This window comes from Amycolatopsis ultiminotia (assembly GCF_039536925.1).
GTDB classification, from domain to species: domain Bacteria; phylum Actinomycetota; class Actinomycetes; order Mycobacteriales; family Pseudonocardiaceae; genus Amycolatopsis; species Amycolatopsis ultiminotia.
Window position 1 is genome coordinate 113300 of the sequence record NZ_BAAAZN010000009.1, and the last position, 212350, is coordinate 325649.

Here is a 212350-nt window from a genome sequence, read left to right on the forward strand (position 1 = left end):
CGCCAGGCCGGCGGCTACGCCGAGTACCTGACCGCGCCGTCACGGCAGTTCGTGCGCAAGCCGGGCGCACTGTCCCATGTGGAGGCCGCCGGTCTGCCACTGGCCGGTTTGACCGCGTGGCAGGGTCTGGTGGACGTCGCGAACGTCCGGAGTGGACAGCGCGTACTGGTGGACGCGGCCGCGGGCGGGGTCGGCCATCTCGCCGTGCAGATCGCCAAGGCACGCGGCGCGCAGGTGCTCGGCACGGCCAGCGCGGCAAAACACGACTTCCTCCGCGAGATCGGCGTGGACGAGCCCATCGACTACCGGGACGAGAGCGCCACCGCGGAAGGCCTCGACGTGGTGTTCGGCCTGGTCGGCGAGAGCAGCGATCTGCGCTGGCTGGCCGGTGTCAAGAAGGACGGGCTGGTGATCAGTGTGCCCGGCGGGGTGGCCGACAGTGTCGCGGCGGAAGCGGGCAAGCGCGGGGTACGCACGTCGTCGCTGCTCGTAGAGCCGGACCGGCTCGGTCTGCTGGGCCTGCTCGACCTGGTCGAACGCGGTGCGCTGAAGGTGCACGTGGCCAAGACCTTCCCGCTCGAGGACGTCGCGAAGGCGCAGGAGACCGGGGAAGCCGGCCGGGTGACCGGCAAGCTCGTGCTCACCGTCTGATGTGGATTGCCGAGCAGGTCTGACCCCGCCCGCTCGCAGGCGGATCGTCCGGAAGCGCGACGGGTGGTGCAACGGCACTCACGCTGTGCCACCGTGGTGGACTGTGCAGGAAGCACAGCCGACCCACACGAGAAGCCGGAAATCGCCATGCCGGACAACCCGAGCCCACCTTCGGCGCTGACCATCGCCGGTTCCGACTCCGGCGGAGCCGCCGGACTGCAGGCCGATCTGCGCACCTTCCTCACCTGCGGGGTGCACGGCCTGGTCGCGGTCACCGCGGTCACCGTGCAGAACACCCTCGGCGTGCACGACCGCGCGGATCTGCCACCGCACATCGTGGCGGGGCAGATCGAGGCGGTGGCTTCGGACATGGGCGTCGGCGCGGCGAAGACCGGCATGCTCGCGTCCGCGGAGATCATCCACGCCGTGGCGGGTGCCTGCGACCGCGCGGGCATCGGCCGCGACGCCGCCATCCCGTTCGTGGTCGATCCGGTGGCCGCGTCGATGACCGGCCATCCGCTGTTCGACGAAGCCGGGCTCACCGCGCTGCGCGAGGAGCTGCTCCCGCGCGCGACCCTGGTCACCCCGAACCTCGACGAGGTGCGGCTGCTCACCGGGATGACGGTGACCGACCGCGAGGGCATGCACGCAGCGGCGGTGGTGCTGCACCAGCTCGGCCCGAAGTACGTCCTCGTGAAGAGCGGGCACCTGCGGTCCGATCCGGAGTGCGTGGACCTGCTCTTCGACGGTTCGACGTTCGTGGAGCTGCCCGGACCGCGCTACCTGACCCCGCACACGCACGGAGCAGGCGACACGATGGCGTCCGCGCTCACCGCGGGGCTGGCCAAGGGCCTGCCGCCGGTCGAGGCCGCCCGCTACGGCAAGTGGTTCGTCTCGCAGGCGGTCGAACACTCGTACCCGATGGGTGCGAAGGTCGGCCCGGTGTCCGCGTTCTGGCGGCTGGCCCCGGAAGAGCGGTAGCCGCCTCAGGCCTCGTCGGAAATGAGGGCTTCCAGCGCGGGCAACGCGGCGGTCAGCGCTTCGCGGGCTTCCGGGGTGAGCCGGTCGAGGCGGTTGTTCAGCTCCTGCACCCGGGTGGAGCGCACGCCGGACACGAGCCGCTCGCCCTCCTCGGTGGCACGCGCGAGCCATGCACGGCGGTCGATCGGGTCGGACTCCCGCGTGACGTAGCCGGCCTCCACGAGCGTGGCCACGATGCGCGACATGGTCGCCGCCGCGACCCCCTCCTTCGCCGCGAGATCGCCGAGCCGCAACTCCCCGAAGTGCACGAGGGTGGCCAGCGCGGAGATCGCGCCGTGGCCGGGTCCGGGTATGCCGGTCTGCCGCAGCGATCGGGACAGCCGCCCGACCGCCAGGTACAACCTGCCGGAAACATCCTGGACCGACGAAAGAGTCACGGTCGGCTCCTCCTGACGCTGATGCCCGCCGCAAGGGTGCGCCGGAAAGGTGCCGTCAACCATACGGCCCATCGGTGCTCAGTCCGCGTCAAGCGCGGGCAAAATCACCGAAGTGAGCCGTTCACGCGGCCGAACCGGAACCTGTTCGAGATCCCGTCCGGCTGCCAACTGAGGCGACCACCTGCGGGTATGTCTCACTTCGACTGAAGTGGATGACCCCGTCCGCTTTTCCGGATAGAAATGGCACATGGCATCCACTTCAATGCGGTTCGCCGCTTACGACCGGTACGGCGATGCCGGTGTACTGCACGAAACCACTGGCCCGCGGCCCACCGCCGGAGCGGGCGAGGTGCTGGTGCGGGTGCGCGCGGTCTCGGTCAACGGCGGTGAGCTGTCGATGCGAGCCGGGCACCTGCGCCCGCTCACTGGCAACCGGTTTCCCAAGCGGGTCGGGGTCGACCTTGCCGGGGAGGTCGTCGAGCCCGGCTCCAGCCGGTTCGCCGTCGGTGACCGTGTGTGGGGGCTCCTCGGCCGTCGCACGGGTACCGCGGCCGAGTACGTCGCGGTGGCGGCCGACCGGCTCGACCACCTGCCGGACGGTGTGGACTTCGCATCAGCCGTCGCACTGCTGGCCGGCACCACCGCGATCACCGCGTTCCGAGACAAGGCTGCCCTTGCACCCGGCGAACGGCTGCTGGTCCGCGGCGCGACCGGTGGGGTCGGCTACGTCGCGGTGCAGCTCGGGAAGGAAATGGGCGCGCACGTCACCGGGCTGGCCAGTGCCGCGAACCTGGATCTGGCGAAGGAACTCGGCGCGGACGAGGCGATCGACTACCGCGCGCCCGGCGACCTCGGCCGGTTCGACGTCGTCCTGGACACGGTCGGCACCGGTATGCCCGCCTTCCACCGGCTGCTCACTCCGCGCGGGCGGATGGTGGCGATCTCGTTCGACACCGCGCACCTGGCCCGTTCGGTGGGCTGGATCGCGGCGCACTCCCTGCGCCGCACCCGGCCGGTGTACGCCTTCAGCGGCAGCCCACGGTCCCCGCTGCTGGCCGAACTGGGCAGGCTGGTGCGCACCGGCGCAGTCCGGCCGAAGGTCGACCGCGTGTTCCCGCTCGCGGAAATCGCCGACGCGCACCGCGCACTGGAAAACGGCGGAGTGCGCGGCAAGATCGTCGTCGAGATCTAGCGGGGCGGGCTGGATGCCTGTGCCCAGAACCGTTGCGGGACGCGGCCTGCTCCGCGGGCCAGGTATCCCGCCTCCACCGCGGAGCGCATCGCGGACGCCATGCGTTCCGGGTCCGCCGCGCGGGTCACCGCGGTCGAAAGCAGTACCGCGTCGCAGCCGAGTTCCATCGCCAGTGCCGCGTCGGACGCCGTGCCGATGCCTGCGTCGAGCACCACCGGGACCGACGCGCGCGCCACGATGAGCTCGATGTTGTGCGGGTTGCGGATGCCGAGACCGGTGCCGATCGGCGCGCCGAGCGGCATCACCGCGGCGCAGCCTGCCTCCTCCAGCCGCAGGGCCAGCACCGGATCGTCGTTGGTGTAGGCGAACACGGTGAACCCGTCGGCCACCAGCCGCTCGGCCGCCTCCAGCGTTTCGAGCGGGTCGGGCAGCAGGGTGCGGTCGTCCGCGTGCACTTCCAGCTTCACCAGATCCGTGTCCAGCGCCTCGCGCGCCAGCTGCGCGGTGAGCACCGCCTCGGCCGCGGTCCGGCAGCCCGCGGTGTTCGGCAACAGCTCGATGTCCAAGCGCCGCACCAGTTCCAGCACGCCGGAGCCGCCCTCGGCGTCGGCCCGGCGCAGAGCGACCGTGGTGAGTTGGGTGCCGGACGCGAGCAGTGAGCGCTCCAGCACCTCGAGGTTCGCCGCACCACCGGTGCCGATGATCAGCCGCGAGGAGAACTTGTGTCCCCCGATGACGAGATCGTCCACGATCAGCCTCCCTGCACTGCGGTCAGCACGTCGATGCTCGCGCCCTTCGGCACGACGGAAGCGGCCCAGTCACCGCGGCGCACGACCTCGCCGTTCACCGCGACAGCCACCCCCTGCCGGGTGGCCCCGACCGCGTCGAGCACCTCGGACACGGTGCTCCCGTCGGGGAACTCCTGCCACTGACCGTTGATCTTGAGCTCCATTCAGACTCGCTCCTTCTCCAGACGAGCGGGCGACGCCGCGGCGATCTCCGCCGGCGGCGCTTCGCCGGCCAGCCACGCCAGCACCGCGTCTGCGGTCACCGGCGCCATCAACAGCCCGTTGCGGTGGTGGCCAGTCGCGACGTATACGCCTTCGCCGACTTCGCCGACGTACGGCAGCGCGTCCCGGCTTCCCGCCCGCAGGCCGGCGGCCGTCTCCACTAGCTCGTACTCCGTGATGCCCGGCAGGATCCGCTCCGCGCCCTCAAGCAACTCGCGTACGCCGCGCGCGGTCACGGCCTGGTCGAAGCCCGCTTCGTACTGCGTCGCGCCGAGCACCAGCTCACCGTCTGCACGCGGCACGAGGTAGATCGGCCGCCCTTCGACGATCGCGCGCACGGTGTGCGGCGGAGGCGGCAGACAGCCACGCCGAGGCCGCAACCGCAGGATTTCCCCCTTCAACGGGCGCACCGCCTGCGCCAGCGACGGATGCAGTTGTCCGGTCCAAGCCCCTGCCGCGAGCACGACCGGACCTGGCACGTCGTCGAGGCTCGCCAGCCGCTCGCGGCGGAATTCCACGCCCTGCTGTGCCCCGGCCTCGGCGAGCGCGGTGAGCAGCTTCCGGTTGTCCACGGCCAGATCTCCCGGCACGTGCAGCCCACCCCGGACCGCGCCGATCCCGGGCGCCAGCCGGCGAGCTTCGCGGCTGGTCAGCGATTCCACGGCACGGCCGAGCGAACGCAGATGCCCGGCCAGGATCTCGAGGTGCCCGGCGTCCGCGGAATCGAACGCGAGCACGATCGTGCCGTGCCCGGCCAGCCCGGGATCGATACCCGCCGCCGACAGGTCCCGCGCGAACTGCGGCCACCGCCGCAACGACTCCTCACCCAGCCGGAGCACGTCCTCTTCCCCCGGCCACGCCTCGGTGACCGGCGCCAGCATGCCGCCGGCCAGCCACGAGGCACCACCGCGTACCGGTTCCGGATCGAGCAACCGCACCGGCCACCCGGCGGCCGCGGCACGCCAGGCGACCGACAACCCGATGACCCCGCCGCCGACGACGGTCGCAATTGTGTGCTCGGAACTCACTTTCGTACTCACGCTCCCTGCGCCGGCATGACCCGGATCAGGTTCCACGGTCGGAGCGGCAGCTCCCTCTCAGCCCGTGCCTCGGGCTCCCGTGCGGACCACTCCACCGTAGCGCGCGGGTAACGTCGCCGCCATGCCCGCCCTGTCCGGAGACCAGATCCGTGCCCGGCTCGCCGACGCCCGGCTGTACCTGTGCACCGACGCCCGCACCGACCGTGGTGACCTCGCCGAATTCGCCGACGCGGTACTCGCCGGCGGCGTCGACATCGTGCAGCTGCGGGACAAGTCCGATGGCGCCCCGCTCGAGGCCAAGCAGGAGATCGCCGCGCTCGAAGTGCTGGCCGAAGCGTGCACGCGCCACGGTGCGCTGCTGTCGGTGAACGACCGCGCGGACGTCGCGCTCGCGGTCGGCGCCGACGTGCTGCACCTGGGGCAGGACGACCTCCCGGTGCCGTTGGCCCGGCGCGTCCTCGGCGACGACGTGGTCATCGGCCGTTCCACCCATTCGGCCGAACAGGCCGCCGCGGCCGCCGCCGAGGACGGCGTGGACTACTTCTGCACCGGCCCGTGCTGGCCGACGCCGACCAAACCGGGCCGCCACGCACCCGGTCTGGACCTGGTGCGCACGACCGCGGCAAGCGCCACTGCCCGGCCGTGGTTCGCCATCGGCGGCATCGATCAGGAGCGGCTGCCCGCTGTGCTCGACGCCGGAGCGTCCCGGATCGTCGTGGTCCGTGCGCTCACCGGGGCCGACGACCCGAAGGCCGCCGCACAGGCGCTGCGCGCCCGGCTCGGCTGAGTCTCACGGGGTCGCGTTCGGCTGCACCGGGGCCTTCGACTCCGGCTGGCTCTGCGTGGTCGACGGCGCCGAAGAACCGGTGCTCGACGGCGGCGCCTGGTTTTCCGTGGTCGGCGACGTGGTCGTGGTCGGCCCGACGGTGGTGGTCGTGGTCGAGGGCGCCGTGCTCGGCGTGTCCGACGGCGTCTCGGTCGGCGTCGGCACGTCCTGCGTCTGGGTGGGCTGGTCGTCCTGCTGACGATCCTGCTGGCTCGTGTCCCGCTGCGGGAGCAGCCCGGTGTTCACCCCTCCGTTGCTGACCCCGTCGAGGGTGAACAGCACGGCCAGTGCCGCCGCGAACGCGACCACGCTGGAACCGATGATCAACGGCCAGCGCAGCTTGCGGAGTTTGGCACCGAAGCTTTCCTCGGCCTCCGGTTGCTCCTCCGGTTGCTCCTCGGGTGACTCCCCCGGCTGGAGCTTCGAAATGCGCACCGTCGGCATCTCCGACAGATCCGTGGACAGGTACACCGTCGGCGCGTCCCGTGGATCGCTGACCGGCCGCAGCCCGCCCTGGGTACGTCGCTGCCCAGCCGTGGCGAGCTTGTCGCGTGCCTTCTTCGCGGCGTCGCGCGTGCGCTGCAGCGAACGCAGGTACAGCTCACCGCCGACGGTGGTGATCACACTCGCCAGCCCGGCGCCCACCACCGTCCCTGCGACGCCAAGCGTCGAACCCAGCAACGCCGCAGTCACCGCGGCGAGTGCCGCGGCGGCCACCGAGGCCGGCCGCAGACCCCGCTTGGTGGCCTGCTCCGTCGTGCCCTTGTGCTCCTCGCCCATGATTCCGATCTGCTCGATTCCCGGCCGTTACCGCTGCCTGTCTCAACGAGTAAGTCGCGCGAAGAACTCCCTGCGTTGCTCATCCGTGAGCGAGCCCACGTTGACCGTCCACAATGGATGGTCTATGGCGCACACTCTCCTGACACGCTCGCCGGAACTGCTCGCCTACCCCGGTGGCAGCTAGCCGCGCACCCGGTCCAGCACCGCGTCGAGCGCACGCCGCACCGTGTCCGGTACGCCGTCGCGGCGCAAGTCGGTCATCAGCTGTTCGTTGATTCCGCCCGGAGTCGTGTGCCGGGCGGTCAGCTCGGCGAGCGCACCCGATCCCGCCGACAGCGACTGGCCGAGCTGTCCGAACACGTGGGTGAGGTACGCGGACGCCGCATCGGGATCGACTCCGTGCTCGCCCATCCACCCCGCGATGGTGGCGAGGTAGTCGAGGTGCGCGGCGAAGGTGGCGGTCGCCGCGCTGAACGCTTCCAGTCCCGCCTCGTCGTCCGGCACCACAAGGCCGCCGAGCGGCTCGAAGAGCCGGCGCGCGGCGGCGTCGTCCGGATACGCCACAGTGCGGCTCTGCCGCCGCTCGGCTTGCGGCAGCGGGATGGACCGGACCACCCGGGTGGCCGGTGCGGCCCACTCGCGCAGCCGATCCAGCCGCACCGCGGCCACCGCGCTGATCACCACGTGCTGCGGCCCGAAGGTCAGCTCTTCGAGCACCGCACGCACCACCTGCGGGCGCACCGCCAGCACGACGGTTTCCGCACGGTCGAGGACCTCCTGGTTGCTGCCGCACACCTGCACGTTCGGGAACCGCTCGGCCAGCGCCTGTCCGATTTCGCGGCCGCGTGGCGACAGGTACACCGGATCGGCCCCGTCGAGACCGGTCACGATGGCGGCCGTGATCTCCCCGGTACCGACGAATCCGTAGCCGGACATGATCATCTCCCTCGCTGCCTGGTGCCGGGGTGGACGTGCGTCGGCGGGCCTTCGACCCCGCAGTGCAGGCAGTCACCCGGATGCGGGGACTCGTCCGGCCGGTCCGCGGCGCCGAACACGCCATTGTGGATACCCAGCGCGATGAGCCCGCCCGCCACCGCCAGTACCGCGCAGATCACCAGTGCCGTCCGCCAGCCTGCGGTCAGCGCAGCCGGATCGCGATAGGCGGCACCGGTGAGACCGGCCGCCGCGGGCAGCACCGCGACCGCCAGAAGTCCACCCGATCGGGCGATCGCGTTGTTGACCCCGGAGGCGGCCCCGGCGTAGCGGTCCGGGGCCGCGGCGAGCACCGTGGCGGTCACCGGAGCCACCACGGCGGCCAGCCCGAGACCGAACACGACCACCGCGGGCAGCACCGAACCGAGGTACGACGAACCCGGTCCGACCCTGGTCAGCAACAGCATCCCGGCACCGAGCACGATCGGACCCGCCACGAGCTGTGCCCGCGGGCCGATCCGCTGGGCCAGTGCCCCGGAACGGCCGGACAGCAGCAACATCAGGATCGTGATCGGCAGGCCGGCCAGCCCGGCCAGGGTCGGCGAGTAGCCCAGCGAAACCTGCAACTGCAGCACCAGCAACATCAGCACGCCGCCGAGCGCCGCGTAGACCACGAAGGTGAGCGCATTGGACAGCGTGAACGTCCGGTCCCGGAACAACGCCGGTGGCACCAGTGGTTCGGTCGCATGGTGCTGCAGCCGGACGAACAGGCCGAGCCCGAGCACCCCGGCCACGAGCGCGACCAGTACGACCGGATCGCCGATCCCCCGTACCGGAGCCTCGACCAGTGCACCGGTCACCCCGGCGAGCCCGACCGCCCCGACCGCGGCGGCCCGGTAGTCCGGATGCCCGGTGGCGGCCTGATCGCGTGATTCGGGGACGAACCTGCGCGCCATCAGCACCACCAGCACGGCCAGCGGCAGGTTGATCAAGAACGCCAGCCGCCACGACCACGCCTGCACGAGCAACCCGCCGAGCAGCGGGCCGACCGCGGACGCGAGCCCGCCGAGTCCGGACCACGCGCCGATCGCGCGCGCCCGGTCCTCGCGGGAGAAGGACGCCTGCAGGATGGCCAGCGACCCGGGGGTGAGCAACGCGCCGCCGATGCCCTGCAGGATCCGGAAGACCACCAGCAGCTCGATCGACGGTGCCGCCGCGCACAACCCGGACGCCAGCCCGAACCAGACGACGCCGACCAGGTAGACCCGGCGGCGCCCGTAACGGTCGCCGAGCGTGCCCGCCACCAGGATCAGCGCGGCGAGCGCGAGCAGATAACCGTCCAGGATCCACTGCAGACCGGCCACCGAGGCGTGCAGCTGCTCGCCGATCCGGGGCAGCGCGACGTTCACGATCGTGCCGTCGAGCATCGCCATGCCGGAGCCGAGGATGGTCGTGCACAGCACCCCGCGCGCCGCGGAGGTGCCCCAGCGGATACCGGACCGGTCGGCCACGGTCACCGGGCAGCGGTCACGGCAGCAGCGTGGTGACGAACTTGTACCGGTCCCCGCGGTAGACCGCGCGGGCGAACTCGACCGGTTTCCCGTCCGTGGCGAAGGAATGCCGGGTGAGCATCAGTACCGGCATGCCGACGTCCGAGCCGAGCATCTCCGCCTCCTGCGGGCCGGCGAGCGAGGTCTCGATCGTCTCCTCCGCGCGTTCCAGCTCCACTCCGTAGTGCTCCCGCAGCACCGCGTACAGCGAACCACCCGCGGTGATGTGCTTGCGCAGCCCGCGGAAACGGCCAAGCGGCAGATGCGTCGTCTCGAGCGCCATCGGCTGTGAGTCGGCGAGCCGCAGCCGGCGCAGCCGGAGGATCTTCGCGCCGTTGCGGATACCGAGCAGTTTCGAGAGTTCGCCCTCGACCGGCAGTTCCTCGAGCTCGAGCAGTTTCGACGACGGCTTCAGGCCCTGTTTGCGCATGTCCTCGGTGTAGGAGGACAACTGCAGCCGCTGCGCGAGCTTCGGCTCGGCGGCGAACGTGCCCTTGCCCTGCACCCGGTGCAGCCTGCCTTCGGCGGTCAGGTCCGCCAGTGCCTGCCGCACGGTCGTGCGCGACACCGTGAATTCACCCGCCAGTGCCCGTTCCGTCGGGATCGGCGAGCCCGGCGGCAGTGCGTCGAGCAGATCGAGCAGATGCTGCTTCAACGCCCAGTACTTGGGTTCACGCTGCCCGCGCACGCCCGCCGTGGTCCCCGCCTCGCCCGCGGGGGATGTCTCCAGCATGACCGACTCCCTCAGTGTTGCTTCACCAACGCGCCACGTCCCCGTCAAGAAACGTACTCTTCTCCCCGTGCGCTGCGCCCGGCTAGCATTGGTCTAGACCTGATTGCAGGCCGTGCAGACCATCCGGGACACCCGTCCCGACGGAGAGGAAAGTGATGACCCGACAACATCCCGGCGAGCACATGGCCGCGGAAATCTCCGAGCAGCCTGCCGTATTGGCCGGGCTCGTCGAACGGCGGGCCGGAATCGCGGACGTAGCTGAAAAGATTTCACAAAAGCCGCCGCGGTTTGCGTTGCTCGCGGCACGCGGGTCCAGCGACCACGCCGCGTTGTACGCGAAGTACCTGATCGAGGTACTGCTCGGCCTTCCCGCCGGGTTGGTCTCCCCGTCCACCGCCACGCTCTACGGCGCCCGCCCCGACCTGCGAGACGTGCTGTTCGTCACCGTCAGCCAGAGCGGCGGCTCGCCCGATCTGATCGAGGTCACCGAGGCCGCGCGGCGGCAGGGCGCATTGACCGTGTCGGTCACGAACACCCCGGATTCGCCGCTGCGCGCGGCCGCCGAACTCGGCGTGGACATCGGTGCCGGGCTGGAGAAGGCAGTCGCCGCGACCAAGACGTATTCCGCAACGCTGCTCGCGCTGTACTTGTTCATCGACGCGGTCCGCGGCGGCAAGGGCGAGGAAGCGGAGCGGATCGGCGAGCTGGCCCAGCAGACCCTCGACGGTGCGGCCGAAGGCGTACAGCGCGCCGTGGACCGGTATCGCTTCGTCGACCGCGTGCTCACCACCGGCCGCGGCTACTCCTATGCGACCGCGCTCGAAGGCTCGCTCAAGCTGGCCGAGACGAGTTACCTGGCCGCTCGTGCCTACAGCGGCGCGGACCTGTTGCACGGTCCGGTCGCAGCGGTCGACGGGGAGACCGCGGTGCTCGCCGCCACCAGCGCCGGGCGCGGTGGAGAGGCGATGCGCGAGGTACTGGAGGCCGTCGGCGAACGGGGTGCCGACGTGCTCGCGGTCGGTTCCGCCGCCGACGACGTGCCCGCGGCACTGCGCATCCCGGTCGCGCCGAGTGCCGAGGAGCTGGCGCCGATCCTGGAAATCCTGCCGATCCAGCGGATCGCACTCGGGCTCTCGCTCGCCCGCGGCGGGGACCCGGACAGCCCGCGCGGACTGCTGAAGGTGACCAAAACCCGGTGAGCGTGGTCGTCGGCGTCGATGCCGGTGGCACCTCGACCCGCGCGCTCGTGGTCGACGCCACCGGTGCCGTGCTCGGCTCGGCCTCCGCGGGCGGGGCGAACCCCAACGCGCACGCGCCCGCCGAGGCCGCCGCACGGATCTCCGGCGCAATCGAGACGGCGCTGGCCGGACGGCGCGACGTGCTCGCCGCCGTGGTCGGCATGGCCGGGCTGAGCAAACTGGGCGATCCGGCGGTCGCCGCGGAATTCACCGCGGCGTGGCAGCGGATCGGCCTCGGTGACGTGCTCCGCACCGTTGCCGATCCGGAGGTGGCCTACGCCTCGGCGACGTCCGCACCGGACGGCACGGTGCTCGTCGCCGGCACCGGTTCGATCGCCGGCCGCATCCGAGGCAGGCGGATGACCGCAACCGCGGGCGGGCACGGCTGGCTGCTCGGTGACGAGGGTTCGGCCTTCTGGCTCGGCCGCGAGGCGGTGCGGGCCACGTTGAGCGCGCTGGAGCGCGGCCGCCCGCTCACCGGGCTGTCCACCGCGGTGCTGGCCGAAGCGTTCGGACCGTCCGCTGTGGACACCGAAACCACCACTTCGGACGGTCCGGCCCGGCTGGCCACCGCGCACGCGCTCATCACCCGGGCCAACGCCGAGCCGCCGGTGCGGCTGGCCCGTTTCGCCCCGCTGGTGAGTGCCGCGGCAAGGGCCGGGGAGCCGGTCGCCACGGAAATCGTCGTCCGAGCGGCCGGACACCTCGTGGAAGCGGCGCACGCCACGCGCGAGCCGGATGAGAAAACGCCCGTCGTGCTCGTCGGCAGTGTGCTCGCCGGGGACAGTCCGGTCGGCGAACGCGTACGTGCCCACTTCACCGGGCTCGACGTCCTGACCAGCTCCGATGGGGTGCTCGGTGCGGCGTGGCTGGCCGCCGTGGCCGCATGGGGCGAGACCGCGCCACGGCCGCAGCGATCATGAATGCGACCAAAACCTGACCGGTTGGGGCGAAACCGTCGACTCAACCCCTCCGGGCCGGGTACCGTAGGAATCGGCCCCCGGACCCTCCCCCCTCGCCGGGGGCCGCCTCATGTCCTGGGTCGCCCGCACCGGGCCTCGCCCGTCAGGTACCACGGCGCGTTATGCCCCGGGCCGCCCGCGCCGGGTTGCCCGCGCTGGCTTGCTCCCGCCGGGTTGCCCGCGCCGGCGGCTTACTCCCGCCGGGTCGCTCGTCGGGTACCGGGTCGCTCGTCGGGTACCGGGTCGCTCGTCGGGTACCGGGTCGCTCGTCGGGTACCGGGTCGCTCGTCAGGTGCCGGGTCGCTCGTCGGGTACCGGGTCGCTCGTCAGGTGCCGGGTCGCTCGTCGCGGGCCAGCCGCAACCCCGGGTGATCCGCGGGCAACGCTTTGTACAGCACCCAGCCGCTCACCGCCACGGTCGCGGCCACCAACGGCCAGGAGAGCACGGTGCGCGCCACCCCGAGTGCGACCACCTGCCCGGCCCACCAGAGCAGGCCGTAGACCACCACCCGCAGCAGGTACTGCAGCACCCAGACCCAGCTGGCCCACGAGTAGCCGCGCAGCAGTGCCGGATCCCGGCGCCAGCGGGTCTTCTGCCCGAGCAGCAACCCCACGATCACTCCGAGCAACGGCCAGCGCACCACGATGCTCGCCGCGAACAGCAGTGCGCTCGCCGCGTTCGACAGCAACTGGAGCAGGAAGAAATCCTCCGCGCGACCGGTGTGCAGTGCGATCAGCGCGGCGATCACCACCGCGGCGAGACTCACCACCACCGCGCGGGCCTTGTCCCCGCGCAGCAGCCGGTACGCGCCGAGCAGCACGGCGACGGCGATCGCGATGATCGCGCCCCACGAGATCGAGCGCCCGGTGGCCAGCCACCCGACCACAAAGGCCACCGGCGGCACACTGGCGTCGATCGCACCCCGCCGTCCGCCGAGGATCTGGGTGAGCGATTCGCGCTCGGGCCTGCCCCCGGCCGCCCCGCTGCCGCCGGCGTCTGCCTCGGCTGCTCCGGTCTCTTCGGTCACACTGCCAGCCTGCCGTATCCGCGGCGGACATCCCCAGATCGCGAGACCTTCGCCACACCGCGGTCCGCTTTGTCCGGCGTTCGGGGGTTCCTCCTGCCCGATTGAGCAGTAATGGACTGGCCGAACCGCACGACAAGGTAAGAAACTGTGACGTCGGGCTGAACCGGGGGTAGCCGGACGGAAGGTATGGGGACATCCGACTGTTAGTTGTGGTGTACAACAATACCCGGGGGCAGGCGCGGAGACGGGGAAAGGGGACCCAGCGTGTACGGGATCGACAGCTACGTTGCGATCGGTGACAGCTTCACCGAAGGCCTCAACGACGAGCGACCGGACGGTACCTTCCGCGGCTGGGCCGACCGGCTGGCCGGCATGCTGGCCGGCGGGGAACCCGGTTTCCAATACGCCAACCTGTCGCTGCGCGGCAAGATGCTCGACGAGATCATGGCCGAGCAGCTGCCGATCGCACTCGAACTCAAACCCGACCTGGTCACGCTGTGCGCAGGCGGCAACGACGTGATCGTGCCGGGTGCCGACGTCGACGCCATCGCCGAGCGGTTCGAGTCCGGCGTGGCGCAGCTGCGCGCGGCGGGCATCCCGGTGGTGATCTTCAACGGCCCGGACACCAAGGCGCTGTCGGTGATGAGCGTGCTGCGCGGCAAGGTCGCGATCTACAACACGCACCTGTGGGCGATCGCGGCAAGGCACGGCGCGAAGATGGTCGATCTGTGGACCATGGCCCCGCTGCACGACCGGCGGTCCTGGAGCGACGACCGGCTGCACTTCACCCCGGACGCGCACCGCCGGATCGCGCTGCTCACCGCCGAGGTGCTTGGCGTGCCGGTCACCGAGGACTGGCGCGAGCCGTACCCGGCGAGCACCGAGCCCGCCACCTGGATCAACTCGCGCCGGTCGGACCTCGCCTGGACGAAGGTGCACCTGCTGCCCTGGATCCGCCGCCAGCTGCGCGGCGAGTCGATGGGCGACGGACTGTCGCCGAAGCGCCCGCAGCTGGCACCGCTGCAGCCCGTCGAAGCCACCACGCTGGACCTCGACGTACGGGACAACGCCACCGCCTCCTGACCGCAACCCGACACCACGGCACCCCGGCCAAGGCGGGGTAACGCCAGCACGTCCGGACCACGGGGTGCGAGCCAACGCTGCCGGGCCCCGACCACAACGTGCGCGCCGACGGCCACTGCGGCCGGACCACAGCTTGCCCCGACGCCACCACTGCCGGGCCACAGCCGACCAGGCCAACGCTGCCAGGCCCCGACCACAACGTGCGAGCCGTCGCCACCACGTTCAGACCACAGCTTGACCCGACGCCACCACTGCCGGCAGGCCAACGCTGCCGGGCCCCGACCACAACGTGCGCGCCGTCGGCCACTGCGGCCGGACCACGGCGGGCAGGGCGACGGCACCACGGCCGGGCTCTTCGCTGCCACCCGAACGGCGGTCTCCACCAGGTCGCCAACCGGGCGGGCCGGGCCTATGGTCCCTTTATGTCCGGTGCGCGTGGGTGGCTTCGCCTGATCCCCGTCGCGGTGGTGGTCACGGTGCTGCTCGCGGGGCTGGTCACCTGGCTGCGCGCGGACGGCATCGAGTCCGATCTCGCGGGCCGGTCACGTTCCGCGCTCGATGCGGCCGGGATCCGCGACGGCGCGGTCCGGTTCTCCGGCAGGCAGGCCACCCTCGAAGGCTTCCCCGCCGACCGGGCCGGGCGCGCGCTGGGGATCGTGCAGGGGGTCGAGGGCGTCGAGTCGGCGCAGGTGCCCGGTGGTGCCGGACCGGCCACATCCGCTCCGTCGCCTGCGCCGAGCAGCCCGCCGGGCAGTCCGCCACCGAGTCCGACCAAACCCGCCGCGCCGCCGACCGATCGCGCCGGCATCCAGGCCGAGCTGGACCGGCGGCTGGCAACCGCGCCGATCACCTTCGAACCGGACAGCGCGCGGCTCACCGACGAGGGCGAGAAGGCCGCCCGCGACCTCGCCCCGCTGTTCCGCGACGCCCCGAACGACCTGCGCTACCGCATCACCGGGCACGTCGCCGACGGTCCTGGCGGACGCAGTGCGGCACGCAAGCTTTCCCGCAACCGCGCGTTGACCGTGGTGCGGCTGCTGATCCGCGAAGACGTGCCGGACGACCGGCTGCTCGCGATCGGCAGCAGCACCACGCCGGACAGTTCCAGCTCGGACGACGACCGGCGGGTCGAGATCACAGTCGAACAGAGGTGATGGCGGATGCTGTGGCTCTTCGGGCAGATCTGGCTGTGGCTGCTCGTGTCGTTCCTGCTCGGGGCGGCGGTGATGTGGCTGCTGACCCGTGCGACCCGAACGCGGGCACCGGCCGAGCCGGAGCCGGTCCGCCCGGCCGCGGAGCCGGCCGCTCCCGCGGAGGCCGAGCAAACGCAGTACCTGCCCCCTGCCACGCACCACGACAGCACGCACTACGACGCCCAGTACTACGACGACGAACCGGAGCGCGTCTACAACGACTACCCGGAAGTCGATCCGGACGAGCCGTACCCGCCGCTGGACTCCGGCGGGTACCCGCTCCCGGATCCGGAGCCGCGGATGTCCGGGGAACTGGACTGGCCCGCCGGCGACGAGGAGCCCGATCGCTGGCCGCACGAGGACGAACCGGCACCACGCCGACCTGGACGCGGTGGCTGACACCCACCTGGTAGATTCGGCTACGCACGGTAAGCGGGCGCCGAGGAGGCCCGGACGAGGTCAGGAGGTCCGATGGCGCTCCCGCACTGGACCCCGCAGCACCTGCTCCCTCCCGGCCGCCACGAAGCCGACCTCGCCGACGTCTACGAGCGGCTGGTGTACGACGCCCCGCACCAGAACGATCGCGAATTCCTGTTCAGCGCCCTCAACAGCTACCTCGGCGTGGCCCAACGGGTGATCGGGTCCGGAAGGGCCTGGCTCGGCGGTGCCTTCGTGGCCCGCACCGAGCGCCCGCCCCGTGGTGTCGACGTGGTGCTGCTCCCGGACGACTGGGGTGCGCTGAAGCGGCTCGACGGCAACGGCCGCACCGCGCTGTACGGCCTGCTCACGCTGCGTGGCGTGATCATCGGGCAGCCCGCGATGTACCTCGAGGCGATCCAGCCGATCGGCGGGATGCTCGACGGGTTCCTGTGCCGGCCCGGCGACGAGGACGTGTGGGAGTCGGTGTGGGCAGAGGGCGGCAGGGGCATTCCGGAGATGGTGTGGTGAGGAACGAATTCCGGCGGGTCGCCGACGAAATCCCCGGCGGCACCTGGCTGGACGATCTGGCGCGCGCCTCGGCGATGGCGGCGAACGCGAAATTCGAGCGCACCTCGCGCGCTCCGCTGCTGCACGTGTCGGTGATCGGGGAAACGAACCTCGACGCGTACACCTTTTCCGATATCAGCCGCGCACTGCAGGACGCGACGGCGAAGGTCGGGCACATCATCCGCAATCCGTCCAACGAGGTCACCTTCGTGCAGCAGGCGGACCGGGACAAGGCCCCGTTGATCCAAAAAGGACAGGCGGGCAACGCGATCTTCTTCGGCTTCCCGGAACCGGCGGTCGAGGACGCACTGATCCACGACGGCATCGAGACGCTCTCCGAGCGCGCGGTGAAGGAACTCTCCGAAATCCTGCCCGCCAACGGTTCCGACGACGGCGCGCTGGACGCGATCCTGTTGCAGCGCGACACCGTGCGCAATGCGGTGAGCGACATCGTCAACGCGGTGAGCAAGCACGCCGGGATCGGCATGGCGCTCACCCCCACCGCAGGCGAGCAGATCACCCGCAGCATGACCAGCGAACAGGCCAAGGTGCTGCAGAGCAGCCTGCGCGAATCGCGCGAGGCGGTGGGCTACGAAACGGTGAGCGGACGGCTCGACGGCGTGCGCACCCGGCGGCGGATCTTCTACCTGGAACGCGAGTCCGGCGGCACGATCCAGGGTGCGGTGGCACCGGATCTGCTCGATCAGATCAAGGAGAACCTGGACCGTCCGGTGACCGCGCGATTGCGGGTGGTGCGCACCACCACGATCGACGGCCGTCGTGGCCGCCCGGTGCACGAACTGCTGGAGATCACGCCGGAGGTCAGTCTTTTCGATCAATGAATTACCCCGCGGTCGACGACAGCTGACCGCGTTCGGTGATATGCGGTCAAAGAATGACATTGTCAGTCGATAACGATTTCGGTCGCACCCACGGCTTCTGCGTTAGCGTCGTCGCACTCCGACCCGGAAGGCGTCCGCATGACCCCCCAGCAGCCGCGCCCGGCCACGCCGTCGCGGCACGGCCGGCCGAACGTTCCGCCCAACCCGCACTACACCCCGCACCCGGCCAGGCGGGCCAACCTGCCCGGTGGCATCGCGGTGGTGTGCGGGCTGGCCGCGGCCGGGCTGGCGTTCCTGCCGAAGCACGGGTACTTCGCGTGGCCGGTGGCGGGAGTCGGGCTGGTGGCCGGGATCATCGGCATCGCGGCGGCGCTGCGTGGCCGGATGCGCGGGCTGGGCATTGCCTCGACCGGGGTGGTGGTGTCGGTGCTCGCGGCCCTGCTCTACGGCGCGATCGTGCTGTTCCCGTCGGCGTTCGGCACACCGCGGGCAAGTGAGCTGCACATTCCCCCGGTCGCGGACGAAGCACATACCGTCGACTTCGTGGTGACCTCGGCAGGGGGCGCGACCGTGCGCTACGGCACGCTGGACGACCAGCGCACCGACACCGCACCGGCCAGCACCGACCAGTGGCACGGTAGCGCGTCCTACGACGGCGGCGCCCCGATTCTGTCGCTCACCGCGGACACCGCCAACGCCGGCGTGACCAACGAGATCAGCTGCGCGATCATCGTCGACGGTCGGCAGGTGGCGGAAAACAGCGGCACGACCATTGCACTCTGCACGGCGAACGTCGACTGATCCGGGCCGGAGGACGCGCACGTCGTCCCGGCCAGGCGGCCGGCCGGCCTCGCCCCCATCTCGGCCGGCCAACCGCCACCGAACCGCTCCTGGCGGCTCTGTGGGCCCGTGCATCGCAGACCACGGGCCCGGCGCCGGTTTCGCAGCCTTGCCCCTCCCCTAGGGCTCCACCGGCGTCGCGGCCGACCCTACGCGCGCCCGCCGCCGGATGGCTAAGAATCCACTAAGGATGCCCGCACCGGGTATGCCTGAACTGGGAGAACGAGGGATTGCGACGCACCGGCCGGGCAACGTGCCCGGCGCGGGAACCGGTTAGTGCAGCTCCGCCGCTTCCTTCCGCAGTGCCTCGATCCGGCTCGGGTTCATCCGCTCGTGCAGCTCGATCGCCCGCTCGTACTCCGCGCGAGCCTGTGGCACTGCGGGTCTCGCCCGCAGGATCCGGGCCAGCGTGACGCGCAGAATGGCTTCCTGCAGCTCGAACTGCCGCGTCACGGCGAGCGCCACCGCCTCCGTCGCGTAGCGCTCCGCACTGTCCAGGTCGCCCACGCACAGGTGCAGTTCGGCCAGGTTGTTCATGGAGACCACCGCGTAGCTGTCGTCGCCGAGTTCCCGGTCGATCCGAAGCGATGCCAGCTGGTGGCTGATCGCCTCGACCGGACGGCCGGCGCGTTTCTCGGTCTCGGCGCAGTTGTTGAGCGCCTGCCCGCGCAACTCCAGGTCACCGGTGCGCTCGGTCTCCGCAACGGCTTCGAGCAGGCAGCCGATCGCCTCGTCGTACCGGCCGAGCAGGGTCAGCACGCTGCCGAGGTGGATTCGGGCCACGGTGGAGGATCGTTCGTCGGCAAGCTCGCCGGCCAGTTCGACAGCACGTTCGGCGTCGGCGAAACTGTCGAGGGAAAGCTCGAAGGTCAGCGCGATCGCGCATCGGGAGATCAGCATCCAGCACTGTCCGAGCGGTTCTTCGGCGGCTTCGGCGGCGGCCAGCCCCAGATCGACGAGCCGGGTCCACTCCTCATACAGCGGGCACACCACCCGGTAGGTGTGTGCCACGCGCGCCAGCCGCCAGACGTCGGCGTACCGCGCCTGCGCGTACGCCGCATCCAAAACCGCCAGCAGGGTGGGCCATTCCGCGGCGAACCAGTCCTGCGCCTCGTCGAAGGTGCGCAACGGCGGGAGCCCCTCGGCAGGCACGAGATCGGTGAGGTCGAGCGGATCGACGATGCGCAGCATCCGCCGGCGCGCGGTGTCCGACGCCGCCTGGTGATAACGCACCGCCTGGTCGAGCACTGCCACCCGTTCCTGCGGTGCCAGCTCCGATTGCGCCAGCTCTCGCAGGTACAGCCGGACGAGGTCGTGCGGGGCGAAGACGTCGCGGGCGACCTCGGTGAGCAGGCTCTGCGCGGCGAGTGTGCGCAGTGCGCGCCGGGCTTCGGCCACCGGGATCCCCGCGACCGCCGCGGTCAGGTGCGGCCCGATCTGCCTGCCGGGCGTCACGCCGAGCCGCAACAGAATGTGCGCGAGTTCGGTGGGCAAGCCGCGGAAGGAGACGTCGAACGCCGCGCGCACCCCGTCGTCGGCTCCGGTCACGTCCAGCGCGGACAGCCGGGTGCACTCGTCGGACAGCTCGGTCACCAGGTCCTGAACTGTCCACTGTGGACTTACCGCGAGTCGCGCGCCGGCGATCCGCAACGCCAGCGGCAGGTATCCGCACAGCCGGGCCAGCGCGTGGTTGAGGTCGTGGTCGCCGGGGCCGGCCAGCTCCTCGAGCACGCGCACCGCGTCGTCGGCCGCGAGAGTGCCCAGTACCCGCAGCCTCGCCGCGTCGGACACCACCAGCCCCTCCAGCCGCGACCGGCTGGTGACCACCGTCCGCGATCCCGAGCCCGGCGGCAGCAACGGGCGCACCTGCTCGGCCGAACGCACGTCGTCGAGCAGCACGAGCATCCGGCGCCCGGCGATCAGCGACCGGTAGAGCGCGACCCGCTCGTTCAGCCGTTCGGGCACCTCGTCTGCAGGCACCCCGAGCCCGAGCAGGAACTGCGCCAGCAGGTCTGCCGGTTCCAGCGGCGCGTGGTGCGGATCAAAACCGTGCAGCGAAGCGAAGAGCACGCCGTCCGGGAAGTGTCGCGCGGCGCGGTGCGCCCACCAGATCACCAGCGCGCTCTTGCCGACACCCGCGGTACCGGACACCACGGCGACGCCGCCGGGCAGTCCGTCCAGCCAGGCCAGATCCGCTTCCCGCCCGGCGAGCGCAGGCACCGCGGGAGGCAGCTGCGAGGGCGCACCCGGTACCGCGGGCGCCGGCACCGCGGCCTCACGCACAACGAGGTCGTCGTTCAGCACGCGTTCGTGCAGCCAGCGCAGATCGGCGCCCGGTTCCACGCCGAGTGTGCGCAGGGTGGCGCGGTGGACGGTGCGGTACATCTCGAGTGCCTCGGCACGCCGGCCGCCGTGGTAGAGCGCCCGCATCAGCTGGCCCGCGGTGCGTTCGGCCAACGGATCCGCCCGCACGATCGGGCTCAGCTCCACAATCAGCTCGTTGTGCCTGCCCAGTTGCAGATCCGCGTCTACGCGCGCACCGTGGATCGCCAGCCACAGGTCCGCCAATTCGGGCGCACGCACCGAATCCGGCACTCCGGAAAGCGCGGGGCCCTGCCACAACGCGAGTGCGCGCGCCAGCAGTTCGGACGCGCGTTCCGGCGGTTCCAGCGCGGCCCGGTCGAGCAGTGCCCGCGCCTGGTGCACGTCGATCCGCTCGGGCGCCAGGGCGAACTGGTAACCGGGCGGGCTGGTGTGGATTTCCGCAACCGGCCCGCCGGGCATCTGCCGCAGGATGCGCCGCAGGTGCGAAACGTTGCCGTGCACGATGGTCCGCGCGGTGGCCGGCGGATCATGGCCCCACAACGCGTCGATGATTTCCTCGAGCGGTACGACCTTGCCCGCGCGCAGGGCGAGCAGCGCGAGCAGCCCACGGACTCCCGGGCCACCGATGGGCACGACCCGGTCACCCTCGAGCAGCCGCACCGGGCCGAGCAGTTCGACCCGCGCGCCGGCGTCGGCCATGCTCGCGCGCACCTCCCGAGCTCATCCCCAGCCAGACTGGCCAATTTACCGTGCGCAGGCACGGACAGAAACCGTGCAGGCGGGAATTCCGGACATCGGGAACAGACGAGCCCGGCTCCGCGTCATCAGTCCCAATCTGATGACGCGGGGCCGGGCTCGGTGACATCGGCCGGGCCGCCAGGGGGCGCGGTCCACCCGATCTCCTGCTGCCCACTGGCGATACGGGTGAGCTCACCCCGAGCGGAAAACCCGGACCACCGTAGGCAACGTTGCTCCGTGACCAGGCCGACTGGCCCCGGACGGAGTGGCGACAACGTAACAGCACGCACATTCCCCGCTACCGGCGACCCACCGGGCGAGCGCGGTGGCGCTGGTCACCGCGTGATCGGCGTGCTGTTGCGACCGGCGATGAAGGAGGGCCGCGGTGCACTGGCCGCGTACGGCTCCTGCAGCGCGTTCTCCACGCTGTTGAACACCAGGAAGATGTTCGACCGCGGATACGGGGTGATGTTGTTCGACGAGCCGTGCATGATGTTCGAGTCGAACCAGAGCGCCGAACCGGCCGCACCGGTGAACTGGTCGATGCTGTGCTCGGCCGCCATCGCGGTGATGTCGTCCTCGCTGGGCACCCCGACCCGCTGGTCCTTGAGCGAGCTCTTGTAGTTCTGGTCCGGCGTCTCGCCGACGCACTGCACGAACGTGCGCTGCGAGCCGGGCATGACCATCAGCCCGCCGTTGAACACGTAGTTGTCGGTGAGCGCGATCGAGCAGCTGACCGCCCGCGGTGCCGGCATGCCGTCCTCGGCGTGCCAGGTCTCGAAATCCGAATGCCAGTAGAACCCGGTGCCCTTGAACCCGGGCATGTAGTTGACCCGGCTCTGGTGGATGTAGACCTCGGAACCGAGGATCTGCCGGGCCCGGTCGAGCACTCGCGGATCACGCACGAGCTCGGCGATCAGCTCGGAGGTCTCGTGCACGTCGAAGATCGACCGGACCTCGCCGGTGCGCGCCTCGGTGATCACCCGCTCGTCATCGGCCAGCCCGTCACCGGACGACATCCGGACAAGGTCCTGCCAGTACGTCTGGACCTCACCAGGGGACAGCAGGCCCTCGACGACCGTGTACCCCTTGGCATCGTGGTTCGCCAGGGTCGCCGCGTCGATCGGGCCGTCTGCCTCGGTTCCCCACACCGTGGGGTGCACGCGCGGAAGTCGCTCCGGCGTGCCGGTGATCCGGGTCGGATAGCCGTCGTCGACCCGGGTGTCCATCAGCGTCACAGCTGCTCGCCTCCTGTTCTCCTGGTGTTCGTTCTCTTTTCGCTGGTGGGAGTGTGGTCAGTCAGGGAGGATCAGGCGGTTTCCTCGATGATCAGCGGGTACACGCCGTTCTCGTCGTGCACCTCGCGTCCGGTGACCGGCGGGTTGAACACGCACACGCACTTGATCTCGGTCTTCGGCCGGACCTGGTGCTTGTCGTGGTCGTTGAGCACGTAGATGGTGCCCGGCTTGAGCGGGAACACCTCACCGGTCGCCTTGTTCTCGACCTCACCTTCACCGGAGGTGATGAAGACGGCCTCGATGTGGTTGGCGTACCAGAAGTCGTTCACCGTGCCCGCATACAGCGTGGTCTCGTGCACCGAGAACCCGAGCCCCTCCTTGGCGAGGATGATGCGCTTGCTGCGCCAGTTGGGGGTCTTGATGTCAGCATCGGTGTCGGTGATCTCGTCGAGCGTGCGGACCAGCAAAGTCGGCTCCTAATCGGTCGGTTGCTAAAGGACAGCGGCGACGGACTCGTCGATGATCGACAGGCCCTTGCCCAGTTCGTCGTCGGTGAGGGTCAGCGGCGGCAGCAGCTTCATCACCTCGCCGTCGGGACCGGAGGTCTCCATCAGCAGACCACGGTCGAAGGCTTCCTTGCACACCGCGCCCGCCAGCTTGCCGTCGGCGAACTCGACACCGCGGGCGAGACCGCGGCCCTTGGCGACGAGGTTGGCGTCGGGATAGCGCTCGACGATCTCCTTGAAGGCGTCGCCGATGCGCTCGCCCTTGGCCTTCGTGGACTTCTCCAGCTCGTCGTCGCTCCAGTAGGTGCGCAGCGCCTCGGTCGCGGTCACGAACGCCGGGCTGATCCCGCGGAACGTGCCGTTGTGCTCGCCCGGCTCCCACACGTCCAGCTCCGGCTTGATCAGCGTGAGCGCCATCGGGATGCCGTACCCGCTGATGGACTTGGACAGGCAGACGATGTCCGGTTTGATGCCTGCGTCCTCGAAGCTGAAGAACGGGCCGGTGCGGCCACAGCCCATCTGCACGTCGTCGAGGATGAGCAGGATGCCGTGCCGCTTGCACAGGTCGTCGAGACCCTTCAGCCACTCCAGGCGTGCGGCGTTGATGCCGCCCTCGCCCTGCACGCCCTCGACGATCACCGCGGCAGGCTCGTTCAGGCCACTGCCGGAGTCCTCGAGCAGCTTCTCGAAGTAGAGGAAGTCGGGGAACGCGCCGTCGAAGTACTTGTCGTAGGGCATCGGCGTGGCGTGCACCAGCGGGATACCGGCCCCGCCGCGCTTCATCGAGTTACCGGTGACCGAGAGCGCACCCAGCGTCATACCGTGGAAGGCGTTGGTGAAGTTGATGACCGCTTCCTTGCCGGTCACCTTGCGCGCCAGCTTCAGCGCGGCTTCCACCGCGTTGGCGCCGCCGGGACCGGGGAAGACGATCTTGTAGTCCAGCTCGCGCGGGGCGAGGATCTTGTCCTGGAAGGTTTCCAGGAAGTCCCGCTTCGCGACGGTGTACATGTCCAGCGAATGCGTCACGCCGTCCCGCTGGATGTAGTCGATCAGCGCTTGCTTGAGCGCCGGGTTGTTGTGCCCGTAGTTGAGCGCACCCGCCCCGGCGAAGAAGTCGAGGTAGGCCTTGCCGTCCTCGCGGTAGAGCCAGCTGCCCACGGCGCGGTCGAACACGACCGGCCACCCCCGGCTGTAGCTGCGGACTTCTGATTCGAGCTCTTCGAAGATGCTCATGACGTTTTCTTTCGCTCCTACTCGGCGAAATTGACCGATCAGTTACGCAGCAACGGACCGATGCGGTAAAGGTCCTCGGGCTCGTGCCCGCTCTCGTCGTCCGGAAAATCTTCGGCCGCGAACAGCCTGCTGCTCTCCAGCGCCGCGTTCCAGCGCTTCGCGAAGGACGCGAACAGCCGGATCGACGCCTCGTTGTCCGGTGTGATGGTGGTTTCCAGATACTGCACACCATCGTCGGTCAACCGGGCGAACAGGCTGTCGAGCAGCTGCCCGGCCAGGCCTTTCCCGCGCTGCGATGCGTCGACCGCGACCTGCCACACGAGCGCGGCCGCGGGATCGGACGGCCTCCGGTAAGCGATCACGAATCCTACCGGTACCCCGTCCACGCGGGCGACGACCGAACTCTCCGCAAAATCCCGGCACCACAGCAGGTACGCATATGGCGAGTTGAGATCAAGCTTGTGCGAATCGCGAGCGATTCGCCATAGAGCGGCGCCATCGGCCTTGGTCGGGGATTCGATCAAGTGCTTTCCGGACATACCTTGGAAACGTAACAGAGAATTTTCCCGCTGCCAGCGACCCACGCCACGCCCACCGCCCTCACCTGGGGCTACGCGGTTACCCCGGTGAGGAGGCCCACAAACATGTTTCATCCACCGACATCCGGGGAATGCCGTGCGCCTGGGCCGCTCACCCGGAGTGAACGGCCTCGTCTACCCCGACCATGCGACCTGTTCGGCCTTCGCGCAACTTCACCGGCGCCTGCCGGGCCGGATACGGCCCACCAGCGCACCCACCGGGGTCCACACCGCGGGCAGCAGGAGCAGCAGCACCACGACGAGCCACCACAGCGGTGCCTCACCCCGTCGCCAGCCCGCCACCACCGAGCCGAGCCAGCCGAACAGCGGGTGCGCAAGGGGCGGCAGGAAGGCGGCGAACAGCAACGCGGCCACCACGAGCACCGCCAGCACGGTGAGCACCATCCGCCACGAACGCGGCAGCGTCAGCAGGCTCACCAGCAGGAACACGAGCGCGCCCGCGGCAATCGGCATTCCCACCCACTGCAGCACCGCACCACCCGCACCGCCGAGTATCAGCCCGGCGATCGCCGTGACCGCGGCGGCGAGCAGGTTCCACGGCCGGGCCAGCCGGGTCGCGCCCTGGGTCACCCACCACGCGCTGCGCCCACCCACCTGCGCGAGCTTCGCCGCAGGCTGCAGTGACTTCGGCACCCGGGTCGCCGCGGCCGCCGCGTTCAGCCCGGCTGCGCCGGCCTTCACCAGGGTCTTGGTGAGCAAGGTGGAACCCAGTTCACCCTCGAACCGTTCCGCGGAGACCTGGCACGCCTGGAATGCACGCTGGGCCGCCTGGTCACCGGAGTGCTGTTCGGTCTCCTGCCCGGTGTCCAGCGGACGAGCGGCCATCAGTTTGCGGAAACTCTCCGAAGGCTTGCCGTTCCCCTCTTTCGCGTCCTCGCTCGCCTGCCGGGCGACGATCGGTAGTTCCGCACGCGCGATCTGTGCCTGCCGGGCCCGCGCGAGCACCATCGCGGTCACCGGGAGGCTCGAGGGCAGTTCGGTACCGAAGTCCACCGGTGCCAGGTTCGCGTCGAGGCCGAGGAACGCCAGCTCTTCACCCAGCTGCTCGAGCAGGGCGGGCAGATCGTCGGCGTTGTCGCCTGCGGACGGGGGCTGCCAGCCGATCGCGGTGAAGCTCGCACGGACCTGCTCGCGGAACTCCTCACGGCCGACCACGTCCCGCAGCATCTTCAGCCTGGCCGGCTCCAGCAGGCACTGCATCAGCCAGCCCGCACCGTCGATGCGGCCCCACATCCAGTCGTTCGCCCGCCACGACGACTTGTAGAACGCCCCGAAGTTGTTCGCCTGGGTACCGGTGAGCTTGTCCTCGCAGCGCGCCCTCGACAGGTCCAGCAGCGTCCGGGTGTCCGCGCTGACCTGGACCAGGTCCACCCGCTGGTCCACCGACGGCAGTTCGGCGAGCAGCCCGCGGGTCGCCACGTGCAGCAGGAGCAGCCGGGAGAGCAGCTCCTCGTCGGCGGGCTCGGCGTCGGCGAGCCGGAACCAGTCCAGCAGCGTCGTCACGGTGTCCACCGGGTCCTCGGCCCGGTCCTCCTCGCCGGCGAGCGTCCGCAGCACCGGCGCGGCGGACCGCAGCGCGGCGAGCAGCTTCGGCCAGGCACCCCGGACGTCGTCCGACACGCCGAGCTCGGCCCATTCCCTGGCGAGTTGCCCGATCCAGTCCGCCAGGCTGGTGCCCTTCGACGGCGGCTCGTGATGGGCCACCCAGGTCGAGAGCCGCACACCACGGGCGGCAGCCTTGCGCGCGGCATGCAGCTGAACCCTGGCGGCGTTGAGCGCCTCGGCCTGCCCGGCGTCCGGGAACAACCGGAAACCGGCGTTGACCAGTTGGAGGCCGGTGGCCACTGCGTCGTCCACCGCCGTGCTGCGGTAGCGCGCGATCTCCGCCACCGGGCAGGTATCCCCGGGCATGGTGTCCGGCATCCCGTGCCGCAGCCCGTCCGCGGCAACGTCGAACAGCCGCGCGGATTTCCCCGCCGCCCATCCACCGTCCTTTTCGGACAGCGTGTACCGGCGGCCCGCGGCGCGGACCAGATCGGCCGCGTCCTGGGCAACCCGCCGATCACGGTAGGCACGCAGCACCCGCTCGTCGACGAGTTCCCCGCTGCGCACCCCGAACGACGCCAGCGCCACCCTGGTGTCACGCGCTCGGACGACCGAGGAGTTATGTCTGGTCAGCTCGTCGAGCTCGGTGCTGATGGTCTGACTCAGCACGGTGGAGACCACCTTCGCCAGCGCGGAGCCGAGCAACGGCGGGTTCGCCGGGTCGTACGGCATCGCCGCCGCATCCCCGTCGACGGCAGGCACCACGTAGAGCAGCAGCCGTCGCACGTCCGCGGACGAGGGCTGTTCGAAGATCTCCTCCAGCGCCGGGCCGAGCGGCTTGTTCACCAGCACACCGCCGTCGGTGATCCAGTGCGAGCGCACCAGGTCGGTGTAGTCGGTCATGTCCGGGTGCATCCGGTCGGCTCCATCGGCGCCGATCGGCGTGCGGGACAGCTCGAACGCGCCGGGGAAGGAGGCACTCGACCGCGCGGCGAGCGCGAGCGGGCCGTGCACCCGGTTGTTCCACAGTGGACCGTCGAACCGGTACAGCATGCGGTGTTCGGTGTCGCGCACCAGGTTGCCGAGAGCGTCGTCGTAGCGGGTGGTCTCGCCGTCGAGCATGGTCCCGGTGAGCAGCACGGTCACCTCCGGCGGTTCCGTCGGTACCACGCCTGCGCCGGTGATGTCGTGCAACGACCGTTCCAGCTCGCCGAGCAGCACCCGGTCACCGTCGAGCAGCGAGCGCGGCTGCGCTTCCCCCGGGTCGCGGATGAGGTTCGACAGCGAGCCCGCGCTGAGCCAGGTGTCCCGCAAGACCGCAGGGGTGGACCGGTACGCCTCGGCAAGACCGAGACAGGCCGCGTTGATGCCGCCCGCGCTCGTGCCGGTCAGTACGTCGAGGCGCACCGTGGCATGCAGCAGATCGAGCAGCTGCCGGTAGCCGCTTCGATCGCCGGTAGTGCGGGAGGCGTTCAGCAACGCGGACGTCTCGGTGGCGATCCCACCCATCCACACGGCGAGGCTGGCGCCCCCGACCATGGTCATCGCGATCCGGATCTCCTGCGGCCATGGCACCGCCGACTCACCCATGGCGGCCAGTCTCTCGGCCACACAGGGTCGAGAGCAAGGGTCAGGCGGCGAGATGTTCCAGCAACAGCACCTGCGCCTCACCGACCGCGAAGCCGAGCACCGCACCGGTCGTGATGAGGATCCACTCGTCCTGCTGGAACGCCGGGCGCAGCAGCTGCTCGAACTCCTCCGGCGAGAGCTCCTTCATCTTGCTGACCAGCACGTTGCGGATGTCCATCGCGTCCGTGGCGTAGTCCTCCAGGTAGCTCATGGTCTCCGGCAGCCGCGCCATGATCTGTTCGGAGATGGCCAGCTTCATGTCCTGGTAGCGGCGGCTGCCGATGGCGAACACCACCAGCGGTTTCGCCAGGTTCGCCGCTCTGCCCAGTTCGACGTCGAGCTGCCGCTGGATCAGCGCAAGCACCCGGTCGGACAGCGGACCGCGCAGCACCGCCTCGATCACGTTGTGCGGGGTGATGATCTCCTTGGCGATCAGCTCGCCGTATGCCTCGGCGACCTCCGCGCGGCGCTTGAGGAACAGGCCCTGCCACCGCACGCCGAAGTACTTCTTCTCCTCGATCGGGTAGAAGATCATCCGCAGTGCGAGCCAGTCGGTGAACCAGCCGGTGAACAGGCCGAAGATCGGCATGATCAGCGGAAACTTGAACAGTACCCAGGCCACCATCTGGATCACGCCGATCAGCCCGCCGAACACCAGTCCGGAGCGCGCGATGAAGGTGAACTCCTTCGCGCCCGCCTCCTGGAAGATCCGGTTGAGCAGGCGTTTGTCCTTGACCAGGCTGGTGACCACCATGCCCTTGAGGTCGAACACGCTGTCCACATCGGACTGGATCAGCTCGAGCACGGCCTTGACCATGCGCGGCGCCTCGGTCTGCACGCGCTGGATCACCATCCGCTGCACGGAAACCGGCAGCGATTCCCACAGTCCGGCCTGGTAGTGCCCGGCGACCTCGCGCACGATGTCCTCGACCGCGGCGAGCATCGGCTTTTCGATTTCCTTGGCGATCCGCTCGGCGTCAAGGCGGGAGATCACCTCGGCCGGTTTGATCAGCTGCTCGGTCATCGTGTCGCAGGCGATGCTGGCCATCCTTGCCGCGCGTTTGGGCACGATGCCCTGCCAGCCGAGGAACGGTTTGATCCCGATGAACTCGACGGGTGCGAACATCATCCGGATGGCGACCAGCTTCGTGCCGTAGCCGATGAGCGCGGCCACCACCGGGATCGAGACGTAGAGCGGCCAGTGCGCGGCGAAGTCGTCGAGAACCCCGCCGAGGAACGCACCGAAGCCGCCCACCCCGTTCAGCCCGCGCTCGGGTCGCAGGCCTGCCAGAACTGCGCACCCAGCCGTGAGACGTGGACCGTCCGCCGGATCACCTTGATGCGCTTGAACTGTTTCTCGACCTCGCGCACGGCTTCGTCGGTCAGCAGGATCTCGTACTGCGTCTCCAGCGCGGGCACCTCCTCGTCGAGTTCGACCAGTCCGAGCCCGATCAGCCGGGTGAGGTAACCGGGCACCTGGTCGGCCATCGTGACCCCGGCCGCCTTGCCGACCGTTGAGGCGTTGCGCAGCACGATCCGCCCGGTGCCGCCGATCGCGGTCCGCTCGGCGACGTCGATCGCGGGGAACGGCGACCCGTCGGACAGCGCGGCGAGGATGCGTGCCTCGTCCGGGGTGAGCTGGCGGAGGATGATCGCGTAGAGGTACTCGCGGGCCCGGTCGCGACCGAAGCCGATCGAATGGTTGAGCAGTTCGGCCATCGCCGCGCGGAGCGGTTCGAGGTGATCACGCGCGGGCACCAGGGCCACGGTGGCCTCGACCGGGCGGCCGTTCGTATCCGGCCGGTTCATCGCCGAGGCCGCGGTGAGCGCCGCGTGGTACGGGTCGTCGACCTCGTCGAGACGACGGCGCAGCTCACTGAGCAGACCACGCTCGACCTGGCGGAAACCGCGTTCGGCGGTGTCGATGCCGGGCAGCTTCTTGGTCAGCTCGAAGCCGGTGCGCGCCGCCCAGCCCGCCAGTTGCCCTGCCCGGCGGGCCAGGTTGGCCACGTCCTCGGCGGTGCCGCTGCCGTTCGATCGCTGGTAGTCCACGGGCGTGCTCCCCTCGCTGTCCGCGCTGATGCTACCTGCGGGTAGTGGGAATCGCGCCGGGATGACCACGGTGTTGGATGTCCGGCATGACCGTGCCGCCGTGGGGACCGCCGATCGACGTGCTGCCGCTGCTGGCACGGGAGGAACAGGCGCTGGTCGGGCTGCTGTCCGGCGTCGGCCGCGACGAGTGGACGGCGCCTGCCGCCGGTGGTGCGACGGTGCACGAGCTGATCGCGCGGGTACTGGGCAGCAAGCTCGCCCGGCTTTCCCGTGACCGCGATCAGCACCGCGTCGGCGATCCGGGCACGTTCGACGCGCACTGGGTACCGGCGACGCGGCAACTGTCGCCGGAGGTGCTGTTCGCGCTGCTCGTGGACAGCACTGCACAGCTGACCGAACTGTGGAAACACCGCGACCTCGACGAACCGCTGGACGACGCGCCGGCGTGGCTCGTCCTCGCCCGCGATTACGCCGGATTCTGGGTGCGCCAGCAACAGGTCCGCGAAGCAGTGGGCGCGCCACTGCTCGACGATCGGGAGCTCCGGACGCCGGTGGTGGACACCTTCCTGCGCGCACTGCCCGAGGCGCTGCGTTCGGTGCCCGCGCGAACCGGCCGTCAGGTGGCCTGCGCGGTGGAGGGGGCCGGCCGCTGGACCGTTCGCTCGACCGGCGACGGGTGGACGATCGCCCCCGGCGCCGCGACCTCCCGGTCCCCGCTGGCGTCGATGACCACCGACGCGGACACATTCTGGCGCCTGTGCACGGGCGAGAACGTCCGCGACCGCCTCCGGACCACCGGCGACCCGGAGGTCTGCGACGCGGTGCTCAGCTTGCGGGCCGGGCTCTAGCCACCGGCCAGCGCCGCGGTTTGCCTGCCGCGGTACCAGCCGGCCGTCACCGGCGCGGTCTGCGGGCCTGCTTGCGCAGCTGCAGGATGCGTGCACCGCCGACCAGCGCGACCAATGCGGCGCCGGCGATGGCCGCGAAGAGCATGGCCACCGCCAACGGCATGCTGCCGTTCGCGCCGAGGAAGTGCACGGTCGCCGTGTCGAGGTTCTGCAGGATGAAGATCAGCAGCAGCACCAGCACGATGATCGCCACGATCACCGAGATCCAGGTGCCGCTGACGCGGGTGCGTTTGATCTTCGCCGGTTTGCCGGTGGATGCCCGTCCGGCGGACGGGGGCACCGCACCGGGGCCGGCGGGTTCGGGCGAGCCGGGCACCTCGGCGCCCGGCGCCTCGGGGATCTCGGATTTCGCGACCTCGGTGGGGTCGTCGCCGCGCGCGTGGGACATACCGTGATTGTCCGCCCGCGCGAGGTGGTTCGCCCAGCCGTGCCTCCTAACGGGTGAGGTCGGTGTCGCGCAGCACGCGCAGTGTGTTCCGGCCGGCGAGCTTCGCGCAGTCCTCGTCGCTCCAGCCGCGTTCCATCAGCGCCGCGAACAGCACCGGGTACTTCGACACGTCCTCCAGGCCTTCCGGCAGCGTGCCGACACCGTCGTAGTCACCGCCGAGGCCGATGTGGTCGATGCCCGCCACCTCCCGCGCGTGCTCGACGTGCGCCACCACGTCGGCGACGGTGGCCTTCGGCTTTGGCGGTGCGTCCCAGGTTTCGGTGAACCGGGTGCGCGCGCCGAGGTCGCGGAAGTCCTGTCCGGCGTCGGTCATCGCGACCTTGAGCCGGTCGTCCCATCCGGTCACCTCCGCGGAGATGAACGCCGGCACGAAAGTCACCATCGCGACGCCGCCGTTGCCGGGCAGCTGCGCGAGCACGTCGTCGGGAATGTTGCGCGGGTGATCGTTCACCGCACGGCACGAGGAGTGGCTGAAGATCACCGGAGCGCTGGTGACCTGCAGTGCGTCGCGCATCGTGCTCGCCGCGACGTGCGAGAGGTCGACCAGCATGCCGATCCGGTTCATCTCGCGCACCACGTCGCGGCCGAAGTCGGTGAGACCGCCGTGCGCAGGCTCGTCGGTCCCGGAATCGGCCCAGGTGGTGTTGAGGTTGTGGGTGAGCGTCAGGTACCGCACGCCGAGCCGGCGCAGCACGCGCAGCACACCCAGCGATTCGGCAATGCAGTGCCCGCCTTCGGCCCCGAGCAGCGACGCGATCCGCCCTTCGGCGAACGCGGCCTCGGCTTCGTCTGCGGTACGCACCAGCCGAAGCCGGTCCGGATAACGCTCCGCGAGCTGGTGGACCACCTCGACCTGTTCCAGTACCGCGGTGACCGCACTGTCGCCCTCGAATTGGCACGGCACGTAGACCGACCAGAACTGGAGGCCGAGTTTTCCGTCTGCCAGCTTGGGAAAGTCGGTGTGCAGACCGGGCTGCCGGGTGGTCAGGTCGAGCCCGGCCGCCGCGTCGACCGGATTCGGCCCGGCCTGCTTCCGCAGCTCCCATGGCAGGTCGTTGTGGCCGTCGGCCAGTATCACGGTGTCGAGCAGCTGCGTGGCGCGCGCCAGGTCCCCGGAGGTCATCCTCCGACCCTAGCGAACCACCAAATCTCTCACGCGCAAGATACTCTCGCGGTAGACTCGCCCGGTGACCCCCGACCCACGCACGGACGACGACGAAATCGTGACCTGGTGGGGCCTCGTGATCGAGGGCTACCTGGCCACCCAGGACAAGCTGATGGGCGAGATCGCCGACCGCTTCGGCCTGGCACCGGCGTCGTTCGACATCCTGATGCGCCTGGTGCGCTCCCCGCAACACCGGATGCCGATGACCCGCCTTGCCACCGAAGCAGCACTGTCGAGCGGTGGGTTCACCAAGGTGGCCGACCGGCTGGTCGCCGCCGACCTGCTGCGCCGCATCCCCAGCCCGGAAGACCGCCGGGTCACCTTCGCCGCCTTGACCGACCACGGCCTCGACGTGGCGACCAAGGCCAGGGCGGCATCCGCGGAAATCCTGCGCCGCATCGTCTTGACCCCGCTCGGCGACGAGGCGGCAGCCTTGGCCGGCGCGATGCGCACCCTCCGCTCAGCCAACGGATAACCAACGCGCCCGGGTCTAGCGGTGCTTCGGCGGCGCGGGCTACCTCCGCTCGGCCACCAGATGCCAGACCGGCATCAACACCATGCCGTCCTCGCCGAGTTCGACCGGACCGGCCGGGGGCAGATCGAGACCGGCCAGCACAGCCACCTTCTGCCGCAGCGCGGCGAGCATGTCGGCGCGGACCGGGCTGGTGTAGTGCTCTGCCGTGAGCGCACGGATGCGCCAGCCTTCGGCGAACGTGCGGCGCAAGTTGTCCGCGGAGACCGGGTTCGGGCCGATGTGGTTGGTTTCCTTGTCCGACATGGCGAACAGGTGCAGTACCCCGCCCGGCCGGAGGGCGCGGTGTACCGCGGCCGCATAGCTGCGTTGCTCTTCCTCGGTCTCGAAGCAGTGGTAGAGGATGCTGTCCAGCGCGGTGTCGAACCGGTTTTCGTAGCCGCTGAGAGTGAGCGCGTCGGCCAGCGCGAACTCGACCTCCACTCCGCGCGCGGCCGCGCGCTCGCGAGCCTGCTCGATCCCGGCGGCGGAGTTGTCCACCGCGGTCACCCGATAGCCGCGGGAGGCCAGGAAGATCGCGTGTTCACCCTGCCCGCACCCGACGTCGAGCACGGCGCCGGAGAACCCGCCCGCCTCGACCACGTCGACCAGCACCGGCTGCGGCCCGCCGATGTCCCACGGGACCCCGTCGAGCCCCTCCATCAACGACACTTCACCGCGGTAGAGGGCGTCGAAATCGGCCTCGGGAGGACTCGGCACGGACATCTCCACCTCACACCGGACGAGCAGGCTGCTTCGGAAGAGCGGACGTTCCCACACGGACCTGGAGGCCAGGTCAAGACGAGTTCGATTCGGGTGTCGTGCCGCCGGGGTCAGGGGTAGCCGAACCCCTGGGACTCGAGGCGGCGACGGAGGACGTCCAGGCAGCGGCGGCGCAGCGTGCTCACACTGCGGCAGGAGATGCCCAGTTCGACGGCCATCTGCTCGTGGCTCAGTTCCGGGTGGTGCGCGATCAGCGTCATCAGCCTGCGCTGGCGTGGCGGGAACTGGGCCACCGCTTGCCACAGTGCGGTGGCTCGTTCGCCGGCGAGGAACGCCGCCTCGGGGGAATCGACCGGCGGTTCCGGTTCGCGACGCCGGACGCGGCGGCGCACCGCGCGGATCGCGTGCCTGCGGGCCACGGTCGTCAGCCAGGCACCGAGACGGTCGCGGTCGTGCAGTGCGGTGGGACGGGCCAGCAAATCCAGCCACGCCGACTGGCAGGCGTCCTCGGCGTCGCCGCGCAGGCCGGGGTCGGCGGCCACCACCCGGACGACCTGCGCGGACACTCGGCGCACCTCGTCTTCGTGCGACATCCCGGATCCCTTCGTCAGCGGTCGAAATGCTGACGAAACCGGGTACCGCACCGGATCCGCCGGAGCAGGCACATCGCCGGATGTGATGATCAACTTCGAGCAGTGGTATCCAGCGAGCGCCCGCTGCCTCGTCAGGAAGCCAGGCCCGGCATCAGCCGCACGGCGTTGCCGGAGAGCACCCCCGCCAGGACCTCGCCGGGCAACCCCAGATCCGCCACCGCCCGCACGTTCACCGCGGTTCCCGGCACACCCGGCCAATCCGTCCCGAAGATCCACTTCCGGGCGAGCCGCACCAGGTCGAACCGGGCGTAGTACTCCGGCAGCTTCTTCGGCGGCAGCCCGGCCAGGTCCAACCACACGTTCGGCCGCGACTGTGCCATGAACGCCGCCACGTCGTACCACCAGCCGCGGCCGCCGTGCGCGAAGACGAAGTTCACCTCCGGGAAGTCTTCGACCACGTCGGACAACAGCTGCGGATCGCCGAAGCTCGCGCGAGAACCGGGGAAAACCGACAGCCCGGAATGCAGGATGACCGGAACACCGCGATCCGCGCACAGCTCGTAAACCGGGTACAGCTCCTTGTCCGCCGGGGAAAAGCAGCCGTGCACGGGGTGCAGCTTCAACGCCACCGCGCCAAGGCCCAGCTGCCGGCGCACCTCGTCGCGCAACGGGTGGTGCAGATGCGGATTCACGTTCGCCACCAGCCGGAACCGCGCCGGATTGTGCGCCACCAGCGGCAGATTGTCCTCAATGGACTGGATGCCGGTCGCGCGTGGGCTGTACTCGCAGAACAGCAATACCCGGTCGACGCCCTCGCGCTCCATCAGCTCGTCCATCGCGGACGGGATCACCGCGCCGTCGTCGTCGTACACCGTGCGCCACGGGTAATCGCGGGCGAAATCGCGAGCCCAGTCCAGCCAGGCCGGTTTGAGCGTGGGCAGCCGCGGCGTGTGCACGTGGGCATCGACCACGAAGTGTTCGTCGATCACGATTGCGGCTGCGGTTCCAGCAACGATTCCCGCACCATTTCGCGGAGCACGTTGCGGCGGATCTTCCCGGTTGCGGTCTTCGGCAGCTCGGCCAGCTCGACCACGCCGCGCGGCCGCTTGAACGAGGCCAGTCCGGACCGGCTGAACTCGATCAGCTCATCGGCGTCCACAGTGGCCCCCGGCGCGGTGACCACGCAGGCCACCGGCTTGTCGAGCCCGTCCGCGTCCGGCGCGGCGACCACCGCCACCTCGGCCACCGCCGGATGTCGCAGCAACTGTTCCTCCACTTCGGACGGCGAAACCCAGATCCCACCCGCCTTCAGCATATCCCCGAACCGGCCGAGGCAGGTGTAGGTCCCGTCGGCATTGCGCAGGTAGCTGTCCCCGGTGCGCAGCCACTCCCCTTGGAAAACCTGTTTCGTGACCGCATAGCGGGCCCAGTATCCGGACGCGGTCGACGGTCCGGAGACGTACAGCTCGCCCGGCTGTCCGGATTCCTCGATCACCGCCCCCTGCTCGTCCCGGATCTGCACCCGGTACCCGGGTACCGCGACCCCGGTGCTGCCCGGCCGGACCGAACCGGGACGGTTCGACAGGAAGATGTGCAACGCCTCGGTCGACCCGATCCCGTCCAGTATCTCCACCCCGAACCGCTCGCGGAACCGCGTGAACAACGACGCAGGCAACGGCTCGCCGGCGGAAACCGCGTATCGCACCGAGGAAAACGAGTCGTCCGGCACGTCGCCTGCGGCCAGCAGGGCGGCGAAGAAGGTGGGCACCCCGAAGAACAACGTCGGCCGGTCCGCCCGTAGCCGCGCGGCGAACAACGCGGGCGTCGCACGGGCCGGTTCCAGCAGCGTGGTGCCGCCGGCGGCGAGCGGGAAGAACGCCGAATTCCCCAGTCCGTAAGCGAAGAACAGCTTCGGTACGGACAGAAACCGATCCTGCGGCACCGTCTGCAGCACGTGGCGCGCGTAGGTGTCGCACACCGCGCGAATGGACCCGTGCCGATGCATCGCGGCCTTCGGCTGCCCGGTCGTGCCCGAGGTGTAGAGCCACAACGCCGGCGAATCCTCCGCGGTGTCCGCCGGCACGAAGGCCTGACCGTCCATTGCGGTCACTTCGGTCCACCGGTGCACCCGCACGCGGGACGGGAATCCCGCCGGATCCGCCCGGTCGAGCAGCACGTCGGCCACCTCGGGCGCGCCGGTCAGCGCGACCTCGGCCTGCGCGGCGAATTCGCCGGACACGCACAGCACCCGCGCCCGCGAGTCCACCAGCATGGCACCCAGTTCGAGTCCGGTGACCATGGTCGAGACCGGCACCGCGACGGCACCGGCGAGCATCGTGCCGAGTATCCCGCTCAGCAACTCGACATCGTCGACCATGCAGAACATCACGCGTTCCTCACGGCGCACGCCGAGCTCCCGCAATCCGGCGGCGACCCGGTGGGCCTCGGTGGCGAGTTCGGCGTAGCTCAGTGTCCGGCGCGCGGACACCACCGCAGGCGAGTCCGGCCGTCCCCGGCCGAGCAGGAACTCCGCCGCGTTGAAGCTCTCCGGAACCGTCATGGCCTCCCCCTCAGGTGAGGTACACGTACTCGTAATCGAAGGGCTTGCCGTTGATGCCCTGCCGCGGCGGTGCGACCCAGCTGGCGATCTTCCCCCGCTCGTACACCGGGTGCATGAGCGAACGGACGAAAGTCAGGTCCTCGGCCGTCGGCAGCCACTTGTGCCGGGCCGCCTCCCAGGTGGCCTCGTCGACCAGGCTGCCGTCCGGCGTCACGTGGTGCCCGGAGTTTATGCCGACCTCACGGTTGAAACCAGGGTGCGGCAGGTGGAACCGGAAGTCGATGCCCGCGTCGGCGAGGATCTTGTTCCACCGGTTGACCCCGGTCTGGCAGTCGGCGGTGTACTCGCCGCGCAGGTCGAGGTTCAGCAACAGGATCGCCTGCAGTTCCTCGGTGGTCCAGGTGCCGTCGTCGCGCGGGCGGTCCAGCAGGCGGCTGTCGTCGGTGAGCTTGTGGTCGTCCTTGCGCCGGGTTTCCTGCCAGCGGCCCTTCAGCCCGGCGGTGTAGTAGTTCGCCGCGTTCGTGGACGTCTCGCTGCCGAACAGGTCCAGCGACACGGTGTAGTGGAAGTTCAGGTACCGCTGGATCAGGTCCAGCGGGATGCCGCCGTGCGCAGCGATGTCGTAGGTGTCGTGTTCGCGGATCAGCTCGGCACTGCGCAGCACCACCCGGTCCACGCCGGTGGTGCCCACCATCATGTGGTGCGCCTCCTCCTTGAGCATGAACTCACACGTGCGGGACAACGGGTCGAACGAGCTCTCCTTCAACGTGCCGAGCTGGTATTTGCCGTCCCGGTCGGTGAAGTAGGTGAACATGTAGAACGCCAGCCAGTCGGCGGTCTCCTCGTTGAACGCGCCCAGGATCCGCGGCGCGTCCGGGCTGCCGGAGTTGCGCAGCAGCAACCCCTCGGCCTCGTCCCGGCCCTCCCGTCCGAAGTAGGCGTGCAGCAGGTACACCATCGCCCACAGGTGCCGCCCCTCCTCCACGTTCACCTGGAAGAGATTGCGCAGGTCGTAGAGGCTCGGCGCGGTCATCCCGAGCAGCCGCTGCTGTTCCACCGACGCGGGCTCGGTGTCGCCCTGGATCACGATCAGCCGCTGCAGATCGGCGCGGTACTCACCGGGCACCTGCTGCCACACCGGTTCGCCCTGGTGCTCGCCGAACCCGATCCGCCGATCCGCGTCGCGCTCGGCGAGGAAGATCCCCCACCGGTAGTCCGGCACGTTCACGTGGTCGAAGTGCGCCCAGCCGTCCCGCCCGACGCTGACCGCGGTGCGCAGGTACACGCCCTCGGTCTCCAGCGTGGGACCCATCTCGCCCCACCAGTTCAGGAACTTCGGCTGCCAGCCCTCCAGCGCCCGCTGCAGCCTGCGGTCCTCGGCGAGGTGCACGTTGTTCGGGATCTTGGCGTCGTAGTCGATCTTTTCCGGCATGGGGTCATACCCGCTTCCTGTCGAAGACCGCCTTCTGACCGGTGCCGTAACGGCGCAGCGCGCCCTCCTGGCCGGACGCGTTCGGTCGGGTGAAGATCCAGTTCTGCCACGCGGTGAGCCGTCCGAAGATCTTGGTCTCGACGGTCTCCGGGCCGACGAACCGGTGGTTCGCCTCCATCCCGGTCAGCGCATCCGGGCTCAGCGACGCCCGTCCCTCGAGCGCGATCCGGATCTCGTCCTCCCAGTCGAGGTCGTCCGGGGCGTCGGTGACCAGGCCGAGCTCCACGGCATCGGCCGCGCCCAGCTCGCGATCGCGTTCCCTGGCCAGCCACGCGAGGTGGTCGTCGTCGCGGTAGAACCGCGACTGCAGCCGGGACAGTCCGTTGCCCATCGGGAACACCCCGAAATTGGCCTCGGACAGCGTGATCGACGCGCGTTCCTCGGACTCCTCGTCGTCGATCGGCGGACCGTCCAGGAGATACTGCCGATCCGCGGCCAGCGCCAGTTCCAGCAGTACGCCGGCAAAGCAGCTGCCCGGTTCGATCAACGCGACCAGCGTCCGGCTGGTGACGTCGAGCCGCTTCAGCGTGCGCTTGTAGTAGTGCAGGATTTCGTTGCCCAGCCAGTCTTTCGCACCGAGTACGGCCTGCTCGTGCGCCAGCACCTTCGCCGGGTCGCCCTCGGTACGCAGCACCCACGTGCCGAGTTCCGGTTCGTTCGTGCGCAGCCGCAGGATCGCGTCGTCCAGCTCGCGGGTGAGCCGCAGCAGCCAGCCGTCGGCACCCTCCTCGTGCAGGTCGCCGGGTTCCCCTTCCGGACCGAGCACGGTGATCGCGGCCAGTGCTTTCGCCCGGTCGTAGCCGACGCGGACGTGCCGGTACCGGAGGCCGTCGCCGTCGGTCTCCGGGTCCAGCGGGGTCAGCGCGACCCCTGCTTCGGCGGGCAGCCGTTCGGATTCGGCGGCCAGCGCACGCGCCCTCGACAGCACCTGCTCGCGGAACTCCGTTCGCGGCACCAGCTCGTCGACCAGCCGCCACTCGACCGCGGTGCGGCCCTTGATCCCGTCCGGCCGGGTGGCGAACACATCGGCGAGGTCGCGCCGGACCCGCCGTTTGTCGACGAGCCGGGTCAGGCCGCCGGTGCCGGGCAGCACCCCGAGCAACGGCACCTCCGGCAACGCGACGGTGGAGGAGTTGTCGTCGACCAGCAGGATTTTCCGGCAGGCCAGCGCGATCTCGTAGCCACCGCCGGCGCAACTGCCGTTCACCGCGGCAAGGTAGGTCTGGCCGGAGAACTCGGTGGCGTCCTCCATCCCGTTGCGGGTCTCGTTGGTGAATTTGCAGAAGTTGACCTTCCACTCGTGCGAAGACCCGGCGAGCATCCGGATGTTCGCACCGGCGCAGAAGACCTTGTCCTTCGCGCTGGTCACGATGACCGCGCGCACCTGCGGGTGCTCGAAACGCAACCGCTGCGTCGCGTCGTAGAACTCGATGTCGACGCCGAGGTCGTAGGAGTTGAGTTTCAACTCGTACCCGGGCACGAGCCCGCCCTCGGCGTCGACATCCATTTCCAGCCAGGCGACGTCGCCGTCCACCGTCAGCCGCCAGTGCCGGTAGCTGTCGGGATGCCGCTCGAACGTGACGGGTGTGGTGGGAGTCACCCTCTGATTGTCTACACGAGCACGACGGACGTCAATGTTGTGTAGAGACTCGTTCCGCCACGCTCGCCCGGTTGAGCACCGACCAGGCCCAGACCACGAACGCCCACAACGCGAGCGCGGCCACCACGTCACCCCACAGCGGGACCATCCAGCCACCCGGCAGGCCGGACACCCCCAGCAGGAAGTGTCCGGCCGTAGCGACCCCGGACAGCGAGTAGACGAGCAGCAGCACGAGCGCCCGCCGGTATCGGCCCTGCAGGTAGGCGCGGTAGCCGAACACGGCGATGACCGTGAACACCACCCATGCCACGGCGACCCCGACCTGGCCCACCGTCTCGTTCAGCCCTTCGACCGGCGGATACGCCCGGGGCTGCAGGACCATGTGCCAGTAGTGGAATGCAGTGCTGAGCACCGAGAACACCAGAATCGCACGCAGCGGCGGGTGGCCTTTCTCCCGTAGCACGTCCATCGCCGACCCCCTTGCCGATTTGATAGATCGCTCTAGCGAAGGTACCGCGCGGCACCCGGACCGGACAAGACGGAACCGTTCAGACCAGATCGATCCGGTGCTGGGCAATCGGGTAACCGGCCTTGGCGAACGCCGCCGCCATCGGGACGTTCGTGACGTCAGTGGCGGCCACGATCAACCCGGCACCCCGTTCGGCATGCTCGTGCGTTGCCTCCACGAGCAGGTCGTAGGCGTAGCCGTGGCCTCGCTGCTCCGGTACGACCCCGACGTAGGCGACGATCGGTGCGGTCGCGTTGCGGGCCGGCACAGTCAGTCCGACGAGCGCGCCCTCGTGTGTGTAGGCGAGCCGCCACCAGTCACGGGGGCTGGGGAGGCTGCGCAGGATGTCGAGATCCTCCTGCGCCGCGGCGTCCAGGCCGTGCTCGTCGACGGTCCGGCGCACGTGTGCGTCGAGGCTGCCTCGGTGGACCTGACCGAAGACCTCGAGGATCCGTGCGTCCGCCGGTTCCGGCCGGAATTCGAGCCGGCCCGGACGCGGCGGCAGGCCGGACTCCGGTGTCCAGGCGTAGCGGTACCGCTCGACGAGCAGTTCCATGCCCGCCGCCTCGGCCACCTGGAGGTGGGAGCGGACCTCGCGGGCCACCGCCGGATCCTCGCGCCAGCCCGGCGGAGCGAACAACGGATACTCGACCCGCCACGGCGCCGTCCGCAACAAGGCCACCGCGGCGTCGAAATCGGTGAAGTCAAACCAATCGAGCGAGGCCGGGGTGTCCTGTCCCGGACCCGCCCACCAGGCAGCGCGAGCCACCACGACTCCGGCGCGCAACGCGACCCAAGTCCACTCAGGACGGAGCTCGGGTGGTCCGCCGAGCAGGGCCCGCCCGACGCGATCGGTGCCGGGAAATTCAGTGAAGAGGTGTTCCTCGCCCGCACCGAGCGGGCGGATGACCAGATCGGTCATGTCAAGCCTTTCCGGAAGAGCACGCTCCCGTCAGGACCTCGGCACCCTCTGCCGGAGGTGGGAATACGTGCGGTGAAGGGGATACATCGCGCCCACCTCCTCTCTCGGCTCGCCAGGGTGCGGCCGCAACTCAACCGCGCACCACAAGCGACCGTCAACCGGTTTTCGCCGGACCGTCTTCGGGAAAGCCGGCCCCTGCCAGTTCGCGACGGGTTAGCCTCCGGTTCGACAGACGCCCCGCGCCCCGAAGGGAACCCGATGAATCTGCCCACGCCCGGCCGTGAACACGACGCGCTCACCGCGCTCACCGGCGAGTGGTCCGGCACCGAGGAACTGGCCGCGGCACCGTGGGCACCCGCATCAACGGCCACGGCCACCTGCAGTTATCGCCGGGCACTGGACGGGTTCGCCGTCGTCCAGGACTACGTCCAAACCCGTGCGGACGGCACCAAGCTGCTGGGCCACAACGTCTTCACCGTCGATCCGGGCACCGGGGAGACACTCTGGTACGGCTTCGACAGCTACGGCTTCCCACCCGCGGCGCCTGCCCGCGGGAGCTGGCACGAGGGCACTTTGCACCTCGAGAAACACACCGAACGCGGGGTCGCCCGGCACCGGCTCACCCCGGACGGCGACGTGCTCGTCCACGAAATCGACGTCCGGCTCGGGGACGACCTCGAGTTCAGCCCGTTCCTGCGTGCCCGCTACACCCGGGGGTGAAAGACTCGGTGTCGTGAGCGAGCAGAAAATCGAGGCGAACGGCATCACCCTCTGTCACGAGACGTTCGGCGATCCGGCGGACCCGCCGCTGTTGCTGGTGATGGGCCTTGCCGCGCCGATGATCTGGTGGGACGACGAGTTCTGCGTGGCGCTCGCGGCGGCCGGGTTCCGGGTGGTCCGGTTCGACAACCGGGACGTCGGGCGTTCGTCGTGGCTGTCCGGCCGGGTCAGCCTGCCGCGGGCGTACCTGCTGCGGTCCACGCCGTACTCGATCGGCGATCTTGCCGACGATGCCACCGCGCTGCTCGACGGGCTCGGCATCGACACCGCGCACGTGGCCGGTGCGTCGATGGGCGGGATGATCGCGCAGGAACTCGCGATCCGGCGGCCGGACCGGGTGCGCTCACTCACCTCGATCATGTCCAGCACCGGCTCGCGTTTCGTGGGCCTGCCGAGTTTCCGCGCGGCGGTCGCGATGCTCGCCCCCGGCCCCCGCACCCGCGAGGAGTACCTCACGCGGCAGCTGGATACGTTCCGGCTGATCGGCTCGCCCGGCTACCCGTTCGACCTGGAACGCCTGCGGGAACGCGCGGAACGCACCTACGACCGGGGAGTGAATCCGGCAGGCGTGCTGCGCCAGCTCGGTGCAGTCCTGTCCGCGCCCGACCGCACCCCGGGGTTGCGCCGGCTTTCCTTGCCCGCACTGGTGATCCACGGTTCGCGCGACCCACTCGTCGGAGTGTCCGGCGGCCGCGCGACGGCCCGTGCGTTGCGCGGCGACCTCGACGTGGTGCCGGGCATGGGGCACGACCTGCCGCGCGAGGTGTGGCCGCGGGTGATCGCCGGGATCAGCCGGATCGCCGGCGTCACCCGCTGATCGTCACCGAACCCAGATGGGAGAAGTGCGCGGCGACGTGCGAACCCGGCCGGAGTTCCACGGCGTCGGTCATCCCGCCGGTCAGCACGAGCCAACCCGGCTCCAGCGCCAGCCCTCGCGCGGCCAGCGCGTTCGCGGCCAGCGCCAGCGCCTCGGCGGGATGCCCCTGCACCGCGGCGCCGGTGGCGGTGTCCACGATCTGACCGTCCACTTCGACCAGTGCGGCCTCCAGCGAAAGGTCCAGACCAGCCGGCGGCAGGCCTACCGAGCCGATGCCGAACCGGGCCGCCGAACCGTTGTCCGCAACCACATCCGGCAGGGTGAACCGGTAATCGCGGTACCGGCTGTCGATGATCTCGATGCCGCCGTACACATGGGAAACCGCGGCGAGTGCGGTGGCCGCGGTGACGCCGGGGCCGGCGAGCCGTTCACCCAGCACGAACACCAGCTCCGGTTCCGCACGCGGGTGGATCAGCTCCGGCACCGGCGCTCCGGCGGGCAGCACCATCGCGTCGGTGAGCCAGGCCAGCAACGGCGCGTCGATACCCATCCGTTGCTGCTTGGCCCGCGACGTGAGCCCCAGCTTCACGCCGACGACGGTCTCGCCGCGTTCACGCCGCAGCCGCAACGCTTCGTCCTGGATCGCGTACGCAGTAGCCAGATCCAGCTCCGGCCACGACTCGGTGAGCTGTGCGCGTTCCTGCTTCGCGTCGAGCAGTTCCTGTGCCGCCGCACGGATTCCGGTGGTCACTTTTCCTCCTCCGGGGCGAAGACCGCGGTCACGCTGCCGAGTCCGGCCATGGTCGCCACCACGGTGTCACCGGGTTTCACCGGCTGCGCGGCGGTCATCGAGCCGGGCAGCACGACGTGCCCCGGTTCCAGCGTCACCCCGAGCGGTCCGACGGTGTTGGCCAGCCAGACGAGCGCGTTGATCGGCGACCCCAGCACCGCACCGCCCGCACCGGTCGCCACCAGGTCCCCGTTGCGGTGCAGGGTGCAGCCGGCGAGCCGCAGGTCGAGCGCACCCAGCGCGGTCGGACGGCTGCCGAGCACCACGCCGCCGGACGAGGCGTTGTCGGAGATCGTGTCGAAGAGCGTGATCCGCCAGTCGCGGATGCGGGAGTCCACGATTTCCAGTGCGGGCAACACGAAATCCACCGCACGGACCGCGTCGGCCACGGTCACGCCGGGACCGCGCAACGAGGAGCCGAGCACGAACGCGATCTCCGGCTCGATCCGCGGCTGCAGGAACCGGGTGATCGGGATCGGCTGGTGCTCGAGGTGGAACATCGATCCGGTGAGGTGTCCGTAATCCGGCTGGTCGACCCCCATCTGCCGCTGCATCGCGGCGGAGGCGAGCCCGACCTTGTGCCCGCGGACCGCGTCGCCGGCCTCGACCCAGGCGCGCACCTGCTCCTGCTGCACGCGATAGGCGTCCTCGGGGGTCGCATCGGGGAAGGTCTTCACGAGCGGGTCGATCGGCTCGCGGCTCTGATACGCGCGGGTCAGCCGTGCGACGGCATCCCGCAGCTCAGTTGCGTCCATGGGCACGCACCGGACTCTGCCGTCCGGAGCGCCCGGAAGCCAACCCGGCCGTTCCGCTGACCGGTACGCAGGTTGTCTTACTAGAATATCTCTTGTGCGCGAGAGAATTTCCGCGTAGCGTTCCCGGTACCGGCTCCTGAGAGGACGTGACCACCGATGGCACCCACCGAGACCGAGGTCGCCCAGCTCGCCGAGGTACGCGACCGGCTGCGTGCGCAGCACCTGCATCCGGCGGCGAACCGGCCCGCGACGGTGGGCCGCGGCATCCACCACACCGCACTGCTGTCCGGCGACGTGGAGCGGACCATCACCTTCTACCAGGACGTGCTGGGTTTCCCGCTCACCGAACTGATCGAAAACCGGGACTATCCCGGGTCCAGCCACTTCTTCTTCGACGTCGGCAACGGCAACGCAGTCGCGTTCTTCGACCTGCCCGGCCTCGACCTCGGCCAGTACGCGGAAGTGCTCGGCGGGCTGCACCACCTCGCCCTCTCGCTCACCCCGGGCCAGTGGGACGCCGCCCGCGCCCGGCTCGACCGCGCCGGAGTGCAGTACCAGCTGGAAAGCGGGTCGTCGATGTACTTCACCGACCCGGACGGCGCCCGGATCGAACTGATCGCCGACGACCTCGGCGAGATGTACGGCTCGAAGATCGGCTGAGACCGGCGGTGACTACCGTCCGAAATGGGCCACACTCCTGAAGGACACCCGACCAGAGGGAGAACCATGGGCGACTGGGCGGCATCCCGGGCCAAAGCTCGGCTGGACCGGCGCGAGGTGCTCGACGAACTCGTCACGCGGGTGCGGTTCGAGGTACGGCTGCACCTCGCCGAAGCGGTTCCGGCCGGCAGGTACGACGATCTCGCCGAGGTGTTCTCCCTCGGGCACGGCGAATGCGCCGCGCTGCTCGCGCACCGGCGGGTCCTGCCGTGGTGGGAACGCCGTCTGCTCGCCCGGTTCGCGCGGCGGCTGCACGGCCGGGCGATCGCGGGCAGCGTGACCGACGTGCCGGCCGGGTCGGCAGCGGAGGCGCCGCGCGCGTTCGGCACGGAGATCGCCGGGCTCACCCCGGACAGCGGCGACACCGGGGCTCGCTACGACCTGCAGGGCCGCGGACTGCTCACCGTGTTCCGCCTGGCACTCGGCGCCCGCGGCGAGGTGTGGCCGGACCGGCACGAGGTGCTCAGCACGTCCGCCCGCAACATCCTGACGTGCAGTGATGCGTTCCTCCGCCGTTCGCCTTGGCAGCTGCTGTGGCCGGTCTACCGCGTCCGCGGGCTACGCCTGTGGCGCCTGTGACCCGGCCGGAATCCCCGGTGCATCCCCGGCGTTCCCCCGATATGCAGCCCGAAGAAATCCTCGCCGCCGCCACCACGATCGCGGTGGTGGGGCTCAGCCGCGATCCGGCGAAGGCAGCACACGGTGTCCCGGCCGTGCTGCAGGCACACGGTTTCCGGATCATCCCGGTACACCCGTCGGCGACGGAACTGCTCGGCGAGAAGGTCTACCGGCGGCTGGAGGACATCCCGGAACCGGTTGACCTGGTCGACGTCTTCCGTCCGTCGGCAGAAGCCCCCGCGGTGGCCCGCTCGGCGGTGGCGATCGGCGCCAAAGCAGTGTGGCTGCAACAGGGCATCGTCTCCCCGCAAGCCCGCGAGATCGCCGAACGAGCCGGAGTGGAGTACGTGGAAGATCGCTGCACCGCAGTAGTCCGCGCAACCGCGGCGATCTCGAAGAACTAGCCCGGCAACCATCCGAACGCCCGCTCCGGTCCGGTGTGGACACAAAGTCCACGATCGCTCGCGCACACTCGCGGGGCGTCATCGTCGAGGTGACGCACTCGAAGTCGTAGCCACGGTGCCGGTGGACCACCGGGTATTGCCGTTCGGCCAGGCCACATCACGATCGCCACGGTGCATCTCCCGGCGGCGGATTTCCGGCAACCGACCGTGCACCTCGACAAAGGTGCCTTCGTGCCCGTGCGATCCAGGACGGTCTGGAAGTCCGATTCGGACAGTTCCACCGTGCCCATGCGGGACCGCATGGCGCGCATGCGTAACGCGGGAACACACACGGCCGCATCCGGCGACGGTGCGTTCACCAGCAGCGCGTTGTAGCCCCGGAGGCGTTCGGTCGCCGAGAGCCTTCCCGAGAGCGGGGCGCGACGTTCTACGGTACTTTGTTAGCTGTCCTACCGATCGGAGGTTGTACCACTCATCACCCCTCTGATCCAGCTCCACAAGGGCATACTTCCGGATCTTCCGGCCATACATCGGAGGTGTTACCGTCCATCTCCGCTGAACGGAACCACGTACCGGTGAACGGACACATGCGGAGGTTGACGTGGACGAGGCACGCGGGCTGGACCAGAGCGGCACCCTGGAGCGCGGGCTCGCGGTGCTGGAGCACGTGGGGCAGCACCAGGAGATCTCCACCAATGCGATCGCGCGGCAGCTGGGTCTCTCGCGCAGCGCCGCGTACCGGATCGTCGGGACGCTGAAACGGATGGAATACCTCGAGGCGGACGGCGTCACCGGCCGCGTGCGGCTCGGCACCCGCCTCGTGGAGCTGGGCACCCGTGCGATGGCGGCGACCGATCTGCACCGGTGTGCACCGCGGTACCTCTCGGCGCTGGCCGAACGGTCCGGCGAAACGACCTACCTCGCGGTACCGGACAACGACGCCATGGTCTACGTCGCCACCGAACGCAGCGCCGGCGCGGTCATCCTGGCCGGACGGCTGGGCACCCGACGGCCGCAGCACTCGACGTCGCTGGGCAAGGCGTGGCTCGCGGCGCTGCCAGAGCCGGATCGCGCAGAACGCGTACGCCGGATGAAGCTCGACAGTCTCACCCTAAAGACCATCAACGATCCGGTCCGGCTGCTCGACGACCTGGCCCGCACCAGCCGCCGCGGCTGGGCGATCGACGACGTCGAAAACGAACCGGACGTCGGCTGCGTCGCGGCGGCCGTACGCGACCATTCCGGACGGCCGATCGCAGCGATCAGCGTCGCGGGTCCGGCGCCGAGAGTGCTGCGTCGCGCCGACGAACTCGGCCCGACCGTCGCCGGCACCGCGGCAGCACTCTCCTTGCGGCTGGGTTACGTCCGCAGCCGCTGACCCCCCGTCGTGGCGACGTCCGGGCCAACGCGAACCCGGGACTACCAGCGGGCGCGCAGTGGGTTTCCGCGGTGCGTTTCCACGGCGGGTTTCCGTAGTGCTCGCCGCAATACTCGCCGCGTTGCCGATCATCGCGCTGCTGGTGTCGCTCGGCGTCCTTCGCCAGTCCGCCGCGCTCACGCCGATCATCGCGCTCGGCCTCCAGCCAGCAAAACCGGTCGCGCCGACACTGGTGGCGACCACCGCTCTCGGCCTCCAACCGGCAAAGCCGGTCGCGCTCGCGCTGCTGGCGACCACCCTCGGCCTCCAGCCGGCAAAACCAGTCGCGCCGACACTGGTGGCGACCACCGCGCTCAGCCTCCAACCGGCAAAGCCGGTCGCGCTCGTGCTGCTGACGACCACACCCCTGCGCCCTCGGCAATCTGCTGATCGTGGCCGGCAGGCTCACTGCGATGCGCGCGCTGGCCCGATTCTGGCCGCCGACGACGGTGTGGCGTTTCAACGGTGAGCAACCGGTGCGTCCGGCGACCGACACCGCGCGCGAAAGGAGGCAACTGGTACGCGTGAATGCGGTACGTGATCCTCGTCGCCGCAAGCTTCCGGTCGCGGATCGTCACCATCTTCGGTGATCCCCCCAGCTGCACCTGAACCCGATCCTCACCGGCGCCACCAGCACCTCTGGCTGCGCTCGGCGTGATTTCCCTGATCCAGACGACCGTGCTGACGATCATGATCCCGCAGCCGCTTTTCACCCAGCCGGGTTTCCGCGCGGGGCGACGCTCCTTCGACCGTCGAAGCGATATCCGGTTCGTCGCAGTTCAGCGGCACCGGAGGACGCTCCGTCCCGGATATCCACAGTCAGTCGAAGTTGTGGGCAACTCGGGTCCGAACGGCTGCCGACACGAGGTTCCGCCGGCTCGATCGGCGATCTTGGTGGCATGCCGACCACCCCGTGCACCACCGCGTTCAGCAGGCTGGCAACCCGGTCACCGCTACCGCGACCCCGTCTCCTGCTGGGCACACGCAGCCGCCCGTTCCAGCAGCAGGGCCCGTTCCCTGGCGTTGCCGGTCATCTCCGCCGCGCGTTCGAACTCCACGCGCGCCTCGTCGCGGCGGCCGAGCTTGTGCAGGAAATCGCCGCGCACGCTCGGCAGCAGGTGGTAGTTCTTCAGCGCCGGATCACCCACGAGTTGGTCCACCAGCGCCAGCCCCGCCTCCGGCCCGGCGGCCATGCACACCGCGACCGCCCGGTTCAGCTCGATCACCGGCGACCGGGTGAGCTGCGCGAGTCCCTTGTACAGCAAGGCAATCCGCGCCCAATCGGTGTCTTCCGGCGTGGCCGCCCTTGCGTGGCAGGCGGCGATCGCGGCCTGCGCCGAGTACCGGCCATACGCACCGTCGGCGAGCTCTTCCGAACGCGCCAGCGCGTCGAGTCCGCGGCGGATCAGCATCCGGTCCCACCGGGCACGGTCCTGGTCCATCAGCAGCACCGGCTCGCCATTCGGGCCGGTGCGCGCCGCCGACCGCGAGGCCTGGATTTCCAGCAATGCCACCAATCCGTGCACCTCCGGCTCCGCGCGCATCAGGCCGGCCAGTACCCGGCCCAGCCGCAGTGCGTCGGCGCAGAGCTCGGGCCGCAGCCAGTCGTCACCCCGCGTCGCCGAGTAGCCCTCGTTGAAGATCAGGTAGATCACTTCGAGCACGGCGGGCAGCCGCGCCATCCGTTCCTCGCCCACCGGGACCTCGAACGGCACCTTCGCTTCGGCCAGTGTCTTCTTCGCACGCACGATCCGCTGAGCCACCGCGGATTCCTTCACCAGGAAGGCACGCGCGATCTCGTCGGTGGTCAGTCCGCCGAGCATCCGCAGGGTCAGCGCCACCCGCGCCTGCATCGGCAACACCGGGTGGCAAGCGGTGAACACGAGCCGCAACAGGTCGTCCTCGATGTGTTCCTCGTCCAGCACGGCGTCGAAATCCGGCAACACGCCCTCGCCGAACTGTTCCTGTTCCCGGCCCAGCTCGTCGAGCTTGCGGCCCAGCGTTTCGTTGCGCCGGAACAGGTCGATGGCCCGCCGTTTCGCAGTGGTCATCAACCAGGCACCGGGATTGCGCGGTACGCCGGTCTCCGGCCATTGCTCGAGCGCGGCAACCAGCGCATCCTGCGCGAGTTCCTCGGCGAGCCCGACGTCACGCACCATCCGCGCGAGGCCTGCGATCACCCGCGCCGACTCGATCCGCCAGACCGCCTCCACGGCGCCGTGCGTGTTCACCGGCCCATCACACAGGCCCGGCCCGCCCGAGGCAACCCTCGGACGGGCGCGAGGTCACCGCGATTCGACCATCGGGCGGATCTCGATCGTGCCCGCCTGCCGGTCCGGATTCGGCGCCTGCTTCATCAGCCCGACGATCTCCGCGACCGACTCCCCGCGCAGGATCCAGACCCCGGCGACGAGTTCCTTCGTCTCCGCGAACGGACCGTCGACCACCTCGGGCTCCGCGAGGCCGTCGAACCAGCGCAGCCGGGCACCCTCGGCGCTGCGGGTGAGGCCCGCAGTCTCGACCAGGTGCCCCGAAGCCGCCAGCTGCTCGTTGAACCGGTCCATCTGCTCGACCAGCTCCGGTTTCGGGGCCGCCCCTGCTTCCGATTCGACGCTGGCTTTGACCAGCACCATGAACTTCATCCGTTCTTCGCCACCTCTTCGCGCAGTTTCTCCTCGGCTTCCTTCAGCTCGGGGGTGAGGTTGTCGCCGAAGTCCTCAGCCTCGGCGATACGGCGGATCTCGATCTCGTGGTGCGCGCCATCGGTGTTCGGCACGCGCTTGACCCACTCCACCGCTTCCGCCAGCGAGCGGACCTGCAGGATCCAGAACCCGGCGACCAGTTCCTTCGTCTCCGCGAACGGGCCGTCGATCACCGACGGTTCCGCGGTGCCACCGAACCGCACCCGCGCGCCCTCGGCGCTCGACGCCAGGCCCTCGCCTGCGAGCATCACGCCTGCCCGCACCAGTTCCTCGTTGAACTTCCCCATCTCGGCAATCAGTTCCGTGCTGGGCACCTGGCCCGATTCGCTTTCCTCGCTTGCCTTCATGATCACCATGAATCGCATCTCGCCGTTCCTCTCGCTCGTAGCGTGTTCTCACCCCTGCGTCGAACGAACACCGTCCGGATCGACATCGCCGCCAAACTTTTTTCCCCGAGGCGAAACTAGCAGGTCAGGTGGTCCTCCGGGGACAAATCGGACGTGGGAGAATCGGTGGTCGTGGCAGCTCTCCCCGACGATCTCCGCGCCGCCCTCGACAACGAGCTCGGCCGATTCCCCGAATCCCGGCTCGCGCAGGCCGTGGAGCGGCTCAGCAAGCGTTACCGACAAGGCGACTCCGCGACCTCACCGATCCTGGCTTCCGAGCTGGACGTCGCCGCGTACGCCGGATACCGGATGCCGGCGACCTACGCGGCGCTCCGCGCGGTACTGGGCGAGGTGGCCGCCGCCTCGCCCGGGTTCGCACCGAAGACCCAAGTCGACATCGGTGGCGGGACCGGAGCGGCGGTGTGGGCGGCCGCCGCGGTGTGGCCGTCCCTGGAGAAGTGCGCTGTCGTGGAGCAGACGGCCGCGGCGCTGGCGCTCGGCCGCAAGCTGGCCGCGGACGCCGACGAGCCGGCCGTGCGGGGCGCCGCCTGGCGGCGTGGGCTGGCCGATGCCACGACAGCCGCACCGGAGGCCGACCTCGTCACCTTGTCCTACGTCCTTGGCGAACTGCCGGAGCGCAGCCGCACCCAGGTCGTCCGATGGCTCGCGGCGAAGGCAGGCACGGTCGTACTCGTGGAGCCCGGAACCCCGGCCGGGTTCGCCCGGATTCGCTCGGCCCGCGAGGTACTTGGCGAGATGGGCCGCACCGTCGTCGCACCGTGCCCGCACGACGGAACCTGTCCGATCACGCCAGGAGAGGACTGGTGCCACTTCTCGGCCCGGCTGCCACGCAGTGGTGTGCACCGCCGGATCAAGGCCGGCACACTCGGATTCGAGGACGAGAAGTTCTCCTACGTGGCGGTCACCTCCGCACCGGTCGACCGGCCGAGCGCCCGGATCGTCCGACATCCACGCAAGCACAAGGGATTCGTCCAGCTCGACCTGTGCACCACCGACGGAATGGCGCCCGGCACCGTCGTTTCGAAGCGCCACGGTGTGCGCTACCGCGCCGCCCGCGATGCGGAATGGGGCGACGCCTGGAGCACGGAGTAACCCATTCGGCCTTCCCACCGATGGCCTTCCCACCAGTGGCCTTCCCAACGGTGACCTTCCCACCAGCGGCCGTTCCCCGCCCGGTCGAGACCACCCCGCATCGGCGACCAGTGCTTCCGGAAAAACGCCACCCCCGTCTCGATGACCACTCGAACGATGAACGGCGGGACGGCAGCTACTCAATGCACCTCGAAGGGGCATGCACGGTGGCAGTCGCGTTGTGGTTGGGCGGCAGCAACACCACGGTCAGGTGCCGGCTCGTCGGCTGCTGTGGTTTCGGAGTTGCTGCGCATGCTCGCCGGGCGCCGTCCGGGTTGCTGGAGCGCCGGAGTCCTCGATGAGGCAGTCCCCGACGACGCTAGAGGTCGGCCGGGTCCCTGCGCAGCGTCACCTCGCGCCCGGACACGGTGCGCACCGTGACCGCGCGCACGCCCGGCCGGCCGGGCACGACCGCCAGCGGCAGCCGGTCGAAGGTCTCGGCGCCGATGTGCTCCCGCAGTTCCCCGGCGTCGGCACCGACCTCCAGCCGGGTCACGGCCACCCCGCGCGCACCGTGCTCCGCCGCCCCGCGATCCGGATTGGTGGCCGGGTCCTCCCGGTAGTACCAATTCGGCAGTCCCCGGCGCCAGCACATCTCGAGCGCGCGGGGGCCGGGAGCAGTGGTGATGATGCGCTGGGTGCCGTCGGGCTGGACGCGGCCCGGCACTCGCAATACTTCGCCGCCGAGCCGCTGCGCGACCGCGGTCAGTTCCTCCAGGGTGTCGGCGCGCAGGCTCCAGAACATCCACCGGTCGCCGTCCGCGAGGGCCTGGTCGAACCAGGTGAGCCTCGCATCACGCTCGGCTGCGGGGGTGGTCACCGCCTCGACCTCCAGGTAGACGTCCTCGCCGAGCGGGAAGATCGTGTTGGCGATGCCGGCGGCGAAGGCGCCCCCGCAGTAGTGGGCGAGTCCGGTTTCGTCCTGCACGCGACGGACGCCGTCGGCCAAGTCGCGGACACCGAGGCAGAGGTGATCAAGATGAAACATGCTGGTCCTTTTCGGATTCACCACGTCACGGGGAGTTCGTGTACCCCGTAGACGACCATGTCATGCTTGAACTTGACCTCGTTCAGCGGAACCGCGAGCCGCAGCGTCGGGATCCGCCGGTAGAGCGTGCGGCAGACCACCTGCAGTTCCACCCGCGCGAGCGCCTGGCCGAGGCACTGGTGCACGCCGTAGCCGAACGCGACGTGGTGGCGCGCCTTGCGGGTCACGTCGAGCCGGTCCGGTTCGGGGAACTTCGACGGGTCGCGGTTCGCCACGTTGTCCGCGCCGATCAGCCCGTCGCCCTTGCGGATCCGCTGCCCGCCGACCTCCAGATCCTCCAGTGCGACGCGCGACCGTCCGCTGTGGACGATGCTGAGGTAGCGCAGCAGCTCCTCGACCGCATTCGCCACGAGTGCATCGTCACCGTCGCGAACTGCGGCGAGCTGGTCCGGGTGCTCCAGGAGCGCGGCGGTGCCCAAGGCGATCATGTTGGCCGTCGTCTCGTGTCCGGCCACCAGCAGGAGCCGTCCCATCGACGCGACTTCGGCCACCGTCATCCCTGCGGTGGCGACCTGTTCCACCGCGAGCCGGCTCAGCACGTCGTCACCCGGGTCGGCAAGCTTCTTCTCCACCAGCCCGGCGAGGTAGTCGAGCAGTTCCTCCAGTGCGGCGCGTGATTCCTCTGGCGACACCGCGCTGGCGGTCGTCACGCTGCTGATCCGGTGGAAGAAGGCCCGGTCGGCGTACGGCACGCCGAGCAGCTCGCAGATCACCAGCGAGGGCACCGGAAGCGCGAACGCCTGCACCAGATCAGTCGGATTCGGACCGGAGAGCAGATCGTCGACGAGGTCGTCGACGATCTGCTGGATCCGCGGCCGCAGCCGCTCCACCTTCTTCACCGTGAAGTCGGCAGTGAGCAGCCTGCGCTGTGCGGCGTGCTCCGGGTTGTCCATGGAGAGGAACGACTTGGCCCGGCGGGGACGGGCCTTGACCGCCGGCGATTGCGCGGGAAACCCCTCCAGGGTCGAGTCGGCGCTGACGCGCGGATCGGCCAGCAGCGCGCGGACGTCCTCGTACCGCGTGAACAGCCACGGCTCGCCGCCATCCCAGATCCGTACCTTGGACACCGGCTCCTCGCGCAGCCTGCGATCGAGTTCGGGCGGCGGATCGAACGGGCAGCGGCCCCGAGCCATCGGGTACCGGGACACATGGGACGTGGCCTCCGACATAGCAGTCCTCCTACGGAAAGTTACCGAACGATTGTTCGGATACTCACCGAACAGATGTTAGGCATCCTGCGCGCGCTTGTCCACACTCCTGGTCAAGATCGCCGCCGCAGCGGAGAACCCGCCGGGCGGCAACAGGAAAAACGCCGCGTTTCAGGCGAAAACGAGCGAAACGAACTCGTCGACGAAGGCCATCACGGAGTCCGCATCGGTGTACCTGGCGGAGTTCTGGAAGAGGGCCACGCGACCGTGCGCACCGACGAACGCGATCACGGCAGCTCGCTCCGTGGGCACCCGGAGCGCGATCCCCGCCGCGGTGCAGCGCGCGAAGCCGGCGACGAGCAGGTCGATCACGCTGGCCAGTGGCCCGGCCGGGCGAGCGCCGGGCGCGGTCCGGGGAGGCCCGTTGGCCGTCATCAGCCGGTAGTGCCCTGGGTTGTCCATCGCGAACCGGCAGGAAGCGTGGAGCATCGCCCGCACGCGGCCCACTGGGTCGCCAGAGTCCACGCGTTCCTCGGCTGCCTTCATCCCGGCGTGCAGCCGGGCGAACTCGTGGTCGGCGAGGCCGGCAACGAGCGCGGCCCGATCGGTGAAGTGCTGGTAGATGCTGGCCGGCGCGATATCGGCGGCACGGGCGACGCCGCGGATGGTCAGCCCGTCCTCCCCGTCGAGTTCGGACAGCAGCCGGCTGGCGGCGTCGAGGATTTCCCCACGCAGCCGCTCACCTTCCCCCCACCGGTTACGCGTGCGCGGAGCGCTGACCTGGACCTCTTTCGACACGTACCTACTCATACCACCCCGGCACCCGGACACGCGGCCAACCGGCCGCGGTCTTGCGCCCTTTGCCGGTGGCGGCCCGACGCTGTTGTCGACCTGCAGGTGAGGAGCGGTACTCGGCCGTCGTGAATCGTGCCTGGCGAGCTGCGGTCGGATTGAGCCGCGTTTTGCCGGTCACGCCTCACCGCACGAACCACCGGCGCGCAAACGTGGCCTTGACGCAGGGCGGTGGCATCGGCGTCCGAGGCGAGCACCTGGTGCCGAAGCCGTCCAGTGTCGTCGCGGGAGTGGTTGCACAGGCCAGCGGCGATGCGAGACGCCCTGGACCGCAGCGGAGGTGCGTACGGCAGAGCGAAGCCGCCCCGCTGCCGTTGGAGATCACCCGGCCAGTCCTCGCCCGCAACCGGAGGCGACCGGTCAGTCCCAGCGGATCGGCAGGCTCTTCAGTCCGTTCTGGAAGTTCGATCGCAGCCGTCGGGGTTCGCCAGCGGGGCGGACCTCGCCGAGCTGGTCCAGCACCGCGGTGAACAGTGCGCGCATCTGCACCCGCGCCAGGCTTGCACCGAGGCAGAAATGCGGACCGTGACCGAAAGCCAGGTGCTCGCCCGGCGCCCGCGTCACGTCGAACGTGTCCGGATCCGGGAACACCTCCTCGTCCCGGTTGGCCGAGGAAAACCACACCACGACCTTGTCCCCGGCCTTGATGTCCACACCGGACAGACGGGTGTCCTGCACGGCCGTTCGCCGGAAGTGCATCACCGGCGTCCACCAGCGCAACATCTCCTCCACCGCGCCCGGCAGCAGGGACCGGTCGTCGAGCAGCCTGCGGTACTGCCCGGGGTTCGCGAGCAGCGCAGCCATCCCGCCTGGCAGGCCGTTGCGCAAAGTTTCGTTCCCTGCCACGGAAAACAGCCAGAACAGGTTCTCGAACTCCTCGATCGACACGCGCCCGCCTTCGTCGTCGACGTGGTGCATCAGGTTGCTCATCACGTCGTCGCCCGGATGCGCGCGTTTGTGCTCGCCGAGCGCGTTGGCGTAGGCGTACAGGTCGGGCATCCCGGCCCGGGTGCGCGGATCCGGCATCTCGCCGCCGGGGCCGGGGCTCGGGCGCACGGCGAGCGCGGCGCGGGCGAGATCGGTCACCTCCTCGGTGCGCACGGTGGCACTCACCGCATACTCGGCGTCCTGGTAGCCGATCACCCGGTTGCTCCAGTCGAACATCAGCCGCCGGTCGCGTTCGGGCACACCGAACACCTCGGCAAGCGTGAGCAGGGGCAGATCGGCGGCCACGTCCGTGGCGAAGTCGCATTCGCCGCGTTCGGCCACCGCGGCCACCAGGTCCCGCGCCCAGCCTTCGATCCGCTCGGTGAGCAGCCCGATCGCCCGCGGGGTGAACGCTTTCGCGAGCAGCCCGCGCAGCCGGCCGTGCTCCGGCGGGTCCAGGTTGAGCATCATCCGCCGCACGTAACGCAGGTCGGCCGTGGTCGCCGGATCGCGGATCTGCGTGCCGCCCGCCTGCGACGAGAACACTGCCGGGGTCCGCAGCACCTGCCGCACGTCGGCGTGCCGGAACACCGCCCAGAAGTCCCCGATCCGCGTCACCGGCGTCTCACCGCGGAGCCGGGCGAGCAGCTCGTGCGGTACGCCCATCAGGTAGGTGTCCGGGTCGGCGATCGCGGCGTTCGACACGCATTGACCTTAACCGCGAAGCCGATACCTGCGAAAAGATTCATCCGGCGGGGACAGCCGGCGGCGTTCGCCCGGATGGCAGGCGGTAACCGACGGATCCGGCCTCGGTCGTGGCCCTGCTCACCCCGCGGGATCGGTGAGCGGTTGCTTAGACTGGCCGGGTGACCACCATCGACCCCACGCACCTCGGACTCAGCCAGCTGCTGAAACTCGAACCGCTCGAGCTCAACCTGTTCCGCGGCTGGTGTCACCAGGGCTCACCGCAGCGCGCGTTCGGTGGCCAGGTGGCAGCGCAGGCACTCACCGCGGCCGGCTCGACGGTGCCGCCGGAGCGGCACGTGCACTCTCTGCACGGCTACTTCATCCGTGGCGGGCGCACCGACATGCCGATCATCTACGAGGTCGAACGCACCCGTGACGGCGGTTCGTTCACCACCCGCCGGGTCGTGGCGATCCAGAACGGCGAAAGCATCTTCAGCCTGTCCGCCTCGTTCCAGCTGGCAGCAGACAGCAGCGAACACCAGGCGCGGGTACCCGAGGCACCGTCGCCCGACGAGGTGACCGCAGGGGAACAGGACGACTCACCGATCATGCTGTCGGCGATCGAGGCGCGGTTCGTCAGCGATCCGCAGACCGGCCTTCCGGACAACGGCCGCGGGCCGCGGCAGCGCATGTGGGTACGGGCGAAGGAAACGCTGCCGGACACCCCGCTGGCGCACGTGTGCGCGCTCACCTACATCTCCGACATCCGGCTGGCAGGCACGGCCTGGCTGCCGCACCGCGACGAGCCGGGCATCCCGCAGCTGACCTCACTCGACCACGCGGTGTGGTTCCACCGGGCATTCCGCGCCGACGAATGGCTGCTGTTCGACATGGAAAGCCCGAGCTACGCGGGCACCCGCGGGCTCACCCACGGCGAGTTCTTCACCACCGACGGACGGCTGGTCGCCTCGGTCACCCAGGAAGTGCTGATGCGCAGGCGTTGACCGTCCTCTGTGGCCGTCCTTTGTGCTCAGTCCGCAGTGGAGGGATCAGCCGAGCCGGACCCGCACCGGACCGGCCGGTTCCGCATCGGTTTCGACGACCGGCGTGCGCAGCACCTTCGACAGCTGCCACGCCTCCAGACCGGCGAGCACCGTGTTCGCCACCACGAGCACCAGGTACAGCCCGGCCTGCGGGGACAGCGTGAACGGGTGCAGCCCCGACGCCCCGGCCAGCAGCGCGACGTGGCACGCCACGACCACGATCATCGACGCGGCGGAGAGGACACCGAGCACGATCAGCACGAGGCGCAGCAAGCGGGTGCGCCGCCAGTGCAGGTAGCCGGTCTTCACCAGGTCCGGCGTGCTCACCATGACGAGACCGCAGCCGTAGCCGGAGAACCCGCCGACGACGCCGCCACCGGCGACCAGCGCCGTGGTCAGGTGGTAGGACCCCGGCACGCGGTAGGCGGCCAGGATCGCGGCCACGCACACCAGCAGGCCGAGCGGCAGGTGCGGCCAGCCGTACCAGGGCAGCCGCCGCTCCATCCGGAGAATCGTCGGCAGGTCGACGTCGCGGTACGACTCGGGGTCACGCAGGGGCATCGCGCCGTTCCTCTTCTCCCGGGACGACCCGGGTGTGCGGCGGTGACCGGCGAAGCCTAGGCCAGCCCGTGCGGCCACGCAAAATCCGCATCCGCACGACCGGGTGGCCGGCGCTGCCGGCAAGCTCGTGCGCAGGGCTTTTTCGATTGTCACGCAACGGCATCCGGCCCGCCGCGGTACCGGCCTGCACGGTTGCGGCAAGCCGGTACCACGGATCTGCCGGGAGCGCGGATTTCTGTCGGTGGTCCCAGTTAGGCTGCCGGCATGAACACCGACGAACTCACCGTCGCCGCCGAGGACCTCACGCAGGGCCAGTGGTTCTGGCACGAACCTGCCCCCGGCCTGCGCTCGTGGCCCCTGCAGGTGGCCACCGCCGAGGTGCTGGACGACGCCGTCCGCATCATCACCACCGACGAAGTACGTGAACTGGTCTCCTACGCCCGCGACCGCAGGGTCCGGCTGGCCTCCTGAGCCGGCTTCACCGGGGGACGAGGCCGGCCGGGGGAAGGACGGCCGACTGGGGAACGACGACATCAGCGCCGGGCGAATGCCTCCCACCCGCCAAGCGCAACCAACTGGGGCGAGAACGACCATCCGGGCCAGGGGCAGCCGGAGCCGAACGGGCAATCGCACGCAGCCGAACCACCGCAGCCAGCCGGTCCATTCGCGGCAACCGAACCGCCGGAAGCAGAAAGCCATCCGAGGCAGGGGCATCGTCCGGAGGCGCGAACCGTCGGAGGCAAGGAATCCGGCACAGACAGAACCTCCGGTAGAGGCAAGACACCCGCGCTGCGCAACCTCCACCCGCGCTGTACAACCCCCGGTGGAGGCAAGGCGCCCGGTGCAGCGAAACTTCACGGGCGGGGCAAGGCACTCCGTGCTGTGCAACCTCCGGCGGAGGCAAGGTACCCGGTGGAATAGCAGGGCTGCGCGATTGATTCCGGGGCGTGGCGTGCTCGGGGCGGTTGTGATGCCGGAATCGGCGGTGACACGAAGGGACCGATGAAGGTTGATCGGCTGGACCACTTCGTGCTGACGGTGGCGGATATCGACGCCACTGTGGAGTTCTGCACCCGGCACCTTGGCATGGCCGCGGTGACGTTCGGGGCGGGCGCCGGGCGCTTGCGTTCGGGACCGGCAAGATCAACCTGCACCAGGCGGGCCACGAGTTCGACCCGAAGGCGCACCGTCCGATGCCGGGTAGCGCCGATGTGTGCCTGATCGTCGACGATCGTGTCGAGGATCTTGTCGCCGAACTCACCGACGCGGGAATCGCGATCGAAGAGGGCCCGGTCGAGCACACCGGCGCGACCGCGCCGATCATCAGCGTCGACGTCCGCGATCCGGACGGAAACCTGATCGAGCTGAGCAACTACCGCGGCTGAACCACCCGCGAACACCACAGGACCGGCAGACATCCGCACCCGCCCCGGCCACCGTCCTCGGACCACCACCGCCAGGCCACCGGCCGCCGTCCTCGAGCCACCACCGCCGGGCCACCGGCCACGGCCGCCGGACCACCATCGTCAGGCCACCAGCCACGCCCGCCGGGCCACCATCGTCGGGCCACCACCGCCATCGGGCCACCGCAGTTGCCCCCCGTCGGGGCCACCACAATCGAGCCTCCGCTGGCCGCCGCCACCGGGCAAGCGCTGTTGGACCCCGTCGGGCCCGTCGAGCTATCCACAACCGAGCCATCGCCGGCCACCGCCGTTGGGCCACCACAACCGGGCCACCAACCATCGGGCCAGCACCGCCGGGGGACCGCAGTTGAGTGGCCACCGTCGGGGCCGCTGGCGTTGGGTCAGTGGCGGTCTGCGGACATTCGGCGTTGCAGGTCGTCCAGCCATGGCGAGGTGCGGGCGACTCCGTCACGGCGCTTTTCCCACAGGATCTTGTGTTCGCCGCGCAACGCCCTGCCCATCGTGACCACGCCCTCCAGCAGCATGCTCACGCCGAGGGTCAGCATCAGCGTGTTGCCGAGCACTGCCACCTGGCTCTGGTCGATTGCGCCCAGTAGGAGGTTCGCCCCGAACTTCACCGCGACGTTGACCACCAGCAGCACCACAGTGACCGCCGTGTAGCGCATGTACACGACGCCTTCACGTTCGAACAGGCGGATGCTCGCGCCGCGCAGTGCGCCGATACCGGCGCTCAACAGCGCGGTCACCACCAGGAATCCCAGTGCCAGCGGGGAATGCACCACGTCCTTGACGTCGCTCAGCCCGATCACCGTGAGGACGGCAGGCACCACCAGCATCTGCTTGGCCTGAGCCGGTTGCCCGGCAAGCCGCCGCAGCAGCAGGTACCCGATCGCGGCGACGATCAGTACGGCTTCCAATGGTCCGCTCATGGTTCACTCTCCGTCTCGTTCCCGGCCAATACCGGAAAAAGTACGGCTGAACTGTGGTTTCGTCGTACGGCGCCGGCCCCATTCCCGGGTGGAGATCTTCTCCACCCAAACGGGGTCAGCCCTGGCGGTAGCTGGTACCCGGCTCCGGCGGCGCGGTGCTGAGCGCATACCGCACGGCATCGGCGCGCGAGTGGAACCCGGCCTTGGCGAACAGGTTGTTGATGTGCGTCTTCACGGTCGCCTCGCTGATCACCAGCCGTTCCGCGATCTCCGGATTCCGCAGCCCTTCACCGATCAGGCCAAGGATTTCCGTCTCCCGCGCCGTCAGGCTGAGCGGTGTCGCGCTCGCCGGCCGCGCCTGCCTGCTCGCCAGCGCGACCAGCCGTCGCTGTACCTCCGGCGCGAGCACGGTCTGCCCGGAACCGGCGCTGCGCACGGCCTGTTCGATCCGCGCCCGATCCGCTTCCTTGGTCAGATACCCGACGGCGCCCGCCTGGAGCGCGGCCAGGATCGATTCGTCGTCGTCGAACGTGGTCAGCACCACGACCTGGGTTTCCCGCACCGTCTCAGTGATCCGGGCGGTCGCCTCCACCCCGTCGAGCACGGGCATGTGCAGGTCCATCAGCACCACGTCGGGCACGTGCTCGGTGACCGCGGCCACCGCTTCCCTGCCGTTGGTCGCAGTGGCCACCACGGTGATGCCCTCGGCCAGGTCGAGCATCACCGCCAGTGCCTCCCGCACCGCCGCCTGATCGTCAACGACCACGACCGACACACTCATCCCGGCACCTTCCCGCCTCGACTGCCCACCCGCAGTCTGCCGCGACGGCGCGCACGAGTCCACAAAGGAGCAGGCGGGCTCGGCTAGTCTCGGCCGGGTACCCGCGAACGAGCGCAAGGGAGGAAGCGATGGCCGAACCGGCCGCGAGGCCGCCCGCGCTGCGCTTCGAAATGCTTTCCGACACGATGGTCCCGCCGCTGCTCGCCGCGGTCGCGATCGTGGTCACGTCCTTCGAACTGGGCACCGACCGGGTCATCTTCCGCCCGCTCGCAATCACCCTGTTCGTCCTGACCGCGCTGTTCGCGGTGACCACGTTCCTGCCGTGGACGCGAGTACCGGCACGCGGCCGGATCGCGCTCACCGTGGGCTACGGCGCGTGCGCTGCGGCACTGCTGCCGCTCGCGCCGACGACCCTCGCGCCGGCCTTCGCGTTCGCCGCCTCCGCGGCTGCCGGCGGGAAACTCGCCACGCACCGGGCCGCAGTGGCCGTCTCGGCACTCGACGCCTGCTTCGCCGCACTCGCCTTGTGGATCGTCGGCCAGCTCGCCCCGACCGGCAACCAATGGCCGTGGTGGCTGGGACTCACCGCGGCGCTGCCCGCCTATCTCGGCATGTCCCGGAAAGACCGGGCGGCCGCGCTGGAAAACGCGGAACGCGCAGCAGCCGAGGCACAGCGCGCCGCCGCGTCCGAAGCGCGCGAAGCCACGCTGCTCGAACGCAACCGGATCGCGCGCGAACTCCACGACGTTCTCGGCCATTCACTCACCGGTATCGCCATGCAGCTCGACCTCGCGGATGCGCTGGCCACCAACGGCCGAAGCACCGAAGCGAACTCCGCCGTGCTGCGGGCACGGTCGATCGCAGTGGACAGCGTGACGCAAATGCGTGAAGCGGTGCACGCCTTGCGCGATGACAGTCAAACCCTGTCCGAGGCGCTGCAAGCATTGGCGGACAACGAATCCGTGCCATTCACCTGCACCGGCGAACCCCGTCCCGCCACGCCGGACGTCACCCACGCACTGCTGCGTGCCGCGCAGGAAGCATTGACCAACGCGGCCAAACACGCTCCAGGAGCGAGTCGCCGCATCGACCTCGACTACACCGACGACGCAGTGCACCTGATCGTCACGAACACCGCGGCACCCGCCGGACCGCACGGCGTCGGCGGCGGGACCGGCCTCGGCCTGACCGCAATGCGCGAGCGCGTCGCGGTGCTGGATGGCAGTGTGCAGACCGGTCCCGACGAGGTCGGCGGCTGGGTGGTCGAAGCTCGGGTGCCGATCTGATCAGTCCACTGTGACCGGTCGGGATCCCGCGCTTCGACCGGTGTCGGCTAGACCTGCGGGGTGGCCGCCCAGTGCTTGTCCAGGTTGCCGTAGGTGGTCACGTTTCCACCCTTGCTCGGGCGGAAATTCGCCTCCGCCACCTGGAAGTGCCGCCCGCCGTCGGTAGTGCCGACGACCCGGATCTTCTCGAGGTTGCCACTGGTGCCCAGATTACCGACGGTCTGGCAGGCGGACGCAGGCACGTCTGTGCTCCGCAGACCGCCGCGGCCGAGGAATTCCACATAGGTGGTGTAGTCCCCTTGCGAGCACACCTGGAGCTGACCGGCAGCGACCGGAGCGGCCGAAGCAGCCGGCGCAAGCAATGCGGCAGCCCCCATCGCGATTCCGATCGCACCGGCGGAAATACCGACTCGCTTGACGTTCTTCGTCACAGACACAAATTCCCCTTCATCGAAATGATTTCCTCCGCCCGCTTTGCCGCGAACCGTAGGAGTCCCCTCGCGAAGCAGCTAATCCGAACGGGATATGCAACGGCCATCATCCGGAGCCGACTCGGGACGGAAAGGCAACGAAGTCGGCCCTTTCTTGCCGTTCGGTGAAATCCGGCGCAACCTCGGACCGCGGCGTTCGCCGGCCGTGCACCACGCCGGGTGCCCGTTCACCGCCAAGGCGGGTTGGGGCCTCCAGTCGCCACCCGCCGCGCCTGCCACCCGCCCGAACCGCCGCCCCCGCGCGCTCGCCGATATACTCCGTGCTGCCTGGTTCGGGCGCTGCCGGCATAGCTCAGTTGGTAGAGCGGCTGCCTTGTAAGCAGTAGGTCAGGGGTTCGAGTCCCCTTGCCGGCTCCCGTGAAAACCGCTCCGCCGCGTCCTCGTCCCCGGTGGACAAATCCCCTGGTCAGATGCCATGAGAGGCACGATCGACCACGGTACGGCACGATCGTCGGCGGGTGTGGCACACGCCACTGCAACGGCCGGGCCGGATCGGCCGATGGTCCCCGGGAACGACGAGGAGGTGGGGATCGATCGTGAAGATCAACGAGCGTGCCGGCCAGGGCAGCGCGCGGAGACGGTGGCCGATTCTCGAGTCCCCGCATCCCCGCTCCAGCCAGCGGGATCGGCCGAATCTGCTGCGCCGCCGCGCATGGCACATCCTCGAGGCACCGACGGCCGAGCAGCCTGCCGTGGAGACCGGCGAAACGCTCGGTCCGAAGCCGCCGGACGACGCGACGGTCAACTTCGTGCTGGACCTCGCGCTGCGCATCGGCGAGGTGCAGATGGCCAGTGGCGCCGGGGCCTCGGACGTCACCGCCACGATCCTCGCGCTCACCGCGGCGCTCGGGTTGCCGCACTGTGAGGTCGACGTGATCTTCACGTCGATCACGGTGACCTGTCACCGTGGCACCGACCTCGCTCCGGTCACCGCGCTGCGAGTGGTCCGTTCGCGCAGTCTCGACTACACGCGGCTCACGCAGGCGGAGCTTCTGGTGCGCAAGATCGTGCGCGGGCACGTCGGCGCCGAGGAAGCGCACACCGAGCTGGACCGGATCACCTCCGCCGCGCACCCGTACCCGCGGTGGATCGCCACGGTCGCCTGGGGCGGACTGGCCGCGTTCATCACCCTGCTGCTCGGCGGCGACCTCGACATCGCGCTGGTCGCTTTCGTCATCTCCTCGCTGATCGACCGGATCGGGCGGCTGCTCAACCGCTACCACCTGCCGTTCTTCTTCCAGCAGGTGGTCGGCGGCCTGTTCGCCACGCTGACCGCGATGGCCGTGGTCAGCAGCGACATCCTGACCACCAACCAGCCCACGCTGGTGGTCGCCGCCGCGGTGACCGTGCTGCTGTCCGGGCTTTCCACGGTGTCCGCGGTGCAGGACGCGATCACCGGTTACAACGTGACCGCCGCCGGGCGCACCACAGAAGTGGCGCTGATGAGTGCCGGGCTGATCGCCGGGGTGGTGATCGCGCTGCGCATCGAGCGCCTGGCACAACTCCCGCTCACGCCGTTGCCCGAAGCCGCCGGGGCCACCGTGCAGCACCTGCCGATCGTGGTCATCGCCGGAGCAGGTGCGGCCGCCTGCTTCGCGCTCGCGTCGTACTCCACGATGCGGGCGATGCTCGTCGCCGCCGCGGCGGGCGCGATCGGGGCGCTCGTGTACGGCGGGCTGATGCTGGCCAAGTTCGACCAGGTGAGCTCGTCGGCGATCGCGGCAACGCTCGTCGGGTTCTGCGGCGGCGTGCTCTCCCGCAGGCTGCGGGTGACCCCGCTCGTGGTGGCCGTGTCCGGGATCACTCCCCTGCTGCCCGGCCTCTCCACCTATCGTGGTCTATACCAATTGGGGGTCGAGCCGGGCGGCAACATCTCGACGCTGATGACCGCCGTCGCCGTCGGACTCGCCCTCGCCGCGGGTGTTGTACTGGGTGAATACCTCGCGCAACCGGTCCGCACCGGCCTCGGCAGGCTCGAGCGCAAGCTGGCCGGACCGCGGATGGCCGGGCCGATGGAGCCGAGCGAACGGCGGCTGGAGTAGCCGCTTGGTCACTGTCCGCTCACACCGCACGCGCTAGGGTTTCACCGGGGCCGCGACCTGCCGATGACGAGGGAGCAGCTGAGTGACTGACGCGATTGCCGAAACCACGAGCGCACCGTCCGCCGATTTCGTCGTGGTGGCCAACCGGCTTCCGGTCGACCTGGAGCACACCACGGACGGCGGGCGACGCTGGACGGCCAGCCCCGGCGGGCTCGTGTCCGCACTGGAGCCGTTCCTGCGGTCCCGCAAGGGCGCCTGGGTCGGCTGGCCGGGGGTGCCGGACGTCGACGTGGACGAGTTCGACGACGACGGCCTCGTACTGCACCCGGTCTCGCTCACCTCGGCCGAGGTCCGCGACTACTACGAGGGGTTCTCCAACGCCACGCTCTGGCCGCTGTACCACGATGTGGTTGCCAGGCCGGTGTTCGACCGGTCGTGGTGGGACAGCTACCTGCGGGTGAACCGCCGCTTCGCCGAGGCGAGTGCGGCGGTCGCCGCGCACGGCGCCACCGTGTGGATCCAGGACTACCAGCTCCAGCTCGTCCCCACGATGCTCCGCGAACTGCGGCCGGACCTGCGGATCGGCTTCTTCCTGCACATTCCGTTCCCGCCGGTCGAGCTGTTCATGCAACTGCCGTGGCGCGCGGAGATCGTGCGCGGGCTGATCGGCGCCGATCTGATCGGCTTCCACCGGCCCGGCGGCGCGCAGAACTTCCTGTGGCTGGCTCGCCAGCTGGTCGGCCTCGAACCCAGCCGCGGCGCAGTCGGCGTGCGCTCCCGGCCGGGCATGGTGCAGGTCGGCGACCGCACGGTGCGCGTCGGCGCGTTCCCGATCTCCATCGACGCGGCCGGACTCGACACGCTGTCGCGGTCGAAGGGTGTGGTGGAACGCGCCAAGCAAATCCGCCAGGACCTCGGCAACCCGAAAGCAGTACTGCTCGGCGTCGACCGGCTCGACTACACCAAGGGCATCGACCTGCGCCTGCAAGCGCTGCACGAGCTGTTCCACGAAGGCAGGCTCGAGCCGGGCGACGTCACCTTCGTGCAGCTGGCCACCCCCAGCCGCGAGCGGGTGGAGCACTACCAGCGGATGCGCGGCGAGATCGAGCAGATGGTGGGCCGGATCAACGGCGAGTTCGCCAGGGTCGGCCATCCGGTGGTGCACTACCTGCACCAATCGGTGGACCGCACCGAGCTGGCCGCGTTCTTCTCCGCGGCCGACGTGATGGTGGTGACGCCACTGCGCGACGGGATGAACCTGGTGTGCAAGGAGTACGTCGCGTGCAGGCCGGACCTCGGCGGCGCACTCGTGCTGAGCGAGTTCGCCGGTGCGGCGTCCGAGCTGACCAGCGCATTCCTCGTCAACCCGCACGATCTGGACGGGGTGAAGAACGCGTTGGCGGCTGCCATTACGCTCGACCCCGCCGAGGGCCGACGCAGGATGCGCGCCATGCGTCGCCAGGTCCTCACCCACGACGTCGACCGGTGGGCGCGCTCGTTCCTGCAGGCGCTGGGTGCGGAGCCGGTCGACTGACCTCCCCCGTACCGCGCTGGACCTCCTGAGGAGGAGTGTTGACCGCCGAGGCGTTGCCCGCGGAGCTACGGCGCGCGATCGTGCAGATCGCCCGTACCCCGCGCCTGCTGGTCGCCTGCGACTACGACGGCACGTTGGCCCCGATCACCGCCAATCCGGACGAGGCGCGGCCGCTGCCCGAGTCCGTCGGTGCGCTCAGATCGCTTGCCGGGCTGCACGAGACCACCACGGCCGTGATCTCCGGCCGGGCCCTGCGCGACCTGGCGACGCTGTCCCGGCTGCCCGCCGAGGTCAACCTGGTCGGCAGCCACGGGTCCGAATTCGACATCGGCTTCATCCACGCACTCGACGAGCACGCGCGGGCACTGCACCGCCGGCTCGAGTCGGAGCTGGAGCAGCTGGTGCTCGAGGTGCCCGGGGTGTCGCTCGAGGTCAAGCCGGCCAGCATTGCGGTGCACGTGCGCCGCGCCGAACACGAGGCAGGCCGCCGGGTGCTCGCTGCCGTGCACGAGGGCCCGTCGACCTGGCCGGGTGTGTCGACCACCGACGGCAAGGAGGTGGTGGAGCTCGCGGTCGTGCAGACGGACAAGGGCCGCGCGCTGGACACCCTGCGCCACCAGGTCGGCGCCACCGCCGCGGTGTTCCTGGGCGACGACGTGACCGACGAGAAGGCATTCGCCCGGCTGTCCGGACCGGATCTCGGGATCAAGGTCGGCGAGGGCGAATCACTGGCGGACTACCGGGTGCCGGACACCGTGGACGTCGCGCTGGTGCTCGCGTTCATCCTGGAAGAGCGGCGCAACTGGCTCTACGGCGAGTCCGCGTCGCCGATCGAGCGGCTGTCCATGCTGGCGAACGAGCGGTCGGTGGCGCTGGTGACCCCGGACGCCCGGCTCAGCTGGCTGTGCCACCCGGGACCGGACGCGCCCGCGGTGTTCGCCGATCTGCTCGGCGGCCCCGGCGCCGGGCACTTCTCGATCAAACCGCACCGCAACGGACTGCCGCTCGGCCAGCGGTACCTGCCGAACACCATGACGGTGGAGACCCGCTGGTCGCGATTGCTCGTCACGGACTACCTGGAACCGGAAAGCCCGGCGCACCGCACGGACATCGTGCGGGTGATCTCCGGTGAGGCGGCGGCACAGGTCGTGTTCGCGCCGCGGCCGGAGTTCGGCGGGGTGCCGGTGCGGCTGGTCGCCGAGCAGGACGGCCTGCGGGTGCTCGGCACGTCCGAACCGTTCGTGCTGCGAGCCGAGGGCGTCGCGTGGACGATCACCTCCGACGGGCTGCACGACACCGCATCCGCGCTCGTGCAGCCGGCCAAGGACGAGCCGGTGGTGCTCGAACTCCGGTGCGGCACCACGGATCTCAGCCCGCACGAACTGTCCGAAATAGATCGACGGGACCGGTCGGGCCGGTACTGGAGCGACTGGGCGGCCAAGCTCAAACTGCCTGCCGTACAGCCCGAACTGGTGCGCCGTTCCGCACTGACCCTGCGCGGGCTGGTCAACTCCGACACCGGTGGGGTGCTGGCGGCTGCTACTTCGTCGCTGCCGGAGGAGATCGGCGGCGTCCGCAACTGGGACTACCGCTACTGCTGGGTCCGCGACGCGGCGATGACCGTGCGGGAGCTGGTGAACCTCGGCTCACACGACGAGGCCGAGGGCTACCTGCGCTGGCTGCACGGCGTACTGTCCACTTTGGCCGGTCCGGAGCGGCTGCACCCGCTCTACACGCTGGCGGGCAGTGTGATCGGCGCCGAGGCGGTGATCGAGTCGCTGCCCGGGTACGCCGGTTCCCGGCCGGTCCGCGTCGGCAACCTGGCCAACCACCAGGTCCAGCTGGACGTGTTCGGTCCGGTGGTCGAGCTGGTCGGCACGCTGGCCGCAGTGCGCGACGAACTGCGTGACGAGGACTGGCAACTGGTGCGCGCGATGGCAGAAGCGGTCACCCGGCGCTGGAACGAGCCGGACCACGGGATCTGGGAGGAGCGGCACGTGCCGCGCCACCGGGTGTACTCGCGGGTGATGTGCTGGGTCACCATCGACCGCGCGGTGAAGCTCGGTCACGAGTACGGCCGCGACGTCCCCGGCGCATGGCCGCAGCTGCGGGACCGGATCAAGACCGACGTCCTGGAGCACGGCTGGAACGAGGAGGTGCAGGCGTTCACCACCGCCTACGACGGCACCGACCTCGACGCCGCGTCGCTGTTCGTGGGCCTGACCGGCCTCATCGACCCGGCCGACGACCGGTTCCAGCAGACCGTGACCGCAATCGAGGCCGAGCTGCGCAGCGGCTCCACGGTGTACCGCTACCGCCGCGACGACGGTCTCCCCGGCGGTGAGGGCGGCTTCCACATCTGCGCGGCATGGCTGATCGAGGCGTACCTGCTCACCGGCCGCCGCGACGAGGCCGAGGAGCTGTTCACGCAGATCGTCGACGCCGCCGGGCCGACCGGACTGCTGTCCGAGCAGTACGACCCGATCGCGGAGCGGTCGCTCGGCAACCACCCGCAGGCGTACTCGCATCTCGGTCTGATCCGGTGCGCGAACCTCCTCGCCGCCAAGTCCTGACGGGCAACCGCGTTAGCACGCCTCAGTGAAAGTGCGGTGAAGACCACCTGGGGGAATCCGATTCCCCTAAGGTGGTCTTCACGAGCATCTGCACGTTCATTCGGCTGGTTCGGCGCGGAGGTGGCGGGTGAAGCAGTACTACGGGCAGCAGGCAGCGGAGTTCATCCCGCTGCCACCGCTGTTCGCCGCCCGGGTCCGCGCAGGCTCCCCGATCGTCGGCATCACACTGCTCGTGGGCACGGTGCTGGTGCTCGCTCTCACCGCGTTCGTCAACCGCCCGCTGCACGGGCAGAGCCTGCCGCGTACCGCGCTCGGCACACTGGGCCTGGTATTGCCCGCGCTGGCGGTGGCCTGCACCGCGCTCGTGGTGCTGACCGCCCGCTGGTGCCTACGGGGCGACTACCTGGTGACTGCACGGGCCCGCACCACCCGCACCGCGCTGACGGTCTGCTTCGCGGCGCTGGGCATCAGCTGCCTGCTGGCGCTCACGCTCTCCGCGCTGGCCGACGTCTGGGGCGACCACGTCCGTCTCGGCTTCACCGACCTGCTGGCGACGTTCGCGAACTTCGCGCTCGGCGCACTGGGCTACGCCGTCGGCCTCTGGTACATCCGGCCCTCGGTCCGCACGCTGGAGAGGTTCAGCGACCACCCCATCTGGTAGCTCCGGTGCGGGTCACTTGGCGTGGTTCGCCGCGTTCAGCGCACTCGCCACGTCCGGCACCTCCAGCACCCGGATCCCGTCCGGGATCTTGCCCGAATCGGGCGGGACCAAGGCGTGTGTGTAGCCGAGCCGGGCGGCTTCGGCCAGCCGGCGGCCGACGTTCGGCACCCGCCGGATCTCCCCGGCCAGCCCGACCTCGCCGACGGACACCAGCCGGGGCGAGAGCGCGACGTCGTGCAGCGACGAGGTGAGCGCGAGGACCAGCGCGAGGTCGATGCCCGGCTCGGTGATCTTCATACCGCCCACGGTGGCGACGTACACGTCTTTGTCGCCCAGCTTCATCCGGCCGCGCTTCTCCATCACCGCGAGCACCATCGCCACCCGCGCCGAATCCAGGCCGCTCACCGCGCGCCGCGGCTGCGGCATGCCGCTGCTGGACACCAGTGCCTGCACCTCGCCGAGCAACGGCCGCTTGCCCTCCACCGAGACCGTGACCGCGGTACCCGGCACCGGTTCGGCGGTGCGGCTCAGGAACAGGCCGGACGGATCGGGCACCCCGACGATGCCTTCGTCGGTCAGTTCGAAGCAGCCGATCTCATCGGCCGCGCCGAACCGGTTCTTCACACCCCGCACCATGCGCAGCGTCGAATGCTTGTCCCCCTCGAACTGCAGCACCACGTCCACCAGGTGCTCCAGCACGCGCGGGCCCGCGACCGAACCGTCCTTCGTGACATGTCCCACGAGGACCACCGGCAGACCGCGCTCCTTCGCCAGTGCGACCAGGCCGGAGGTGACCGCGCGGACCTGCGTGACCCCGCCCGGCGACCCCTCCACCTGCGGCGAGGCCATGGTCTGGACCGAATCGACGATCAGCACGCCCGGCTTCACCGCGTCCACGTGCCCGAGGATCGCGGACAGGTCGCTCTCCGCGGCGAGGAACATCTCGCCGTGCACGTTGCCGGTGCGCTCGGCACGCAACCGGACCTGCCCCGCGGACTCCTCACCGGTGATGTACAGCGAGCGCCCGGCGGTGACCGCCCACTGGTAGGCCACCTCGAGCAGCAGCGTGGATTTGCCGACCCCCGGTTCCCCGGCGAGCAGCGCCACCGCACCGGGCACCAGCCCGCCACCGAGCACCCGGTCGAGTTCGGCCACTCCGGTGCGCTTGGCCCGCGAGGCCTCGACGTCGACCTCCGCGATCGGCCGCGCGGGCGCACTCGGCGCCCCTGCCGCGACCCGGGTGATCGCCGGTTTGCCGGTGCCCCGCTCCTCGAGCGTGCCCCAGGCCTGGCATTCCGGGCAGCGCCCGAGCCATTTGGCGGTCTCGTACCCGCACTCCGCGCACCGGTGAACGGTGCTGGTCTTCTTCACCACAGCGCGAGGTTATCGGCGAGCACCGACAAAACCGCGCAGCTGAATCAGGACCGCGCGTTCGCCGGTGCCGCAACCGGCAGCTCGACCGAGATCGGGCCGGCGTTCTGGAAGGTGAAGGTGACCGGGATGGTCATGCCCGGCCACAGCGGCTGCTTGAGCCCCTGCAGCTCGACGGTGCCGGTGCCCAGCTGGACCTGCGCACTCGAGGGCGGCGGCGCACCCGGCGTACCGGTGGCCACGTTGTCCCCCGAGGCGGGCGGCTGTGCGGAACCGGTGTCCGAAGGACTGCCACCGGACGACGGCGGCGGCGCGGATGCACTCGACGAGCCCGGCGCGGCCTGCTCGCCGGTGGACTCGTCCGCGTCCGTCGGGCCGATCACCAGCGAGTGGCCCGCGACGATCGTGGCGTCCCCGGAGATGGCGGCGGGCGCGGTGCTGCCCGCCGAGGTGACCGAGACCAGCTTGTCGTCACGCTGGCCCTGGTTGACGACGGTGAGCGTGAGCGGGGCGGGCTGTCCCGCCGAGTAGCCGGAGCCCTTCGCCGGGTACTGGACCGCGGCATTGCGCAGCACCAGCGTCTTCACCTGTGCGTAGGTGCCGTTGACCGCGGGCTGCTGCGTGTCGGTCTGGGTGATCTGACCGGCCCCGCAACCGGCGAGCACGAGTGCGGCGCCGAGCGCCGACACGCCTGCGCCGAGCACGCGACGATTCTGCAGCCTCACGTCGGAGTCCTTCCATCTCACGGCCTCGTCCCGACGAAGACTAGCCGGGCGGCTCGGCGCGAGCCGAACCGGTGTGGGTTGCCGGTGTCCGGCGAGCCCGGATCAACTGTCCACAGAGGATTCGGTGATCACTGATCACTGCCTCGCACCTCACCTGCATGAGCATGGGGCTTTCCAGTTTGTCAAGCCCTGCCCATGCCGCTGACCTGCGACGACGGTACCGGGTCGCTAGGTGGCCGCCGACGGACCGTGCTAGGATGGACTCAGCGAAAGGGGCAGAGGACACATGGTTTTCAAGGTCGGAGAGACCGTCGTCTACCCGCACCACGGTGCCGCACTCATCGAAGCCATCGAGACCCGGGTGATCAAGGGCGAGGAAAAGAAGTACCTCGTCCTCAAGGTCGCGCAGGGAGATCTCACGGTTCGCGTGCCCGCAGACAACGCCGAAATCGTCGGCGTGCGCGATGTCGTCGGGCAAGAAGGACTGGATCGGGTCTTCGACGTGCTGCGTGCTCCGCATACCGAGGAGCCCACGAACTGGTCTCGTCGGTACAAGGCCAACCTGGAGAAACTCGCTTCCGGCGATGTGAACAAGGTGGCCGAAGTGGTGCGCGACCTCTGGCGGCGAGAGAAGGACCGCGGACTTTCAGCGGGCGAAAAACGGATGCTGGCCAAAGCGCGGCAGATTCTGGTCAGCGAGCTGGCACTCGCAGAAGGCACCGACGAGGGCAAGGCGGAGACGCTCCTCGACGAAGTTCTGGAAACCGCGACGGTCTGACCCCGGGTTCCTCCGGTTTCCCCCGCGGGCAACCGGTTCCCCTACGATCGCGACCTGATGGGCAATCAGCTGCGTAGCGTCGCGTTCGTGACTGTCGCACACCATCCCGCCGATCCCGAGCTCGCGCTCGCGGCGGTTCATGGTGAAGCACTTCTCACGCACACCGTGCGGGGGCTGCTCGGCACACCGGAGATCGATCTGGTGGCCGTGGCAGCCCCCGAGCGGTGTGCGCAATTGTTTTCCGAAGTTCTCCCTCGAACCGAACGGTGCGAGGTGATCGCCGCCGATTCATTGCGTGCGGCATTCGCGATCGTCGAACCACGACTATCCGCGCATTCGGCGGTACTCGTCCACGACGCACTCCGGGCATTCACCCCGCGTCGGACTTTCCGTGCCGTGCTGAACGCGATCGGTCACGGTGCGGAAGTCGTCGTACCGGTACTGCCGATGTCGGACACCGTGAAAACGGTCGACGCGGCGGGTGCGGTCACCGCCACCGTCGATCGCGACGAATTGCGCAGCGCGCACACCCCGATCGGGTTCACCTTTCCCGCATTCCGGTCCACGCTGGCCGGTTCCGCCGATCCCGGCCTCGCCACCGCGGCCGGCGCCACCACCATTCCCGGCGATCCGGACGCGATGCGCGTCGCGAGCGCCTTCGAACTGGCCCTCGCCGAGGCACTGGTGGCCGGAGGCGACCGGGAGGACCCGCTGTGAACGACCTGCGCGTGGGCAACGGAGTCGACGTCCACCCGATCGCACCCGGCCGTGAGTGCTGGATGGCGGGCCTGCAGTGGCCGGGCGTGGACGGCTGTGCCGGGCATTCCGACGGCGACGTGGCGGCGCATGCGCTGTGCGACGCGCTGCTGTCCGCAGCCGGGCTCGGCGACCTCGGCGCGGTGTTCGGCACCGGCGACCCGCGGATGGACGGCGCGCACGGCGCGGACATGCTGTCCGAGGTCCGGACGTTGCTCGAGGCACGGGGTTGGCAGGTGGCCAACGCGACCGTGCAGGTGATCGGCAACCATCCGCGGATCGGCAAGCGCCGTGACGAGGCGCAGCGGGTGCTCGGCGAGGCGATCGGCGGCCCGGTCAGCGTTGCCGGCACCACGTCCGACGGACTCGGCCTGACCGGCCGCGGGGAGGGCATCGCAGCCGTCGCGACGGCGTTGCTCATCCGCGGCTGAGAATCGGTAAACAGCGGAAACCCGGCCTTCGGCACAGCTTCAATTCACGATACCTGACCAGCGGAACCGTGTCGTGACAAGAAAATTCAGTGTTTGAATCTGCACTTGAGGCAAGCCGTCACTATCGTTGTTTGGCGGTTCCTGCCGCGGCAGGAACCGGGGCCGCCCGGCCGAAGGGGACGATGCCCATCGACGCGCATCGGTTGTCCGGCGTACGTTCGATCACCGGCAGGCTGGTCGAGGAACTGCTGTCCCGTCCCGGCGGACAGAGCCGGTCGCTGCCGGTGGTGGTGGGACTCGGCGTCCGCGGCGCCGGCAAGTCGGGCCTGCTGGAGGAACTGCGCGCCGGTGCGCGGACATCCCGCACGCGCTCGTCGGTTTCGAACGACTGGACGGGGAACACATCCAGCCGCGCGAACTGCTCGGGCACCTCGCCTTCGATCTGGGCAGGCAGTGGCGCCAGTTCGGCCGGATCTCCTTTCCCCGGCTGTGGTTGTGCATGCTCGTGCTCAGCTCGCCGGTCGAGGTGGGCGACCGGCGGGCCGCGCTGCGCAAGCTGAAGGATCTGCTCGCACAGAATCAGCCGCTGGAACGGAACCGGGAGACGATCGTCGATGTGGTCCGGCTCGTCGGCGGGGTCACCTCGGGTAACCGGCTGCCCGGCTGGAACGAGGCGACCGACCTGCTGCTGCGCGGTCTGAGCTGGTACGACCGGCGGCGGCTGATCGGCAAGGTGAAGGCCATGCCGACCGGGTCCGGCAACCACCAGGACTTCCTGATCGAGATCGCCAAGCAGGCGCACGGCGACGAGGAGGACCGAGCCGCGGTCGACGCGATCATCTGCGACTCCTTCCTCGCCGACCTCCGCCTGGCGTATTCCGGCCTCTCCGGCACCCGGCGGACGATGAACTGCCTCGTGCTGCTCGACAACGCGCACGCCCCGGGCGGGCGGGCCTTCCTGCGCGCGCTGACCGAGTCCCGCCGGCGCTCCCCGAACGAAGCGGATCCACTCGTCGTGGTCGCCACGAGCCGGACCTGGAACCCGGATTGGAACGAGAGCTGGTCGCTGCAGACCGCGCACCACGGCGGCGATCTGGAGCACCGGCGGAACCCGGCGCACCGGACCCACGGCCTCGCCTGGCCGCATCCCCGGCTGTCTTCCGCAGGTGGAAACCGACTGGGCGGACGGGCCGGACCGGCCGGAAACCCGCTGGAGCCCGTGGTACCTGCTCGAACTCGGCACGCTGTCCAGCGCCGATGTCGTCGATGTCGCCGCAACGCACGAGGTCCACCCGACGTCCCGGCTGCCGCGGTTCCTGTCCCGGCTCACCGACGGACATCCCGGCGCGGTGCGGGAAATCCTCTCCGCGATCACCGGCCAGTACCAGCCAGCCGACCCGAACACGTTGCGGGAAACCTTGTACACCAAGGTGTTCTCGCCGGACGGCAGTGAATCCACGCTGCTCACCGAGATGTGCGAGAACCTGCTGCAGAACTTCTCCACCGCCAGCCGTCCGGAACTGCTCACCGCGAGCGCCGCGGCCGACGTGGAGATGTTGTTCCGCAAGGAGATTCTCGATCTCCGTAGCCCGATGGGCGAAGGCCCGCTGTTCATGCAGCCGGCCGATCAGCTGTGGCTGCGCGCGGATCCGGACGACCCGTCGCGGCACGTGCTGCACCCGTGGTTGCGCCGTCTCCTGTTGCGGAAGCTGGCCTCGCGCACCGACGACCGCCCGTTGAGCTGGCAGCGCGGTGCCGCGACTTCTACGAGAAGAACGGCCGGACCGCCGCCGCTCGCTACCACGATCTCGCGCTGGGCAACGTTGCCGCGGTGGTGACCCACCTGAGCAAGCCGCTCGGGGCCCGGCACGCCGAATTCGACATCCCGACCACGGAAGCGTGGCTGGCCGAGCTGGACACCATCACCGCGGCGCCGAACCGGCTGGTCGAGAACGCGGGTCCGTACGCGCAGGTACAGCTGCACGCCGGCGAACTTGAGACCTCGCTGGCCTGGCTGATCGTCGCGCTGTGACTCTCGCGCGATCCGCTCGGCGATCCCGGCGGCACCTTGAGCTCCACCATCGAAAGCGGTTTCCACCATCTGGCACAGGGCACAGGGCAGAGGGCGAGGATCGATGCTGTTGCACGAGCGGGCGGAGTACTACCGATGACCGGCAACGAGCGGATCAGGCCGCCGAGACCGGTCTGGACCAGCTGGCTGTGGGGTGGCGGCGCGGTGCTGCTGCTCGCGGTCGTTCTGGTGGCGGTGTTCGTGGTCGTCCCTGCGATCACCGACGCGAACCGGACCTGCGGCGACGGCGTACGCGAGCGTGGCGAGAATTCCGAATGCACCGGCATCACCGACGGCGAATTCGTGTTCTCCGGGGACCTCGCGGACGTGGAACAGCGCATCCACGCGGACAACGCCGCGGTCACCGGCTCCGGGGATCCGTACGTGACCATCGCCGTGCTCCTGCCGATGACGCTGACCGAGCACGATCTCGTCTCCCCCGAGTGGGTCCGCCACCAGCTGGAAGGCGCCTATCTCGCGCAGCACCGGGCGAACACCACCCGGTCCTGGGGCAGCGTCCTGCCGCGGATCCGGTTGCTGCCGGCCAACCCCGGCAGCCAGCTCAAGCAGTGGGAACCGATCGTGGACGACCTCGTCGGCCGGACCGGGTGGTGGCGGTGACCGGGATCGGACTGAGCCTCGAGATCGCGCAGCAGGCCGTCCGCAGGCTCTCCGAGCACCAGATCCCGGTGGTCGCCTCGCACCTCGCGGCCGAGGAGTTCTCCCGGATCCCCGGTTTCCTGCGGGTGTCCCCGACGAGCTCCACCTACGGCACCGCACTCGCCGCCTACGTGAAGCCGACCGCGCACACCGCGGCCATCGTGCAGGACCAGAAACCCGGCGACCTCTACCCGAAGACCCTGGCCACGGCGTTCACCACGAAGTTCGCGGACGCCACGCACCGGCTCGCCGGACGGATCGAGCCCTTCAATTCCGGCCTGCCCGCGGTCGAGAACACGTTCCTGCAGATGATGCCGAACATCTGCGGCGACAACCCGGACGCGATCTACTTCGCCGGCCGAGAAGAGCACCTGGCATCGTTCGTCGCCCAGCCCGCCCAGCGCCGGGGTCTGCAGGCGAACGTGACCGTGCTCGGACCGGGGCTGGCACATCCGCAGGCCTGGGTCAGCGAACCGCAGCTGTTCGGCAAGGCCGCGGTCGCCAGCCTCGACGAACCGTCGTGCACCGACTGCTTCAAGGCGGTCTTCCCGCGTGACCGGCTGGACGACAGCATCGCGATCCTGGCGCACGACGCGGTGCTGACCGTGGTGTGGGCCATCCGGGGGCTCCCGCAGTCCTCGCCCGCGAACGTCACCGCCCAGGACGTGCTCCAGGCGAAGAACCGGCTGCACGACCAGCTCGCGGTGCCGAGAGCGAGCGGCCCCATCTCGTTCGACGAACAGGGCGACCCGGTGCACAAGGCGGTCCCGATCCTGCGGATGCGGGTGGACGCCACACCGGAGTTCGTGGAGCTGCCCGATCCGGCGGCCTGAAGTGACGTGAATCACCGGATCGCACCGTCGTCGCCGAGACCGTCGCCGCCAGGCGGCCTGCGCTCCGGCGCAGTGGGCGGAATCGTGCGGCGGAGTCCCGGTCTTCCTGGCTAGGGTTGGCACGTGGCCATCAACGCGGTGTTGTTCGACTTCTCCGGCACGCTCTTCAGGCTCGAGCAGGACGCTTCCTGGCTCGCCGACGTCCGCGGCAGCGACGGCGCGGTGCTCGACCTCGAAGCGCAGACCGAGCTGATGCGCCGGATGACGGCGCCGGTGGGCCAGGTCGTGGACCTGGACGAGGAACACCAGTACGCCTGGCACCACCGCGACCGCGATCCGGAACTGCACCGGAAGGTGTACCTGGAGGTGCTGCGGCGGTCCGGCGTACCCCTCCGCGACCAGGCCGAGGCGCTCTACCGGCGGTTGATCACGCCCGGCGAGTGGACGCCGTACCCGGACACCGAGGCGGTGCTGAAGGCAGTCGCAGGCACCGGGCGCAAGGTCGGCGTGCTGAGCAACATCGCGTTCGACATCCGGCCCGCGTTCACCCAGCGTGGCTGGGACGCGTACGTGTCCGAATTCACGCTGTCCTTCGAGGTCGGGGCCGTGAAACCGGAGCTGGAGATCTTCCGCACCGCGGTCGAGCGGCTCGGCGTGCGAGCTGCCGAAACACTGATGGTCGGCGACAGCGAAGAGGCCGACGGCGGGGCCCGCGCGCTCGGCTGCGAGTTCGCCCTCGTCGACCCGCTGCCCACCGCGGAACGGCCGGATGCCCTGATCGGCGCACTGCGGGCGCACCGCGTGCTCTGACGTCCTGCGACGTCGCCCACAGCGACCCCGTACCCTTTGTACGTGGCTTTGCACCTGTACGACACCGCGACCCGTGCCCCTCGGGAGTTCACTCCTGTCCGCAGCGGAACGGCGTCGATCTACGTGTGTGGTGCCACCGTGCAGGGCGTACCGCACATCGGGCACGTGCGCGGCATGCTGAACTACGACGTGCTGCGCCGCTGGCTGCTCCACAGTGGACTGGACGTGCTGCTGGTCCGCAACGTCACCGACATCGACGACAAGATCCTCACCAAGGCCGCCGACGCGAACCGGCCGTGGTGGGAGTGGGCGGCAACGCACGAGCGGGCGTTCGAACAGGCCTACGACGACCTCGGGTGCCTGCCGCCGTCGGTCACCCCGCGCGCCACCGGGCACGTGACCCAGATGATCGAGCTGATGCAGCGGCTGATCGACAGCGGGCACGCCTATCCGGCCGAGGGCGACGTCTACTTCTCGGTGAAATCCTTCCCCGAGTACGGGCAGCTGTCCGGCCAGCAGCTCGACGAGGTCCAGCAGGGCGAGACGCCGACCCGCGGCAAACGCGATTCGCGTGACTTCACGCTGTGGAAGAGCGCGAAGCCGGGTGAGCCGGCATGGCCGACGCCGTGGGGCGAGGGCAGGCCGGGCTGGCACCTGGAGTGCTCGGCGATGGCGACGAACTACCTCGGCGCCGAGTTCGACATCCACGGCGGTGGCGTCGACCTGGTGTTCCCGCACCACGAAAACGAGCGCGCGCAGTCGAACGCGGCTGGCGACGGGTTCGCGCGGTACTGGCTGCACAACGCGTGGGTGACCATGTCCGGCGAGAAGATGTCGAAGTCGCTTGGCAACACCGTGTCGATTCCCGCGATGCTGGAGCGCTACCGGGCGCCGGAACTGCGCTACTACCTCGTGCAGCCGCACTACCGGTCCACCGTCGAGTACTCCGAGGGCGCGGTCGCCGAAGCCGCACAGGGCTACCGGCGGATCGAGGTGTTCCTGCGGCGCGCAGCGGCGGCCGGTTCCGTGCCGATGGGCGAGGTGGCGCCGGAGTTCGCCGCCGCGATGGACGACGACCTGGCCACCCCAGCCGCGTTCGCCGTGGTGCACAACACGGTGCGGGACGGTAACGCCGCCTTCGACGGGGGCGACACCACAAAGGCGCTCGAACTGGCAGGCGCGGTGCGTGCGATGACCGATGTGCTGGGGCTCGACCCGCTCTCGGCGCACTGGGCCGAGGGCAGTGGCTCCGACACCCCGACCCGCGAGGCGCTGGGCCGGCTCGTGGAAGGTCTGCTGGCCGAACGTCAGCAGGCCCGTGCGGCGAAGGACTTCACTCGCGCGGACGCCGCCCGCGACCGCCTCACCGAGGCGGGTATCGCGGTGGAAGACACCCCGAACGGTCCGCAGTGGACGGTCAGGAACTCCTGATCCGCAGTGCGTGAGGATTGAGGACTCGGTTATGGCAGGCAATTCGCGCCGACAGGGCGCGGTCCGCAAGAGCGGCACCAAGAAGGGTCCCGTCGTCGGTTCCGGTGGACAGCGGCGCAAGGCGCTCGAAGGCAAGGGCCCGACGCCGAAGGCGGAGGACCGGCCGGGGCACAAAGCGCACCGGGCAGCGAACGCGGCGAAGACGCGGGAGCAGGCGCGGCAGAAGAAGGCCGACCGGCCGGAGCTGATCGCGGGCCGCAACCCGGTGGTCGAGGCGCTGCGTGCGGACGTGCCGGGCAACGCGCTGTACGTCGCGTTGAACATCGACATCGACGACCGCGTGAACGAGGCGGTGCGGCTGGCCGGGGACAAGGGCATCTCGATCCTGGAAGTCCCGCGCGAGGAGCTGGACCGCAAGACCAACCGGGCCATGCACCAGGGTCTCGGCCTGCAGGTGCCACCCTTCGAATACGCGCATCCCGGCGATCTGATGCAGGCCGCCCGCGATTCCGGCAACACCCCGTTGTTCGTCGCACTCGACGGCGTCACGGACCCGCGCAACCTCGGCGCGGTGATCCGTTCCGCTGCGGCGTTCGGTGCACACGGCGTGTTGCTGCCCGAACGCCGCAGCGCGGGGATGACCGCGGTGGCGTGGCGTACCAGTGCCGGTACCGCGGCGAAATTGCCCATCGCGGTGGCCACGAACCTGACCCGTCAGCTGCGTTCCTGGGCGTCGGACGGGCTGATGATCGTGGGCCTCGACGCCGACGGCACCGTCGACATCGACTCCCTCGACCTTGCGGCGGATCCGCTGGTGATCGTGCTGGGTTCGGAGGGCCGTGGCCTGTCACGCCTGGTCCGCGAGACCTGCGACGCGACCGTCTCGATCCCGATGGCCGCCGGCGTGGAATCGCTGAACGCCTCGGTGGCCGCCGGTGTCCTGCTCGCCGAAGTGGCGCGCCGACGCCGGGTGGCGGGCCGGATCTGACCCGCTACCCCAGCGCACCGCGCAGGTAGTCCTCGATGCTCGTGGCGGGACGGCCGAGCAGCGTCTCGAGTGCCGGGTCGGCCGGGCCGAAGTCCCCGAGCCGGCTCGCCGCGAACATGCCGACCAGCAGGTCGGCCGCGTCGCGAGGCACTCCCGCGGCGAGCATGCCGTCGCGGTACTCGTCGTCGGACACCACGACGTGCCGGATGGTCCGCCCGGTCAGGTCGGAGGCGATGGCCGCGATCTGCCGCAGGTCGAGCGCTGCCGGGCCGGTGAGCGGCGGCGTCGGCCCGTCGAAACCGCCGTCGAGCAGGATCCGCGCCGTCGCCTCGGCGAGGTCGGCGTGCGCGGTCCAAGCGACCGGGCCGTCCTCCGGGACGCGCAACTCACCCGTGGTGAGCGCCGGCTGCAGAAGCCGGGGCACGGTGCTGGCATAGAACCCGTTCCGCAGCAAGGTGCTGGGGGTCGCGCACCCCTGCAGGAGCTCTTCGGTTGCGGCGTGGTCGGGCATCGGAGGAAACGGCGACGTCGCGCCCCTCCCCATGTGGCTGGTGTAGAGGATGCGCTTCGCACCCGCCGCCTCGGCAGCGGCGAACGCGACCCGATGCGCGCGGACGGCCTCGGCGCCCAGCGCGTTCACCGAGACCACCAGCACGGCGGACGCACCCTCGAACGCCGCCTCGAGACTCGCCGGCTCACCGAAATCGCCACGACGGACTCGCACCCCGCGTTCCCGCAGGTCGGCGAGCTTGTCCGGATCGCGAACGCTGACTGCCACCCGGTCGGCCGGCGCATGGTCGAGCAGGTCCTCGACAACCGCACGGCCGAGCTCGCCACTCGCCCCGGTCACAATGATCATGATGACTCCTTATCAGTGGAAACACGTTTATGTTACCACTGAAACTAACAACGGGACCACCTCGCTGATATCGTCGTTAACATGACCGGTTCTTCCCCGCGCGGCCGCATCGTCGCCGCGGCCCTTCGCTTGCTGTCCGAAGGAGGCCAGGACGCGGTGTCGACCCGCGCCGTGAGCGCCGCAGCCGGGGTGCAGCCGCCGACGATCTACCGGCTGTTCGGGGACAAGGACGGGTTGCTGGAAGCCATCGCGCTGCAGGGTTATACCGACTACCTGGAATCCAAGACCGCCGTCCCGCCGGCGGAGGACCCGGTGCAGGACCTCCGCCGAGGCTGGGACCAGCACGTCGAAATGGGCCTGGCAAACCCGGCCCTCTACCTGCTGATGCACACCCGCGCACAAACGAACGCGACCCCGTCCCCCGCGCTGGTGGCCGCCGAGGAAATCCTGGCAGGCCGCGTCCGCCGCGTCGCGGAAGCAGGCCGCCTGCGGGTATCGGAAACCCTGGCCACGTCCCTGATCCAAGCAACAGGCGCAGGAACGACACTCAGCCTCATCACCCTCCCGGACCCCGACCCGGCTCTCTCGGAAGCCGCCAGGGAAGCAACGATCACCGCAATCACCACCGACCGCCCCCTGACCCGCGAACCAGGCCCCATCGCCGCCGCAGCAGCCCTCCGCACCGCCCTACCCCACCTGACCGCACTGACGAACAACGAAAAGTCCCTGATGAGCGAATGGCTGGACCGAATCACCGGCTGAACTGACAGACTCGCCTGAACTGGCCGGCTTCGGCCGACCGACCTGGCGGGTTGGCCCGGTCGGTGAGGCGAGTTGGCTCGGTCCGTGAGGCGGGTTGGCTCGCCGGTGAGGCGGGTTGGCTCGCCGGATCGGCTTCGCCTCGCAGACCACCTGACCCGACGGGTCAGCCCGGCCCGCAGGCCGACTGGCTCGACGAATCAGCCCGGCCCGCAGGCCGATTGGCTGCCCTTGGCGGGTCGGGTCGACTTGGCAGAATCGGCCGCCCTCAGCGGGTCGGGTCGACTTGGCAGGATCGGCCGCCCTCAGCGGGTCAGCTCGGCTTGGCAAGTCGGCTGCCCGGTGCGGGTCGAATCGGCGTGGCAGGATCGGCCGCCCTCAGCGGGTCGGGTCGACTTGGCAAGTCGGCTGCCCGGTGCGGGTCGAATCGGCGTGGCTTGGTTGATGGATCGGCCGCCCTCAGCGGGTCGGCTCGGCTTGGCAAGTCGGCTGCCCGGTGCGGGTCGAATCGGCGTGGCAGAATCGGCCGCCCTCAGCGGGTCGGCTCGGCTTGGCAAGTCGGCTGCCCGGTGCGGGTCGAATCGGCGTGGCTTGGTTGATGGATCGGCTTCACCTGGCGAACCGGCTCCGCTTACCGGATCAGCGTGGGTTGGCGGGTCGGCTTGGTTCCACAGGTCCCGACCAGTCTGCCAGAGGTTGGGACGTGCCCGATCCGGCCACACCGGCCGACGATCAGTCGGGCTCGTTCCGGCCACACCCGCCGTTCCGGCAAGCTTCGGCCAACCCAGCAAGCCGTGGCTACCTGACCGACCCGGCGCACTGGCAGATTCCGGCCGCCCTGACTGTTCCCGGTAGCTCCGGCAAGTCCCGGACGCTACGGTCGGTATTGCCAACCTGGCAGGTCCGGCCACCCCGCTCGACCCGGATGATCCGGTTGGCCTGGCCGCCCCGGGCCGACCCGGATGGTCTGCCCGGCGCCCACCGACCACGCTCGCGCACTGGCGTCGCACGCTCCGCGTACAAGAGACCAACGCCAGCCGACGCTCGCCCAGCGCCGCCACTGACCGGCCCGCCCCCACGCCGCTCGCACCGACGCTGGCCGGAATTCCTCAGCCGCCAGCCCGACACTGCTGCTCGACACCGGCCCGAGTTTGCCAACCCACGCTGACTCGACGCCGCCCCAAAAATTGCCGACGCACGCCACCCCAAATTGCCACCCCCACCGACCCGGCACTGCCGCTCGACGCCACCCAACGTCGCCGACTCGCCGCTACCCAGCACCGCCAACCCACCACTGCCACCCAGCACCGCCGACCCACCACTACCGCCCAGCACCAACCGCAACGTCGCCAACCCACCACCACCGCCCAGCACCAACCGCAACATCGCCGACCCACCACTGCCGCCTAGCACCAACCGCAACGTCGCCGATCCGCCACTGCCGCCCAGCACCAACCGCAACATCGCCGATCCGCCACTGCCGCCCAGCGTCGGCCGCAGGTCCCAGATCGCTGTCCAAGTCCTGGCTCTGCCGCGCGGCCTCGCCGTGGTTGAGCATGGCGCGTGGGCACCGGCCGCTCGCGCTCGAGAGCCGCCGTTCGGCTCGATGGGCGTCATCCTCGTGGCGCCGGAGCCGCGTGGGCGGGTCGGCCAGCGCCTTCGGTATTCGTTCGCCGTATCGGGTTGTCGTCACACTCGGTGATTCGCGCTGTGATCCGTCGGGCTTCGGACCGCCAGGCCACCCGCTCGGGCTAAGGTCACCTCCGGAACCGAGGGGGTCCGTCACCGATGTCGTTCGTTTCGCCGCTGTTCTTGTGGTACTTCATGCCCGCGGTGCTGGTCGCGGTACTGGTGTGCCCGCGCAACTGGCGCAACGGCATCGTCGCGGTGGCGAGCCTGCTGTTCTACACGATCGGCGCCGGGCCGTACCTGTTCCTGCTGCTGCTCTGCATGGCGGTGAACTTCCTCGCCGGGCCCGCGCTCGAGCCCAGCCCGTGGGACATCCGCGGCACGCGCCGGAGGCGGATCCTGATCGGTGTCGTCACGCTCGACGTGCTGGTCCTGGTGATCTGGAAGTACGCCGGGTTCGCGACCCAGCAGATCGCGGCCGTCGCGCACTGGTTCGGCGGAGACCTCGGCGTGGCGAACCTCGTGGTGCCGATCGGCATCTCCTTCTACACGTTCCACCACATCTCCTACGTCGTGGACATCTACCGCGGTGAGCGGCGAGCGCTGCGGAATCCGGTGTCGTTCGCGGCCTATATCGCGATGTTCCCGCAGCTGGTGGCGGGTCCGATCGTGCGGTACCGGGAGATCGCCGACCAGCTGCCCCAGCACCGTTCGCACCGGCTCGACGACATCGCCGCCGGATTCCCGCGGTTCGCGCTCGGGTTGTGCAAAAAGTCCATCGTCGCCGATTCGCTCAGCCCGATGGTCGAGGCGTGCTTCGCGACCCCGCCCAACCAGATGACCTTCTCGACCGCGTGGCTCGGCGCGATCGGTTACACACTGCAACTGTTCTTCGACTTCTCCGGCTACTCGGACATGGCGATCGGCCTCGGCCGCATGCTCGGCTTCCGGCTGCCGGAGAACTTCTCGCGGCCGTACTCGTCGATCACGATCACCGAATTCTGGCGGCGCTGGCACATGTCGCTGTCCCGCTGGTTCCGCGACTACGTCTACATCCCGCTGGGCGGCAACCGTTTCGGCGCCGGAAAGACCTACCGAAACCTGTGCATCGTCTTCGTCCTGACCGGCTTCTGGCACGGCGCGCAGTGGACGTTCCTGGTCTGGGGCTGTTACCACGGGGCCCTGCTGGTCATCGAGCGCCGCTTCAACCTGGGCGGCACCCCGGCCAACCCGATCGCCCGCGTCGCCCGCCGCGTACTGACGCTGCTCCTGGTCGTGCTCGGCTGGGTGTTCTTCCGTGCGTCCGATCTGGGCCACGCCCTGGCCATGATCGGCCACATGCTGATCCCGGACTTCAGCGGCCTCGGCGACGTCGTGGAGAGCGCCCTGACGAATCAACGCCTGGTCATCCTGATCGCGGCACTGGCGGTATTCGCCCTCCCCGCCCACCCGGTGACCGGCCCCCTGCTCGAATCCTCCCGCACCCGCCCCGCAACAGCCCTACGCATCGGCGTGATGACAGTCGGCCTCGTGTACGCAGCAATCCTCGTGGCCACAGGGACATTCAGCCCATTCCTGTACTACCAGTTCTGAGCTACGACCCACGAGCCTCCGGCCGTGGCGTTGCCTCGGAGTGGTCTACCGCTGCCCGTATCCCTTCAGTTTCTCGGCGACTCGGGCCACCTCCTCTTCCGGCAACAGCTGCGGGCTACCCACGGAACGCGCGGTCAGCCACAGCCGGCATACCCACTCCAACTGCTGCGCACGGTCGTACGCAGCGCCGAGGTTGTCGCCGAAGGTGACGGTGCCGTGGTTGGCCAGCAGGCACCCCCGGCGACCGGCGATGGCGGCGAGCATGGAGTCGGCCAGTTCCTGCGTGCCGTAGGTTGCGTACTCGGCGACGCGCACGGTCGGGCCGATCGAAGCGAGGATGTAGTGGATGGGTGGAACCTCGTCGACCAGCGTCGACACCGCGGTGGCGTGGACGGAGTGCGTGTGGACCACGGCGTTCACCGGCGCGCCGCCGGGATCGGTGGCCCGGGTGTAGACGGCGAGGTGCATGGGCAGCTCGCTGGTCGGTTTCAGATCACCGTCGACGACCTTGCCGTCCAGGTCCACCACCGGAATGTCGGCCGCGGTGAGACCGGCGTACCCGACTCCGGTCGGGGTCACCGCCACCGCGTCTCCGGCACGTACCGAGACGTTGCCGGACGTGCCGACCACCAGCCCGTCCACGGTCAGCCTGCGGGCGTACGCACAGACCGCAGCCCGCTCGTTCTCCAGGATCATTCACAGCCTCCACAGTCCGCGCGCGGCGGACAGGGCAGCCTGGTAATCGCCGTAGCCGCGCTCGTATCCGGCCACATTCTCCGGCCGAACCTCGACCGTGCGCGAGTGCTCCGCCCAGCGGTCCCGGTCGAACGGCGACCCGAGCGCCGCCGCGGCCGTGAGCACGGCGCCACGGGCACCGACGCCGGGATCACTCGGGATCACGATCGGGCGGCCGAGCACATCGGCGAAAATCCGGAGCCACTCCGGTGAGCGCACTCCGCCGCCACACGCGTAGAGCTTCCCGGACAGGCCCGCCGCGTCAAAGCAATGCCGTGCGGCGTAGGCAATCGATTCGCACAGCGCACGCACCACGTCGGCCCGACCGGTTTCGAGGCTGAGCCCGGAGAATTGCGCCCGCGCACCGGCGTCGACAAACGGCGCACGTTCCCCGGACACCGAAAGGAACGGCAGTGCGCGTACCCCACGCGCTCCCGGCTCGCTGCTCGCCAGCAGCGGATCGATCTCTTCGACCCCGATGCCCAGCAACGAGCACACCCAGTCGATGCCTGCGGTGCCGACCATGGCGGGCATCGCGTGCAGGTACTCGTGCTCGTCCGGCGTGCACAGGAACATCCCGGCCGGCTCACCTTCGCGATCGAAAGCCGGATCGTCGGTGAGCACCTGACAGGCCAGCGTGGTACCCGCGGTGAGGATGCCGTCGCCCGGCCGCCGCACGCCCGCGCCGATCGCGCTGGCCGGCAGGTCGAACGGCCCGGCGGTGACCGGCAGCCCCACGGGCAGACCGAGTAACGCCGCACCACGGGAATCGAGCCGGAAGACCGCCTTCGGCTGCGCCGGCTCAGCCAGCAGATTCCGGCGGTGGGCGAGACCGCAGGCCTCGATCGCGTGGTCGTCATAACGGCGGGTGGCCGGATCGAGGAAAGGCAAAGACGCATCCGACACGTCGACGGTGATCTCACCGGTCAGCCGTTGCAGTACCGCGTCGACGCAGTATCCGGCCACTACCGCGCGGTCGAGCACCTCGGGCTCATGACTGTCGAGATAGGACAGCAGAGCGCCCGCGCAACCGGGAAACATGCCGGCACCGGTACGCCGGAACACCTCGGTGGCAACACCGTCAGCCTGCCACTTGGCCAGCACCGTGTTCGCGCGGCCGTCAAGCCACGAAATGGCCGGATGCACGGCGGCGCCGGTCTCGTCCCGCAGCCACAGGCCGTCGCCCTGTCCGGTGAGCGCGAGCGCGGACACCGGTTCCGGCAAGGCAGCGGCGACCTCGCGCACAACGGTCGCGACCGTTCCGACCACGTGATCCAGATCCTGCTCGACCCGGCCGCCCGAGAGGTGGTGCACCTCCGACGGGGCGCACGCGCTCGCGATCGAGCTGCCGTCCTCGTCGAAGACCACCGCCTTGGTGAGCGACGTCCCGATGTCCACCCCGACGATCACGGCTGCCGCCGGAGCACATCGGGATTGGCCAGGTTGGCGAGCCGCTCACCACGGGCGTACCGGCCTACCTCGGCGGCAACGATGGCCGCGGCGCGCTCCGCGGTCTGCCGGCTCGCACCGGCCAGATGCGGTGTCGCTATGACGTTCGGGGCATCCCGCAACGCCCAGTCGGCCGGCGGCGGTTCAACGTCGTAGACGTCCAGCGCAAGCGCACCGAGCCGGCCGGAATGCAGGGCCTCCGGGAGCGGGGCGTAGTCGAGCAGACCACCCCGCGCGGTGTTGACGAGCACGGCACCCTGCGGCAGGAGGTCCAGCTTGCTCTTGTCGATGAGGTGCCGGGTCTCCTCGGTCAACCGCGCGTGCAGGCTGACCACCCGGCTGTGTCGCAGCAGGTCGTCGAGTTCCACGAGCCGGGCGCCGTCGGCCTCGACCGCGGCGCGATCCGCGTACGGGTCCGCCACCAGCACCTCGGCGCCGAAGGCGGCGAGCACCCTCGTGACCCGCGAGCCGATGGCGCCGTAGCCCACCAGCCCGACCGTGGTACCACCGAGTTCGAGCCCGGCCTGGTCGTAGGCGTAGTAGTCGCCACGCCAGGTGCCGGCGAGCAGCTCCGCCGACGACGTGGCGATCCGCCGCATCGCGGCGAGGATCATCCCGACCGCGAACTCGGCGGCCGCGCCGGCGTTGCGGCCGGGTGCGTAGGTGACCGCAACACCAGCCTCGGTCGCCGCAGCGAGGTCGACGTTCACCGGGCCGCCCCGGCAGACCGAAACGAGCCTCAGCCCCGGTGCGGACGAGAAGACCTGTTTGGTGAACGGCGCCATCTGCGTGACCGCGACCTCGGCGCCGGCCAGCGCCTCGATCACCTGTTCCTCGGTGCCGCTGGCCTCGAGCACGGCACCGACCGGGCCGAACGGCTCCACCGGCCATGGCAGGGTCAGCTCGGCGACCTCGTGCTCACCACCGAGTTCCGCGCGAACCGCGCCGGCCAGCAGGCCGGGGCTGACGAAGTGGTCTCCCGCAGCGAGAATGTGCAACTCTGCTCCCTCACTCGCTCTGTGCCGATTGTGCGCCAGGACAGGCGCGTGGGCTCTCTCAGTGGGCGTTCTCGTAGTCGGTGATGTGTGCGACCTTGTTCGCGCTGGCCGAGTCAGGGTCGAATCGGTAGCCGACCCATTCGGCGACGATCTTCTTCGCCACCTCCGGCCCGACCGCACGGGCACCGAAGGTGATCACCTGACAGTTGTTCGACTTGATCGACCGCTCGGCGGAGTACGAGTCGTGGGCAACGGTCGCACGAACGCCCGGCACCTTGTTCGCTGAGATCGCCATGCCGATCCCGGTACCGCACACCAGCACGCCGCGGTCAGCCTCGCCACTGGCGATGGCCTCCGCCGCGGCAAGCCCCAGCAGCGGGTATGCCCGGTCGTCCTCGGCATCGGGCACCCCGAGGTCGGTCACCTCGGCCACGCGCTCATCGGCCCGCAGCAGATCGCGCAGCTGGTTCTTCAACTCGGCCCCGGCGCTGTCCGCCGCCACCACGATGCGCATCAGTTCCCGTCCTTTCCCAGTTCCTCGCCGACGGCCGTGACCAGTAGCGAGAACGACACCGCACCCGGATCCGGATGGCCTTGACTCCGTTGCGCCAGCCGCGCCGCGCGTCCTTTCACCGGCCGCAGTTGCGCGGTCTCTTCCGCTGCGGTCACCGCGGCCGCGGCGGCTTTCTGCCAAGCCTGCGCAACGGCCTCACCGGCCTGGTTCCGCAACTCGATCCGAAACGGCTCGATCGCGTCGAGCATCGTCTTGTCTCCCGGCTGCGCCTTACCCAGCTCGGTGAACGCCCGGACCGCGCCGTCGACCGCATCGGCGAGCGCCACCGTGGTGATCTCCTCAGCAGCCAAGCCGCTCAATCCGGCACCCGTTTCCGCGAGCAGAACTCCATACAGCGCCCCGGAAGCGCCACCTGCCGCGTCCGCGAAAGCGGTGCCCGCGGCGAGCAGGGAACCCGACACGGTGTCCGGGTCCCGCCGCGCTGCGGCGACCGCTGCCCGCATACCGCGCGTCATACCCAGTCCGTGGTCGCCGTCGGCCGCGACGGCATCCAACCGGCCCAGCTCGTCCTCTTCCTCCTCGATACTGCGCAACGCGGCGGTGAGCACCCGGTCCACCACGCTCGTGCCCGGTTCCTCGTCCACCATCCATCCGTCTACTGTGGACTCCAGATCAACCGCCGCGAGCTTGGCTCCGGAGCTGCGATAGCCAGGCGTATCGCACGGATCGGCGTACAGCTCCGCCAGCTCGTCGTCGAGCACCAGGATGGACAGTGACACCCCGGCCATGTCGAGCGAGGTCACGAACTCCCCGACCTCGGTGTGCAACGGGCTCAACCCCGCCTGCGCCAGCCGCTCGTGCACGCGGGTGTAAGTGACGAACATTTCCTCGTACTTGGTTCGTCCGAGCCCGTTGAGCAGTGCGACCACCCGGCCGTCTCCCTCCGGAAGCTCGGGCAGCAGGCCGTCGACGAGCTCGTCGGCCAGCTCCGCGGCGGACAACCGGCCCACGGTGCGCACCCCGGGTTCGCCGTGGATACCGAGGCCCACCGCCATTTCCTGATCCGCGACGGTGAACAGCGGCTGCGCGGCACCCGGCAGCGTGCAGCCGCCAAATGCGACACCAAACGTCCGGGTGCGGGAATTGGCTTTCGCCGCGATCCCGTGCACCGCGTCGAGGTCGTATCCCCGCTCTGCAGCGGCACCGGCGATCTTGAACACGAGGAAGTCGCCCGCAACACCACGGCGCCGCTCGGGTTCGGTCGCCGGACCGCTCGCCACATCGTCGGTGACCAAGATGGTGCGGCTCGCGATGCCCTCCGCGGCCAGCCGGCGTGCAGCGAGGCCGAAGTGGAGCACATCGCCCTGGTAGTTCCCGAATCCGAACAACACCCCGGCACCGTTGTCGGCGGCTCGTGCGGTGCGGTAGACCTGCTCGGCACTCGGGCTGGTGAACACGTCGCCGACCACGGCCCCGTCGGCGAGGCCCGGCCCGACGAGCCCGGCGAACGCCGGGTAGTGCCCACAACCGCCGCCGATCACGACGGAGACTTTGCCCGGGTTCTCCGGCTCCGCACGGCGGACGACGCCGTACGCATCCGGCACTTTGCGGACCGTGCGGCCGTACGCGGTGACGAACCCGTCCAGCCACTGCTGTTTGAAGGTGTCCGGGGAACCGAGAGTGGTCATGATCAGTCCTTCGCGGCCACCGGCTCGCCGGCCAGACAGGCCAGCAGCTTCCGGCGAACGTCGTCGTTGTCCTCCGCCACGGCTCCGGCCAGCTCCAGGGCATCGGGCTTCGGCGGATAAGTGGGGTTCGGCAGTGCGATGACAGTGAGCCCGGCCGCGGCTGCAGCGCGGATGCCGTTGCTGGAGTCCTCGACAGCTAGGCATTCACCGCCGGACTTGCCGAGCCGCGTGGCCGCCTCGAGGTAGACGTCCGGGCTCGGTTTGCCCCGCGCGACTTCCGCACTGGACACGGTCGCCGAGAACTCATGGGTGAGCCCGTGCTTCTGCAGAACGGCGTCGATCACCCGCCGCGCGGCCGACGACGCGAGCGCGATGGGGACCCTCGCACCGACCTCACGCACCATTTCTCCAGCGCCCGAAAGCAGCGGCGCCTGCCCGTCGTCAATCGAGGCGATCATGCCGTCGACCACCGCGTACTCCACCTGACCTGCGCGTTCCGGTACTCCGCACCGACGGGCCAGGTACGCGGCCCACTCGGGCGCGCTCATCCCCTGCACCGAAGCGGTGTCCTCGGCAGTCCACTCGACCCGGTGACGAGCGGCAACGGCGGCCCAGTTCTCCTCCCAGAGGTGTTCACTTTCGACCAGGACACCGTCGAGGTCGAACACCACCGCGCTGAGTGTCATGCACCAGATCCCTTCAGAGAGCGAGCCCGCTTCACACGAGCAATGTTAAGTTAACAATCGATCTGAGATCTTGGCAAGGGTGTTCACACGACAAGGGAGGGCGACGGTGGGAACACGGCTTCTGCTGGCCAGGCACGGGCAGACCGAGTGGCACGCGGAAAACCGCTACGCCGGAAGCAGTGAGGTCGCACTGACGGAGAAGGGCCGGACGCAGGCCGCCGCACTGGCCACGTACGCCCAACGAGTGAAGCCCGATGCATTGTTCTGCTCTCCCCGGCAGCGCGCCAGGAACACGATCCAAGCGACTGCCCACGCTCTCGGCCTGACTCCGGAAATCGTCGACGACCTGCGCGAAACCCATTTCGGGATTGCCGAGGGGCGGACTCGCGACGAGCTGCGCCGGACGGATCCGGACGCCGTCGAGCGATTCCTCGAAGACCCGGTCGCCGGCGCGTTCCCCGGAGCCGACAATCCGGCCGAAGCTGCCGAGCGCGGCACCCGGGCGCTCCGCGAGATCGCCGCCCGTACCACCGGAACCGCGCTGGTCGTCGCGCACAACACGCTGCTGCGGCTCAGCCTGTGCCGGTTGCTCGGCATTCCGCTCGCCACCTATCGCACGGTATTTCCCCGGCTGGACAACGCCGCCGTCACCGAGGTGGAGGTGACCGGTGACCGAACTGCCCTGGTGCGCTTCAACCTCCCGGTGGACAAGGGATAATCACCGCATGCCGAGTGAAAAAACCGTCCCGCACTCCCGGGAGAGCCGTCAGCAGAGGCTGACCGACCACGTGTTCCACCACGGCTCGGCGACCATCGGCGAGCTGGTGGACCTGCTGAACGTCAGCATGATGACGGTGCACCGGGACATCGACGAGCTGGCGCGGCGCGGCCTGCTCCGGAAATACCGCGGCGGCGTGTCGGCCATGCCGTCCACGGTGTTCGAGAGCAACGCCGAGTACCGGCTGAACGCGAACGCCGACGCGAAGCGGCTGATCGCGATGAACGCGGTGGAGCACGTCGAACCCGGGATGTCAGTGCTGCTCGACGACTCCACCAGCGCCCTCGCGCTGGCCCGGCTGCTGGTGGACGTGACCCCGCTGACCGTGGCCACCAATTACCTGGCCGCGCTCGACGTGCTCAAGGGCGTGGACGAGCTGCGGCTGATCTGCATCGGCGGCGACTACTCGCACACCCACGATTCCTTCCTCGGCATGCAGAGCATCGAGGCGATCGAACGGCTCTCGGTGGACATCACGTTCGTGTCGACCTCGGCGATGACCACGCAGATGACCTTCCACCAGGAGCCCGAGATCGTGATGATCAAGCGGGCCATGCTGGCCAGCGCACGGCAGAAGGTGCTGTTGATGGATGCCAGCAAGATGTCGCGCACCGCGCTGCACCGGCTCACTCCGGTGGACGAGTACGACCTGCTGATCGTGGATCAGGACATCGATCCGCAGTACGCGGACGAGCTGCGCAGCCGGGTCACGGTGGAGATCGCGGAGGACATCGACTGAACGGGTTCATCTAACACTCTTGCCTGGGAACTTCACACGGTCCATGATATCTTCGATCTCGACGTCATGGAGGCGTGTATGAACGAGTCGGCAACAGCGGAGTTGTCCCCACCAGGCAGCGGCTTCAGCCGCCTGCTCACGCGCTGGGGTTTGCCCGCGCCCCTGTTCCTCGGCTATGTCGGCCTGCTCCTTTTCATGATCGGCGACGGCGTGGAATCGGGCTTCATCGCGCCGTACATGGCGGACAACGGGGCAGGCACCGAAATCAAGGCCTCGTATGTGATCACCGTGTACGGCGTCGCGGTGATGCTGGCCTCGTGGCTGTCCGGTGCACTGTCCGAGCTGTGGGGGCCGCGGCGCGTGATGCTGATCGGCCTGGCCATCTGGCTGGTGTTCGACGTGCTGTTCCTGATCCTCGGCCTCGCCGGCGGCAACTATCCGGCAATGCTGATCTGCTACGGCCTTCGCGGATTCGGGTATCCGATGTTCGCGTTCGGCTTCCTGGTGTGGATCACCGCGGTGGCTCCGGTCGCCCGGCTCGGCGCGGCGGTCGGTTGGTTCTATTTCGCCTTCACCGGTGGGCTGCCCACGTTGGGCGCGCTGGTTGCGAGCTTCACCAACCCCCTGGTCGGGCACTACGGCACACTGTGGGTGTCGGTTGTGCTGCTCGGCATCGGCGGGCTGGTGGCAGTGCTGGGCGTGCGGCAACGTACCGGTTACCGTCGACTCGCACCGCCCGAGGTGAAACCGGTGCAGAGCCTGGTGTCCAGCGTGTCCATCGCGTGGCGGAAACCGCGTGTGGGCATCGGGATGGTCGTGCGGGTGATCAACACCGCACCGGAATTCGGGATGCTGGTGTTCTTCCCGACGATCTTCATCTCACAGATCGGTTTCGGCGAGAGCCGCTGGTTGCTGCTGGTGTCGGTGATCTACGGGACGAACATCTTCTTCAATCTGATCTTCGGCGTGCTGAGCGACCGGATCGGTTGGCGCACCACCATCTTCTGGTTCGGCGCGATCGGCTGCGCGCTCTCGATCCTGCTGCTGTACTTCGTGCCGATCGCGATGGGCGCGCAGTACTACTGGCTCGCGCTGATCGTCGGCGCGCTCTACGGTGCGACGCTGGCCGGGTTCGTGCCGATCTCCGCGCTACTGCCGTCACTGGCGCCGGAGCACAAGGGCGGCGCGATGGCGTTGCTCAACCTCGGCGCGGGTGCGGCGGCCTTCGTGGGTCCGGCAATCGTGTCGTTGTTCCTTGGCCCGGCCGGGGCCGCCGGGGTGGTCATCATCTTCGCCGCGCTGTACCTGGTGGCAGCAGTACTGGTGCGATTCCTGAAACTGCCTGAGGAAACCGAGCAAGCGATTGCGGCGGACGGCAGCCTGCAAGAGGTCGGGCAGAAGGTCAGTACGACGTGAACGAACAGGTCACCATCGGCATCGACGTCGCGACCGCGGGGGTCCGGGCCTTCGCGGTGCGCGGCGGGTCGGTGCTCGCCACGGCGGCGGCGGCGTTGCCGCCTCCGGTGCGCTCCGGTGATGGCCGCAGCGAACAAGACCCGTCGGCGTGGTGGCCCGCGGTAACGGCCGCGGTGGCTGAGGTCACGACCGCCTTGCCAGGCCGTGGCGCAGAGGTCGCGGCAGTGTCGATCGCAGCGACCTCGGGCACGATCGTCGGGGTCGACGCGACCGGGGAACCGGTCACGCCCGCCTTGATGTACGACGACCGGCGCGGCGCGGACCACAACGCGAAGGCAGCGGAGCTGGGCGCGAACCGGTGGCATGCGCTCGGCTCCGGTGTCTCGCCGACCGCGGCGCTCGGACGGATCGCATGGCTGGCGGAACACACGGACGCGGTCGCCATCCGGCACACCGCGGACGTGATTGCCGCGAACCTGACCGGGCACGTGGTAGCCGCGGACTGGTCCCATGCGTTGAAGAGCGGCTACGACCCGCTGGCGGGTGAATGGCCGCACGAGGTGTTCGACGGACTGGGGGTTCCGCACACGATGCTGCCCACCGTGGTCGCACCGGTGAGCGTGCTCGGTGAGGTCTCGGTGGCGGTGGCCGGGCTGCCGGCTGGCTGCCTCGTCGTGGCCGGGATGACGGACGGCTGCGCCGGTCAGGTCGCCGCGGGCGCGGTGGAGCCGGGACGCTTCGTCGGCATTCTCGGGACGACGTACGTGCTGAAGGGCGTCACGGAGTCCCTTGTGCCGGATCCGACCGGGGTGATGTACAGCCACCGGCATCCGGACGGCTGGTGGCTGCCGGGCGGTGCGTCGAACACCGGTGGTGAGTCCGTTTCGGACACTGCCGGGCTGGCCGATCTCGACGCTGCCGCGACAGCGCGTGGACCGGCACGTATGGTGACGTTTCCGTTGCGGCGCAATGGTGAGCGGTTTCCGTTCGCGCACGGCGACGCGAAAGGGTTCATGGTCGGCGCCCCGGTCGATGACATCGAACTGCACCGCGCACGACTGGAGGGGGTGGCATTCGTCGAGCGGCTGGCGCTGGACCACCTGCGGCGTTTGGGGATCACGGTGCAGGGCCCACTGCTCGCCGCGGGCGGAGGAAGTCGAAGTCCACTATGGACGTCAATTCGAGCGACGGTCACCGGGCTGGCAATGCGGGTCGCGCCACACGCGGAAACCGGGTACGGCGCGGCGTTGCTCGCCGCAGCCGCCGTCTCGCCGGGTGGGCTGCGAGCCTTGCACGAGGATATGCCGGAAGGGTCGGTGGTCGAGCCACTGCCAGCTGAGGAGTCGGCAATGACGGCCTCGTACCACCGATTCTGCCGCGCACTGCACGACCGAGGCTGGATAGATGACGAGCTGTACTCGACCACCGTGAGATGACAGCACCAGAATCGAGCCGACGAGCGGCCAGCATCCGCGCCAGGGACGGGCCGGGCCAGGGGCGAGTCGAGTCAAGTCGGGTTGGGCTCGGTCGGGTCAAGTCGATGCGGTGTCGGTCGGCCGAAGGCGTGCGCCGACAGGCCGGCGGCGCCCAGGGCCTGACCGAGGTCATGTGGCGTTGGAGGTCATGTGGCGTTGGATCGGCGATGTTCAGCGCGCTGCCAAAGCCACATGTCGCCGAATTGACAGCGCCGAATTAGCGCCACGCCGAGGACAACCGGCACGTGGCACCTGGCCGACGCCGCACCCGGCCGAATCAACGACGCCCAGGGCAAAGCCGCATGCTGTGGGATCGTCGACGCCCAATGCGTCGAAAGCGGCATGGGCCGAGTCGGCGACGTATGGCGGGCGGGCGAAACCACGCTCAGTCGAATCGACGGCACACAACACACGACCCAAGCCGGGCTTGGTCGAATCGACGAAGCGCGACGTGCGGCTTTGTGAAACGCAGGCGGATCTGTGGATTGCGAAGTGTTTCCTCGAACGGGGCGAGGCTTCGATGGGATTCCGGCGCGAGTCGATGATCGGTCGCTGAGTGGGTTTCCGGGGATGAGGACTGGGCGTCGGCGGGGTCAGTGCCGCGGGTGCGCATCTGTGGTGGGTGACGGTGGGTCTGGGCGCGGCGGGACTGGGCAGGCAGGGGTGCGGCGCGTCGCGGGCACAGCGCCCCCCGGAAGCGCGGAGGCGCTAGGGCTGCGGCGGGCCGGGGACGGCAAACTTCGAGGCGCAGCGCGACGCGGGGCACGGTGGCCCCCGAGCCGCGGACACGCTCAGGCTGCAACGAACCCGAGACCCCCGACCTCAAGACCCAGCGCGACGCGGGGCACGGTGGCCCCCGAGCCGCGGACGCACTCGGGCTGCAACGAACCCGAGACCGCCGACCTCAAGACCCAGCGCGACGCGGAGCACAGCGGTCTTGGGGCGGGACGGGGGCGCAGCAGGCCTGGAGGCTTGGCAAGCGGCAAAGCGTAGCGGCCTGAAAGTGCGGCGACGCTGGAGGTTCGGCGGGGCGAAGGTTCCGCGTGCAAGAGCAGCACGCAGCGGGTCCGGAGGGCGCAGCGATCCGGAGGGCGCAGCGATCCGGAGGGCGCGGATGCGAGAGCTGCGGCGGGCCGTGAGGCGCAGCGGGCCTGGGGTGCCCGGCCCCCGGGGCGCCGGGAATGGGAACCGAGCCAGGGCCGGGAATGGGGAACCGGGGCCGGAGCCGGGGATGGGAGGGGAACCGGGTCGTGGCTGGAGACGGGGTCGGGGCTGGCTGGCGTGGTGGGCGGGTCGGGGGCGCTTGTGTTCGCGGTGTCAGGCGGTGGTTGGGGAGGTGTCGGCGGGGAGAGGTGCCTCGTCGGTGGTGGGTTGTGGTTCTTCGTCGTCTGGTGGGGTTAGGAGGCGGAGGGCTTCCTGGACTGCGTCGTTGGTGGCGGCGATGCGGTCCGCGACCTTGGTGCGCAGGGTGAGTGCGAGGGCGTGGTTTTCGGTTGCCTCGGTTTGCTTTTGGCGAGCGTCGGCCAATGCGGTTTCTGCTTCGGATTTCCTGATCGCTATTTCTTCCGAGGCGCGACGGTCGGCTTCGGCTCGGGCGGCGGCGGCCTTGGCTTCGGCGGCGGCGTCCGTTTCGGCTCGAGCGCGGGCGGCTTCCTCGTCTGCTTCGGCGCGGGCTCGGGCTGACGCCTCATCTGCTTCGGCTCGGGCGCGTTCGGCCGCGGCATCTGCCTGCGCGCGGGACTGGTCGGCGGCGGTGTCCGCTTCGGTGCGGGCGCGGGTTGCCGCGGCGTCCGCTTCGGCTCGGGCTTGCGCTGCCGACTCGTCAGCCTTGGCGCGGGCTTGGGCTGCGGCTTCATCCGCCTGGATTCGGGCAGCGGTGGCAGCTTCGTCTGCCTCGGTGCGGATGCGGTCGGCGGTCTGGGTGCGGGACCTGATCTCCTCATCGGCCGCCGCGGTACGGGTCGCGATGTCCTCATCAGCCGCCGCGGTGCGGGTTTCCAGGTCGGCCAGGCGGGTTGCGATGTCCTCGTCTGCGGCGGTGATGCGGGCTTGCAGTTCTGTCTCTCGGGTGTCCAGGGCGGTTTGGGTTTCGGTCAGCAGGCGTTGGCGTTCGGATTCCGCCTCCTTGGCCGCTTTGTCCGTGGCGCGTTGGGTTTCGTGGGCGTAGCGGTCTGCTTCGGCGCGGGTCGAGGTGGCGTCCGCCTCCGCGGCGGCTCGCAGGTCGGCTATTTCCTCCTCGGCCAGTTGCATCATCAGCCGGACGCGCTCGGCCATCGCGCCCGCGCCCGCTGGGCTCGAGCTCACCCGGACCAGGGCGGACTTCGCTTCCGAGAGCTCGTTCTGCGCAGTCGTCAGCGCCTTGGTCAGCTCGGCGACACTGGCCATCGCCTCGTCGCGACGGTGGGCTGTCTCCTGCTGTGCGCGGGACAGCTCGGCGATCCGTTCATCGACCTGACGCTGGTTGTAGCCCCGCATCGTGACGGCGAACGAGGCGCTCTTCGCAGCGGGCTCGGACTTCTCGGGCGCGACCATCGGGCCACCTTAGTGAGCAGGGGACCTTCCGCACGTACCGCCAAACGGCTGCATTACGAAGCGCAAGATCGGCCGTCACGCATGGCATCTTCCGGGCGCCCCGAAACGGTGAAAAGGCCGGGCCGTCCACCGTGCGCCGCGCCCCGGCCGGACACCGTGCCGCGGGTCGAATCCCACGTCAGCCGCGCGAACCGGGCAGAGCCGGCTGAGCAGGTCCTGCTCCGGTTGCGCCGGGCACGCAGGCTACCGTGCCGGTGAGCGACACGGGAGGGTCCGCGCATGCAGACGCACTGGCAGGTGTACGTCACCATGCCATTCATCGCGGCGCTGATCGGCTACGTCACCAAGCGGGTGGCGATCGAGATGATGTTCCGGCCGGTCGAATTCACCGGCATCCGCCCCTTCCTCGGCTGGCAGGGCGTGCTGCCTGCGAACGCCGAGCGGATGGCGAGCACCGCCACCGAAATGCTCACCGGCAACCTCGTGGACCCGCGGGAGATCTTCGCCAGGCTCGATCCGGTCCAGATCGCCAAGGAAATCGAACAGCCGCTGCTGCGCGTGGTCGAGGACGTGACCCGCGAGGTGATGGAGACCTACCAGCCCCGGCTGTGGGAAATGCTGCCCACCGGCGCACAACAGCTGCTGCTGAAACGCGTACAGGCGGAGGCGCCGCGGGCGATCACGAAAATCATGCGGGAGATCTCCGGGAACATCGAGGACGTTCTCGACCTCAAGCATATGGTCGTCACGAACCTGGTCCGCGACAAGGCACTGCTGAACCGGTTGATCCGGGACATCTCCCGGCCGGAAATGCGGTTCATCGCCAATTCCGGGATCGTGTTCGGATTCTTGCTCGGCTGTGTCCAGCTGCTCGTCTGGTGGCTCACCAAATCACCCCTCGTGCTGCCGCTGTTCGGTCTCGGCATCGGGTGGTTCACCGATTGGCTGGCACTCAAGATGATCTTCCTCCCGCGCTCGCCGAGACGGTTCTTCGGTCTCTACACCTGGCAGGGCGTGTTCCAGAAACGACGCGACGAGGTGGCCGCCGACTACGGCGACATGATCGCCCGCGAAATCATCACCGTGCCGAACCTGCTGGAAGCCGTGCTGCGGGGACCCAAATCGGACCGGCTGTTCAGCATGATCAGCCGGGAAGTGCAGAAGACCATCGACGCGCAGGCGAGTGTGGTGAAGCCGTTCGTCGCCATCGCCGTCGGCACCAAGCGGTTCCAGGAGATGAAACAGGCCGCTGCCGCGAAAGCCGCGGAGCGGGTGCCGGAGACCATCCGGCACGCCGAGCATTACGCGGTGAACGCACTGGACGTACGCAACACGATCGTGGACCGGATGCGCAGGCTCACCCCGCTGGAATTCGAACAACTGCTCCGACCGGCCTTCCGCCAGGACGAGTGGAAACTGATCGCGGTCGGCGCGGTGATCGGCGGGCTCGTCGGCGAGCTGCAGGCACTGCTGCTGCTCCACTGACCACGCCCGGCCAGGTGCGATACGGTTTGCCGAAGCGGGAGGGAGGCCAGGTGGACGCGGTCCTGGACGATCTCGCACAACACTGGCCGGTGTACGCGTCGATGCCGTTCATCGCCGCGCTGATCGGCTATGTCACCAAGCGCGTTGCGATCGAAATGATGTTCCGCCCGCTCGAGTTCACCGGCATCCGGCCGTTTCTCGGCTGGCAGGGCGTGGTGCCCAAGCACGGTGGTCGGATGGCCGCGATCGCGACCGAACTGCTCACCGCGAACCTGCTCGACATCAAAGAGGTCTTTGCCCGCGTGGACCCCGTGCTCGTCACCGGGGAACTGGAGCAGCCACTGCTGCGCGCGGTCGACGGCATCGCCCGCGAGGTGCTCGAAAAGCACCACCCCCGGCTGTGGGAGGTGCTGCCGACGATCGCCCAGGAAATGCTGATCAAGCAGGTGCAGTCGAGCACCCCGCAGCTGGTCCGGGAATTCCTCGACGAGGTCCGCGACCGCCTCGACGAGGTGCTCGACGTCCGGCACATGACCGTGGAACGGCTCACCCGTGACCGTGCGCTGCTGGTCCGGCTGATCCGCGAAACGTCCCGGCCGGAGATGACGTTCATCGCCCGTGCCGGCATCTTCTTCGGCTTCGGGCTGGGGCTGGTGCAGGCGGTGGTGTGGGCGTTCACCCGCGAACCCCTTGTGCTTCCGCTGTTCGGCGGCGCGATCGGACTGTGCACCGACTGGCTGGCGATCAAGATGATCTTCCTGCCGCGCGAGCCGGTGCGGCTTGGCCGGGTGATCCTGCAGGGCAAGTTCCAGCGGCGGCGCGCGGAGGTCGCCAGACAGTACGGCGAACTGGTCGCGAACGAGGTGCTGACCGTGCCGAACCTGCTCGACGCGCTGCTGCGCGGGCCGAAGTCCGACCGGCTGGTCGGCATGGTCGAACGCGCCGTCGGACATGCGGTGGACGCACAGGTGAGCGCGGCGAAACCGATGGTCACGCTCGCGGTGGGCACGCAGCGGTTGCAGGAGATGAAGCACGCCGCGGCACAGCGGGCGCTGGCCGAGCTGCCGCTCACCGTCCGGTACGCCGAGGGCTACCTGACCGAGGCGATGGACGTGGCGAAGATGGTGGAACAGCGCATGCTCGCGCTCACCCCGCTGGAGTTCGAGGGATTGCTGCGCCCGGCGTTCCGCCAGGACGAGTGGAAGCTGATCGCGGTCGGCGGCGTGATCGGGTTCGTCGTCGGTGAACTGCAGGTCCTGCTCATGCTCGGCTGAGTTTCGGGTGTTCCCGCACCGGCGCGGACCGCGGTGGCTACCGTGAACCCGTGTCCGAACCGCCTCAGCTGCCCGCCGTCCACGAGGCGTTCCTGCCTCGCGAGCACTCGCTGCACCGCCCCCGCCACGGTCGGCGGCAGCTGATCGCACTGGTCAGCGCGCTGCTGTTCTTCGCGACGCCGACCCTGCTGTGGGTGGTCGGGGTGCGCCCCGGCGAGATCGAGAACCACAAGCTGGCCGGCTTTCCCAGCCTGGCCGATGGCTTCCGGTTCTTCACCGGCCTGCCCGACTGGGCCACCGACCAGCTGTCCTTCCGGGCGGGCGCGATCGACGCCGCCGGCGGGATCAGCCGGGGCGTCTTCGGTGAGGAACCGCCGCTCGACCAGGGATCGGCGGCGAATTCCGGGCCGATCCCGGCGCCACCGCTGCAGCAGCCGGGCGCACCGAAGAACGGTCCGTCCGTGCCCAGCCTGCCGGGCACCAGCCAGGCCGGCTACCGCAACGTGGTGCAGGGCCTCGACGGCTGGCTCTACTACGGCTACGACGCCGAGGCGAAGTGTGCGCCCGCCCAGGACGTCGACACCACGATGAAGAAGGTCGACGAACTGCGCGCGGCCGTGGAGGCGTCCGGCCGGAAGTTCGTGTTCGTGGTGACGCCGGACAAATCGACGATGGTGCCGCAGTTCCTGCCCGCCAGCTACCCCGGCAAGGACTGCTCACAGGCCGCGTCGGCGAACGACTGGTACAAGATCACCACCGAAGGCCATTCCCTCGACCTGCGCCCGGAACTCGCCGCGTCGGCCGCCCGCGTCGGCAGGCCGATCTACGCACCCAACGACACGCACTGGCGGGACGAGGGCGGGCTGGTCCTCGCCCGCACGCTCGCCAACGCGGTGCGCCCCGGTGCCACCGACTCCTGGGTCTCCGCGCCGTCCGGCCAGTACGACGCGGTTGCCGATCTGCCGTTGCTGCTGGGCAAAACCGGCGTCAAGACCAACACGATGTACACCCTGCGACCGGACGGCGTCACCGACCGCGCGAGCGAGTTCCTCGGCAACATCGACCAGCCGGTGCACCGTTCGTCGCCGCCGTTGAGCGGCACCATCGACCGGCGCACGCTCATCTACGGCGATTCGTTCAGCCTGGCTTCGTCGCGCTACCTCGACGCGGCGTTCACGAACCTGACCTACCTGGCCTACTCGACCGAGAAGACCCCGCAGGCGCAGGCGGTGGACCAGTTCGTGAACTCCGAGGTGGTCGTGCTGCAGGCAGTGGAGCGCAACGTCTCGGGCGGACTGGTTCCGTTCACCGACGACGGCTTCATCAAGAGTGTGAAGACGGCGCTGGCCCAGCACCCGATCCGCTGACGGACCGCGCGAAGGACAAGACCGGGGTTCAGCCGACCGGCACGGGAGCGGTCTCGACGGTGTCCTGCGGGGTGCGCACGCCCCGGCTCCGGTCGCGGGCCCAGGAGATCGCCCGGCACACGAGGTAGATCAGGAACGAGATCGCGGTGACGAACGCGCTCACCGGCATGCCGGGGGCGAGCGACAACACGATGCCGCCGAGTGCCGCGACCTCGGCGAAGACCACCGAGAGCACGGTGACCCGCAGCGGGCTGGCGGTGACCCGGGCGGCGGCCGCAGCCGGCGTCACCATCAACGCGACCACCAGCAGCGATCCGACGATCTGCACGCTCAGTGCGGTCGACACACCGACGAGCAGGGCGAACAGCACGGTCAGCGTCTTCACCGGCACGCCCCTGGCCTCGGCCACCGCGCGGTCCACGCTCGCGAACAGCAGGGGCCGGTACACGCACGCCAGCACCGCCAGCACGGCGACCGCGGAGATCACCAGCGCGGTCAGGTTGGTGCTGTCCACGGTGATGATCTGTCCGGTGAGGATGCCGAACTTGTTTCCCGACCGTCCTTTGTAGAAAGACAGCAGCAGCACGCCCATCCCGAGCCCGAAGGACAGGATCACGCCGATCACCGAATCGCGATCGGCGTCGCGGGTGCCGAGGATGCCGAGCAGCAGTGCCGCGGCCACCGCACCGGCCAGCGCGCCGTACTCCACGCCGACACCGAGCAGCAGCGCACCTGCCGCGCCGGTGAACGCCAGCTCCGACGTGCCGTGCACGGCGAACGACATCCGGCGCATCACGATCAGCGGGCCGAGAATCCCGGCGACGAGCCCGAGCACCGCAGCGGCGATCAGCGCAGTCTGCACGCTGGGGAGAGCCGTGATCAGTTCCCAGGTCTTGGCGAAGTCGAACATGCCGTCCAAGGCTCAGCTCACTGCTTCCTGCTCGTGGTGATGCGGTTCGTCCTCGCACAGCGCGCTTTGCGCTCCGGCGATGTGGATCTGGCCGCCGACGCGCAGCACCTCGACCCTCGTTCCGTACAGCTGCGTCAGCGTTTGCGAGGTCATCACCTCGTCCGGCTTGCCGATCCGGAACTGGCCGTTGACCAGGTACAGCACCCGGTCGACGAACTGCAGCACCGGGTTGATCTCGTGAGTCACGAAGAGCACCGCGGTACCGGACTCACGGCGGCGCGCCTCGATCAGCTCACTCACTGCGCGCTGGTGCGCGAGGTCCAGTGACAGCAACGGCTCGTCGCACAGCAACACCGATGGATCACCGACCAGCGCCTGCGCAACCCGCAGCCGCTGCTGCTCGCCGCCGGACAACCGGCCGACGGACTGTTTCGCGTATCGCGTGCCGCCGACTGCCTCGATCGCCTCGTCGACCCGGCGCCGCCGGGCCCGCGTCCAGGGCAGCCCGGTACCCCAGCGGTGCCCGTCCAGCCCGAGGCCGACCAGGTCCACGCCGCGCAACGTCAGCGAATCGTCGATCGCGCGCTGCTGCGGGATGTAGCCGACCTCGCGGTTGGCGCCCCCCGGACGTCCGCCGGCGATCTCGACCGTGCCGGCAGACAGCCGCTGCACGCCGAGCAATGCCTTGAGCAGACTGCTTTTCCCGGACCCGTTCGGGCCGAGCACGGCGAGAAACTCCCCGTGCTCGACGTCGAGGTCCAGCCCGGACCACAGGGTGCGGTTGCCGAATGCCAGCCCGGCCCCGCGGATCCGGACCGCGGGGCGGGCCTCGGGCAGCGGGACGGACATCAGCTGTTCAGCGCCCCGGAAAGCGAGTCCACATCCTTGGTCATCCAGTCAATGTAGCCCTTGGCACCCGCAGGCAGCGTCTCGGCCACGTCGACCACCGGCACGCCCGCCGCCTTCGCTTCCCCGGCCACCTGCTCGGTCAGCGGGGTGACCGTCTGCACGTTGTTGATCAGCGCCTTCACCTGCTTGGTCTTGATCAGCTGGGTGAACTGGGCGACTGCGTCGGCAGGTACGTCGGTCTCGTTCTCCACCGCGTCCGAGAACGCCTTGGGGGTGGCGTCGGTGATCTTCGCGCTCTGCAAGAGGTAATGCGCGACGGGCTCGGTCACCACGACCTTGCTGCCCGGGTGCGCGGCCCCCACCTCGCCCGCCTTCTTGAGCAGACCGTCGATCTGCCCCTTGAACGTCTTGGCGTTGTCCGCGAAAGCCTGCTTCGACGACGGCTGGATCTCGCCGAGCGCAGTGGCGACCTGGTCCGCGACCTTCGCCACCCCCGGCAGGTCGTACCAGACGTGCTCGTTCTCGTCGCCGGTTGCCGCGATGTCGTAGGCGACCAGTTTCTTCGCGTCGGTGGACTCGCCGGTGAGCTTGGTGAAGAAGTCGTCGTAGCCACCGCCGTTGGCCAGCGTGAGCTTGGCGTCCTTCGCGGCGAGCGCATCGTCGGCAGTGGACTCGTACGAGTGCGGATCGGCCGACGGATCGTGGATGATCGAGGTGACCTGCACCTTGTCCCCGCCGATCGCGGACACCACGCTGCCCCACACGTCGGTGGCGGCGACCACCTTCACCTGTTCACCGGCGTTCGCCGCCGGGCTGGACGCGGAATCGTCCGCGGACGTGCCGGAGCAGGCTCCGAGCGCGAAGACGGACAAAGCCGAGGCGGCGGCGAGCACGGCTCTCGTGCGGCGGGAAGTCATCGGGGCACTCCTGATCGCTGGAATCGCTAATGGAAACCGTTGTCAGATTCACCTTACCCCATCCGAATGACCGCCCCCGCTCGACCGGGTGGCCACACCCCTGGTGATCACCCAGCGGATCGAGACGCTCACCACAGGGGTGTCGCTTCTGGAAACCGATCTGAACCGTTACGGTTTGCGGATGGGCCGTCCTATTCGCACCCGGAGGCAGGCGACACTGGCGTCGCTCGCGGCGGAGCTCGGGGTGTCCAGGACCACGGTGTCCAACGCCTACAATCGTCCGGACCAGCTGTCTCCCGAGCTGCGCAGGCGCGTGCTCGAGACCGCACGGCGGCTCGGTTACCCCGGCCCTGATCCGGTCGCCCGCTCGCTGCGCACCCGCAAGGCGGGCGCGGTGGGACTCTTGCTGACCGAAAACCTCTCCTACGCCTTTCGTGATCCCGCCGCCGTCGGGGTACTGGAAGGACTGGCGCTCGCCTGCGAGGACGCCGGAGTCGGACTGCACCTCGTGCCGGCCAGCCCCGGCCGGGAGGACCTCGCCGCGGTGCACCGCGCGGGCGTGGACGGTTTCATCGTCTACTCCGTGCCGGACGACGATCCGCACCTGGCGGCCGTACTGGAACGGCCGGTGCCCACGGTGATCATCGACCAGCCCCGGGTCGAAGGGGTGGACCGCGTCGGGCCGGACGACGCCGACGCGGTGAGCCGGCTCGCCGAACACCTCGTCGCACTCGGGCACCGGCAGGTCGGCATCCTCTGCATGCGCCTTGCCCGCGAACGCAACGACGACTTCGTCACCGCGGAGCGGCAGAGCAGCGCGCACTTCCACGTGCAGCGCACCCGGCTGGAGGCGCTGGCCACGGCGTTCTCCGCCGCCGGGGTCGACTGGGCAGGCGTGCCGGTGGTCGAGCGCTTCGACCACACGGTGGACGACGGCGCGTCGGCCGCCCGGCAGCTGCTCGATGCGTATCCGCAGGTCACCGCCCTGGTCTGCACCTCGGACATCCTCGCGCTCGGCGCGCTGGCCGAGGCGCAGCGCCGCGGACTGCGAGTGCCGCTCGACCTCACCGTCACCGGGTTCGACGGAATCGCCGAGGCCGAGCGGTCCGGTCTCACCACCGTGCACCAGCCGGTGCTGGAGAAGGGCAAGGTGGCCGGCAGACTGCTGCTCAGCTCGGCCGATCGGGTCGAGCCGAAGGTCATCACGCTGCCGACCGAACTGCGCGTCGGCCGCACCTCGGCGCCACCGCGCACGGTCGAGGAACCCTGGTTCGGCGGCTGAGCACGGTGATTTCGCGCCCATGGCATTGTGCCGATGGGTCCCGGCGGGTTCCATGGAACGAACCGCCCGCGTAGCGCGGGGAACGTGGCCGAAGGGTGACCATGACCTCCATCGACGTGCTGCTCAAGCGCAACCAGGAAATCGGCAACATCGTCCCCGGTGACCGATCCTCGCCGAAGCCCTCGCTGCAGGTCGCGATCCTCACCTGCATGGACGCCCGGATCCGGGTGTTCGAGATCTTCGGGCTGCTGCAGGGCGAGGCGCACGTGCTGCGCAACGCAGGTGGCGTGGTGACCGATGACATGATCCGCTCGCTCGCGCTCAGCCAGCGCAAGCTCGGCACCCGCGAGGTGCTGATCGTGCAGCACACCGAATGCGGGCTGTCCATGGTCACCGAGGACGATTTCAAGGACGAGCTGGAAACCGCCACCGGCCTGCGCCCGACCTGGGCGGTCGAGGCGTTCCGGAAGGTCGAGGACAGCGTGCGCACCTCGATCGAACGGGCCCGGCGCAGCGACTTCCTCCTGCACACCGACAACGTGCGCGGATTCGTCTACGACGTGAAGGCGGGGAGCCTGACCGAGGTCGTCTGAGACCCGTCGGTTTCAATGTCCGGGTGGCTGTGGACACCGACGCACTGATCGACTGGTTTGCCGAAGTCGGCCGGGACCTGCCGTGGCGGGAGCCGGACTGCTCGGCATGGGGCGTGCTGGTCAGCGAGATCATGCTGCAGCAGACGCCGGTTTCCCGGGTGCAACCGATCTGGCTGGAGTGGATGGCTCGCTGGCCGGTGCCCTCGGCGCTGGCCGCGGAGACCACCGGCGAGGTGGTGCGCGCCTGGGGCAAGCTCGGCTACCCGCGGCGTGCGTTGCGGCTGCACGCCGCGGCCACGGTGATCGCGGCCGAACACGGCGACGTAGTGCCGTCCGATGTGGACACCCTGCTCGGCCTGCCCGGCATCGGTGCCTACACCGCGCGTGCGGTCGCGGCGTTCGCCTACGGCAAGCGGGCGCCGGTGGTGGACACGAACGTCCGGCGGGTCGTTGCGCGTGCCGTGCACGGTGCGGGCGACGCGGGCCCGGCGTCGAACACCCGGGACATGGCCGACGTCGAGGCGCTGCTGCCGGCCGAGGACGCGCCGGCCGCGAAGCTGTCCGCCGCGTTGATGGAGCTGGGCGCGCTGGTCTGCACCGCACGTTCCCCGCGGTGCGCGGACTGCCCGATCCACGCCGGCTGCGCGTGGCAGCACAACGGCCGTCCCGAGTACACCGGCCCGGCCAAGCCGGTGCAGAAGTTCGCCGGCACCGACCGTCAGGTGCGCGGCCTGCTGCTCGACGTGCTGCGCGGCAGCGAGGGCCCGGTCGAGAAAACCCGGCTGGATCTGGTCTGGCACGAGCCGGGCCAGCGTGACCGGTGCCTCGACTCGCTGCTGGTCGACGGGCTGCTGGAGCAGACCGCGGACGGCCTGTTCGCCCTCCCCGGCGAGCACTGACGCGGTAGGACGAAAGTCGGTAACAAGTTGTCATGATCTTGTCACCGGGATAGTTTTCCCCCGTCGCAATTCCGGCGAAGGGGATTCGCATGGGGGAAGCAACGCGTCGCGCCGTCCTGAAGGGCGGGCTCACCGTCACCGCCGCCGGAGCACTGGGGCTGGCCGCGGCCGGCAGTGCGAACGCGGCCGTCGAAGCACCGGACATCCACCCGACGAGCGAGTGGAACGCGCGGGCAGCCGGCGGCGCGATCGTGGTGGAGAACCACAAACCGACCTATATCGTGGTGCACCACACCGTCGACCCCGGCAACAACACCGACTACTCGCTCGCGCACGCGCTGCAGATCTCGCGCGACATCCAGAACTTCCACATGGACACCCGAGGCTGGATCGACACCGGGCAGCAGTTCACGAACAGCCGTGGCGGCTATGTGACCGAAGGACGGCACCGCAGCCTCGAAATCCTCCGCGGCGGCACCCAGCACGTGCAGGGCGCGAACGTGGCCGACCACAACAGCGAATGCCTCGGCATCGAGAACGAGGGCCTGTACAGCACCGTCGACGTGCCGGATGCGCTATGGGACTCCCTGGTCAAGCTGATCGCATACATCGCCGACCAGTACGGCATCACCCCCGAGTTCATCAAGGGCCACCGCGACTTCAACTCCACCGAATGCTGCGGCCAGGTCCTCTACGACCGGCTGCCGGAGCTGCGCACGGCCGTGGGACAGCTGCTCGGCGTGGCCGCCACCCGCGCCGACGCACCGGAGTGGCCGCTGCTCAAACCGGGCGACACCGGCCCCAAAGTGGCAACCGCACAGCGCTTCCTGCGCACAGCCGGTTTCGCGGTGCCGACGGATGGCGTGTTCGGCAAGGCGACCGCACAGGCCGTCGCCACGGTGGCCCGCGAGCACGGCCTGTCCCGCGACAGCTGCACAGCCGCGCGGGCTGCCGACGAATCCGGCTTCCTCGGTTCGGACGTCTGGCCTCTGCTCGTGCCGGCGGACCGCTCGACGGCGGCGTGGCGCCGCGAGCTGGCCCGCTGACCGGGGGCGCCTCACGTGTGCCAGCGAGGGCGGCACACGTGAGGCGTCACAGGCCGGACAGGAAGGCCTCCACCGCACCACGGTAGGTCTCCGGCGCCTCGGCGTGCGGCAGGTGCGCAGAACCGGGCACGACGAGGTGCGTTGCACCGGGCACCCTCGCCGCCACCTCGGCCTGCTGACCCGCGGGCATCGCGGTGTGCTCGCCTTCGATCAGCAGCAGCGGGCAGCGGATCTGCTCCACAGTGGACCAATACTCCCTCCGGCCCCATTCGGCCGCGATCTCGTAGAGGTCGGTGAGGTCGGCGATCAGGTGGTAGCCGTCTTCGCGTTCCTCGACGCATTCGATGAAGTAGTCGCCAGCGGCACCGAAGAACTCCCGCACATGGGCCAGTGATTCGAACGGCACCGGCCAGCTCTCGAAGTACCCGCGCCAGGTCTCCACGGTGCGTCCGCGCTGGTCCGGCGCGAAGTCCTCACTCACCACCGCGCGGACCAGCTCCGGATGCTTCGCCGCGGTGGCCCACGCGTGCAGTCCGCCCATCGAATGGCCGATCAGCACCGACCGGCCGAGCCCGGCCAGCACCTGCGCGACGTCGTCGGCGAACTGCTCGGTGGTCCACGGCCCGGTGTGCGGTGCCCGGCCGTGCCCACGGGCATCGAGGCCGTGCACGGTGCCGTAGCGCCGGAGCCACTGCGCGACCGGCCACCAGGTCCGCGCCCGGCCCATCAGCCCGTGCAGCAACAGGATCGACACGCCCGTTGCCCGGTCCCCGCCGAAGTCGATCAGGCCTGGTCGCACTGGTCCTCCTGGGTTTCGTCCGGCTCGCTGCGACGCGGAAGACTCTAGGGTGAACTTCATGCCCAGCCGCCGAACCGCCGCCCTCATCCTCACCGGCGTGCTCGCGCTGTCCGGCTGCAGCACGGACGATCCGCCGCCGATGCACCCCGCTCCCGGCGCGATCGGAGGGGGCGATCCCTACTACCCGGACGACGGCAACGGCGGTTACGACGCACTCGACTACCAGGTGGGAGTGGGCTACGACCCGGCGAGCGGGCACCTCGACGGCGACACCACCGTCACCGCGAAGGCGACCCAGGACCTCAGCCGATTCGACTTCGACCTGCGTGGCCTCGACGTGGCGTCGGTGGAAGTGGACGGGAAACCGGCGAAATTCAGCCGGGAGAAGGAACACGAATTGGTGGTCACGCCCGCCGAACCGGTGCGGTCCGGATCGGCCTTCCGCACCCGCGTGCGCTATTCGGGTGATCCGGAGAAGACCGCGCACTCGGGTGGCAGTGAGAACGGGTGGAGCCGCTCCGCGGACGGCGGCGCCTACCAGGTCGGCGAACCGCATTCGGCCTCGTTCTGGTATCCGGTCAACGAAACCCCGCGCGACAAGGCGACCTTCACCGTCACCGCACACGTGCCGGCAGCCTGGACGGTGGTCTCCAACGGACGACAGCAGGGCAGCACGACGAAGGACGGCAAGACCACCACCACGTGGCAGGAATCGGACCCGGTGGCGAGTTACCTGACCATGATCGCGATCGGCAAATTCACCGTGCAGCGCGCCACCCTGCCGGACGGCACACCGGTGGTGTCCGCGTACGCGCCGGGCGCCGAGGCCCACGAAGCCACCGGCGACCGGCTGCCGGAAATCCTCTCGTTCCTGGAAAGCAAATTCGGCCCGTACCCGCAGAGCGCCGCGGGCGGGGTCTACCTCGACGAGGACATCCACTTCTCACTGGAGACGCAAACCCGCCCGACCTACGCGAAATGGGCGGAAATGCCCACACTGGTACACGAGAACGCACACCAGTGGTTCGGCGATTCGGTCTCCCTCGATTCGTGGTCCGACATCTGCCTGAACGAGTGCTTCGCCTCCTACGCACAATGGCTGTGGTCCGAACGCGAGGGCCACGACCTGGACGAGCAGTATCGCACGGCGGTGGAGATCACCAAGGCCAGCACGGATTTCTGGGGCCGGAAGCTGGTCGGCATGGGCGTGGGGCACGAGTTCGAGGCGGTGTACGACAAGGGCATCCTCGCCGTGCACGCACTGCGCCGGGAGCTGGGTGAGGCGGCGTTCTCGAAACTACTGCACGAGTGGACCACCGAACACCGGCACGGCAACGCGAACTGGGCGGATTTCGAAAAGCTCGTGTCACAGGTGGCCGGACGCGATCTGAGCGGCTTCCTCACCGACTGGTTCCACGGCACGAAACTGCCTGCGGACGCCGACCTCTACCCCGGCTCGCTGCGCCCGTGACCTATTCGGCCGCCTGCGGAAGCAGGGCCGGCTCGTCCGGCAGGGTGAGCCCGTTGACCACCGAGGACGCCGTGCGCATCAGCAGCCGTTCGGGCAGGATCCGCATCGCCCGCAGTGCCCAGCGCTGAGCGACGACACCGAGCTGGTTCTTCGGAATTGTCGTGTTCGCGTTGTCGCGGCCCATCTTCTGGGTGGCAAGAACCCACGACCGCAGGCGGCGTTCGTACGCGGCGAAGGCAGCGGCGTGGTCCCCGTTCGCCCGCACCAGCTCGCCAGCGAGCACGTACGCAGCGACGAGGGCGAGGCTCGTGCCCTGACCGGCCGAAGGCGAGGCGCACGACGCGGCGTCGCCCAGCAGCCCGACGCTGCCGCGGGACCACTTGTCGATCTGCACCTGGCTGCACGAATCGAAGTAGAAGTCCGGTGCGTCGATCTGCTCGACGAATTTCGCCGTCTCCCAGCCCATTCCGGCAGTCCGGGCGCGGACGAGGTCACGCTGGGCATCGGCGTCGCGGTAGTCGTAGTCGATCTCGTCCGCGCGGAAGGCGACGAACGCCATGAAGTTCTGGTTGTCGTTGATGGTCCGCACCCCGGACGCGCGGCCCGGCTCCAGGTACCCGAGCGACCAGTTCTCCAGGCCGAGGTGGTTGCGCGCGGTCCAGAACGACAGGTACATCCCGCAGTGCTGCAGCGGAACGTCGCCGAACAGGAGCTTCCGCACGCCGGAGTGCACGCCATCGGCGCCGACCACCACGTCGTACACCCGCGGTGAGCCGGACTGGAAGCTCACGTGCACGCCGTCCGGCTGCTCGTCCAGCGCGGTGATCCGGTCGCCGTAGACGTATTCGACACCTTCCTTCGTCGCGTCGAGCAGCACCCTGGACAGATCGCCGCGGAGGATTTCGATCTCCGCGATCATGCCGTCGCCGCCGAACTGGTCCACCGTGATCGAGGTGAGCCGCCGCCCTGCGGCATTGACCAGCGACAGGCCGCCGGTGTCCGTACAGGCCGCCCGGACCTCCCGGTCCAGCCCCATCCGCCGCACCACTTCCTTGGCCACCCCGCGCACGTCCACGGCCTGGCCACCAGGCCGCGGCGACGGCGCACGCTCGACCACGGTGACCTCCGCCCCGTAACGACGCAGCCAGAACGCCAGAGCCGGACCCGCGATGCTCGCGCCCGAAATCAGTACCCGCATGAGAACCCCCGTTGCTTCGTCCGCCTTGGTGAGGGTAACAGTCATTTGATAGACACTGCCACTTTTTTGCCGCCAGTAGGCTGGGGGCATGGCAGTGGTGAAGATCAACGCAATCGAGGTCCCCGAGGGCGCAGGCCCGGAGCTGGAGAAGCGGTTCGCCGCGCGGCTGCACTCGGTGGACCAGCAGGCCGGCTTCCTCGGCTTCGAGCTGCTCCGCCCGATCGCGGGCGAACAGCGCTACTTCGTCTACACGAAGTGGGAGACCGAGGAGCACTACCAGGCGTGGGCAGGCGGCCCGGCACGCGAAGCACACGCGGGCGAGCGCAAGAGCCCGGTCGCTTCCGGGGCGAGCCTGCTGGAATTCGAGGTCGTGCAGGCGTCCAAGCCGGGTGAGTGACGAGCTCACCCGCGCGGCCGAGCTGATCCACGGCGCCGGCGCACTGCTCGTGTGCGCCGGCGCCGGGATGGGCGTCGATTCCGGATTACCGGATTTCCGCGGCGGTGCAGGCTTTTGGCGGGCCTATCCGCCCTACGCCGGGCTCGGGCTGCAGTTCGAGGAACTGGCCGATCCCCGGCATTTCGCCGACGATCCGGAACTGGCCTGGGGTTTCTACGGGCACCGGCTCGCGCTCTACCGCACGACCGTGCCGCACCGCGGGTTCGGCCTGCTGCTCGAATGGGGCCGCGCGAAACCCGGCGGCGTGCGCGTGTTCACGTCCAATGTGGATGGCCAGTTCCAGACGGCCGGATTCGACCGGGTCACCGAGGCGCACGGCTCGATCCACCACTTGCAGTGCTGCGCCGGCTGCACCAGGGAGATCTGGCCTGCCACCGGGGTTTCGGTGGACCTGGACGAGACGACGATGCGGGCCCGCCCGCCGCTTCCGTCCTGCCCGCGCTGCGGTGGCCTCGCCAGGCCGAACATCCTGATGTTCGGCGATTCCGACTGGGTTCCCGACCGCACCCAGGTGCAGCTGGACGAGCTGACCGGATGGCGCCGGGCGCACCGCGATCTGGCGGTCGTCGAGCTGGGTGCCGGCCAGGCGGTGCCGACCGTGCGCCGGTACGCCGAGCTGGCCAGCGCCGCGAACGGCGCGCTGATCCGGATCAACCCGCGCGAACCGCAGGTCCGGCACGGTCGCGGCATCTCGATCCCGGCAGGCGCGCTGGCCACGTTGACCGAGCTGGCCTGAGCGGTCAGGGCAGCTGGATCTCGGCGTACACCGCCCGGTGGTCGGTGCCGGGAACGTCGAGCACCCGGTAGTCACGCACCGCAACGCGGCGGTCGACCAGCACGTGGTCGAGTGGCACGAACGGGACGAACGTCGCAGGCCAGGTCGGGTTCAGGCCCGCACCGCGGGTTTCGGCCGCGTCGAGGTAACCGCGGGAGAGCACGGTGCGCAGTGCGGCGTGGTCGAGGGTCGCGTTGAAATCGCCTGCCAGCACCCGCAGGCCGTGTTCCCCGGCAGCCCGCGACAGGTCCCGCAGCTCCTGCTCCCATCCGTCGAACCCGACGTCCGGTGAACGCGGGTGCGCTGCCACCACCTCCAGCTCGGCACCGCCACCGAGATCGGCGTCCGCACCGGGCTGTTTCGCCGCGGAGCCGCCGGCGTAGTCCTGCTCGGTGAGCGGAAACCGGGACACGATGCCGGAACCGGAGGCCCCGCTCGCCGGGTGCAGCACGCGGTAGCGCAGCTCGTCGAACAGCCCGGCTCGCGCCAGCCCGGACACCACCGCCGGGGTCAGCTCCAGCAGGTTCAGCACGTCCACCCGGTTCTGCCTGACCAGCCGCACGACCGTGCCCGGATCGGCCTGGCCGAGGTACAGGTTGGCGGACATCACCCGCACCGTCCTGCCGTGCGCCTCGGGCTGGTCGTCGGGCACCACCCGCGGCAGCACGAACACCACGAGCAGCACCACCATCCCCAGCGCGACCCCGCCGAACCACCAGCGGTGCAGCAGCAGCGCGAGCGCACCGAGCAACGCGCCGTAAACCGCCACGTACGGCGTGAGCGACAGCAACGCGGTCAGGTACCAGCCGCCACCGTCGTAGCCGATCGTGCGCAGCACGGTGACCACCAGCAGAGGCACTCCGGCGAGCAGCAACAGCCCCGTGACCACCTGGTTTCGCCGTTTGGCGTGGATCACCATGGGCCCGAGTATGCCGGGGGCGGACCGGCACGGACGGGAGGGGACGAACTCCTCCACCAAACCTGCACGAAGTACTGACAGCACCGTGTCAGCGCGCTGTGCGTGTCCTGCCAGGTCGGCCGTCCACTGTGTTCGACGAAGCGACGAGGAGGAGGAACCAGCGATGTCGCACGCGATCCGGGCCGAAGGCCTGGTCAAGCGGTTCGGGGAGACCAAAGCGCTGGACGGGGTGGATCTGGAGGTGCCCTTCGGGCACGTGGTGGGGGTGCTCGGGCCGAACGGCGCGGGCAAGACGACCGCGGTTCGCATCCTGGCCACCCTGCTGAAACCCGACGCCGGGCACGCCACGGTCGGCGGGTACGACGTGGTGCGCGACCCGGTGCGGGTCCGCGGGATGATCGGGCTCACCGGCCAGTACGCCTCGGTGGACGAGGACCTGAACGGCACCGAGAACCTCATCCTGCTCGGGCGGTTGCTCGGCCTGTCCCGACCGGACGCACGGGCCCGCGCGAAGGAACTGCTGGCGCGGTTCGAGCTGTCGGACGCGGCCAAACGGCCGATCCGCACCTATTCCGGTGGCATGCGCCGTCGGCTGGACCTGGCCGCGAGCCTGGTCGGCAGGCCTGCGGTGCTCTACCTGGACGAGCCGACCACCGGGCTGGATCCACACGCCCGCAACGAGGTGTGGTCCGTGGTGCGTGGCCTGGTCGCCGACGGTGCGACCGTGCTGCTCACCACCCAGTACCTGGAGGAGGCCGACCAGCTTGCCGACCGGATCACGGTGTTCGACCACGGGCACGTGGTCGCCGACGGCAGGGCCGACGAACTGAAGCGCCGGGTCGGTGGCCAGACCGTGCAGGTCCGGCCGAGTTCGACGGCGGACCTCGACGCGGTCGCGCGCATCCTCGGCGAACTCACCGGCGTCGTGCCCAACCGGGACAGTGCGAGCGGGCTGCTCACCGCGCCGGTGTCCGATCCGGTGCTGCTGTCCACTTTGGTGCGCAAGCTCGACGAGGCAGGCATCACCTCCGACGAACTGGCGCTGCGCCTGCCGAGCCTGGACGAGGTCTTTCTTTCCCTCACCGGGCACCCTGCCGAAGAGTCCATTCCGGACCGTCCACTGGAAGGGAGCCTCCAGTGACCACGCTGACGATGGACCCACCCCGCAGGATCAGCCTCGACCTTGGCACCCGACATGCGTTTTCCTTGGCGTGGCGGGGAATACTGAAGATCCGCAAGAACCCCGAGCAGCTGGCCGACGTGACGTTGATGCCGATCGTCTTCCTGCTCATGTTCACCTATCTGTTCGGCAACGCACTCGGCGGCTCGATCGAGGGCTACCTGCAGAGCCTGGTGCCGGGGGTGCTCGCGATGAACATCCTGCAGGCCTGCCTGACCGTCGGCACCCAGCTGAACACCGACGTGACGAAGGGCGTGTTCGACCGGTTCCGCGCCATGCCGATCGCACGTTCGGCACCACTGGTCGGCGCGGTGCTCGCGGACATCGTGCGCTACCTGGTGTGTCTCACCGTGCTGATGATCGTGGCGACGGTGATGGGGTACCGGATCCAGACCGGACCGGCGCAGTTCATCGTCGCGATCCCGCTGGTGATCGCGTTCGGCCTGTGCTTCTGCTGGGCGTCGGTGTTCGTCGGCATGCTGATGAAATCCCCCGGTGCGGCGCAGGGGCTGATGTTCGTGTTCGTCATGCCGCTCACCTTCGGCAGCAACGTCTTCGTGGCCACCTCGACGATGCCGGGCTGGCTGCGGGCATGGGCGGACATCAGTCCGGTGAGCTTCCTGACCAATGCGTTGCGCGGCCTGCTCAACGGAGGTCCGGTGGCCGGTCCGCTGGCAGGCGCACTGGCCTGGATGGTCGGCGCCGTGGTGGTGTTCTTCCCGTTGGCAACCTGGGCCTACCGCCGACGGGTCTGAGTGCGTCCTTCCACGGGGGTGGGGACGCTGCGGGTGAGTGCCTCGGTGCCGGTTGGGGACCGGCACCGAGGCACTCACCCGTCACCGGTGCCGCTCATTCACTGCTGTCCAATTCGGACATCAGCTGGTCGATGACTTCCGCCCTTGGCACCCGGCGCGCCTGCGCGGAAAGCTCTTCGAAACGTGCCGCACCCAGTTCCCGGCACAGGTCTTCGATCAGCTGCCGGACTTCCGGGCTGCCGAGGTCGAGCCGTCCGCGCACCACTGCGGTCCAGGCCAGCAGCCGGGTCGCTTCCGCAGGCCGGTCCTGCAGGTACCGGATCCGCGCGAGCACCTCGAGGGATTCGGCGAGTTCGGGGATGTCGGAGCGACGGCCGGCCGCGCGCAGTGCACCGAGCGCGGACGCCTCGGCCTCGTCCGGCTTCTGCTCGGCAATCAGGAGATAGGATTCGACCCGGGCAAGCCATTCCGTCTCGATCCCCTCGGGGAACGGCCAATCCGCCTGCGCGGCAAGGATCTCCCGGCAGATCTCCCGGACCTGCGCGGTTTTTCCCTCCCGTTTCAGCACTTCCACCTGCCCCAGCAGCAGGATCACCCGCAGCTGCCCGCTGCCGTCGGCCTCGACGTACCGTCGGGCGGCCGCCAGCTCGCGCCACGCTCCCGCCTGGTCACCGGCTCGCGAATGTTCGACTGCCAGCCGCCACCACTGCTGCACCACGTCGTCGTGGGAGCGCAGTTCCAGTGCCAGCCGCAGACCCTCGTGGTACGCGGCGAGCGCGCCGGCGTGATCACCGCCCTGGGACAAGTCCGACGCGCGGAAACTGTGCGTCATGGCGAGCCCCCAGCGGTCGCCGACCTCGCCGAACCCCGCATGCGCGCGTTCCCGTGCCGCGGCGGCAGCAGCCAGATCACCCTCGTCGGCGAGCAGGAAGCTTTCCGCCCAGTGCCCGGCGGCCCGCCCCCACGGGTCCGCCCCGTCGACCGCCCGCCGGATCTCCCGGAGCGCGAGGTCCCGGCGCCCGCCGAAGTAGGCCACGATCGGCAGGGTCACCGCGAGCCAGTGGTTGCGCTCGACTGCCCCGGTGCGCACGCAGTCCTCGACCAGATCCGCCACATCGGATGAACCGGACGACTGCCCGACGGACCGCAACATGAACAGACCCACCCGTAAGCAGGCCGCGACGTCCGGCGGCAGCTGGTCGCCGAGCGCGAGCACTTCGTCCATAACGGACCCCACACGGCCGGCCTGCCCGAGCACGGTGAGGTACCAGAACATGCCGAACAGCAACCGTCCCGCGGAGAGCCCGTCCCCCTCGTCGATGGCCACTCGCAGCGCGGCGTTCAGATTGTCGTTCTCGGCATCGAAAACCGCGATCGCGGCGAGCTGATCCCTGGTGCGCAGCAACGGTTCGGTACGCTCGGCCAGTCTGACGTAGTAGGCGACCATCGAGGCACGGAACCGATCCCGCTCACCGGATTCGGCAAGCCGGTCGGCGGCGTAGACGCGCAGCGTCTCCAGCATCCGGTAGCGCGCACCGACGGTATCCACAATGGACTTCTCGATCAGTGAGCCGAGCACGTACAGCACGTCTGCGGCAGGCAGCTGCTCGTCCGCGCAGACCTGCTCCACCGCCTCCTCGTCGAAGCTCGACGCGAACACCGCCAACCGGGCCGCGAGCCGGAGTTCGGACTCGGTCAGCAGGTCCCAGCTCCACTCGACCACGGCACGCAACGTGCGCTGGCGGGGCAACGCGGTCCGGCTGCCGGAGGTCAGCAGGCGGAACCGGTCGTCGAGCCGTTCGGCGATCTGCCCTGCGCTCATCGAACGCAGCCGCGCCGCGGCCAGCTCCAACGCCAGCGGCATCCCGTCGAGCCTGCGGCAGATCTGCGTCACCGCATGCACAGTGGACCCGTCGAGGCGGAAACCGGGGCTCACGGCCGCCGCTCGGTCCAGGAACAGCCGCGCGGAGTCGAGGGCGCCCACCTCACTGGGCAGCGCATCCGCCTGCGGCACCGGCAGCGGACCGAGCGGGCACAGCGCCTCACCGGTGATCGCGAGCGGCTCCCGGCTGGTGGCGAGCACCCGCAATCCGGGCACCCGGTGCAGCAGGTCGTCCACCAGCCGGGCCGCGGTGTCGATCACGTGCTCGCAGTTGTCCAGCACCAGCAACGATTCCGCACCGGCCAGCGCCTCCACCGCGTGCTCGACCAGGTCCACCGGACGGCGCAGCACTTCGGTCTCGGTCACCCGCACGTCGCGGACTTCGAGCGCGGTGAGCAACGACCCGAGCACATCGGCAGGGTCGCGTACCCCGGCGAGCGGCACGAACCACACACGGCCACGCGCATGTGCGGGATGCCGCGACGCCGCCTCGGTCGCGAGCCGCGTCTTACCCGCCCCACCCGGGCCGACCAGCGTCACCAGCCGTGCGCCCTCGAGCAGTTCGGCCAGCAGCTTCAGCTCGTCCGTCCGGCCGATGAAGCTGGTCAACCGCGGTGGCAGCCGATCGACCACCGAGGCCGCCACGGCGAACTCCCCGCGTAACACGCGCAGGTGTACTTCCTGCAGCTCCACGGACGGGTCCACGCCGAGTTCGCCGGCAAGGGTCTTGCGGACGGTCTCGTACGCGGCGAGTGCGTCGACCTGCCGCCCAGCCGCGCTCAGCGCCCGGATCCGCAGACCGGCCAGCCGTTCACGCAGTGGTTGTGCCTGTGCGGCGGCGGTCAGATCGGCCAGCACCTCGGCGTGCCGACCCAGCCGAAGCTCGGCTTCGAACCAGTCCTCCGCGGCCTCCGCGCGCAGATCCTCCAGCCGCCGCGCGGGCGCGGCGGCGAACGACGCGTCGAGCACATCCGCGAGCGCGGCACCGTGCCACAGGTCCAACGCACCACGCAGCACCTCGGCGGCTCGTAAGTCCCGCCCAGCGCCCAGCTCACGGCGGCCCTCGGCGGCCAGCTGCTCGAACCGGTGCGCGTCCACCGCCTCGGCGGGCACGGCGAGCCGGTAACCACCCGATCCGGACTCCAGCCCGGCACCGGCCTGCCGCAGCGCCCGGCGCAGCCGGGAGACCAGGGACTGCAGCGCGTTGGCGGCGTCGGCAGGCGGATCGTCGCCCCAGAGACCGTCGATCAGCACTTCGGCCGGCACCGAGCGGCCCGCGTCCAGCGCGAGCCGGGCCAGGAGCATGCGGAGGCGGGCACCGCCGATGTCGATCAGCGTGCCGTCGTCCCCAGCCGCTCGCAGCGGACCAAGCAGCGCCACGTGCACGGCTCCAGCTTTCCAGACGACGGCTGAGAGCGGGCACCGCCCGACGGAAGTGTGGACTTTCCGGACATTTCCCCTTCGGCCGATCACCGCGGCGAGCCGGAACGATACGTTGCGGGGAACCGGACAGACAGGAGTGCCCATGCGCGCACCGAACCGCTGGCACCGCTCCGCGGTGACCGGCGCCGCCACGCTCGCCGCACTGAGCCTGGCCACCGGCGTCGCCTCCGCAGGCCAGGACAGCTGGGGACAGCCGACGCCAGGCTCGGACGGCGCCGGCGACAGCTACTACCCGCAGGACGGCAACGGCGGCTACGACGTGGCCGACTACCAGCTGAAGGTCACCTACGCACCGGACAGCCACCAGTTGACCGGTCTGCAGACCATTTCGGCCCGCGCGACCCAGTCGCTCAGCTCGTTCGACCTCGATCTCAAGGGCCTCACCGTCGACTCGGTCAAGGTGAACGGGGTGCCCGCGAAGTTCGCGCGCACCGGTGACCACGAGCTCGTGATCAGTCCTGCAACGGCACTGCCGAAGGGGCTTCCGTTCCGCACCGAAGTCGCCTACCACGGCGTGCCGGCGCCGATCGACGATCCGTTGCTCGGCGAGAACGGCTGGCAGTTCGCGAAGTCGGGTGGCGCGTTCGCGGCCGGGGAGCCGAAGTCGGCGTCCACCTGGTACCCGGTGAACGACACTCCGCGCGACAAGGCCACGTTCCACCTGGCCATCACGGTCCCGGACGAATGGGGTGTGATCGCCAACGGAAGGGAGACCGGGTCGTACCGGACTGCCGGGGGCACCACGCACGTCTGGGCGGAGAACACGCCGGTGGCGCCGTACATGACCACCGTCGCCATCGACAAGTGGACTTTCGACCGTCAGCAGCGCAAGGACGGCACGCCGATCGTCAGCGCGTTCGCCCCGGGAGTGCCGGATTCCACCAAGCAGGCCGAGGCGCGGCTGCCGGAAATCCTCGACTTCCTGGAATCGAAGTTCGGCAAATACCCGGTGGACGCGGCGGGCGGCATCTTCCTCGCCGAGCCGATCGGCTTCTCGCTGGAGACGCTGAGCCGTCCGATCTACTCCGGACAGGCGGGCGACGTCAGCACGATCGTGCACGAGAACGCGCACCAGTGGTACGGCGACACCGTGGCCGTGGACCAGTGGAAAGACGTGTGCCTCAACGAGTGCTTCGCCTCGTACGCGACCTGGCTGTGGGATCAGGCCAAGGAAGGCGTCAACCTCGACGACCAGTACCGCGAGGAGGTCGCCTCGGCCAGCGACCGGTTCTGGAGCGGCAAGCTGTACGACATGGGTCCTGGCAACGAGTTCACCTCGGTGTATTCGAAGGGTCCGCTCGCCCTGCACGCGCTGAGCAAGGTGCTGGGACAGGCGGCCTTCGACCGGGTGCTCAAGACCTGGCCGGCGTTGCACCGCAACGGGAACGCGAACATGCAGGAGTTCCAGCAGTACGCGGAGTCCGTGTCGCACAAGGATCTGCAGGGATTCTTCGACGCGTGGATCTACGGCGCGGGCAAGCCCGCCGAGCAGTACCTCTACCCGGGTGATCTGAAACCGTCCGCATGAGCGCGGTGCTGCTGACCGGATTCACGCCGTTCGACGCTGCGACGACGAATCCTTCCTGGCAGGCGGCTTCGCTGGTGGCGTCGCGCCGGAACGACACGGTGGCAGTGGAACTGCCCTGTGCGTTCGGCGCGGCGCTGCCGGCACTGCGCACCGCGATCGAGCGGCACCGGCCGGCACTGGTCGTGTGCAGTGGGGTGGCGAACCGGCGGCGCGAGGTGACCCCGGAGCGGGTGGCGATCAACGTGATCGACGCCCGGATCCCGGACAACGCCGGTGTGCAGCCGGTCGACGTGCCGGTGGTCGAGACCGGCCCGGCGGCCTACTTCAGCACGTTGCCGGTGCAGGCCGTGGTGGCCGCGATCCGGTCGGCCGGGGTGCCTGCCGCCGTCTCGTTCACCGCCGGGACCTACGTGTGCAACCAGGTCTTCTACGGTCTGATGCACCTGCTGGCCACGGATTTTCCCGAGCTGCGCGGCGGTTTCGTGCACGTGCCCGCCGAAAGCGAGCTGGCGGTCGAGGATTCGGCGAAGGCACTCGCCATCGCGGTGGACACCGCGCGATCGGTCACCACGGATCCGGCCGGGACCCTGCACTGACGTCCGGTCACCGGCCGGGCAGGACGGAATCGTCGAAGTAGCTGACGAGGTCCTCTGGTGACTGTTTGGTGTGGCCCGCGCTGTTGTTCATCAGCATTCCGGTGACCGCAAGGCCGTCGGACTGGAAGAACAGCAGCCCGGCCTTCTTGCCGATGCCTGCGATGTAACGGCCACGCAGGTCACCTGCCGACCACGAGCGGTCCAGGATGCGGCCGCTCATCTGCTTCCGCACGCCCGAGGCGATCTTGTCGAGTTCGAGGCCCTCGTAGTAGGTGACCGAGTACCCGTCCTCAGGGAACCGGCAGAACGCCGCACGCCCGGCGCCGATGCTGTCCGCGATTTTCGGCTCGTCGGAACAAGCCGCGCGGGTGCTCACGGTGCCGGCGAGGCGGAGCATGCAGGAGGTCAGGCCGTCACCCGCCTTCGCAGGCGCGGAGCCCGAGCAGCCCGTGACGGGCCGTCCCGACGGCGAGGCGGAAGCACCGGCGGACAACGGCTGGGTACCCCCGGACGCGGTGTTCTCCTGACCACCACCCCGAGTGACGAAGACGATGACCACCGTGGCGACGACCACGACCGACAGGACGACGGCAAGGCTGAGCAGCAGCTTGCGCTTCGGTTTCCCCGCAGCCCGCCCCGCCCCGGCAGAAGACGGATTCCCGGACTGCTGCGTTCGCTGCGCAACGCGCTGAGTCCACGGCGACGGGGCTGGCGGTTGAGCTGGCGATCGAGGCTGTGGCTGGGTTGGCGACGGGGTGTGCGGCTGCCCCGGCGGCGAGGTTGGCGGCTGAGCTTGCGGCTGTCCCGGCGGCGAGGTTGGCGGATGGGCTGGCGATGGGCCCTGCGGCGGGCTTGGTGGTGCGGCTTGTGGCGGCAGGCCCTGCGGCTGAGTCTGCGGCAGGCCCGGCGGCTGCGCGGGTGGCTGTCCCGGTAGCGGGCCGGCCGGTTGTGTCTGCGGCGCAATGGATGCCGGTCCGGCCGGTTGACCTGGCGCCGGCACCGGGTTCGCCGTAGCGCGCTCGTCCAGTGGCACGTGATGCAGCCCGAAGGCGACCGCCGTCTCCGGCTGGTCCTGGGTGGTCGGGACCACGCCAAGGGTCGTCCCGACCAGCGCGGCCAGCAACGGCATCCGGCTCGGGCCGCCGACCAGGTAGACACCGCCGAGCTGCGCGGGTGTCAGACCGGAGTGTCGGATCGTCGCGGCGAGCAGTTCCGCGCTGCGCAGCAGGCTCGGCCGCACCAGTGCCTCCAGCTCCGCACGGGTGACGAGCACATCGCCGAACGGATCGGGCATCGGCACTTCGGTCTGCGAGTGCCGCGACAGGCTTTCCTTGGCATCGCGGACGTCCTGCAGCAGAGCCCGGCGCTGGCGGCGATCGGTGGTGGTCTGCGGACGCAGCAGCCGTTGCCACTGCGCGGGATCGGCGTGCGACACCGACCGTCCGATGTGGACGAGCAGGGCCTGGTCGATGTCCAGGCTGCCCAGATCGGGCAACCCGTCGTCGGCGAGCACGGAGAATCCGCGCGCGTCGACACCGACCACCGCACAGTCGAATGTGCCTGCGCCGAGGTCGTAGACCGCGAGCGGCCCGGGTAGCCGGGTGCCCAGCGACGCGTAGTGCGCAGCAGCCGCAACGGGTTCGGGCACCAGGTGGATGCCGGTGAACCCGGCGTCGGCCGCGGCGGCACGCAACGTCTGCTGTCGCGGTGCGCCCCAACCCGCGGGATGCGAGATGCGCAGCTGGTCCGGCATCCCGGAAAGCTGGCGGTGCACTTCCTCACCCATCCGGCGCAGCACTGCGGTGAACACGGCGGTGACCGGGAACGTGCGATCGCCGAGCAGCAGCTCCCCGTCGTCGATCCGCCGCTTCGGATTCGGCTCGAACCGGCTCGGGTCGATCCGCGCCCGCCGTTCGGCGTCCTGCCCGACGACGAGCAGGCCTTCCTCGGTCGCGTAGACCGCCGACGACATGGTGACCGACCCGTCGATCTCGATCGCCCGCGGCCCGCGCCCGAATGCGGAAAGTACGCCCACTGTGCTGGATGTGCCGAAGTCTATCGACAGGACGTCCACGTTCTCCCCCTCTGCAATCCCCGAGGCATCGTCTCACGGAAGGGGGAACGGCTCCGCCGGGAAGGTGATCATTGCACGAGTCGATGGCGACCACGGCGATAGCAGCGCGCGGTGGCGGCAGACCGCGCTGACGGCAGATCGTAGCAATGGCAGACCGTGGTGGCAGCAATCCGTGGTGGCGGCAGACCGTGGTGACGGCAATCCGTGGTGGCGGCGGTGGGTGCTATTGCCGTGCCGGGTCGCGGTGGTTCGGGTGGTGCTCCGGGGGAGCAATTCGGGCGGACAAGCCGGGGCGCCGAGCTGCCGCAGTGGCTCATGTCGACGAAGCCGAGATGCCGGTCCGGAATACCGAGCTCGAGTAGTGGCCCGTGATGGGTGTCCGGGCAGTGAAAAAGGGCGGCACCCCGGTGCGGGTGCCGCCCTTTTTTCGGGTCGGGTTAGTCGGTTTCGGTGTCGCCGTTTTCGGTGGCACCGATGCTGACCGGCGGGGCGTCCGGGACCGAGGACGGGCGCTTTTCACCGCGGAAGGTGAAGTGGGCCTCGTCGTCGCGGTCTTCGGAGTTGCCGCTCCAGCCTTCGACGTCGACCAGGATGATCTGGCCTGCCTCGACCTCGCCGAAGAGGATCTTCTCCGACAGCTGGTCCTCGACCTCGCGCTGGATCGTGCGGCGCAGCGGGCGGGCGCCCAGCACCGGGTCGAACCCGCGCTTGGCCAGCAGGGCCTTGGCCTTGGAGGTCAGCTCGATCTCCATGTCCTTGGCCTTGAGCTGCGTTTCCACCCGGCCGATCATCAGGTCCACCATCTCGATGATCTGGTCCTGGGTGAGCTGGTGGAAGACGATGATGTCGTCGATCCGGTTCAGGAACTCGGGCCGGAAATGCTTCTTCATCTCCTCGTTGACCTTCTGCTTCATCTTCTCGTAGCGGTTGCTCGAGTCCGCTCCGGAGGAGAAGCCGAGGCTGACGGACTTGGAGATGTCCGACGTGCCCAGGTTGGAGGTGAAGATCAGGACCGTGTTCTTGAAGTCGACCGTGCGACCCTGACCGTCGGTGAGGCGACCGTCTTCCAGCACCTGCAGGAGGGTGTTGTAGATCTCCTGGTGCGCCTTCTCGATCTCGTCGAACAGCACCACCGAGAACGGCTTGCGCCGCACCTTCTCGGTCAGCTGCCCGCCCTCTTCGTAGCCGACGTAGCCCGGAGGGGCACCGAACAGCCGGGAAGCGGTGTAGCGGTCGTGGAACTCACCCATGTCGATCTGGATGAGCGCGTCGTCCTCGCCGAACAGGAACGACGCCAGCGCCTTGGACAGCTCGGTCTTACCGACACCGGACGGACCGGCGAAGATGAACGAACCGGACGGGCGCTTCGGGTCCTTCAGACCCGCACGGGTACGGCGGATCGCCTGCGAGACGGCCTTGACCGCGTCCTCCTGGCCGATGATGCGCTTGTGGAGCTCGTCCTCCATGCGCAGCAGCCGGGTGGTCTCCTCCTCGGTGAGCTTGAACACCGGGATACCGGTCCAGTTGGCCAGCACCTCCGCGATCTGCTCGTCGTCCACCTCGGCGACGACGTCCAGGTCGCCGTCCTTCCACTGCTTCTCGCGCTCACCCTTCTGGCCGAGGAGGGTCTTCTCCTCGTCCCGCAGCCGAGCGGCCCGCTCGAAGTCCTGCGCGTCGATCGCGGACTCCTTGTCCCTGCGGACATCGGCGATCTTCTCGTCGAACTCACGCAGGTCCGGCGGCGCGGTCATCCGGCGGATGCGCATCCGGGCGCCGGCCTCGTCGATCAGGTCGATCGCCTTGTCCGGCAGGAACCGGTCGTTGATGTAGCGGTCGGCCAGCGTGGCCGCCGCGACCAGCGCCGAATCGGTGATCGAGACGCGGTGGTGCGCCTCGTACCGGTCGCGCAGGCCCTTGAGGATCTCGATGGTGTGCTCGAGCGACGGCTCGCCCACCTGGATCGGCTGGAAACGGCGCTCCAGCGCGGCGTCCTTCTCGATGTACTTGCGGTACTCCTCGAGTGTGGTCGCACCGATCGTCTGCAGCTCACCGCGGGCCAGCATCGGCTTCAGGATCGAAGCCGCGTCGATCGCACCCTCGGCGGCACCCGCCCCGACCAGCGTGTGCAGCTCGTCGATGAACAGGATGATGTCGCCACGGGTCTTGATCTCCTTGAGCACCTTCTTCAGGCGCTCTTCGAAATCACCGCGGTACCGCGAACCGGCGACCAGCGAGCCCAGGTCCAGCGTGTAGAGCTGCTTGTCCTTCAGCGTCTCGGGCACTTCGCCCTTGACGATGCTCTGCGCGAGGCCCTCGACGACGGCGGTCTTGCCGACGCCGGGCTCGCCGATCAGCACCGGGTTGTTCTTGGTGCGCCGCGACAGCACCTGCATGACCCGCTCGATCTCCTTGCCGCGCCCGATGACCGGGTCGAGCTTGCCCTCACGGGCGAGCACGGTCATGTTGCGGCCGAACTGGTCGAGCACCAGCGAGGAGGACGGCGTGCCCTCGCCGCGGCCGGTTCCGCTCTCCGCGGACTTCTCACCGGTCTGGTAGCCCGACAGGAGCTGCAGCACCTGCTGGCGCACCCGGTTGAGGTCCGCGCCGAGCTTGACGAGGACCTGGGCGGCAACGCCCTCACCCTCGCGGATCAGACCGAGCAGGATGTGCTCGGTACCGATGTAGTTGTGGCCGAGCTGCAGCGCTTCGCGCAGCGACAGCTCCAGCACCTTCTTCGCCCGCGGCGTGAACGGGATGTGCCCGCTCGGCGCCTGCTGGCCCTGGCCGATGATCTCCTCGACCTGCTGGCGCACACCCTCGAGGGCAATGCCCAGCGACTCGAGCGCCTTGGCGGCGACACCCTCACCCTCGTGGATCAGACCCAGGAGGATGTGCTCGGTGCCGATGTAGTTGTGGTTGAGCATCCTGGCCTCTTCCTGGGCCAGGACGACCACCCGCCTCGCGCGGTCGGTGAACCTCTCAAACATGCGCACTCCCTCGACTGCTGCGTCGGCGGCCCGTAACCTCCGTGGATCGCACCCACGGCGGACAGCACCGTGAGACCACTCTAGTAGCCATGCGGTCGCGGATGCGTACCACTACGGCTTCCGGTGGCCCGTTCGCACCCGGCCGGTGTCCCGTGCGGGCACCTCGTGTGAGCCGGTTGCGCTGCACCTTTACCCCAGGTGGAACGTACGTGACCGCATCCGGATTCCGACCGGGTACCCCTGTCCGCTCAGCGCGAACACGGTTCCCACCCCCGGGTGGTCCACCTGATGGGCACCCGATTGGCGCAATCCGGCGTCCTCCTTTAGGTTAGGCACGCCTAATGTTGTCGCCGACGGGACGGGGTGTGCACCGGTGAACCCGCAGCGTTCCCGCGCCGGCCGCGCTGCCCACGAGGCCCGCGGAGCCGGCGGGGTCGGTGACGACCTCGCGTCCTCGCTGCTGCGAGCCGGCCGCCGCCAGGAGCGCGGTGAGCTGCGCACCGACTTCCCCTCCGGCTGGTCCCGCTGCGCGGAGCTGCTGGAACGACCGGAGCTGTTCACCGACTGGCGTACCCGGCTGTCCGACTGGCTCATCGCGACGCACGGCGTGGCACCCGAGCGCACCGCGGCCAGCTACGTGATGTCGTGGTACCTGCACGTCCCCGCGTACGTCGGCGCGCTCCTGCTGCACCACGAACGGCGCGTGCCGTCGTTGAAGCCGGAGCACCTCGCGTTCAACCTCGGCGACGATCGCCCGCACCCGGTGGGCATGGCCGTGCTCGGTAAGGCCTTCTACTGCCTGCCCACCGATCCCGGTTCGGCACGCCAGGAGGCCACGGTCGTCCGCGACGAGCGCGCGCTGGCCGCGACGCTGCGCGCGCAGTTCACGGCACACGCAGCCCGCTTCGTCCGCGCGTACGCGCCGGGTACGCGGCTTGGCCGTCGGATGCTGTGGGCAGCCGCCACCGATGCGCTCGACAACTCTCTCTGGTGGGCCGGACGGCAAGGTGGCACTCCGGAGGCAGAAGGCGCCGGTGTCGCAGACGCCGCGCTCGTGCTTGACGCGCGGTATCACCCCCTGACCTCGGCATCCACGATGCAGGCGACCGTCGACGCCGAAGGTCACCGGACGTGGGAACGGCGGCGCGAGAGCTGCTGCTTCTCCTACCTGCTGCCCGACGAGGCGGAGTGCGGCGAGTGCCCGCGCATCTGCCGCCGATGAACCACAACGGGTGAATTTTCAGGCATTCGGGTCACGTCCGGACGCCCCCAGCGCACGGTCCAGGAGCGGCGCGTCTGCCGGTACCGAAACCGCCGCGCCGTAAACGCCCGTCGAACGGGCCTGTTCGCCCATCGCGACCGCCGAAGCGAGCACCGCGGCGGCGGCCTCGTCGGAGCACGACAGGGTGCTGCCGCTCGCCTGCGCGAGGTCCCAGCCGTGCAGCACGAACTCCCCCAGGACCATGTCCCCGACAAACGATGCCGGCAGTTCGGCAGTGCCGAGCCTCAGCGTGCCGGTCCAGGCCGAGGCCGGCGTGAAGGCGGAGACCAGCTCGTCCGTCTGCTTCGCGAGGAGCGTGAGCCAGTCCTCCCCGACGAGCGAGGCGCCGGCTTCGCCGTCCACGGACGCTTGGCCGGGCTCCCGTCGTCCGGCTGCAGCGAGCCACGGGCCCCAGTAGAGAAGGTGGTTGAGCAGACCGCGGACGTCGTAGTCGGTACACGGGGTGGGCGCGGTCAGTGAAGGCGCTGCGGCCGCGACGCGCAGCAGTTCGGCCGCTGCCGGGGCCAACAGAGCGGAGTGGTCAGACATGAGCGAAGCAAAACACGGTTCGCGAGCGGCGTCTTGAACGAACGCGACGCACTACCGTGCTCGGCATGCGCCGGATTCCCCGCGGCATCGTGGACGAGCAGGTGGCCCGCACCAAGTTCACGCTGCGGCGGCATACGCCCTCGGCGGAACTGCGCGAAATCGTCGAGTACTACTGGCTCCTGCACTGGGACCTCACCGAGCCGTACGAACAGCAGGTGCTGCCGAACCTGTCAGTGCACGTCACCTTCTTCCCCGGCGCGACCGGTGTGTACGGCCCGGCACGCGAGGTCTTCACGCACCGATTGGAAGGCCGGGTGCGGGGAATCGCGGCACGGTTCCGGCCCGGGTGCTTCCGGTCATTCCTCGACGCGCCGGTGCGAACTCTGGCGGGCCGGGTCGTCGAAGTGACGAAGATTTTCGGTACCGCCGCAGCCGAGGTCCAGAACGCACGGACCGACGAGGACCTGATCACCGCGCTCGACAACTTGCTGAGAGCACACCGGCGGCCCTTTCCGGCCGCGGCGCGAGCGGCCGCCGATGCGGTGGAAACAATCGCGGCCGATCCCGGAATCACCAGGGTTGCCCAACTGTCCGCGGCCACCGGAACGTCCATCCGTGCACTGCAACGGCTGTTCGCCGAACACGTCGGCAGTACGCCGAAGTGGGCCATCCGGATTTACCGGCTCGACGAAGCCGCACGCCGGCTGGCCGCCGAACCCGCTCCGGATTACGCCGGACTCGCGGCACGGCTCGGCTATAGCGATCAAGCACACTTCATCCGTGATTTCCGCGCGGTGACCGGATGCTCGCCGGCTGCGTTCACCCGCTCCGCACACCGGCCAGTCCCGGACATGCGAAACGGCCGCCGGGAATGATCCCGGCGGCCGTCACCGCACTGCGAGTTCTCCGCGAACGAGTTCTCCTGCCGTTCCCCGGCAGATCACGTTCCGCGGACGCGGAATCCACTCGGTTGCCCGAGTGATTCGGCACTCAGTTCTTCTTGTGGTAAGCCTCGACGACCTCGGACGGGATGCGGCCGCGGTCGGAAACCTGGAAACCGTTCTTGCGGGCCCATGCGCGAATGGCCTGGTTCTGCTCCCGGTCGACCGCGGCCGGCCGGGCAGCGGCCTTGCCACCGGGAACCGGGCGCAGCGGTGCGCGCTTGCGGCCACCCGCACGACGGGCGTGTTCCACGTACTGAGCGAGCGCGTCCCGCAACTCTTCGGCGTTTTCCGAGGAGAGATCGATCTGGTAGCTCACACCGTCCAAACCGAACTCGACGGTCTCTTCGGCCTCAGTACCGTCGAGGTCGTCGACCAGGGAGACCAGCACCTTCTGCGCCATCTGATTCCTCCTGCGGGGCTTACCCGAATGATCTGGTTACGGGGCGAGCCCCGGGGACAGAAGTCTTTGTCACCCATATTAATACCCGCTCGGTCCCCCGAGTGCAAATCCGCAATGCGGATAAACCCGCGGCACCCGGTGTCCGACCCGGTTATTCGGGTCGGACGAGGGGGAAGAGGATCGTCTCCCGGATACCAAGGCCGGTCAGTGCCATGAGCAGCCGGTCGATCCCCATTCCGACCCCACCGCTCGGTGGCATTCCGTACTCGAGGGCGCGCAGGAAATCCTCGTCGAGACGCATGGCCTCACTATCCCCGGATGCGGCGAGCCGGGCCTGTTCGGTGAGCCGCTGCCGTTCCACCACGGGATCGACCAGCTCGGAGTATCCGGTGGCGAGTTCGAAACCGCGAACGTAGAGGTCCCACTTCTCCGCCACTCCGGCGCGAGTGCGGTGCTGCCGGGTCAGCGGTGAGGTCTCAAGGGGGAAATCACGCACAAATGTCGGAGCCAGAAGATCGTCACCGACGAGCTGCTCCCAGAGTTCCTCGACCAGTTTGCCATGGCCGAGTGCCGGATCCACCTCGATCTCACGTGCCTGCGCGATCTTGTGCAGTTGCGCGGCAGGCGTCTGCGGAGTCACTTCGTCACCGAGTGCTTCGGAGAGCGACTCGTACATGCCCAGTGTCGTCCATTCGCCGGAAAGGTCGTACTCCGTTCCGTCGACAAGAGTCACCAGCTGAGTACCGAGCACGTTCTCCGCGGCTTCCTGGATGAGTTCCCTGGTCATCACCGCGTTGGTGTCATAAGTGGCGTAGGCCTCGTAGTACTCGAGCATGGCGAACTCCGGCGAGTGCGAGGAGTCACTGCCCTCGTTGCGGAAGTTGCGGTTGATCTCGAAGACCTTCTCGATCCCGCCGACCACGCAGCGCTTGAGGTAGAGCTCCGGTGCGATGCGCAGGTAGAGATCGAGGTCGAAGGCGTTGGAATGGGTCGCGAACGGCCGGGCCGTGGCACCGCCGTGCAGAGTCTGCAGCATCGGCGTCTCCACCTCGGTGAATCCACGCCGGTGGAATGACTCCCGCAGGGAACGCACGACACCGGCACGCGTGCGCACCACATCGCGGGCCCGTGGACGCATAATCAGATCCACATAACGCTGGCGGATTCGCGTTTCCTCGGCGAGCTCCTTGAACGCCACCGGCAGCGGACGCAGTGACTTGGCAGTGAGCTGCCACCGGTCGGCCATCACGGAAAGCTCACCGCGCTTGGAGGTGATCACCTCACCTTGCACGAATACGTGATCTCCGAGATCGACATCCGACTTCCACGCGGCGAGTGCCGCTGCACCGACCTGCGCGAGACTGAGCATGGCCTGCAGTTCGGTACCGTCGCCCTCACGAAGAGTGGCGAAACAGAGTTTGCCCGTATTGCGGAGAAACATCACCCGCCCGGTGATCCCGACGACCGCACCGGTGGCGATGTCCGGTTCGAGACCGGAATGCGCGGCGCGGATCTCGGCCAGACTGTGCGTCCGCGGAACCTCGACCGGGTAAGGATCGGCACCCTCCGCGATTATCCGGTCGCGCTTGTCCCGGCGTACCCGCATCTGTTCGGGCAGGTCGTCATCGGGCAACGCGTCGGACGCGGGGAATTCGGTCATGACCACAGCGTACGAACCCACTGGTGAACCATGGCAACCGGATTACCCTTACCGCATCCGCGACGGTATTAGAGTGCGGTGTCGTGACCGATCCCACTGCCGATGCGGAACTGCACGCCCGGCGTGCCTCGTCCTTCGGCGGCCAGGCAGCCGCCTACGCCGAGCACCGCCCCGATTACCCGCTCGCCGCACTCGAATGGGGTATGTCCGGCGCGGACCACCCGGTGCGCGAGGTCCTCGACCTCGCCGCGGGCACCGGGAAGCTCACCGAAGGGCTGGTCGCGACCGGCCGTTCGGTGACCGCGGTGGAACCCGACGCGGAAATGCTCGCCGAGCTGACCCGGCTGCTGCCGGACGTGCCTGCCCGGCTCGGCAAGGCGGAGGACATCCCCTTGGCGGACGCTTCGGTGGACGCGGTGTTCATCGGACAGGCCCTGCACTGGTTCGACCTGGCGCCCGCGTTCGCCGAGATCCACCGGGTGCTGCGGCCCGGCGGGGTCGTGGTGGCGCTGTGGAACTACGACGACGATTCGGTGGAATGGGCACGGAGGTTCTCCCGGCTGCTCTTCACCAAGGCGAGCCACCAGGTCCTGGACGGGGAACAGGAACTGACCGCCGAGGGCTTCGGACCGTTCGAGCGGGAGCAATTCGGGCACAGCCACCGGCGTACCACCGAGTCACTGCTGGCGACGGTGGCCACGCATTCGGCCCTGCTGGTCGCCGAACCGGAGGTCCGCGACCATCTGCTCGGCCAGGCCCGCGCGTACCTGCACACGGTGCCGGAGACCGCGCGCGGCGAATTCGACTACCCGCTGGTCACCACCGTCTCGCGCGCCCGTCGGAGCTGAGCGGCGACGAAGGTCACCACCGCCGGTGCGCCGGCGGTGCTAGCTTCGAAGTGGCGCTGCCTGCGCCCCGGACGAGCGCGTCGTACCCGGTCAGGACAAGACGGCGCAGTGACTCAACCAGCCACTGCGAAAGGGTTCGATCATGGCCTGGCTCGTCCTCGTCTTCTCCGGTGTCCTCGAAACCGTGTGGGCTGCTGCGGTCGCTGCGTCCAAGGGCTTCAGCAAACTGTGGCCCAGTGTGCTGTTTTTCGTGGCTCTGCTGTTCAGCATGTCCGGGCTCGCCTACTCCCTGCGGGCAATCCCGATCGGCACCGGTTACGCGGTGTGGGTCGGCATCGGCGCGGTCGGCACCGCGGCATACGGCATCCTCGCGCTGCACGATCCGGTGTCGTTCGGCCGGATCGCCTGCCTGGTGCTGATCGTCGCCGGGGTAGTGGGGCTCAAGCTGCTGCACTGACCGCTCAACGCACGTTGCGCTCGTACACCAGCCGCAGGCCCAGCAGCGTCAGGTCGGGCACGTGTTCTGTGATCGTCTCCGATTCGCCGAGCACGAGCGGGGCAAGACCGCCGGTGGCGATCACCGAAACCGGCTCGGTGCCATCGTGGGTGAGCTCGCGCACGATCCGCCGCACGAGGCCGTCCACCTGCCCGGCGAATCCGTAGAGAATGCCCGACTGCAGGCATTCCACGGTGTTCTTGCCGATCACCGACCGCGGCGGGACGAGTTCCACCTTGCGCAGCGCGGCGGCACGGGCGGCGAGCGCGTCCACGGAGATCTCGATGCCCGGAGCGAACGCCCCACCGAGGAATTCACCCCTGGCCGAGATTGCGTCGACGTTCGTGGACGTGCCGAAGTCGACCACCACACAAGCGGTGGCGTGCAGATGGTGTGCGGCCAGTGTGTTCACCAGCCGGTCCGCGCCGACCTCTTTCGGATTGTCCACGAGAAGCGGCACTCCGGTGCGCACGCCCGGTTCCACCACGATCTTCGGCAGCCGCGGGTAGTACCGGCCGAGCATCACGCGCAGTTCCCGCAGCACCGCGGGCACTGTGGACAGTGCACTGATGCCGGTGATCGCGTCCGCGTGCGAACCCAGCAGACCACGCATGGTCAGTGCCAGTTCGTCCGCGGTGATCCGCGCGTCAGTGCGCATCCGCCAGTCACCGACGAGGTCCTGCCCGGCGTAGAGACCGAGGACGATGTTGGTGTTGCCGACGTCGACCGTGAGCAGCAACGAGGACTTCCTTTACCACGGCGCGGCGGCATCGCCGGCGAGGGAGTTTCAGTTTTCGGCGTGCAGCAACGCGTCGAGGCGCCGTGCATCGGCGGTCTCGGCAACCGGGAAGGCGATGGTGTCCTCCTCCGGCAGCGTGACGGTGCCGCTGAGCAGGCCCGAGCCCTCCGGCGCGTGCGAGGGATCCACCCCGCGCTCGACGATCCGGTTGTCCTCGTCGACGAACACCACGCGTGGCTCGTAGGTGAGCGCCTCCGCGTTGTCCATCTGCCCGTAGGAAATCAGGATCACCAGGTCGCCGGGATGCACCAGGTGCGCCGCGGCGCCGTTGATGCCGAGCACGCCACTGCCGCGCTCGCCCTTGATCACGTAGGTCTCCAGCCGGGCCCCGTTCGTGACGTCCACAATGGACACCTGTTCGCCCGGAAGCAGATCGGCGGCGTCCATCAGATCCTCGTCGACGGTCACCGACCCGACGTAGTGCAGATCCGCCTGGGTCACGGTGACCCGGTGGATCTTCGACTTCAGCATCGTGCGGTACATCGTGGACTCTCCCTATTCCCCTGCGTCCAGCTCCACGCCCGGATGCTCCACAGCGTTTCCGAGCAGCACTCCCACGTTGTCGATCAGCCGGGTGCTCCCCACCCTTGCCGCGACCAACAGCCGTGCCTCACCGTCGACGGGCGCGGGCCCGAGGTCGGTTCCCCTCAACTCCAGGTAATCCACTGCCACGCCGGGACGGGCGGCGAGCGTCTGCCTCGCCACGTCCAGTACCACCCCGGCCCCCTCTCGGCCGACGTGCGCCCCCGCGGAAAGCGCGGCCGAGAGGACGACGGCGTCCGCTCGCTGCCCCGGCGTCAGGTAGACGTTGCGCGAGGACAACGCGAGCCCGTCGCGTTCCCGCACGGTCGGCACCCCGATCACGCGGGTGTCGATGTTCAGGTCCGCCACCATCCGCTTGATCAGCACCAGCTGCTGGTAGTCCTTCTCCCCGAAGAAGGCGTAATCCGGACGCAGCAGGTTGAACAGCTTTGCCACGACAGTCAGCATCCCGGCGAAGTGCCCCGGCCGCGAAGCCCCTTCCAGCTCGTCGCCGAGCGGACCGGGATTCACGGTGATCACCGCGTTCTCCGCGTACAGGTCCGAGGCCTTCGGCGTGAAGGCGAGTTCCACGCCTGCCTCGGCCAGTGCCGCGAGGTCCTCGTCCAGCGACCTCGGGTACCCCTCGAAATCCTCCCCTGCGCCGAACTGCAACGGATTCACGAAGATCGACGCGGCAACCACCGTGTTCGGCAGTCGCTTCGCACGGCGCAGCAGCTCACGGTGCCCGTCGTGCAGCGCGCCCATAGTGGGCACGAGTGCCACCTTGTGCCCGACCGCGCGCAGCGCCCGGCTCACCTGGCTGATCTGCTCGGGCGGCTGGAACGTGTTGAGCCTGCTGCGCTGGAACTTCGGAGTCGTCACGGGGTCTGTCCTTCGGCGGGGTCGGCGAGGAGATCGGTCAGTGCGTCGGCTTCCGCCGCGCCGAGCAGGCCCGCGGCTCGGGACCGTTCGGCGGTGCGCCGGGCCAGCGCCCGGTAGGCCGGGGCGACCTGTGGAGCCTGCTCGGAAAGCACGTCGAGGTGCTTTCCGACGGTGCCGAGATCGCCACGCGCGACCGGTCCGGTGAGCGCCCGGTCGCCATGGCGAAGGGAATTGTCCAATGCAGCCGACAGCAGCGGTGCGACGAGTCGTTCCGGCTGCCCGATTCCGGCCGTGCGCAAGATTTCCGCGCAGTCGGCGACGAGTGTCATCAGGTGGTTCGCACCGTGCGCCAGCGCCGCGTGGTAGAGCGCGCGAGCAGGCTCCGGGATCCGCACCGGCTCGGCACCCATCTCCACCGCGAGCGCCTCACCCACGTTCCACGCCGCTTCGTCGACGGCCGCGGCGGTGACCCCGATACTTCCCGAGGCCAGGCGTTCCAGGTCTTCTTCACGGCCGGTGAAGGTGAGCACGGGGTGCAGCGCGAGCGGCAGCGCACCGACCTCGGTGGCCGGTGCCAGCACGTCGACGCCGTACGCCCCGGAGGTGTGCACCACGATCTGGCCGGGCCGCACGGACTCGGTGGCAGCAAGGCCACGCACCATTCCGGGGAGCGCGTCGTCCGGCAGTGCGAGCAGAACCAGGTCGGCACGGCGCACGACCTCGTCGGGTGGCAGCAGCGGGACGCCGGGCAGCAGCCGTTCGGCGCGGTTCAGCGACGCGGCCGACAGTCCGGACGCGGCGACCACGGTGTGTCCGGCCCTGGCCAGCGCAGCACCGAGGACACTACCCACCCGGCCGGCGGACACGACGCCGACCGCGAGGCGAGCCGGTCGGTTCATGGCGTGCGCCTGTGGACGCTCATGGCTCGAAACTCCTAGTGCTCGTTCCAGTCCCGCTCTTACGGCGCGGGTACCAGACGACGGCGCGAGAGTAGCCCGGACCGGGCCGGTTCACGGCGCCTGGGTGACAAGCTTCACCCGGGGCGTCCAGCAGCGGCCGTACCCTAGCCGGGTCACCGCGTTGCCGGACAGACGTCCCCCGGTGCAGATCGGTTTTGGGCACGGTCGAGCTACCCCGCGCGGGGGGATGATCACCGAGTGTTGCCGCTGTTGGCCAATTTCATCGCGTCCGCGCGGGCCGTGGCGAGGGCACGGAGCAGTTCGTCCTGGCGGTGCCGGTCCTCCTCGGTGCGGAGCCTGCGACGCCGGAGGAAGGCGAGTTCGGTGACGCTCGCCTGGTACTGCCCGACCGCCCGCGCCGCGGCCCGGCCGGACTCGCGCCGTGCCTGCCGTCGCCACGCCCGGCGGCCGGACAGGCTCGCCAACAGCTGGACCTCCGACGGCGCGATCCACCGGGCCGCCGCCATCCGGGGCAGCGCGGCGGCCACGATCCGCTGTTCCCGCCGCCGTTGCAGCACGATCACGTAGATGACCCCGATGAACAACGGCACCATCACCAGGAAGTACACGGTGAGGAACGCCTTGGAGCCACCGAGTGTGGCCGAGCTGTTCCACAACGCGTGCAGGCAGACGCCGACGACGTACCCGGCGAGCGGGGCGCAGATCCGCACCCAGCGCTGTGTGGTGCGCGCGGCCACCCCGAAACCGATACCGGTCATCACGGTGAACAGCGGATGCGTGAACGGCGAAAGCACCCCACGGAGGAAGAACGCGGTCAGTACCCCGGCGTTGCCGCTGGTGCCGAAACCGTAGTCGGCGAACGCCCGGCCGAAGTAGTAGATGTTCTCGGTGAACGCGAAACCGGCCGCGGTGACGCCCGCGTAGACAACGCCATCGACGACGCCGTCGAACTCGTCGCGGCGCCGCCAGAAGATCAAGAGCACGAAGGCACCCTTGGCGGCCTCCTCGACGAGCGGTGCGGAGAGCAACGCGGACAGCTTGCTGCCGCCGCCACCGCCGAGCAGGAGGTCACCGACCGCTTCGGCACCGCTGTTGATGAGCAGCGCGACGATCGTGGCGATACAGGCGCCCCAGGCGAACGCGAGCAGCAGCAGTTTCGCCGGTTCGGGCTCCCAGCGGTCGACCCACAGGAATCCGGCCACCACCAGTCCGACCGGCACCAGCGCCGCGACCACACCGATGGCGACCGCGAGCCAGCCGACCCTCGCCGTGGCCAGACCGAACAGGAACAAGCCGCAGAGTGCCACCACGATGAGGCCGAACACGGGCAGCAGGACGGTGACGCGGCGGGAGAGGGGAGCCGAGCCCTTCGCGGGGAGGGTTCCGTTCACGACCGGTCACCCTACGCAGACGGAACAGCGGATGCCGGGTGGACTGATCGCGTTCAGTCCTCCGCGCGACGGCGGCGGCGTGGCGTGGATTCCGTCGCCTTGCCGTTGGCCGCGAGCAGCTCGGTGACCGAACGCCCGGACGCGTGCGAGCCCGTTTCGGTCGAACGGCGGCCGTGCGCAGGTTCCTCGTTTTCCGGAGCCGAATGCTGACGGTGCGCGGATTCCTCGGGCTCCGGCGCACTGCGGCGGCCGTGCGCAGGGGCGGTCTGGTTTTCCCACGCCGGTGGTTCGCCGTCCGGACGGCGGCGACGTCCGACGGCAGGCGCCGATTCGCCGTCCGCACGGCGACGGCGGCCACCGGTGCCGTTGACCGCGTTGTCCCGGACGGATTCCGGCAGCGTCGAATTGGCCGGCTCGTCGGCCGCGGGAGCGCCGTGTCGTCCGGTGGGCGTCTCCTCGGCCAACGGGGACAGGTCGGACCGGGAGAACTGTTCCAGCCGGGACGGCGAGTGGAACGTCGGCGCGGCTGCCGGTTTCGGCTCGGCGGAACCGGTTTCCCATCCGGGCTGCCACGCCGCGGTGGTTTCCTCCGGTTTGCCCTCGGGCTTGGTCTCCGGCTTCGCGTCCGCGGGTGCGGACCATTGACCGGTTGCGCGCCGTCCGCCAGCGGATTCCCCGGCAGGCTCGGACCACCGTCGACGACCGTTCGGCTGGACGCGGGCGGGCTCCGGTTCGGCTTCCGCCCAGCGCTTCCCGGCGGACCGGCGGCCTTCCGGCTCGGACGGCTCGGCCTGCGCCGGTGGCTCCGGCTCGGTTTCGGCCCGTTGCACCGGGGACCGGCGTTCGGCCGGCGCGGCCGATTCGGGGCGGGCGGGCGGCGCCTGCTCGTGCTCGTTCCACCGGCCCGCGGACCGGCGGCCGTTCGGCACGGCCGGTTCGCCGCCGGCCCAGGCGCCGGTGCGGTGACCGTTCGGCTCGATCGGTTCCTGGTCGCCGTCGGTCCACCGGCGGGAGGAGGGTTCGGGGCGGCGTGCGGCGGCGGCCGGTGCGGAGATCTCGGTCTGTTCCGCGGGTTCGGGGCGCGCCGGTTCGGACCGTGCGGGATCGAAGCGGTCCGGACGGCGCCGCGGTCCCTGGCGGGCGCCGAGCCGGGGTGCCTGCCGGGCCGATTCGGCGGCGGCTTCCGCGGCCGGTTCGGGCTTGGCCACCGGGGCGACCGTGCGGGTCGGCTGGGACTCCGCTGCCTGGCGGCGGGCCGCATCGGCGCGCAGTTCGGCTTCCTTGACGGCTCGGGCGGCGGCCGATTCCGGACCGGACTCGGACTCGTCCTGTCCCGCGGCGGCATGGGCGAACGGGTCGCCGTCGTCGTGGCCGGGATCGCGAGGCCGGTGGCCGTTGGCGGGTTCCGCGGGAGACGGCTGGGTGCGGGAAAGCTGCTGGGCGCGGGGGGCGACCGCGCGGGTACCGTTCGCGGCCGACGGGCGCCGACGCTCCCCCGGGGAGCCCTCCAGCACGCGATCCATCAGCTCGGTCGGCCCTTCGACGGGCTCGGCAGGCGGTTTCTTCGGCGCCAGCAACTGGGCAGGCTTGCGGCCGTTGCCGTTCTTGCCGTCCGCACCGGCAGTGACCAGCCGCTGTTCGTCGTTGAGCGCACGCATGCGGGTGGCCTGCGCGGTGAGCGCCACGCGTTCGAGCAGCACCTCGCCGCCGAGCAGCGACTGCAGGCTCTCCCGCAGCGCGATCACCTCGGCACGCAACGCGTTGAGCTCCTCGCGGGACTGCGCCTGCGCCGCCTCGCGCGTCTCGGCCTCGATCTCCAGCTCGTACTCGCGCCGTGCCGCGATCTCGCGTTCCAGCTCGAGCTCGTACACCGCCTGCGCCTCGGCGACCGCGTCCTCGCTGTGTGCGGCGTTCTTGCGGTACCGCACGGCCAGGAACGCACCGATCAACGCCGCCCAGAGTGCGGCGACGATACCGAGCCGGAGGAACCGGAGGTCGTCGCTGAGCACCAGAGCGAGCGTTGCCCCGACCGCGAGGACCAATCCGACGATCAGCCACGGCCTGCCGAGAAGGCGGCCGCGCGCGTCGTCACCCACGCCAGTCATGCCTGACACCGTACCTTCCAGTGACCCGAATGAGACCCAGTCGGTACTTCGAGCGGGCGGATCGCTTCGTTAACCGGTCTGTTGCCCTGGCTTCTCCGGCGGGGTCCGGCAGGAGTGCTCCAGCCACAAACCGGCAGCTACGAGCAGGACCGACGACACCACCCCGACCACGGCGGAGCGGCTGTCGGACACCGCGGCGACGAGTTCGTCACGTCGGGGGAAGACGTAGCCGAAGGCGGCCAGCCATCCGCCGCCGAGGAAGGCGCCTGCCAGTGACGACGCCTTCGCCAGCGCCACCGCGCGGGCGATGCCGACCGCGTCACCGCGTACCCGGCCGGACCGGATCCGCGACCGGATCGACAGCGCCAGCGCCGCCTCGGCGACGGCCAGCACCGCGAACGTGACCCCGGCGAACAGCGGGAGCTCGGGCAGGTCCCCGTAGGACAGCTGGAAAAGCAGGTAGACCACGGCAAAACCGGCGACCGCGGCCACCACCAGGTCCCGGGGCCGGGTGAGATGCATGAGCCCCACCGTACCGAGCCCGTTCTGGCACCCTTGACTCTCCAGTGACTGGAGACTCCACGATGAAATCCATGCCCGCGACCACCGTCTTCACGATCGGCGAACTGTCCCGCCGGACCGGCCTGCCGGTGAAGACCATCCGGTTCTACTCCGACCGGGGCCTGCTCCCGCCCACCCGGCGATCCGGCTCCGGCTACCGGCTTTACGACGCGCATGCGCTCGCCCGGCTGGAACTGGTGCGGACGCTGCGCGAGCTGGGGGTCGGCCTGTCCGACGTCGCCCGCGCACTGGCGAGGGAGACGAAGGTGCGCGATCTCGCCGCGCACCACGTCGAGGCGCTGGACGAGCAGATCCGGCGGTTGCGGCTGCGCCGTGCGGTCCTGCGCGCGGTGGTGAAGCGTGATTCCGAACTGGAGGAAGTGAAACTGATGAATCGACTCGCGCAGATGTCCGACGAGCAGCGCCGCCGTCTTGTCGAGGAGTTCTGGACCGAAATGGCCGAAGGGCTGGACGTGGATCACGAGTTCTACGCCTGGATGCGCTCGGCCAAACCGGAGTTGCCCGACGATCCGACCCCGGAGCAGCTGGAAGCCTGGATCGAGTTCGCCGAGCTCATCCGGGATCCGGATTTCCGCCTGCTGATCCGGAAGATGAGCGAACGGCAGGCGGCCGACCGCGAAGCCGGGGAGTACGAGCAGCCCAGTCGGGCCCAGCAGCAGAACTGGCCCGGCTGGATCACCGACGCCCGCGCGGCACTCGAGGCAGGCGAGACCCCGGATGCACCGTCCGGCCGGGCGCTGGCGACGGCGATCGCGACCGCGTCGGCCCGCCCGGACCAGGACCCGCGGGATCCGGAGTACCGCCGTGCGCTTGCCGACAAGATCGCTTCCGGCGGCGACCCGCGGGCCGAGCGGTACTGGCAGCTGATGGCGACGATCAACGGCTGGCCGCCGATCCCGAGCACCAACGAGGAACAGCGGTTCCTGGTGGCGGCGCTGCGCTCATGAGGCGATCGCCCGTGGGGTTCCGCGGATTCCTGGGGGATCCGCGGAACCTGCTCCGGCGCCTCGGCTGAGGGTCAGCGCAACGGCAGATCCGGCCGGCGGACGACACCTGCCCGGTCGGCGTCGGTGAGCCGGGCCAGCAGGTCCGCGATCCGGCCGTGGCCGGGGACTTCGGCGTCCGGTTCGATCTCCAGCCACGGGATCAGCACGCTCGCCCGGTCCGGGGTGCCCGGATGCGGCAGCAGCAGCTCCGGGTCGTCGGAAGTCACCCCGGCCACGGTCACTATGTCGACATCCAGGGTGCGCGGCCCCCAGCGCAGTTCGCGGACGCGGCCTGCGGCCTGTTCGGCGGACTGGGCGGTGCGCAACCACGCCCAGTGGTCTCGGCCCGGGTCGTCGACGACGCACACCGCGTTGAGGAAATCGGGCTGATCCTCCACGCCCCACGGTTTCGTCTCGTAGACCCCGGACACCGCGACCAGCGCCGGTCGTACTGCCTCGAGCACGCTGCGCAGGTATCCGAGCCGGTCGCCGAGGTTCGAGCCCAGCGAAAGCACCGCCCGGCTCATCGTTCGCGCCGGACGGTGACCGCGACGTCGTCGAACGTCAGCGGGATCGGGGCAGCCGGTTTGTGCACGGTGACCTCCACGGCACTCAGCCGGACGTCTCGGATCACCTCGTCGGCGATCTTCCCGGCGACGCTCTCGATCAGGTCATACGGTTCCCCGGCGACGATACCGGCGGCCAGTTCGGCCAGTTCGCCGTAGTGCAGGGTCTTCGTGAGGTCGTCGGACGCCGCGGCCGGGCCGAGGTCGAGCCAGGCGGTGACGTCCACGACGAACTCCTGCCCGTCGCGCTTCTCGTGCTCGAACACCCCGTGCCTGCCGAACACCCGCAGTCCGGTGAGCGTGATCCGGTCAGCCATCGGCCCTCCCGCGCTGCCAGGCCGCGGCCACCACCACGGCGTCGAGTGAAGCACCCACCTCGTGCACCCGCACGCCCCATGCGCCGGCCATGGCGGCCAATGTGGACACCGCGGCGGTCGCCGCCTCCCGTCCGTCCGGGCGTCGCGGCTCGCCGTCCTTCCCGGCGAGCAGACGGCCGAGGAAACGCTTGCGAGAAGCCCCGACGAGCACCGGGAAACCCAGGGACAGCAAGGAATCCAGACCGTGCAGCAGCGCCCAGTCGTGTTCGGCGTGCTTGGCGAAGCCGAGCCCGGGATCGAGCACGATCGCGCTCTGTTCGACCCCGGCGGCAAGCGCATCGTCCACTCGGGACAGCAGCTCGGCCCGCACCTCGGCGACCACGTCGGTGTAGCCGGCCAGCGCGTTCATGTCCTTGCTGTGCCCGCGCCAGTGCATGAGCACCCACGGCGCCTTGGTCTCCGCGGCCACCCTTGCCATACCGGGATCGGCGAGGCCGCCGGAGACGTCGTTGATCACCTGCGCCCCTGCCTCGATCGCGGCTTCGGCAACGGTGGCACGGGTGGTGTCCACCGACAACGCGATGCCCTCCGACGCCAGCCGGCGGATCACCGGGAGCACCCGCGCGGCTTCGGTGTCCGCGTCGACGCGGGAGGCGCCGGGCCGCGTCGACTCACCACCGACATCGATCAGGTCCGCACCGCGCATCCACATCTGCCGCGCGTGCTCCAGCGCCTGGCCGACATCGAGGTAACGCCCGCCGTCGGAGAAGGAATCCGGGGTCACGTTCAGCACGCCCACCACCGCGCAGCGGCCGGGCCGCGGGATCATCGACGGCCTCGGATCAGGTCGATCGCCTCCGCCCGCGACGACGCCGACGTGCGCAATATCCCGCGTACCGCGGACGTCGTGGTGCGCGATCCCGGTTTGCGGATTCCCCGCATCGACATGCACAGGTGCTCGGCCTCGACGACCACGATCACCCCGCGCGGCTCCAGCCGGCGCACCAACGCGTCCGCGACCTGCGAGGTGAGCCGTTCCTGCACCTGTGGCCGCTTGGCGTAGAGGTCGACGAGCCGGGCCAGCTTCGACAGGCCGGTGACCCGGCCGTCGGAGTTCGGGATGTAACCGACGTGCGCGACGCCGTGGAAGGAGAGCAGATGATGTTCGCAGTTGTGCGTCAGGTGGCCACTGATCAAGAACGTCGGATGCGGTTCGCACTTGAAGCTGTGCACGGTGTGCGGCTCGGTCCCGGCAGCCGGCACCGACCGCACCGATTCGACTTCGACGTACTCGGACTCGTTGAGGTCCGTCGCGTACGCACCTTGCGGGAAGCCGTGCCGCCGCGTCCAGTCGTCGAGGACGGCCGTCGCCGCCACTGCGCCCCGGGTGGACCGCGCTCCGATGACGTGTCCGAGGCCGCGTCGGGGAACCGGCCGGCGGTCGCGGCAGAGCTTGTGCGCCGCGGTCCACTCGATGGACGAGCCCGCGACGTCCTTGGCTTCCCGCCATCCCTCCGGCGTCGCCAGCGGATGGTCCGGCGTCACCCGGAAGCTGCCCGCCGACGTGCTGACCTCGACCAGCTCACCGGTCCGGTGTGCGCTGACCTGTGCGACCGTCGTCGCCTCGACGTTGCCGCCTGCCAGCGTCCAGAATTTGTCCCCCACCGCGACGTCTTTCGCGGCCTTGACACCGCCCGGGGTGTCCACGGTCTGCTCGCTCGGCACACACGTGGAGTACATCGGGATGTCGGTGACGAGCACGAGTTCCTGGTGCGCTTCGTCGAAGGTGCGGGCCAGCACCTCGTCCGGATCGGTGTAGAGGCCCGCGAACATTTCCCGGTAAGCGCGAGCGACCCGGGCCGGGGTGTCTGCAAGACCATCCCGACCCGGGTCCTCGCCGCAGGCGAGCAGAAGCTCGCGGATGGCGCTTTCCGCCCGGTCCTGGTCGAAGACCGGGCCGGCGCCGTCGCTACTGCCTGTCCGTTCCGTCCGCGTCACGCCGCTGCTGCCCCTCGTCCGGCTGCTGGCCGTTCGCGCCGTCGGCGAACCAGCCCTGCTCACGCGGACGGTCTTCGGCGGGGCGCCACGGCTGCTGGCCGCCGGGGGACGTCGCCGGGGTCCAGCCCGGAGGCGCCCCGTAGTTCGGGGGCCCGCTCTGCGTACCATCCGGGCCACCCTGGTAGTAGCCGCCCGCCGGACCGCCCGGCTGCTGCCCACCATACGACTGCGGCCAGCGGCCACCGCCGTTCGGTCCGCCACTGCCGTTCGACCCGCCGTTCGGCCGGCCGCCGTTGGCGGGCGGGGCGTACGGGTTGGCGTTCGGGTCGGGGGCCGGGTACGGCGGGCCACCGGGCAGGTCGCCCGCACCGGGTGCGGTGCCGACCGGCGTCGGTGCCGGCTGCAGCACCGGCTTCTTCTCCTTCTCCGGCGGCGGCCACGGCTCGCCGCGCTCCATCGCCAGCTCGCCGGGCGTCTTCACCGGCGGCTTGTCCGACGGGGTGCGCTCACCGAACTCGTTGAACACGGTGATGTGCGGGCGCTTCTCGACGGTCGCGAAGATCCGCTCGAGGTCCTTGCGCTGCAGCGTCTCCTTGTCCAGCAGCTCCACGACCAGGTTGTCGAGCACGTCGCGGTAGGTGTTGAGCACGTGCCACGCCTCGGTGTGCGCGGTCTCGATGAGCTTGCGCACCTCCTCGTCGATCTCGTGCGCCACCTCGAGCGAGTAGTCGGCCTGCCGTCCCGCGGAGCGGCCGAGGAACGGGTCGCCCTGTTCCTGGCCGTACTTCACGGCACCCAGCCGGGCGCTCATGCCGTACTCGGTGACCATCGCGCGAGCGATCTTCGTGGCCTGCTCGATGTCGGACGAGGCCCCGGTGGTGGGCTCGTGGAACACGAGCTCCTCCGCGGTCCGTCCACCCATCGCGAACACCAGCCGCCCGATCATCTCCGAGCGGGTCATCAGCTCCTTGTCGTCCTCGGGGACGAGCAGAGCGTGCCCACCGGTGCGCCCACGCGGCAGGATGGTGAGCTTGTACACGGGTTCGATGTCCGGCATCGCCCACGCGGCGAGCGCATGCCCGCCCTCGTGGTAGGCGGTGATCTTCTTCTCCTTCTCGGAGATGATCCGGCTCTTGCGAGCCGGACCGCCGACCACGCGGTCGACCGACTCCTCCAGCGCGACATCGCTGATCACGTGCCCGTTCTGCCGGGCGGTGAGCAGCGCCGCCTCGTTCAGCACGTTGGCGAGGTCGGCACCGGACATGCCGACGGTGCGCTTGGCGAGCCCGGTCAGGTCGGTGCCCTGCGCGATCGGCTTGCCCTTCGCGTGCACCTCGAGGATCGCCTTGCGGCCACGCAGATCGGGTGCGGACACCGGGATCTGCCGGTCGAAGCGGCCGGGACGCAGCAGCGCCGGGTCGAGGATGTCCGGCCGGTTGGTGGCCGCGATCAGGATGATGCCGCCACGGGCGTCGAAGCCGTCCATCTCGACGAGCAGCTGGTTCAGCGTCTGTTCGCGCTCGTCGTGCCCGCCGCCGAGGCCGGCACCGCGCTGGCGGCCGACCGCGTCGATCTCGTCCACGAAGATGATGCACGGCGCGTTCTGCTTGGCCTGCTCGAACAGATCACGCACCCGAGACGCACCGACACCGACGAACATCTCCACGAAATCGGAGCCGGAGATGGTGTAGAACGGCACCCCCGCCTCACCGGCGACGGCACGCGCGAGCAGCGTCTTACCGGTACCCGGCGGCCCGTAGAGCAGCACGCCCTTCGGGATCTTCGCACCGAGCGCCTGGTAGCGCGCCGGGTTCTGCAGGAAGTCCTTGATTTCGTACAGCTCTTCGACCGCCTCGTCGGCGCCCGCGACATCGCCGAAGGTGGTCTTGGGCATGTCCTTGTTCAGCTGTTTGGCCTTGGACTTGCCGAAGTTGAGGACGCGGTTGCCGCCGCCCTGCGCGTTGTTCATCATCCACATCAACAGGCCGAGCACCAGCGCCAGCGGAATGGCGAAGATGAGGATCTGGGTGAACAGCGACTGCTGGGTCACCTTGGTGGTCAGCTTGATCGCCTGACCGTCGATCTTCGCGTTGGACAGCGCGTTGTAGATGGAGCTCGTGGCGTCCGCCGGGTACTGCGCGATGATCTGGTCGGTCTGGGTGCCGTCGACGTCGATCTTCTGCGACAGGAGGAGCTTGAGCTGCTGCTCCTTGTCCTCCAGGCTGGCTTCCTTGACGTGGCTCTGGGCGATCTGCTGGTTCGCCACCGAGATCGGAGCCTGTGTGTAGCCACGATCGCTGTCGAAGATCGTGTTGTACGCGAACAACGCCAGCAACCCCGCGACGATCCACAGCAGTGGGTTCCTGAGCACGCTCTTCCGGTTCATACGACTCGGCCCTTGCGGCCTCGACCCTCCCTGGTTGGGCGGCTCCTGTGATACCCGCCATCGCGATCTTGACCTGGGGCGCCACCGGGCACCCATCCCACCAGGGTACCGTCCGGCCGGGCGATGGAACCTGGTGAGCCTCTCGCAGCTCAACGGGCGGTCCCGCGTGAGGGTTCCCGGGCCGGGCGACCCTAGCGAGTGCTGTCGGCCACCGACGAGACCATCTCACCCAGCCTGGTCCGCAGTGTCTTCGGGTCCGCCGGCGCCACGGTGACCCACTCCCGACCGTCCGTTCCCGGCCTCGACAGGCTGAGATAACGCCCGGTGGCGGTGTCGAACCAGCCCAGCACCCTCGACCGCTGCCGGGCCCCGAGCGAGGTACGGCTGTTCGCTGCGAGCTGACCGCCGCGCAGCCGCGGCTGGCCTGCGATCAGCCCGTAGGTCTCCCGTGGGTCGACGGTGGCGCGCTCGCTCAGTGACTGACGTCTCGGCCGGCGGCCCTTGTCCTCGGGCTCACCGCCACCCGCGGCCACCGGCACCCGGATCGGGCGGGTGTGCTGCGCCTCTTCCAAGGGCAGGGTGACCGACGCCTCGGTCCCGCGGTTGCCCGCCGGGAGCAGGCTCACGACCGTGGAGACCAGGCCGTCGGGTGGCGTTTCGCGCAGCCAGATGCCGTCCGCGTCCTGGATCGCGAGCACGCCGGTGCGCTCGTCGCCCGCCGCGAGCAGCGCGATCGGATGCGCCTCGAACTGCGGGATGTGCAGTCCGTCGATCGACATCGGGGCCCGTGCGAGCAGCGTGAGCCAATCGTCCAGCTGCGGTTCCGCCCGGCCACGCGAGTCCCGCAGGCCACGGGCGCTCAGCTCGGCGTCCACCCGGTGCCGCAGCGACACCCGTTCGTCCTGGGTGTCCCCGTGCGAACGGATCCGCAGCGGGTAGGGCAGCTCACCCAGCTCCATCGACTCCCACAGGAAGTCGAACGCGAGCGGGGAGAAGAACTCTTGGTGCATCCGGTGCTGCTCACCCTCCAGAATCGATCCGCGGCCAGCCTAGCGCGGGCCGCCCCGGCTGTGCTCAGAACGCCGCAGCGCTCTCCTGGCCTGCCGCACCCGCGAGCATCTCGCCGAGCCGGTGCCGCAGGGTTGCCGCATCGGCGGGGGCGATGGTGATCCAGTCGCGTCCGTCACGGCCGCTGGTCGCCTGCGTGAAGTACCGGCCGGTCTCGGTGTCGAACCAGCTGAGCACGGGGGAACGGCTGCGGCCGCCGAGCCGGTTGCGGGCGTTTGCGCCGATCTGGCCACCCCGCAGCCGCTGCTGGGCGTGCAACCGGGACAGTGCCTTGCGGTCCTCGTCGACGCTCGCCCGGCCTGCCGCGTCGAGCTGGTTGCCGCGGCGCTGCAGGAAGTCGACACCGGACGCACCGACGAGCTGCTCCAGCGGCACGGTGATCGACTTCTCGCTGCCGCGCGGTGCCCCCGGCAGCAACGACACGATCGCGGTGGCGAGCCCGTCCGGCGGGCAGGGCTGCAGGTGCAGGCCACGCTGGTCCTGCACGGCGAACAGGCCTTGCTCACCGAGCCTGCCTGCGACCGCGAGCAGTGGTTCGCCGTTCGGGTCGAGCAGCTGCACGGTGTCCAGGCTCGCGTCGGGTGAGGCGAGAATGCCGAAGTAGTCCTCCACGTCCGGCTCCGGACGGCCGCGGCGGTCCGCGAGCCCGCGTTCGGTCAGCCCGGCGAGCGTGCGGGCACGCAGCGCCGCGCGCTCGTCCACCGTCGCGCCGTGCGAACCGATCCGCAGTGGATAGGGCAGCTCACCCACCCCGGCCGACTCCCACAGGAAGTCCACCTCGAGCGGTGTGAGCAGCTCCGCGTTCGGCATCGACCAACCCCCTACCCCGAGTGTTCCGGACAACCGCGGGCGCGTGACCGGTCCGGCCACGCGCCCGCGGGGTGCAGCATCAGTCGTCCTCGTCCTCCGACCACGCGCCGATGACCGGCGGCGGGGTGGCCTCGTTGGCGCCGAACGCGTCGTCCGGGTCCGGTTCGATGAGGAAGGAAGCGTGTGTGTGCTCCTGCTCCTGCTCGCCCTGGCCGCCACGGGCGCCCATGCCGCCGCCCATGCCGCCCATCATGCCGGGCTGGCCCTGCTGGCCTTGCTGCCCGATGGTGCCGCCTGCCGGGACCACACCCTGCTGTTGTTGCGGCGTCGCCGACGCAGCGCTCTGCCCGCTCTGGTGCTCGGCGGAAGCGGAGGTGTTGTCCTCCTTGCGCGAGCCGCTGCGGCTGCCCTGGCCGAGCTTGCCGCCGGCCAGCCCGGCACCGGCACCGACCGCGCCGAGGCCAAGGCCCGCCGCGGCACCGCCGCCGCCACCACCGGACGGGGCTGCCGGAGCGGGCGCGGCCGGAGCGGGACCACCCGCGCCGACGCCGGCCCCATTGGCCAGCCCGCCGTCGAAGCCTGCCGCGCCGTAGGTGCCGGAATCGGCGGTCACGTGCGCGGGTGCGCTGGGCGCGCCCGCTCCGTGCGCACCCGGTGCGCCGAACGCGCCCGCGCCGCCTGCCCCGTGGCCTGCCCCGGGCGCGCCCGGCTGCACGGAGTTGAACGAGTTGCCGTTGAAGTGCGACGCGGTCGCCTTCATGCCGAGAGAGTCGGGGCCGAAGCTCGGGGTGGAGCCGTCGACGTCGCTCATCGCCTCGGTGTAGGCGTTGAAGAACGCGACCTGCTGCGCCTTCACGTCGTTCGCCGCGTCGGCCTGCACCTTCTGGTCCGCCGCCAGTGCGGCGGGCCCGCCCGCCAGTGCGGCGGACATGGCCTGCTTCGGGTCGTAGTCGCGCGGCGCCGGCATCTTCTTCACCTCGGCCGCCGCGGTGGCCTGCTTGGCGAGCCGGTCGGCCATGGTGTGCGCGGCGTCGGAGGCCTGCGTGCCGGAGTTGGCGATGGCGACGAGCGCACCCTGCGCACCCGACGCGCCCTCACCGATCCAGGCGTTGCCCAGCTCGGCGATCGCGTTGTACAGATCGTCGGAGGTGCGCTTGAGCTCGCTGCCGTGCTTGGTCCAGTGCTGTCCGCTGGACTCGGCGGTGCCGGGATCGTTGTCGGTCACCGCGCCGTCGTAGAGCTGCTGGCTCTGCTGCGAGTTCCAGTTCGGCGGGTTGCCGATGGCGCGGTCCCCGCCCATCTCGAAGCCGCCCGAGCTGCTGCGTGCGGCGTCCACGATGCTCTGCGACGAATTGGCCCCCAGCGGAACCGCGGAGCCTGCCGACGGCGGCGCGTAACCCAGCTGCCGGCCGTAGCCGGACCCGTCCGTCCCGTTCCCGTTGCTGTCGTAGTTCGGTGCCATGACTGGCTGATCCCCCTCGGAAGTCAGGCCTTGCGGAACGGGTCGGCTGCGGACTGGTCGATCTCGTGGTACCGGGACATCGCGGTGACGATGCCCTCCTCGGCGGCCTGGTACTGGCCGAGCAGGTTCCGCAGTGCCGACGAGTAGGAGTCGCCGCCGCCGTCGGCGCGCTGCACGAACTTCGCGGCCATCGCGGTGCCGACCGGGTTCTTGCCGAGCTTCGGCGGCTGGGCAAGGGTGCCCGCGCTGTTCAGCAGGGTCTCGATCGCGTCTTTACCGGTGCGGATCTTGTTCAGCACGGTCTGTGCCGCGTCGGGGTCGATCCCGACCTGGCCCCTCGCAGCGGCGTTCTTGAACGCGTTGGCATCGGCCAAGCTGCTGTCGCCCATCTGCCCTCTCTCCGTTCCCCCGCGCGAGCCGTACCCGCCCGCATGCATTAGGTCTTCGCATAGGTTAACGCACCTGGTCGAGCCCTATGACGCGATCGGGGAGATCAAAGTTCCGCATCCCTCGCGCCGGATGCGGAAGGCTTCTTCAGGACGTGTAGACGTGCGGATCGAGCGTGCCGATGTAGGGCAGGTCGCGGAAGCGCTCGGCGTAGTCGAGGCCGTAGCCGACCACGAACTCGTTCGGGATGTCGAAACCGATGTAGCGCACCGGTACCTCGACCTTCACCGCCTCCGGCTTGCGCAGCAGCGACACCACCTCCAGCGACGCCGGGTTCCGGCTCGCCAGGTTCTTCAGCAGCCACGACAGGGTCAGCCCCGAATCGACGATGTCCTCGACGATCAGCACGTTCCGGCCCGCGATGTCGCGGTCGAGGTCTTTCAGGATGCGCACCACGCCCGAGGACGAGGTCGAGGATCCATACGACGACACGGCCATGAACTCCAGCTGCGTCGGCAGCTCGAGTGCCCGTGCGAAGTCGGTCATGAACATGACGGCGCCCTTGAGGACGCCGACCAGGATGAGGTCGCCCTGGCCGTTCTCCGGGTGGTCGGCGGCGATCTTGGCCGCCAGCTCCGCGATCTTTTCCTTGATCTGTTGCTCGGTGATGAGCACGGAGGCGATCTCGCCCTCGTACACGAGTCATTCCCCTCGGGTGGTGGGTTCGGGTTGGGGTCCGGCAAGCGAGAGCCTGCCATGGCACCGGCGTGCCTCCAAGTTCCCCGGCAGCCAGACCCCGCCCTGACCCCGCCAGCGGGCCACGAGCGCGTCGACCGAACGCAGGTGCGCATCGGTCAGCTCCCGGACCCCGGAGTCCAGCAGCCACCTGCGGAGAACCCGCCTGCGCAGTGCCGCCGGTTCGGCGGCGAGCACGGTGGTTTCCAGCTCACCTGCCCGTTCCGCGCGCTCGTGGACCCGCGCGGCGAGTGTGTCCAACGCCTCGGTGTCGTCACGCAGCTGTGCGGCCGTCCGGGCCAGTGCGGGGGCAACCCCACCGGCCAGCACGTCCTCCAGCAACGGCAGCACTTCGCCGCGCAGCCGGACCCGGGTGAACCTCGGGTCGGCGTTGTGCGGGTCCTGCCACGGCTGCACGCCGAGCTCCACGCAGGCCCCCTGCGTTTGTGCGCGCGTGACGCCCAGCAACGGCCTGCCCCACGGCGGATCGTACGAACGCATCCCGGCCAGCGACCGTGGTCCGGAGCCGCGGCCGAGGCCGAGCAGCACGGTCTCGGCCTGATCGTCGAGAGTGTGGCCGAGCAAGACGAGCCCTTCGCTGTCTGACAGCGCTTCGCGCAGCGCGCGGTACCTCGCGGTACGCGCAGCCGCTTCGGGGCCACCTTCGCTCGCGACGTCGACAGCACGCACTTCAGCGACCTCGACACCCAGCTTTTGCACCACTGCAGCAGCTTCAGCCGCTACGTCCGCGGAGCCGTCTTGCAGACCGTGGTCGATCACGAGCGCGCGCGTGCGAAAACCACGGCTTCGCGCGACGTACGCAGTCGCGGCGGCAAGCGCCACCGAATCCGCCCCACCGGAGACCGCGACGCACACCTCGCCGGGCACCTCGATGGACGCGAGGAAGTTGCGGACCGCGGTACGGACCGCGGCGAGCGCGCTCACCCGTGCAGACGCTGTACCCAGGCCGCGGGGTCCGCGATCTCCGCCCGGGTCGGCAGCGTGTTCGGAGATCGCCAGACCGCGTTGAAGCCGTCCATACCGACCGCGTCGACCACGTGCTTGGTGAACTTCGCGCCTTCCTCGTACTGGCGGATCTTCGCGTCGAGCCCGAGGAGCGCGCGCAACAGCCGGTCGAAGATGCCACCGCCACGACGGCGTGCACTGAACTTCGCGCGGATCTGCTCGACACTGGGCACCACTCGCGGGCCCACCGCGTCCATCACGTAGTCGGCGTGCCCTTCGAGCAGGGTGGACAACGCCAGCAGCCGGTCGAACACCGCGCGTTCCTTCGGCGACTGCAGCAGCTCGGCGATACCCACGCCGGTGCCACGCTGCTTGACCGCGTCGGTGAGCCTGCCGACCAGCTCGCTCAGTCCTTCTTCGGAGTCCCCCGCGATGCCGGAGACCAGCCGCTCGACCTCGTCCGCGAAGTAGTCCCGCAGCCACGGCACGGCGCTGAACTGCAGCCGGTGCGTGCACTCGTGCAGGCAGACCCAGAGCCGGAAGTCCTTGTCCGGCACCTTCATCGCGCGTTCCGCGGCGACCACGTTCGGCGCCACGAGCAGCAGCTCGCCCTGGTTCTCCGGACCGCCGAACGGGTCGTACTGGCCGAGCACCCTCGACGCGAGGAAGGCCAGCACCAGCCCGGTCTGCACACCCGCACCGGACGCCAGCACCGGGCCGAGCGGACCGCCCTGCGCGGGCGGCAGCGCGCGGCCGGTGAGCGCGCCCAGACCGGACGCAGCCGACCGCACCCAGCCCGGCCGGTCCACCACCGTGCCCGGCAGCAACGGCAGGTCACGGCCGAGCCCGGTCAGCTCGCGCACATGCCCCTCCGCCTCCGCGGTCAGCTCGCGCAAGTCGGTCACCGCGCGTTCGGCATCGCGGCGGGCAATCGACGGGCCACCGCGCACGAGCAGCGCTCCGGTCGTGGCCGCGCGGTCCCAGTCGACCATCGGCCGCCGGCGGATCTCGGTTTCCTGGCTCACCCCTTCGACGCTACCTGCCGGAGTGGTCACTGACAGCCGCACTTGCGCAACGCTGTGGCGAGCACGTCGAGCGCAGCCTGTCCGGAGTCCTTGTCCGACCCGTTGGACATGAACGCGAACGCGAGCACCCGGTTGTCGCTGTCCAGCACGTAGCCGGCGAGGGTGTTGACGCCGGTGAGCGTGCCGGTCTTGGCCCGTACCCAGCCCTTGCCCGCGGACGAATCCGGGACGCGGTACCGGTCGGCGAGCGTGCCTGCCGGACTGCCCGCCACCGGAAGCCCGGCGAGCAGCGGACGCAGCTTCGGCGTGTTCTGGTCCTTCCCGTCGGGCCCCGCGGCCGCGGCCAGCACCTGGCTGAGCAGCCGCGCGGGCACCTTGTTCTGGTTGGACAGGCCGCTGGTGTCGAACAGCTGCAACCCGTTCACGTCGAACCCGTGGTCCCCGAGCACCTTCTTCACCGCGGCAGCCGCGCCGGCGAACGACGGATCACCGCCGGTGGCGATGGCGACCTGCCGGCCGAGCGCGTCGGCGAGCACGTTGTCGGAGATCTGCAGCAGTGCGTACGCGAGGTCCGGCAGCGGCGCCGACTGGACCTCGCCGAGCACCTTCGCGTCCGCCGTCGCCTTGGTGGTACCGCCCGCGCTCGCACCGAGCTTTTCGGCAACGAGCTGGGTGATCGTGGTCGCCGGATTGCCGGAGCGCTGGGTCTCGTCGACCTTCGGGTTGCCCCGGCCGCCGTCGGCCATCACCGGCACGATCGGCGCGCCGAACAGCGACGGCGCATCGCCGGGTTCCCAGCCCGGCGCGGTGACCGGGCCGTTGTAGGCGCTCACGTCGACCTGGACGTTGCTGACGTTGCCCGCGACCTTCTTGACCTGCGCGACGAGGTCGTCCACGTGCGCTGCACCCGGGTAGAGCGGTGAGTCGGTGCCCTGCGGCAACGCGGTGAGCGTGGGGTCGCCACCGCCGACGAGGATCACCGTGCCCGGCTGCCGGCCCTGCACGATCTTCGTGGTCAGCCGCTTCGTCGGATCCATCGCGAGCAGCGCGGCGGAAACGGTGAGGATCTTGGTGGTCGAGGCCGGGGTGAGCGCCGTGTTCGACGAGTGGTCCCACAGCACCGAACCATTCGACGGATCGATCACACTGCCGGTGAGCTGCGAGAGCGCAGGGGCACCGGAGGGACCGGCCAGTGCGGACGCGACGCCACCGGGGGACGCACCGGCACCCGAGGTGTCCGGACCGTGCAGCGCGAGGCTCACCTCCGCCGGATCGGGGGCGTCCCCCTTCGGCGCATTGGGCGCCCACGGCAGGCCCAGCTTGTTGGACACCTTCGGCACCGCCGAGGCGACGCCGGCCGCGGCGAGCACCAATACCACGACGAGCCCGATGACCAGCAGCTTCCGCCGCCGTTTCGGCTCGCCACCACCGGGCGCCGCAGCGGGCGGGAACCCGTCCGGCGGACGCGGGATCCCGACCGTCGCCTCACTCGCGAACTGCTCCCGCTCGCGGTCCACCGGCTGCGGGCCCGGCGCAGCGCGCTGGCCGATCGGAGTCGCCTCACCCTGGTGTCCGGCGTCCGGTGATTCGGGCCAGGGGCCAGGAGACGGCTGCGCACCGGACTGCGGACGCGGAATACCGACCGTCGCCTCGGCCGGGAACTGGCTCCCGGACGGCTCGATCCGCATCGGCCGCGCGCTCTCGGCGGACGCGGGCGGCACCGCACCCTGCGGCGGCTCCGGCAATCCCGGCCGGACCGGGACCTGGAGCTGCTGCGACCACGAGGCGGAACTGCCCTCGAGTGCGTCCCAGCGAGGTTCCTCACGGGCCCGCGGGTTCTCCTCCGGCCTGCGCTCCGGCGGTGCGTCGGACTCGCTGCGAAACGCCGTCCAGCCCCCACCGGCGGACGGCTGTTGCTGCTGCGCACGCGAGGCCACCGGACGGAATGCCGCCCAGCCCTGGCCACCGTCCGGTGCCGAACCGCTCTGCGGAGCCTCGTCGCGGAACGCGGCGAACGGCTGCTGCTCCTGCGGTACCTGCCGCTCCTGCGGTGCCGGACGTTCTTCCCGCTCCCTGCCCGGACTGCTGTCCCGGCGAACCGGCTGGAACAGCGAGTTCGGCTGCTCGGACGCGGCCCGCGACGGCTGCTCCGGACGCTCCACCGGCACCCACGGCACCTGCTGGGTCTGTTCCCCACGAGGTTCCGGCCGCTGCGGTTCGGGTCGCTGCGGCTCCAGCCGCTGAGGTTGCGCGCGCGGGGGCTCCGGTCGCGGCGGTTCAGTCCTCGGCGACTCCGAGCGCTGCAGTTCCGAGCGCTGCGGCTCCGAGCGCTGCGGGTCCGGTTTGGCCGATTCCTCCGGGGCGTTGACCCCCGGCACCGGATCCGGCGGGACGTTCGGCCGGAACCACGAACCGGGCCCGTCACCGGGTGTGACGTTCGGCACGGCGAGCCGGTCGGTGCTGCCCGCGTTCCGCTTGGGCAGGGGCAGACCGGCGGTGGCCTCTTCACCACGGGGAGAGGTGTCCTCGTCGCCTGTCGGCCACCTCGGCTGGTCGTTGTCCGGCACCCACTACTCCTTCTCACCTGCCCCGCGAAGGGGCCAAGCTCACATGCCGTCTGGCCGACATCGGCGCGACCCGCCGGCCGGGTGTAGTCCACACTAGTGACGTCAACGAGGTGATTGCGGTTGCCGCCCACGATGCGTGGGACACCCAGATTCGAGAAGCAGCGAGGACGACCGTGGAATTCGACGTCACGATCGAGATCCCCAAGGGGGAGCGCAACAAGTACGAGGTCGACCACAAGACCGGTCGGATCAAGCTCGACCGGACCCTGTTCACGGCAACGCAGTACCCGGCCGACTACGGCTTCATCGACGACACACTGGGCCAGGACGGCGACCCGCTCGACGTGCTCGTCCTCGTGCAGGAGCCGACGTTCCCGGGTTGCCTGATCCGGTGCCGCGCGATCGGCATGTTCCGGATGACCGACGAAAAGGGCCCGGACGACAAGGTGCTCGGCATTCCGACGAACGACCCGCGGCTGGAGCATCTGCGCGACATCCACCACCTCAACGAGTTCCACAAGCTCGAAATCCAGCACTTCTTCGAGGTCTACAAGGACCTCGAGCCCGGCAAGAGCGTCGAGGGCTCCACCTGGGTCGGGCGCACCGAGGCCGAGGCCGAGATCTCCCGCTCGTTCGAACGGGAGAAGGACCGCCTCGCCAAGGAAGAGCTCGAGGGCGAAGCCGAGCACTGAACAGGTACCGCAGGTACGGCAAAGGGCCGTTCACCCACGTGGGGTGAACGGCCCTTTCGCGTACGGGCTCAGCCCGCGAGTGCGAGTTCCGCGGCCTCCTCCTCGGCGCGGGACTCCATCGCCGACTTGTCCGACAGCGGCTTCTCCCGCAGCAGCCACACCAGGGCGAAGCCCACCGTGAGCACGACGCCGCCGATCAGGAACACCGTGCTCATCGAGCTGGCGAAGCCGTCGAGGATCGGCCGGGCGAGCACCGGGTCGAGACCGGCGAGGAACGACGTGTCGTTCACGTCGACCCCACCCGAGGACATCCGCTGCGCGAACTCCGGGTGCTGGGCCAGCGCCGCGGTGTAGGCGGGCGAACCCATCGCCGAGCGGACCGCCGCGGCGATCCGGTCGCCGACCGTGCTGAACAGGATCGACAGGAACACCGCGGTGCCCGCCGTGCCGCCGATCTGCCGGAAGAACGTGGCCGACGAGGTCGCGACGCCGATGTCCTTCGGCGAGACGTCGTTGGTGGCGGCCAGGGTCAGCGTCTGCATCGACGAACCGAGGCCGAGACCGATCACGAACGCGATCGCCATCACCACGCCGAGCGGGGTGTCCACGCCGATCGTCGACAGCGCGAACAGTGCCGCGGCCATCAGGCCGAGACCGGCCACCGCGAACGGCTTGTACCGTCCGGTCCGGCTGATCACCCGGCCGCTGGTCAGGCTCGCCACCATGATCCCGAGGGTGAGCGGCAGCATCTGCAGCCCGGCCTGGGTCGGCGTCGCGCCCTTCACGATCTGCAGGTACAGCGGAAGCGACATCATCGCGCCGAACATCCCGATGCCCTGGATCACGGTGACCATCGTGGCCACCCGGAACACCGGGCGGCGGAACAGCCGCAGCGGCAGCAGCGCAGCATCGCCCATCCGGCGTTCCTGCAGGATGAACAGGACCACCCCGAGTGCACCGACCAGGTACATCGCGAGCGAAACCGGCGCGCCCCATCCCCATTCGCGGCCCTGCTCGGCGACCAGCAGCAGCGGCACCAGGCCCATGGTCAGCGCACCCGCGCCGAGGAAGTCGATCCGCTGCTGCACGCGCTTGTGCGGCAGGTTCAGTACCTTGCTCACCACGACCAGCGCGGCCAGCGCGACCGGCACGTTCACCAGGAACACCCAGCGCCAGCCGGTGATGCCTGCGAACGAGTCGAGACCGGCGAAGAATCCGCCGACGACCGGACCGGCCACGCTCGAGACGCCGAACACGGCCATGAAGTAGCCCTGGTACCTGCTGCGCTCGCGGGGCGAGGTGATGTCGCTGATGATCGCCAGTGCGAGCGACATCAGGCCACCGGCGCCGAGGCCCTGGAACGCGCGGAACGCGGCCAGTTCGTACATCGAGTTCGCCATGCCGCTGGCCAGTGAACCGGCGAGGAACAGCGAGATCGCGGTGAGGTACATCGGCTTGCGGCCGAAGAGGTCGGACAGTTTGCCGTACAGCGGCGTGGACAGCGTCGCGGTGATCAGGTAGGCGGTGGTGGCCCAGGCCTGCAGGCTCTGCCCGTGCAGTTCGTCGGCGATCGTCTTCATCGCCGAGGACACGATGGTCTGGTCGAGTGCCGCCAGGAACATGCCGAGCATCAGCCCGGACAGAACGGTGAGGATCTGTCGGTGCGATAGCCGTCCGCTCGTGGTGGCGCCCCCTTCCGTGCTGGTGTCGCTCATCGGGTTCTCCCTTGCTCGTGGTCTTGGTGGCCGCTCGTTGTTAGTTGCTTGCACCTATCAACTACTTGCCTTGCACAAGTGTTCCCGAGAAGCTTGCATTACACAATCAACTATCCCTGTGATGCTCATCGCAGGGCCCTGACCAGCACAACGGGCCGCCCGCTGCTGCGGGCGGCCCGTTGACGGAGCTAGGTCAGACGGCGTAGCCGGGGATCGGGAACGGCGCGAGGAACTCCCGGATCTCGGCCGCAATGGTCGCCAGCGCCGGTTCCTCCTGGGCGGCCGCGGCGGTGACCGTGCGGTCGATCCAGTCCGCGACCTGCGTCTGGTGCTCGGGACGCAGCCCGCGCGTGGTGATCGCCGAGGTGCCGAGCCGGATGCCCGACGGGTCGAACGGCTTGCGCGGGTCGAACGGGACGGTGTTGTAGTTCAGCTCGATGCCCGCACGGTCCAGCGCCTGTGCGGCAGGCTTGCCGGGCACGGCCTTGCTCGTGAGGTCGATCAGCAGCAGGTGGTTGTCCGTGCCGCCGGAGACCAGGTCGTAGCCGCGCTCCACGAGTGCCTCGGCGAGCGCCTTGGCATTCGCGACCACGGTGTGCGCGTACTCGGAGAACGACGGCTGCTGCGCCTCCCCGAGCGCGACCGCGATGGCGGCCGTCGTGTGGTTGTGCGGACCGCCCTGCAGGCCGGGGAAGACGGCCTTGTCCACGGCCTTCGCGTGCTCGGCGTCGGACAGGATCATCGCGCCGCGCGGGCCACGAAGGGTCTTGTGCGTGGTCGTGGTGATCACCTGGGCATGGCCGACCGGCGACGGGTGCGCGCCACCGGCGACCAGGCCTGCGATGTGCGCGATGTCGGCGACCAGCACCGCGTCGACCTCGCGGGCGATCTCGGCGAACGCCGGGAAGTCGATGGTGCGCGGGATCGCCGTGCCGCCCGCGAAGATCAGCTTCGGCCGGTGCTGGCGGGCGAGGTCGCGGACTTGGTCGAGGTCGACCCGGCCGGTCTCCTTGCGCACGCCGTAGCGGACCGGCGTGAACCACTTCCCGGTGGCCGACACGCTCCAGCCGTGCGTCAGGTGGCCGCCGTCCGGCAGTGCCATGCCGAGCACCGTGTCACCGGGCTTCGCGAAGGCCAGGTACACCGCGAGGTTCGCGGGCGAGCCGGAGTACGGCTGCACATTGGCGTGGTCCGCCCCGAAGACGGCCTTGGCGCGTTCGATCGCCAGCGTCTCGATCTGATCGACGAGCTGCTGGCCTTCGTAGTACCGCTTGCCCGCGTAGCCCTCGGAGTACTTGTTCGTGAGCACGGTGCCGGTCGCTTCCAGCACCGCCTGCGATACGTAGTTCTCCGAGGCGATCAGGCGGATCTTGTCGTGCTGCCGCTTCGCCTCGTCCTCGACGAGGCCGGCGAGCTGCGGGTCGGCCGCGGCGAGAGCGGACAGGGCGGGCTGGTGTGTCATCGCGTACTCCGGCTGTGCAGTGGCCACCACCCAGGCGCGCGGTGCCGGCCTCGTCGTCGCTCCCCGGTGGTGCTCCACCTCTTCAATGGCGCCAGTCGCTGATGCGGGGCAAAGTTTAGTGCACCGCCCGCGCGGTGCCCGGCCCGCGGGAAAGCCGCTACACCGGCCGCATACCGTCCCGGTGCCGGCGGGCGAGGTCCTGGTACACGGCCGCGTTGTGCTCCACCCACATCCGCGCGGAATCGGTGAGCGGCACGAACTTCTTCGCCGGACTGCCCATCGCGATCGTCTCGCCGGGCACCTCGGTACCAGGTGTCACGGTGGCCCCCGCGGCGACCAGCGCCCGCGGGCCGATCACCGCGCGGTCGAGCACGGTGGACCCGTTGCCGATCAGGGCCTGCTCCCCGACCGTGCAGTCGTGCACGAGGCACTGGTGCCCCACGGTGACGTTGCGGCCCACCTCGCACAGTTCGGCGTTGGAGTGGATCACCGAATTGTCCTGGATGTTGGCGCCCTCACGGATCACGATCGGACCGAAGTCGCCGCGGATCACCGCGCCGTACCAGACGGAGGCGTCCTTCTCGACGGTCACGTCGCCGATCAGGGTGGCAGTGGGGGCGATCCAGGCGTCCGGGTGGACCGTGGGGCTGACCCCCTCGAAGGAGAACAGAGGCATGTCCGCACCTTAAGCGGCGTCAGCGATATCCGGCGAAGCAGAGTGCTTCGATGTCCCCGTGCAGGCCTTCGAACGGCCGGGGCCGGACCCGTTGCTGCACGACGGCGCCGAGCAGGTAGCTGAGCAACGCACGGGCGCGGGCACGCGGATCGTCCACGTCGAGCGGGGCGAGCAGTTCCACGAGCAGTTCGGTGATGGAGGTGAGCATCACGTCGATCGCCTGCGGGTGCTGCGCGCGGCCTGCCGCGATCCAGTACTCGAACCAGAGGAAGGCCGCGCCGGGCCGTTCCGCGAATTCCGCGAGGTACGCCTCGGTCACCGCGAACAGCCGCTCGCGCGGGTCGCGGTGCCGCTGCGCGACGGTGCGCAGCCCGGAGGCGAAAGCGTTGATGTGCGCGGCCATCGCGCGGTCGATCAGCACGTCGATGTCGGCGAAGTAGTAGTGGATCGCGCTCTTGGTGAGCGGGCCGGCGTCCGCGATCGCCCGTACCGTGCAACCGGCCAGGCCGTCACGGGCGAGCACCACACGGGCGGCCTCGACGATCTGTTCCTGCTTCTGCAGCTGGTTGGGCGACAGCTGTGCGCTGCGACCGGGTACGGCACTCACGGTGATCCTCGTTACGGCGTTCGGAACGGCGGGCCCGAAGTCTAGGGCAGATGTCCTGGCCTGCTCCGAAGGGTGAAAAACCGGATTGGCCACCCCGGTCCGCGCAGCGGACAATGCCCGGCATGGTGATCTCAGGGGACAAGGGGCTCAGCGCGGCGGCGCGCCGTCAGCTGGAGAAGGAAATAGCCGACCTGCGCGCGCAACGGGATGCGCTCGCGCCGCAGCCGGGAGAGCAGGAGCGCACCGGTGACGCGGCGGACCAGGCGGACGTGATCGACCGCGCGGAGACCGCCGCCAGGCTGGACCGGCAGATCGCCGACGTGTCCGCGAAGCTGGAGCACGGCGCGTACGACAGCTCGCTGCTCCCCGACGGCACGCGCGTGTCGCTGCGCTTCGCCGACGGGGACGAGGAAGAGTTCACCGTGGTCACCCTTCCCGGCGAAGACGTCGATTCGGTGACCTCGGACAGCCCGCTCGGCATGGCGCTGGTCGGTGCGAAGGCAGGCGACAAGGTCACCTACCGGACGCCGCGCGGGGAGACGACGGTGACGGTGCTGGAGCTGACCCCGCCGAAAGGCTGAGCACAAAGGACACCCGAGGGCCGCCCGGCTTCACCGGGCGGCCCTGCGGTGTCAGCTTCCGCTCGCACCGGTGCCGGCGTTGGTGACGGTCTCGGCCCGGTAGGCGTACACCCCGTCGTGCTCGACGGCGACGTGCCAGCCGTCGCAGACCTTGTCCGTACGAAGGTGCTCGCCGGCGGGCCACCAGTCCGCGGTGAGCGTCGGCGGCCTGGCCTCCACTGGCCCTGGCTCACACGTGCGCGGCAACGCGGTACCGGCGGACTGGTACTTCAGCAGCCGTTCGGAACCGGTCGTGCGAACGAGTTCGACGACGTTGCGCGCACCGTCGGGCACCCACGCCGGCAGCTTCGCCGCCGGATCGTTCTTGCCCTCGATCCCGGTTTCGTAGGAAACCGCCTTCACGTGCCCGTTCCCGTGCTCGACGACGGAATCCCCGAGCCCGCATGCGGACACCGTGGTCACCGTCGCCGCCGCCAGCGCGCCGCAGACCACCTTGCTCACGATGCTTTTCATCCCCCGAGTGAAGCCGGACCGAACGCGGCCGCCATCGGTCTTCCGGCTCGGCTGCCCGGCCACCCGGCCGACTGCCATCCGGTCAACTTCCTGCGACAGATCGATCCATTGTGTAACATCTGGCTTCTCAGCTCCCGCGCCAGATGCCCGGAGCACGCCGGTGACCAGGGAGAATTGCGTGACATCCGATCCGGACGACCTCAAGCGGCGGCTTGCCGCCTCGATCGAACGGGCCGAACAGCGCATCCGCGCGCTGGACGAGGGCGAGCAGATCACCTCGGTGGTCACTGCGGAGGCCGAGGCGGCGGACGGCGCCGTGCGCGCGACCGTGACCGGCAGCGGCAGGCTGCACGAACTGACGCTCGACGAACGGGTTCGGCATTGGGCGCCGGAGGAGATCGCGCGACAGGTCGTCCACTGCGTCCAGCGCGCCCAATCCCGGCTGGCCGAGGTCGCGGTGGAATCCCTCACCGAGCGGGCCGGTGCGGACCTCCCGTTCGCCGGGCTCGCCGCCGAGCGGCTGCGCACCGAGTTCCCGTCGCCGGAGTCCGACATCGGTGCCGAACCAGCTCACCTCGCATCGCGCCGGAACGACAACGACATCGTCGTCAAGCTGGCCACCTGGGACCAGGACGACTGACCGCGACAGAAAGGAACGCAGACATGGGGGGATTCCGTTGGGATCCGCGGGCCTTCACCTTGGCCAAGGCCCGGTTCGGCGAACTCGCCGACCAGGGCGCGGAATACCTGTATCCGATGGTGCGCGAAAACCTGGTGGAGTGGAAGGCAGGCGGCCTGCTCGACCTGCTGGTCGTCCACCACAAATCGCTGGCGAAGGAAGTCGCGGTCTCGGCCGGGTGCACGCCCGCAATGCTGCGCAAGATAAACCAGAATCTGACCGACGTCGCGGGCCTGTACACCAATTCCGACAATGCCGCGGCCGAGGACATCAGCAAAACCTGGGACACGATGGGTTATGAGCTGCCCTCCAGCGGTGACCCCGATCTCGAACGCTCCGGCGGCATGGCCTACGACTTCGGCTCCGGCTATCCACCGAGCATGCAGCCGAGTGCGGGTGACTTCCGGATCGAGGACGTGGTCGACACCATCCTTGGTCTCCCGAAATCCGTCGTCATCCCGGATCCGTCCTTCAAGAACCCCGCACTCCAGAGCATCTGGGACGGGGTCTTCGGCAGCTGGCTCGAAATCTGCGGATTCGCGACCGAAGCGCTGACCGGGGACTGGAAAGGCGTTTACCAGGCGGGCGACGCAATGAGCAATGCGGGCGACTATTGGCAAGGCCTGAGTGCACTGTCCCGCCGCTGCGCGGGGACGCTCTTCTGGCACTGGGACGGCGACGCATCCGAGTTCGCCGAAAGGTCGGTCACCAAGATCTGCGACGTGTACGAAGACGCAGGCGAAACCATCGCGCACTGCGGCGAGGACTACAAGACCCACGCGCACGGCTGCTACCTGCTGTTCACCGAAATCAACGGCATACTCACCGCCATCCCGAACGACATGATTCTCCTGTTCGAACTCCTCGACCGGGCGGATGCCAAATCGGTGCCCACGCCTTCCCCCGACCTCCTCGCCGCAATGGCCGGGATACACCGGCTGGTCAAGATCCTGCTCAAGGGCTTCAAGGAAGCCACCGAAAAGCTGCTGAAGGTGGCTCAGGTGATCGAAGCGATTGTCGGAGTCGTCCTCTCCGCGTGCACCCTCTTCACGAACTACAGCAACGACATGCGCGGCGCGCTGACCTGAGCCCGCCGGCGCCGGGATTGCGCAGCTGTCGGGAATTCCGCGAACCGCGGCCCCGGCACGACGTGAGGTTCGCATTCGATCCGTAGTCGCTCGGCTCGGGGCACCCAGCAGTCCCGCACCGGAGACAGTACCGGTTCAGCGCGAAGAGGATTCTGGTTCGGACCCGACTAGTGGGAGCGGCCGGGCCGACAGTTCCTCGATCCGGTCCTCGCGGACGCCCAGCATCCGCAGTGTGTACCGGGCCACCGCGTCGGCCATCCGCGCCTGTTCCCGTCGATTCCGGCCAGTAAACCGGATTCTGATCGCCAACCGGGTGACCGGGTCCGGCTCGTGGACGGTCCGCTGGGCAAGCCACGCGCCGTACCGGTCGAACGCGTCGGTCACGGCGGCGGTGAAGAGCTTCGCTTTGCTGCTGAAGTGGTTGTAGAAGGAACCGAATCCGACGTCGGCGCGATCGGTGATCGCCTGGATGCTCACCTCCGTGTCGCCGTCCTCGGCCAGCACCTGCTGCGCGGCGCCGAGCAGCGACGCTCGGGGGCGGTTCCTGCGTCGTCGCGGTGACGCCGACGCTTCCGGTGTGGGCGTGGCTCTGGTCAGTGGTCGCCACGTCGTTCTCCCTGTACCTGCTTGTCCCCGCGATCATCGGGATCGTGACCGCGGCGCTCGCCTGGCGGCGCCGTCGTTTCATGGCGCTTTTCGCCACGGGACTGGCCATCGTGGGGGTTGCCGGCGCAGCCGTCCCCTCGGTGACGTCTACGGGACAAAGCTCCACGCGAACGTCTGGCGGCCCGCGAACAAGGACGCTCGCGGCCGGGTGCTGGTGTACGTCCACGGTGGCGGCTTCACCGGCGGCGCGCTCGACCAGCGTCCGACCCTCCTGCAGTGGTATGCGAACCAGGGCTACACGGTGTTCGACGTCGAGTACCGCATGCACCCGCAGCCGCTCTGGCCGAGAGGAAACCCGTGACGCCAAGTGTGCCGTCGGCTGGGTGGCGCAGAACGCCACGCGACTCGGCGTCGACGCGAACGGGGTCACACTCGCGGGCAACTCCGCCGGCGGGAACCTCGCGTTGCTCGCCGCGTACACAGTGGGCACCGGCCAGTTTCCGCCCTCGTGCGGCGTGCCCGAGCGCGCCGCACGAGCCGTGATCGCCAGCTACGCACCCACTGACACCGCGGACCAGAGTTCCGGCGTACCCAGCATCGCCGACGACACCGGCGCGACGTATTTCGGTGGCACCCCGCAGCAGGTCCCCGAGGCATACCGCGCGACCTCACCGATCACCTACGTACGGCCGGGACTACCGCCGACCCTGCTCCTCCCGTTCACCGAGCACGTTTTCGACCGGTTCTGGAACTCCTGGGGCAGCCAGATCAGTTACGGCGTCACGAAACAGTTTCTCGACGCCCCTTCTCGATAGGCAAATGCGTCTTTTTCAGGGATTTCCCGATTTCTTCGGCTCCGTCGAAGCGCCGCCACGGGCAAATGCGCGGTACACGGTCTCGACGGTCGGCCGCTGCGGACCGTCCGGCCGGGCCAGAACGAGCACCCGGGAGAGCGTCGGGTGCTCGAGCGGCACGATCCGCACATCGGTGCGGCCCTCGACCAGCCGCCGCGGCAGGAACGCGAGACCGAGTCCGCCACGGACGAGTTCCAGCCCGGTCGCAACGTCCACCACCTCGATGGCGACGTCGCGCTCGAGCCCGGCCGCCGCGAAGAGCCGGTCGGTGCGTATCCGGTTCGCCCATCCCACCGGAAAATCGATGAACGGCATCGTCGCTGCCGCGCTCAGCGACGATGCCGGAAGCTCCGCGGAGAGCGGCGCGGTGAGGACCAGATCGAGCCTGCCGACCGGTTGCAGCCGAATCCCCGGCGAGGGCAGGTCGGGTTCGGGGACCAGCGCCAGGTCGTAGGTGCCGTCCGCAACCCGCTCTAGGTGCCGATCGTGGTCCAGCGCCGAAAACCACACACGCACCTGGAGAGCAGGGTGCTCCCGGCGCAACGCACCGAGTACCGCGGCCAGGTCGAAGGTCCCCGTGGAGAGCACGGTGCCCAGGGTCACGCTGCCCTGCACGGTGCCGTCGAGCGCCCCGAGCTCATCACGGACTTCCCGCGCCGAGGCCAGCAGAGTGCGCGCCCGCTCGAGCAGCAGATCACCGGCCGCGGTCAGCGCGATGCGATGCCCGGCGCGGCGGAACAGCGGTTGGGCCAGCTCGTGCTCGAGGCGTCCGACGGCCGCCGACATCGTCGACTGCACGACGTGTTCGCGCTGCGCCCCCCTCGTGAAGCTGCCTTCCTCGGCGACCGCGACGAAGTAGGACAGCTGCTGCAAATCCACTCGTGAAGTATCGCCCACCGGTGTATCGATGCCGCCGATGGTGGCATCGAAATCATTCGTTGGACGTAAATCGGTGCGCGGAGGAGCGTCGGTGGAGACGAGAATCGACATCGTCGAGACCGGCCCGTGGAGGACAGGAACATGCGACTGATCGCGTTGGAAGAGGCGTTCTCGATTCCGGAGCTCGACCGGCGCCATCCCGCGGCCGGAGATCTCGGGGCGGTTCCGGTCGGCCGGGAGATCGCCCGGCACGTGGCCGAGCGGCTGCCGGACATCGCCGAGCTGCGCCTGGCCGACATGGACCGGCACGGGGTCGACGTGCAGGTCCTGTCGCTCGGCGCGCCAGGGCTGCAGATCGCCGACCTTTCCCCCGCCGAAGCAATCGAGGACGCGCGGCTCGCCAACGACTACCTGGCCAAGGCCATCGCAGACAAGCCCGACCGGTTCGCCGGGTTCGCCGCGGTGCCGCTGCAGGACCCGGAAGCTGCGGCCGTGGAGCTGCGGCGTGCGGTGACCGAGCTCGGCATGCGAGGCGCCCTTGTCAACGACCACACCGACGGCCACTACCTCGACGAGCCCCGCTTCGACGTGTTCTGGAGCGCCCTCGAGGAGCTCGAGGTGCCGCTGTACCTTCATCCCGCGGCACCCCCGCGGGACCACTGGGACGTCCTCGACGGCTGCCCCGAGCTGGTCGGCCCGACCTGGACCTGGGCCGTCCAGACCAGCGGTCACGCTCTGCGGATGCTCTACGGAGGGGTCTTCGACCGGCATCCCGGCGCCCGGTTGATCCTCGGGCACATGGGTGAGTTCCTGCCCTTCATGATCTCCCGCCTCGACTCCCGCTACCAGACCATGGACCCGGTTCGCCCGCTCGCGCACCTGCCCAGCCACTACATCGGAACCAACATCCTGATCACGGTGAGCGGAGTGCCGTCCCCCGCCGCACTGGCCGGGGCAGTCCTGTCGATCGGCGCCGACGCCATCATGTTCGCGATCGATTACCCGTGGGAGGACACCGCATCTGCGACCACGGCCTTCGCCGGCGCGGCGCTCTCCGAGACCGACCGCCACAAGATCGCGCACGGCAACGCCGAACGACTCCTCGGACTCTGACCGGCGGCCTCAGCCCGGCCCGGGTCTCGCCGAACAGCGGACGAACGTGATCACCTTACGGTCCGGGAACGCACCGCCGGCGAGTCCGGCGTCGGCACGAAGCGAGCGGGACTTCAACAATCTCCGTCGGATGATCAAGCCGGCCGGGCTCAGTGGACGCCCGAGGGGCTGCGCCACAGCTTCGTCTCGGGTCCGCTCGGACACCCGCAGCCAGTCAGGCGCACCCCACGATTCAGGCCCCATCCGGAAGCGTCCGGATGGGGCCTGATCTGTGAGCCGCCTGGGGGAATCGAACCCCCGACCTATTCATTACGAGTGAATCGCTCTGGCCGACTGAGCTAAGGCGGCGTGTCGCAGTGGCCGTGCCGCACGACGGGGACAAGTGTAGCGGAGGTCCGATGCGTCACCTTCCGGGGGCCGCGTCGTTAGGCTGCTATGACTTCGGTCTCATCCCCTGCTCCGACAACCTGGAGGACTCGGCACATGCGGCGAAGACTGCCCCGTGCGGTGGCCATACCCGCCACCGCGGCCCTGCTGCTGCTCAGCGCGGGTCCGGCCGGCGCGCAGGACATCCCCACCACGCCGATCCCGCAGCCGGGGAATCCGAGCGAGCCACCGGCTTCGGCGCCGACCGGGCCGCAGCCGCTCGGGCACGCGGTCGGCGACGCGGGGACCGCGCTCGGGGTGGTGCGCCTGCTGCCGAACGCCGTCACCACGGACACCATCCTCCCCGGGTTCGGCCAGCAGCTGCCGAAGCAGTCGGCGCTGGAGGCCGGGATGGGCCTGTCGAGCGCATCCGCGAACTCGGAGGCCTACCTCAACTACGAGAAGTCGATCGCGCAGGCCTCGCCGTTCGGGCTCGCGGTCGGTGGCCAGGCACCGCAGACGCCGGGCAGCCTCGCGCAGACGGCGTTGCCGGACAACCCCAAGGAGATCACCGGCGGTCTCAACGCCCCGTCGAACCCGCTGTTGAACGTCGGGCTCCTCAACGGCAGCGCGCACGCCCGCTGGAGCGACACGCTCGGACCGTGTGTGGACACCATCTCCGACGCCAGCACGTCGGTGGCCAGCCTGTCGCTGCTCAACGTGATCCCGACGCTGCCGCAGGTCCCGTTGCTCGGCGGGGGCGGGCTGAACCTCCCGCAGAACACCACATTGGCCGAGGGGTTCGACCCGGCCAGCGGCCTGCAGGGCCTCGGTGGCCTGCTGTCCGGCGGTGGCCAGACCTCGGCCACCGGCGCCGGTTCGCTGTTGAGCCTGCCGAACACGCTGTCGTCGCGGTCGCAGGTGAAGCTCGTCGATCTGCCGGGGTCGAAGAACAAGGCCGTGCAGTCCACCTCGACGCTGCAAGCCGCGGACATCGCCATCCTCAAGGGCACGCCGCTCGAGATGAACCTCAAGGTGGCCAGCCAGCCGACGCTCACGGTGACCTCGACCGGTGACGCGAAAACGTCGAAGGTCGACTACCAGGCACCGGTGCTGACCATCTCGGCAGGCGGCAAGACGCTCTACACGCTGGACGCGGCGCATCCGACCAAGGACATCCCGATCGGCCTGCCGCTGTCCCCGCTGAGCGACCAGTTCGGCGCGCTGGACAACGTGCCGGTGGTCGGCGGCCTCGTCGCCACCGCACGCGACGGTCTGCAGCAGCTCAGCAGCACCGCCGGCAAGGTGCTCGACCTCGGCGTGCTTCGGCTGAGCATCGCGAACCTGGACCAGAAGAAGTCCGAAGCGAGCACGCCGTTCAAGGGCTACCAGCTGGGTGCGTCCGCGCGGCTGTTCGACCTGCAGGTGCTGCCGACGGAACGGCTCAAGACCCTGTTGCCGAAGGAAGCCGGCGACAAGCTGCCGTCGTCGCTGGCGCAGCTTTCGCTGGGTGAGCAGGTGGCCCGCGCGTACGCCCCGACCGGCGGCGTGGTCTGCGGCAGCACGGCACCCGCCCCGCCGAACGGTGGTGGCCAGGCGCCGAAGGCACCGGCGAAGAACCTCGCGTACACGGGCACTGCGTACGACACGGTGCCGCTGTTCTGGACCGGCACGGCGATGCTGCTGCTCGGCGTGGTGATGGTCGCGGCGTTCCCGAGCCGTCGTCGGCCTGCGCTGGCACTCAACCGGCCGGTGAACCGCGGCCCGGACGAGCCGGAGCCGTTCAAGCCGTCACCGCATCCGCGCGACTGACGAACACACGGTGGCCCCCTCTTCGGAGGGGGCCACCGTGTGTTCGGGGGTCAGCCCTGGCGGAGCGTGGTGACCATGGCCTCCACCGCGATCCGCGGCTTCACGTTCAGCCCGATCGCCGCACGGCATTCCAGCACCGCTTCGAGCCGGCGCAGCGTCGACTCGGGAGTCCATGCCGCGGCGGCGGACGCGATGGCGTCCGCGTGGTCGGGGTGGGTCAGCGTGGAGCCGGACCGGGAGGTCGTGACGAGCACGTCGCGGTAGAAGCCGGCGAGGTCCACCAACGCGAGGTCGAGGGTGTCGCGCTGGGTCCGCGTGGCACGGGATTTCTGGCGTTTCTCCAGCTGCTTCACCGCGGCGTCGGCGGCCCGTTTGGCTCCGGCGACGCCCTTGCCCACACCGTCACCACCCATCGCGGTGCGCAGTTCGGTGCGCTCCGGCTCGTCGCGGGCCTTGCTCTCCTCGCCCGCGTCCGCCTCGGCGGCGCTGATCAGCTGGTCGGCGCTGGTGAACACATCCGCAGGACGGCGCAGGCCGAGCGGGATCCGCAGCACGGTGTCCCGGCGCTGCCGCGCGGCCTCGTCGGTCGCGAGCCGGCGAGCCCGGCCGACGTGGCCGTTGCACACCGACGCCGCCCACTGGGCCCGCTCCGGATCGATGCCGTCTCGCGAGACGAGGACCTGCGCGATCGCCGCCGCCGGAGGAGTCCGCAACGGCACCAGCCGGCACCGGGAACGGATCGTGACCGACACGTCTTCCGGATGGTCCGACGGCGCACAGAGCAGGAACACAGTGCGCTCCGGGGGCTCCTCGACGGCCTTGAGCAGTGCGTTCGACGCTCCCTCGGTGAGCCGGTCGGCGTCCTCGATGATCACCACCTGCCACTGGCCGGTGGTCGGCCGCCGCGCTGCCGCCTGCACCAGCGCACGCATTTCGGCGACGGAAATCGACAGGCCCTCGGGCACGACGAGCCGAACGTCGGCATGGGTGCCTGCCATCGTGGTACGACAGCCGGGGCACGCGCCGCACCCGACGCCGGTGCTGCACTGCAGCGCCGCGGCGAAGGTGCGCGCGGCGACCGAGCGCCCGGATCCGGGAGGACCGGTGAGCAGCCACGCATGCGTCATCGCGCCCGGCGCGACGGCCTCACCTGCGACGATCTTCGCCGCCGCGGAGGCCGCACCCGCCAGCGTCTCCGCCGCCGGTTCCTGCCCGACCAGCCCAGTCCAGACGCCGATCAGTGCGGTCACTTCGCCTCTGCTTCGGAGGTCTCACGGGCCTGCTGTGTACCCGGCGCCAGCTCTGCTTCCGCAGCCGTCGCTTCGGCAACGTCGGCGGCCGCGGTTTCCTCGGGAACGGCGGCACCGCTCGGCTCCTCGACGCCCTGTTCCGCGGGGGCGAGATTCGACAGCCTGCCCACGAAGACCGCACGCACCGCGGTGGAGACGCGGGCGGCCACCTCGGCATCGGTGCCGTCGGCGTCGATCACCACGTAGCGATCGGGGTCCGCGGAAGCCATTTCGGTGAGCAGCTTCTGCACGCGCCACTGTTCGTTCAGCGACAGCTTGGTCTGGTCCGGATCGACGGCGCGGGGGGCCGTGTCGAGCAGCACGGTGAGGTCAGGACGCAGCCAGCCGGTGGCCCAGTCGGTGATCCCTTCGAGCTCACCGCTGTCCAGACCGGCGACCGCGGACAGGGTGGCCAGCGGCGAGTCGACGAATCGCTCCATCACCACCACCGATCCCGCGTCGAGAGCAGGCTGGATCTCCCGTTCCACGAGGTCGGCCCGGATCGCTGCAGCGAGCAGCGCCTGCGCTCGCGCGCCGGACAGCGAGGCGTCGGCGGCCAGCGCGTTGAACTGGCGTTCGGCAAGCGCGGGGTCCGCGGCGCGGACGACGGGGCGGGTGCCGGTGCCGAGCCAGCGGGCCAGCCGGGTGGCCTGCTCGGCGGTGTTGATGGCGGTGGTGCCTTCGAGCGCGATCAGGTAGCCGTTCACCCGGCGCGGGCTGCGGCGCAGCACGTTGCGCAGGTCGGTGAGGATCTTCTCGGAGCGCCGGTCGTCCATCTGCCGGTAGGCGACCACGCCGAGCAGCACGGCCAGCACGCCGCCGCCGATCATCACCGGGCGGGTGCCGTCGATGGTCAGCACGTTGCCCCAGACGCTGACCCGCCGCGGTTGCACCAGGCCGATCAGCAACGGGGTGACCACAGTGGACCCGAACAGGACCACCTTCAACATCGACTGGTAGATCGCGTTGATCCGGCCGCGGATCGCGTCGTCCACCCGGGAACCGATGATGGTGACGCCGGTGAGGAACGCGGTGCCCGCGCAGACCCCGACGAGCGCGACCGCGATCAACGAGATCGCCAGGTGCGGCGACAACGCCACCACCACCAGCGAAAGCCCGGCGGTGACGATCGAGATGCCGAACAGGCGGTCGTGCGGCAGCCGGTGCGCAAGCTTCGGCGACACCGCCATCCCGGTGGCGAGGCCGAGGAACACCGCGAGCACGAGCAGGTTGAACGCGGCGTCACCGGCCAGCAGCGACGAGGAGTACGGCTTGGCCGAGGCCACCACCGCACCACCGGCCGCGAAGGCACCGAACGCGCCGATCAGCAGACCGCGCACCAGCGGCGTACTGCGTACGAAGCGGACCCCGTCGCGGATCATCTCGCCGAGGCCGAACTTCTCCTCGTCGGCCTTCTCGGCCTTCTCGGCCTTCTGTTCCGGCGGCGCGTGCACGTTGCGCCGGGACAGCTCGGGGATCCGGGTGGCGACGAGGATGCCGCTGGTCAGGTACAGCAGGCCGGTGATGACCACGACGAGCTTGGCGATGTAGAGATCCACGGTCGTGCCCTGGAACAGGTGGAACGTGGAGTTGATGCCGAGGATCAGCGCGTTCGCCCCGGCCGCGGTGATCACCGCGAGGCCGTAGGTCATCACCAGGCCGAGCTGGTTGGCGGTCTCCACCTGGTCGGGGCGGCGCAGCAGGTTCGGCACTGCGGCGTCCTTGGACGGGATCCACATGATGGAGCAGCAGCCGACCAGGAAGTTCGCCACGAACAGCCACCACGGAGCGCCCACGATGGCGATGGACAGCAGGAACCCGCAGCGCAGCAGGTCGCAGATGACCATGATCTTGCGCCGGTCGAAGCGGTCGGCAAGCAGCCCGCCGATCGGCGCGAACAGCAGACCCGGCAGCAGGCTGGTGAGCACGACGCCGACGAACGCGAAGTTCTGCGCCGTGTAGTTGTCCAGCAGCTTGCTGCTCAGACTGGTCAGCGCCAGCAGGTTCAGCCAGTCGGCCACGCTGCACAGGTATGTGACGCCCCACAGGCGACGGAATGGTCTGATCGCCAGCACTCGACGGACCCGGTGGATCGTGGACGCTTCGGCCCCGCTCGACCCACCCGGACCGGACCCGGGCACCGACCGCACGCCCTCGCTGATATGCCCACCCCACTCGTCACGGCGGCGCCGGGCGACCCCTGCGGATCCCCCGACCGTGTTCGCCAGGGTAGCCCCGGAGCAGAGTCGGGCTCGGAACCGGCCCGGGTGTCGCGGTGGGCGGGCGGTCTCAGCCGAACAGTCCCCGCACGCTGCTGACCAGGCTCGCGATCATCTCGATGGCGACCACCCCGAAGACGATCAGCAGCACAACGGCCAGCACGACCCCCGCCGTACTGGTCGAGGGCCTGCCCATGCTGGGCATGCTCATGGCAGGCAGGCCCCGACGGCGCACCTGCCGTTCGGCCAGCTCTTCCTCGATGTCGTCGTCGGCGACCTCGGCGATCTGCCTCGGCTTCGGCCGCGGGACTTTCTTCAGCAGCTGCGGTGCCCGCGTCGGCCAGGTCCGCTGCCGGGGCAGCAACCCGAGCGGAACCCGATCCGGCCGTTCGTCCTCGGACGAGCCCGGCGCCGGCGCCGCGGCGGTCTTCTTGGCCTCCTCCTCGAGCGCGGCCTCGACCATGCGCTTCACGGCCTCCGGATCGTGCTCGACCGGCCGAGCGGTCGGCAACGGCTCTCCGGAGTGGCCGTGCCCGTCGCTGCTCGTCGTGACCAGCCCGGACAGCGCATCGGAAAAGCGCTCACCACCGACGTCCCCGCCGAGCGTGCCGTCCCACTCGGGTTCAGCGGCCGGGCCGGGGAAGAAAGGAGCCCCATCGCTCGTGCTCATGGTGACCACCTCACTACGGAATGCCGTCCGCGTCCAGTGTCGACGAGAGTGGCCGCGATCGCATCCGCCCAATGGCCGCAGCACCACTACTGCCGAGGTACCCCGTCGAACACCCTCCGTACCCAGAGGCCGACTTCGTGCCACCGCCGAGTAACCACCCGCACCACCGACCGCCGGAAATCCGCCGCTCCCACCCCGTTCCTCCGGTCCCCCCGGACCACTCCCAGACCAGACACCCCGGCCAGCACGAACAAAACTCCGTCCGAGCACCCACCCGGCCCACCCCAGCCCGACCGGCCAAGCGACGCGATGACCGACCACACTCCGCACCCGACCACACCAGCTGCCCAACCACCATCCCTGCCCAACCACACCAGCAGCCCAACCACGATCCCCGCCCAACCACACCAGCAGCCCAACCACCATCCCCGCCCAACCACACCAGCAGCCCAACCACGATCCCCGCCCAACCACCATCCCCCGCCAACCACGACCGCCCCTCGGCGACCACCGGCCACCACCACCGGTCGGCCACCGCCACCCCATCGCCATTGCCGCCCAGCCACCACCCCCCGACGACCGCTGCCCAACCACCACCACCGCTCGGCCATCGCTGCCCAATCGGCCATCGCCGGCCAGTCACCACCGCCGCCCAATCACGACGGCCGCTCGACCGCAGGCCCCGGCCGACCGCCGTCCAGGCCCGACCGCAGGCCCCGGCCGACCGCCGTCCCGGCCCGACCAGGGCCCGGCCGGCCGCCGTCCCCGTCCGATCAGGCGTCCGGCCGGCCGCCGTCCCGGTCCGATCACAGCCACAACCGCGGTCCCAGCCGACCGGGATCCCGGTCAACCATCGGGGCCGCGCCGGTTGTGGTCGGCTTCTGCCGCACCCGGTTCGCTCGGTCAGCTCCGACTCCGCCTCCACCTCCGGAACGGCACAGGCACAGTCGCTCCGCTCGCCGGGGACGTGTCCCTCCGGTCAGGCATGGCGGCGGACCGCCTGCACGATCCAGTCTTCCGCGGTGCTGCGGGTTGCCGGGGTCCAGCTGATCGTCCAGCCGCCGCCCTGGCGAGGGGCGGCCCGGAACTGGTAGCGGCCCTCATCGTTGTCGATGAGGCCGAAGGCGCCGTGCGGGTACTCCGCCAGCACGGCGTCGCGGACGGTGAGGTCGACCAGCACCGTGCCCCGCCGGGGGCGGGCCGCCGCGGCGCGGATCACGTCCAGATCCCCCCACGCCGCCGACGGGACCAGCCCGCTGTGATCGGTTTCGATGCGGACCGCGGGGCCGGGGCCGGGCGGGCTGTCCGGCAGGCCGTCGAACACCCAGCCGGGCAGGGCGCTCAGCAGACCGGACCGCAGCCGCGCGCGACGGCCCGACCTGGTCATCACCGTGGTGTAGTCGGCATCGCCGAAGAAGCGCACTTCCCACGGTTCCCGACGGGCCGGGAACACGCCGGTGACCACTCCGCGGATGAACCCACCACGCAACACGCGGTACAGGCCGACCGCTTCGGACGTCACCTCGCCCTCCGGCGCCAGTCCCAGCGCGGCCATCCCCGCGACGAACCGGGTGTACTGCTCCACCTCCTCGGCCAGCGTGGTGCCGAGCATCGGCCCGAACGACTGCCGGACCTCGTCGGCAAGGCTCGGCTCCGCGACTTCCGCGTCCCCCTCGGCAGGCGCAATCGGGTCAACCGGCTCGGACGGCTCTTGCGCGGCCAGAACCGGCGGCACCTCGAAGTGCGGGTCGTAGAACTCCATCACCGAAGGCCGCTGCGGCATCTCGGCTCGCAGCGGTCCGATGACCTCGTCGATGACGTCGAAGACGACGGGCGCTGAACTGCTCACCCCTGCATTGAACACCCTGGTACCGACAATTTCTCGAACTTGTGTTCGAATACCCCGATCGATGCGCCGAGCGGTCGGCGCCGCGGCCCGCCCGACCGCATCGCGGCCACGAAGAACCGCAGGCACATCGGTTGCGGCCCGGGGCAGCGCACCCGAAGGAGCACAAGACTGTGACAGGCGTTACACGTCCGCCGTCGGCGCAGACCCGCGCGCACTGCGATCGCCGACGCGCATCGCAGGCGCCAGGAAGTGCACGGTCACCACGAGACAGCCGACCACGGCGAAGGTCCAGCGCAGTCCGATCCCACCGGACAGTGGGCCGATCAGCACCGGTCCGGCCAGGAAGCCGAAATACCCGCAGGCCGCCACCGCGGCGATCGCACGGGCAGGTGCGTCCGGCTGCTTGCGCCCGGCCGCGCTCCAGGCCAGCGGAACCATCCCGGACACCCCGAGCCCGACGACGGCGAATCCGGCCACCGCCACCGCGGGTACCGGAACCGCCACCACCAGGAGAAATCCGCCCACCGTCACCGCGGTCGCGACGCGCATGAACGTGACCACGCCGAACCGCCCGGCCAACCGGTCGGCCACTGTCCGTACCGCGATCATCGTGATCGAGAAGGCGAAGTAGCCCAGCGACGCCACCGCCGCCGTCGCCGACGTGACCCCGCTCAGGTACACCGCGCTCCAGTCGTTGATCGTGCCCTCCGCGACGAACCCGCAGAACGCGATCACCCCCAGTGGGATCAGCACCTTGCCGGGCAACGCGAACGCCGCCTCGCCCTGGCCACGGTCAGCGCCGGGCAGGAAGCCCGCGACGGCGCCGGCAGCAAGGACCAGCAATACGACGGCGGCGGTCGTGAAGTGCACCTGGATCGGCACGTGCCAGGTCTCCATCAGCGCCGCGGCACCGGAACCGGCCAGCCCGCCGATGTTCCAGAACGCGTGGAACCCGGCGAAAATCGGCCGCCCGTAAGCTGTTTCCACCCGCGCCGCGTGCGCGTTCATGGACACGTCGAGCAGGCTGTTACCGATCCCCAGCACCACGAGCGCGGCCACGAACAACGGCAGATCCGCGGCGAACGCGGTGAACGGCAGTCCCGCGCACAGCACGGTGGCACCGCAGAGCACCCCACGCCGGCTGCCGATCTTGATCAGCACCGGTCCAGCGGCCGCCAGCGCCACCACCGAACCGGCCGCGAGCCCGAACAGCCCGATCGACAGCTGCCCCGCGCTCAAGTCGAGCTTCGCCTGCGCTGCGGGCACCCGCGCGGCCCATGAAGCGAAGGCGGCCCCGCACACCGCGAAGACCGCCGAAACTGCGGTGCGCGCGCGTCGTGCTTCTTCCATCAGTCCCCAGAACTGCGAAGGGGCCATCCGGATGGCCCCGAGGAAAGCCGGACCTAATTGGCCTTCGCGGTACTGCTCGACTTCTTCGCAGGCGCCTTCTTGGCCGTGGACTTCGTGCCGGCGGACTTCGCCGTGGTCGACTTCGCGGCCGCCGACTTCGTAGTGGTCGACTTCGCCGCGGTCTTGCGGGCCGGGGCCTTACGCTTGGGCGCCGGACCCTTCGCCCGCTTCTCCGCCAGCAGCTCGGCGGCACGATCCGCAGTCAGGTCGTCGATGCTGTCGGTCTTCCGCAGAGTCGCGTTGTACTCGCCGTCGGTCACGTACGGACCGAAGCGGCCGTCCTTGACCACCATCGGCTTGCCCGACGCCGGGTCCTCGCCGAGTTCCTTGAGCGGCGGGCGCGCGGCTGCCGCACGGCCACGCTGCTTCGGCTCCGAGTAGATCTTCAGCGCCTCTTCCACGGTGATCGAGAACAGCTGGTCCTCGGTCTGCAACGACCGCGAGTCCGTGCCCTTCTTCAGATACGGCCCGTACCGCCCGTTCTGCGCGGTGATCTCGTCGCCCGACTCCGGGTCCTTGCCCACCACACGTGGCAGGGACAGCAGCTTGAGCGCCTCTTCGAGAGTGATCGTCTCGACCGACATCGACTTGAACAGCGATCCGGTGCGCGGCTTCGGCGCCTTTGCCTTCGCGGCCTTCTTCTGCGCCGCAGTAGCGTCTTCGGGCAGTTCCGGCTCCGGCAGCAGCTCGGTGACATACGGGCCGAACCGGCCTTCCTTCGCCACGATCTCGTGCCCGCTGACCGGATCGGTGCCCAGTACGCGACCCTCCTGCGGGGTCGCGAACAACTTCTCCGCGATCTCCGTGCTCAGCTCGTCCGGCGGCAGGTCTTCGGGCAGGTTCGCCCGCTGGGACTCCCCGTTGACCTCCCGCTCGAGGTACGGCCCGTAACGGCCGACCCGCACCACGACCTGGTGCCCCTCGGCGTCGCTGAACATCGGGATGGAGTTGATCTCGCGGGCGTCGATGCCCTCGACGCTCCCGTCGACCAGCTTCTTCAGCCCGCCCAGCCTGCCGACCGAGCCCTCCACGCCGAAGTCGCCGCCGAAGTAGAACTTCGACAGCCACTCCACCCGGTGCTCGTCCCCGTTGGCGATGCGGTCCAGCTCGTCTTCCAGACCGGCGGTGAAGTTGTAGTCCACCAGCCGCTCGAAGTGCCGCTCCATCAACCCGACCACCGAGAACGCAACCCACGACGGGACCAGCGCGGACCCCTTCTTCCACACGTAGCCGCGGTCCTGGATGGTCTTGATGATCGAGGCGTAAGTGGAGGGCCTGCCGATGCCCAGCTCTTCCAGCTTGCTCACCAGGCTCGGCTCGGAGTAGCGCGCGGGCGGCGAGGTGCTGTGCCCGTCGGCGGCCAGTTCGGCGGCGCTCACGTCCTGATCCTTGACCAGCACCGGCAACCGGCTCTGCTTGTCGTCGGCCTCGCCACCCGCCTCGGTGTCGACTGCCTCGACGTAGGCCTTGAGGAAGCCGGCGAAGGTGATCGTGCGGCCGGAGGCGGCGAACATGCACTCCTCGCCGGACGTCGCGGTGCCGACGATGCGCACGGACATCGTGGTGCCCCTCGCGTCCGCCATCTGCGACGCGATCGTGCGCTGCCAGATCATCTCGTACAGCCGGAACTCGTCGGTGTTCAGCTCGCTCGCGACCTGGCCGGGGGTCCGGAAGACCTCGCCGGACGGACGGATCGCCTCGTGCGCCTCCTGCGCGTTCTTCACCTTGCGGGTGTACTGGCGAGGCGACGGCGACACGTACTCCTTGCCGTACAGCTGCGTCGCCTGGCTGCGCGCGGCCGTGATGGCCGACTCCGACAGCGTCGTGGAGTCGGTACGCATATAGGTGATGTAGCCGTTCTCGTACAGCTTCTGCGCGATCCGCATGGTGCGCTCGGAGGTGAAGCGCAGCTTGCGGCCTGCCTCCTGCTGCAGCGTCGAGGTCATGAACGGCGGGTACGGCCTGCGCGTGTACGGCTTCTCCTCGACGCTCGCGACCTTGAAGTCCCGGTCGCCGAGTGCCTGCGCCAGCGCCTCCGCGTCGGACTCGCCGAGCACGCGGACGTCCTTCGCGGAATCCTTGAGCTGCCCGTTCGAGTCGAAGTCGCGGCCGGTCGCGAGGCGGGAGCCGTCGACCGCGATCAGCCGTGCCGGGAAGTTTCGCGGCGAAGCGTCCTCACCGGCATCCATCGTCGCCGAGATGTCCCAGTACGAGGCGGAGGTGAAACGCATCCGCTCGCGCTCCCGCTCCACGACGATGCGCGTCGCCACGGACTGCACGCGGCCTGCCGAGAGCTTCGGCATGACCTTCTTCCACAGCACCGGCGAGACCTCGTAGCCGTACAGCCGGTCGAGGATGCGGCGGGTCTCCTGTGCGTCGACGAGGTCCGCGTCAAGCTCCCGGGTGGCGTCCGCGGCCGCACGGATGGCCTGCTCGGTGACCTCGTGGAACACCATCCGGCGCACCGGCACCTTGGGCTTCAGCGTCTCGAGCAGATGCCAGGCGATGGCCTCGCCCTCGCGGTCGGGGTCCGTCGCGAGGTAGAGCTCGTCGACGTCCTTGAGCAGCCCCTTCAGCTCGGTGACCTTCGACTTCTTGTCCGGCGTGACGATGTACAGCGGCTTGAAGTCGTTGTCGATGTCCACCCCGAGGCGCGCCCAGGACTCGCCCTTGTACTGGGCAGGCACGTCGGCGGCGCCGCGCGGCAGGTCACGGATATGGCCGACGGAGGATTCGACGACGTAGTCGCCGCCGAGATACGGCGCGATCTTGCGGGCCTTGGTGGGCGACTCGACGATCACCAGCCGTCGACGGCCGGCCTCGTTGCCACCGGCACCGCTCTTCTTGGTCCGTGCTCCTGCCACGCTGTCCTGCTCTCCACTCATCTCCGCGCCGTCGCCTCTGCGTCGGCGGCGGCACTTTCTCCCCACACCGGGGGTCCTGCGCCCGCGTCTCGACCTGTCAGTGTGCACGTCCCCGACGCCCGTACAGCGCCGAGGTGCCCTGACCCCCCGCCGGGTTCCGGTCCGGCGGATCGCCACTGACCTCGGCGATGTCTCCTTTCCACACCTAGCACGTGATGTCGGACACGTGCCGTGCAGGGTAACCGGTCACCCCGCCGATACCCTCCGTTCGACGGTGGTGGGCCCGGCGCCGACAACGCTTCACTTACTACCCCCATCTGCCGAAAGGAATCACCATGACCCGACGCCTGCTCGGTGGAGCGATTGCAGCCGTAGCCGTGTTCGCACTGGTCACCGCACCTACGGCGAGTGCGGCGACGACTTCTTTCTCCGGCGCCGTGGCCCTGTCCAACTGCTCCGGTTCGGTGGTCAAACCGGCCGCCACGCCTGCCGACGCTCCCGCGCTCGTCCTGTCCAACGGGCACTGCCTCGAATCGGGCTTCCCCGAACCGGGCCAGGTGATCGTCGACCAGGATTCCAGCCGCACGTTCGACCTGCTCTCCGAGGACGGCCAGAGCACGGTCGGCACGGTCACCGCGAAGAAGGTCGCCTACGCCACCATGACCGACACGGACGTGTCGCTCTACCAGCTCACCGACACCTACGCCGGGATCAAGGACAAGTACGGTGTCGCGCCGCTCGAACTGGCCGGCAGCCACCCGGAGGCGGGCACGGCCATCGACATCGTGTCCGGCTACTGGAAGAAGATCTACTCCTGCACCATCGACGGGTTCGTGCCCGAACTGCACGAGGGCGGCTGGGTGTGGAAGGACTCCGTCCGCTATGCCTCCGGCTGCGACACGATCGGCGGCACCTCCGGCTCGCCCCTCGTCGACCACGCGACCGGCAAGGTCGTCGGCGTGAACAACACCGCGAACGAGGACGGTGAGCGGTGCACCGAGAACAACCCGTGCGAGGTCGACGAGTCCGGGAACGTCACCGTGCATGCCGGTACCAAGTACGGCGAGGAGACCTACGGTATTCCCGCCTGCCTGACCGCGGCCGGCGAAGTCGATCTCAACCAGCAGGGCTGCACACTGCCGAAACCGTAACAACGATCGATGTACCGGCCCTTCCCGGCGTACCGCACCGGGGAGGGCCGTTTTCTTTGCGCCGACTACCCCACCGCCTCCAGTAAATACTGAAGAGGACTCTCCGCCCGGCCACCGCGACGCGGCTCGGCGTCGGTCCGGGCAGGGCGCCGTTCCCCGGTGGGCGGCAGCTCGGGCCACGCGTGCTCGGCACCGGCAGGCGCGGCGCCGATCAGCTCCAGCAGACCGTCCAGCCCGCGCCGTCCGGTGATCCGCACCGCCGGCGGCCCGGCCCGAGACCCCAGCAACCGTGCCCGGACACCGAGCGGGACCAGTGCGGCCACCAGCTGCTCGTGCGTCAGCGGTGCCAGCGGATCGACGCCGAGCAGGTAACCGCCCGGTTCCGGCCGCCCCGCGGCGAGCGCCCACATCCGCAGCATCGCGCCGCTGAGCCGGAACCCACCGGGCACCGCCTTGCCGGAATCGTCCTCGACCGGACCGGTGTGCCCCGGCCGCAGCCACCGATCGGCGAGGCCGAGCAGGTCGACCCGGAACGACGTGCGCACCTGCGGTCGTCCGCAGTCGGCCACGGCGACCTGCGCATCGGCGCCCCGGCTGCGACATTCGCGCGCCAGCACCGCGGCCCGCCACGGCTCCTCGACCACCACGCTCAGCCGCGCCGCCGTGTGGCCGAACCCGGTGATCTGTCCCTGGCAGCACAGCAGCCCGGCCAGGTCGGCAAGCCCCGGGCCGGTCGCCTCCGCCGAAAACAGCGAGATCGTCCGATCCACACCGAGCATGATAGAACACAAGTTCGATTGGCGGCGAGTGGTCTGCGGCAGACTTTCCGGCACGGTCTTTCCGCCGAAGCACGCCAAGGAGTTCAATCGTGTGCAGAAGACCCGATCCGACGACGCTCGCCGGGGATGGCGCACGAGACGAGTGGGGGGTCGCATGGGACGGGTAATCGTCGCCAACTGGGTGACGCTGGACGGAGTCATGCAGGCGCCCGGCCTGCCGGACGAGGACACCCGCGACGGGTTCACGCAAGGTGGCTGGGCCGCTCCCTACGCCGACCCGGTGATGGGCGCCAAGATGAGCGAGCTGATGACCGGCGACTACGCCTGGCTGTTCGGCCGCACGAGTTACCAGGGCCTGCTCGAGAGCTGGGACAGGCAGGGCGGTCCGTTCAAGGACGCACTGAACAACCGGACGAAGTACGTCGCCTCCGGTGCGGCGGACACTCACCTCGCCTGGCCGAACTCGATCCTGCTGCACGGTGACGTTCCGGCAGAAGTGGCACGGTTGAAGGAAAACTCGGCCGCGAACCTCGTCATCATGGGCAGCCGGGTATTGATCAACTCGCTGGTCGCCGCCGACCTGATCGACGAATACCTCCTGATGATCGCACCGCTCGTTCTCGGCAGCGGGCGCCGCCTGTTCCTCGACGGCACGCACACCGCGCTACAACTGCGCGAATGCACGCCTGTCGGCACCGGTGCGGTGGCAGCCGTCTACGAACGCGACCGCCGGCAAGCTCAGGACGACGCCGGCCGCAAGCGTGGTGGCGCTGATCTGACCGGGAGGTCCTGACATGAGCAGCAAGTTCACCGAGCTCGCGATCGACTGCGCCGACCCGCAGCGGCTCGCCCGGTTCTGGTGCGCGGTCCTCGGCTACGAAGTGCAGGACGCGGACGAGGAGATCGTCACCATCGGTTCCCCCGCGGTACCGGAAGGCAGGAGCCGTCCCGGCCCGGTGCCACCGACGCTGACCTTCGCGCAGGTGCCCGAGGGCAAGACCGTGAAGAACCGGCTCCACCTCGACGTCAACCCCACCGATCGGGAGCAGGACGAAGAGGTCCGCCGGCTGCTCGAACTCGGAGCCCGCCGAGCCGACGTCGGCCAGACCGGTGCGGAGAGCTGGGTCTGCCTGGCCGATCCGGAGGGGAACGAGTTCTGCGTCCTCGCGAGCCGCCACCCCTGAACGGAAGCCGCACCGGATTCACCGCGAACAGAATCAGCGCGGCGCGGGCGGCACCACCAGCTGCTGGCACCCGCTCGCGCGTTTACCCGCCGCGGTCAGCTCTGGCGTGGCCGCCAAGCCCTTCAGCACGTCCAACCGGGCCACCGCGTCGATCGTCGTCCTCGCGTCGCCCAGCGCCGCCTTGGTGGCCGCGGCTCCGCTGGCCGAATCGAGGCGCTGCCGCACGTCGTCGGCCCGCTTGCGCACCGAAGCGAATTCGCCGAGCAGGTCCGTGCGCGCGGTCGCGGCGTTCGGCAGCGGTGGCGGACCGACCCGGTCGAGCCCGGACACGGTCTGGTCGATCCCGTCCACCACCGACGAAAGCAGTCTGCTGGACGTGCGGGTGGCCTGCTGCGGTGAGCTCGGGTCGATCTCCGGCAGGTTCGCCAGTGTGCGAACGAGATGGTTGACCGCAGAGCAGTAGCCGTCCGCCCATCTCGCCGCCGGATCCGACTGGCTCGCGGTGTCCGCCTGCCCGCCCGGGTGCGGCTGGGTGCCTGCCGGTTGCTGTCCGCAGCCGGCGACGCTGATCCCGATTCCCGTTACCAGCGCGGCAAAGACGCTCCACCGCGGCCGCACTCGAACACCTCCCACCCGTCGAAGTCCACCTCGCCCCGACCGTACCGACCCACCTGCCGTGCGCAACTCACCCCATGCCCTGGAAATGCACCGGGCCCGGCACGCACACAGCGCGCCGGGCCCGGATGGCGGATTGACTCAGGCGTTGGCCTGTGCCGGGGTATCGGCAATGACCGTGCCGCGCCGCTTGGACACGGCGACCGCCACGACGATCACCGCGACCGCGACGATCGCGATGACGATCCGCCACGTGGTGTTGGCGCCGCCGCCGACGGACAACGTCACGACCGCGGGCGCGATCAGCACCGAGACCAGGTTCATGACCTTGATCAGCGGGTTGATCGCCGGGCCTGCGGTGTCCTTGAACGGGTCACCGACGGTGTCACCGATGATGGTCGCCTCGTGCGCCTCGGAGCCCTTGCCGCCGTGGTTGCCGTCCTCGACCAGCTTCTTGGCGTTGTCCCAGGCACCACCGGAGTTGGCGAGGAAGATCGCCATCAGCGTGCCGGTCGCGATCGCACCGGCGAGGTAGCCGGCCAGCGCGCTCGTACCGAGGCCGAAGCCCACCGCGATCGGGGCGAACACCGCGAGCAGACCGGGCGTGGCCAGCTCCCGCAGCGAGTCGCGGGTGACGATGTCCACGACCTTGCCGTACTCGGGCCGCGTGGTGCCCTCCATGATCCCGGCGATCTCGCGGAACTGGCGGCGCACCTCGTGCACCACCGCACCCGCCGCGCGGGACACCGCGTTCACCGCCAGACCGGAGAAGAGGAACACCACCGCCGCGCCGACGATGACGCCGACCAGGGTGGCCGGGCTGACGATGTTCGCGACGAACGAGCCCGTGCTGCCGATGGCCTTCGTGATCGCGTCCGAATAGGACCCGAACAGCGCCGTGGCCGCCAGGACCGCGGTGGCGATCGCAATGCCCTTGGTGATGGCCTTGGTGGTGTTGCCGACCGCATCCAGCTCGGTGAGGATGCCCGCGGCCTTCTCGTCGACGTCACCGGACATCTCGGCGATGCCCTGTGCGTTGTCCGAAACCGGGCCGAAGGTGTCCATCGCGACGATCACGCCGACGGTGGTCAGCAGACCGGTACCGGCCAGCGCGACGGCGAACAACGCGATGCCGCCGCCGAGCAGGTAGGCACCGAACACCGCGGCGCCGATCACCAGTGCGGTGTACACCGCGGACTCGAAACCGACCGAGATACCGGACAGGATGACCGTGGCCGCACCGGTTTCCGAGGTCTTGCCGACGTCCTTCACCGGCTTGTACTCGGTGCCGGTGTAGTAGCCGGTGAGCTTCAGGATGATCGCGGCCAGCACGATCCCGATGATCACCGCGACGGTCGCGATCACCGCCGGGTTCCCGCTGTTGCCGGAGAACTCGTCGCCGAAGTCGGCGAAGCTGCTCGGCAGGTACACGAACGCGGCGATCGCCGACAGCACCGCGGAGATCACCGCGGAGATGTAGAACGAGCGGTTGATCGTGACGAGACCGCCTTCGCCCGCACGTGCCTTCGTGATGTAGACGCCGATCACCGCGGTGATCACGCCGATCGCAGGCACGATGAGCGGGAAGATCAGGCCGTGCGCGCCGAAGGCGGAGCTGCCGAGGATCAGCGCGGCGACGAGCATGACCGCGTAGGACTCGAAGAGGTCCGCCGCCATGCCGGCGCAGTCACCGACGTTGTCGCCCACGTTGTCGGCGATCGTCGCGGCATTGCGCGGGTCGTCCTCGGGGATGCCCTGCTCGACCTTGCCGACCAGGTCCGCACCGACGTCGGCGGCCTTGGTGAAGATACCGCCGCCGACCCGCATGAACATGGCAATCAGCGCGGCACCGAAACCGAAGCCCTCCAACACCTTCGGGGCCTGGCCGGTGTAGACCAGCACCACCACGGCGGCACCGAAGAGACCGAGACCGACAGTGATCATGCCGACCACGCCGCCGGTACGGAACGCCACGCGCATCGCGATCTCACGACCGCCTTCCTCGCGCGACGCGGCCGCGACCCGCAGGTTCGCCTGCGTGGCCAGCCACATGCCGAGGTAGCCGATGGTGAACGAGAACGCCGCGCCGACCAGGAAGAAGATCGACCTGCCGATCCGTTCGTTCCAGTCGTCGGCCGGGAGCGCGAACAGCAACAGGAACACGATGACGCCGAAGATGGCGAGGGTGTTGCGCTGTCGCTTCAGGTATGCAGCCGCACCTTCCTGCACTGCCTTCGCGATGTCCTGCATCTTGGCGGTGCCCTGGCCCGCGGCCAGCACCTCCTTGAGCAGGGCGTAGCCGATGACCAGTGCGACAAGGGCGACCACGGCGACCACACCGACGATGGTGTAGCCACCCCCGGAGAGCGTGAGACCGCCCTCCGCGAGGAACTGCCGGGACATTCGTCCTCCTGGGAAACGCCGTTTGGCCAGCGCGGACCCGTCGTACCCGGCGTGCCTGCACTGGCGTGGATCTGTGCCGAGCGACACGCTAGCCGTGCTTGCGATGCAGGACTCACATGACGCTCACCACAGAGGGTGTGGATTGCGGGAGTGTATTGGTACTGCTTCGGCGCTCCGCAACGCGTCCCGGGCAGCGCACGTTCGGTGACCTTGTGTGATTGGTCACTGGATCGATCTCGGGCCGGTTCTGTCGGTGTCCTGTGCGAAGCTTCGGCACGTGGTGGGAGAGCGCGGACCGAGGCTGCTTGACCGGGTCACGGCCGGGATCCCGGCGCGGGAGAACCCGGTCACGCATGTCCGCAGGCTGCCGGCGCGCGCGGCGGTTTTCGCGTCGTGGCCGGAGTGGGCGGCGCCGGAAGTGGTGTCCGCGTTCGCCGCGGCAGGCGTCGGGAAACCGTGGCAGCACCAGGTCAGCGCGGCCCGCCTTGCCCATGCGGGCGCGCACGTGGTGGTGTCCACCGGCACCGCGTCCGGCAAGTCGCTCGCCTACCAGCTACCGGTGCTCTCGGAGCTGGCCACCGGATCGAAGGCCACCGCGCTGTACCTCTCGCCCACCAAGGCGCTGGGTGCCGACCAGCTGCGCTCGGTGTCCTCTTTGGACGTTCCCGGGGTGCGTGCGGCGGCGTTCGACGGCGATACGCCGATGACAGAGCGCGACTGGGTCCGGGCGCACGCGAACTGGGTGTTCAGCAACCCCGACATGCTCCACCGCGGCATCCTGTCCGCGCATTCGCGCTGGACGCAGTTCTTCCGCAGGCTGCAGTACGTGGTCGTGGACGAGTGCCACAGCTACCGGGGCGTCTTCGGTTCGCACGTCGCACTGCTGTTGCGACGGCTGCGCCGAGTCGCACAGCATTACGGAGCGTCGCCGGTTTTCGTGCTGGCCTCGGCGACCACGGCCTCCCCGGCGGACTTCGCATCCCGGCTCACGGGGCTGGCCTGCGAGGCGGTCACGGAGGACGCGTCACCCCGCGGGGCGCGCACGATCGCGTTGTGGGAGCCACCGCTGCTCGAGGAGCTCAGTGGCGAGAACGGCGCACCGGTCCGCAGGCCGGCAGGCGCCGAAACCGCACGGATCCTCACCGAACTGGTCGTGGAGGGCGCCCGGTCACTGGCGTTCGTCCGTTCCCGCCGCGGCGCGGAACTCACCGCGCTCACCGCACGCCGTCAGTTGTCCGAAGTGGACCCTTCGCTGGTGGAAACCGTGGCGGCGTACCGTTCCGGCTTCCTCCCAGAGGAACGGCGGGAGCTGGAGCGGGCGTTGCTGTCCGGCCGGCTGCTGGGGGTGGCCACCACCAACGCGCTGGAGCTCGGCGTCGACATCGCGGGCCTGGACGCGGTGGTGCTGGCCGGCTATCCGGGCACGCTGGCGTCGTTCTGGCAACAGTCCGGTCGCGCAGGCCGCTCCGGCGAGGAGGCCCTGGTGGTGTTCGTCGCCCGCGACGATCCCCTCGACACGTATTTGGTGCACCATCCGCAGGCGTTGCTGGAGCGTCCGGTGGAGACCGCCGTGCTGGACCCGACGAACCCGTACGTGCTGGGGCCACAGCTGGCGTGCGCCGTCGCCGAGCTGCCGCTCACGGAACCGGAGCTGCCGACCTTCGGCGGCGATGCGGCACGCACCGTGCTGGCGGATCTGGTGGCGGAGAAGCTGCTTCGCCGCCGGACCAGCGGCTGGTATTGGACCGCCCCGGCCCGCCCGCACGCCGAGGTGGGCATCCGCGGCTCCGGCGGCGATCAGGTGGCGGTGGTGGAAGCGGACTCGGGCCGCATGCTCGGCACGGTGGACCCTGGCTCGGCGTGCTTCGCCGTCCACCCCGGCGCGGTATACCTGCACCAGGGCTCGTCGTACGTGGTGGACGAACTGGACCTGGAGACGGACCTCGCCCTGGTGCACGCGGAGGACCCGGACTGGAACACGTCCCCCCGCGAGATCGTGGACATCTCCGTGCTGACCACCGAACAGCAATGCCACCACAACGGCGTGACGGTATCCCTGGGCGAGGTGGCAGTGACGTCCCAGGTCGTGGGCTACCTGCGCCGCCGCCCCTCGGGCGAGGTACTGGACCACACACCACTGGACCTACCCCAGCAAAGCCTCCACACCAGAGCGGTGTGGTACACGGTGTCAGCAGATCTTCTGGAGTCCGCGCCTACTGCTGGACCGGCCGCTTCTCCTGGGTCGGGAGGTTCTGCCGGGCCGGAGGCTTCCACCAGGCCGGGGACTTCCACCGGGCCGGACGCTTCCGCCGAGCCGGGGACTTCCACCGAGCCGGGGACTTCCACCGAGCCGGACGCTTCCGCCGAGCCGGAGACTTCCACCGAGCCGGAGACTTCCACCGAGCCGGACGATTCCGCCGAGCCGGAGACTTCCACCGAGCCGGAGACTTCCACCGAGCCGGACGATTCCGCCGAGCCGGAGACTTCCACCAGACCGAGCGCTTCCGCCAGGCCGGAGACTTCCGGCGGGCCAGGGACTTCTGCGCGGACTCACTTTTCTGCAGGATCCACACTTTCTGCAGAGTCTGTGTCGTCCGTTCCGTCGGCGTCTTCTGCAGGGTCTGTGTCTTCTGTGCCGTCTGGGCATGGCCGGGAATCCGCCGACCTCACTCGCCTTCCGGCAGACAAGCGGGCCGCGCAAGGAGAGCAATCCGACAAGGACCACGCGAGGGCCGAAGCCACAAAACCAGCGGGAACCGAGGCCGCCCCAGTGGGAACCGAGGCCCTGCAATTGGCGGAGCCGGAAGCAACGCGACCGGCGGAGTCCGAATCCTCGCGGACAGCAGCATCTGAAGTCTCGCAGCCGGTGGGGACCGGGGTGGTCGGCAGGGCACCGGGGGGTGCCGGACTGGTTCCGGCACGCTTCCCCGGCGCCCTGCACGCCGCCGAGCACGCGGCGATCGGCCTGCTACCGCTGTTCGCTACGTGCGACCGCTGGGACATCGGCGGGGTGTCGACCGCGCGGCACGAAGACACCGGGGAGGCAACGGTGTTCGTGCACGATGGGCATCCTGGGGGTGCAGGGTTTGCCGACCGCGGTTATGCCGCGATTGTCCCGTGGCTGGCCGCTACGCGGGAGGCGATCGTCTCCTGCGAGTGCCCGACGGGCTGCCCGTCCTGTGTTCAGTCGCCGAAGTGCGGGAACGGCAACGATCCACTGGACAAGGCAGGGGCGGTGGCCGTACTGGATGCCGTGCTCGGGGCGTTGCGTCAGCACGGGCAGCAGTGTGGCCACGATGGTTCGTGAAACTCTTCGGTTGTCTCGTGCGGCCTGCCGGAGTGGGACCGGTCAGGCGGCCGTGGTCTCCACCAGCAGCGGAGCGCGTCCGGTGCTGAGCGCGCGCACCAGAACGTCGTGCACCTCGGTGGCATCCGGCAGCTGCCAGCCACACACCTCGGGCTTCACGCGCCAGTGCACCACGCCGTGCTGGAACGGCGAGGGCGGCAGCGGGATGTAACTGCCGTCGCCGTGCCACTGCACCGAGGCCAGCTCGGCCAGTTCGGCGGGGAGGTCGTCGGCGGGGGTGGTCAGAAACAGCCACCGGCCGTTCGGCATCGCGACGATCGGTGCCGGATGCCCCGCAGCACGGAGCAACCGGGCGGCACGCTTGCCGAGTTCCTGGTCGACCTCGATCGCGTCCACCACGGTGCCGGTGGCCACGAGCAGGCTGTGCGTGCGGTTGGTGAACCAGCTCGCAACCTCGTGAGCGTGCGTGCCGACGAGCTCGCGCCAGTCATCACGCACAGGCACCGGCCGCCGCCAGGTCAGGTTGTCCCCCTCACCGGTGATCGGCGCCGGGGCGGCCCCGGGGAGCACCGGCCAGCCCCGCCATGCGAGGCCGATCGCCTCCGCACGCAGTTCGATGCGGAAGGCGCTCCGCCAGCTGTCCGGCCAATTCGCGTCCAACATTGCTTTCCTGCCTTCAGGTTCCGGTCTTCGCGCCCCTCGGGTCGGGGCCTTGGTGGCGCACATCTCACTTAACGGCAATTTGCACATTGCGCGGAAGCCCCGCGCGACAACCGGCAGTCACCGCGCGTTGAACGCCAAGTAGTGCACCGCTCGACCGATACCGGCGCGCCGGTCACCGGCCGCTGACCTGCCCGCCAGTCCGCTCTCCCCGGCCTTCGACACTTTCCGACCCGCGCGCACCGCGACGGTCACAGCTCCCGGCACACCGCTCTGACCTGGCCTTTCAACCGCTCGCCGCGTGGCGGCGACCGCTGCTCGCGCCCTCCCGCCACTCATCGGCACGCCGATCCGAACCAGCGAGGCGGCACTTCCTCCCGGCTGATCACCACACTCCGACGCCTGTCGACAAGCGGTCGCCCGCCGGAGGCCCCTCGGCCGACCGTCCAGCCACGACAGCGGACCGGACCGCCAGATGCGAGACGGAAGCGAACCAGCCCCGCTCCGGTCGAGACAGCGAGCCGGCCACCAACTCGGACCAAGACGGAGCCACCCAGGTCGGACCACCAAGCCATCTCACCGAGGAACCCAACCAGCACAACGGCCCTTTGCTGCCGTGACCCGCACGGGCCACGGCAGCAGCAGCCGGAACGAACAAGCCAGCCAGCCCGGTCCAGCCCGCCCCCGGCCCGCAGGAACGCGATACGGCCGCGAGATCAACACGTCAACCGCCGAGAGGGACCGGCACAATGCGACCCCGCAACAACAGGTCAACCGCGCAAGGCAATGTCAACCGCGCAGGGCAACGCAGCCGCCGGGGGAGCTAACCGACCGCGCAAAATGGGGCCACGGTGGTCGGGTAGCGCAAACGGGCCACGGTGGTCGGGTCACGCAAGACGAGGCACGGTCGCCAGGCCGTCCGGAGCCAGGTCAGGGTGGCAGGTCGAGCGGTCCGGCTCGGGCTCGTGCGGTCGGTGGTGGCGAGCCGGGTACCGGGGCGACCGTGGAGCGCACCTCGACAAACGCGTCGCGATCGCGCCACCGGCAACTTGTCACGACTGCCCGTTCCCGATCCGCCACCTCTCGCGCGCGGGCGCAGGCTGTGGTCGGGCCGTCTGCTGCGTGTGCGGCAGCAGCCAAGGCACCGAGGTCGGCTGCTGCCTCGGCTCGGTGCCGAGCGGTGATCGCGACGCCGACCCACCAGACCAGCACGCTCACGCTGACCAGCGCCACTGTTGCGAGGGCCGTCCACACCGTGGCCACGCCCGAGTCACTGGAACGGCTCACGGTTCCACTCCCGGTTCGGCAATCGCGTAAGCACTGGCACTCAGGTGCAATACGGCGAGCGCATCCGTGGTGACCTCGACGGTGAGTCCGTCGCCGGAGCGGTGGACGGTGAGACGGGCACCGTGCGGAGCGATGGTCTGCACGACGGCGTCAGCGGCGCCCGGCTGTCCAGCCGCAGCAAGCCGTGCGGCTTCCCGCGCGGCATCCAGGCAACGCAGGTGTCCGGCCACCGCGGTCGTTCCCGCGAGCAGTACCGCGAGTACGGCGGTGAGCGCCCCAAGGGAGAGCGCGGCCTCAACGGTGACGAAGCCACCGTCCCGGCGGCGGCCGGCCATCAGGTGGCCAGCGTCAAAGCTCGTTGCACGAGCTCGGACAACGCCGTGGAGACCGTGTCTCCGGTGAGCACGAGGTAGAGAAGGACGGCGAAGGCCGATGCCGCTACCGTGCCGATCGCATATTCGGCGGTGGTGGTGCCCTCGTCTCCCTGCAGAAACCGCATACCGGTTTTCCTTCTTCCGATAGTGGATGGATTCACAACAAGCCACCGATTCGCTCGGCAAGGCCGAGCACCACCGGCAGCACGCCGAGAGCGAAGAACGCGGGCAGGAAGCACAACCCCACCGGCAGGGCGAGAGCGACCCCGGCCCGTTCTGCGCGTTCTTCGGCCTCGGCATCCAGCCCGTCACGCAGACGGCGGGCCAGGTCATCCGCGGTCGCGGCGAGTGCGGTGCCGGACCGCGCGGTACGGGTGGCGGCGACGGCCAGCTCCTCGAACCCCGCGCGTGCCCGCACTGGAGCCCACGCAGGCTTCGGGTCGGCGCCGAGAGCAAGCAGGCTGGCCGTCGACCGCAGTGCCCTGCCAGTCTCGGCCGGCGCACCGTTCGCGACGGTTTCGAGCGCCACCGGGACTGGCATCCCGGTCCGGAGACAGGCATTGAGCAGGTCGAGCACGGCCGCGGAACGAAGCCGTTCGGCAACGTCGTCCGGGGCTCGAGCACGCCGCGACCTTCGCAGCAGCCACCACCCGCCCACGCCGAAGACGAGGCCGACCGGGATCCCGACCACGGCTGCCACCGACAGGCCGCCGAGGACCGCCGTCGCAGCATGGATGATCGATGGACGCACCGTCGGCCGACCCCGCCGAGCCCGTGCGAGATGACGAGGCGGCGGCGCACCCGGCCAAAGCACCAATGCCACGGCGGCGAGTACGAGCGCCACTCCGAGGGGCGTCATGTGCCCACCACCCCCGTGCGTCCGGTCAGTGCACGTGACCAAGCAGTGCCGGCCCACAGCAAAGCTGCACCGACAACCAAAAATGCTTGGCCCACAAGGGTTCCGGTCAGCACTGTCAACGGCCCGGCGCCGATCGCCTGGCCGAGCGCGAGACAGCCGATGGGCAGAACCGTGAGCACCGTGGCACTCATACGCGGACCCGCCATCTTCGCGTGCAGCCGCCGGGCGAACATCGTCTCGGCCTCGACGTCGCGGCGAGTCGCTTCCAGTGTGTCGGCGATCGGCAGACCGTGCCGACGGGCGAGGTTCCAGGCCTGGGCAAGTCCGGGTAGTGCAGCCGACTCGAGGGGACCGTCGAGCCGGGCGGCGGTCGCCAGATTGCGCAGCTCCCCGGCCAAGGCCGGTACAGCATCGGCGGCTGCTTCCGCAGCCGGCGCCGGATGCGTACCGGAACGCAGCTCGGCCACCACCATCCGAAGGGCCGCCGATGCCTGCTCGGCCCGCGCCAATGCGGCGGACTTTTCCCTTCTGCTGCGCCATTCCTGACCGATCGAAAAGGTGAGCAGAGCGGTCGCGACCGCCGCCCCGACCCCGGCAACCGGAAATGCCAGCACTGCCGGAGTCAGCCACAGTGCTCGCCGAGGCGGAACCGGCAATCTGAGTCGCAGCCGGAATGCCGGGAGCAGCCGACTGGGAATCGTCGGCCAACACAGGATTCCGGTACCGATGCAGAGCAGAGGCCAGGCGGAAATCATGCGCACGCCTCATCCCGGACGAGATCGGTGAAAAGAGCTCGCCGAGCGGTCCACTGTCCTTCGCGCCACACCGCGACGGCACGGACCTCGCCGTGGTACCGCTGAAGCACGGCCACTTCGGTGAGCGCCCGTCCGACGGACGTGCGACGCATGTGCAAGACCACCCGGACGGCGGCAGCGAGCTGGCTGTGCAACGCCTCCCGGCCGAGACCACCCAGCGCGGCGAGCGCTTCGAGCCGAGCGGGCACCTCCGCCGGCGAATTGGCGTGCAAGGTACAGGCACCGCCCTCGTGACCGGTGTTCAGCGCGTTGAGCAGCGAGCACACTTCCCCACCGCGGACTTCGCCGACGACGAGCCGATCCGGCCGCATCCGCAGCGCCTGCCGGACCAGCTCGGGCAGGTCCACCGCACCTGCTCCCTCCACATTGGCCGGACGGGCGACGAGACTGACGAACTGCGGATGCGTCGGACGCAATTCACCGGCGTCCTCGACGCAGACGATGCGCTCACCCGGATCCACCACACCGAGTAGCGCACTCAGCAGCGTGGTCTTCCCGGCACCGGTACCGCCCGTAACCAGGAAGGCAAGGCGATGCTCGACGACGGTGCGCAGGATGCGCGCACCAGCCTCGTCGAATACCCGGCGTCGACGCAGGGCGTCCAAGTCGTACGTGGCAGGGCGCAGAACTCGCAGTGACAGACAGGTTCCATCGGCAGCAATGGGCGGGAGAACGGCGTGCACTCGAAGCCGTCCGCGCGGCGCCGGGAGCCAGCCGTCCACGTAGGGCTGAGCGTCGTCCAGCCGACGGCCGGCGGCGAGCGCGAGCCGCTGAGCGAGCCGCCGGACGGCGTCCTCGTCGGCGAAGCGCACCGCGGTGCGAGCCAGGCCGGCAGGCCCGTCGATCCACACCTCGTCCGGCGCGGTGACCAGGACGTCGGTCACCGTTTCGTCGTCGAGCAAGGTAGCGAGCGGACCGACCCCGAGGAATTCGTCCTGCGCCTGGCGGACGGCGTCCAGCACGGCATCGTGGCTGAGCGCGCCACCTGCCTCCGCGCGAACCGCCTCGGCCAGCGTGATCGGATCCGCGCCGCGGCTTTGCCCAGCGAGCCGGTGACGTACTCGTTCGACGAATTCGGTGGTCATCGTTGCTCCGTCAGGCGACTGTCGGGATAGCGGCAGAGGTGGCGGTCCGCAGCTCGGCCAGCACCACGCGAGCGGCACCGACGAGCGGCCCCTTCGGCGGCAGGTCGAACTCGCCCGTTTCAAGGGTGGCTGCGACCCGCCGCTCCGGAGGCAATGTCGCGAGGAGCGGCGGCCCCAGCAGCGCGGCAGTTCGGGAGGGCGGCGCGCCGTCGACCGGATGTCCACTTGCGACGATCGCGAGCCGGTCGGTGTGCGACCCCAGCCGGTGCAGAACCCTTTTCGCGGCCATACAGGCGCGGAACTCGACAGGCACGACCAGTACGACCAGGTCCGAGGCAGCAGCCACCGCCAGCGCACCGTCACCGAGGTGCCGAGGCAGATCGCAGACGACCGTGCGCCCGGAGCGACGGCCGGCCGCGACCACTGCGGACAACGCACGGGGACTGGGCCCCGGGCCGGATCGGCCACACGACAGCACCGGGAGTGTGCCGCGGCTCGGCAACGACGCGACCAGTGAAGGCACGGACACTCGGCCGGAGAGACGAACTTCCGGCCACCGCAAGCCTTTTGCGTGTTCCAAGCCGAGCGGCAGATCGAGTCCTCCCCCGAGCTCATCGCAGTCGACGAGCAATGCCGGACCCGAGCGGTCTGCTTCCACGGCGATTGCGGCGGCGAGCACCGAAGCACCCGCACCACCACGCCCGCCGACCACAGCCACAACGGGTCCCGGGGAATCGGCCGGCGCGTCGGCGACATCCGCGAACGCGACGGTGAGGTCGGATTCGTCGTCCGGCAGGCTCAGCACCCGGCGCGCGCCGACGGTGGCAGCTCGCCGCCAGGTCTCCATGCCGGCGGCGCCCTTGCAAATCAGCACCACACCGTCGCGCCGCGGCATGGCCGGACGATCGACTGCGGCATCTTCCTCGACCACCACCAGGGGGGCGCGAGCCCAGCGTCCTTGCGCGGCACTGAGGTCTGGCGCGTGGTCCAGTTCGCTGCCGGCGACAGCCGCGACACGCTGGATTTCTTCGAACACCGTGCCGTCGGCGGCGACGACGAGTGGCCGTGCGGTGACCATGTTTCCCTCCCCGGGTCTCGTGGGCCGGATCTCCACCGTCGCCTGCAGCGACCACGTGCGGCAACGCAGGTTTCGGCTTCCTGTGGACAACCGGGGGGTTGTGGACAACTCGGCCCGAAATCGATCCAGCGCGGCCCTCCTCATCGGCTTCCCCTGCACAATGAGAAGCAGGAATTCCGACAGGAAAACGATTGCCGGAGAGCACAGATCAGGAGAATCGATGCAGAGAAACGAAACCGGCGGTTTCAAGGGAGGGGCGACGGTGAGCGGTAGAGCGGGGCACTCGCTGAGTGCCGGTCGCGGTCGGACTGCACGAGCTACACCGCGAGAAGTACCGGTCTTGGGCGTGCCTGCCCGAGACCTGGAAGAACGCGCCAGAGCGCAAAGGAACAAAAGAAAACCGCGGGGAAAGAAGGCGGCCCTCGCCAGGGGGGAGGGGCGAGGGCCGCCAGGGGTTCAGCCCCGGGGGGTCGGACTGAACCGGCCCGGTGGTTACACCGGACCTGTCCACTGTAACTCGCCCTGGTCCGGATTGGTGCCGCACTCGACACCTACGATTCGATAACGGCGTCCGGAGCCGGAAGTGCCGTCATGTCATGGATTTTCCGGCGGGCAGGCGGACTGGTGTGGGGCCAACCCGGCGAGGAGGCGAGCGCCTATCCTGATCACGTGGCCGAAACCCGCAACGAAGAGTCATCCCGGCGCGCCGCCGCGTTCTTCGATCTTGACAAGACGATCATCGCCTCCTCCAGCGCCCTCGCCTTCAGCAAGCCATTACTCAAGGAAGGACTGATCAACCGACGAGCCGCGTTGCGAAGCGCTTATGCGCAACTGGTCTTCTCACTCGCCGGCGCCGACGCCGACAAGACCGAGCGGATGCGTGCTGAAGTCTCCGCACTCTGCGCAGGCTGGGATGTCGCTCAGGTTTCCGCGATCGTCCGCGAGACGCTGCACGACGTCGTCGACCCGCTTGTCTACGTCGAGGCGACCGATTTGATCGCGCAGCATCGGGCGGACGGCCATGACGTGATCATCCTGTCCGCCACCGGCGAGGAAGTCGCGGCGCCGGTCGCAGAGATGCTGGGCGCCACGCGGTGCGTTGCCACCCGCATGGAGATCGTCGACGGACGGTACTCGGGCGAAGTCGGCTTCTACTGCTACGGCGAAAACAAGGCAGTCGCGGCGAAACAACAGGCCGCCGAGCACGGGTACGACCTCGATGAATGTTTCGCCTACACCGACTCGAGTACCGACATCCCCCTCCTGGAGGCGGTCGGTCACCCGCACGCGGTGAACCCGGACAAGGCACTCCGTCGAGCCGCCGACGAACGCGGGTGGACAGTCCTGTCGTTCGAGCGGCCGATGTCGCTGCGCACCCGAATTCCGGCCCGTTCCGCGGGAATGGTGGCACTCGGTGTTGGCGCGGTCGCGGCCGGCGCGACGTGGTACAGCCTGAGCCGTCGCCGTCGGTTCCGCTCGTCTGCCGGCTGAACACCCACACGGCGGTACGAGGCATCGAATACCCCGCGCGGGGCAACCGATTGTCCCGGCGGCGAGGGCTGTTGTCACCGGATCGAGCCTCTGTAACGGTGCACCCATCCGCGCACTTGAAGTGACCGGGCTCACGGCGTAGAAAGTAGGTGCGGACGTTGAGTCGGCCAGGGCAGAGGTAGAAGAGAAGCCTCTGCCACCCCGGGCAACCTCCGTGCGCGGACTCCGGGTACCCACGCGCAGCACGCCGCGGGAGGCTCGTCGTCTAGGGACTGCGTACCGGGACGCCGGACGCCGAGTCCATGAAGGTACGACCAGAGTTGCACGCTTGGTCGCCCGAGATGTACCGCGCTTGCAGGCGGCGCCCGTTGGCCCTCGGCCGACGGGCGCCGCCAGTGTTTGCGGGGGAAATTCTCAAGTTACGCCGGTTTATGGGCGACCAGGTTGCGCCGAGTTTGTGGGCGACCAGGTGGCGCGGGCTGGTGAGCGACCGGGTCTCACCGGGTTTGCGGGCAAGCGGGTCACGCCAGGTTTGCGAGCGAGCGGGTTGCGCCGGGTTTACGGGAGAGCAGGTTGCGCCGGGGTTGGGGGCAATCTGGGCGCGGGTGGTCGGTGAGTGGGCGGCCGGAGCGTGGGCTTGGCTTGGGCGTGGGGTCGGCGAGGCGGCCAGTGGACGCGGACGTTGGCAGCGCTCGGTGCGGAACGTCGTGGTGTCAGGTGTGTTCGGTGGGGCGGGGTCTGGCGGTGGTAGCGCCAGTGAGGGCACTTGGTACGGGGGAATGCGCTGCTCCCGTACGACTGTTCGGCTTCGGTGGCCGCTCAGTTCCGTGGAGTGCTCGGCAGCGAGTGGGTGTCGGTTTCGGCGGGTGCTCCGCTTCGGTAACTGCTCGGGTGCCAGCGGGTATCCGCCACGGGGCGGGGCCCCACGCTGGTAACCGTTCGCGTCCCGGCGGATGCCGGCGCCGGACGGGCCCTTTAGCCCGGTGACCGTTCGGCTGGCGGCGGAGAACGACGTCGGACAAGGGCTTGGCGCCGATGGTCCTCGGGGCACGGCAGGGCTTCGGTTGGGGCTCGGTGCTCGGTAGGGGCTCGCCGCGTCGCTCACAGCGGGGATCGGCGTCGGTCGGTATTCGCCGCGTCGCTCGCGGCAGGGGCTTGGCGTGCGGTATTCGGTGCGTTAGGTGCTCGGCGCTTCGTTCACGACAGGGGCCTCGGCATCGGCCGGTGCTCGGGCGGGTTGAGTGTTGCGCGCGTTGGGTGCGCTAGGCGTTGGATGTTCAGGGCGCGGGGTGGGGCTGGGCGGCCGCTCAGGTGAAGCTGGTCGTTCCAACGCTCGGCCGATGGACAACGCGGGGGGTGGTGAGTAGCTTCCCGATACCGGCGCCGTTCGGTGGAGGCTTCACGTCGGCGGTGCGCGACACTGGGAGGACGATCGTGGCGGAGCGACTTGTTCGCGGGCGGCTGCGGAGGGTGCGGGTGTTGACCGTTTCGCTCGCGGGAGTGCTGGCGTGTGGGGGATTTTCGGGTGCTGCGAGCGCGGCGGATGCAGGCGCGCCGGGTGGTTCTCCGAATGCCGGCGACGGTCTCGCGGATCGGTTCGCCGGCTCGGGGACTGGGCTTGCCGACGCGGGAACCGGCGCGGGCAGTGTGGCACGTGGGCCGGGTTCGACGAGCGGAGCAGGCACTACGGCACTCGAGCGAGGATCGGCGAACACCCCGGCAGTGCACGGCCTGGCAAGCGGAGTCAGTAACCCGGCAACCACGCAAGTACCGCACGCCCCGGGAACGGCCCACGACTCGACGAGCGGAGTAGCCAATCCCGTCACCGAGGCGGGTCGTTCGGGGGCGGAGTTGGCGGAGGCGGCGGCGCGGGTGTTGCGGGGGATGAGCCTTGAGGAGAAGGTCGGGCAGCTGTTCGTCACGTGGGTGAATGGCAAGGCCGCGGACGAGGCCGATCCGAAAAACCAGGCCGATTTCGGGGTGGATACGGCGGCTCAGGCGGTCAGCAAGTACCACCTCGGCGGGGTCATTTACTTCAACAACGACAGCCGCGACAACTTCGACGATCCGGGGCAGGTCGCGAAGCTTTCCAATGGGCTGCAACAGGCTGCGATCGGCAGTGGTGCACACATTCCGTTGCAGATCGGTACCGATCAAGAGGGTGGCACCGTCACGCGGATGGGGGCGCCGGCCACCGAATTTCCCAATTCGATGGCCCTCGCGGCCGGGCGGGACGTCTCGGCGGGCACCGAGGCTGCCACGGTTCTCGGGCATGAGCTGCGTGCGGTCGGGATCAACCAGGACTACGCGCCGGACGCCGATGTGAATTCCAATCCGGCCAATCCGGTCATCGGGGTACGGTCGTTTTCCGGGCGGCCGGATCTGGCCGGTGACTTCGTGGCCGCCGAGGTGCGCGGGTATCAGGACTCTGGACCGGCCGCGGAGACCGTTTCCGCCACTGCCAAGCATTTCCCCGGGCACGGGGACGCGGCGACCGACAGCCACACCGGGCTGCCCCGCATCGATCGGTCCGAGCAACAGTGGCGGACGACCGACGTGCCGCCGTTCAAGGAAGCCATCTCCGCCGGGATCGATTCGATCATGAGCGCGCACATCCAATTCCCGAGTCTCGACCCCTCGGGTGAGCCGGCGACGCTGTCCGAACCGATCATCACCGGGAAACTCCGCGGCGAACTCGGATACGACGGAGTGGTGATCACCGATTCGCTCGAAATGCAGGGGGTCCGGGAACTCCACAGCGACGCGGAAATCCCGGTGCTCGCGCTCAACGCAGGTATCGACCAGCTGCTGATGCCCGCGGACCTTGACCTCGCGATCAACTCGGTGCTCGCCGCGGTGAAATCCGGTGAGCTGTCGATGCAGCGGATCGACCAGAGCGTGCTGCGGGTGCTGAAGTTGAAACTGAAACGCGGCATCCTGTCCGCCCCGTTCGACAACCCGGCACTCGTCGAAAGCAAGGTCGGCACGCCCGAACACCTCGCCGTCGCGCAAGGCATCGCGGATCGGTCGATCACCGCCGTCGCGAACGACGCCGGGGTGCTGCCGCTGAAGCAAAAACCGGCCACGGCACTGGTCACCGGCTGGGGCGAGACCAGCACATCGACGCTCGCCGAGCGGCTCACCGCGCACGGCACGAAGGCGACCGCCCTGGAGACCGGGCAAACCCCGTCCGACGCGCTGATCGCGCAAGCCGCCGAGGCCGCGAAAAACACCGACCTCGTGGTGGTGCTCACCAACAATCTCGGCGGGTTCCCGTTGCAGAACAAACTCCTGCAAGCGTTGACCGATACCGGCAAACCCATGGTCGCAGTGGCTGCGCAGATCCCGTACGACGCGGGATACACCAACCCCGTGCCCACCTGGCTCGCCACCTACGGATACCTCACCCCGTCGCTCGAGGCGCTGGCGAAGGTGGTGCTCGGCGAGGCCGAACCGAGCGGGAAGCTGCCGGTCGACGTGCCTGCCGACGGCGACGTGCACACCGTCAAATATCCCTTCGGACATGGGCTGACCTGGTGAACCTCAACCGCCGGAACTTCCTGGCCGTCCCCGCGGTGGCGCTGCCCGTCCTCGCCGGCGGCTCGACCATGGCGCAAGCAGCTCCGGAAGGACACGTGCGCACCGGTGCGGAGCAGCTCGCCGCACTGGGGTGGCGTCCACTCGCCGGGCGCAAGCTCGGCGTGCTGTCCAACCCGACCGGCGTACTCGCGAACGGCGACCACATCGTCGACTCGATGGTCGCAGCCGGGATACGCCCTGTCGCTGCCTTCGGGCCCGAGCACGGGTTTCGCGGCAGCGCGCAGGCCGGTGGCTCCGAAGGCGACTACAACGACCCGCGCACCGGCATCCCCGTGTACGACGCGTACGGCGCCGACGCCGAGAAGCTCGCTTCGCTGTTCACGAAGGCCGGGCTCGACACCGTGGTCTTCGACATCGCCGACGTCGGCGCGCGCTTCTACACCTACATCTGGTCCCTGTACACGGCGATGCTGGCGGCAGCGAAGGTCGGCGCCTCCTTCGTCGTGCTCGACCGGCCCAACCCGATCGGCAGCCGCCTCGCCGGACCAGTGCTCGACCCGAAGTTCGCGTCGGGCGTCGGTCTCAAGCCGATCGCGCAGCAACACGGCATGACGGTGGGCGAGCTCGCGCGGTTCTTCGCCGCCGAGTTCCTGCCCGGCGACGGCGCCAAGCTCGGGCACCTCGAAGTGATCCAGGTACGCGGCTGGCAGCGCGACACCTTCTTCGCGCAAACCGGGCTGCGCTGGATCCTGCCCAGCCCCAACATGCCCACGGCGGACACCGCCCTGGTCTACCCCGGCACCGGAATGTTCGAGGGCACGGTCTTCGCCGAGGGCCGAGGCACCACGCGGCCGTTCGAGATCATCGGCGCGCCGGGCGTCGACTGGCGCTGGCGCGAGGAGCTGGAGAAGCTGCGCCTCCCGGGTGCCGCGTTCCGGGAGATCTACTTCGTGCCCACGTTCGGCAAGTTCGTGAACGAGACCTGCGGAGGCGTGCAGCTCACGGTCACCGATCCGCGGGCGTTCGACGCGGTCCGCACCGCCGTCGCGATGCTGGTGACCGCCAAGCAAATCGCCCCGGACAAATTCGGCTGGCGGCCGGACCTCGCCATCGACAAGCTGTCCGGGTCGGCGCGGCTGCGCACCATGGTCGACGCCGGCGCCGGGGTCGACGAGATCACCGGAGCCTGGCACGCGGAGCTCGCCGACTTCGATCGCAGTCGACGGCCGCACCTGATCTATCGCTGAGGAGACCGGTCATGCGTGCTAGGAAAGTGCTCGTCGCGACGGTGGCCGTCCTGCTCGCGGCCACCACGACCGCAGGAGCAGCCACGACCAGCAGTCAGCACGACGCCGGCCGGTTCGACCGGCCCAGGCAGGGTTTCGCCCCGGCGAGCACGACGCTGCGCGAAGGCGAGCCAGGCGACGTCGGCCTCGACAAGCAGCCGATCCGTGACGCCGAGCAGTTCCTGAAGAGCTGGACGCAACCGGACGCCAGCGGGCATCCGCACTTCTCCGGCGCCGTGGGACTGCTCGCGCACGACGGTGTGGTCGTGGATCGCTACGCCGTGGGTGGCGCGCTGCGCTACGCCGACGCGAACGGCACCGAGCTGCCGCCCGGCCAGCAGGTGCCGATGCGCGACGACACCATCTTCGACCTGGCCTCGATCTCCAAGCTGTTCACCTCGATCACCGCGCTCCAGCTGGTCGACGAGGGCAAGCTGGACGTCAACTCGCCGGTCGTGCGCTACCTGCCCGACTTCGGTGTGCACGGCAAGCAGGACGTGACGATCGAGCAGCTGCTCACGCACACGTCCGGATTCGACGCCGACCCCACGCCGTCGCTGTGGGAGGGCTACCCGGACATCCCCTCGCGGCGCAAAGCCGTGCTCGACAGTCCGTTGAAGAACGCGCCGGGCAGCACCTACCTGTACTCCGACCTCAACATGCTGACGCTCGGCTTCGTGGTCGAAAAGCTCACCGGACAGCCACTGGACCAGGTCGTGCACGACCGGATCACGACGCCGCTCGGCATGGCCGACACCGGATACAACCCGCCGGCTTCGAAACTGGGCCGGGTCGCCGCGACCGAGTACGAGAGCGACCCGCCACGTGGTCTCGTACGCGGTCAGGTGCACGACGAGAACGCGTGGTCGCTCGGTGGCGTCGCAGGGCATGCCGGGGTGTTTTCCACGGCGAGTGACCTGGCGGTGCTCTGTCAGACCATCCTCAACGGCGGCAGCTACCGCGGGCACCGCATCCTGCGGCCGGACACCGTCGAGAAGATGCTCACGAACTACAACGAGCGTTTCCCGGACGACTCCCACGGTCTCGGGTTCGAACTCGACCAGCCCTGGTACATGGGCGCACTGTCCTCGCCGGTCACCGCGGGGCACACCGGTTTCACCGGGACGACGCTGGTGATCGACCCCGAGTCACGGTCGTTCGCGCTGCTGCTCACCAACCGCGTGCACCCCACGCGCGAGTGGGGATCGATCAACACCGCGCGGCAGGTCTGGGCGACGTCGCTCGCCAAGGCCATGGCGGTACGGCCGGTCGTAGGCCGTGACGCTTGGTACGCGGGTCCCGGCGACAACGCCACCGTGACGCTCAGTACTCCGCCGCTGACGTCGCGGAGCGGGTCGCTGCACGCGTCCTTCCACGCCTTCGTGGACACGGAGGGGCCGAGTGACCCGCTCCAGCTCGAATCGAGCGTTGATGGGGTCAATTGGCAACCGGTCTCATTGCACGCAACGGGACCGGGTGCACCCGCCGGAAGTGTGACGTTGCTCTCCGGGCACGGGCACCGGGCCTGGTGGCAGGTGTCCGCGGACGTGCCGGCGACGGGCGTTACCACCCTCCGCTGGCGTTACGCGACCGACGCCAACTACACCGGCCGTGGGATCTCACTCGACGGTGTGAAAGTCACCGAACGCGGCCGAACCGTCCTCGATGGTGAGCGAAATCCGTCCTCGCTGACCTCGTCCGGGTGGCAGTTGAGCGCACGGTGAACGCGCGGTCGCGCTACGCCGACGAATCTGCCCCATTCAGCCGGACCCCAGCCGTTCGGTCGCGACACTAAGTTGCCAAGTCGTTAGCTTGAGCTCGTTAACAAGGCAGACCCGGTTAGCGACTTTCTTAACGACGATTAATCGCGAACCGAAGTCCGCAGACACGGACGAGTTGTGATCCTGCCAAAGGATGTGGGTAGCCTTGTCTCAAATGCCAACGGTTAGTAACTTTCCGACGGCAGCTGATGCCGACTCCGTAGTCATCACTGCGCCGTCCGAGGCCCTCGCAGGCCAGGTACCTGCGAGGGACGCCGACGCGAGCCCGTTGGTCCGCATCCGCTCGCTCCTGCCCGGCCTCGCGCGCGCCGAGCAGCGCGTCGCGCAGGTGGTGCTCGGCGATCCGGCCGCCGTCGCGCGCCGCAGCATCACCGAGGTCGCCCTCGCGGCGAACACCTCGGAAACCACTGTCACCCGCTTCTGCAAGGCCGTCGGCGTGGGCGGCTACCCCCAGCTGCGGATCGCGCTGGCCGCGGACACCGCACGCACCGAAGCACGCACCACGCGCAACCTCGGTGGTGAAATCGGCCCCGGCGACGACTTGGCCTCGGTGGTCGGCAAGGTCAGCTTCGCCGACGCGCGGGCCGTCGAGGAGACCGCCGACCAGCTCGACGTGGCCCAACTGCAGAGCGTGATCGACCTCGTGGCGAGCGCCGGGCGGGTGGACGTGTACGGCGTCGGCGCCAGTGCGTTCGTCGCCGCAGACCTGCAGCAGAAGCTGCACCGGATCGGGCGGATCAGCTTCGCCTGGTCGGACACGCACATCATGCTCACCTCGGCCGCGGTGCTGAAGGCGGGCGACGTCGCGATCGGCGTCTCGCACACCGGCGCCACCACCGACACGGTGGAAGCACTGCGCGTCGCACGCGAGCGCGGCGCGGTGACCGTGGCGGTCACGAACTTCCCGCGTTCGCCGGTCACCGAGGTCGCCGACCACGTGCTGACCACCGCGGCCAGGGAAACGACCTTCCGCTCCGGCGCGACAGCCAGCCGGATCGCGCAGCTGACCGTGATCGACTGCCTCTTCATCGGGGTCGCCCAGCGGCACATGGAGGCTTCGGTCAACGCGCTCGACGCGACGAGGGACGCGGTCGGCGCACACCGGCTCGGGGTCAGGCCCGACGGCCGCCGCCGCCCGCGGGAAACCGGCAAGTGAACGGAAAAGTGAGGCACATGATGACCGTCCCGCGTCAGACGGTGCACGTCGATTCACCGACCGAGCAGCGCAACCCCCGTACGGTCGACATCGACCTGATGTCCACGCAAGGGATCCTCGGTGCGATCAACGCCGAGGACCGCCGGGTGCCGGATGCGGTCGCAGCAGTGCTGCCGCAGCTGGCCCGTGCGGTGGACTACGCGGTGGAGGCGCTGCGCGGCGGCGGCCGGGTGCACTACGTCGGTGCGGGTACTTCCGGGCGGCTGGCCACGCTCGACGCGGCCGAGCTGGTGCCCACGTTCAACGTGCCGGCGGACTGGTTCGTCGCGCACCATGCGGGTGGCGCGAAGGCGCTGCGCGAGGCCGTGGAAAACGCCGAGGACGACGCGGAGGCAGGCGAAGCCGAGCTGACCGCGTCCGTCCGGCCGGGTGACTTCGTGCTCGGGCTGGCCGCGTCCGGACGGACGCCGTTCGTGCTCGGCGCCCTCGCCGCCGCGCGCCGGGCCGGCGCGCACACCGGTCTCGTCTCGGCCAATCCGCGGGCCGCCAAGCCTGCCGAGGTCGAGGTGCTGATCGCGGTCGCGACCGGCCCCGAGGTCATCGCGGGCTCCACCCGGATGAAGGCGGGTACCGCGCAGAAGCTGATCCTCACCGCGTTCTCCACCGCGACGATGATCAAGATGGGCAAGACGTACTCGAACCTGATGGTCAGCATGCGCGCCACCAACGCGAAGCTGCGCGGCCGCACGATCCGCATCCTGCAGGAAGCCACCGGCATGACCATGGCCGACTGCTCGGACGCGCTGACCGAAGCCGGCGGTGAGCTGAAGGTGGCACTCGTGCACCTGCTTTCCGGCAGCGACGTCACCCGCGCCGCCAAAGCACTCGACGCGGCCGACGGGCACGTGCGCAAGGCACTGGACTCCCTTCGCCTGCGCGCAGGCTGACCCCTCCCGGCCGCTCGTGGGCATCTCATCCCGCGGGCGGCCCGTTGCAACTTACCTGTTCATCTGCTTAGCCTTTCAGGTATTTGGCCGAGCAGGAGGACGACGCCCATGACGCAGCAGACGAGTCTTTCCCGGCGCGACCGGTGGTCGATCGGCGGGATGACGGCGGTGATCCTGCTGCTGAACCTCGTCGGCTGGGGAGTGCTCGCGCTGGTCGTCGCGCCGCGGCACTACGACCTCGGCGCCGCCGGCGGGTTCGGCATCGGGCTGGGCGTCACCGCGTTCACCCTCGGCATGCGGCACGCGTTCGACGCCGACCACATCGCCGCGATCGACAACACCACCCGCAAGCTGATGTCCGACGGGCAACGGCCGTTGTCGGTGGGGTTCTGGTTCTCGCTCGGGCACTCCACCGTCGTGTTCGCGCTGTGCTTACTGCTGTCACTCGGCGTGCGGGCACTGGCCGGGCAGCTGGAGGAGGATTCCTCGGCCCTGCACGAGACGACCGGACTGATCGGCACCTCGGTTTCCGGCGTTTTCCTGTACCTGATCGCGATCATGAACCTCGTGGTGCTGATCGGCCTCGCCAGGGTGTTCACCCGGATGCGCCGCGGTGAGCTGGACGAGGCGGCACTGGAGCGGCACCTGGACAACCGCGGGCTGCTGAACCGGTTGCTGCGCGGGGTGACGAAGGCCGTGCGCAAGCCGTGGCACATCTACCCGGTGGGTGTCCTCTTCGGACTCGGTTTCGACACCGCGACCGAGATCGGACTGCTCGTGCTCGCCGCGGGCGCGGCCACGTTCGCCTTGCCCTGGTACGCCATCCTGGTACTGCCGGTGCTGTTCGCCGCAGGCATGAGCCTGTTCGACGCTGCCGACGGCGTACTGATGAACTACGCCTACGGCTGGGCGTTCGCCCGGCCGATCCGCAAGATCTACTACAACCTCACGGTCACCGCGTTGTCCGTGGCCGTCGCATTCGGCATCGGCACCATCGAACTCGGCTCGCTGCTGGCCGAGAAACTGGACATCACGCACGGTCCGCTGGCCGCGATCGCCGAGGTGGACCTCGACTACGCCGGGTTCGCCATCGTCGGCCTGTTCGTGCTCAGCTGGCTGGTGGCGCTCGCGGTCTGGCGCTTCGGCCGGATCGAGGAGAAGTGGACGGCACGGCTGGAGGTCGCGGACTCCTAATTGCGATGTGCACCGCCGCGGCGAAGATGTTCGTGGTCGCCGCCAAAACCGCCCGCAACCGGGCTGAGCGCTACCGCAGCGAAGGCGACAAGAACAAGTCAGCGACCTCGCGACGCACCGGAATCCGGAGCGCCCGTACTGGCTCACCCGATCGGTGCGGCGCCGGGAAACCCCGGCGCCGCACCTCGGTCACCAGGAACCGACCGGCTGCCGGATCGCGCCGTTGAGGCGGTTCCACACGTTGATCCCCGCGATGGTCAGCAGCAAGGAAGACAGCTCCTGCTCGTCGTAGTGGTCGGCGGCCTCGTCCCAGACCTGGTCCGGGACCGGGTCCGGGCGGTCCGCGATCCGGGTCACGCATTCGGCCAGTGCCAGCGCGGCCCGTTCCGCGTCGGTGAAGTACGGCGATTCCCGCCACGCCCCGACGGCCCAGATCCGCTCGTCCTTCTCCCCTGCTTCCTTGAGCTCGCGCGCGTGCATGTCCACGCAGACACTGCAGCCGTTGATCTGGCTCACCCGCAGGTGCACCAGCTGGTGGGTCACCGTGGGCAGGGTGCCGGCGTGCGCCGCCTTGCCCAGCGCCAACAACGCCTGCATCGCTTCCGGGTGTACCTGGACCGGGTGGTTCATCCGAGCCTGCATTGCTCCTCCTGTCACATCGCCCGCGTCCGGCGGGTCCGGAAAGTAGGACTCGCCGGAGAGAGAGGATGTGACAGTGCAGGACGAAGAATTCTGGGCGGCCCGGTTCGAGGAGCACCGGCCCCGGCTGCGGGCGCTCGCCTATCGGATGCTCGGTTCCTTCACCGAAGCGGACGACGCGGTCCAGGAGAGCTGGCTGCGGGTCTCCCGTGCGTCCGGTGCCGACGTGCGCGACACGGGCAGCTGGCTGACCACGGTCGTGTCCCGGCAGTGCCTCACCATGCTGCGCTCGCGCGCGACGCGCCGTGCGGAACCGCTCGATACGCACGTGCCCGATCCGATCGTGGCGTCCGGCGACGGAACGGATCCCGCCGACCAGGAGGTCCTCGCCGATTCGGTGGGGCTGGCCCTGCTCGTGGTACTCGAGGCACTCGATCCGGCGGAACGGCTTTCCTTCGTACTGCACGACATGTTCGCGGTGCCGTTCGACGAAATCGCGCCGATCGTGGACCGCAGCCCCGCCGCGGCCCGGCAGCTGGCCAGCCGGGCCCGGCGGCGGGTACGCGGGCTGTCACCCGCCGGTCCCCGTGATCGCCGCCAGCAGCGGCGGATCGTCACCGCCTGGCTGGCCGCCGCGCGCGGCGGGGATTTCGCCGCACTGGTCGAACTGCTGCATCCGGACGCGGTACTGCGCGTGGACACCGGCGGAGCGGGTTCGAAACTCGTGCGGGGTCCCGCCGAAATCGCCGGACAGGCAGTGCAGTTCCGGGCCGGCGGAGCGCTGGCGCAGATCGCCACCGTCAACGGCGCGCCCGGCATCCTCGCCCTCGACCACGGCCTGCTGCGATCGGTACTGGCGTTCGCCACGCGTGACGAGCTGATCGTGGAAATCGACATCCTCGCCGACCCCCGCCGGCTGGCGATGGTCGAGCTCGCGGGCTGACCCGGATCAGCCGCCGATCCGGTCGAGCGCGGCGATCGCGTCCGCGGGCAGCCGCACGTCGCCCACGGCCAGGTTCTCGGCGAGGTGCGCGGAACTCGCCGTGCCCGGGATCAGCAGCGTGCCCTCGTGGTGCGCCAGCAGCCAGGCCAGCGCCACCTGCGCCGCGGTCACGCCGAGGTCGGCGGCGATCCCGGTGACGACCGGGTTGCCGGTGACGTCCCAGCCGAGCTGGAAGGCCGAACCGAGCGGGAAGAACGGCACCCAGGCGACGCCGTGCTCCCGGCACAGCTCCAGCACCGGCTCGCCGGAGCGGTCGAGCACGCTGTAGCCGTTCTGCACGCACACGATCCCGGCGGGCAACGCGTGCCGCAGCTGGTCAGCCGAGACGTGACTGAGCCCGATGCCGCCGATCTTGCCTGCGTCACGCAGTGCGCTCAGCTCGGCGAGCTGGCTGTCGATGTCGACGATCTGGTCTCCCTCGGCGATCAGCCCCGGCGGGGCGTCCCCGCGGCGCAGGTTGACCACGTCCAGCCGGTCGACCCCGAGTGCGGAGAGGTTGGCTTCGACCTGTGCGCGCAGTTCCTCCGGTCGCTGCCGCAGGACCAGCGAACCGTCCTGGTCGTTGTCCGCGCCGACCTTGGTCACGATGACCAGGGTGTCCGGGTAGGGCGCGAGCGCTTCGCGGATGAGGCCGTTGCAGACGCCCGCGCCGTAGAACTGTGCGGTGTCGATGTGGTTGACGCCGCCGTCGACTGCCTGCCGCAGCACCGCGAGGCGGTCCGCGTGCGAGGCAGTCGAACGCTCCAGTTGCATTGCGCCGTACCCGATGCGCGCGACCGGCCGTCCCGCGAGATCCGCAGTACCGCCGGGCGCGGCGGGCTCAAGTGCCGTCATGGTGTTTCACTCCAGCTCTGGCATAGTGGAGGAGGATGCGGAGGCGCCTCCGTATCGCTACCGTAGCAGAACCGGAGGAGCCTCCGCATCATGTCGAGCGAGGAAAAGCCGCGACGCCTGCGAGCGGACGCGGAACGCAATCGCACCCGGCTGCTGGAAGCGGGCCGTGCGGCGTTCGGGTCTGGCCGGGAGCCGGTGACCCTGGAGCAGGTCGCCCGAGACGCGGGAGTCGGCATAGGCACGCTCTACCGGCACTTCCCGACCCGTGAAGCGCTGGTCGAAGCGCTGTACCGGGACGAGGTGGCGCAGCTGTGCGCGAGCGCGGAGGTCCTGCTCGCCGCCGAAGGACCCGCCCGCGCGCTGCGCCGCTGGATGGACCGGTTCGCCGACTACGCGACCACGAAACGGGAGATGGCGGACTCTCTCCGGATGCTGTTCTCCACCGGCGCGGTGGCGATCTCGGAGGTGCGCAAGGAATTCACCGCGGCAGTCCAGACCATCCTCGACGCCGGAACCGTCGACGGCACGCTGCGCACCGACGTGCGCGCCGAAGACGTTGTGGTCAGCGTGGTCGGGATGGCCTCCGCCACCGCGATCAACGGTGGGCAGGAGCAGCTGAACCGCATGTTCGACCTGCTGATGGACGGTATCCGCCGCTGACCGGTCAGCCCGCCGCGGAGGAGATGCTGCGGGCTTCCTTTGCGCCGGCTTCGAAGGCTTCGCAACAGAACAGCAGCCAGGCCTGCACCCCGTCCGGGGTTCCGTCCGCGAAGCCGGCGGCCAGCTCCACGTACTTCGGCACCCTTCGGAAGAACGCCACCTCGGGCACGGTCAGCGCCTTCGGGTCGAGACCGGTGGCGACCATCGACAGCCGTGCCGCCGCGCGGGCGACCACTCCGTCGGCCGTACCGAACGGGGACAACGCCAGCAGTTCGCCGTGCACCACGGCGGTGAGCACCGGTCCGGGCACCGAGGTCGCCCCCGCGACGAGCTGAGCCAGCAGCTCCAGGCGTTGCCCGCCACGGCGTGGACGGCCGAGTTCGTCCGGATCACGCACGACGTCGGAGGCGGCCAGCAGGTGCAGCCGGGCCAGCGCCTGCAACGGCGCCCGTCGCCAGGTCGGCAGCAGCGGTTCGAGCGACTCGGCCACGCGCAGTGCACCGGCCAGCAGCGGATCGGTCACCGGACCGTCGGCGGGCAGTTCGGGGTTGGCACCGTCGATCCCGGCCGACGCCCTCGCCGCGCGCACCGACGCCTCGGATGCGGTCTCCGCGCCTCCCCGGAGATTCGCCGGCAGCCGGTGCACCGCGAACACCGCATCCTGTGCCGCCTTGGCTGCAGCGGCAACGCCGTCGAGTTCGAGCAACGGCTTCAGCGGATCACTCACGCGTCCAGCACCTGCCCGGCACGCTTTACGACGGGGGCCTGCACCGACCACGGGAAGTTGATCCACCGGTCGGTGCGCCGCCACACGTACTCGCATTTGACCGTGGAATGCGGCTTTTCGTAGATGACCGCGCACCGCACGTCGGCCACGTGGTCGACGCAGAAGTCCCGGACCAGCTTGAGCGTGGCGCCGGTGTCCGCCACGTCGTCGGCGACCAGCACCTTCTTGCTCGCCAGGTCCACCACGTTCGGCACCGGCGGCAGCATCACCGGCAGCTCGAGCCGCTGATCGACACCGGTGTAGAACTCGACGTTCATCACGTGCAGGTTCTTCACGTCCAGTGCGTAGCCGAGCGCGCCGGCCACGAACAGTCCGCCCCTGGCGATGGAGAGCACCAGATCGGGCGCGAATCCGTCGTCGGCGACCACCTGGGCCAGCTCCCGGCCGGCCGTGCCGAACAACTCCCAGGTGAGCTCTTCCCGCTCCGCGGCCATGTACGCCCTCTTTCCCGTCCGTCCCGCGAGCATAGGCAACGGGCAAGTGGACTGGTGAATGAAGGTACAAATGGACCTCTGAAACAGCCACTTGCCGCCGTAGCGTGCAGCACGTGAGTGATTGGCAGGAGCATCCCACCTTGTCCGGCAGCCACGTACGACTCGAACCGCTGACCATGGACCACGCTGCCGGCCTGCTCGAGGCCGGCGCCGATCCCGGTATCTGGGCGTGGCTGAGCTCCCGGCAGCCGGTCGAGCTCGGGGAAGCCGAGGCCATCGTGAAGGCCGCGCTGACCGATCCGGACCGGCGGGCGTGGGCGCAGATCGACCTCGCCTCCGGACGTTTCGCCGGTACCACCTCCTACTACCAGATCGTGGCGAAGCACCGGATCCTGTCCATCGGGCACACCTGGATCGGCGCCGGTTTCCAGCGCACCGCACTCAACACCGAGGCGAAGTTCCTCTTGCTGCGCAACGCCTTCGAGAGCTGGGGCGCACAGCGGGTGGCGTGGGAGACCGACGCGCGCAACCTGCGTTCACAGCGTGCGATCGAACGGCTCGGCGCACTGCGCGAGGGCCTGCTCCGGGCGCACCGGATCCGGCCGGACGGCACTTCGCGCGACACGGTGCTGTACTCGATGACCGACGCCGAGTGGCCGGGCGCACGGGCCCGGCTGCTGGCCCGCCTCGGCTAGCCACCTGGGGCGCAACGCGGCTGCAACCTTGTCGTAGGCGGACTAACGTCGATAGCGTGCCGTGAGCCGCGGGTTCGCACTACAGGAGGCTTTGCATTATGACCGAGCAGTCCCCAGCGTTGGACAATCTGCTCACTGAGAGTCGTACGTTTCCTCCGTCGGAGGGGTTTGCCGCGCGGGCGAACGCGACGGCGGGGTTGTATGCCGCCGG

General features: G+C 69.7%; 197 protein-coding genes, 2 tRNA genes, 2 pseudogenes and 3 riboswitches (1 of these 204 only partly in view). Of the genes and pseudogenes, 88 read left to right on the forward strand and 113 right to left on the reverse strand.

The features are described 5' to 3' along the window. Together ABD793_RS21575 and thiD are read left to right on the forward strand one after the other, a co-directional pair. Positions 1 to 651, forward strand: the 3' portion of a protein-coding gene (locus tag ABD793_RS21575) for an NADP-dependent oxidoreductase (protein WP_344862700.1). The gene continues 273 nt to the left of window position 1, outside the view; 651 of the gene's 924 nt are visible here — the last part of the coding sequence; the start codon falls outside the window, past its left edge; its stop codon occupies positions 649 to 651. Between the two features lie 147 nt (positions 652 to 798). After that, on the forward strand, positions 799 to 1632 hold the full coding sequence (gene thiD / locus ABD793_RS21580) for a bifunctional hydroxymethylpyrimidine kinase/phosphomethylpyrimidine kinase (protein WP_344862702.1): 834 nt from the start codon (positions 799 to 801) through the stop codon (positions 1630 to 1632). 5 nt (positions 1633 to 1637) lie between these two features. Here the strand turns inward: thiD and ABD793_RS21585 are convergent, their stop codons facing one another. Further along, complete coding sequence (locus ABD793_RS21585) at positions 1638 to 2069, reverse strand: MarR family winged helix-turn-helix transcriptional regulator (protein WP_344862705.1); 432 nt, start codon at positions 2067 to 2069, stop codon at positions 1638 to 1640. A gap of 247 nt (positions 2070 to 2316) precedes the next feature. Here ABD793_RS21585 and ABD793_RS21590 point away from each other — a divergent pair, with 247 nt between their 5' ends. Continuing rightward, positions 2317 to 3261: an NAD(P)-dependent alcohol dehydrogenase gene (locus ABD793_RS21590; RefSeq protein ID WP_344862707.1), complete on the forward strand. Its 945-nt coding sequence runs from the start codon at positions 2317 to 2319 to the stop codon at positions 3259 to 3261. On the opposite strand, the gene thiG is transcribed toward ABD793_RS21590, so the two are convergent. From thiG to thiO, 3 genes are all read right to left on the reverse strand, one after another. Then, a complete protein-coding gene (gene thiG, locus ABD793_RS21595) occupies positions 3258 to 4010 on the reverse strand; it encodes a thiazole synthase (protein ID WP_425548732.1) in 753 nt (250 codons plus the stop codon). The two genes, ABD793_RS21590 and thiG, sit on opposite strands and share 4 nt — an antisense overlap. Positions 4011 to 4012: 2 nt before the next feature. Continuing rightward, positions 4013 to 4213 carry a sulfur carrier protein ThiS gene (gene thiS / locus ABD793_RS21600; RefSeq protein WP_344862709.1) on the reverse strand — a complete coding sequence of 67 codons (201 nt, stop codon included), beginning with the start codon at positions 4211 to 4213 and terminating at the stop codon, positions 4013 to 4015. Beyond that, entirely contained in the window at positions 4214 to 5311 is a 1098-nt protein-coding gene (gene thiO, locus ABD793_RS21605) for a glycine oxidase ThiO (RefSeq protein ID WP_425548733.1), read from the reverse strand. It lies immediately after the preceding gene. Beyond that, a riboswitch (TPP riboswitch) is annotated at positions 5297 to 5402 on the reverse strand. (Overlaps the previous gene by 15 nt.) A 30-nt stretch (positions 5403 to 5432) precedes the next feature. Between thiO and thiE the strand changes: the two genes are divergently transcribed. Continuing rightward, positions 5433 to 6098 carry a thiamine phosphate synthase gene (thiE, locus tag ABD793_RS21610; RefSeq protein WP_344862711.1) on the forward strand — a complete coding sequence of 222 codons (666 nt, stop codon included), beginning with the start codon at positions 5433 to 5435 and terminating at the stop codon, positions 6096 to 6098. 3 nt (positions 6099 to 6101) lie between these two features. On the opposite strand, the gene ABD793_RS21615 is transcribed toward thiE, so the two are convergent. The 4 genes from ABD793_RS21615 to ABD793_RS21630 form a co-directional block, all read right to left on the reverse strand. Continuing rightward, positions 6102 to 6917, reverse strand: a complete 816-nt coding sequence (locus ABD793_RS21615) for a hypothetical protein (protein ID WP_344862713.1) — start codon at positions 6915 to 6917, stop codon at positions 6102 to 6104. A gap of 180 nt (positions 6918 to 7097) precedes the next feature. Then, positions 7098 to 7853: an NAD(P)-binding domain-containing protein gene (locus tag ABD793_RS21620; RefSeq protein ID WP_344862715.1), complete on the reverse strand. Its 756-nt coding sequence runs from the start codon at positions 7851 to 7853 to the stop codon at positions 7098 to 7100. A 2-nt stretch (positions 7854 to 7855) separates the two neighbouring features. Continuing rightward, the gene (locus ABD793_RS21625; RefSeq protein WP_344862717.1) at positions 7856 to 9367 is read right to left on the reverse strand and encodes an MFS transporter; all 1512 of its coding nucleotides are present in this window, start codon (positions 9365 to 9367) and stop codon (positions 7856 to 7858) included. Positions 9368 to 9377: 10 nt separating this feature from the next. After that, on the reverse strand, positions 9378 to 10133 hold the full coding sequence (locus ABD793_RS21630; protein WP_344862719.1) for a GntR family transcriptional regulator: 756 nt from the start codon (positions 10131 to 10133) through the stop codon (positions 9378 to 9380). A gap of 155 nt (positions 10134 to 10288) precedes the next feature. On the opposite strand from ABD793_RS21630, the gene ABD793_RS21635 reads away from it, so the two are divergent. Both ABD793_RS21635 and ABD793_RS21640 read left to right on the forward strand, forming a co-directional pair. After that, complete coding sequence (locus tag ABD793_RS21635; protein ID WP_344862721.1) at positions 10289 to 11332, forward strand: SIS domain-containing protein; 1044 nt, start codon at positions 10289 to 10291, stop codon at positions 11330 to 11332. Next, positions 11329 to 12294 (forward strand): N-acetylglucosamine kinase, encoded by a 966-nt coding sequence (locus tag ABD793_RS21640; protein WP_344862723.1) that lies wholly within the window; start codon positions 11329 to 11331, stop codon positions 12292 to 12294. The genes ABD793_RS21635 and ABD793_RS21640 overlap by 4 nt, the downstream gene beginning before the upstream one ends. Positions 12295 to 12659: 365 nt before the next feature. On the opposite strand, the gene ABD793_RS21645 is transcribed toward ABD793_RS21640, so the two are convergent. Beyond that, entirely contained in the window at positions 12660 to 13274 is a 615-nt protein-coding gene (locus ABD793_RS21645) for a DUF3159 domain-containing protein (protein ID WP_344863110.1), read from the reverse strand. Positions 13275 to 13625: 351 nt separating this feature from the next. Between ABD793_RS21645 and ABD793_RS21650 the strand changes: the two genes are divergently transcribed. From ABD793_RS21650 to ABD793_RS21675, 6 genes are all read left to right on the forward strand, one after another. Further along, the gene (locus ABD793_RS21650) at positions 13626 to 14444 is read left to right on the forward strand and encodes an SGNH/GDSL hydrolase family protein (RefSeq protein ID WP_344862725.1); all 819 of its coding nucleotides are present in this window, start codon (positions 13626 to 13628) and stop codon (positions 14442 to 14444) included. A 422-nt stretch (positions 14445 to 14866) separates the two neighbouring features. Continuing rightward, a complete protein-coding gene (locus ABD793_RS21655) occupies positions 14867 to 15598 on the forward strand; it encodes an OmpA/MotB family protein (protein WP_344862726.1) in 732 nt (243 codons plus the stop codon). Between the two features lie 6 nt (positions 15599 to 15604). Continuing rightward, complete coding sequence (locus ABD793_RS21660; protein WP_344862727.1) at positions 15605 to 16036, forward strand: LapA family protein; 432 nt, start codon at positions 15605 to 15607, stop codon at positions 16034 to 16036. 72 nt (positions 16037 to 16108) lie between these two features. After that, positions 16109 to 16585: a DUF6932 family protein gene (locus ABD793_RS21665; RefSeq protein WP_344862729.1), complete on the forward strand. Its 477-nt coding sequence runs from the start codon at positions 16109 to 16111 to the stop codon at positions 16583 to 16585. Beyond that, a complete protein-coding gene (locus ABD793_RS21670) occupies positions 16582 to 17466 on the forward strand; it encodes a hypothetical protein (protein WP_344862731.1) in 885 nt (294 codons plus the stop codon). Before ABD793_RS21665 ends, ABD793_RS21670 begins: the two co-directional genes overlap by 4 nt. Before the next feature lie 138 nt (positions 17467 to 17604). Continuing rightward, on the forward strand, positions 17605 to 18267 hold the full coding sequence (locus ABD793_RS21675; protein ID WP_344862733.1) for a hypothetical protein: 663 nt from the start codon (positions 17605 to 17607) through the stop codon (positions 18265 to 18267). Positions 18268 to 18579: 312 nt separating this feature from the next. On the opposite strand, the gene ABD793_RS21680 is transcribed toward ABD793_RS21675, so the two are convergent. The 8 genes from ABD793_RS21680 to ABD793_RS21715 form a co-directional block, all read right to left on the reverse strand. Further along, the gene (locus ABD793_RS21680) at positions 18580 to 21330 is read right to left on the reverse strand and encodes an AfsR/SARP family transcriptional regulator (RefSeq protein WP_344862735.1); all 2751 of its coding nucleotides are present in this window, start codon (positions 21328 to 21330) and stop codon (positions 18580 to 18582) included. A 374-nt stretch (positions 21331 to 21704) separates the two neighbouring features. Further along, entirely contained in the window at positions 21705 to 22607 is a 903-nt protein-coding gene (gene thpD, locus ABD793_RS21685; protein ID WP_344862737.1) for an ectoine hydroxylase, read from the reverse strand. 71 nt (positions 22608 to 22678) lie between these two features. Beyond that, the gene (locus ABD793_RS21690; RefSeq protein WP_344862739.1) at positions 22679 to 23074 is read right to left on the reverse strand and encodes an ectoine synthase; all 396 of its coding nucleotides are present in this window, start codon (positions 23072 to 23074) and stop codon (positions 22679 to 22681) included. 24 nt (positions 23075 to 23098) lie between these two features. After that, positions 23099 to 24346, reverse strand: a complete 1248-nt coding sequence (gene ectB, locus ABD793_RS21695) for a diaminobutyrate--2-oxoglutarate transaminase (RefSeq protein ID WP_344862741.1) — start codon at positions 24344 to 24346, stop codon at positions 23099 to 23101. A gap of 38 nt (positions 24347 to 24384) precedes the next feature. Continuing rightward, positions 24385 to 24885 carry a diaminobutyrate acetyltransferase gene (gene ectA / locus ABD793_RS21700; RefSeq protein WP_344863112.1) on the reverse strand — a complete coding sequence of 167 codons (501 nt, stop codon included), beginning with the start codon at positions 24883 to 24885 and terminating at the stop codon, positions 24385 to 24387. A gap of 213 nt (positions 24886 to 25098) precedes the next feature. Beyond that, a complete protein-coding gene (locus tag ABD793_RS21705; RefSeq protein WP_344862743.1) occupies positions 25099 to 28080 on the reverse strand; it encodes a patatin-like protein in 2982 nt (993 codons plus the stop codon). Positions 28081 to 28120: 40 nt separating this feature from the next. Continuing rightward, positions 28121 to 29374 carry a DUF445 domain-containing protein gene (locus ABD793_RS21710; protein ID WP_344862745.1) on the reverse strand — a complete coding sequence of 418 codons (1254 nt, stop codon included), beginning with the start codon at positions 29372 to 29374 and terminating at the stop codon, positions 28121 to 28123. Positions 29375 to 29379: 5 nt separating this feature from the next. Beyond that, entirely contained in the window at positions 29380 to 30171 is a 792-nt protein-coding gene (locus ABD793_RS21715) for an Abi-alpha family protein (protein ID WP_344862747.1), read from the reverse strand. Positions 30172 to 30248: 77 nt separating this feature from the next. Between ABD793_RS21715 and ABD793_RS21720 the strand changes: the two genes are divergently transcribed. Further along, a complete protein-coding gene (locus tag ABD793_RS21720; RefSeq protein ID WP_344862749.1) occupies positions 30249 to 31019 on the forward strand; it encodes a hypothetical protein in 771 nt (256 codons plus the stop codon). Between the two features lie 46 nt (positions 31020 to 31065). Here the strand turns inward: ABD793_RS21720 and ABD793_RS21725 are convergent, their stop codons facing one another. After that, entirely contained in the window at positions 31066 to 31467 is a 402-nt protein-coding gene (locus ABD793_RS21725) for a lipopolysaccharide assembly protein LapA domain-containing protein (RefSeq protein WP_344862753.1), read from the reverse strand. A gap of 46 nt (positions 31468 to 31513) precedes the next feature. Then, complete coding sequence (locus ABD793_RS21730) at positions 31514 to 32650, reverse strand: dipeptidase (RefSeq protein ID WP_344862755.1); 1137 nt, start codon at positions 32648 to 32650, stop codon at positions 31514 to 31516. A gap of 64 nt (positions 32651 to 32714) precedes the next feature. Here ABD793_RS21730 and ABD793_RS21735 point away from each other — a divergent pair, with 64 nt between their 5' ends. Beyond that, a complete protein-coding gene (locus ABD793_RS21735; protein WP_344862757.1) occupies positions 32715 to 33167 on the forward strand; it encodes a MarR family winged helix-turn-helix transcriptional regulator in 453 nt (150 codons plus the stop codon). A gap of 39 nt (positions 33168 to 33206) precedes the next feature. Here the strand turns inward: ABD793_RS21735 and ABD793_RS21740 are convergent, their stop codons facing one another. The 8 genes from ABD793_RS21740 to ABD793_RS21775 form a co-directional block, all read right to left on the reverse strand. Then, a complete protein-coding gene (locus ABD793_RS21740) occupies positions 33207 to 33923 on the reverse strand; it encodes a class I SAM-dependent methyltransferase (protein ID WP_344862759.1) in 717 nt (238 codons plus the stop codon). Positions 33924 to 34036: 113 nt separating this feature from the next. After that, positions 34037 to 34519 (reverse strand): RNA polymerase sigma factor, encoded by a 483-nt coding sequence (locus ABD793_RS21745; RefSeq protein WP_344862761.1) that lies wholly within the window; start codon positions 34517 to 34519, stop codon positions 34037 to 34039. Between the two features lie 131 nt (positions 34520 to 34650). Continuing rightward, positions 34651 to 35508, reverse strand: a complete 858-nt coding sequence (locus tag ABD793_RS21750; protein ID WP_344862763.1) for an amidohydrolase family protein — start codon at positions 35506 to 35508, stop codon at positions 34651 to 34653. After that, a complete protein-coding gene (locus tag ABD793_RS21755) occupies positions 35505 to 37079 on the reverse strand; it encodes a benzoate-CoA ligase family protein (RefSeq protein ID WP_344862765.1) in 1575 nt (524 codons plus the stop codon). The genes ABD793_RS21750 and ABD793_RS21755 overlap by 4 nt, the downstream gene beginning before the upstream one ends. A gap of 10 nt (positions 37080 to 37089) precedes the next feature. Beyond that, a complete protein-coding gene (boxB, locus tag ABD793_RS21760; protein ID WP_344862767.1) occupies positions 37090 to 38511 on the reverse strand; it encodes a benzoyl-CoA 2,3-epoxidase subunit BoxB in 1422 nt (473 codons plus the stop codon). 4 nt (positions 38512 to 38515) lie between these two features. After that, positions 38516 to 40171, reverse strand: coding sequence for a 2,3-epoxybenzoyl-CoA dihydrolase (gene boxC, locus ABD793_RS21765; RefSeq protein ID WP_344862768.1), 1656 nt, complete (start codon positions 40169 to 40171; stop codon positions 38516 to 38518). 31 nt (positions 40172 to 40202) lie between these two features. Beyond that, positions 40203 to 40640, reverse strand: a complete 438-nt coding sequence (locus ABD793_RS21770; RefSeq protein ID WP_344862770.1) for a hypothetical protein — start codon at positions 40638 to 40640, stop codon at positions 40203 to 40205. A 79-nt stretch (positions 40641 to 40719) separates the two neighbouring features. Continuing rightward, positions 40720 to 41601: a GNAT family N-acetyltransferase gene (locus ABD793_RS21775; RefSeq protein WP_344862772.1), complete on the reverse strand. Its 882-nt coding sequence runs from the start codon at positions 41599 to 41601 to the stop codon at positions 40720 to 40722. 258 nt (positions 41602 to 41859) lie between these two features. On the opposite strand from ABD793_RS21775, the gene ABD793_RS21780 reads away from it, so the two are divergent. Together ABD793_RS21780 and ABD793_RS21785 are read left to right on the forward strand one after the other, a co-directional pair. Next, the gene (locus ABD793_RS21780; RefSeq protein WP_344862774.1) at positions 41860 to 42321 is read left to right on the forward strand and encodes a DUF1579 family protein; all 462 of its coding nucleotides are present in this window, start codon (positions 41860 to 41862) and stop codon (positions 42319 to 42321) included. A 13-nt stretch (positions 42322 to 42334) separates the two neighbouring features. Beyond that, entirely contained in the window at positions 42335 to 43198 is an 864-nt protein-coding gene (locus ABD793_RS21785) for an alpha/beta fold hydrolase (protein WP_344862776.1), read from the forward strand. On the opposite strand, the gene ABD793_RS21790 is transcribed toward ABD793_RS21785, so the two are convergent. Together ABD793_RS21790 and ABD793_RS21795 are read right to left on the reverse strand one after the other, a co-directional pair. Continuing rightward, positions 43188 to 43949 carry a 2-keto-4-pentenoate hydratase gene (locus ABD793_RS21790; protein WP_344862779.1) on the reverse strand — a complete coding sequence of 254 codons (762 nt, stop codon included), beginning with the start codon at positions 43947 to 43949 and terminating at the stop codon, positions 43188 to 43190. The genes ABD793_RS21785 and ABD793_RS21790 overlap by 11 nt on opposite strands. Beyond that, positions 43946 to 44743 carry a 2-keto-4-pentenoate hydratase gene (locus ABD793_RS21795; protein ID WP_344862781.1) on the reverse strand — a complete coding sequence of 266 codons (798 nt, stop codon included), beginning with the start codon at positions 44741 to 44743 and terminating at the stop codon, positions 43946 to 43948. The genes ABD793_RS21790 and ABD793_RS21795 overlap by 4 nt, the downstream gene beginning before the upstream one ends. A 156-nt stretch (positions 44744 to 44899) precedes the next feature. On the opposite strand from ABD793_RS21795, the gene ABD793_RS21800 reads away from it, so the two are divergent. The 5 genes from ABD793_RS21800 to ABD793_RS21820 all read left to right on the forward strand — a co-directional run bounded on the left by ABD793_RS21800 (position 44900) and on the right by ABD793_RS21820 (position 48371). Further along, positions 44900 to 45403 (forward strand): VOC family protein, encoded by a 504-nt coding sequence (locus ABD793_RS21800; protein ID WP_344862782.1) that lies wholly within the window; start codon positions 44900 to 44902, stop codon positions 45401 to 45403. 66 nt (positions 45404 to 45469) lie between these two features. Continuing rightward, complete coding sequence (locus ABD793_RS21805; RefSeq protein ID WP_344862784.1) at positions 45470 to 46042, forward strand: hypothetical protein; 573 nt, start codon at positions 45470 to 45472, stop codon at positions 46040 to 46042. Positions 46043 to 46083: 41 nt separating this feature from the next. Then, positions 46084 to 46485 (forward strand): CoA-binding protein, encoded by a 402-nt coding sequence (locus ABD793_RS21810; protein WP_344862786.1) that lies wholly within the window; start codon positions 46084 to 46086, stop codon positions 46483 to 46485. A 601-nt stretch (positions 46486 to 47086) separates the two neighbouring features. After that, the gene (locus tag ABD793_RS21815) at positions 47087 to 47863 is read left to right on the forward strand and encodes an IclR family transcriptional regulator (RefSeq protein ID WP_344862788.1); all 777 of its coding nucleotides are present in this window, start codon (positions 47087 to 47089) and stop codon (positions 47861 to 47863) included. A gap of 121 nt (positions 47864 to 47984) precedes the next feature. Next, positions 47985 to 48371, forward strand: a complete 387-nt coding sequence (locus ABD793_RS21820; protein ID WP_344862791.1) for a hypothetical protein — start codon at positions 47985 to 47987, stop codon at positions 48369 to 48371. A gap of 484 nt (positions 48372 to 48855) precedes the next feature. Here ABD793_RS21820 and ABD793_RS21825 read toward each other — a convergent pair whose 3' ends face one another. The 3 genes from ABD793_RS21825 to ABD793_RS21835 are packed head-to-tail and all read right to left on the reverse strand — an operon-like array spanning position 48856 to position 50969. Beyond that, on the reverse strand, positions 48856 to 50133 hold the full coding sequence (locus tag ABD793_RS21825) for an RNA polymerase sigma factor (RefSeq protein ID WP_344862794.1): 1278 nt from the start codon (positions 50131 to 50133) through the stop codon (positions 48856 to 48858). Positions 50134 to 50187: 54 nt separating this feature from the next. Beyond that, positions 50188 to 50544 carry a YciI family protein gene (locus ABD793_RS21830; RefSeq protein WP_344862796.1) on the reverse strand — a complete coding sequence of 119 codons (357 nt, stop codon included), beginning with the start codon at positions 50542 to 50544 and terminating at the stop codon, positions 50188 to 50190. Further along, positions 50541 to 50969, reverse strand: a complete 429-nt coding sequence (locus ABD793_RS21835; RefSeq protein WP_344862798.1) for a YciI family protein — start codon at positions 50967 to 50969, stop codon at positions 50541 to 50543. The genes ABD793_RS21830 and ABD793_RS21835 overlap by 4 nt, the downstream gene beginning before the upstream one ends. 153 nt (positions 50970 to 51122) lie before the next feature. Here ABD793_RS21835 and ABD793_RS21840 point away from each other — a divergent pair, with 153 nt between their 5' ends. Beyond that, on the forward strand, positions 51123 to 52103 hold the full coding sequence (locus tag ABD793_RS21840) for a small ribosomal subunit Rsm22 family protein (protein WP_344862800.1): 981 nt from the start codon (positions 51123 to 51125) through the stop codon (positions 52101 to 52103). A gap of 358 nt (positions 52104 to 52461) precedes the next feature. Here the strand turns inward: ABD793_RS21840 and ABD793_RS21845 are convergent, their stop codons facing one another. The 4 genes from ABD793_RS21845 to ABD793_RS21860 form a co-directional block, all read right to left on the reverse strand. Next, a complete protein-coding gene (locus ABD793_RS21845; RefSeq protein WP_344862802.1) occupies positions 52462 to 53130 on the reverse strand; it encodes a VOC family protein in 669 nt (222 codons plus the stop codon). Between the two features lie 17 nt (positions 53131 to 53147). Beyond that, the gene (locus tag ABD793_RS21850; RefSeq protein WP_344862804.1) at positions 53148 to 54359 is read right to left on the reverse strand and encodes a cytochrome P450; all 1212 of its coding nucleotides are present in this window, start codon (positions 54357 to 54359) and stop codon (positions 53148 to 53150) included. A 150-nt stretch (positions 54360 to 54509) separates the two neighbouring features. After that, positions 54510 to 55136, reverse strand: coding sequence for a TetR/AcrR family transcriptional regulator (locus tag ABD793_RS21855; RefSeq protein WP_344862806.1), 627 nt, complete (start codon positions 55134 to 55136; stop codon positions 54510 to 54512). A 414-nt stretch (positions 55137 to 55550) separates the two neighbouring features. Further along, the gene (locus ABD793_RS21860) at positions 55551 to 56783 is read right to left on the reverse strand and encodes a cytochrome P450 (protein WP_344863114.1); all 1233 of its coding nucleotides are present in this window, start codon (positions 56781 to 56783) and stop codon (positions 55551 to 55553) included. Positions 56784 to 56983: 200 nt separating this feature from the next. Between ABD793_RS21860 and ABD793_RS21865 the strand changes: the two genes are divergently transcribed. Continuing rightward, positions 56984 to 57808, forward strand: coding sequence for an acyl-CoA thioesterase (locus ABD793_RS21865; protein WP_344862808.1), 825 nt, complete (start codon positions 56984 to 56986; stop codon positions 57806 to 57808). Positions 57809 to 57853: 45 nt separating this feature from the next. Here ABD793_RS21865 and ABD793_RS21870 read toward each other — a convergent pair whose 3' ends face one another. Continuing rightward, positions 57854 to 58408 (reverse strand): hypothetical protein, encoded by a 555-nt coding sequence (locus ABD793_RS21870; protein ID WP_344862811.1) that lies wholly within the window; start codon positions 58406 to 58408, stop codon positions 57854 to 57856. Between the two features lie 264 nt (positions 58409 to 58672). On the opposite strand from ABD793_RS21870, the gene ABD793_RS21875 reads away from it, so the two are divergent. Together ABD793_RS21875 and ABD793_RS21880 are read left to right on the forward strand one after the other, a co-directional pair. Then, a complete protein-coding gene (locus ABD793_RS21875; protein WP_344862813.1) occupies positions 58673 to 58879 on the forward strand; it encodes a hypothetical protein in 207 nt (68 codons plus the stop codon). Between the two features lie 722 nt (positions 58880 to 59601). Next, positions 59602 to 59793: a VOC family protein gene (locus tag ABD793_RS21880; RefSeq protein ID WP_344862815.1), complete on the forward strand. Its 192-nt coding sequence runs from the start codon at positions 59602 to 59604 to the stop codon at positions 59791 to 59793. Positions 59794 to 60212: 419 nt separating this feature from the next. On the opposite strand, the gene ABD793_RS21885 is transcribed toward ABD793_RS21880, so the two are convergent. Together ABD793_RS21885 and ABD793_RS21890 are read right to left on the reverse strand one after the other, a co-directional pair. After that, entirely contained in the window at positions 60213 to 60761 is a 549-nt protein-coding gene (locus ABD793_RS21885; RefSeq protein WP_344862817.1) for a DUF1453 domain-containing protein, read from the reverse strand. Between the two features lie 115 nt (positions 60762 to 60876). Then, a complete protein-coding gene (locus ABD793_RS21890; RefSeq protein ID WP_344862819.1) occupies positions 60877 to 61542 on the reverse strand; it encodes a response regulator in 666 nt (221 codons plus the stop codon). 128 nt (positions 61543 to 61670) lie between these two features. Here ABD793_RS21890 and ABD793_RS21895 point away from each other — a divergent pair, with 128 nt between their 5' ends. Continuing rightward, positions 61671 to 62828, forward strand: coding sequence for a sensor histidine kinase (locus ABD793_RS21895; RefSeq protein WP_344862821.1), 1158 nt, complete (start codon positions 61671 to 61673; stop codon positions 62826 to 62828). A 47-nt stretch (positions 62829 to 62875) separates the two neighbouring features. Here ABD793_RS21895 and ABD793_RS21900 read toward each other — a convergent pair whose 3' ends face one another. Continuing rightward, positions 62876 to 63265 (reverse strand): hypothetical protein, encoded by a 390-nt coding sequence (locus ABD793_RS21900; protein WP_344862823.1) that lies wholly within the window; start codon positions 63263 to 63265, stop codon positions 62876 to 62878. Positions 63266 to 63600: 335 nt separating this feature from the next. Here ABD793_RS21900 and ABD793_RS21905 point away from each other — a divergent pair. From ABD793_RS21905 to ABD793_RS21925, 5 genes are all read left to right on the forward strand, one after another. Beyond that, positions 63601 to 63673, forward strand: a tRNA-Thr gene (locus ABD793_RS21905). Between the two features lie 182 nt (positions 63674 to 63855). Then, positions 63856 to 65361: a threonine/serine exporter family protein gene (locus ABD793_RS21910; RefSeq protein WP_344862825.1), complete on the forward strand. Its 1506-nt coding sequence runs from the start codon at positions 63856 to 63858 to the stop codon at positions 65359 to 65361. Positions 65362 to 65443: 82 nt separating this feature from the next. Further along, a complete protein-coding gene (locus ABD793_RS21915; protein WP_344862827.1) occupies positions 65444 to 66895 on the forward strand; it encodes an alpha,alpha-trehalose-phosphate synthase (UDP-forming) in 1452 nt (483 codons plus the stop codon). Between the two features lie 38 nt (positions 66896 to 66933). Further along, the gene (otsB, locus tag ABD793_RS21920; protein WP_344862829.1) at positions 66934 to 69468 is read left to right on the forward strand and encodes a trehalose-phosphatase; all 2535 of its coding nucleotides are present in this window, start codon (positions 66934 to 66936) and stop codon (positions 69466 to 69468) included. 127 nt (positions 69469 to 69595) lie between these two features. After that, positions 69596 to 70129: a hypothetical protein gene (locus tag ABD793_RS21925; protein WP_344862831.1), complete on the forward strand. Its 534-nt coding sequence runs from the start codon at positions 69596 to 69598 to the stop codon at positions 70127 to 70129. A 12-nt stretch (positions 70130 to 70141) separates the two neighbouring features. On the opposite strand, the gene radA is transcribed toward ABD793_RS21925, so the two are convergent. Together radA and ABD793_RS21935 are read right to left on the reverse strand one after the other, a co-directional pair. Next, positions 70142 to 71503 carry a DNA repair protein RadA gene (gene radA / locus ABD793_RS21930; protein ID WP_344862833.1) on the reverse strand — a complete coding sequence of 454 codons (1362 nt, stop codon included), beginning with the start codon at positions 71501 to 71503 and terminating at the stop codon, positions 70142 to 70144. Between the two features lie 44 nt (positions 71504 to 71547). Continuing rightward, positions 71548 to 72225 carry a copper chaperone PCu(A)C domain-containing protein gene (locus tag ABD793_RS21935; protein WP_344862835.1) on the reverse strand — a complete coding sequence of 226 codons (678 nt, stop codon included), beginning with the start codon at positions 72223 to 72225 and terminating at the stop codon, positions 71548 to 71550. Between the two features lie 286 nt (positions 72226 to 72511). Here ABD793_RS21935 and ABD793_RS21940 point away from each other — a divergent pair, with 286 nt between their 5' ends. The 3 genes from ABD793_RS21940 to ispF all read left to right on the forward strand — a co-directional run bounded on the left by ABD793_RS21940 (position 72512) and on the right by ispF (position 74190). Then, positions 72512 to 73003 carry a CarD family transcriptional regulator gene (locus tag ABD793_RS21940; RefSeq protein ID WP_344862837.1) on the forward strand — a complete coding sequence of 164 codons (492 nt, stop codon included), beginning with the start codon at positions 72512 to 72514 and terminating at the stop codon, positions 73001 to 73003. Between the two features lie 87 nt (positions 73004 to 73090). After that, a complete protein-coding gene (locus ABD793_RS21945) occupies positions 73091 to 73720 on the forward strand; it encodes an IspD/TarI family cytidylyltransferase (protein WP_344862839.1) in 630 nt (209 codons plus the stop codon). Positions 73721 to 73725: 5 nt separating this feature from the next. Next, positions 73726 to 74190 carry a 2-C-methyl-D-erythritol 2,4-cyclodiphosphate synthase gene (gene ispF, locus ABD793_RS21950; protein ID WP_344863116.1) on the forward strand — a complete coding sequence of 155 codons (465 nt, stop codon included), beginning with the start codon at positions 73726 to 73728 and terminating at the stop codon, positions 74188 to 74190. Between the two features lie 121 nt (positions 74191 to 74311). Here the strand turns inward: ispF and ABD793_RS21955 are convergent, their stop codons facing one another. After that, positions 74312 to 75292, reverse strand: coding sequence for a hypothetical protein (locus ABD793_RS21955; RefSeq protein WP_344862841.1), 981 nt, complete (start codon positions 75290 to 75292; stop codon positions 74312 to 74314). 64 nt (positions 75293 to 75356) lie between these two features. Between ABD793_RS21955 and ABD793_RS21960 the strand changes: the two genes are divergently transcribed. The 7 genes from ABD793_RS21960 (at position 75357) to rlmB (ending at position 80983) form a co-directional block, all read left to right on the forward strand. Next, positions 75357 to 76028 carry a hypothetical protein gene (locus ABD793_RS21960; protein ID WP_344862843.1) on the forward strand — a complete coding sequence of 224 codons (672 nt, stop codon included), beginning with the start codon at positions 75357 to 75359 and terminating at the stop codon, positions 76026 to 76028. Beyond that, positions 76022 to 76222, forward strand: coding sequence for a hypothetical protein (locus ABD793_RS21965; protein ID WP_344862845.1), 201 nt, complete (start codon positions 76022 to 76024; stop codon positions 76220 to 76222). The genes ABD793_RS21960 and ABD793_RS21965 overlap by 7 nt, the downstream gene beginning before the upstream one ends. A gap of 135 nt (positions 76223 to 76357) precedes the next feature. After that, positions 76358 to 76882: a hypothetical protein gene (locus ABD793_RS21970; protein ID WP_344862847.1), complete on the forward strand. Its 525-nt coding sequence runs from the start codon at positions 76358 to 76360 to the stop codon at positions 76880 to 76882. After that, on the forward strand, positions 76879 to 77754 hold the full coding sequence (locus ABD793_RS21975; RefSeq protein ID WP_344862849.1) for a type 1 periplasmic-binding domain-containing protein: 876 nt from the start codon (positions 76879 to 76881) through the stop codon (positions 77752 to 77754). The genes ABD793_RS21970 and ABD793_RS21975 overlap by 4 nt, the downstream gene beginning before the upstream one ends. 123 nt (positions 77755 to 77877) lie before the next feature. Next, positions 77878 to 78564 (forward strand): HAD family hydrolase, encoded by a 687-nt coding sequence (locus tag ABD793_RS21980; RefSeq protein ID WP_344862851.1) that lies wholly within the window; start codon positions 77878 to 77880, stop codon positions 78562 to 78564. Between the two features lie 42 nt (positions 78565 to 78606). Beyond that, positions 78607 to 79995, forward strand: a complete 1389-nt coding sequence (gene cysS, locus ABD793_RS21985) for a cysteine--tRNA ligase (RefSeq protein WP_344862853.1) — start codon at positions 78607 to 78609, stop codon at positions 79993 to 79995. A 31-nt stretch (positions 79996 to 80026) separates the two neighbouring features. Then, complete coding sequence (gene rlmB, locus ABD793_RS21990) at positions 80027 to 80983, forward strand: 23S rRNA (guanosine(2251)-2'-O)-methyltransferase RlmB (protein ID WP_344862854.1); 957 nt, start codon at positions 80027 to 80029, stop codon at positions 80981 to 80983. A 4-nt stretch (positions 80984 to 80987) separates the two neighbouring features. Here the strand turns inward: rlmB and ABD793_RS21995 are convergent, their stop codons facing one another. Continuing rightward, positions 80988 to 81842, reverse strand: a complete 855-nt coding sequence (locus ABD793_RS21995) for an NAD(P)H-binding protein (protein ID WP_344862855.1) — start codon at positions 81840 to 81842, stop codon at positions 80988 to 80990. A gap of 81 nt (positions 81843 to 81923) precedes the next feature. Between ABD793_RS21995 and ABD793_RS22000 the strand changes: the two genes are divergently transcribed. Together ABD793_RS22000 and ABD793_RS22005 are read left to right on the forward strand one after the other, a co-directional pair. Further along, positions 81924 to 82604, forward strand: coding sequence for a TetR/AcrR family transcriptional regulator (locus ABD793_RS22000; protein ID WP_344862857.1), 681 nt, complete (start codon positions 81924 to 81926; stop codon positions 82602 to 82604). Between the two features lie 1785 nt (positions 82605 to 84389). Next, positions 84390 to 85823: an MBOAT family O-acyltransferase gene (locus ABD793_RS22005; protein WP_344862859.1), complete on the forward strand. Its 1434-nt coding sequence runs from the start codon at positions 84390 to 84392 to the stop codon at positions 85821 to 85823. A gap of 45 nt (positions 85824 to 85868) precedes the next feature. On the opposite strand, the gene ABD793_RS22010 is transcribed toward ABD793_RS22005, so the two are convergent. The 6 genes from ABD793_RS22010 to ABD793_RS22035 are packed head-to-tail and all read right to left on the reverse strand — an operon-like array spanning position 85869 to position 91893. Continuing rightward, positions 85869 to 86519: a class II aldolase/adducin family protein gene (locus ABD793_RS22010; RefSeq protein ID WP_344862861.1), complete on the reverse strand. Its 651-nt coding sequence runs from the start codon at positions 86517 to 86519 to the stop codon at positions 85869 to 85871. Next, complete coding sequence (locus tag ABD793_RS22015) at positions 86520 to 87968, reverse strand: FGGY family carbohydrate kinase (protein WP_344862863.1); 1449 nt, start codon at positions 87966 to 87968, stop codon at positions 86520 to 86522. Next, on the reverse strand, positions 87965 to 89005 hold the full coding sequence (locus tag ABD793_RS22020) for a 2-hydroxyacid dehydrogenase (RefSeq protein WP_344862865.1): 1041 nt from the start codon (positions 89003 to 89005) through the stop codon (positions 87965 to 87967). Before ABD793_RS22020 ends, ABD793_RS22015 begins: the two co-directional genes overlap by 4 nt. Positions 89006 to 89063: 58 nt before the next feature. After that, a complete protein-coding gene (locus tag ABD793_RS22025) occupies positions 89064 to 89519 on the reverse strand; it encodes a ribose-5-phosphate isomerase (protein ID WP_344862867.1) in 456 nt (151 codons plus the stop codon). Then, complete coding sequence (locus tag ABD793_RS22030; RefSeq protein WP_344862869.1) at positions 89519 to 91207, reverse strand: dihydroxyacetone kinase family protein; 1689 nt, start codon at positions 91205 to 91207, stop codon at positions 89519 to 89521. Before ABD793_RS22030 ends, ABD793_RS22025 begins: the two co-directional genes overlap by 1 nt. Positions 91208 to 91209: 2 nt before the next feature. After that, positions 91210 to 91893 carry an HAD family hydrolase gene (locus tag ABD793_RS22035; protein WP_344862871.1) on the reverse strand — a complete coding sequence of 228 codons (684 nt, stop codon included), beginning with the start codon at positions 91891 to 91893 and terminating at the stop codon, positions 91210 to 91212. A 106-nt stretch (positions 91894 to 91999) separates the two neighbouring features. Between ABD793_RS22035 and ABD793_RS22040 the strand changes: the two genes are divergently transcribed. The 4 genes from ABD793_RS22040 (at position 92000) to ABD793_RS22055 (ending at position 96262) form a co-directional block, all read left to right on the forward strand. Continuing rightward, the gene (locus ABD793_RS22040) at positions 92000 to 92611 is read left to right on the forward strand and encodes a histidine phosphatase family protein (protein WP_344862873.1); all 612 of its coding nucleotides are present in this window, start codon (positions 92000 to 92002) and stop codon (positions 92609 to 92611) included. Positions 92612 to 92618: 7 nt separating this feature from the next. Beyond that, on the forward strand, positions 92619 to 93410 hold the full coding sequence (locus tag ABD793_RS22045) for a DeoR/GlpR family DNA-binding transcription regulator (RefSeq protein WP_344862875.1): 792 nt from the start codon (positions 92619 to 92621) through the stop codon (positions 93408 to 93410). 78 nt (positions 93411 to 93488) lie between these two features. After that, entirely contained in the window at positions 93489 to 94826 is a 1338-nt protein-coding gene (locus ABD793_RS22050) for an MFS transporter (RefSeq protein WP_344862877.1), read from the forward strand. Beyond that, positions 94823 to 96262: an FGGY-family carbohydrate kinase gene (locus ABD793_RS22055; RefSeq protein ID WP_344862879.1), complete on the forward strand. Its 1440-nt coding sequence runs from the start codon at positions 94823 to 94825 to the stop codon at positions 96260 to 96262. Before ABD793_RS22050 ends, ABD793_RS22055 begins: the two co-directional genes overlap by 4 nt. A gap of 1356 nt (positions 96263 to 97618) precedes the next feature. Here the strand turns inward: ABD793_RS22055 and ABD793_RS22060 are convergent. Next, the gene (locus tag ABD793_RS22060; protein ID WP_344862881.1) at positions 97619 to 98833 is read right to left on the reverse strand and encodes a coiled-coil domain-containing protein; all 1215 of its coding nucleotides are present in this window, start codon (positions 98831 to 98833) and stop codon (positions 97619 to 97621) included. A gap of 279 nt (positions 98834 to 99112) precedes the next feature. Between ABD793_RS22060 and ABD793_RS22065 the strand changes: the two genes are divergently transcribed. From ABD793_RS22065 to ABD793_RS22075, 3 genes are read left to right on the forward strand one after another with little or no spacing between them, the layout of a single operon-like run. After that, positions 99113 to 100318, forward strand: coding sequence for a DUF445 domain-containing protein (locus tag ABD793_RS22065; protein WP_344862883.1), 1206 nt, complete (start codon positions 99113 to 99115; stop codon positions 100316 to 100318). A gap of 50 nt (positions 100319 to 100368) precedes the next feature. Continuing rightward, on the forward strand, positions 100369 to 101592 hold the full coding sequence (locus tag ABD793_RS22070; protein ID WP_344862885.1) for a DUF445 domain-containing protein: 1224 nt from the start codon (positions 100369 to 100371) through the stop codon (positions 101590 to 101592). A gap of 50 nt (positions 101593 to 101642) precedes the next feature. Further along, positions 101643 to 102959 carry an alginate O-acetyltransferase AlgX-related protein gene (locus ABD793_RS22075; RefSeq protein ID WP_344862887.1) on the forward strand — a complete coding sequence of 439 codons (1317 nt, stop codon included), beginning with the start codon at positions 101643 to 101645 and terminating at the stop codon, positions 102957 to 102959. A gap of 28 nt (positions 102960 to 102987) precedes the next feature. On the opposite strand, the gene ABD793_RS22080 is transcribed toward ABD793_RS22075, so the two are convergent. From ABD793_RS22080 to ABD793_RS22090, 3 genes are read right to left on the reverse strand one after another with little or no spacing between them, the layout of a single operon-like run. Next, positions 102988 to 103878 (reverse strand): metal ABC transporter permease, encoded by an 891-nt coding sequence (locus ABD793_RS22080; protein WP_344862890.1) that lies wholly within the window; start codon positions 103876 to 103878, stop codon positions 102988 to 102990. Positions 103879 to 103881: 3 nt separating this feature from the next. Continuing rightward, positions 103882 to 104718 carry a metal ABC transporter ATP-binding protein gene (locus ABD793_RS22085; RefSeq protein ID WP_344862892.1) on the reverse strand — a complete coding sequence of 279 codons (837 nt, stop codon included), beginning with the start codon at positions 104716 to 104718 and terminating at the stop codon, positions 103882 to 103884. Continuing rightward, on the reverse strand, positions 104718 to 105635 hold the full coding sequence (locus ABD793_RS22090) for a metal ABC transporter solute-binding protein, Zn/Mn family (protein WP_344862894.1): 918 nt from the start codon (positions 105633 to 105635) through the stop codon (positions 104718 to 104720). Before ABD793_RS22090 ends, ABD793_RS22085 begins: the two co-directional genes overlap by 1 nt. 181 nt (positions 105636 to 105816) lie before the next feature. On the opposite strand from ABD793_RS22090, the gene ABD793_RS22095 reads away from it, so the two are divergent. The 4 genes from ABD793_RS22095 (at position 105817) to ABD793_RS22110 (ending at position 109455) form a co-directional block, all read left to right on the forward strand. Then, positions 105817 to 106917, forward strand: coding sequence for a LacI family DNA-binding transcriptional regulator (locus tag ABD793_RS22095; protein WP_344863118.1), 1101 nt, complete (start codon positions 105817 to 105819; stop codon positions 106915 to 106917). Positions 106918 to 107018: 101 nt separating this feature from the next. Then, positions 107019 to 107510, forward strand: coding sequence for a beta-class carbonic anhydrase (locus ABD793_RS22100; RefSeq protein ID WP_344862896.1), 492 nt, complete (start codon positions 107019 to 107021; stop codon positions 107508 to 107510). A gap of 23 nt (positions 107511 to 107533) precedes the next feature. Next, positions 107534 to 108409 carry an HhH-GPD family protein gene (locus ABD793_RS22105; RefSeq protein WP_344862898.1) on the forward strand — a complete coding sequence of 292 codons (876 nt, stop codon included), beginning with the start codon at positions 107534 to 107536 and terminating at the stop codon, positions 108407 to 108409. 89 nt (positions 108410 to 108498) lie between these two features. After that, entirely contained in the window at positions 108499 to 109455 is a 957-nt protein-coding gene (locus ABD793_RS22110; RefSeq protein ID WP_344862900.1) for a peptidoglycan recognition protein family protein, read from the forward strand. 46 nt (positions 109456 to 109501) lie between these two features. Here ABD793_RS22110 and ABD793_RS22115 read toward each other — a convergent pair whose 3' ends face one another. Beyond that, positions 109502 to 110242 carry an alpha/beta fold hydrolase gene (locus ABD793_RS22115; protein ID WP_344863120.1) on the reverse strand — a complete coding sequence of 247 codons (741 nt, stop codon included), beginning with the start codon at positions 110240 to 110242 and terminating at the stop codon, positions 109502 to 109504. Positions 110243 to 110312: 70 nt separating this feature from the next. Here ABD793_RS22115 and ABD793_RS22120 point away from each other — a divergent pair, with 70 nt between their 5' ends. Beyond that, on the forward strand, positions 110313 to 111725 hold the full coding sequence (locus tag ABD793_RS22120; RefSeq protein WP_344862902.1) for a M1 family metallopeptidase: 1413 nt from the start codon (positions 110313 to 110315) through the stop codon (positions 111723 to 111725). A 1-nt stretch (position 111726) separates the two neighbouring features. On the opposite strand, the gene ABD793_RS22125 is transcribed toward ABD793_RS22120, so the two are convergent. Further along, complete coding sequence (locus tag ABD793_RS22125; protein WP_344862905.1) at positions 111727 to 112968, reverse strand: FAD-dependent monooxygenase; 1242 nt, start codon at positions 112966 to 112968, stop codon at positions 111727 to 111729. Positions 112969 to 113011: 43 nt separating this feature from the next. Between ABD793_RS22125 and ABD793_RS22130 the strand changes: the two genes are divergently transcribed. Continuing rightward, positions 113012 to 113320 (forward strand): antibiotic biosynthesis monooxygenase family protein, encoded by a 309-nt coding sequence (locus tag ABD793_RS22130; RefSeq protein WP_344862907.1) that lies wholly within the window; start codon positions 113012 to 113014, stop codon positions 113318 to 113320. After that, the gene (locus ABD793_RS22135) at positions 113313 to 114116 is read left to right on the forward strand and encodes an SIR2 family NAD-dependent protein deacylase (protein ID WP_344862909.1); all 804 of its coding nucleotides are present in this window, start codon (positions 113313 to 113315) and stop codon (positions 114114 to 114116) included. Before ABD793_RS22130 ends, ABD793_RS22135 begins: the two co-directional genes overlap by 8 nt. A gap of 4 nt (positions 114117 to 114120) precedes the next feature. Here the strand turns inward: ABD793_RS22135 and ABD793_RS22140 are convergent, their stop codons facing one another. Next, positions 114121 to 115074, reverse strand: a complete 954-nt coding sequence (locus tag ABD793_RS22140; protein ID WP_344862911.1) for an endonuclease/exonuclease/phosphatase family protein — start codon at positions 115072 to 115074, stop codon at positions 114121 to 114123. Positions 115075 to 115237: 163 nt separating this feature from the next. Here ABD793_RS22140 and ABD793_RS22145 point away from each other — a divergent pair, with 163 nt between their 5' ends. Further along, positions 115238 to 116215 carry an ATP-binding cassette domain-containing protein gene (locus ABD793_RS22145; RefSeq protein ID WP_344862913.1) on the forward strand — a complete coding sequence of 326 codons (978 nt, stop codon included), beginning with the start codon at positions 115238 to 115240 and terminating at the stop codon, positions 116213 to 116215. Positions 116216 to 116226: 11 nt separating this feature from the next. Continuing rightward, the gene (locus tag ABD793_RS22150; protein ID WP_425548738.1) at positions 116227 to 117009 is read left to right on the forward strand and encodes an ABC transporter permease; all 783 of its coding nucleotides are present in this window, start codon (positions 116227 to 116229) and stop codon (positions 117007 to 117009) included. A 94-nt stretch (positions 117010 to 117103) separates the two neighbouring features. Here ABD793_RS22150 and ABD793_RS22155 read toward each other — a convergent pair whose 3' ends face one another. Further along, positions 117104 to 120277, reverse strand: coding sequence for an AfsR/SARP family transcriptional regulator (locus ABD793_RS22155; protein ID WP_344862917.1), 3174 nt, complete (start codon positions 120275 to 120277; stop codon positions 117104 to 117106). Positions 120278 to 120416: 139 nt separating this feature from the next. Here ABD793_RS22155 and ABD793_RS22160 point away from each other — a divergent pair, with 139 nt between their 5' ends. Further along, complete coding sequence (locus ABD793_RS22160) at positions 120417 to 121862, forward strand: M1 family metallopeptidase (RefSeq protein ID WP_344862919.1); 1446 nt, start codon at positions 120417 to 120419, stop codon at positions 121860 to 121862. Then, entirely contained in the window at positions 121859 to 122458 is a 600-nt protein-coding gene (pcp, locus tag ABD793_RS22165; RefSeq protein WP_344862921.1) for a pyroglutamyl-peptidase I, read from the forward strand. Before ABD793_RS22160 ends, pcp begins: the two co-directional genes overlap by 4 nt. Before the next feature lie 7 nt (positions 122459 to 122465). Here pcp and ABD793_RS22170 read toward each other — a convergent pair whose 3' ends face one another. After that, a complete protein-coding gene (locus tag ABD793_RS22170) occupies positions 122466 to 124532 on the reverse strand; it encodes an Hsp70 family protein (RefSeq protein ID WP_344862923.1) in 2067 nt (688 codons plus the stop codon). A 437-nt stretch (positions 124533 to 124969) separates the two neighbouring features. Continuing rightward, positions 124970 to 127519 carry an ATP-dependent Clp protease ATP-binding subunit gene (locus ABD793_RS22175; protein ID WP_344862925.1) on the reverse strand — a complete coding sequence of 850 codons (2550 nt, stop codon included), beginning with the start codon at positions 127517 to 127519 and terminating at the stop codon, positions 124970 to 124972. Positions 127520 to 127892: 373 nt separating this feature from the next. Between ABD793_RS22175 and ABD793_RS22180 the strand changes: the two genes are divergently transcribed. Next, positions 127893 to 128741 carry a (2Fe-2S)-binding protein gene (locus tag ABD793_RS22180; protein WP_344862927.1) on the forward strand — a complete coding sequence of 283 codons (849 nt, stop codon included), beginning with the start codon at positions 127893 to 127895 and terminating at the stop codon, positions 128739 to 128741. A gap of 18 nt (positions 128742 to 128759) precedes the next feature. Here the strand turns inward: ABD793_RS22180 and ABD793_RS22185 are convergent, their stop codons facing one another. Then, positions 128760 to 129329 (reverse strand): TIGR03086 family metal-binding protein, encoded by a 570-nt coding sequence (locus tag ABD793_RS22185; RefSeq protein WP_344862929.1) that lies wholly within the window; start codon positions 129327 to 129329, stop codon positions 128760 to 128762. Positions 129330 to 129394: 65 nt separating this feature from the next. Here ABD793_RS22185 and ABD793_RS22190 point away from each other — a divergent pair, with 65 nt between their 5' ends. Beyond that, a complete protein-coding gene (locus tag ABD793_RS22190; RefSeq protein WP_344862931.1) occupies positions 129395 to 130204 on the forward strand; it encodes an AraC family transcriptional regulator in 810 nt (269 codons plus the stop codon). Positions 130205 to 130319: 115 nt separating this feature from the next. Here the strand turns inward: ABD793_RS22190 and ABD793_RS22195 are convergent, their stop codons facing one another. Together ABD793_RS22195 and lysS are read right to left on the reverse strand one after the other, a co-directional pair. Continuing rightward, entirely contained in the window at positions 130320 to 130673 is a 354-nt protein-coding gene (locus ABD793_RS22195) for a histone-like nucleoid-structuring protein Lsr2 (RefSeq protein ID WP_344862933.1), read from the reverse strand. A gap of 151 nt (positions 130674 to 130824) precedes the next feature. Further along, positions 130825 to 132333, reverse strand: a complete 1509-nt coding sequence (gene lysS / locus ABD793_RS22200) for a lysine--tRNA ligase (RefSeq protein WP_344862935.1) — start codon at positions 132331 to 132333, stop codon at positions 130825 to 130827. An 83-nt stretch (positions 132334 to 132416) separates the two neighbouring features. Between lysS and ABD793_RS22205 the strand changes: the two genes are divergently transcribed. Continuing rightward, complete coding sequence (locus ABD793_RS22205; RefSeq protein ID WP_344862937.1) at positions 132417 to 133181, forward strand: class I SAM-dependent methyltransferase; 765 nt, start codon at positions 132417 to 132419, stop codon at positions 133179 to 133181. A 47-nt stretch (positions 133182 to 133228) separates the two neighbouring features. Further along, positions 133229 to 133291: riboswitch (guanidine-III (ykkC-III) riboswitch) on the forward strand. A 32-nt stretch (positions 133292 to 133323) separates the two neighbouring features. Continuing rightward, positions 133324 to 133638, forward strand: a complete 315-nt coding sequence (locus ABD793_RS22210; RefSeq protein ID WP_344862939.1) for a DMT family transporter — start codon at positions 133324 to 133326, stop codon at positions 133636 to 133638. 4 nt (positions 133639 to 133642) lie between these two features. On the opposite strand, the gene ABD793_RS22215 is transcribed toward ABD793_RS22210, so the two are convergent. The 7 genes from ABD793_RS22215 to ABD793_RS22245 all read right to left on the reverse strand — a co-directional run bounded on the left by ABD793_RS22215 (position 133643) and on the right by ABD793_RS22245 (position 140818). Further along, positions 133643 to 134416, reverse strand: coding sequence for a type III pantothenate kinase (locus ABD793_RS22215; protein WP_344862941.1), 774 nt, complete (start codon positions 134414 to 134416; stop codon positions 133643 to 133645). A 48-nt stretch (positions 134417 to 134464) separates the two neighbouring features. Further along, the gene (panD, locus tag ABD793_RS22220; RefSeq protein ID WP_344862943.1) at positions 134465 to 134959 is read right to left on the reverse strand and encodes an aspartate 1-decarboxylase; all 495 of its coding nucleotides are present in this window, start codon (positions 134957 to 134959) and stop codon (positions 134465 to 134467) included. A gap of 12 nt (positions 134960 to 134971) precedes the next feature. Continuing rightward, positions 134972 to 135880: a pantoate--beta-alanine ligase gene (panC, locus tag ABD793_RS22225; protein WP_344862945.1), complete on the reverse strand. Its 909-nt coding sequence runs from the start codon at positions 135878 to 135880 to the stop codon at positions 134972 to 134974. Continuing rightward, positions 135877 to 136830, reverse strand: coding sequence for a Rossmann-like and DUF2520 domain-containing protein (locus tag ABD793_RS22230; RefSeq protein WP_425548739.1), 954 nt, complete (start codon positions 136828 to 136830; stop codon positions 135877 to 135879). Before ABD793_RS22230 ends, panC begins: the two co-directional genes overlap by 4 nt. Before the next feature lie 200 nt (positions 136831 to 137030). Next, positions 137031 to 138191, reverse strand: a complete 1161-nt coding sequence (locus tag ABD793_RS22235) for a PrsW family intramembrane metalloprotease (RefSeq protein WP_344862949.1) — start codon at positions 138189 to 138191, stop codon at positions 137031 to 137033. Between the two features lie 53 nt (positions 138192 to 138244). After that, positions 138245 to 140296 carry a DUF6779 domain-containing protein gene (locus ABD793_RS22240; RefSeq protein WP_344862951.1) on the reverse strand — a complete coding sequence of 684 codons (2052 nt, stop codon included), beginning with the start codon at positions 140294 to 140296 and terminating at the stop codon, positions 138245 to 138247. Between the two features lie 69 nt (positions 140297 to 140365). Then, positions 140366 to 140818 (reverse strand): DUF3180 domain-containing protein, encoded by a 453-nt coding sequence (locus ABD793_RS22245; RefSeq protein ID WP_344862953.1) that lies wholly within the window; start codon positions 140816 to 140818, stop codon positions 140366 to 140368. 71 nt (positions 140819 to 140889) lie between these two features. On the opposite strand from ABD793_RS22245, the gene ABD793_RS22250 reads away from it, so the two are divergent. Next, complete coding sequence (locus ABD793_RS22250; protein WP_344862955.1) at positions 140890 to 141825, forward strand: helix-turn-helix domain-containing protein; 936 nt, start codon at positions 140890 to 140892, stop codon at positions 141823 to 141825. A gap of 71 nt (positions 141826 to 141896) precedes the next feature. On the opposite strand, the gene folK is transcribed toward ABD793_RS22250, so the two are convergent. From folK to dacB, 14 genes and pseudogenes are all read right to left on the reverse strand, one after another. Next, positions 141897 to 142391: a 2-amino-4-hydroxy-6-hydroxymethyldihydropteridine diphosphokinase gene (gene folK / locus ABD793_RS22255; RefSeq protein ID WP_344862957.1), complete on the reverse strand. Its 495-nt coding sequence runs from the start codon at positions 142389 to 142391 to the stop codon at positions 141897 to 141899. Beyond that, positions 142388 to 142747, reverse strand: a complete 360-nt coding sequence (folB, locus tag ABD793_RS22260) for a dihydroneopterin aldolase (RefSeq protein WP_344862959.1) — start codon at positions 142745 to 142747, stop codon at positions 142388 to 142390. Before folB ends, folK begins: the two co-directional genes overlap by 4 nt. Beyond that, a complete protein-coding gene (folP, locus tag ABD793_RS22265) occupies positions 142740 to 143576 on the reverse strand; it encodes a dihydropteroate synthase (protein ID WP_486303688.1) in 837 nt (278 codons plus the stop codon). Before folP ends, folB begins: the two co-directional genes overlap by 8 nt. Continuing rightward, positions 143573 to 143917, reverse strand: a pseudogene (gene folE / locus ABD793_RS22270) (GTP cyclohydrolase I); the annotation flags it as partial. The pseudogene folE and the gene folP, both read right to left, overlap by 4 nt. Before the next feature lie 555 nt (positions 143918 to 144472). Next, positions 144473 to 144745, reverse strand: a pseudogene (locus ABD793_RS22275) (GTP cyclohydrolase I); the annotation flags it as partial. Further along, positions 144717 to 147131 (reverse strand): ATP-dependent zinc metalloprotease FtsH, encoded by a 2415-nt coding sequence (ftsH, locus tag ABD793_RS22280; RefSeq protein ID WP_344862962.1) that lies wholly within the window; start codon positions 147129 to 147131, stop codon positions 144717 to 144719. The gene ftsH and the pseudogene ABD793_RS22275, both read right to left, overlap by 29 nt. A gap of 191 nt (positions 147132 to 147322) precedes the next feature. Next, positions 147323 to 148141, reverse strand: coding sequence for an ESX secretion-associated protein EspG (locus ABD793_RS22285; RefSeq protein WP_344862964.1), 819 nt, complete (start codon positions 148139 to 148141; stop codon positions 147323 to 147325). Between the two features lie 64 nt (positions 148142 to 148205). Continuing rightward, the gene (locus ABD793_RS22290; protein WP_344862966.1) at positions 148206 to 149009 is read right to left on the reverse strand and encodes an ESX secretion-associated protein EspG; all 804 of its coding nucleotides are present in this window, start codon (positions 149007 to 149009) and stop codon (positions 148206 to 148208) included. Between the two features lie 79 nt (positions 149010 to 149088). Then, positions 149089 to 150471: a hypothetical protein gene (locus ABD793_RS22295; RefSeq protein WP_344862968.1), complete on the reverse strand. Its 1383-nt coding sequence runs from the start codon at positions 150469 to 150471 to the stop codon at positions 149089 to 149091. A 23-nt stretch (positions 150472 to 150494) separates the two neighbouring features. Further along, entirely contained in the window at positions 150495 to 150860 is a 366-nt protein-coding gene (locus ABD793_RS22300; protein WP_344862970.1) for a hypothetical protein, read from the reverse strand. Positions 150861 to 151005: 145 nt separating this feature from the next. Further along, positions 151006 to 151557, reverse strand: coding sequence for a hypoxanthine phosphoribosyltransferase (hpt, locus tag ABD793_RS22305; protein ID WP_344862972.1), 552 nt, complete (start codon positions 151555 to 151557; stop codon positions 151006 to 151008). Positions 151558 to 151560: 3 nt separating this feature from the next. After that, positions 151561 to 152538, reverse strand: a complete 978-nt coding sequence (tilS, locus tag ABD793_RS22310; protein ID WP_344862974.1) for a tRNA lysidine(34) synthetase TilS — start codon at positions 152536 to 152538, stop codon at positions 151561 to 151563. Next, entirely contained in the window at positions 152535 to 153551 is a 1017-nt protein-coding gene (locus ABD793_RS22315) for a zinc-dependent metalloprotease (protein WP_344863124.1), read from the reverse strand. The genes tilS and ABD793_RS22315 overlap by 4 nt, the downstream gene beginning before the upstream one ends. A gap of 59 nt (positions 153552 to 153610) precedes the next feature. Then, positions 153611 to 156151, reverse strand: coding sequence for a D-alanyl-D-alanine carboxypeptidase/D-alanyl-D-alanine endopeptidase (gene dacB, locus ABD793_RS22320; protein WP_344862976.1), 2541 nt, complete (start codon positions 156149 to 156151; stop codon positions 153611 to 153613). 173 nt (positions 156152 to 156324) lie between these two features. Here dacB and ABD793_RS22325 point away from each other — a divergent pair, with 173 nt between their 5' ends. Beyond that, complete coding sequence (locus ABD793_RS22325; RefSeq protein ID WP_344862978.1) at positions 156325 to 156843, forward strand: inorganic diphosphatase; 519 nt, start codon at positions 156325 to 156327, stop codon at positions 156841 to 156843. A 68-nt stretch (positions 156844 to 156911) separates the two neighbouring features. Here the strand turns inward: ABD793_RS22325 and ABD793_RS22330 are convergent, their stop codons facing one another. The 4 genes from ABD793_RS22330 to ABD793_RS22345 all read right to left on the reverse strand — a co-directional run bounded on the left by ABD793_RS22330 (position 156912) and on the right by ABD793_RS22345 (position 161303). After that, positions 156912 to 158558: an MDR family MFS transporter gene (locus ABD793_RS22330; protein ID WP_344862980.1), complete on the reverse strand. Its 1647-nt coding sequence runs from the start codon at positions 158556 to 158558 to the stop codon at positions 156912 to 156914. A 193-nt stretch (positions 158559 to 158751) separates the two neighbouring features. Next, complete coding sequence (locus ABD793_RS22335) at positions 158752 to 160020, reverse strand: serine hydroxymethyltransferase (protein ID WP_344862982.1); 1269 nt, start codon at positions 160018 to 160020, stop codon at positions 158752 to 158754. A gap of 21 nt (positions 160021 to 160041) precedes the next feature. Further along, a riboswitch (ZMP/ZTP riboswitch) is annotated at positions 160042 to 160129 on the reverse strand. A gap of 48 nt (positions 160130 to 160177) precedes the next feature. Next, positions 160178 to 160696 carry a gamma carbonic anhydrase family protein gene (locus ABD793_RS22340; protein ID WP_344862984.1) on the reverse strand — a complete coding sequence of 173 codons (519 nt, stop codon included), beginning with the start codon at positions 160694 to 160696 and terminating at the stop codon, positions 160178 to 160180. Positions 160697 to 160715: 19 nt separating this feature from the next. Beyond that, on the reverse strand, positions 160716 to 161303 hold the full coding sequence (locus tag ABD793_RS22345) for a TetR/AcrR family transcriptional regulator (RefSeq protein WP_344862986.1): 588 nt from the start codon (positions 161301 to 161303) through the stop codon (positions 160716 to 160718). Positions 161304 to 161425: 122 nt separating this feature from the next. On the opposite strand from ABD793_RS22345, the gene ABD793_RS22350 reads away from it, so the two are divergent. Then, positions 161426 to 161884 carry a GreA/GreB family elongation factor gene (locus ABD793_RS22350; protein ID WP_344862988.1) on the forward strand — a complete coding sequence of 153 codons (459 nt, stop codon included), beginning with the start codon at positions 161426 to 161428 and terminating at the stop codon, positions 161882 to 161884. Between the two features lie 51 nt (positions 161885 to 161935). On the opposite strand, the gene ABD793_RS22355 is transcribed toward ABD793_RS22350, so the two are convergent. Further along, entirely contained in the window at positions 161936 to 162397 is a 462-nt protein-coding gene (locus ABD793_RS22355; RefSeq protein ID WP_344862990.1) for a hypothetical protein, read from the reverse strand. A 178-nt stretch (positions 162398 to 162575) separates the two neighbouring features. Here ABD793_RS22355 and ABD793_RS22360 point away from each other — a divergent pair, with 178 nt between their 5' ends. Together ABD793_RS22360 and ABD793_RS22365 are read left to right on the forward strand one after the other, a co-directional pair. Beyond that, positions 162576 to 163037, forward strand: coding sequence for a YbaB/EbfC family nucleoid-associated protein (locus tag ABD793_RS22360; protein WP_344862993.1), 462 nt, complete (start codon positions 162576 to 162578; stop codon positions 163035 to 163037). A 23-nt stretch (positions 163038 to 163060) separates the two neighbouring features. Next, the gene (locus ABD793_RS22365) at positions 163061 to 164164 is read left to right on the forward strand and encodes a hypothetical protein (protein ID WP_344862995.1); all 1104 of its coding nucleotides are present in this window, start codon (positions 163061 to 163063) and stop codon (positions 164162 to 164164) included. A 135-nt stretch (positions 164165 to 164299) separates the two neighbouring features. On the opposite strand, the gene ABD793_RS22370 is transcribed toward ABD793_RS22365, so the two are convergent. Then, the gene (locus ABD793_RS22370) at positions 164300 to 164689 is read right to left on the reverse strand and encodes a TetR/AcrR family transcriptional regulator (RefSeq protein ID WP_344863126.1); all 390 of its coding nucleotides are present in this window, start codon (positions 164687 to 164689) and stop codon (positions 164300 to 164302) included. On the opposite strand from ABD793_RS22370, the gene ABD793_RS22375 reads away from it, so the two are divergent. Together ABD793_RS22375 and ABD793_RS22380 are read left to right on the forward strand one after the other, a co-directional pair. After that, entirely contained in the window at positions 164634 to 165131 is a 498-nt protein-coding gene (locus tag ABD793_RS22375; RefSeq protein WP_344862997.1) for an alpha/beta hydrolase, read from the forward strand. The genes ABD793_RS22370 and ABD793_RS22375 overlap by 56 nt on opposite strands. Next, complete coding sequence (locus tag ABD793_RS22380) at positions 165052 to 165585, forward strand: alpha/beta hydrolase fold domain-containing protein (protein ID WP_425548734.1); 534 nt, start codon at positions 165052 to 165054, stop codon at positions 165583 to 165585. Before ABD793_RS22375 ends, ABD793_RS22380 begins: the two co-directional genes overlap by 80 nt. 15 nt (positions 165586 to 165600) lie before the next feature. Here the strand turns inward: ABD793_RS22380 and ABD793_RS22385 are convergent, their stop codons facing one another. Further along, a complete protein-coding gene (locus tag ABD793_RS22385; protein WP_344863001.1) occupies positions 165601 to 166503 on the reverse strand; it encodes a LysR family transcriptional regulator in 903 nt (300 codons plus the stop codon). A gap of 141 nt (positions 166504 to 166644) precedes the next feature. On the opposite strand from ABD793_RS22385, the gene ABD793_RS22390 reads away from it, so the two are divergent. Further along, positions 166645 to 167616: an amidohydrolase family protein gene (locus ABD793_RS22390; protein ID WP_344863003.1), complete on the forward strand. Its 972-nt coding sequence runs from the start codon at positions 166645 to 166647 to the stop codon at positions 167614 to 167616. Between the two features lie 274 nt (positions 167617 to 167890). Here ABD793_RS22390 and ABD793_RS22395 read toward each other — a convergent pair. Beyond that, positions 167891 to 167964: transfer RNA gene (locus ABD793_RS22395), tRNA-Thr, on the reverse strand. Positions 167965 to 168099: 135 nt separating this feature from the next. On the opposite strand from ABD793_RS22395, the gene ABD793_RS22400 reads away from it, so the two are divergent. Further along, positions 168100 to 169794, forward strand: coding sequence for a hypothetical protein (locus ABD793_RS22400; protein ID WP_344863005.1), 1695 nt, complete (start codon positions 168100 to 168102; stop codon positions 169792 to 169794). Between the two features lie 50 nt (positions 169795 to 169844). Here ABD793_RS22400 and ABD793_RS22405 read toward each other — a convergent pair whose 3' ends face one another. The 6 genes from ABD793_RS22405 to topA form a co-directional block, all read right to left on the reverse strand. Further along, complete coding sequence (locus ABD793_RS22405) at positions 169845 to 171044, reverse strand: DNA polymerase III subunit delta' (RefSeq protein ID WP_344863006.1); 1200 nt, start codon at positions 171042 to 171044, stop codon at positions 169845 to 169847. Further along, entirely contained in the window at positions 171041 to 173233 is a 2193-nt protein-coding gene (locus tag ABD793_RS22410; RefSeq protein ID WP_344863008.1) for a bifunctional MFS transporter/dTMP kinase, read from the reverse strand. The genes ABD793_RS22405 and ABD793_RS22410 overlap by 4 nt, the downstream gene beginning before the upstream one ends. Before the next feature lie 139 nt (positions 173234 to 173372). Continuing rightward, entirely contained in the window at positions 173373 to 173972 is a 600-nt protein-coding gene (locus tag ABD793_RS22415; RefSeq protein ID WP_344863010.1) for a hypothetical protein, read from the reverse strand. 979 nt (positions 173973 to 174951) lie between these two features. Beyond that, positions 174952 to 175836 (reverse strand): ESX secretion-associated protein EspG, encoded by an 885-nt coding sequence (locus ABD793_RS22420; RefSeq protein WP_344863012.1) that lies wholly within the window; start codon positions 175834 to 175836, stop codon positions 174952 to 174954. Positions 175837 to 176001: 165 nt separating this feature from the next. Continuing rightward, entirely contained in the window at positions 176002 to 177198 is a 1197-nt protein-coding gene (locus tag ABD793_RS22425; protein WP_344863015.1) for an MFS transporter, read from the reverse strand. Between the two features lie 26 nt (positions 177199 to 177224). After that, the gene (topA, locus tag ABD793_RS22430) at positions 177225 to 180116 is read right to left on the reverse strand and encodes a type I DNA topoisomerase (protein WP_344863017.1); all 2892 of its coding nucleotides are present in this window, start codon (positions 180114 to 180116) and stop codon (positions 177225 to 177227) included. A gap of 314 nt (positions 180117 to 180430) precedes the next feature. On the opposite strand from topA, the gene ABD793_RS22435 reads away from it, so the two are divergent. Next, positions 180431 to 181246 carry a S1 family peptidase gene (locus tag ABD793_RS22435; protein ID WP_344863019.1) on the forward strand — a complete coding sequence of 272 codons (816 nt, stop codon included), beginning with the start codon at positions 180431 to 180433 and terminating at the stop codon, positions 181244 to 181246. Positions 181247 to 181311: 65 nt separating this feature from the next. Here ABD793_RS22435 and ABD793_RS22440 read toward each other — a convergent pair whose 3' ends face one another. After that, on the reverse strand, positions 181312 to 182016 hold the full coding sequence (locus ABD793_RS22440) for a hypothetical protein (protein ID WP_344863021.1): 705 nt from the start codon (positions 182014 to 182016) through the stop codon (positions 181312 to 181314). Positions 182017 to 182179: 163 nt separating this feature from the next. On the opposite strand from ABD793_RS22440, the gene ABD793_RS22445 reads away from it, so the two are divergent. Both ABD793_RS22445 and ABD793_RS22450 read left to right on the forward strand, forming a co-directional pair. Further along, the gene (locus tag ABD793_RS22445; RefSeq protein ID WP_344863023.1) at positions 182180 to 182818 is read left to right on the forward strand and encodes a dihydrofolate reductase family protein; all 639 of its coding nucleotides are present in this window, start codon (positions 182180 to 182182) and stop codon (positions 182816 to 182818) included. 1 nt (position 182819) lies between these two features. After that, positions 182820 to 183209, forward strand: a complete 390-nt coding sequence (locus ABD793_RS22450) for a VOC family protein (RefSeq protein ID WP_344863025.1) — start codon at positions 182820 to 182822, stop codon at positions 183207 to 183209. Positions 183210 to 183242: 33 nt separating this feature from the next. On the opposite strand, the gene ABD793_RS22455 is transcribed toward ABD793_RS22450, so the two are convergent. Continuing rightward, the gene (locus ABD793_RS22455) at positions 183243 to 183827 is read right to left on the reverse strand and encodes a hypothetical protein (RefSeq protein WP_344863027.1); all 585 of its coding nucleotides are present in this window, start codon (positions 183825 to 183827) and stop codon (positions 183243 to 183245) included. 138 nt (positions 183828 to 183965) lie between these two features. Continuing rightward, entirely contained in the window at positions 183966 to 186227 is a 2262-nt protein-coding gene (locus ABD793_RS22460; RefSeq protein WP_344863029.1) for a sodium-translocating pyrophosphatase, read from the reverse strand. A 277-nt stretch (positions 186228 to 186504) separates the two neighbouring features. Between ABD793_RS22460 and ABD793_RS22465 the strand changes: the two genes are divergently transcribed. Further along, entirely contained in the window at positions 186505 to 189534 is a 3030-nt protein-coding gene (locus ABD793_RS22465) for a DEAD/DEAH box helicase (protein WP_344863031.1), read from the forward strand. Positions 189535 to 189576: 42 nt separating this feature from the next. On the opposite strand, the gene ABD793_RS22470 is transcribed toward ABD793_RS22465, so the two are convergent. The 8 genes from ABD793_RS22470 to ssd form a co-directional block, all read right to left on the reverse strand. Beyond that, on the reverse strand, positions 189577 to 190197 hold the full coding sequence (locus ABD793_RS22470) for a bifunctional DNA primase/polymerase (RefSeq protein ID WP_344863033.1): 621 nt from the start codon (positions 190195 to 190197) through the stop codon (positions 189577 to 189579). Between the two features lie 927 nt (positions 190198 to 191124). Beyond that, entirely contained in the window at positions 191125 to 191481 is a 357-nt protein-coding gene (locus ABD793_RS22475) for an Rv3654c family TadE-like protein (RefSeq protein ID WP_344863035.1), read from the reverse strand. Then, the gene (locus tag ABD793_RS22480) at positions 191478 to 191816 is read right to left on the reverse strand and encodes a TadE family type IV pilus minor pilin (RefSeq protein WP_344863037.1); all 339 of its coding nucleotides are present in this window, start codon (positions 191814 to 191816) and stop codon (positions 191478 to 191480) included. Before ABD793_RS22480 ends, ABD793_RS22475 begins: the two co-directional genes overlap by 4 nt. Beyond that, entirely contained in the window at positions 191816 to 191980 is a 165-nt protein-coding gene (locus tag ABD793_RS22485) for a DUF4244 domain-containing protein (RefSeq protein WP_344863039.1), read from the reverse strand. The genes ABD793_RS22480 and ABD793_RS22485 overlap by 1 nt, the downstream gene beginning before the upstream one ends. A gap of 32 nt (positions 191981 to 192012) precedes the next feature. Continuing rightward, entirely contained in the window at positions 192013 to 192606 is a 594-nt protein-coding gene (locus tag ABD793_RS22490; RefSeq protein ID WP_425548735.1) for a type II secretion system F family protein, read from the reverse strand. A 104-nt stretch (positions 192607 to 192710) separates the two neighbouring features. After that, positions 192711 to 193328 carry a type II secretion system F family protein gene (locus tag ABD793_RS22495; protein WP_344863043.1) on the reverse strand — a complete coding sequence of 206 codons (618 nt, stop codon included), beginning with the start codon at positions 193326 to 193328 and terminating at the stop codon, positions 192711 to 192713. 137 nt (positions 193329 to 193465) lie between these two features. After that, entirely contained in the window at positions 193466 to 194614 is a 1149-nt protein-coding gene (locus tag ABD793_RS22500) for a TadA family conjugal transfer-associated ATPase (protein WP_344863045.1), read from the reverse strand. A gap of 10 nt (positions 194615 to 194624) precedes the next feature. Continuing rightward, positions 194625 to 195692 carry a septum site-determining protein Ssd gene (gene ssd / locus ABD793_RS22505; RefSeq protein ID WP_344863047.1) on the reverse strand — a complete coding sequence of 356 codons (1068 nt, stop codon included), beginning with the start codon at positions 195690 to 195692 and terminating at the stop codon, positions 194625 to 194627. A gap of 669 nt (positions 195693 to 196361) precedes the next feature. Between ssd and ABD793_RS22510 the strand changes: the two genes are divergently transcribed. The 7 genes from ABD793_RS22510 to nicT all read left to right on the forward strand — a co-directional run bounded on the left by ABD793_RS22510 (position 196362) and on the right by nicT (position 207087). Then, complete coding sequence (locus tag ABD793_RS22510) at positions 196362 to 197183, forward strand: HAD family hydrolase (protein WP_344863049.1); 822 nt, start codon at positions 196362 to 196364, stop codon at positions 197181 to 197183. Between the two features lie 1884 nt (positions 197184 to 199067). Continuing rightward, the gene (locus ABD793_RS22515) at positions 199068 to 200723 is read left to right on the forward strand and encodes a glycoside hydrolase family 3 protein (protein ID WP_344863051.1); all 1656 of its coding nucleotides are present in this window, start codon (positions 199068 to 199070) and stop codon (positions 200721 to 200723) included. Beyond that, positions 200720 to 201970, forward strand: a complete 1251-nt coding sequence (locus tag ABD793_RS22520) for an exo-beta-N-acetylmuramidase NamZ family protein (RefSeq protein WP_344863053.1) — start codon at positions 200720 to 200722, stop codon at positions 201968 to 201970. The genes ABD793_RS22515 and ABD793_RS22520 overlap by 4 nt, the downstream gene beginning before the upstream one ends. Positions 201971 to 201981: 11 nt before the next feature. Continuing rightward, positions 201982 to 203733, forward strand: a complete 1752-nt coding sequence (locus tag ABD793_RS22525) for a serine hydrolase domain-containing protein (RefSeq protein WP_344863055.1) — start codon at positions 201982 to 201984, stop codon at positions 203731 to 203733. Positions 203734 to 203944: 211 nt separating this feature from the next. Further along, positions 203945 to 204946, forward strand: coding sequence for a MurR/RpiR family transcriptional regulator (locus ABD793_RS22530; protein WP_344863057.1), 1002 nt, complete (start codon positions 203945 to 203947; stop codon positions 204944 to 204946). A gap of 17 nt (positions 204947 to 204963) precedes the next feature. Beyond that, complete coding sequence (gene murQ / locus ABD793_RS22535) at positions 204964 to 205893, forward strand: N-acetylmuramic acid 6-phosphate etherase (RefSeq protein WP_344863059.1); 930 nt, start codon at positions 204964 to 204966, stop codon at positions 205891 to 205893. Positions 205894 to 206001: 108 nt separating this feature from the next. After that, positions 206002 to 207087: a Nickel transporter NicT gene (gene nicT, locus ABD793_RS22540; protein ID WP_344863061.1), complete on the forward strand. Its 1086-nt coding sequence runs from the start codon at positions 206002 to 206004 to the stop codon at positions 207085 to 207087. Between the two features lie 189 nt (positions 207088 to 207276). Here nicT and ABD793_RS22545 read toward each other — a convergent pair whose 3' ends face one another. Beyond that, positions 207277 to 207729, reverse strand: a complete 453-nt coding sequence (locus tag ABD793_RS22545) for a carboxymuconolactone decarboxylase family protein (protein WP_344863063.1) — start codon at positions 207727 to 207729, stop codon at positions 207277 to 207279. A gap of 73 nt (positions 207730 to 207802) precedes the next feature. On the opposite strand from ABD793_RS22545, the gene ABD793_RS22550 reads away from it, so the two are divergent. Then, positions 207803 to 208669 (forward strand): sigma-70 family RNA polymerase sigma factor, encoded by an 867-nt coding sequence (locus ABD793_RS22550; RefSeq protein ID WP_344863065.1) that lies wholly within the window; start codon positions 207803 to 207805, stop codon positions 208667 to 208669. 6 nt (positions 208670 to 208675) lie between these two features. Here ABD793_RS22550 and ABD793_RS22555 read toward each other — a convergent pair whose 3' ends face one another. Next, a complete protein-coding gene (locus ABD793_RS22555; RefSeq protein WP_344863067.1) occupies positions 208676 to 209563 on the reverse strand; it encodes an aldo/keto reductase in 888 nt (295 codons plus the stop codon). A gap of 90 nt (positions 209564 to 209653) precedes the next feature. On the opposite strand from ABD793_RS22555, the gene ABD793_RS22560 reads away from it, so the two are divergent. After that, positions 209654 to 210223, forward strand: coding sequence for a TetR/AcrR family transcriptional regulator (locus ABD793_RS22560; protein WP_344863069.1), 570 nt, complete (start codon positions 209654 to 209656; stop codon positions 210221 to 210223). Between the two features lie 4 nt (positions 210224 to 210227). Here the strand turns inward: ABD793_RS22560 and ABD793_RS22565 are convergent, their stop codons facing one another. Together ABD793_RS22565 and ABD793_RS22570 are read right to left on the reverse strand one after the other, a co-directional pair. Further along, a complete protein-coding gene (locus ABD793_RS22565; protein WP_344863071.1) occupies positions 210228 to 210950 on the reverse strand; it encodes a Fic family protein in 723 nt (240 codons plus the stop codon). Further along, the gene (locus ABD793_RS22570) at positions 210947 to 211444 is read right to left on the reverse strand and encodes a phosphoribosyltransferase (protein ID WP_344863073.1); all 498 of its coding nucleotides are present in this window, start codon (positions 211442 to 211444) and stop codon (positions 210947 to 210949) included. The genes ABD793_RS22565 and ABD793_RS22570 overlap by 4 nt, the downstream gene beginning before the upstream one ends. Before the next feature lie 113 nt (positions 211445 to 211557). Here ABD793_RS22570 and ABD793_RS22575 point away from each other — a divergent pair, with 113 nt between their 5' ends. Further along, positions 211558 to 212139, forward strand: a complete 582-nt coding sequence (locus tag ABD793_RS22575; RefSeq protein WP_344863075.1) for a GNAT family N-acetyltransferase — start codon at positions 211558 to 211560, stop codon at positions 212137 to 212139. The last annotated feature ends 211 nt before the right edge of the window (positions 212140 to 212350 follow it).

Bases quoted from the DNA above. Each gene is read 5' to 3' on its own strand.
- thiD (WP_344862702.1), top strand. From the start codon at position 799: ATGCCGGACAACCCGAGCCCACCTTCGGCGCTGACCATCGCCGGTTCC.
- ABD793_RS21590 (WP_344862707.1), top strand. From the start codon at position 2,317: ATGGCATCCACTTCAATGCGGTTCGCCGCTTACGACCGGTACGGCGAT.
- thiS (WP_344862709.1), bottom strand. From the start codon at position 4,213: ATGGAGCTCAAGATCAACGGTCAGTGGCAGGAGTTCCCCGACGGGAGC.
- thiE (WP_344862711.1), top strand. From the start codon at position 5,433: ATGCCCGCCCTGTCCGGAGACCAGATCCGTGCCCGGCTCGCCGACGCC.
- ABD793_RS21615 (WP_344862713.1), bottom strand. From the start codon at position 6,917: ATGGGCGAGGAGCACAAGGGCACGACGGAGCAGGCCACCAAGCGGGGT.
- ABD793_RS21620 (WP_344862715.1), bottom strand. From the start codon at position 7,853: ATGTCCGGCTACGGATTCGTCGGTACCGGGGAGATCACGGCCGCCATC.
- ABD793_RS21630 (WP_344862719.1), bottom strand. From the start codon at position 10,133: ATGCTGGAGACATCCCCCGCGGGCGAGGCGGGGACCACGGCGGGCGTG.
- ABD793_RS21635 (WP_344862721.1), top strand. From the start codon at position 10,289: ATGACCCGACAACATCCCGGCGAGCACATGGCCGCGGAAATCTCCGAG.
- ABD793_RS21655 (WP_344862726.1), top strand. From the start codon at position 14,867: ATGTCCGGTGCGCGTGGGTGGCTTCGCCTGATCCCCGTCGCGGTGGTG.
- ABD793_RS21660 (WP_344862727.1), top strand. From the start codon at position 15,605: ATGCTGTGGCTCTTCGGGCAGATCTGGCTGTGGCTGCTCGTGTCGTTC.
- ABD793_RS21665 (WP_344862729.1), top strand. From the start codon at position 16,109: ATGGCGCTCCCGCACTGGACCCCGCAGCACCTGCTCCCTCCCGGCCGC.
- ABD793_RS21675 (WP_344862733.1), top strand. From the start codon at position 17,605: ATGACCCCCCAGCAGCCGCGCCCGGCCACGCCGTCGCGGCACGGCCGG.
- ABD793_RS21680 (WP_344862735.1), bottom strand. From the start codon at position 21,330: ATGGCCGACGCCGGCGCGCGGGTCGAACTGCTCGGCCCGGTGCGGCTG.
- ectB (WP_344862741.1), bottom strand. From the start codon at position 24,346: ATGAGCATCTTCGAAGAGCTCGAATCAGAAGTCCGCAGCTACAGCCGG.
- ectA (WP_344863112.1), bottom strand. From the start codon at position 24,885: ATGTCCGGAAAGCACTTGATCGAATCCCCGACCAAGGCCGATGGCGCC.
- ABD793_RS21705 (WP_344862743.1), bottom strand. From the start codon at position 28,080: ATGGGTGAGTCGGCGGTGCCATGGCCGCAGGAGATCCGGATCGCGATG.
- ABD793_RS21720 (WP_344862749.1), top strand. From the start codon at position 30,249: ATGTCCGGCATGACCGTGCCGCCGTGGGGACCGCCGATCGACGTGCTG.
- ABD793_RS21725 (WP_344862753.1), bottom strand. From the start codon at position 31,467: ATGTCCCACGCGCGCGGCGACGACCCCACCGAGGTCGCGAAATCCGAG.
- ABD793_RS21730 (WP_344862755.1), bottom strand. From the start codon at position 32,650: ATGACCTCCGGGGACCTGGCGCGCGCCACGCAGCTGCTCGACACCGTG.
- ABD793_RS21745 (WP_344862761.1), bottom strand. From the start codon at position 34,519: ATGTCGCACGAAGACGAGGTGCGCCGAGTGTCCGCGCAGGTCGTCCGG.
- ABD793_RS21755 (WP_344862765.1), bottom strand. From the start codon at position 37,079: ATGACGGTTCCGGAGAGCTTCAACGCGGCGGAGTTCCTGCTCGGCCGG.
- boxB (WP_344862767.1), bottom strand. From the start codon at position 38,511: ATGCCGGAAAAGATCGACTACGACGCCAAGATCCCGAACAACGTGCAC.
- ABD793_RS21770 (WP_344862770.1), bottom strand. From the start codon at position 40,640: ATGGACGTGCTACGGGAGAAAGGCCACCCGCCGCTGCGTGCGATTCTG.
- ABD793_RS21775 (WP_344862772.1), bottom strand. From the start codon at position 41,601: ATGACCGATCTGGTCATCCGCCCGCTCGGTGCGGGCGAGGAACACCTC.
- ABD793_RS21780 (WP_344862774.1), top strand. From the start codon at position 41,860: ATGAATCTGCCCACGCCCGGCCGTGAACACGACGCGCTCACCGCGCTC.
- ABD793_RS21795 (WP_344862781.1), bottom strand. From the start codon at position 44,743: ATGGACGCAACTGAGCTGCGGGATGCCGTCGCACGGCTGACCCGCGCG.
- ABD793_RS21800 (WP_344862782.1), top strand. From the start codon at position 44,900: ATGGCACCCACCGAGACCGAGGTCGCCCAGCTCGCCGAGGTACGCGAC.
- ABD793_RS21805 (WP_344862784.1), top strand. From the start codon at position 45,470: ATGGGCGACTGGGCGGCATCCCGGGCCAAAGCTCGGCTGGACCGGCGC.
- ABD793_RS21810 (WP_344862786.1), top strand. From the start codon at position 46,084: ATGCAGCCCGAAGAAATCCTCGCCGCCGCCACCACGATCGCGGTGGTG.
- ABD793_RS21830 (WP_344862796.1), bottom strand. From the start codon at position 50,544: ATGAAGTTCATGGTGCTGGTCAAAGCCAGCGTCGAATCGGAAGCAGGG.
- ABD793_RS21835 (WP_344862798.1), bottom strand. From the start codon at position 50,969: ATGCGATTCATGGTGATCATGAAGGCAAGCGAGGAAAGCGAATCGGGC.
- ABD793_RS21845 (WP_344862802.1), bottom strand. From the start codon at position 53,130: ATGTTTCATCTTGATCACCTCTGCCTCGGTGTCCGCGACTTGGCCGAC.
- ABD793_RS21850 (WP_344862804.1), bottom strand. From the start codon at position 54,359: ATGTCGGAGGCCACGTCCCATGTGTCCCGGTACCCGATGGCTCGGGGC.
- ABD793_RS21860 (WP_344863114.1), bottom strand. From the start codon at position 56,783: ATGGGCGTACCGCACGAGCTGCTCGCCCGGCTCCGCGGTGAGACGCCG.
- ABD793_RS21870 (WP_344862811.1), bottom strand. From the start codon at position 58,408: ATGCCCCTGCGTGACCCCGAGTCGTACCGCGACGTCGACCTGCCGACG.
- ABD793_RS21875 (WP_344862813.1), top strand. From the start codon at position 58,673: ATGAACACCGACGAACTCACCGTCGCCGCCGAGGACCTCACGCAGGGC.
- ABD793_RS21880 (WP_344862815.1), top strand. From the start codon at position 59,602: ATGCCGGGTAGCGCCGATGTGTGCCTGATCGTCGACGATCGTGTCGAG.
- ABD793_RS21885 (WP_344862817.1), bottom strand. From the start codon at position 60,761: ATGAGCGGACCATTGGAAGCCGTACTGATCGTCGCCGCGATCGGGTAC.
- ABD793_RS21890 (WP_344862819.1), bottom strand. From the start codon at position 61,542: ATGAGTGTGTCGGTCGTGGTCGTTGACGATCAGGCGGCGGTGCGGGAG.
- ABD793_RS21895 (WP_344862821.1), top strand. From the start codon at position 61,671: ATGGCCGAACCGGCCGCGAGGCCGCCCGCGCTGCGCTTCGAAATGCTT.
- ABD793_RS21940 (WP_344862837.1), top strand. From the start codon at position 72,512: ATGGTTTTCAAGGTCGGAGAGACCGTCGTCTACCCGCACCACGGTGCC.
- ABD793_RS21970 (WP_344862847.1), top strand. From the start codon at position 76,358: ATGACCGGCAACGAGCGGATCAGGCCGCCGAGACCGGTCTGGACCAGC.
- rlmB (WP_344862854.1), top strand. From the start codon at position 80,027: ATGGCAGGCAATTCGCGCCGACAGGGCGCGGTCCGCAAGAGCGGCACC.
- ABD793_RS21995 (WP_344862855.1), bottom strand. From the start codon at position 81,842: ATGATCATTGTGACCGGGGCGAGTGGCGAGCTCGGCCGTGCGGTTGTC.
- ABD793_RS22000 (WP_344862857.1), top strand. From the start codon at position 81,924: ATGACCGGTTCTTCCCCGCGCGGCCGCATCGTCGCCGCGGCCCTTCGC.
- ABD793_RS22005 (WP_344862859.1), top strand. From the start codon at position 84,390: ATGTCGTTCGTTTCGCCGCTGTTCTTGTGGTACTTCATGCCCGCGGTG.
- ABD793_RS22010 (WP_344862861.1), bottom strand. From the start codon at position 86,519: ATGATCCTGGAGAACGAGCGGGCTGCGGTCTGTGCGTACGCCCGCAGG.
- ABD793_RS22025 (WP_344862867.1), bottom strand. From the start codon at position 89,519: ATGCGCATCGTGGTGGCGGCGGACAGCGCCGGGGCCGAGTTGAAGAAC.
- ABD793_RS22030 (WP_344862869.1), bottom strand. From the start codon at position 91,207: ATGACCACTCTCGGTTCCCCGGACACCTTCAAACAGCAGTGGCTGGAC.
- ABD793_RS22035 (WP_344862871.1), bottom strand. From the start codon at position 91,893: ATGACACTCAGCGCGGTGGTGTTCGACCTCGACGGTGTCCTGGTCGAA.
- ABD793_RS22045 (WP_344862875.1), top strand. From the start codon at position 92,619: ATGCCGAGTGAAAAAACCGTCCCGCACTCCCGGGAGAGCCGTCAGCAG.
- ABD793_RS22050 (WP_344862877.1), top strand. From the start codon at position 93,489: ATGAACGAGTCGGCAACAGCGGAGTTGTCCCCACCAGGCAGCGGCTTC.
- ABD793_RS22060 (WP_344862881.1), bottom strand. From the start codon at position 98,833: ATGGTCGCGCCCGAGAAGTCCGAGCCCGCTGCGAAGAGCGCCTCGTTC.
- ABD793_RS22065 (WP_344862883.1), top strand. From the start codon at position 99,113: ATGCAGACGCACTGGCAGGTGTACGTCACCATGCCATTCATCGCGGCG.
- ABD793_RS22085 (WP_344862892.1), bottom strand. From the start codon at position 104,718: ATGTCCGTCCCGCTGCCCGAGGCCCGCCCCGCGGTCCGGATCCGCGGG.
- ABD793_RS22090 (WP_344862894.1), bottom strand. From the start codon at position 105,635: ATGACTTCCCGCCGCACGAGAGCCGTGCTCGCCGCCGCCTCGGCTTTG.
- ABD793_RS22095 (WP_344863118.1), top strand. From the start codon at position 105,817: ATGGGCCGTCCTATTCGCACCCGGAGGCAGGCGACACTGGCGTCGCTC.
- ABD793_RS22100 (WP_344862896.1), top strand. From the start codon at position 107,019: ATGACCTCCATCGACGTGCTGCTCAAGCGCAACCAGGAAATCGGCAAC.
- ABD793_RS22110 (WP_344862900.1), top strand. From the start codon at position 108,499: ATGGGGGAAGCAACGCGTCGCGCCGTCCTGAAGGGCGGGCTCACCGTC.
- ABD793_RS22120 (WP_344862902.1), top strand. From the start codon at position 110,313: ATGCCCAGCCGCCGAACCGCCGCCCTCATCCTCACCGGCGTGCTCGCG.
- ABD793_RS22125 (WP_344862905.1), bottom strand. From the start codon at position 112,968: ATGACTGTTACCCTCACCAAGGCGGACGAAGCAACGGGGGTTCTCATG.
- ABD793_RS22130 (WP_344862907.1), top strand. From the start codon at position 113,012: ATGGCAGTGGTGAAGATCAACGCAATCGAGGTCCCCGAGGGCGCAGGC.
- ABD793_RS22140 (WP_344862911.1), bottom strand. From the start codon at position 115,074: ATGGTGATCCACGCCAAACGGCGAAACCAGGTGGTCACGGGGCTGTTG.
- ABD793_RS22145 (WP_344862913.1), top strand. From the start codon at position 115,238: ATGTCGCACGCGATCCGGGCCGAAGGCCTGGTCAAGCGGTTCGGGGAG.
- ABD793_RS22150 (WP_425548738.1), top strand. From the start codon at position 116,227: ATGGACCCACCCCGCAGGATCAGCCTCGACCTTGGCACCCGACATGCG.
- ABD793_RS22160 (WP_344862919.1), top strand. From the start codon at position 120,417: ATGCGCGCACCGAACCGCTGGCACCGCTCCGCGGTGACCGGCGCCGCC.
- pcp (WP_344862921.1), top strand. From the start codon at position 121,859: ATGAGCGCGGTGCTGCTGACCGGATTCACGCCGTTCGACGCTGCGACG.
- ABD793_RS22175 (WP_344862925.1), bottom strand. From the start codon at position 127,519: ATGTTTGAGAGGTTCACCGACCGCGCGAGGCGGGTGGTCGTCCTGGCC.
- ABD793_RS22185 (WP_344862929.1), bottom strand. From the start codon at position 129,329: ATGTCTGACCACTCCGCTCTGTTGGCCCCGGCAGCGGCCGAACTGCTG.
- ABD793_RS22190 (WP_344862931.1), top strand. From the start codon at position 129,395: ATGCGCCGGATTCCCCGCGGCATCGTGGACGAGCAGGTGGCCCGCACC.
- ABD793_RS22195 (WP_344862933.1), bottom strand. From the start codon at position 130,673: ATGGCGCAGAAGGTGCTGGTCTCCCTGGTCGACGACCTCGACGGTACT.
- lysS (WP_344862935.1), bottom strand. From the start codon at position 132,333: ATGACCGAATTCCCCGCGTCCGACGCGTTGCCCGATGACGACCTGCCC.
- ABD793_RS22210 (WP_344862939.1), top strand. From the start codon at position 133,324: ATGGCCTGGCTCGTCCTCGTCTTCTCCGGTGTCCTCGAAACCGTGTGG.
- panD (WP_344862943.1), bottom strand. From the start codon at position 134,959: ATGTACCGCACGATGCTGAAGTCGAAGATCCACCGGGTCACCGTGACC.
- ABD793_RS22240 (WP_344862951.1), bottom strand. From the start codon at position 140,296: ATGACTGGCGTGGGTGACGACGCGCGCGGCCGCCTTCTCGGCAGGCCG.
- ABD793_RS22245 (WP_344862953.1), bottom strand. From the start codon at position 140,818: ATGCATCTCACCCGGCCCCGGGACCTGGTGGTGGCCGCGGTCGCCGGT.
- ABD793_RS22250 (WP_344862955.1), top strand. From the start codon at position 140,890: ATGCCCGCGACCACCGTCTTCACGATCGGCGAACTGTCCCGCCGGACC.
- folK (WP_344862957.1), bottom strand. From the start codon at position 142,391: ATGAGCCGGGCGGTGCTTTCGCTGGGCTCGAACCTCGGCGACCGGCTC.
- folB (WP_344862959.1), bottom strand. From the start codon at position 142,747: ATGGCTGACCGGATCACGCTCACCGGACTGCGGGTGTTCGGCAGGCAC.
- folP (WP_486303688.1), bottom strand. From the start codon at position 143,576: ATGATCCCGCGGCCCGGCCGCTGCGCGGTGGTGGGCGTGCTGAACGTG.
- ftsH (WP_344862962.1), bottom strand. From the start codon at position 147,131: ATGAACCGGAAGAGCGTGCTCAGGAACCCACTGCTGTGGATCGTCGCG.
- ABD793_RS22285 (WP_344862964.1), bottom strand. From the start codon at position 148,141: ATGCACCAAGAGTTCTTCTCCCCGCTCGCGTTCGACTTCCTGTGGGAG.
- ABD793_RS22290 (WP_344862966.1), bottom strand. From the start codon at position 149,009: ATGCCGAACGCGGAGCTGCTCACACCGCTCGAGGTGGACTTCCTGTGG.
- ABD793_RS22295 (WP_344862968.1), bottom strand. From the start codon at position 150,471: ATGGCACCGAACTACGACAGCAACGGGAACGGGACGGACGGGTCCGGC.
- ABD793_RS22300 (WP_344862970.1), bottom strand. From the start codon at position 150,860: ATGGGCGACAGCAGCTTGGCCGATGCCAACGCGTTCAAGAACGCCGCT.
- ABD793_RS22315 (WP_344863124.1), bottom strand. From the start codon at position 153,551: ATGGTCGACTGGGACCGCGCGGCCACGACCGGAGCGCTGCTCGTGCGC.
- ABD793_RS22330 (WP_344862980.1), bottom strand. From the start codon at position 158,558: ATGAGCGACACCAGCACGGAAGGGGGCGCCACCACGAGCGGACGGCTA.
- ABD793_RS22335 (WP_344862982.1), bottom strand. From the start codon at position 160,020: ATGACACACCAGCCCGCCCTGTCCGCTCTCGCCGCGGCCGACCCGCAG.
- ABD793_RS22340 (WP_344862984.1), bottom strand. From the start codon at position 160,696: ATGCCTCTGTTCTCCTTCGAGGGGGTCAGCCCCACGGTCCACCCGGAC.
- ABD793_RS22350 (WP_344862988.1), top strand. From the start codon at position 161,426: ATGGTGATCTCAGGGGACAAGGGGCTCAGCGCGGCGGCGCGCCGTCAG.
- ABD793_RS22355 (WP_344862990.1), bottom strand. From the start codon at position 162,397: ATGAAAAGCATCGTGAGCAAGGTGGTCTGCGGCGCGCTGGCGGCGGCG.
- ABD793_RS22365 (WP_344862995.1), top strand. From the start codon at position 163,061: ATGGGGGGATTCCGTTGGGATCCGCGGGCCTTCACCTTGGCCAAGGCC.
- ABD793_RS22375 (WP_344862997.1), top strand. From the start codon at position 164,634: ATGCTCACCTCCGTGTCGCCGTCCTCGGCCAGCACCTGCTGCGCGGCG.
- ABD793_RS22380 (WP_425548734.1), top strand. From the start codon at position 165,052: ATGCGAACCAGGGCTACACGGTGTTCGACGTCGAGTACCGCATGCACC.
- ABD793_RS22390 (WP_344863003.1), top strand. From the start codon at position 166,645: ATGCGACTGATCGCGTTGGAAGAGGCGTTCTCGATTCCGGAGCTCGAC.
- ABD793_RS22400 (WP_344863005.1), top strand. From the start codon at position 168,100: ATGCGGCGAAGACTGCCCCGTGCGGTGGCCATACCCGCCACCGCGGCC.
- ABD793_RS22415 (WP_344863010.1), bottom strand. From the start codon at position 173,972: ATGAGCACGAGCGATGGGGCTCCTTTCTTCCCCGGCCCGGCCGCTGAA.
- ABD793_RS22425 (WP_344863015.1), bottom strand. From the start codon at position 177,198: ATGGCCCCTTCGCAGTTCTGGGGACTGATGGAAGAAGCACGACGCGCG.
- topA (WP_344863017.1), bottom strand. From the start codon at position 180,116: ATGAGTGGAGAGCAGGACAGCGTGGCAGGAGCACGGACCAAGAAGAGC.
- ABD793_RS22435 (WP_344863019.1), top strand. From the start codon at position 180,431: ATGACCCGACGCCTGCTCGGTGGAGCGATTGCAGCCGTAGCCGTGTTC.
- ABD793_RS22445 (WP_344863023.1), top strand. From the start codon at position 182,180: ATGGGACGGGTAATCGTCGCCAACTGGGTGACGCTGGACGGAGTCATG.
- ABD793_RS22450 (WP_344863025.1), top strand. From the start codon at position 182,820: ATGAGCAGCAAGTTCACCGAGCTCGCGATCGACTGCGCCGACCCGCAG.
- ABD793_RS22460 (WP_344863029.1), bottom strand. From the start codon at position 186,227: ATGTCCCGGCAGTTCCTCGCGGAGGGCGGTCTCACGCTCTCCGGGGGT.
- ABD793_RS22470 (WP_344863033.1), bottom strand. From the start codon at position 190,197: ATGTTGGACGCGAATTGGCCGGACAGCTGGCGGAGCGCCTTCCGCATC.
- ABD793_RS22480 (WP_344863037.1), bottom strand. From the start codon at position 191,816: ATGGCCGGCCGCCGCCGGGACGGTGGCTTCGTCACCGTTGAGGCCGCG.
- ABD793_RS22485 (WP_344863039.1), bottom strand. From the start codon at position 191,980: ATGCGGTTTCTGCAGGGAGACGAGGGCACCACCACCGCCGAATATGCG.
- ABD793_RS22500 (WP_344863045.1), bottom strand. From the start codon at position 194,614: ATGACCACCGAATTCGTCGAACGAGTACGTCACCGGCTCGCTGGGCAA.
- ssd (WP_344863047.1), bottom strand. From the start codon at position 195,692: ATGGTCACCGCACGGCCACTCGTCGTCGCCGCCGACGGCACGGTGTTC.
- ABD793_RS22515 (WP_344863051.1), top strand. From the start codon at position 199,068: ATGAGCCTTGAGGAGAAGGTCGGGCAGCTGTTCGTCACGTGGGTGAAT.
- ABD793_RS22525 (WP_344863055.1), top strand. From the start codon at position 201,982: ATGCGTGCTAGGAAAGTGCTCGTCGCGACGGTGGCCGTCCTGCTCGCG.
- ABD793_RS22530 (WP_344863057.1), top strand. From the start codon at position 203,945: ATGCCAACGGTTAGTAACTTTCCGACGGCAGCTGATGCCGACTCCGTA.
- murQ (WP_344863059.1), top strand. From the start codon at position 204,964: ATGATGACCGTCCCGCGTCAGACGGTGCACGTCGATTCACCGACCGAG.
- nicT (WP_344863061.1), top strand. From the start codon at position 206,002: ATGACGCAGCAGACGAGTCTTTCCCGGCGCGACCGGTGGTCGATCGGC.
- ABD793_RS22545 (WP_344863063.1), bottom strand. From the start codon at position 207,729: ATGCAGGCTCGGATGAACCACCCGGTCCAGGTACACCCGGAAGCGATG.
- ABD793_RS22555 (WP_344863067.1), bottom strand. From the start codon at position 209,563: ATGACGGCACTTGAGCCCGCCGCGCCCGGCGGTACTGCGGATCTCGCG.
- ABD793_RS22560 (WP_344863069.1), top strand. From the start codon at position 209,654: ATGTCGAGCGAGGAAAAGCCGCGACGCCTGCGAGCGGACGCGGAACGC.
- ABD793_RS22570 (WP_344863073.1), bottom strand. From the start codon at position 211,444: ATGGCCGCGGAGCGGGAAGAGCTCACCTGGGAGTTGTTCGGCACGGCC.